Consider the following 221,965-nt stretch of genomic DNA (forward strand, 5'->3'; position numbering starts at 1 on the left):
AATGAGCCGCAGCAGCTTTCGCACGGGCTGAAGACTTTCTTTCACATCAGCAGGCATTTCGAATTTTCCTCCCGGGATCAGGCGTCAACCTGGCAAGTGTGGAACAAATACTCGCTCCATCCGCGATACAATTGCAACAGGAGAGTTCATCTGACGAATGAGGAGACGTCATGACGAAGGAAAGCAGCTACACGGCCAAACTGCCGGAACCGGACGGCACCTATCACTATACCCCGGAAGAAGATGCAATCTGGGGCGAACTGTACCAGCGGCAGATGAAGCTTCTGGCCGACAAGGCGTGCGACGAATACCTCGAGGGCGCCAAGACGCTCGATCTCGGCCCTGACCACGTGCCGCAGTTGAAGGACGTGAACCGCCGCCTTGCCGAAACCACCGGCTTCGGTGTCGAAGGTGTTCCCGCCCTCATTCCGCCGTCCCGCTTCTACGAACTGCTGTCCCAAGGCAAGTTTCCGCTGGCGACCTTCATTCGCCGCCGCGAGCATATCGATTACATCGAAGAACCCGACATCTTCCACGAGGTCTTCGGTCACTGCCCGCTATTGACCAACCAGAGCTACGCCAATTTCGTCCGCCGCTTCGGCGAAAAGGCGGTTTCGCTCGGCAAGGGCTATTCCTGGCACATGTTCCGGATCTTCTGGTTCACCGTCGAGTTCGGGCTGATCAACACGTCGAAGGGCCGCCGCTGCTATGGCGCCGGCATCGTGTCTTCGCCGAACGAGACACGGAATGCGATGGGAACTCCAGGCGTCGAGTTCCGCCCGTTCGACCTGATGACTGTGCTGCGTACACCCTATCGCATCGATATCGTCCAGCCGATCTATTACGTGATCGACAGTTTCGCCCAGCTGGAAACGATCATCGAAGAGGATATCGCCGCGCGCATCACCGAAGCCAAGGCGCTTGGCGATTTCGCCCCGACCTACGAAGCCAAGGCCTCGTAATCGCCGAAGAAACGGCCGGCAGGGCCTTGCCTTGCCGGCAACGATTGTCCAACCTTCCGCCACCACAGGTTTGAGCGGGATGCGCGCAGAGGATGCGCGCTTTCCGGCTCCGAGGCAGAGGCGGGATATGGCGAACAGGACGATCGATCATGCGCTGACGGCGCGCTCACTCACATCGGCGGCGTCCGATCCGACCCATGCCGGGATTCTCTCCTTCATGCGCCGCAAATATTCGAAGCAGTTGAAGGGTGTCGATGCCGTCGTCTGGGGCATTCCCTTCGACGCCGCCACTTCGAACCGCCCCGGCGCGCGCTTCGGGCCGCAGGCGATCCGCCGCGCCTCGGCAATCTTCGACAACGATCCGCAGTACCCGTTCGACCGCGATCTCTTCGCGGAGATGGCGACGGTCGACTATGGCGACTGCCTCCTCGACTATGGCAATCATTCGAAGACGCCGGCAACGATCGAACGCGAAGCGACCAAGATCATCAGGAGTGGCGCCTATCTGCAGACGCTCGGCGGCGACCACTTCGTCACCTACCCGATCCTGAAGGCGCAGGCGGCTCTGCACGGCCCCCTCGCCCTCGTCCAGTTCGACGCCCACCAGGATACCTGGCCGGATGAACGCGGGCGCATCGACCACGGCTCCTTTGTCGGCCGTGCGGCGCGCGAGGGCCTGATCGATACAGATGCCTCGATCCAGATCGGCATCCGCACGCACGCGCCTGAGGATTGCGGCATCCGCATTCTGTATGGCTACGACGTCGAAGAGATGAGCGCTGGCAAGATCGCCGAGACGATCATAAGGCAGGTCGGCGAGCGCAAGGCCTATCTGACCTTTGATATCGACTGCCTCGACCCGGCTTACGCGCCTGGCACCGGCACACCGGTCGCCGGCGGCCCGTCGAGTGCCAAGATCCTCTCTGTCCTGCGCAAGCTCGGAGCGCTGACCGTGGTCGGCAGCGACGTCGTCGAAGTGGCGCCAGCCTATGACCATGCCGACGTCACCGCAATCGCCGGTGCGACGGTCGCGATGTATATGCTGGGCCTGCATGCGGAGAAGCTTGCCGAGCGTGCGCCGCTTCGCTGAGCGCTGCCGTTGCGGTGAATGGCCGCTGCTTATATAGGAACAGGTGGGTTTGGCGGCGTTCCGCCGGCCCGTTGAGAAATTGATTCAATTCTATGCCAGAATGATTCCGGAACGGCTTCTAACTGTCTGGCAGAACGGGAAAATCATGAAACCGAAGATCTTCATCGATGGCGAACACGGCACCACGGGCCTGCAGATCCGCACGCGCATGGCCGGCCGTAGCGATCTCGAACTGCTTTCCATTCCGGAAGCGGAACGACGCAACGCCGCGATGCGAGAAGATCTTCTGAACGAAGCAGACATCGCCATCCTCTGCCTGCCGGACGACGCCTCGCGCGAGGCGGTTTCGATGGTCTCGGGCAACAACAAGGTCCGCATCATCGACACGTCGACCGCGCATCGCATTGCGCCCGACTGGGCCTATGGCTTTGCCGAAATGGACAAGGCGCAGCCGGAGAAGATCCGCAGCGCCCGTTGCGTCGCCAATCCCGGTTGCTATCCGACCGGCGCGATCGGCGTGATCCGGCCGCTGCGCCAGGCCGGCATCCTGCCGGACGGCTATCCGGTGACGGTCAACGCGGTCTCCGGCTACACGGGCGGCGGCAAGCAGATGATCGCGCAGATGGAAGACGCGACCAATGCGGATCACATCAGCGCACCGCACTTCCTCTACGGCCTGACGCTCAAGCACAAGCATGTGCCCGAGATGAAGATGCACGGGCTGCTCGACCGCGCACCGGTCTTTGCGCCCTCGGTCGGCAAGTTCGCACAGGGCATGATCGTCCAGGTGCCGCTCTATCTCGAAGACCTCGCCGCCGGCACGACGCTGGAGACGATCCATGCTGCAATCGTCGCGCATTATGCCGACCAGTCGATCGTCGAGGTCGTGCCGCTCCAGGAGAGTGAAAAGCTCGGCCGCATCGACGCCACCGAGCTTGCCGGCAAGGACACGATGAAGCTTTTCGTCTTCGGCACCCCTGGCGGCAACCATGTGAACCTCGTCGCCCTGCTCGACAATCTCGGCAAGGGCGCTTCGGGCGCGGCGGTCCAGAACATGGACCTGATGCTGTCGGCCTGATCGGCACTGAGCTCAAAACAAAAGACCCCGGCGAGCCGCTCGCCGGGGTCTTTTCTTTTTCCGGAGCTCGTCCGGCGTCAGTCGCGCAATTCGATCGCCGTCGACCGCGGATACTCGCCGTAGAAACCGCGCCAGTGGGCGATGGCAAAGCCAAGCACCACAAGCGCGCCACCCTGGTGCGCCACGCCCCAGCCGACCGGCACCTGCAGCACCAGCGTGGTGATGCCGATCACCGCCTGCACCGAGACGAGCAGGAACAGGAGCACGGCGCGGCGCGCATGGGTGGTTTCGGGTGCGGCCCGCAGCGAGGCAATCATGTGCATCAGTGCGAAGGCAAAGAGCACATAGGCGCCAATGCGGTGGACGAACTGGACCGTCTTCGGGTTCTCGAACAGGTTGATCCACCAGGGCTGCTGCAGGAACAGGTCCTGCGGGATGATCGCGCCATCCATCAGCGGCCAGGTGTTGTAGCTGAAGCCGGCATCGAGACCGGCGACGAGCGCGCCGAGATAGATCTGGAACAGACTGAAGATGGCGATGATCGCCGCCATCTTGCGCGAACGGTCGGTGGGCGCCGTGTCATTCGAATGCGCGCTCAGCCCGCGGAAGATCCACATACAGGCGGCAAAGATCAGACAGGCGATGACGAGATGCGTCGCAAGCCGGTACTGGCTGACCTCGGTGCGCTCCACGAGGCCCGATGAAACCATCCACCACCCGATGAACCCCTGGAAACCGCCAAGCGCAAGGATACCGAGCAGCGGCATGCGCAGCTTGCGCTCGACCTTTCCGGTGAACCAGAAATAGGCAAGCGGCAACGCGAAGATCAGGCCGATGGTGCGGGCAAGCAGACGGTGCGCCCATTCCCACCAGAAGATCGTCTTGAACTCGTCGACCGTCATGCTGCTGTTCATCTGCTGATACTGCGGAATGCGCTGGTAGAGCTGGAATTCCTCTTCCCACTCGGCGACCGTCAGCGGCGGGATCACGCCATGGATCGGCTTCCACTCGGTGATGGAGAGGCCCGATTCGGTAAGCCGCGTCGCGCCGCCGACGAGCACCAGGGCAAAGAGGGTGAACAGCACGACTGCCAGCCAGCCGCGGATCTGCCGGCGGTTGCGGTCGGTCCTGCCGATCTCGTTTCGAAGCATTTGTTCAGTCGCCATTTCGACGCCGGCCATCATGTTCCCTCTGGTGTCGCAGGGTTGTCGGCGGTGCAACCGGACGGATCAACGGTCGCACCTTCAGGAAAGCCGTTGATTTGCACCAGAGCGGCATGCAAAACAAGGCCGAAACCTTTGCGGCATGCGGTCGCGGCCGCTCCGCGCGCATTTGCCCATGTGAAAGATATGAAATGCCCGTACGCCTCAGAAAGCTGATCGGCACGATCCTGATCATCATCCTCGTCGTCGTCTATGCGCTGGCCGCCGTCACCTTCGCCTCGCTGCTGCTCGGCGCTGCCCCCTGGTACGTGCATCTGGCCTACTTCTTCTTCACCGGCCTGCTCTGGATATTGCCGGCCATGCTGATCATCAAATGGATGGAAAAACCCGCCAAGGATCGTTGATCCTCAATCCGGTAGCCATTCGGGGGGACGCCCATGCGACTTGCAGTTCTCGCTGACATCCACGGCAACGACCTTGCGCTCGAAGCGGTGCTCGCCGACATCGATGCGCAAGGGATCACCGATATCGTCAATCTTGGCGACCATCTGAGCGGCCCCCTCAATGCCGCACGCACGGCCGACATCCTCATCAAAAGGGCGATCCTTTCGATCCGCGGCAATCACGATCGCTATCTTTTGACCATGGATCCGCATGAAATGGGGCAATCTGATCGCGCAGCCTATGATCAATTGCAGCCGCAGCACCGCGAATGGCTGGCGACCCTGCCCGTCGCACACGTCCACGAGGAAGCGTTCTTCCTGTGCCATGCGACGCCGACCGATGACGAGACCTACTGGCTGGAGGCCCTGACGGCCGATGGCACCGTCCACATGGCGCAGCATTCGGCCATCGAAGCGAAAGCAGCCGGCGTCGACTATCCGGTTATCCTCTGCGGCCACACCCATATCCAGCGCGCCGTGCGGCTTTCCGACGGCCGCCTCGTCGTCAATCCCGGCAGCGTCGGCTGCCCCGGGTATGACGACGACCAACCGGTGCCGCACAAGGTCGAAGCGGGCTCCCCGGACGCCCGCTACGCGATCATCGAGAAATCGGCCTCGGGGTGGCACGTCACCTTCCGCAATGTCCCCTATGACTGGATGGCAATGTCCCAGCTTGCGGCCAGCCGCAACCGCATGGAATGGGCAAAGGCGTTGGCCACCGGCTTTCTCGATTGAATTTTGCGCGCGCTTCACATTCCTCGCTTCACGCTTTGCTAACCGCGTTCGCCGGTTATTCCCAATCGGCTTCATAAGTATTCCCGAATTAAAGCGATCGTAGCGGGCTTGAGGTTCAATCTCTCCGCAACAAGGACCGGACGGCACCTGCGATGACGAACTCGGAACTCACCATGGACGGCTCCGGCGACCGCCGCGCGCACGCGTCCTTGCGTGCAGATCCGACCGATGCCGCCGGCCGCTTCGAAATCTCGCTTCACCGCAATATGGAGGCGCTCGAAACCGAGTGGCGCGTGCTCGACGGTCTTCCTGAGAACTCGCTGCATCATGCCTATCAATGGTGCAGCGCCTGGGCTGCGACCCATGTCAGCGACCTGGCCGTTCTGCGCGTTACCTTCGACGGCGAACTCCTGCTCGTCCTGCCGCTGGAAGTGGCGCGCGGACGCTTGTTTCGAACGGCAAAGCTGATCGGAACCGAGCATAGCAACCTCAACACCGGGCTCTTTGCCCCCAACGCCGCGGCGATCATCAGCACGCCCGCGCTTGCCGACGCGCTTGCCCGCGCCATCTGTGGCGCACTGCGCGGCCTTGCCGACATCGTCATGCTCGATCGTCTACCGAGTGACTGGCGCGGCGCCCCCAGCCCCTTCGCGCTGCTTTCGGGCGTTGCCAATCCCAACCCGTCGTTTCAGCTTCCCCTTCTCGGTGGCATTCAGCCGACACTGGCCCAGCTCAACGCCAAGCGGCGGCGCAAGAAGATGCGCATTTCCGAGCGACGGCTGGCTGAAACGGGCGGCTACGACTATGTGGTCGCGCGTACGGGTGACGAGGCCCACGCGCTGCTTGATACCTTCTTTCGGCAGAAGGCGACGCGTTTTGCTGCGCTCGGCCTTCCCGATGTCTTCCAGGACAAGGAAACGCAGGCGTTTTTCCATGAGCTCGCCGCCCGTATGGGCGACGACGTTCAACTCATGGAACTCAATGCCATCCGCCTGCGGGGCGAAAACGACGGCCGCATCGTCGCCGTCGCCGGACTTTCCCGCAAGGCAGATCACGTGATCTGCCAGTTCGGGTCGATCGACGAAGCTTTGGCCGGCGATGCCAGCCCGGGTGAATTGCTATTTTACCGCATGATCGAGCGCCTATCGGGGGAAGGCGTGCGCCTGTTCGATTTCGGCGTCGGCGACCAGCCCTACAAACGCTCCTGGTGCACGATCGAGACACCGCTGCGCGACATCGTGTTGCCGGTGACGTTCGCCGGCCGGCTCGCAGGCCTGCGGCATCACCTCGTCGTGAGGGCAAAAAGGGCGATCAAGGCGAACCGGGCCGTTTATGCCCGCATCCAGCGCACGCGACGGCACAGGCAAGACAAGACCTTCGACAGCAGCGCCGACTGATAACCGAGATAAGAGGACGGGGCCCAGGCGCGTTGTCGCCGGTGGCCGGCGACACCATTATGCCGCGTCGCGGTCCGGGTATTCGGGGTCCGATTGTACCTGGCCGGTCATCAGCACGATGTCGCGATAGCCCGCTGCGCCGAATCCGGTCAGCACCTCGACGATCCGCTCATCGCTCACCGACGGCGCCGACAGGATGATTTCCGCGCCATCGCGGCCAGCGATCTTCTCAACAGCCATTTCATCGGCAGGGCCGCATTCGAGCAGGACGAGATCATAGGCGTTGGTCAAGGCGTCGATGATCATCTTCAGCCGGTCGATGCCGCGCATCGCCTGACGCGGATCGGCATCGCCCTGAGGAATGATGTGCGCGTCGGAAAAACGGTCGGCGTGGATCGTGTCCGTGAAGGGCACCTCCCCCGCCAGCAGGTTGGTGATACCAGGAAGCTGCTGCGAGCGCGCCATCAGGCGTGTCGGGCAGGCAGAACCCGTCAGGTCGATCAATACGACCTTCAGCTCCTCTTCTGCCAGCAACCGGGCGAGCATCACGGTGGCGGTAGAACCCTCGTCTCCGCCGGGCGAAACCGAAATCGCAACGCGCACGTTGGTGGCGCGCAGATGCTCGGCGACGGCCTCGATCGAGAAATCCGCCTCGGCGGCCTCTTCCTCAATGTCCGGTGCAAGCGACACGTCCATCGCAGGCAGCAAGTCGACGGCGTCATCTGCGGCGGGCGCAATTGCAGGCGAAGCCTGAGCCATCTCGACCGGCGGCAAATCGGCGACGCTTGCGGCGAGCGCCGGACGCGGGTGGACCGGTGCCCGTTCGCCCGTAGCCGCGACCGGCCGCAAGGCTCGTCCGCTGAAAAGCTCGCCGAGCATGATTCCAATGCAGGTCAGGAGGAACGTGGCAAGCGCTGCGACGATCGTGATCGGCAGCACTTTCGGGAAGCTCGCGCCGGTCGGAACCACGGCACTCGAAATGACCCGCGCATCGGCCGGCGTCGCATTCTCCACCGTGCGCGATGTCGCTTCGCGATAGCGCGCGAGATAGGTCTCCAGCAATTGCCGCTGCGCCGTTGCCTCGCGCTCGAGCGCGCGCAGCCCCACCTCTTCTTCGCCCGCCCGAGCTGACTGCGCCTTCAGCGCATTCAGCTGCTGGGTCAACTGCTGTTCGCGCAGTTCACCGACCTTCGCCTCGTTTTCGAGGCTCGTCAGGATCTTGCGGGTCTCGGTGCCGATCTGGCCGCGGATGCCTTCGAGCTGCGACTTCAGCGCCTTCAGGCGCGGATGACCGTCGAGCAGGGTCGTCGAAAGATCGGCGACCTGCGCCTGGAGATTGGCCTCGGTTTCCTTCAGCCGCTGGATCATCTGTGAACCGACGACGTCGGCGATGGTGTCCGGCGCGCGGCCGCTCGCAAGCGCCGAACGCACGCCGGCGGCACGCGCCTCCGCATTGGCACGCTCGCCGCGCACCCGGGTCAGCTCCGTCGAGATGTCCGTGAGCTGCCGCGTCGCGAAGTTGGTGGTTTCGCCGGTTGGCAGCAGATCCGACGAGGCGCGATAGGCCGCCACCTTCGCCTCGGCGTCGCGCACCTTCTCGCGCAGATTGGCGATCTCCGGTTCGAGCCAGCGTGTCGCCTCGGAATTGGTGTCGAGTTTCGCACCGCTCTGGAGCGCCAGGAAGACCTTCGCCATCTCGTTGGGCACGGCGGCCGCAAGCTGGCGGTCCTTCGAGGTGAAGCCAATCGCGATCACCCGCGACTTCTCCACCTGGTAGACCTGGAGCTTGTCGGAGAATTCCTTGAGCACCCTCTCCTCGGGCGGCATCTCCAGCGGGTTCTTCTTCAGCCCGAGCATGACGAGAAGATCCGAAAGCGCCGAGGGCGCCGACGACGGGTCGAATTCCTTGAGCTCATAGAGCTTCATGTTGCGGGCGACCTGCTTGATGAGGTCGGCCGACTTGAGCACCTGTACCTGGCTGAGGATGCCGGATTCGTCGAAGACGCGGTCGGCGCCCGCCTGGGAAGCCTGGTTGGGGCCGCTGAACTCCGGCTCGCGCGATTCGATGAGCACACGGGTTTCGCTCTGGTAATCCGGCGCGATCATCTTTGCTGCGCCGAAGGCAAGCGCCGCCACAGCGACGGTGGCGAGCAAAACCTTGACGCGCCGATCCCAGACGGCGCGAAACAGGCCGCCGAGGTCGATATCCACATCCTGTTGTGCGCTGCCGCTTCCCGACATGCTAGTCGCTCCGAACCTTCAAATCTCGCCGGACCGTAAAGGAACATGGTAACGCAAGGGTTAATGCGATCAACCTGCGGATGATAAAGACGGGGCGGTATCGCCAGGTCTCCGCGAAAATTCTACCGCGAGTTTACCTGCTATTAACCCTAACGGACCGATAACGTCACAAAAGCTGGTCGTTTCCGGAGCCTATGAACCGCATGTCCACCGCAGCTATCAAGACGGGTCTCGCGATCACGGCGGCAGCGCTGTCGATGTTGCTCGGCGGCTGCACGAGCTACCAGCCCGCACCCAAGGCCTTCAGTGAAGCCACGATCCAGCCCTATCGGCTCGACAGCGGCGACCGCCTGCGCATCAATGTCTTCGAACAGGCCGGTCTCAGCGGCACTTACACGGTCGATCAGGCCGGTTACGTCGCCTTCCCCCTGATCGGCACCGTCGCCTCGCGCGGCAGGACGCTACCCGAACTGGAGGGCATGATCGCCGCCAAGCTGAAGCAGGGCTATCTGCGCGATCCAGACGTCACGATCGAGGTCGATCGCTACCGTTCCGTCTTCATCATGGGCGAAGTCGGCCAGGCTGGCCAATATGCCTATGTGCCCGGCATGACCGTGCAGAACGCGATCGCGGTCGCCGGCGGCTTCTCTCCGCGCGCCAATCAGTCGAACGCCGACATCACGCGCAAGATCAATGGCCGCATCATCACCGGCCGGGTTCCGATCACCGACGCGGTTCTTGCCGGCGACACGATCTATGTTCGCGAACGCCTGTTCTGATCTCGATGCAACAAGAGCGGCCTTTGCGCATCATCCACTGCTTCAGGTCGCCTGTCGGCGGGATATTCCGCCACGTGCGCGACCTGGCCGAGGCGCATGCCAAGGCCGGCCATGAGGTCGGGATCCTCTGCGACAGCACGACAGGCGGCAGTCACGAGGATCGGTTGTTCGACGAAATCCGCCCCTATCTGGCGCTCGGCCTGATACGGATGCCGATCCATCGCTCGGTCGGGCCGTCAGATTTTGCCGCGTTGTGGCGCGGCTATAAGGAAATCAGAAGTTTGCGACCGGATGTGTTGCATGGGCACGGCGCCAAAGGCGGCGTCATTGCCCGGCTCATCGGTTCAGCCTTGCGGGTCAACAGGTATCGCGTAGCCCGCCTCTATTCGCCGCATGGCGGCAGCCTGCACTACCGTCCAGGCTCTATGACAGGCCGGCTGGTCTTCCCGGCGGAGCGGATCCAGCAGCGGATTACCGACGCCCTCGTCTTCGTCTGCGATTTCGAGCGGCAGACCTATTTCGCAAAGGTCGGCGCGCCACGTGAGCGCAACGAACTGATCTACAACGGCATCGACGACCGGGAGTTCGAGACCGTCCCGCCTGGGCCGGATGCGGTCGACTTTCTCTATATCGGCATGATGCGGGACCTGAAGGGTCCCGATCTGTTTGTGGAAGCTTTCGCCCAGACCGAAAGGCTTGTCGGCAGGCCGCTGTCGGCGCTGATGATCGGCGACGGCCCGCAGCAGCAGGAATACAGCGATCTGGTGCTGCAGCAGGGCCTCGCCCGCCGCATCCGCATGCAGCCGGCGATGAAGACGCGCGAGGCCTTCGCGCTGACGCGCAACATCGTCGTTCCCTCGCGCGCCGAGTCCATGCCCTATATCGTGCTCGAGGCGCTTGCCGCGCGGAAGCCGGTCATCGCCAGCCGTGTCGGCGGCATCCCGGAAATTCTCGGACGCGACAGCACCGCACTTGCCGAACCCGCCAATGCCCGGTCGCTCGCCGACATCATGGCCCGTGCAATCACCGAGAAGGACTGGGCGGCACGTGTGATGCCCGATCCGAGCACGTTCAAGTCGCAATTTGCAGCTTCGGTAATGTCGGCGGATATGCTAAGCCTCTATCGGGAATTGTGCCGTTACCAGCCGCCCGCCGATAGCGTGTTGCCCACAACGTAAGCGTTTCTTAGTGGCTTTCTGCTATCCCGGCTGAGGGACTTCAGCGCCGGAAGACAGCCATGAACAAGTTTGACCGCCCGGGTTCGTTCGATCCCGAAGCGCTTCGCAAGAAGATTTCGGAAATCCGCGCCCGCGCGCCCGGCGAAATGCCGGGCGAAACAACGACCACGGATCTCAATCCGCTGGCGCGGCAGATCGCCGAGCAGTTCAGCGCCGATACCTATTCGCCTGCGATGATCATGGGGCTGATGCGCCTGTTCGAATTCAGCGCGCTCTTTACGATCGGCTATGCCATCAACGCGCTCTACGTCCAGCCGGGCTTCGAACAACTGCCGCTGTACCTGGCAATTCTCGTCGGTGGTTCCGCATTGGCGGTCGCCGCCATGCAGATCGCCGACACCTATCAGATCCCGGCGCTGCGCGCCTGGCTGCGGGTGATGCCGCGCATCCTCGCCTCCTGGGCCATCGCGTTTGGCGGCATCGCCATCGCGCTGTTCTTTCTGAAATCCGGTCACCAGTATTCGCGCGTCTGGTTCGGCGGCTGGTTCATCGGCGGCGCAATCTTTCTGATCGCGGAGCGCGCCTTCATCGCCTATTCCATCCGCCATTGGGCCCGGAACGGTACGATGGAACGCCGCGCGGTCGTCGTCGGCGGCGGCCAGCCGGCCAAGGACCTGATCCGCACGCTCGAGGACCAGCCCGACAACGACATCCGCATCTGCGGTATTTTCGACGACCGCGACGAGCGCCGCTCGCCCAATGTGATCGCCGGCTACCCGAAGCTCGGGACGGTCGACGAACTGGTGGAATTCGCCCGCCTGGCGCGCATCGACATGCTGATCATCTCGCTGCCGCTGACGGCGGAGAAGCGCATTCTCCAGCTTCTGAAGAAGCTCTGGATCCTGCCGGTCGACATCCGGCTCGCCGCCCACGCCAACAACCTGCGGTTCCGCCCGCGCAGCTACTCCCATGTCGGCGATGTCCCCATGCTCGACATCTTCGACAAGCCGATCGCCGATTGGGACTCGGTCGCCAAGCGCGGCTTCGACATCTTCTTCAGCCTGGTCGCCCTCGTGCTTCTGTGGCCGATCATGCTCGGCGCGGCGATCGCCGTCAAAGCGACGTCCCCGGGCCCGATCATCTTCAAGCAGAAGCGGCACGGCTTCAACAACGAGACCATCGAGGTCTACAAGTTCCGCTCGATGTATACGCATATGAGCGACCCGACGGCCCGCAACGCCGTGACCAAGCGCGACCCGCGCGTCACCCCCGTCGGCCGTTTCATCCGCAAGTCCTCGATCGACGAGCTGCCGCAGATCTTCAACGTGCTGAAGGGCGAGCTGTCGCTCGTTGGGCCGCGGCCGCACGCCGTGCTCGCCCAGACCCAGAACCGAACCTATTCCGACGTCGTCGAAGGCTATTTCGCCCGCCACCGCGTCAAGCCCGGCGTCACCGGCTGGGCGCAGATCAACGGCTGGCGCGGCGAGATCGACAATGACGACAAGATCCGCCTGCGCACCGCCTTCGACCTGCACTACATCGAAAACTGGTCGTTGCTCTTCGATCTCAAGATCCTGTTCCTGACGCCGTTCCGGCTTCTCAATACCGAGAACGCCTATTGAGCACCGTCGATTCAGGTCGGCTCCCGATCGCTCGCCCCCAGCTCGCGGCGCTCTCGCTGCTCGGCTCCGGGCTCGTCGCCTTTGCCGTGTTTCTCTCCGGTTTCGTCATTTTCGAGCCGGCACCCTATGAGCTGTTCCTGGTCGCGCTCATCGGCCTTTGGGCGCTCGTGGGCCTCAAGATCTCGCGCAGCGTCGCCCCGCTGCTGACGCTTCTGACCCTGTTCATGGTCGGCGGCATCCTGTCCCTGACGGTCATGACCGACCTGACGAAGGGGCCGATGTACATGGCGGTCTCGGGCTTCCTCGCGCTCTCCTCGGTCTTCTTCGCAGCCATCATCGAGGACCGCCACGAACGCTTGCGGCTGATCTTCAATGCCTGGACGGCGGCGGCCATCATCACCGCCCTGCTCGGCATCCTCGGCTACTTCGGCGCCGTGCCGGGCGCGGAAAGCTTCACGCTCTATGGCCGCGCCAAGGGCGCGTTCCAGGATCCGAACGTCTTCGGCCCGTTCCTCTCGGTGCCGGCCATGTACCTCATCCACGGCATCCTCACGCAGCCCATCCAGAAAGCCCCCCCGAAGATCGCCGCGCTGATGGTGCTGGCGCTTGGCGTCTTTCTTTCGTTCTCCCGCGCAGCCTGGGCCCTCAACCTCTTCTGTGTCGTCGCCTTCGTCTTCGTCATGCTGCTCAAGGAGCGAAACGGCCTCTTCCGCCTGCGGATTCTGGTGTTGGCTCTCGTCGGCGGGATCATGATCGTCGGCGCCCTCCTCGTCGCGCTGCAGTCCGAGCAGGTCGCAACACTCTTTTCCAGCCGCTCGCAGCTGGTGCAGGATTATGACGGCGGCCACCTCGGCCGCTTCGATCGCCATCGCCTCGGCTTCCTGATGTCGATGGAAAAGCCGCTCGGCATCGGCCCGATGGTCTTCAGCACGATCTTCCCGGAGGATGAGCACAACGTCTGGCTTAAGTCGCTGACGTCCTACGGCTGGCTCGGCTTTGTCAGTTACGTGACGCTGATCGTCTGGACGCTCTCGCTCGGCTTTCGCTTTCTGCTGCTCAACCGCCCTTGGCATACCTATCTGATGATCGCCTGGGTCGCCGTTCTCGGCCATGTCGGGGTCGGCAATGTCATCGACACGGACCATTGGCGCCACTTCTATCTGCTCATCGGAATCATCTGGGGATGCGCCGCCCTTGAATATCGCCATCGCCGGCAGGCGCGCGCCGGCCGGAGCTCCTGACCATGGAACATCTGGTTCCGCGCCGGTCGCCGGCCCCTCCCCTGAAGCTCCTGCAGGTGCTGGAGCCGAGCGGCGGCGGCTCGGGCCGGCACTTCCTCGATCTGTGCCGCGGCATGCACAAGCGCGGGCATCACGTCGAGGCCGTCTATTCGCCGGTGCGCGCCGAGGAAGGTTTCGTTCGTGAACTGAAGGCAATCGGCCTGCCTGCCGTACACGCCGTCAACATGAAGCGCGCACCCGGACCGTCTGACGTCGGCTGCTTTCTCGAACTCCGCCGCATCATGCGGGCCAACAGTTTCGACATCATCCATGGCCACAGTTCCAAGGCCGGTGCGCTGACACGCCTGCGGCTGCCTGGCTCTCATGTTCCGCGGATCTACACGCCCCACGCCTTTCGCACACTGGACCCGACGCTCGGCCGTGGTGGACGGTTGATCTACGGCACGATCGAATGGGCACTGGCCCGTTTCTTTACCGATCACCTGATCTGCGTTTCCGACGACGAGTTCCACCATGCGCTCTCGCTGCATATGCCCGAGAAGCGCATGTCGGTGATCGTCAACGGCGTGGCACCGCCCTCATGCGAAATGGCGCAGACGCTGCGCGCGAGCTTCGGGATCGCGCCGGACGCTTTCGTCTTCGGCTTCGTTGGACGACTTTCCGCACAGAAGGCGCCGGAACGGCTGATCGCAGCGTTCAAGAGTGTCGCAGCTTCCGTCAGAAACAGCCACCTGGTCATGGTCGGCAGCGGCGAGCTCGAAGGTGACCTTCGCAAGGCGATCGCCGAAAGCGGACTGCAGAACCGCATGCATTTGACCTCCGCCTTCACCGGCCCGCAAGCCGTTCCCGCCTTCGACCTCCTGGTGATGCCAAGCCGCTACGAGGCCATGTCCTATGTGATGCTCGAAGGGGCCGCCGCCGGCAAGGCGATCATCGCAACCGACATCGGTGGCGCGCGCACGGTGATCGAGGACGGGCGGAACGGTTATATCCTGCCCAATAGCGACGACACGTCCGCGCTCGCCAAGACCATGATCCAGGCGGCGGAGCCCGAAACCTTCAAGGCCCTGTCGGCTGGCGCCGAAAACCTGAAGGACCGCTTTACGCTCGCCGTCATGCTCGATCGCACAGAGGCCCTCTACCAGAAGGCGGCCTCAAAGCGGCAGACGGTCGACCTGCTCCAGTCAACCAGGTAGCGCAGAAAGAACGACGTGATTGCCGCGTTGTATTATCGGGAAACAAAAAAAAAGAGGCCCTGCTGAAGGACCTCTTTTGCTGCGGTCGCAGGATCGCCTAAGGCGTCGACCCTTCTGCGCCCGAACCGCCACCGGTATCGGGATTTGAACTCGGCGCCCCGGTATCACCGTTGGCGCTTGCGGTGCCGGTATCAGGGTTGGAGCTCGGAGCACCGGTGTCCGGGTTGGAACTCGCTGTACCCGTATCGCCCGGCGAGCCGGTGGGCTGGCCCGGAACGAGGATGACGGCGTCGTCTGCACGGGCAGTGCCGGACGCCGAGATGAGCGGCATTGCCGTCAGGGCCGAAAGCCCGAGCAACGACGCGGCAAAAATCTTCGAAAACGTCTTCATTACATTTCCTCCTTTGGCAGACAGACGCCCGCCATGAGGCCATTCCATCACTTTCGCGAGGACGGCGATCGACCCCAGCCGCGTGGACCATCGCACCGGAACGAGGCATTTTAGCGATTTCCGATGGGCGATAAATTTTGTCAGGCGCAAGCGACAAAACCGCATCCGATCTCGGAGCAGACACGGTGGGCCAAAGCGAAACAATCAGCAGGCGTTTGAGATTTTTGCCGGGGCAATGGGTGCCCGAATGCGCGATTTTACGCGTGGAACTGCTGGCTACCGCCAGCCGCCAATTGCGGTAGCGCTGCTGTATGACTGAAATCAAAGAGGAAAATGGTCGGAGCGGCGGGATTCGAACCCACGACCCCTTGACCCCCAGGAGAGGCGTCTACTATCCACAAAGCCTTGTAGCGCAGGCTGTTGCGCCCGGTCTATCTGCTCGCTTCGGGAATTATTTCGGGACTCTGCGTCACGGCTTTGCATCCGCATCAATGCTAAAGATCGGAAACTCGTCGTCGTTTCGCTGCTGAACGCCCTTGAACGAAGGGTGTCTCAGTTTACCATCTTGCGTCCAGGCGCGATACTCGATGGTGGCCACGAGCAGCGGCTCGGCGAAGATGGCGCCCTTGCGCTTCAAGGTAACCGGCGGCCGCTTCGCAGGGATCGCGTCGAGCAGTTCGCGCAGCTGCGCCGATTCCTTATTGCTCCACCCGGTACCGCATCCGCCGACATAGACGAGGCCGTCGCCCTTCCTTGCTGCCAGTAGCAGCCGGCCGATCGCGCCGGGCACGGTCGAGCGCTCATAGCCTACGATCACAAAGGTATCCCGCCGCGCGCATTTGATTTTGAGCCATTCCGGCCGACGACCGGATCGATATGGGGCGTCCCGCCGCTTCGCGATGATGCCTTCGAGCCCCATCTCGCAAGCGATCTTGAAGAACTCGGCGCCGTCGGCGTCCACCTCCTCCGAGAAGCGGATCGCGCCAGTCCTGCCGGCGACGATCGGCTCGAGCAGACGGCGGCGCTCGGACAGCGGATGCATTCGAAGGTCTTGGCCGTCGAGATAGAGGAGATCGAAGGCATAGAAGATGATTTCGCCGGCATCGTGCAGGCTCGGCTTCTTGCCGACGGCACGCTGCAGCAGTCCGAAATCGGAGCGCCCCTGGTCGTCGAGCACGACCGCTTCGCCGTCCAGGATCATGGAAGCGTGGCCGAGCTCGCGTGCCTCGGCGACAATCAAACCGAACTTCTTCGTCCAGTCGTAGCCGCCGCGCGTGATCGCCCTCACCTCGCTTGGTTCGACATGGACGGCGAGCCGATAACCGTCCCACTTCACCTCAAAGGCCCACTCCGGACCCTTCGGCGGATTGTCGACGAGGGTTGCAACGCAAGGATCGACGCGGCGGGGCATCGGCTCGGGCAACGTCGCGGGAACAGATTTCTTTCTGAGCGTTTTAGCCATGACGAATTAACGCATGAAACCACGAAAACGTCTCACTCGCTTTTCATCCGTCGCAGGCACCAATCCCAATAGGTCTCGACCATCTCCGTCGCCTCGCGCGCGGTGTCGCAATAGCCTTGGTTCGGCGTCGGCGAAGATCCTTTGAAAGTCCGAGGGACAGACCCGGCCCATTGCCAGCGGCCAGCCGTCGGGCCGGCCAACTCTTTCCGGATGCGGCCGATGTAGCCGATGCCATCAAACCCGAGCCAATCGAAGTCGGTCGGTGGGTCGTTGGCGTCTAGTTCGGTGCGGCGCCACTGGTATTTCGGCTGATAGGGCTCGGTCACGGATTAAACCGTTCACGCCCGGCTGCTTTGCATATCCTTCGCCAAACGATTCCGCCCAGATTGGGGATCGTGAGCAGTTCGGCGCAAGGTATGTTCCTCAACTCCTCCGCAGTCTCATATCCACGGATTTTGAGTTCATGCAGAACAAAAAGTGGCAAGTTCAAGTCTGTGAGTTTCGTGACCATTCCCGCATCAGATCACGCTTCCGCACGCCGCGCAATTTGTAGACTCCAAAAGGCTCGGAACTAGTCGCCGCATGTGATAGTCTTAGAACGAGCCCGAGTGATCCCTTTCGCCTGCTCGGGCTTCTTGGCACAGCACACAATTCGGCCCCGCACTTTGGGGCCATTTTTTTTGCGAAGGCAGGAACTCAATAACGCCGTCGGCGTTTCTCGCCTGTGGCAGCCCTGAGTCCCCCGATCAGGATGACGCCTTCACGATCCGCCCGGATCTGAAACTCATGAAAGTGCCCCATGGCCTCGCTCTCCCCGGCGAGGCCATACTTTTTGGCGGGACCGTTTTGCTCCTCTGAGGAAGCGCCTTTCCCACCCACCCACAATCTGGCATTGTGCGCGGCCGAGAGGGGGAACCTCATGTCCTACGATTGGGAACGTGCCAGGCGTCGACGGTACAGGCACGCGCGGCTCGGGCTTTGATTGCCTTAGCAGCATGACTGGTCGCTCTCGCTTCAGCGCAATAGCCTAGCGGATCTCCCGAATCCCTACCCTTCCTGCTCGATCAAAGGAGGATTAATATGGCCCAAAGCAAGCCGCGAAAGATGAAACCGAGCGAAATACCGGATTTCGTGTCTGAGGTTATCAAGGCCGGTTGTGATATCACCGCCATAGGGCACGACAAGTACGTGCTCGGCGACATTGAAGAGCAGGATGCAGCGATTGATGAGCTTGACCGGATCGGAGAGAAATACGGCGACCGCGATCACCTGAAGCTGCAGATCGTTGCCTATCTCTGGGCAATCGACCGATACATAGAGCTTGAGCCGGAGGTTACACGGCATTAGCCGGCGCGGATATCTCACCGCTGATCGTAAGGGAGCTACCGCCGCAGTTGTCCTTCCCTCTGCCCTGCCTCGATTCGCTGTAGGATCTCGCGCATTACGCGCGTATCGACGGATAGGCTGTTCAACGTGTTCTCTACGGCGCGCATAGAGGTGGCGGCCTCGGCGGCCTGCTTCTCGACGCCGGTGATGCGGAGCTCGTGGTTGTCGAGCAACCGCATGGATGCCTCGAGCGTGGTGACGCGTTTGTCGATCTGATCGAGCGTCCGGGCATGGGCGCCCTGGTTGGAGCTCAAGCGCTCCCATGTGGCGCCCCACGCGACGAGCCCGCCGGCAAAGCCAAGCAGAATCACGACTGTGTTTAGGTTCCACTCCCATTTCCACGCTGGTGCTCTGACGGTTGTCATCTCATCACCCTGTTGCTGCCCCATTATGCCCCTCGTTTTGTCTTCAATGCCGCACTTGATGGAAAAGCCGGCTCCCGAGGTTGAGAGCCGACCGAGATGCCTTATTCGCCTATAGGCTTCCTCGCCGCCCATCGCCCATAAAGAGCGATTGCGCCACCGATTACCGGACCTAGGGCGATTATCAGGTCGATGACCTTGCCCTGCACTTCAGCGGGGAAGGCATAGCCAAATATGCCGAGGACGCCGGCAGACGCCGCCAGGATGGCGCCGAGGGTCACCCGGGATTGGTACCAGGGCTCATTGTTCGTCGCCGAGATGATCTCCGGCGCGATCTTCTCCGTGACGGCGTTGATGATAGGAGCCGCCGCCGCCGGCTGCGCTGGCACGGCCGGATCTCCGACAGCGTTGATGACCGCGACCGCGATCTTCGTCTCGAGATTTTCCTGAGCGGTGTTCATCCCCATTCTCCTAACTGGCTGCCTTGGCTTCACGCATCGCGAGCGTGATGGCGGCATAGGCCTCGGCGGCCTTTACCAGCGCAGTTGCGGCCGTGACGCTGCCCGGGTCTTTGCAGACGGTTTCCAGAGCCGACCACGCGGCTGCCTCGCGCGCTACGGTGCGCGGCTTGATATCGCCGGTGCTGGCGACGATGACGAACGCAGAATGCGCCGTGGCCGCAGCCGAGCAGATCTGAGGCAGGTTCTTCTGGATCGCCGTGTCGATCGATCCGGTGGTGGTGCAGGAGGCGAGCGAGAGCGCCGCCGCTGCTACGAAAAGCAGAGAACGCATATGGTTTCCTTCGATTTTGGGAGGTTGGTTAGAGGCGTGCTTTGACTTCGGCGCGCATCTTGTCGCCGCATGCTTTGGCGCCGATGACGTTCGGCGCGAACGGGAGACGGGTGAAATCCCACTTCCCGGCCTGCTTGATGCCCAGGTTCGGTTGAACCTCGGCATGGGAAAGGATCGTCTTCGAGGTGACCGGGATTTTGTAGAACTCGGCCAGGTGCGCGATGACGTCCATGGCGCGATGCCACTGGGTTTCCGTCATGGGATATTTGCCCGCATGGAATGGACTTTCGATCGCGCCGACCATGCAGGCCAGCGAGACGCCGATCGAACCGGTGTTGCAGCCCCGCGTATGGGCGGCGTAGTCGTCATCGGCAGTGCTCACGTTGTCGGCGATCGTGTGATCACCGCGGACCACGTTGCCGGAGCCCTCGACGATGAAATGGTAATGCTCCTTGTCGAGATCGGATGCTCGGTAGGCGCCGGCGCTCCAATGCGCGATGATACGCGACATCTTCACCGGCTGGAGCCATTCCAGCGGTAGGCGGTATTTCATAGCGATGTCCTTGTGCTGGTTGGAATCAGAAAACCCCGCTCGGAGGCGGGGCTGTTTCAGGTTTGGTTTTGTTGTTCGAGCGTCAGTCGCTCATATCCACGGCGTGGTTCACCGCGCTCACACCAGTGTTGGCCACCTGCAGCGGCTTACCGACTATTCCCAGGAATTTGGAGATGTCTGTCGTGATGTGGCGCGAGACGTATATGATGTCCCGGTTCTTCACCGGGAATGTCTGGCCAGCCAACAGGCTGTCTGGGCGGCTCATGTCAAAACTATAGACCAATGGCACGCGGCCGTATCGATCGGGGTGCATCCCCTTTCGAAGCATTGCGTCGTACCGCGATCTGCCCAATAGAGAGGCTGCAATCTCGGCATCTTCATAGCGGAAAACGAAGAAACCTTGAGCGTCGACCGCTCGATCGTTGCCGCCTCCGCTCATTCCGATAGCCTCAATCAGGCTGAGGTCGCGAGAGCCGAAGGCCATGCGCCTATTGGCTTTGACCGCGCCGAGAACCGTAAACTGTCTCGGATCCTCAACAAGCGTAATCTCGTCGCCCGGCTGAACCCAGATGTTTTCAGCGGGATTACTGATGATCGTACTCATCAAGGCCGTGCCAGATTTATTTCCACGCGTGACGGTAACAAACGTGTCGTAGGTCTCGCCGCGCACGCCGCCTGCCTTTGTGATGACATCGGTGAGCTGCTCACCGGAAAGGTTGAGCGGCACGACGTATGGCAATTTGACAGCGCCGGTGACCGTCACCTTGCGAGACGCAGTATCGAGAGAGGTGACAATAACGTCTGGCTCGACCGCTTTACCCTTCAACGCTTCAACAATTCCCTGCCTTGCCTTCTCAAGGGTGAGGCCGGCAAACCTCACTTCCCCGACATACGGTATGGCAGCCTTTCCGTTTGGCTGCACAACCACTTCGACGTTGGCAGCTTTCGATTTTGAAGTGGAGAACAGGCCGTCGGTCCCAGCTTCGAAGATAGAGACAACAAGGCGATCACCTATTCCGATCGTCGCATTTCCTGGCCTCCCTCCGAAACCAAACCGCTTGGAAAGCGTCGTTTTCGAGTAAGCCGCTATTGTGCCAGCGGATCGGCTGTCGACATTGACGATCTCGTACACGGTAGCGTTGTCGCGGCGCAGTTCTTCGGGGGATTTCCCGGCATCGGAAATGATGGCGCCAGTTAAGGGCCCTTCCCCGGGCACTGCTGACTGGCAGGATGCGAGGGCCGACACGAGAAACAGGGCAACAATGCGCTTCAAACCACCAACTCCTTTAGTAGTTGCGCGCATTGATGAGCAAAGCTTGCCGGAGTTTCAAGCCCCGTCGCTACCCCTTCCAAAAATAAGAGCGACGGTATGCTCATCACCGAACGTCGTCCCACGGGCTTTGCCACTTGAACGTGCCACCTTGTTTGTGACAGTAGTGTGACAGACGCGGTCAGGAGGAGGCCGTCATTCCCGGAGAATGGGCTCCTCGCCTGACATTTGAGCACCTGAAAACCGGACGAGCTAGCTATGACTCTCTTTATAGACCCGAACAACGTGGATTTCCGCCTGGCTCAAGACAGCGGAGGATCGATCGCCGTTAAGCACACGCCGCCACATGTTACTTTCTCTGGTGAGATCAATTCCGTTTCCGGGAATACTGTCCTTGTATTGGACGCCGCCATGCGCTTCGTAGCAGCCTGTCCTCTGCATTCAGAGACGTTTTCGTTCCAGGCGAGCGATCTGATCCTCAAGACGATGACCTGGCCCCTCAAGGCTTACCTCTATACCGACCGGCTGAATACAGCCGTCCCGATGAACGATCTTCCTTCGCCTACTGGATCGAGCGCCGACGCTGTGCCGTCGTTCAGGGACCGCTATAAAGAGGCCGTTGTCGACGCCCTTAAGCATAAGTATTCCAGTACGTCGTCTGAAGGCGGCATCAAGACTGGGAATGGATATCAGTCGGTCGACCTTGACGACCTCGATACGTTGGGCGGTCGCCCGCACCGGAACGTCTTCTTCGACCACATCGACTTCAAGGGGAAAACCGTCCTTGATATCGGCGCCAACACCGGGGAACTCTCGCGCCTCGCTCGGCATCGCGGCGCGGATCTGGTTGACGGCTATGAATATGATCCCTTCTTCGTCGAGACTGGCCGAATGATCAACGGCGCCCTCGGGATGACGCGCGTGTCCTTGTTCCAAGGCGACGCCACCCAGCCCGTGTTCTACGAGCGCAAGAAATACGACATCGTCCTCACGTTCTCGGTCTGGGTCTATACCCATAAGATGCTGGACCGCCTTGCTGATGTGACGGACGTAGTGTTCTTCGAGACCCATACTCTCGATCACGGCCTTGGTATGTACATTGAGCCGATGACGAAGCACTTCCCGTTCTTCAGGGTCGTGGGCTACGACATCAATCAAGATATGCGGAAAAGCCGCGGCGTCCTCGTCTTCGCGAAGACGGAAGCGCAACTCAACCGGACGCTGGTGCTGCCGTCCATCTCCACTGAGATGTATTGCGATCACGACTTCTTCGACAAATGGGGCAAGACGACTTCGGACGGACTTGCACAATATGTCGAACGAGTGTGGTCGATCACCTCCAAGTTGAGCAATCCCCGCTTTGGCTTCGGCACTCAGTACTTTGAATTCTTCCTTGCGGGCTATCACGAATATCTCAAGTCGGGCGCCGTCACGGTCGACAACATCTTTGCCAAGAATTATCGCAAGGCGATCGAGGAAGGCCGACTGGACGGCAATCTGAAGCATCTCGTGAAGAACGACGAACTCCTAACCCAGAAAGTCGCAGCCAAGTTCGCCGATATCGACAACATCGTGTCGGGCAACCATGCGATGGTGGCACCACCTACAATACGCCCAGGTAAGGGCGATTTGAGATTCCGCACAATCGGAGGAAGGAAGTTCACGGCGGTAGACGTCGACGGGCACCACCGCCTATTTATCTATCAGCTCCTCGGCTATCCGTCCGTAGAGGTGCTGATGCGTGAAAACCTGCCTACGAAACAGCAGACCGTCAACACGGCATACGTTATGCCCACCGTCTAAAAGGTGGGATTGGTGCCGCCTTCTCAGGGCGGCACCAACAGCTTACTTGCGCAAGCGCTTCAACTCACGGCGCATTAGCGCCGCTTCCATGACGAGAGCTTCTTCGTATCGGATTGCCCACCGGTCGCCGGCCGGCACGACGAGCACCCTCTGGGTTTCGACCACCGGCTCTTCGCGTGTGCCTATGAGCTCCTCGATGGTGCCATCATCACGTTTGATGTAGTCTACGAGTGGCACCGATTGCATCAGCGGCTGGCCATCGTCATCGAAAACGGCCACCAGCCGGTCTTCGTACTCGTCATCCCATTCGTCATGGCAGAGTAGACCGTACTCCGTCGCATCCAGGCCGCGGGCCTCGAATTCTGCTTTCACCCGCTGCGCGATGACGCCTGTGTGCAACCTAGCCCCGTCGACAAATCGATACTGCACCCACTCAACAGCCTCCCAAGCATCTAGCACCTCATCGGGAATAGGTCCTATTTCGGTCTTGAGACGTTCATCTGAGGTGTTGATCGTGCCGGTACCGGCGTAGACCGTGTTGAACCGCTTGGACGCATTACCAAGGTTGACCGCATTGTCGACAAACGGGATGACAAATGCTCTATCAGCAGAGAACCTGAGCATTTCTGTTCCGCCGATGTAGAGCGCCAGGTTTTGGCTAACGGCGCCACTCGTTTGCGAAGCGCCGATAAAGGCGCCGTTGCCGTCGTTGCCGGCGACCACCCCTGCCGCACCAGTGTTGGTGCCGCCGAAGAAGGCCGAGCACCCCGCCTGCCCGTAGTAGGTCCGCGCAGCATTCGCGACCACAGCTCCTTCAGGGACTTTGATCCCGCCCGTGGTCACCCACAGATGACGCTCAGCCAGCGAGAAATAGGCCGTTGACGAGACCTGCGTATGCGGGCCGACGAATTTTCCACCAGCCCAGTTCCCTGAATTTAGCACCGGAGGGACAGCAGCGATTTCATGCGTGTTGTCGACGAAAGTGCCGGGATTGTAGGTGTTGCCGCTCGCGTTCACGAGCGCGATGTCTGCCGTACCAGCACCGGCCCCGTTCGCGTCGACCGTTCGGAACGTGCACCCGACGACGGCCACGTTAAACACGTAGTTCGTCGATACGTCTCCGCTTGTATCCAGCATGATGCCGTACGTGGTGTTCGCATCCAATTGGCACCCGATGACGCGCGTCATCTTCGAAGCGAGCGGCTTGTTGATGGTCAAACCAACGCTGTTCGATCGCTCGATCTGGCAGAACTGAAAACGGGAGCCGTAACCGTTGTCGACGACGCCCTTGCCGCCGGTGAACTGGCAGTTGGCAACATCACTATCGGACCAGTCGATATTGCAGCTTCGCTGGGTGCCGGCATCAAGCAACCGAATGCCGACCCGGCGCATGCAGTTCGTCCAGCTGTTGTCGCCCGGAAAGTTCTTGACCGAGTAGAAGCCGCCGGTCGCTGATACCGTCGTCTGCAGCCGGAAGTCTTCAAAGAGCATGTCAACACACCCTTTGAACTTCATCATCCAGTCATAGGTACCGAGTGACCTGAGAACGAAGCCCGTAACGCGCGAATGGCTCGAGACGTTCACAGCGTCTTTCGTCCGAATGCACGCTACGCCAGTGCCGGAAAAGATCAGCTTGGGAGCCGAGGTCGATTGCGCATCATCACTATTGGCGGCCGAAAAACCGATGATCGACGTGAAGCGGTTTGTGAGCAATTCGCCATGCAGCCGGTAGCTGCAGTTTGAACGGGTTAGGAAAACGCGATCGCTGAAATCCACCGCCGCCTGGAATGCGGCGAGGTCGTTAGTACCGCCTCCTATCGTTCCGTCGCTGTCGCCCTTCGCACCGAACATTTCCGGCGTGACAGCGTCCATCGTCAGCGCATACCAGACAACACTTCCGATACCCGCGAGCGTGATGGCAAACTTACCACTGTGCGACGGCTCAGAGGCGACCTTTTTGTAGAGCGCGCCCCCCAAGTCTCCGGCCGCGTAATATCCGGCCGTGCGGACGAAATCCGGCGCCACAACTGGATGATAGCTGGCAGTGGCATAGGAGCGGCTCGGCTGCTCAGATACGATCGATGCAGCAATCGATATGACATCGTCACGAGCCGCTTCTGCCGCGGCTTTCGCTGCCTCGGCGCCAGCAAGTATGGCCTCACTTGCTTGATCGCTGATGAGGCGGAACGTGCCCCCAGACAAGATGCCCATGACAATCATGCCAGCAGCAAGGCCGCCTGCAGCAATATCGTTCCCGCTGTTTGTCTTGATCGTTGCGGGCGAAGTCCCGTTGAAGTTCACTGTCACGGGTGAACCGGTGTTCGTTGCGGCAATTTCCATCCAGACCAAAGCCGAAGGGCTGACCGGGATGCTTGTCGTCGCCACGATCGCATTCGGCGTTCCCGCGCCGGCGTCGGAAGCGATGATAAAGCTGTACGGCAGGTCACCGGTTCTAACCCAAAAGCCGAAGCCGGGATCCCCGATTTTTCGATAGACGCCGTTGTTAGCAACAGTCGCGTCACCAAGAACCCATGCCATCGTGAACGTCGGATAGTTCAGATTGGCATCCATCGAAACTTTCGAGACGAAAATGGTCCCCGCGCCGCTAACAAAGGCCGTGATAACGCTTTCAATCCACGTTCCCCATTCCCGTATCCGAGGCTTCATCGGCTGGTCAGGGTTCGAGCTCGGGCCATCCGAAAAGATGGTGTCGGCAAGTTCTACCATTGAGGTTTCCTCATGCGAAGGCGCCCTGCACGATGGCAAGGCAGTTGTGGTTCGGGACTTGGGAGGGGTTAGGTGACGACGGTGGTTACCGACGCCTGGGTGGTTGAGGGCACGCCCGAGATGTTCTCGGCTCCGCACCAATATTTCCAGGTACCGACGCCAGGTGAATCCGTGAAGGAAATCGTCTGGTTGGCGGTGACCGAGTAAGTTCCGATCGTTGTCGCGGCTGCAAAGCTCTGGCCCGTTGTCCCGCGTTTGAAGATGAGGAAACGGGTGTTGTCGTTTGCAGCTTTGGCGCTGATCGGTACGGTCGCGACCGAGTTCGGGGCCGTCAGGTTCGTCGGTGTTCCTGGTGCGGTTGAATCAATCGTCGACGTGATGTTCGCGGTGATCGACCAGTCGGAATATCGACCGCTCGACGCAATGAATGCAACTTGGATGTCCAGCAGCTGGTTAGCTGGGACTGTGGTCGTCGCTAGATCAACATAGCCGCCGGCCGGGACAGCATCTGGGAAGCGTTGCTCGATCCATGCCCCAGGGTTTCCAAGCCCGTCAGCATTTGCGACACGGTAGCGGACGACCGGATTTAGGCTGTTATCATTCGGGTCGATGACAACCACCCGTATGTAAACACTGCCGCTACTCGGCTTCGCTTGAACCAGGTTGATCACTGGCGTCGGCAATCCCGCCGCGTTCGGGGCCGGTGGGACCGGAGGCTGTAGCCCTTCGTCTGTCGCAGGGGTCCAAGCGTCGATGTTGCCCGGGTGCTGAACAATGTCCATCGAGAAGCCGCCACGCGTGATCGACAGCAGCGCCCTCCGATTTTCGATGATCTTGTTGTTCAGCCGGGGCAGACGGTTCGGCGTTTGCAGCCGGTTCCAACGGCAATAGACCGCATTGATGCCAGACAGGCGGACATCAATCGAGCCGCGAACCTTCTCCCGGACACGCAGCCATTCGCGCTTCGCCAGACGTCGGGCCTGCCGCCATTGATGGACCCACGTGTACTCAGCCTCTTGCGCGAGGACGCGGCCGGCTTCCAACTGGGCAGCTGTATCTTCGAAGTAGTCGGTGTCAGCGGTCGCATAATCGATCGCCGGATAGGTGAACTTCGGGATGAGCCGGTTGATCTCGTCCTCAAAGAGCACGTCGTACTGGATGTTGTGGCCGACGATATCAGCGTCGGTTAGCACCCCGCACCGGCTTTCTCGGAACTTCCCGACAGTCAGGATGCGGGCGCCATCGCCACGGCTGACGAGATGGCCGTCGCAGGCGGCGAGGATTGCGTTTGTCGCAGCCTTGGGCCCATTCTCCGTCGTGTCGAACCCGTTGCATTGGTAGCGCTTCTCTGTGCCGCCGCCGGCGAGAGGGACATCCTCGTCGCAGATGTTTGCTTCCTCGATCCATATGTCGAGCACAGGCAAGATCGCCTTGGTGTAGTCGAGCCTTTCCCCGAACTCGTTGAAGCAGAGGTGCCAGGCAAGGATGACGGCGCAGTTTTGCGTCCACACCCATGTCGCCGGGTTTGCCGGGTTCTGAGCCGGGTCGCGAAAATCCCAGCAATAGGCGAGATCGGCCTCAACCGAGACCGAGGGGGCATTGTACGGAAACCGCTTGCTGAAATCCTGTTGCTTCGGCGTGCTGCAGATCATGGCAACAGACGCTTGGCCGTCTCCCCGGTGCGCGTTTGTCCACGATTCCGGGATGCCGGCGACAACATCGGCATAAGCCGTTTCCGGGTTAGCCCCTAGGCGCGAGTACAGCTTAACCGTGCCGTTGCCATATCGACCGTCGGCGAGGCCGTTCACAGTGTTGCCGCTTCCGATCGTGACCTCGTCGTCGTGAAGAAAGTACCGGTTTATGGCTTTGATCCGGTGACCGACGAGCCCCTGAACCGCGAACAGGCGTTTACCCTTCGCTTCCCAGAGCATGTAGGCTCCGGCCACACGGGTCCGGCCGACCCCCCACCAGCGATACGGGATTGCTTGCGTCTTCGGAACTTTGCCGTCCTCTGGCTTCGGCGTTCTGACGCTCGGCGCCAGGAGCAACTGCAGGCCGACAGTCAGGGCCGTAGTCGCGATCGCAGTCGCGGCACCAACGGCAAACGTCGTCAGTGCGGTACCAGCGCCGAAGATCGGCGTGAACAGCGCCGTGAAGATCGGCGTGAAGATCGGATCGAACAGGACGCGGCTGTAGTGCGACGAGCACGCGCGCAAGTCGACCAGCACGCGATGGATGATCTCTTCCGACGGCGCGCTCTCATAAAGGACCTTGAGGCTCAAGCCTTATCTCCCCGGCTCCAAGCCGCAATAAAGTCGCATCGCTTCGCCCTGACGCCGGCCGGCGCAAGGACCGCCCAGAGAGGGCCGAAGCGGATCGCGCCGATTTCCTTGACGGTTCCATCGATGTCGGACGGCGCCAAAATGATGCCTATGTCGCCGGTGACCGGCGATAGGGTGCGTGCGTAGCCGAGCGGCTTGACGCCGTTGTCGATCATCGGGATGAGTCCGCCGGCGCTGGCGACGAACGCCATGGCGCCCTCTTCATCCCGATACGTGCCCCTCACCCGCTCTGCCGGGTCGGTTCCGGTCTGCTCCGCAACCCATGAGGCGCAGAACATGATGCAGTCATCGCCGCCTAGGCCGCCCCATCGGAAGCGATGCGGCAGCTTCAAAAACTCATGAATGTTCATGGGCACCCTCAGGTGTAGTGAGGCCATACTGGCTGGACGCCGCGCGACAGGCGCGCGGTGCCATCACAGAACAGGTCGGTCGGCGATATCGCCTTCTGATGCGGCGAGGACCAAAGCGAGCGCGAGGCCCTCGACCGGGTCGTTTCCCCAGACACAACCGACAAGGCGAGCGCCAGGCTCGGACTGTCGTCCGCTTGGACCATCGGGCTCGATTCCGAGACGTGCGACGAGGTCCCTGTCCAGATCGGAATGATCTTGCTCATCGGCTGGTAGTACTGATCCAGCGTGGTCAGCCCCAGTTGGACCGCCGCGCCACGTAGGGGTGGCAGGCTGTCGAGCATCTTGCCGCCGGTCGCCGGGTCGATACCGGAAACCGAAAACTCCACGCTGTCGGCTGTGCCGTTGACCAACACCTCGAGCGTGGGCACGCCCTGAAGCACCCCTCCACCGAGATAGACAGTGCCCTCCGGGTCGATGCTGTCGAAACCGGTCTGGATGTCGTGGACGCCGAACCACATGTGAAGCGCCGGGTTGGTGGCAATGCGCAAGAAGATGCCCAGCTGATGACTGCCGCGCATCTCCTCGATGACGTCGTCTGGAACCCACCCCATCAGAACGCCTCGGCAAAGGAGAGCGTTGGCCGCGACGAGTAGAAGGCCTCATAGTCCCAGGGCAAACTGAATCCCCTTGGGAACTGCATAACGCACGTCGGTCGCGCCAACTCGACGCGCGTATCGATCACCGCCGCCTCACGAAGCGCCGGTGCAATGCCGAGTTGGTAGTCGACATAGCTGAGATTGACGCCGCCGACGGTTTCGACGCCTTCTGCCACCTTGTGGCTCTCCCAATAGCGGTAGGCGCGCCAGCCCTTCGTCGGGTGGTAAATCGAGAACCAGTCCGACCAGCGCAGCGGCCTGGCCGCCTCGTAGACGCGCATCGAAAGCTGACCGGCGCCGACGGAGGCAGGAGCCGTCAGCTTCCCCCAGACCGTCGCCTGCGAGTAACCGGATAGGTCAGAGAACAGCGCGCCGTCCGAATGCGGAATACCGCTGATGATCGGGCGGCGCTTGCCGTTTATGACCGGGAATGGCCCAATGCCGTCGTTGATGACCGACACGTTGAAGAAGCGGAAGCTACCGTTACCCCGCGCTCCGAGCCAGTTGATGACCTCGTGACGCTCCATGTCGTCGCCCTGCAAGACGCAGCGCTCGTATGTCGCCATTACCCGGCCGCCGCCGCTCATCTCGATCGCGATGGATTCGCCGTTGCCGTTGACGCCCCCATCGATGCCAGAACCCGGAACGTCGAAACTAGCTCGAGTTGGTCGGAGATACTGGATCGGGACGGCGGGCTGATTGATGTATGACCTCGCCATGCTCAGCCCTTCTGCGATGTGTAGCGGGTCTGCGTCTGGCCGAAGCCGCCGCGGCGCTGCTGCTCGTTGTATTCACGCATCGCCTCGCCAACGCCCTGCTGCACCAGCTTGCGGACGTGATCATCGCCATTAGCGCCCATCACGTTGACGTTCAGGTTCGGCGCGCCGGTATTGGCCCGCTGGCCGTTGTTGTCGTTTAGGGCCTGCATGAGCTTGTGGTTGCTCACGACGCCGGAGCCCTGCGGCAGGTTCAGCAGTTCCGGCCCACGCTCGCCGACGATCGAGAGGCCGCCAGGCGCGTTGTTCGTGCCGTTGGCGTAGAGGCCGATGCCGCCGCCCATCCATGCGCTGGCGAACTGCCCCGACGAAGCGAAGATGCTCCGCCCGATACCAGACAGCGCCGATAGCAGACCACCGCCGCCACCAGATGCGCCGGAGGCTAGCGTGGTGCCCAGCTGGCCCAGCCCATTGCCGAACTGGCCGAGGTTGCCGCTGGCCTTCTCAAGGGCGCCGTTGAACTTGGAGACGTAGGCGTTTCCGGTCGTGCCGAGGACATCAGCACCCATCCCACCCTTGCCCACCGAGCCCGGTCCACCGAACCACGCCTGGGCAGCGCCGGACGCACCGTACTTGTCGACATAGCCGCCGAAGCGATGGTTGAAGATCGCATCCTGCGCGCCTTTGTCGGTCAAGAACTCCGAAGCGGACATCGTGCGGCCGAGTGCAGCTTGCGACCAGGGGCCGATGTTGTTGCCCATGACCTGATACGCGCCATAGGCGCGATCACCGTTGCGAGTGATCGGGCCGAGGGCGCCGTAGTTGCCGCTGCTCTCGATCGACTGGATCGCCTTGGCATAGGCAGAGATGCCGCCGGCGGAGCGATTGTCGTTCGCGGCGCCGCCATAGCCTAGGAGCGACCCGAGCGTGGTCGTGGCGCCGTAAACGCCGGAAGTGGCGAACCCAGACGAAGAAGACAGGGACGTGCCGCCGAACAGTGCATTGACGAGCGAGTTGGTCATGCGCTCGATCGCCTGGTCGCTTGCCTTTGCCAGCGCGTTGATCAGAGCGTTCTTGATCGCATCACCGAGCGCCTTGCCAATATCGCCGCCGCTGGACAGCAGGCCATCGCGGAGGTCGGTGATGAACCCGCCGATGAGTTCCTTATTCTGCTCACGCCGCAGCTGGCCACGGATCGCGTTAGCTTCGGGCGAGTTCAGGTTCTCATCGAAGCCGTAGCGGTTGAGCGTGCTCGCGACCTGTCGGTCCATCGCACTGCGCTCGCCCTGGCGCTCCTGAAACGACATGTCGAGCCAGAAATCGGCCTTTGCGTCCTGCGCCTGCCGGTATGCCTTGGTGACGTCGTCGATCTTCTCTTTCTGCTCTTCGAGCTCGAAGAAGTTGGGCCGGCGACCCGGTACCGGGATATCCGTCAGGCGCCCATCGGAATTCAGGATGCGATCCGGATCCGGGTCGCCACTAAGCTCGATGTTCGGGCGACGACCTGGCGTCGGCGCGTTGAACGGCACGAAGTCGGCAGAACGGAACGTCTTGCCGCCTTCTGTGAAGGTCGAGCCGCCGACAATGTCCTGGACGTTGGTCCCGCCGGCGATACCGGCGATCCATGCGAGGCGCGCCTCGCGCGAGGCCTCAATGCTCTTCCGTATCGACTGCGTGATGAGGTCGAAGGCGTCGCGGAAGCCCAGAACCGACTTCACGCCGTATTGGTCGACAGCCTCGGACAGCGCCATCTGAGCGCGGTTGTAGTCGGCGACCGAAGCAGTGCCGTCATCGAGCCTCTCGCGCAGATCACCGAACGCCTGCGAGAAGTCGCGGACAAACGCCGGGTCGGCGTCGGCCCCGCGCAGCGCTCGAACGGCGTCCGCGAACTGGCGGTTGATGCCTTGCAGCTTCTCGCCGAGGCCATCAAGCTCGCGGCCGGCGAGGATCTCAGACGCTTCCTTCCCCTGCGTGATCTTGTCGGCGCGGTCGAGCTCGTCGACGTAGGCACGAAGCTGCGGTACCGCATCGCCCCATAGCGTGGCGGCGCGTCGGATGACGTCGTTCTGTTCTTCGAACAGCTTGCTCGTCTTCTCAGTCCCGCTCTCGGCGGTCGTGAAATACTGGATCAGCGCGGCGGTACCGGCGGTCAAGCCGATGGTGATCAGCGAAACCGGGCTGAGAAGCGACGTGAACGCAGCAGCCAGGCCAGAAACCGGGCGTTCCATCGACCCGACAACCGAGGCAAGCTGAGTGCCCTGCTGCAGGCCAATCATGAGCGGGTTCATGCCCATGGCCGCGGTGACGGCGATGTCCTGGAATTGGAATGCCGCGTTCGCCGAGTTGAAGCTCTGCGCGCCGCCACGGTTGCTATTGGCAGCCTTCACGGCAGAGCCGGCAGCCGTGGCCGACGTCTTCAGCCGCTCGAATGCCTGGCGCTCCCGATCGAGCGCGGCCGTCATCTCCTGCGCGTTGATCGCGCCGAGCTTGTGGGCTCGTTGGATCTCTGTGACCGCCACTTCGTACTGCTGCGTTGCCTGGGCGAGCGGGCGGAACTTGAGCGTGAGGCGCTCGACCTCCATCCGGAAAGCCCGGACGTGATCATCCTGCGAGCCGAATGAGCGGCCGAGGCCATCGACTGCCGGCAGCGCCTTGCGTGCGTCGTCGCCCGCCTTGCCGAGCGCCGCGCCCAAGCCTGCGGCTTCCGCTTCGAGCTTATCGACGGCCTGTGTGGTGCGAGTGGCCGACGCTGTCAGCTTATCAAGATCCGCCGCGGCGGAAGACGCTGGTGTGCTGTCGATCTTGAAACCAAGGGTAGCTTCGGTCACAAGGCTTTACCTTTCGTACCCGCCGGCTATCGTGGCCACAACCAAGAGGGAGGGGCCATGAGACTGCTCTGGGTAAGTTTGATAATGGTGGCCATCGCAGCCGTTGCCCACGCTGAAACTCTAGAGGAGTGCGCGGCAATTCCGGACGATGCTCAACGGGTGGCCTGCTACGACCGGGTGGCGCGGCGAGATCCTTCTAAGACTGTTTCGCCAGAAGCCGCTAAGTGCGAAGCCGCTCTAGTTCAGCGGCTTGTGTCGCCGGCCTCATACAAGCGGGTGGATATCTCGGAGACCAGAACTGCGATGACGATTGAGCAGTATGTTGACATGAGGCTGCTCGAAATTCGAGATCGCAATCTCGCGACCCCTGACCTTGCTATTCCTGAACGCGCCGCTCTTCGAGAAGAGGAAGCCAGGATGAAAGCGTCCGCCGGTCCGGAGACCCCGACGATCGTTGAGATCAGAATTACCTTCGATTCCCAGAATAGAATGGGCGCGCTTATACGCGGCACTGAGATCTGCCCGCCTCAAGTGCTCACGAAGTAAAGCTTCACTTCCGCATATTCGGGAAAAGCGCATCGAATAGACGCGCCGTGAGCGGTCGCTCGGAGACTTGCGGCTTCTCTGGCTCCGCCTGCTCTTCGGCCTTCGGCGCCATAACTTCGCGGCGCTTGATGTCGAGAGCGAGGATCGCGTCGAGTTGCCATTGTTTGAGGACGAGGCCGCGAAGCCTCGCCCATTCTGCGATTGCCACAAAGCCGAGGGCATTGGGTCCGTAGCCGTTGCCGGTGCGCTGCGTATCGAGCTCCTGAAACCAGAACCAGACTTGCTGGCCGGCGGCGGGCACCACCAGCTTTTTGCCCTCATGCTGATCGACGATGAGTTGGCAGAGCCTGTCGATCAGCCTTTTGTAAAAGAGCTACGGCGCGCGGCCTTCGCCTCCACCTGGTCGCGGATGATCTTGAACCGTGTGTAGAGGTTGCGGACGTTCTCTTCCGAGAATGGAACGACCTGGCCGCCGATCTTCGGGTCTGGTGACCAGTGCGTGGTCGCCTTCGCCAGGATTGCGATCAAGCGGGCGTCTGCCTCGTCAGCCGCAGCCTCCCCGAGGTTCTCGCGCTCGGCTGCTGCCTTGGCGAATTCGGCGGCAACGTCGCGCATGGCTTTCTGCATGCGCTCGCTGTCTGGACCGACGACGCCGATCTTGAGGCCGATCGGCTCGCCCTTCTCGTTGACGACGATGATCTCAATGCCCGCTTCCTGAGATTGGACGAGGGCTTCGAGGCCAGAAAGGTCTACGAACTCAGCACCAGCCATTATGCACCACCGACGGGAGCGACGGTCAGCACCGCCGAGTTGATTTCGACATTGCCCTGCAGCAGGCGAGCGGTGTTGGCACCGCCGCCATTCTCCTGAGCGGTCATGACGATCCCATAGAAGAGCTTCACGGTCCCGGTCGGGACAGACGTCGCGGTGTGAACACCGCTTTGCGTGCCCGTCGTGTTGATCGCCGACCCGCCCGGGGTCGCGGAAACGCTGAAGGCGTCCGTGGTCGGGCTCACGACGTAGTAGGTGGTGCCAGCGACAAGGCCGGTCGGGAGAGCGCCGGTTGTGCTGAACTTGACCCCGACGCCAGCGGCCAGGCCATGCGCGGTCCACGAGATCACGCCCGGAGTGGCGATGGTCATCGTAACCGTGGCCGTCTTTGCCGGCGGCGCGTCGTCGAAGGCGAGCTTGAACGGATAGTTGTAATCCGTCTTCTCGGCCGCGATCAGCGCGATCTGGCCGGCGTCGTTCGGCAGGATGATGAAGTTGTTCTGCATCGAGCCAGCGTTGCGCGTGCCCTTCGCCTTCAGGTCACGGCCCGAAGAGATGATGGATTCGGTGATCAGCGCGGCAGCGTCGCCGACGGCACCCATCGTCTGCCAGCCCTTGACCTCGGTGAAACTGACCGAGGAGAAGAGCGCCGCGTTCATGTCGGCATCATCGGGAACGTCGTTGACGGCCGGCCCGATATAGATCTTGGCACCGGCGACCGGGTAAAGCTGAGCCATAGCTCAATCCTTTCTGTCTGATTGCGCTTGCCGAAGGCGCGGAACGGCAGGGCCAATCAGGCCGGAACTTGCGGGTAGCAACGCCACCGGGTGGTGACGGGGATGGTGTGGTGGGTATCTCCGGTGACGAGGACGCCGATCTCCGGATCCTCATCGATGCGGACCTGGGTGTCGGTCCGGAAGAGTTTTGTGCCGCGACGGAAGTGCGCGCGGAGTTGGCCGGCGAGGTTGTAGGCGTCAACGATCGCCAGGCCCTTGGGCCACATGACGTTGGTGCGCAGGAAACCCTGCCTGGTCGGGTCCATGACAAGCGATAGGTCGGTCTCGATCGAGCGGTTGAAGTGGGCCTCGACGCTAATGAATGGCGCGGGAACGCGAGACCCGCCCACCACCATCGTCGGCGGCGTAAATGGGACGCCCGGCAAGGCAACACGCGTAGCCAGGTCCCATCCGGCGGGGAGCGGGAAGGCCTGCACTCCTACCAGCAACGCCTGATAGATTTTCATTTCCACCGTGTCGGCCATCTGTTACCCCTATGGCCCATGGCCGAAAAAGCGCTCAGCGACATCGAGGTTCACGACCTGCTGCACGAGGCGCAATCGCTGCTGCTCAACAAAACGGTGCGAACTGAGAATGGCCGGCAGGTGCTTGGCGCCGCTATCCGCGACCTCGATATCCTACAGAAGGCCCTGCTGATCATGTCCGAGGGGCGCGACCCGCTTCAAAACGACCGCGAACCTGCTCCTCCGCCCGCTTGACCGTCTGCGGCCAGTCCTGGGCGGCTGCTTCAACAAATCCGAAGCCCTGTTGATTGTAGACGCGACCGAGGCTGTCAGCCCCGACGAAGCCGTATTCCATTCTGGGCCCGTAGGCGGCCTGAAAGCCGAGGAAGAGCGTCTCGCCGATCGATAGGTCGGCAATAATGAGCTCGACCACGCCGCTGCTGTCCGGATACTTCTTTTCGCCCTGGTCGACCGTCGGCATGGCCGTGGTTGACGCCATCAGCGAGTTCTTCAGGTTGCCGGTGTCGAATGGCATTCGGCCGCCGGCGGCTATCGTAACGCGGACATCATTGGCGACCATCTGCGCGGCGGTGCGCAAGACAGCCGCCTCGCGGGCCTGCTCCTGCTTCACCCATTCTGATACCTGGGCCGCAAAGGAAAGGTTCTCGGCGTCCATCAGCGACCTCGTGAGCGGGCGTATTCCTCCGCGAAGTCGAAGCTGTATTCGACGTGGCAGCGGCAGGCGATGATCTCGCCGGGGCCAGCGCCAAGGCTGGTATCGCCCGGGAAGCGCATCAACGAACCCGACGGAGACTGAAACGGCACGTCCATGCCGGTCACTTCCTCTGCATTCAGGACCTGGTGCGTGTGGCGGACGTGGCGATCGCCAACTGAACGCCAGCGGCGGGTGACCAGCGCGGCATCCCTGCCCGATCGGTCCAGCCCCTGTTGGTAGGCCTCATGCTTGGCGGCATGGACCGATGACTGCGTTTCGGTCCGCGCGATCGTCTCGCCCCGGAACTGCACATAGCGGTCAGCGAGGCGCCCGGTGATCTTGGCGACGACGTCAGCCGGAAGCGGCTTTCCCTCGCGGATCGCCTTGGCAATCTGCCGATCGAACCTCTTGTCCCGGCGCGTGAGCGTCAGGTAGCGCTTCATGCCCGCGATGTCGCCCGACAGCAGCGCAGCGCGCGCATTCTCAACAGTGCGAGCCAATTGCGACGTCAGGCCGACCAAACCGCCTTCTCGACGCTGGGTGACCCGGTTGACGCGTCCGGCGAGATCCAGCGCGATCGTTCGCGGCCCCTGCCCCTGGGCATAGCCGGCGTGGATCGCCTCGCGAGCCATCTCCTTGGTGTCTTCCGTGATGTGCGTGATCAGCTTCGACGACTGCTCTCGAATGATCTGCTCGGCGCGCTGGTTGCTGACGTCCCAACGGACCACTACGCGGGCGCCAGCCGGGTCGGAGAGGCGCGGCATGTTCTGGGTGACCAGCAAGCCTCCTGCACTGAAAGCCTCGCGGATCGCCTCTGACAGTGGCCGGAAGGCTGCCGGGTCGATGTGAAGCGCCGCGATGGCGCCCTCGATGTCCTGGCGCTCCAGGCGCTCGACAACTTCCTTAAGCACGATCTCGGACTTGATGTCGTCTATGGCCTCGCGGAATGCCTTCTCCATGTTTGGGGAAAGCCCGTCGATGAGCGCTTCGAGCTGTTGGCGAAGGCTGGCCATCAGTCCGCAGCGCCGGCCTTCTCGCTCTTCTTCGCCGGTTTTTCTTCGGGCAGCCGTTCAGCGATACCGAGATTGACCAGACCATTGGCGATTGCCGATCCGACCTCGGATTCGTTGATGGCGTCGCCGACTTTGTGATGCAGATAGATCTTCACGAAGCGGATTTTCATGCTGCGATCCTTCCTTGGACGATGAAGACGACGTTGGTCACGCCGTCGTAGCGGTTGGGGTCAGCGTTCTCGATCCGGTACGAATTGCCATCGGCCATCTCGGCATACATGCCGACTGAGGGCACGACCGAGAGCCCGACGCTCGAAATGTAGAGTTTGACGTCGCCGGTCTTGATCACCGTGCCGTCAATCTCCCGCGCTTCGTACTTGTCGGGGAACATCTTGGCGGTGTGCTCGACGGTGACCGGGTCGCCACCTTCGACCGGGTTCGGTGGCGCGGCGATTTCCGTGATCTTGCCGGTCTGACCATAGTTGGTGATCAGCTTGTTAGCGATTTGTTGCAAGCGGGCGTACACTGCTTGGGGCATAACCGGTCCCATCTTCTTTGTTGAGTTCCGAGCGGGGGGAAGTCATGAATGATGAGGAAACAAAGGAACGTGCCAAGCGTACAAGGGACATTCTGGGCGTGGCCATTGCCATGTTCGGCATGGGAACAGTCGCGGGCGGGTTGTACGCTGTAGATAGACTCTCTGTTTGGAGTTCCGCATCAGACCGTGAAGAGCTCGTCTTGGGTCGTTTTGCCGCAGTGATTGGCCTTCCGATGGCGGCGCTTTTTTCCCTTTTGGTGGTTACGCTCCTCCGCCAGCAAGCTGGGCCGATTGAGTTCAAGCTGGCGGGCGCTGAATTTAAGGGAAGCGCCGGTCAAGTTATCCTTTGGGTATTCTGCTTCCTCGCTATCGCGGTAGCCATCAAGCTTCTTTGGTAGGCATCAGACCACCATGATCGCTGGGAACGAGTAACCGAACTGCTCCCAATACATCTGCCCGTAGACGGTACGGTCATAGCTGCGGCCGCCGCTGGACGAGGTGCCCATGCCGGCGTACTCGACTTCCAGGCTGCCGACCTTCTCGCGCTTGACCGCGCCGGTGGTGCCGGCCGCCGCGCCACTCGTCGTGCGGCCTGGTTCGCCTTCCAGCGTCAGCTTGTGCGCCGTCAGGAGCATCTGCGCGCGGGTGCGGTCGGAATCGGAGAGGCACGTGCTGACCTGTGCAAGCGCCTCGTCGAGCACCAGCGCGATAAGCGTGGACGAAACCGGTGCGAACTCCGGGAAGCGCACCTTGAACTGCTCGACCGTCATGTTCGCCGCCAGCGGCGAGATCAGAAGGGCGCCGAGGAACAGGGTGGAAACGCTGCCATCCGCACCGGTGATCGTGGCGGCATGGTAGAAACTGCCGTCGAGAGTCGTGGTGTCCGCCGGCACCAACAGGACGGAGAATTTGCCCGCCGGAGCGTCGGTGATGTTGCCCGCCTTCGAGATGACGGCAGCGCCATACGGCCGGCGCGCAGCGTTCCACTCGATCGACGCTCCGGTGAGATCGACAGGCACGCCCGCGTCGTCGTTGACGGTGATTTCCAGCGTCTTGCTGTCGCCTGCAACCATAGAGAAATCGGTCATGTCAGGCTCACGTCGGCGTCAGTCAGGGTGTAGGTGCCCTGTGCAGCAAAGGTCTCGGATGCTGACAGAGCGTTGCCACCGTAGAAGGTGCCGCCGCTCGCCGCCGACCAGTAGCCCATGTGAGAGATCGTGGTGCTGGCCGGGACGTCGAAGACAGGAGTGTTCGAGCTATCGAGGTTTCCGGACGCGGCCGCATTCCACGTGATTGCCTTGCGCGCATAGGCCGGAGAGCCGCCGGTGACCTCGCCTGTACCCGAAGTGCTCGGGTCTGCCGTATGGAGCGAGACGTAGACGGCCACCGCGCCGAGCGCGTCGAGCATGACGTGTTTTGCAGCATTGGTTAGCGGCATGGCACACCTCTTAGGTTACGATCGAGCGGCGAACCGCCGTTGTTCTGAAAGACTTCTGCACGGCAGCCGAGGCGTCGATTTCGGCTTGGCTGACGACGGTGATCGTGACCCGGCGTGACGTTCCGAACGGTGGCTGCTTGCTGCCGACGGCGGAGAATGTCGCTGAGACGGCGATCGATGACGCGCCCGATCCGCTCTTTCGTCCCTGCGCGCTCGTGTCCACCGCCGCGGCGACGCTGCTGTGTCCCGAATGCTCTTCTGCCGTCTGGGCCGTTCCACTCGACAACATCGAGGCTGCGGCTGAAACCTGCCCGCTGCCTGCCCCACGCTTTGCGCCTGACGCGGTTTGCGTGCCAGCGGCGCTGACAGAGCCAAGGCCCGCGCCCGCGCGCTGGCCGGCAGATGTCAGGGCTATGGCTGCGGATACCGCGCCACTGCCCTGCGCACGCTTGGAGCCGGTCGAAGGAAGGCTAACTGCCGCCGACTGCGCGCCGGTCCCGCCTGAGGCCTTCGCGCCAGTCGATGACGACGATCCGGAGCCGGTGAGCGTACCTGTGCCGCTCTTGCCGCCGGTCGCTTCCTTGAGTTCCAGGAGGAACATCACCGTGTTGACGTTGGTCGACGTCATCCCGCACGTGGCAGACGGAGATGTCAGGTCATAGGCAACGCAATTGTGCAGCTGGTTCGTCAAACCTGTCGGGTTGGCGTCAACAATCTCCGTATAGGCGTTGTTCTGCGTGAACTGGTTGCCGGTCTGGGCCGTGGCGAAGGCGATGGCCGCCGCCGGTGTCCCTGCCAAAGTTGCTGATGGGTCGCCGTTGGCATCGCCGACCGAAGCGTTGTTGCTCGTGTCCGGCGTTCCCATCGGGACCGTGACAATCTCGACCGCTACCGAACTGCTGGCAGTCGCTGTCTGAACGGTGACCGTCATCGACGCGTTCGTCGACGTGGCCCAGAACAACGTGCCCTTCATGAAGGCGTTCGTGAGCGGGCCGGCTATCGCGCCAACCTTTGTCCAAGTCAGTCCGAGACTGTCGGAAACTGTGAGGTCTGCCGGGGTCGACGACGTGTGCCGTGCAGACGCCCAGGCGAAGATGATTGAACTGGCCGCAGGCGTGAAACTGCCCGTCGTGACCGTTGTCGTTGCGGCGGCGATCTGCGTGACGTGTACCGGAGTGCCGATCGCCATGGTCTACTCCGCGATGAGTGGCTGCCCGGCAGTTGCCCGCCGGGCGCCTTATCAAGACTTCTTGTCTTCGGCCGCCTTCGCGCCGAATTCGAACCAGCCGGTAGCTTTGGAGACTTTCACCTCTTCGTCCAGCATGTCGACTTCGACGGACTGCCCCGGCTCGACGAGAACCGGACCCTCCTTCGCATTCAGGCCGCGAGCGCCCTTGGCGATGTTCGTCACCTTCATCGTCGCCTCTCCTTAAATGCCGTCGAGGTAGCGGATGGCCTTCGGCCGGCGGATGTCGACACCGCCCAGGCGGAAGATGCCGGGGACGTCGAACTTCATCGGCCCGGTCTGCCAAGCCGGCAGGAACCGGAACGGCATCGGCATGTGGAACTTCAGCACTTCCGGCGAACGGCGGTAGGCCACCATGCGCTTGGTGCTGCCGGCGCCGGCCGCGTCGAGAAAGCCGAAGACACCGCGGATCGTCAGTTCCTGCCCGGTCGTCAGGGTGTAGATGTTGTTCTTTTTCACCCATTCGAGGATGGTCGTCTGGTTGACGGCATCGATACGGCGGGTCGAGATGTCCAACAGCACCGAATACGGCAGGAGAAGCGTGTCCGCGATCTCCGCGCCGAGCGTGCCGGTGAAAATGCCGGTGAGCTGGCCGTTGATGTCGCGGAGGATCTGGTCAGGCGTCTTGCTGGCGAACGTGGTCGCCGAGCCGGTACCGTCGGCCGGAGCCGTGGTTGCCGTCGGCGTCGAAGAATTGACGAGGCCAGTGAAGCCTTTGCCGGTGTCGCCGACGAAAGCCACCTGGTCGATCTTCTCTTCAGCGACGCGACGGGCCGAGCTCGCCTTGTCCGCGGTGAGGCTCATGCCGAGCAGCTGGGCGGTGCCAAGCTCCTCAAGCGTGTAGCCGTAGCCGATCGCCGCCATGGAGACGCCGGTCTCGAACTTCTCGCGGGTCTGCTCGACCTTCGGCACGTCGTGCGCGAGACCGCTGAACCACTGAGCCTGACCGACCGAGTCCATGGAGAAGTAGGTGACCGACTGAATCCATTCCGGCGCCGAGGTGTCGACGGGGATCAGCTGGGAATACTGGATCTCCTGGTACTTGATCGCGTAGACCGTCGGCTCGATCAACGAGGCCTGACGGATAAGGAAGCTCATCGCGACCTGCTGAGCGTCCTGAGTGATAAGCATGTTCATGTCGGAACGCTCCTGTTAGCCGAGGCGGAGAGCGGCGAGACCGGCACCCGAGGTGCTGGTATCCCACTGCGCGCCCGCGATGAGGGTGTTGCCGGATGCGGAGTTCGTGAGAACGCCGGTGGCCGGGACGTAGTAGACGGCGTCACCGACGGCGACGGCGACCGAAGCCTGCACGACGATGACACCCTTCTTCATCAGAGCGACGTTGGAGTACTGCTCGTACTTGCCCGTCGGCTGGGTGGGGTCGAGGACAGCGATGCCCACGAACTTCACGGTCGCTTCGGAATCCACGACCTGGTTGTCAGCGGTGCCCTGCACGCCGACCTTGCCGAAGCCGATGCCCTCAGCGTCTTCCGCGAGGCGGGTGACGATGACGTTCGGCTCCATGTTGAGGACCATGCCCTCGACCCAACGGGCGTGGGTGGCGGTGTAAGTGGTCTGAACTGCCGGCATCACTTGGCTCCCTTCGTCTGCCATGCCGATTCGAGATCGGAAACCATGGCCTTGTGGGCGGTTGCGGATGCGTTGGCGTCATTGGTCTGGGAGAGACCGTTCTGAACAGCCACGCGGAATGGGTCGACGCCGCCGGCGCTCTTGCCTGCGTCCTCGACGAGCATGTCGAAGCGAGCATCGATGTAGGCGTCCGACTTGTCGGCGACGGCGGCATCACCGATCTTGGCGACGACGACAGCCTTGCGGATGGCGGCATCGCTGAGACCTTCGGTCTTGACGTCCTTGGCCAGAACCTTGGCCTTGGAGACGAGATCGGCGCGAGCCTGCACGCGCTTGTCGAGGTCGGCGTCAGAAAGCACCTTGGCCTTCGTGGCGTCGATCTCGGCATCCTTCTTCGCCAGTTCGGCATCCTTGGCGGCCAGAGCCGTTTGATGTGCCTTCTCGGCGTCGGCGAACTTGGTATTGGCGTCGGCAAGGCGCTGCTGCAGCGTGCCGATCACCGTGGCACCCTGATCGGTTACTTCAACCGGGATGCCATCGACGGTAACCGTCTTCAGGGTCATGATCTTTTCCTCTTGCGGTTTCTGATCACTGGTGAACGGGGCAGCGCCCCACTGTCCCACACCGTCGCCGATGCGAGCTTTCGATCCGGCGCGGCCACGCTCGACGATGGCGACGTGGTTGATCCGGATATCTTTCTGGATGGCGTCGTATTTCTCGCCTTCAGGCGTCGTGCCCGGCTCCCATGCGAGATCGCAGGTGTACCCGGCGGAAAGCTCGCGCTTGCCCTCGTCGATCGCCTTGATTGCCGCGGCGTCCATGACAACGAGAGGGATGCGAACGAATTCACCGTCGCGCGCTACCTCGTCGCCGATCTGGCCGACCGATACGGCCTTCCATGTGTCGGCGGTGACGGCTTCGGTCGGGTGGTCGTTCGTCACCGGCTTATGGGCGTAGCTGCCCAGGCTGGCCTTGTCGAAGACCTGATCGGCGGAGCGATAGACCTTCACCGACTGTATTTCCGGCTTGCCGACCTCGCGGCCGGCATAAAGCTGGATGCCGGTGCGAGCGGTCTTGACGTCCGCAACAAGGTAGCCGTCGGCGGTCCGTCGCGTGCCCGCGATCGGTGCAGCATCAATGAATTGCATGGTCTATTCCTCGCGGATGCTGGCGCGCCAGTCGTCGTTGACTTCCTCGAACTGCTCCGGACCGAGCCGGATCTTGCCGCGGTACGGATCGACCTTCGACAGGTCCATGCCCGCCGGCAGGTTCCACGTGATGGTCACATGGGGCTGATAGTCCGGGTAATCCGTCTCGGCGCCGAGGCGCTTGATGTCCTCATGACGCCATGTCAGACGCGACGAGGCGAACTGCAGCACGACGGCCTCTCCGAAGCGCTCCATGAGGCGCGGACCTCCGGGTGCGATGGTCATTTCACCATCTTCGTCAGAGGACCACTCGCCCGCCTGCCCGACTTGGATCCAGTCCAGCGGTGTGCGGGTATGGATGATGGTGACGTGCAGACCATCCTGGACCGTCTCGAAGCCTTGAGCCTTGGCCCATGCCGTAATTTCTGCAGCGTTGAGCACGTCGCGGCGGACATAGAGCGTGCGCGGTGCAGCGTCGCCGGTGATCGGCTTGGCCTTTTCCTTCGGCTCCTCGCCGACGGCCGCGCGCTGTTCATCCTCGTCCGGCTCCTGTTCGCTGAGCTTACCATGCTCGTCGATGGCCGCTTCCAGACCTGGCAGCGAGCCGTCTTCGATGAACGTGTTGACCAGGGCGTCAGACAAAGCGTCGATCGGCAGTAGCGGCGGCGATGTGGAGGTGCCAGCGAGCGACCGCGCAGCGTCAGCCTTCGTCTTGAAGATGTCGGCCTGTTCCTTCTCGCTCATCTGTTCGAGCGGGGCCCAAGTGTAGAAAACCTCAGCGGGCCGCGAACCTAGACCAGAACGGATGATGCACTCGTCCATCTTGTGCATCGCAGGCGTCATTTCCAACTGCTGAATGGACTGGATGCGGTCATGGTAGTTTTTCATGTCCGACGTGCCGGTGGCGTTCATGCCGGCCGGCGACTGACCGAGCAATCGGGTCACCGGGATATCGGCCGCACCAGACACGATCTGCATGAAGGCCATCAGGATATCCGTCAGGCCGGCCAGTTGCGCCGTCTTGGTCTCGTATTCCTCTTCTTTGTCGAGGAGCAGCGTGCCGTTGATGCCCTTGGACATGTTGGCGAGCGTGTAGCGTTCGATCAGCTTCGTCCTATACTCGGCGTTGCCAAGCGAGGCCATGAAGTTCGGGATACGAATGATATCGATCTTTGCCTCGAAGATCAGAGACGCGATGTTTCCCGCAGTGCTGTCGGCGTTCTTGATCGCGTCCAGGGTGGCCGTCAGAATGCTATCGCCCCACCCGTCGAGCGCGTTGACCGTCATGAGGGCATCAGGCTGGCGCGCGCCCACGAAGATCACCAGACGCGATGGATGGATACGGACCATCGTGTTGGCGCCGGTAACCTCGTAATACGAAGGCTTGCCGTGAAACTCGCTGGTGACGTCCTGCTCGATCGGGCCGGCGGTCATGTCGCGCCGAGAAAGCACGGTCAGGTACTTCAAGCCACCCTTACCGACGCTGTTGAGATCGAGCGGCGATTCCGGGTTTGCATCTCCGGTACCGATGAAGATGGCAGCACCGCCGAACAGACGGGCCTTGGTCATCGCCTCAAGGATCTTGCCCTTGACGTTCAGCCGGTTTTCCTCGGCCTCGATGAGGTCGATTTGATTGTTCTCAGCCTGCCAATCGCGCCACTTGCGGCAGCTGTCCAGCGCCGGGATGTCAATGATCTTCCGCGGCAGCCATGAACCGCGATAGGCGGCAAGCGCCTGCTCGTCGGTCAGGAACGGCTGGGTGTAGAAGACCGTGGCGGCCTTGTCCCGATCGGTCCCCAGGCGGGACACGAGACTGGTCAGGCTGTCATGAAACATCGCGGCCCTCAAATGTTGGCAAGGGTGAACGTGCTGCCGTCCAACATCAGTTCGGTTAGAGCCCACACAAGCGCGTCGGCCCGGTCAGGCGATCCATCGCCCAGGTATCTGGACGGAGTGAAGTTGCACATCTGGTCTTCGAGGTCGGGGAAATCCCCAACGTGATGCACCTTGCCCTGCTCATACAGCGCGCTGATCGGCTCGGCTCGCACCGCCTTGCCGCGGCTGGCGACCACTTCCTTGAACGGCGCGGTCTTGTCTGCCGTCGAGACGGTGAACCGCACCATATCGCCGCCGAAGTTCCGCTCGCCGATAATCCGGTTCGCCTGATGACGATGGAAGAGCTCGACCGCTCGGCGTCCCCAGCCCTCTGGCGACATCTGGCAGGTGCCGTCCTCCAGTATGTAGCCGTGGCCGTCGATGCCGAGGCCCGCGACGATGATACCGATATCGTCACCGGCGCCATCGCCTCTCGTTCCCGATGGGTCGACAGAGACGACGATGCGTTGCATCTCTGGCGCTTCCGAAACCCGGAGGCTGTCGATGCCCGGCATGTTCTTCCCGTCGGGTGCCAAACGATCTTCGAGCGCCCAAAGGGCACCGCTGACCTCGCTTGCCCACTCGCCCGCTTCGAACCGGAGCCGTTTCGCGGCCGACATAGAGGCCAGAACCTCGAAGTATTCCGCCGGCAGGTTATCGACGTTGTCGGACGGGTTGACCCGCATCTCGACATAGTCGTCAGGCTTTGCCAGCGCTTCCTTCGTGCCCGGCTTCATCTTCGCCCGGAACATCTGGAAGCTCCAATGGAGCTTTGATGGCGGGTTGCAGTCGAAGTAGGCTTTCAGCGACAAAAAGCGCCGACCTGTGGCGGCTGCGATCTCTGGCGCGAGCTTACACTTCTGGGCGAGGCGCGACATCGCGGTTTCGACGGACGCCCAGGGTATTTGGCTGCTCTCGTTGAAGTAGAGCGTGACGTATTCCTGGCCGAGGATCTTCTCGACCCTCTCCTTATCGTCGAGGCCTGCGATCCAGATCTGTGAGCCGTTCGGCAACTCGACATAGAAGTCGGTTTTATCGAACCTCACCTTCAACGAAGGGAAGCAGAGCGATAGCACTTTCGGCAGAGTGTCCGACCACACCGATGTTTTGGCGTGGTTGAACCGGAACCGGAAGATGGCATGACGTGAGCCAGGGGCGTTGATGGCCCGCTGGATCAGAGCACGGCAAAGAACGAAGGTCTTCCCCGACCGAGACCCGCCGCGCAGCATGATGTTGCGAGCCGGCCCAGCCAGCAAGCGGTTAGCCTCTCGCTGCTTCTCCGTTAATCGAGCTACCTGCATGCGTCACAGTTCGGCGTCCTCTTGCAACACATTGAGGGTCATCTCCCCAGAGTGCGTGTGATCGAGCTTCTGGCGATTCGTGAACGCGTCGCCCATCTCTTTGGCGGCTTGCTCTGCGGCCTGAAGGGCGAGAGTGAGGTTTCCCATCCCCTCCGCCCTCTCACCAACGCGCTGGATCAAGCGCAGGCGAGTGGATCGGTGCGACCAGCCGATCGACGAAGTGTCGTCGATGAAGGATTTACGGGTGGCCTCGAAGATCGCGCGCCACTTCTGCGCTAGCTTTGCCCCTGCCCGCTTGGTCGGGTCGTATGCCTCAACGGTCTGTGGGGTGATCTCCACCCCGAATTCTTTCCTGAGCGCGTCGGCGACAGTCTTCGGGCTGTCGAAGCATGCGAGGCTCTGGACGACAAACAACTGTTGCTCATTGGTGAGCTTCTTGGCGGCCATCGAACTATCAGAACCTCATCAGGATTAAGCCACCCTAAGCTGGCAGGTGCCGCATGCATGCGCGATTTGCACTCTGGCGATCTCGGGTTTCTGGTTGGCTGCATCAACCATGGCACGGACGCCGGCAGCATCAGCCCCGTAGCGTCTGACCACTCCGACGAACTCTTCGACGTCGTGACCACGGATGACGAACACTGGGCGGCCGGTCGACTTGCTGAACTTCGGGACACCGAAAGAATCGACGTCCTGGGCGGCGTGATAGAGCTCGTGCTCGACCAGCGCCATGAACTCGGCGTCCCCGCACTCTCGGCAGTAGTCGGCGTCTAGCGTGATGATGAAGTCCGGCACATGGCCGAACCACTGCTTGACCTGCATCTCTGCCCGGGCGCGTGACCACTTGCCCATCGTGCCTTGCGGAGATCCCGTCTCGCACTGGCCGATGACGCGGCGGCCTTTCTTTCTGTTGCCGACTATGGTCCAGAGGAAGCCGATGTCGGCGTGGGCCAAATGGGCGTGGTCTGGATTGTGGACCTGCGACGCCGGGTCGAGGAACGTCGCATCCACCCAGTCGGGCATGTCCTCGGCCGGGGCGAAGGCCGGCGAGGTGATGTCGTCGAGCATCGACGATGGAGGTCTCGGTCGCATGAACCTTGGCTTGCCTTTCCATCTACCAAACGTCTACGTTGCAGCTTCAGGAGACAGGAGGGACGAAGTGGATATACCGGGCGCGTTAACTGGCATCTCGACAGCCTTAACTATTGTGAAGCAGTTGAACGAGATTGATGCGCGTGTCGACGAGGCGAGCTTCAAACTCAAGATCGCGGAGGTTACCGCGGCTCTTGCCGAGGCGAAGCTTGGCTTGGTCGACGCACAACAAGAGCTCCGAGACCGCGACATAGAGCTCGCAGAGCTTCGGCGAAAACTGCAATTCAAAGCCGAGGAAACTACGTCCCACAAAGGGATGACATACGACGCGATAGATGGAAAACCTGTCGGAGCGCCCTACTGCACCTTATGCGAGGCCCAGGGCAAGTTCATACGTCTCGTCGAGCATGTGAACGTGTCTGGCCAACCCTGGAAGTGTCCAGTGTGCAAGGCTGACTTTCAGTGGCCGACCCGCTTCTCTGATCCCCGCTGATCCAGGATAAACAAACCATAGGAGCGAGATGTGGACCTACGCATAACTAGCGAAGTCTCTCAGTATAATCCAGGCCCGATCAACATTCGGTGCCCTGCGTGCCGCCTAAAAGGCGCCTTTCACGGCGTCAACGCTCAAGACGCCGGGTGGAATCGCATAGTAAATAATCGGATAGCCTCAACCGTTAGGGTGGGGATCCGACAGTGCCCCAACATTGAATGCCGATCAGTAGTCTTCTACGCGAAGGACAACGATGGTCGGCAGATTTACCCTCCTGAAGTAATTGACTTCGATTCCTCAAATCTACCGCCGCGCATTCTGGCCTCTTTAGAGGAAGCTATCAAATGCCACGCGAGCGGCTGCTACCGCGCCTCAGCACTCATGGTCCGACGGGTACTGGAAGAGTTATGCGAAGACAAGCAAGCCGGCGGCGACAACCTCATGAAGCGATTGGCCTCACTCGGCAAAACAGTCATCATCCCGCAGGAATTACTTGCAGCAGCAGATGATCTCCGCCTCCTCGGAAACGACGCCGCGCACATCGAAGCCAAGACCTACGATCAAATCGGACCAGATGAATGTGCGATAGCGATCGAACTCGCTAAAGAACTGCTGAAGGCGGTTTACCAGTACACGGACCTTGTTGCGCGGCTTAAAGCTTTCAAGAAACCGAGCGCATGACAAATTGAAGGCGACCACCCTGCGCATAGACAGCGGTCGTTGGGTGGTCGCGCTTGCCGTTTGCGTAGTGCGCCTCACCAAATTGGGTGAATGTGCAACTCTGCATCTATGGCGTAGAATTCGCAACCGTTACCACACAGGCAAAGCGGCGGACGCTTGCCAATAGGCGAGCGGCCGGCGATCGGATCGAATATCATTCCCTCAGGAATTGATTGTCGCGTAAGTTGAATAGCGCGTAGCCGCAAAGTGTATTGCGGCGATTACTTCAATATTTCTTAATCAACGCTGTTAGTTCACCTACCATGACTAGCAGGCTCTAACTTTGCGCTCATTTCAAAGGAGGAAGTTATGACCAAAGCGACTATAATTCTTACGACGCTAGGAGCATTGTCCCTCTTTATCCCAACTGCATTTGCCGCATCCGCCCCTGCCGGATACAAGTTCTGCAAGGTCAAGACACAATGTGACACCCCCGCAGCGGACGGCCAAGTGGTGTGTCCATACATTGACAGCGACGATGATGCATTGAAGGCATCGTTGCTGTTAGCGCGTTGCAAACAGTTCTATGGAACGGACACGGAATATGGAAATGTTGCGGGAGGGCATCCCGCTTGCGTGATCAATTCATTGCTGCCTGAAGCAGTAAACTGCCCGTAGGTTCGGCACAATCGTAATGTGACCAGATCTCCCTGGAGGGGCGGAGGCCCTTCCGGGGGCACCCAAGGGTTGGAGTTCTATACGCAATTTTCGGCAATATTTGGCTGCAGCGGGGGGCGGTGACGTCCTCCCTAAGGCCCGGCGAGTGTTCCCTCTAATCGAGGTCCGCGATCAGAACAGCCTGCAAATCACCAATGATTGCAGCGACATTAAGCGACTTTATCGATCAGTTCAAGCGGAAGATCGACGTGAACGAGGCCGCCGAGCATCTCGACCACAGCTTTCACCGTGTTGCGGCCGGTGACATCGAGGACGGTTGCCAGCATGCCGCCAACCAGGCGGTGTTCGGGCGCGATCCGGACGGTGACGTCTTTCGGGAATTCTTCCTGAAGCTCCTTGCGGGTGCGCTTTTTTCGGGCGTCGCGCTCGCGCTGCAGAGAGGCGCCGGCGATAGCCTCAGCGTCCCGCATACTCTCGACGTCGAAATTGGAGATCCGGGTGGGATAGCCAGCCACACCGAGGATCGAGGTGACGCCATCGACGCGCGACAGCCGGTAGAAATCGGACGTCGGCAGGTACACGAACGAGTAGCCGACGATCATGGCGAACCGGCGCTCGATCAGTTCCTTGGTCCGGTGGTGTTTGATGTCCTTCCGGAAGGACGGCATGTAGATTTCGATGTCGGCGTCCCTCAGGTTCCGTTCGATGATGAATTCGCCCTTGCGGTCCTCGGGCTCGCCGATCCGCGGCGTTGCCGGGCGCTGGGTTCCGGGTCGGGTCTTGATTGCGTACCAGCTCATTGGGCGTTCTCCATTTCGATCTTGTTCAAGGCGTAGGCGACGGTCGTGTGGTCCCGCGAGAAGACCCGGGCGATGGCGTTCAACGACATCCGCCTCTGCTGGCGTAGCTCCCACATGATCCGGTGGCGCTGTCTGGTGATGGCGCGGCGTTGAGACGGGCCGAGCATGACCTTTGACGGGATCCGGAGTTCGAGGCTCCGAAGCCGGACGTAGTCCGTCGGCGTCAGGTGGCCGAGCGTGCGTAACTGATGGACGCGGAAGGCTATGACGTGATCGTTGGCGTCAGGACGGGGACGGAGCTTACGCAGCATCGGCCTGCACCTCCGGCGCGGACGGCTTAACGACGGCGGGCGCCCACACCTGATTGATCGCCCAAAGATGCGTTGCGCCGAGGGGCCACCGCCGCTTCTTGCAGCCGTTGGCAAACTCGTCGTGAGATTGGCATTCGGCGACGAAGACGAAGCCCTGAGCGGCGAGCTCGCGCGCCCTCTCCTCCTGGGTGATCCGCAGGTCCTTGAGCCCGTAGCGCGACATGCGAGGGCCGCCGAGCGCAGCGTTTTCGCGCACCGTCCTTGCCAATTCCGATGCGCGGGCGCGGTCTTCTCGCAGACCGCGGGCCTCGGCATTTGCCAGCGCCGCCATTTCGGCAGGCGTCGGCATGAATGAACGGTGATTTGCGTACTCGCCCCGCTTAAGCTTGACGAAGGCCTTGCGAAGCCCTGCGATCGCCGTCGCCGACAGCGCGTCACGATACAGGTCGATCGCCTCTGCCTCGTTAACTGACGCTGGCACCATGAAGCCGGCATCGAGCAAGGCGTTGATGCACTTCGCCACCTCGTCGGCACCAGACGGTGCAAGCTTCTCAGTGAGAGTGGTAATCTCGTTCTGCAAGGTCGATGACATGGCCGGCATTGTCTGCATTTTCATCACCGTAGAGTTCACGTTTGAGGTTTTGGCGGATGCGCTCATGGCGCTGGATGTGAGGGCTCATCGGCCGGGGCGGCGCCTGAGCTTGTGGCTGCTGCCGGCCGCCGCCGCGATCTTGGTCGCGGGACAGCCACGAAACGACGAAGCGTTTCATCCCCTTGCTCGTCTTGCGGTTTCCGGGATTGGCGTTGAGCCATGAGCGCATGGCTGCAAGCTGCTGACGGACGTCCACGGCCGGGAAGGCTTCGGACCATTCCGCGACCTCGGCCTCGGTAATCGCAACCATCTCGCCTTTCAGCGCCGGAAGCTCGATCGCCGTCGGCGAGGCCGGAGCGGATTTTTCCGGCTCCGGGCAAACATCCGAACGAAGTGAGGATGTAGATAGGTTATCGGTTATAGGTGGCACGCGCGTATCACTGCATGTGCTTTGCATTTGCTCTGCACTTGCATTGCTTTTGGATTTGCTGTGACGGGAAGATGCAGCCGACCGACGCTTCTCGATGATGTCGTCGGCCTTTGCGAGTTCAGCATCGATGCGCTTGTGGGTCCAGCCTGGCCCGAAGAGCATGGCCAGCATGTCCCTGCTCTCTTCCCACTGATCGGGGCTGAGTTTGGCGATACGCGCGATCACGCGCTCGTTCTCCGGCAGAGCGCCGTTCTGCCAGTAGTGCATAATCAGCAGCAGATAAGCGCCGTGCTCGGTCGCGGTCAGGTGGCCGGTGTCAGCGAGGTAGTCGGCGATGTGCAGCGGCATCCAGGCGCGGTTGCTCATGAGTGCTCCCCTCTCGCGATGGCTTGGGAGAAGGAAATGGCATCATCGACACTGTGCAGCGTGAACACCGGAGATCCGCGCCAGTCGTCGGCGAAGGTCTGCTGGTTCGCGTTCAGCCCCTTGCCGTATCCCTTTGTGCCGGTCTTGACCTCGACGAGGTAGTTCCGGCCGCGGAAACCGCAGAGGAGGTCAACCGGCTGGTCGAGGCGGAAGACGCTGAAGCCGACGCGTTCGAGGACGGCGACGATCGCCGGCTCGGATGCATCACGCTTGGCCTTGTGGCGCGGCATGCTCATTTTGCCCACTCCGCTGCCTGGAATGGTTCTCTGCCGGCGTAGCTGATCCTGTTGATCCGACGGGCGTGCAAGCGCTCGGTGTAGTCAGCGTTAAGCCGCGCGCTGATGAGGCGGTCGGCCTCATGCTCCTTGATGTCCAAGGCGTCGGCTATGGCGATCGTGTCGGGACCGAACCTTTCGAAGGCGTCGAGGAAGGTCATGCCTGCCCTTCCCGCTCGCGCTTCCCATCGGCATCTGCCGACTTTCGATAGTCCTCTCGGATGTCGCGGAGCATCTGAAGCTTGGCGCGCTGCACGGAATTGCCCCGATCACCGATGCGACCACGAAGGCCGCTAATCTCGGCGTCGAGAAACGCTATCTTCTCCGGCGTCATTGCAGGCATGTCGTCACCCGATCTTTTTGGCCGGCAGGGCGTGCTCCGCGGCCTCGAACAGGCGGCAGGCTTTCGCCGTATGCGGGATCAGGCGATTTGCCTTGTTCAGGATCGGTCTGTTGCAGCGAGCTTTCTTCAGCTCGCACGGCGTCTTGGCATGCCGCGCGCCGAAATAGCCGGGATCGGTTGGCACCTTTTCGGTGCCCCCCCCTGCCAGCTTCTTCGCCTTCCAGACGTGCCAAAATATGCACTCGCGGCACGTCTTTCCCTCAGGGCCGGTGCCAGCAATGTGCGCCTGGCCGAGATATGTTTCGGCTATGGGCTTATGGATTTCTTTTGCCGTCAGATGCTCGCTGAAAAGAAGGTGCTCTGCCATGCTATGCGGCCTCCTGATTGAACTGGTTGCAAAGGTCGGTCATGCTGCGTCGCTCGCCGATTTCTCGTCGAGCAGTTGGGCATAGCGCTGGTGAATGCTGTCGACGGTCAGGCAGCTGGAAGCGAAGCCGTAGAGCTCAGTGACCTGGTTGCGGACCGTGGCAAGGATCTCAGCCTCGTCGTTTGTCAGCATGCGCGTTGGCCAACCCTTGACGTAGAGCATCGGCTTAGTGACCCGTCCCTCGATCTCCCTGCGCAAGACGGCGCGCTTCTGCGCCTCGGCCAACGCTTCCTTGAGATCGCCCGGCAGCAGGTGGGGCGCGACGTCGCCCAGCCAGCGCGACCCCTGGAAAGCGAAGCTGCTATCCACCTCGAGCTTCACCATGCGGCGATAGATGTCGTGACTTTCTTCAACGGCGCTCGCCGCCGTGAGGTCCGCGACACTCGACATGATGCAGAAACGGCAAGACACGCGGGTCATTCCGTGGATGCGGTAGGCAGGATGTGGCTGCAAGCCGGAGCTATCGATCACGCCGAAGACTTCGTCGGTGGTCCGCTCGATGATCGGACGCCAGGTCCACACCTGGCCGGCAGTGTCTGAATCAGCAATCGCCATGCGGGCTCTAGCTGCGCTCTCGTCGCGGCGGACCCCAATCACGTTCAGGATCTTCTGCCCCTTGAAGCGCCTCTTAAGCTCCGCCATGATGACGTGCGTCTTGAGCTCGGACGTGCAGAAACGCATCGAGGGAGTAGACCAGCACGGAATGAGCGTGACAGAACTGAGGGTTTCATACCGGCTCTTGCTCAAGAACCATCGGCGTTCCCACCGGTCCATCAAGTCGCCCGCCTTACGACGCACAACGACGAGCTCGCAATCGAGGTGGTCAGAGAGCTCCTCGCAAACGCGCAAGCTGTCGTCCCATTCAACTGAGCCAAGATCTGCGTGGATGAGGATGCGCGGTCCTGTGTGGCCGACGGTGTCGAGGTGGTTAAAGGTCGCCAAGGCCGCCGCCTGGCTGTCCTTACCACCGGAGACCCCGATAGCGACTGGCGCGTTCGCGGAGATCAACTTCGCGATCTCCTCGGTCACCGCTATCGGCATTCGCAGGCTACGGACGTTTGCGGCCTCGAACAGATCTGGCTGATGGATGCTCATTGCCCGTCCTCGTCCTTCAGTTCCGGTGCCAGGTATTCGGCCCAATCTAGCCTACGGCCGGCGATCCGCTGCCACCGACGAGCGAGCCGGAGCCGCATTGACGCGGGCAAGCTTCGCATCCAGCGCAGCCAGACGGGCACGCAGTTCTCTTTGTTCACGCTTGCTCTCCTCGATTGCTGCTGCCCGCAGCGCATCCATTTCTTCGGCGTCGATCCGCCGTGCGGTGCCCTCCCAGATCGAGCGCGCCCGTCGCTGGGTGAACTCCTTCTGGACAAAGCGATTGATGAACTTGCTGGCTTCGAAAAAGACGTTGTCCAGCTTGCCGTAACGGCCGAGGGGGAAAGCCCCTCTCAGTAAGTCTCGTGCCTCTAAAACGTCCGCGCTCATGTCGCCGCCTTCATTGAGAATTTTTTCCTTGGGGCGAGACCCCAAGCCCTTGTTGTCGGTTCCCAACACCTTGTCGTTCTCCTGTGAGATCACTGGTTCCGTTGAAGGAGTACCGAGATGCGTCGCACAGGCATTTCATCCGATGGAGAGGACGGCGCAGTTGGCGCTGCAGCCGGTCCCTCCCGGGTCATTCAGTTCCGCAAGACCGCCGCCGCACTCGATGGTCTTGCCGCCGGTGACGATCCCCTGTCGTCACCGGCCATTCCTTTGGGGTCTGCTGTTCAAGCCGTGGTCATGCGCCTGGCGAACAAGCGGATCCGAATTCGGGTTGAGAGCCCCAGCCGGGAGGAGGAAGACTGGGGCTCTCGTTGATCGCGAGGGAGGAGGAGAACCGCGATCAATCCATGATGACCGAGCGACGGTGATCGGAGAGGATCACCGTCGCTATTTCGTCGTCGGTCATGGCGTGGAAATTCTTCTGGGCCGTCTCCTTCCGGAACTGCGCTTCGCAGAACCAGGCCACACCAGCCAACAGCGGAAAGGCAGAGGCCAATGTCGCGGCGAACAAGATCTGAATGGCAATCATGCTGCTCTCCTTCTGGTGAACTTCGTGCGGGGTGGCCGGCGCTCGACGTCGAGCATCACGGCTCGGTCGAACTGCTCGTCGGGAAGCGGGACGCCCGTCGCGATCTCGACCGCGTAGACCTCTGCCCTGCTCGTCTCGATGTCGTGCTGATGCTCGACGGCGTGGAGGTTCATGCGAATTCCTCCTGCTCGCGCATCGCCTTGGTGCAGGTGTGGCAATGAGTTCTTCCGACACCCGCGCACATCTCTGGACGCTGGCAATGAGGGCGCAGCGGCGACGGCGGCTTGGTGAGGAACGAGGGTGCCGGGATTTCACCGGCGTCAGCATGGGTCAGGTCAACGCCTTCCGGTCCAGCCGGGATTGCCTCGCGCCCCTTTTCCGCTGGCACGGGATGGACGGCTTCGCCGCCTCGCATCTCGTCGCGGTCCATCTCGTTTGCCTCTTCAGGCGAATTCAGGTGCCCATTCACGTCCGGGCCAGACGGTTCGAGGTCGGGAGTGCTCCCTTGAGCCAGTTCTTCCTCTTGGTTGGCGCCTCCTTCGTTCGTTGCGATCTCGGTGTGTTTGGTGACGATGTCGAGGCCGGCGTCGGAGCGCGGGGCGTCGTCGAGGAACTCGCCGGTCGTCGGATCGATGCGCTCTTCGCGCTCAATCATGATGTCGACTGCGGTCAACAATGCCGCCCTGCCCGCTTGGGTCTGCATAGCGGTCGCGACAGTCGCAACGAGCTTAGGGCTCGTCTCCGGCTCGGGTTCGTCGAACATGTCCATCTGGATCATGCCGAGTGCCTGGAGATATGTGTCGAGGATAGCTTCCTGCTCGGCGCGGACGTCCGCATCGATCTTTCGGATCGAGATGACCTTGCGCAGGATCTTCGTATCGAAGCCCATGGACTTGGCTTCGCCGTAGACGTCCTTGATGTCGTCGGCGAGCGTCTTCTTTTCCTCTTCGAGGCGCTCAATGCGCTCGATGAAGGCGCGGAGTTGGTCGCGCGCAACGATATGGGTGTCGGACATCTAAGCCGCCTCCGCCTTGGATTTTTCGAGTTCGAGGATTTCCAGAGCCATCTGACGGGTGGTGTCGTTCAAAGCGAAGTACTCGCCGAACAGCCGCCACGCGCCGAACTGGACGTGGCACCACCCCTCCATCGGATATGTGGCCGGGAACGAGCCGATCAGTTCGGCACGCTCACCGCGCTGATACGAGAGCGCATCCATGCGACGCAGAACGTCGCGGGAAATGCCAATCTTCAACAGGCCCGACGTAGGGAACGCGGCGAAGTACACGGAGCATCCTTCTGCTCGCTGCTTTTCGTCACGAACCTTCATGCCGAGCGTGGTTTTGCAGATGCCTGCCCTCGCCGCTTCGGCGTAGATGTCGCGGATGTCGTCGCCGATGACGTCCTGCTCTTCCTTGAGGCGCAGGATGCGGTCGATGAAAGCTTTGATCTGACCTTCGGCGCTCATGCCGTCACCCCTTCGAAAGGGCGCGCGCCGAAGATGTCGGGCCGCAGCAAATGCCGCGAAACTCCCGTGATCCTTTCCACTTCCAGAACCCGTGTCGGGGGGACCTTGTCCCACTGCAACACAGCGGAAGGCGTGATCTTAAGCCGACGCGCCAGTTCGCTGGCGCTGCCTGCCTGCTTGAAAACCAGTGTGAGTGGGAGAGGTTCTGTGCTCATGCCGAATTATAAGCACAACTAGAAAATCTATTCAAGCAAAACTTTTATAGACGATATGAGGCTTGATCACTCACATGCTGGCCATGGATACGAAGGAAAAAGCCAAGATCGTGGGAGCAGCAATCAAGCAGGCGCGAAAGCAGCGCGGGCTTGTAATGCGACAGCTTGCCGAGCACCTCGGCGTGCATGTGGCGGCGATCGGGAATTACGAGAGCGGCAAAAACCTGCCATCGACCGAGAATCTCATTGCGCTTTCCGATTTCCTTCGCGTCGATCAGGGCGCCCTTAGCCATGGCGAAGTGGTCAGCCTAACAGATGAGCCGCTCGCCGACGCCGAGCGCGTGACCGACCCTGCCCCGCCGCCTACTGGCCCAATGGATATTGAGGTCCTGGGCACCACTGCAGGTGGCGACGATGGCGATTTCAGGTTCAATGGCGAACGCCAAGGTTTCGTTCGCCGACCGCCCGGCCTGACAGGCGTCGCCAAGGCTTTCGCGCTTCATACGATCAGCGACAGCATGATCCCCCGCTACTTCCCCGGCGAGCTCATCTACGTCGGCGGCCGGGAACCAGTGCCTGGCGATCACATCGTGATCGAGCTTTTCCCTGAGAATGAGGGCGACGTCGGTAAATCCTACATCAAGTACTTCGTTCGACGGACGGCCTCAGAAGTCATCGTCAGCCAGTACAACCCACCGAAGGAACTGACGTTCAACCGGTACGCCGTAAAGGCGCTATGGCGCGTGATACCTCTGGCAGAACTTCTCGGCTATTGAGGACGTGAGCCTCTGCCCGAACGCGCGCGTTCTCGCTCACAAATAAGGCCTGAACGGAAATGCTCTTGCCCGGCAGCCCGTCTTCCTGACACGCCGAGCAAGTAAGCCGGGCTGACAGCTTCGCCAATGGCGTGCCAGGGAAGACCCCAGGGAAGCGCATCAACTGCCCGGCTTGCCACCAGCGCGACCTCCCACAATCTGAACACTCAACAGATACGGACGCCACTTCTCCCAAGAGTGGCTCGCGCGTCGGCAGCCCCATTCCCTTCTCCTATGTTCACTATTCGTTCTCAAACATTGATTCTTTTCATGAAAGAGTCGAGAGGCGTTTTCTAGTTTTGCTTTAAAGTTTTGCTTGAATGCATTTTCTAGCTATGCTTATATCTCATTACAGCAAGGCGCTGGATGAGGAACGAAGCAAATGGCGATGGTCACCCGATACAGCATCCAAGACGAGGTTGGTCGGTTCCTGACGATCGACGGCTTCTTCGCCTACGACGACGCCGATGCAGTCGAGTTCCGGGACGAAGAAGAGGCCATCGACGAGTTGGCCGCCTACCCCGGCTGCACGGTCGAGACGTACCGCCGAGTTTCAGAATTTCCCGATTTCACCGCAACGCCCTCGATCGAGAAGGAGGCCGCGTAATGTCCTTCAAGCCCCGCCGCGTGAAGCTGCACGAACTGTACCGAGAGATTGAAGCCCTTGGTGGCGGATCGTTCTCTGCAGAAGACGAGGCATACAACCGGGCCATCCTCGATGCCTGCGCGATCCTCCGCGCCTCTGGCTTCGGCGAAGGTTCGTACGTCGATCAGCCCGAATACGACAATCGCGCCCGCCTCGCCCGCCGCGAGTTCGCGCCTGTGGCAGGAGCGGCGCTGTGAAAAAGGTTTGTTCTCTCGAAGGCTGCACGCGCGTCCTTCAGTCAAGAGGATTGTGCTCCGGCCATCTCTTTCGACTGAGGAAGCACGGCTCTCCTACGGCTGGAAGAACGTTCCAAGGCGAACCAGCGCGGTTCTACCGTGAAGTTGTCCTGCCCTATGAGGGCGACGACTGCTTAATCTGGCCGTTTGGGAGAAGCGACACCGGTTACGCGACGATGACGGCAGGCGACAAGTGCGTCATCGTATCCAGATACCTCTGCAAAGAAGCACACGGCGAGCCACCGACCCCGAAACACCACGCCGCGCACTCGTGTGGAAAGGGAAAGCAGGGGTGCGTTACGAAGGGTCATTTGTCCTGGAAGACGAAGGCCGAGAATGAAGCCGACAAGCTGAAGCATGGCACTAAGGCCAGAGGCGAGCGCCACGGATCGGCAAAGCTCACCGAGCAGCAAGTGCGCTCGATGCGAGCACTCAAGGGCTTAGAGAGCAACGCCGTTATAGCCCAGCGCTACGGCATTAGCGAACGCCAGACAAAGCTAATCTTGAATGGGGGTAGCTGGTCATGGCTCTGAGCAATCGACCAATCGAATTCTGCTGCGACCCAGCGAACGGATTTTGCGAGTGCCAGTCCTGCACGCTCCCACCGGCCCGCAATATCGACCTGGACGGGCTCGCCGAGTTCAACCGCGCCACCTATGGCGCCGCCACCTTCATCATTCTCCTCGCCGCCCTCCTCGCCTTCATGGCGATCGGCTTTGCGAACACCGAGGAGATCCACCGCAAAATCGTAGCCGAGAGGACCGTCTAATGACCGCTCCCGCAATCGAACACAGCATGCGCCGGCATACCGAGGCGGCAAAGGCCCTCCTCGTCGATCTCCGCAACCAGGGCGCCGATGACGACGCCGAGCTCGTCGCCGACACCATCGAGGGCGAAACAAACCTCATGGAGGCGATCGAGGAGGCCATCGCCGAACTCGACGAGTGCGACGTCCTCGTGACCGGGCTCAAGAGCAAGGAAGCCGAGTTCGAAGCCCGCCGCAAATGGGTCGAGAAGCGCGCCGAGCGCATCCGCGCCCTGATCGAACAGGCGATGCTGGCAACCGACCAGATGTCGATGAAGCTGCCGACGGCCACACTATCCCTCTCGAAGCGCGCGCCCGGCCTGATCGTCGTCGACGAGGCGGATATCCCGGCCAAGTATTGGGTTGATCAACCCCGACCCGCCCCGAAGCTCGACAAGAAAGCCCTCACTGCCGACCTGCGCGAGGAGAATGCCGCCCCTATCCCCGGCGCCACCCTCGACAACGGTTCGTTCTCTCTCACGGTCCGGAGGAAGTGACCATGAATGCGATCACCAAGTACGACATGACGTCCAAGCAGGTCGCGCTGGTCAAGCAGACCATTGCGAAGGACTGCAACGACGACGAGTTCAATTTGTACATGGAAGTGGCGCGAGGCAAAGGTCTCGACCCTTTCCTCGGTCAGATCATCCCGATGGTCTTTTCAAAGGGGAACGCTGCCAAGCGTAAGATGACCATCATCATTAGCCGCGATGGCCAGCGTGTTATCGCGCAGCGCTGCGGTGACTACCGTCCCGCCAGCAAGCCGCCGATCTATGAATTCGACAAGGAACTGAAAGGACCGCTCAATCCGCAGGGCATCGTTTCCGCCACGGTCTATCTGTGGAAGCAGGATCCGAAGTCGAGCGAATGGTACGAGGTCGCCGGCCAGTCATTCTGGGAAGAGTTCGCCCCGATCAAGGACGAGTGGGCCAACAACGAGCAGACCGGCAAGGGCTACAAGACGGGCAAGCAGACGCTCGACGATAGCGGCAACTGGGCACGCATGCCGCGACTGATGATCGCGAAGTGCGCCGAGATGCAGGCGCTGCGAGCCGGCTGGCCGGAACAGTTCACCGGCCTCTATGACGAAGCCGAGATGGATCGCGCCAAGGTCCTCGACCTCACCGCCTCTGAAGTCGTCGAGAAGGAACGCGAAGATCACCGCATGCGGGTGATCGGCGCTGACAACTCGATCACCGTTACCTGGGGCGACAACTGGGCGCTTGAAAACGTGCCGGTCGGGAAGTTTGCCGACGAGGTTATGCGGTTCTTGCAGGAATCGTCGCCAGAGACCGTCGCTAAGTGGCAGGACGTAAACCGCGAACCGCTGAAACGCTTCTGGGCGCTGCAGCCGGGCGACGCGCTGGCGCTCAAGAAGGAAATTGAGGCGGCTATCGCGCGCAGGCCTTCGCGGCCGGCGAACGACGAGCAGTTGCGCAACCATCCGATGATGGCGGGCTAAGCGATGCAGCCGCTTATGTTCCGCTGGACCGGTGAAGAGTTGGTGCCCGTAAACCGCCGCTGGCAATCGCTGGCGGATCGGCACCTTGTCGTCGGCGAGGAGTATTACCTCGCCGAGCACAACGACCGGAGCATGAACACGCACCGGCATTATTTCGCTTCGGTCGCCGAGGCCTGGCGAAACCTCCCGGAGCATTTCGCCGGCCTGCCCTTCACCGAATCCGCGGAGCATCTTCGCGCCTATGCACTGATCCGCACCGGCTACTGCGATGCGCATACGATCGTCTGCTCTAGCAAAGCCGAGGCGTCGCGCATGGCGGCGTTCATCCGCCCGATCGACGGCTTTTCCATCGTCGACGTCAAAGAGGCGACCGTCACCCGGTACGTGGCGAAAAGCCAGTCCATGAAGGCGATGGACAAGCAGGAATTTCAACAGAGCAAGGCGGCCGTTCTCGACTTCCTCGACGACCTGATCGGGGTCGAGCGCGGCACCACGCACCGAAACGCAGGGAGCGCAGCATAATGGCCGAGAACTCCGGAATCTCTTGGACCACCCACACCTGGAACCCTTGGATGGGCTGCACCAAGGTCAGCCCGGCATGCGACGGCTGCTACGCCGAAGCGCTAATGGACAAGCGCTACAACAAGGTCCAGTGGGGCAATCACCCGCGCCAGCGCACCGGCGCTCATACTTGGAACGACCCGCGCCGCTGGCAGCGCCAAGCCGAAAAGGACGGCAGCCGCCCGTTCGTCTTCTGCGCCAGCCTTGCCGACATCTTCGACAACCAGGTCCCGGCCGAGTGGCGCGCCGACGCGTTCAATGTCATGCGCGAGACACCGCGCCTCGTCTATCTGCTCCTAACGAAGCGGCCGCAGAATATCGTCAAGCTTTCGGACGCGGTCGGCGGCCTCCCCGTCAACGCGGCACTGGCAACGACCGTCGAGGACCAGAAGCGGGCCGGCATCAACCTGCCGGCGCACAAGGCCGCGAAGATCGAGACGAACCCGCTCTTCACTTTCGGTTCTTTCGAGCCGTTGCTCGGACCGGTCGTCGTCCCGCCGGCTTTCATGCCGGATTGGGTGATCACCGGCGGCGAGACCGACCAGGGCGGCCACAAGGCACGCCCTTCGCACCATGATTGGTTCCGCGACCTTCGAGACCAGGCGGCAGCAGCTGGCGTGCCATATCACCACAAGCAGAACGGCGAATGGATCCCGCTCACCCAGTACGACGGCGGCGAGTGGCCGTCCGATGCTGGCGGATGTTGCCGACTGACTTATAGCGGAGATAAAGCCGGCGGCGGCTTTCCCATGCAGAAAGTCGGGAAGAAATTCGCCGGTAGGCTTCTCGACGGCGTCGAGCACAACGATTTCCCGGAGGTCGCATGATGTCGACCCGCTCAACGGCTACTCTTCGGGACCTCTTCGTCGAACCGGGTCTTTTCATGCTCCGGGTCGTCTTCGAGGATCTCCTCCTCGGTGTCGTCCGGCAGGGCTTCATCCGGTTCCATATTGGCCTCATCTCGACTGGGAACCGCCGGAACGCGGCCCTGATCGGCCTGCCGTTCGCTGGCATCCGCTCCAGATCGGTCTGGCAACGGAATCGGCTCAAGATCCATCTCCGGCGGGCGTGGCCTTGCAATGGGCTCCGGCATCGTCTTGTTGGTTTCGGTCTCGTTGACCTTGGCGGCTTTCATGTTTCGGCTCCTTTCCAACTGGAAGACGAACTGGATGCCGTCGGTAAAGTTCCGTACGGGGAGGCATTCTAATGCGCAGCCTCCCCGAATGGATTGCCAAGCACGACGATCAGAAGGTTCCCGACCGGGTGCGCCAGCGCGTCTTCGACCGTGAGGCCGGCATTTGCCACCTGACCGGCGAGAAGATCGACCCGGTGCGCGACGAATGGGATCTCGACCACAAGGTCGCGCTGATCCTCGGCGGTGAGCATCGCGAGACCAACCTATTCCCCGCCAAGCGCGAGCCTCACCGCCGGAAGACGGCGGTCGAGATGAAGGTCAAATCCAAGATCGCCCGCACCCGCAAGAAGCACCTGGGCATCGCCAAGCCGAAATCCAGCCTGTCCCATCCGCGTTTTAAGCGCTGCATGGACGGCACGGTCGTTGACCGCAGAACGGGAGAAGTCATTCGATGAGCGTGAGGAAGGAAGCAATCGAGGCCGGTCTCCGTATCACGCTATCGAGCGTGAACATGCCATCGGGTGAATGCCTTCACGAGACCGATGTTCGAGAAATCCTCGAAGCTGCCCTCCCGTTCCTCCCCATTGCAGGAGAGGGGAAGGTCAAGGCGCTGGAGTGGGCGCGCAGCGGATGGGTCGAAGCGTTCTCGCAACCGGACGAGTTTGGCTTTTGGTATTCTATCCAGCCGGATAAGCCGGTACACGGCCCCGGAGACCCGCCATTTTCCTGCGTTGTTATATGGGGTGTGCCGGGTCAGACCATGCGTCGATACCTTGGACAGGATTTCCAGAATGTCGAAGCCGCCAAAGCCGCTGCACAGTCCGACTACGAAACCCGCATCCTCTCGGCTCTGATCTCCTCCCGTGGAGAGCCTTGCCCTCACTGCAAAGGCGAAGGTTGTCAGACTGGAGACCCCGAAGGAGCCCCGCTTGAGGCCTGCGACTATTGCAACGGCTCAGGCAAGAAGATCTCCACCCAGCCCGCCAGTACGGCGCTGGTCGAGTGGAAGGTCGTTCCTGACGAGATCACCACAGAACTTCTGGCAGCCGCGACCAAGGGGCGGCAGGTTCTCGCCTATGAAAAGGGCCGCTACTACAACGCGTGGCTCGAATTCGAGCAGTCCGAAGGCGGCTGGCTCTGGTTTGACGAAGCCGATAGCGAACCAAATCCCAGTCACTATTGCGAATTGCCGCCAGAACCCGCCCTCTCCGCTTCCCAGTCCGGCAGCAGGGAGAACGCCGATGCTTAAGCTGTCACCCGAAAACAAGATGCTCGATATCGAGGATCTGAACCGCTTCAAGATCGGCGACGAGGTGATCGCTGAAGAGTGCTCCGCCCATGACCGCTTCGAAGGAGTTATCGTCGGCATCGAACTTTCGCGCCTGTATGGCTCCGAAATCCTTCAACCTGACATCACGCTCTTGCACGACGGATGCCTGACAGACGGTTTCAAGCCATCCGACCTTCGCAAGTCCGGTGCCCTCTCCACCGAGTCCGACCATGAAGCGCGCAGCATGTCGGCGCTAGCCGCCGCCCCCAATGCAGAGACGACGGCCAGCTCAGACCCTGTTTCCACGCAGGGGCTACCCTCTCTTTGCACGAAGAGGGACGGCAACAGGACTATAGCCGAAACCAAGCGTCCAGACTATCGCGAGAGTGCCAAACTATCGGAATCATGCCATAAAATCGCGGCTCAGGAGGTTACTTTGAAGCCTGTGAAGATGCGCTTCGGTGACCCGGATATCATTGAGGCCCCGTACGCCGCCCCTTCCGCGCCCGATGGCTGGCAGCGGATCGACAGCGCACCGAAGCATCAGAATGTTCTGGTGTGGAGAGAAGATGCCGGCGAGCCTTGGGTGGCACAATTCACCGATGCCACATTTTACGACGCAGAAAACGGCGATCCTGATGATGAGGCATGGTTCGATCTTGCTGGCCGATACGAAGGTGTAGAAGCGCCCACCCATTGGCGCCCACTTCCCGCTCCACCAGCAGCCGGAGACAAGCCATGAGCGCCCCGATGATCCTCGACAGCGAGCAAGCTGCCGAACTCCTCAACGTTTCCACCCGGACCTTGCGCGAATTTGTGAAGGCTGGCGATATAGCCTATGTGCCGCTCGGCGCCGGCAGGTCGAAACCGCGCCTCGGCTTCACCATGGACGACATCAACGAATTCATAAAAAGCCGGAGAACACGCGAGTGTCCGTCTACAAGCCAAAGAACACCCCGTACTACCACTTCGACTTCCAGGTCGCAGGTGTACGATATTATGGCTCTACGGAAACAGCGAACCGACGCGAAGCAGAAGCCCGCGAGAAGGTAGAGAAGGATAAGGCCAAGGCGGCTGCGAAGGCCGCCAAGCACGCCAACGGCGCTGGCCCCCTCACCCTTGGCATAGCCACCGCACGATACTGGACCGAGATCGGCCAGCACCACGCCAACAGCGAAACGACATGGACCGACATTAACCGCCTCGTCGACTACTTCGGCGCGGCGAAGCTCATGTCGGCGATCGGCGACGACGATATCGCCAAGCTCGTCCAGTGGCGCAGGGCCCAGACGGCATGGGGAAAGGCAGAGACAAAGGACGGCGAGCCGATGCGGCTCGTGTCGGCCGCGACCGTGAACCGGTCGACCACGCTCGTCATCAAGAAGATTTTCACCAGGGCGAAGCGCACCTGGCGCTACGACTTCCCGCTCGAGCCGAACTGGCGCGACCATTGGCTCAAGGAACCGGTCGAGCGCGTCCGCGAACTGAAGCAGACGGAAAGCTCGTCCCTCTATCTCGCAACCAGGAGTGACTATCAGCCGATTTTCGATTTCGTGCGCGCCACAGGTTTGCGCCTGCAAGAGTGCATCCTGAAGTGGTCCGAGGTGGACTGGCAGACGGGATGGATCACGAAGCCGGGGAAGAACGATCGGCCGGTTCGAACCGCGATCACGAGCGAGGTTCGGGAGATCCTGCTCCCCTTGCGCGGGCATCATCACGAGTTCGTGTTCACGTATCAGGCGGCACGCCCTCGGGCTGCTGACGCTTCGTACAAGGGAGATGGGGAAGAGCGGAAGAAGGGCGACCGGTATCCGATCACCTATAGCGGGTTGAAGACCCAATGGAAGCGGATCCGCGGCAAGGCCGGCGTCGAAGATTTCCGATTCCATGATTTCCGCCATGACCTGGCGACCAAGCTTTTGCGCCAGACCGGGAACCTGAAGACGGTACAAAAGGCACTCAGCCACCGCGATATCAAGACGACGACACGCTATGCGCACGTGCTCGACGAGGAAGTCGCGGGGGCTCTCGAATCGCTTTCGAAGAAGAGGAAGGCGCAAAGAAAGGCGAAGTGATCGGGCGAGCGAGTCGGCATCGCCCCGGTGCAGTGCTCAGTTGAGCGGGTATTGCTCAAACGATATGCGCGTATCGGTCCACCCGCGGCGATGAACTTCGTCGGCGAGTTCAAACCAGATCGCGTCGTTGTTTCCTGCTAGCCAACTGGCCTCGGCGCACCAAAAAACCGCGGTGACGCATAGCTCGCGGAGGTCTTTGTCATCCATCTCCGTTAGGCTCAGATCATCATCCATGTCGATCTCCTTTCGGCTCGCAGACTAGGCCGAGCTCCAAGGTGACCGCCAGTTGTTGAATCCTACAGGAATTTTAGCAAACGCGAATCGGCCGTTCCTGGGTACGAAAACAGAACGATCCGGGAGAAAGCTTCGGGACTTTTTCGGGACTATGCGTTCCCGAACCCGCGTTTTGAGCGCGATATGTTCCGGTTCTCGCCTCTCGCCGATTGGCGGTAGCGGGCCAAGATCATTGAAAATAAAGGAGAAAATGGTCGGAGCGGCGGGATTCGAACCCACGACCCCTTGACCCCCAGTCAAGTGCGCTACCGGGCTGCGCTACGCTCCGAACCGAGGAAACCCCTATATAACCAACGCTTAGAGCGCAAGCGGGAAAATGCGGCCTGGATCGAAAAAGGAACAAACGGCGTGGAAAAGTATGCTTGGGAACTGAAAGTCCGACGGACTTCCGCAAACTCACAGCATGGCGTCGCACCTGTGATGCGACTGCGGACATAGAAAGCTCCCGCCATTCGCGCGACACTGGGTGTCTGCAAGTTCCGATGCTGCTTGACGAGGAAATCACCGACCGCCCGTCCGTCTACCGAACCTTCACCAAAACGAGATCCCGTCGCTCGAAACTTGCTGCCTAACGCAACGTGAGCTTGCCATCATGGATGATTTGAGGGACAGTTTGATACTGGCCCTTGAGGCCTGGAGCGTCTCCCCTTCTAGGAGAAAACCATGCCTCTTAAGTCCCTTATGGCCCTCACCGCGCTTGCGCTTCTCACGCTCTCCGGCTGTGCGACCTCCGGTTCGACCAACACGACCTATGCGCAGTGGACCGGCCCCTACCCGGAGCCCGACGTCTCCGCGGCGAGCCCCGGCGGCTTCCGGATCTCCTACTGACGCCTTTCAATCCTTGCTGGAATAGTCGCGCGGGCGCCCTGCGGACGGACGCGCATATGCCCCCGTCGGCGGGCACCCCGCCGACGGCACCATCTTGGCAATCGTGTAAAAGGTGTCTGTGGAGGCAACCGCATTCGGCAGACGTTCGGCCGTGCGGAACCGGTCTTGATAATCGCCTGAAATGGCTTTCTCAGCGCACCTGGTCGAGAAGCCGCTTGCATTCCAGGAGGTCGTAGAGCGCCTCCTGAAGCAGGGCGCGATCTTCCTTGCCAACGGACGAGGATTTTCCGAGCGAGATCTCCGGCACGTCGTCGCTGCTGCCGCCGAAGGAGAAGAAGCGGCGGCTCGCCGGCGCCTTGGCACGGCCGACGATCTGATCCTCCTCGGAAAGACCAGCCTTCGGCGGTGCCGGCTCCTCGTTGCTGGAGGCTGCCAGCGCCTCGACGGTCGCGAGATCGCCGCTTGCAATCGCCGCGACGAACTTGTTGCCGTTGGTCTTCAGGAGCTTCTGCACGCCCTTGATCGTATAGCCGTGATCATAGAGCAGATGCCGGATACCCTTCAGAAGGTCGACATCCTCCGGCCGGTAGTACCGCCGGCCGCCGCCGCGCTTCATCGGCTTGATTTGCTGGAAGCGGGTTTCCCAGAAACGCAGGACATGCTGCGGCAGATCGAGATCGTCAGCGACCTCGCTGATGGTGCGAAAAGCGTCCGGGCTCTTTTCCATATCGTTCCCAATCCATGCCGTGCGACTCAGGCTCGAAAGCCGTAGTGAAGCCGATACCGCGCCAATGATGGCACGAATCGGCTCCATTTCAACGGCTTATGGATGGGTTTTCAACCACATTTGTGGCTGTCGTCAGGCGTTCACGAAACGGGAGATACCGGTTTCTGCTTGGCCCTGCGGCCCAGATGCGCCTTCAGGACGCGCTGCTTCAAGACATTCGACGCCTTGAAGGTCATCACGCGCCGGGGCGAAATCGGCACTTCCTCGCCGGTTTTCGGGTTTCGCCCGATGCGTTCGTTCTTGTCGCGGACCTGGAAGGTCGCGAAAGAGGACAGCTTCACACTCTCGCCACGCACGATTGCGTTGCATATTTCGTCAATGACGGTTTCCACCAATTCGGCAGACTCTGTCCTCGACAGACCCACCTTGCGAAAAACCGACTCAGCCAAGTCCGCCCGTGTTACTGTTTTTCCGCTCATCTTCCCCCACCAACGTCTGGTACGCCGATCAGCGTCCGAAGACTATTGCCCTTGCCTTTTGCGGTCAAGCGTCTGTTGCTTAAGCAATTTCTTTACCAGCGGAGAAGCACGGAGCCCCAGGTGAAGCCGCCGCCCATGGCCTCGAGCAGGACGAGGTCGCCCTTCTTGATCCGGCCGTCGCCCGCCGCCGCATTCAACGCCAGCGGAATGGAGGCTGCGGAGGTGTTGCCATGGAGATCGACCGTGACCACAACCTTATCGAGAGGGATGCCGAGCTTCTTGGCGGAGCCGTCGATGATGCGCCGGTTGGCCTGGTGCGGCACCAGCCAATCCAGATCTTCGGCCGTCGTCCCGGTCGCCTCGAAGGCAGCCTCGATCACATCGGTGATCATGCCGACCGCGTGCTTGAAGACTTCGCGGCCTTCCATCTTCAGATGGCCGACCGTCCCAGTGGTCGAAGGGCCGCCATCAACATAGAGCTTGTCGCGATGTGCGCCGTCGGAGCGAAGCTTCGCCGTCAGCACGCCCCGGTCGGCAATGGTGCCCTCGCCTTCCTGGGCTTCCAGGATGATGGCGCCGGCGCCGTCACCGAAGAGCACGCAGGTCGTGCGGTCGTTCCAGTCGAGGATACGCGAGAAGGTCTCCGAGCCGATCACCAGCACGCGCTTAGCAAGCCCACCGCGGATATAGGCATCCGCCGTGGTAACCGCGTAGACGAAGCCCGAGCAGACCGCCTGCATGTCGAAGGCCGCGCCATGGCGCATACCGAGGCGGTCCTGGATGTTGACAGCTGTTGCCGGAAACGTGTTGTCGGGAGTGGAGGTCGCCAGGATGATCAGGTCGATATCATCAGGGGTAAGCCCAGCATTGGCGAGCGCAGCACGCGCGGCACCTTCGCCGAGCGAAGCTGTGGTTTCGCCCTCGCCGGCGATATAGCGCTGCCGGATGCCGGTGCGCTGCACGATCCACTCATCGGACGTATCGACCTTGGATTCCAGCTCCTGATTGGTGACCACGCGCTTCGGCAAAGCTGCGCCGAAACCGCGAACGACGGAACGGATCATCTATTCAAACCTCATCATTCATGCCGGCGGAAAGGGCCTTGGGCGGTTCGCCGCCATGGTACTTCGCCAGATCGAGCTCGATCTTCGACTTCAGGCCATTCTTCACCATGTCGTAGCCGACATCGATCGCGGCTGCAAAACCCTCGGCATCTGCACCACCATGGCTCTTGATCACGACGCCATTGAGGCCGAGGAACACGCCGCCATTGACCTTCCTCGGGTCCATCTTCTCCCGCAGGCGGTCGAATGCGCCCTTGGCCAGGATGTAGCCGATCTTGGCAAGAAGCGTGCGCGACATCGCCGCGCGCAGATATTCGGCGATCTGGCGCGCGGTGCCTTCGGCGGCCTTCAGCGCGATGTTGCCGGAAAAACCTTCCGTGACGACGACGTCGACGGTCCCGCGACCGATGTCGTCACCCTCGACGAAGCCGTAATAGTCGAAGCCGTCGATGTTGGCTTCACGGATCAGGCGGCCGGCTTCCTTGACCTCTTCCTGTCCCTTGATTTCCTCGACGCCGACATTCAGCAGCCCGACCATCGGCCGCCCGATCTCGAACAGCGCCCGTGCCATGGCGCCGCCCATCAGCGCGAAATCCATCAATTGCTGCGCGTCCGCGCCGATCGTCGCGCCGACATCAAGCACGATGCTCTCGCCTTTCAGCGTCGGCCAGATGGCGGCGATCGCCGGCCGTTGAATTCCCTGCATGGTGCGCAGACAGAAGACCGACATGGCCATCAGCGCGCCGGTATTGCCGGCGGAAACGACGACATCTGCCTCGCCGGCATTGATCGCGTCGATCGCTTTCCACATGCTCGACTTGCCGCGGCCGCGGCGAAGCGCCTGGCTCGGCTTCTCGTCCATGGCGACTGCAATCTCGCAGTCGTAAAAGGTGCTGTTGGCCTTCAGCTTCGGATGTTTTTCAAGGAGGCCCGCGCACTGCGCTTCGATGCCGAACAAAACGAACTTGATGTCCGGATGACGTTCAAGCGCCCTTGCGGCGCCGGGGATGACGACTTCAGGACCATAGTCGCCCCCCATCACGTCAAGTGAAATTCTGACCACGCGTGTCTTATCCTTCATTTCTGCCACACAACACGTGCCGCCGCGGCGTACTCAACGGAAACGCATTGACGAAACATATTGCTTCTGACGCTTGAGCCAAGCACGCGGCAGATCGCTTTAGCGGCTCTTCTGGCCGGTTTGGGGCCAAAATACTGCTTTTCCTTTGCGTGACAACCGAATTGTAGATGACGCTTTCGCGACCTCAGTCCTTTTTCCAGTCCTTCAGGACCGCAAAGGGGTTCGGCTTCTTGTCATCGGCAGATGTGCTCTCGATGCGCTCGCCGAACGTCACGCCGGGCTTACGGGGATAAGGCTCGATCGCGAGTGCAACCTGCTCGCTGACGACGACGCCGGCGTCGATGGTGTCGCCGATAAAGGTATCGGGAATATCGGGGCCGTCAGGGTCGAGAATCATCTCGCCACCGTCATTGCTCGCCTGGCGGGCAAGCCGCGAGCCCTCGGGCACGAAGATCGCTTCGACCGGTTCGTCGATATCGGCTTCGACCGGCTCAAGAGTGACGACACAGCTCTGCACGACGCGGGCCCTGACGTCGCCCTTGATCTTCACGCCATCCTTCTTCCAGCGCGCGATCTGCAGGTCGGCTTCGAGCGACAGAACCTCGTTAATGTTCCAAAGCGCGGCAAGCGCCTTGCGCTCGCGCTCGTTGGCGGAGAGATGCACGCTGACCGCGTTCGCCGAAATGTGCCCTACTTTCACCGGATAAGAAAAGGCCGCCTGACTTTCGTCTTTCATGATTGGATCCTTCCTCGCGCGGGCTACCTGGCACCCATCGCGAACGCAGCCGCCAACCGGCTGCCGGTGGCGACGCTCTTGTTTTCTATTACGCCCCAGCCGGCGGAATGTGCAACTGGCCGATTTCGACGGCGTCTTCCGCGACATCGACGAGCTGGGCCTCAACCGCCAGCAGATAGCCAGCGAGCGCAACCATCGAAGGCGCCGCGTCGCCGCCATCAGGGTGGAAGTTGCGCCTGAGCGCTGCCGCCAAGGCCTCGACGTCCCTTGCTTCCAGCGCCGCCGCATAGGATTCGAGTCGACCGTAATACATGCCGGCCAACTTCTTCATCTTCTTCGGCACGCCGGCATCGCCGACACCGAGCTCGCGGATCGAGTGATCCACATCCTCGAAGAAGGCATCGATGATCTCCTGGGCGATTTCCTGGCCAGGCCTTGCCGAAGCACGTGTGCGGCGGAAATAGAGGATCAGCGTCGCCGATAGCATCTCGAACCGGCCCATGACCGTGTCCGGAACATCGAGGTCGGTGTAAAGGTAGGGCTGGCGTGCCGCCGCCGTCAGCAATGCATATTGCCGCTCGACAATCGCGGTGTTGCCACTTTTTCTTTTAAACAGTCCAAAAATCATCACAAAGCTCGGGCTTGGCTTTCTCGAAATGCGCGCAAGCGCCCATGACGTTGTTGCATGACAGCCGAAGCTGGTTTACCGAAGCAGGCACGAATTGCAATGGCGGATCTGCCATCGTTTCTCCAAGGGGAGCTGTCGTTGACGAAGCGGTATTTGAGAAAAAACTTTAAGACCCTCGGCCGCGTGGCGGTCGTAGCCACCATCGCCGGTCTTACCCTTTCCGCCTGCCAGTCCGCCAATGTCGGTGAAGTTCTCCATCAGGGCTATGTGGTTGATCAGGAAACGCTAAACCTCGTTCCGGTCGGTTCCAGCCGCGAGCAGGTGCTGCTCTCGCTCGGCACGCCGTCGACGACCGCGACCTTCGACAACGAAGTGTTCTACTACATCTCGCAGACGCGCAAGCGCCCTGTCGCCTTCATGAAGCCCAAGCTGATCGACCAATCGATCCTGGCCGTCTATTTCGACAAGGAAGGCACCGTCAGCCAGCTGGCTCACTATACGCTGAAGGACGGCAAGGTCTTCGACATGCTGACACGCACGACGCCGACAGGTGGCAAGGAAACGAGCTTCCTCGGCCAGCTGCTGACAGGCCCCGGCGCCGGTCAGGCCGCGGCGCGCAGCCTGTTCAAGGACTTCGGCAACTAAAGCCTCCCATTCCAAACAAAAGGCCCGCGGAACGATGTTCCGCGGGCCTTTTGTTTGCGCATCGATGCGATCAGGCGAGGACGGCCAGAAGCAAGAGCGCCACGATGTTGGTGATCTTGATCGCCGGGTTCACGGCCGGCCCGGCCGTGTCCTTATAGGGGTCGCCGACGGTGTCGCCGGTTACCGACGCCTTGTGGGCGTCGGAGCCCTTCAGATGGCGTTCGCCGTTCTTGTCGACAAACCCGTCCTCGAAGCTCTTCTTGGCGTTGTCCCAGGCACCGCCGCCCGAGGTCATCGAGATCGCCACGAAGAGGCCGTTGACGATGACACCGAGCAGAGAGGCACCGAGAGCCGCGAAAGCCGAAGCCTTCGAGCCCGAGAGCAGCAGCACGCCGAAATAGACGACAATCGGCGCCAGCACCGGGAGCAGCGAAGGAATGACCATTTCGCGGATCGCCGCTTTTGTCAGAAGGTCGACGGCGCGGCCATAATCCGGCCGTTCGGTCCCCTGCATGATGCCGGGCTTCTCGCGGAACTGGCGGCGAACCTCCTCGACGATCGACCCGGCCGCACGGCCGACCGCAGTCATCGCGATACCGCCGAAGAGGTAGGGAATGAGACCGCCGAAGATCAGCCCTGCGACCACGTAAGGGTTGGAGAGATCGAAGGAGATCTGCCCGACATCGGCGAAATACGGATACTTGTCGCCGTTGGCGGCAAAGTAGCTGAGGTCGTTCGAGTAGGCGGCGAAGAGCACCAGCGCACCGAGACCGGCCGAGCCGATCGCGTAGCCCTTGGTGACGGCCTTGGTGGTGTTGCCGACAGCGTCGAGCGCGTCGGTGGACTTGCGCACTTCCGGCGGCAGATGCGACATTTCCGCGATGCCGCCGGCATTGTCGGTGACCGGACCGAAGGCGTCGAGCGCCACGATCATGCCGGCAAGGCCAAGCATGGCGGTGACGGCGATTCCTGTGCCGAAGAGGCCGGCAAGCTGGTAGGTCGCGATGATGCCGCCGACGATGACGATCGCCGGCAAAGCCGTCGATTCCAGCGAGACGGCCAGGCCCTGGATCACGTTGGTGCCGTGACCGGTCACCGACGCCTGGGCGATCGAGTTGACCGGCCGCTTGTTGGTGCCGGTATAGTATTCCGTGATCACCACGATCAGGGCCGTTACGATCAGGCCGAGAATACCGCAGAGGAACAGATTCCAGCCGGTGATCTCCTTGCCGGCGACGGTGCCGATCGTGCCCCAGCCGATGGTGAAGGACGTGGCGGCGCCGAGACCGAGGATCGACAGGACACCGGTCACGATCAGGCCCCTGTAGAGCGCACCCATGATCGAGTTGTTGGACCCGAGCTTCACGAAGAAGGTGCCGACGATCGAGGTGATGATGCAAGCCGCGCAGATGGCGAGCGGATAGACCATGACGGTCGCAAGCACAGGCGTGCCGGCAAAGAAGATCGCCGCCAGGACCATGGTCGCCACGACCGAGACCGCATAGGTCTCGAACAGGTCGGCTGCCATGCCGGCGCAGTCGCCGACATTGTCGCCGACGTTGTCGGCGATGGTTGCCGGGTTGCGCGGATCATCCTCGGGAATGCCGGCTTCGACCTTGCCGACGAGGTCGCCGCCGACGTCGGCACCCTTTGTAAAGATGCCACCGCCGAGACGGGCGAAGATCGAAATCAGCGATGCGCCGAAGCCGAGCGACACCAGTGCGTCGATGACTTCGCGCGAGGCGGGCTCATGCCCCAGGCCGGCCGTGAGGACGACGTAGTAGACCGAGACGCCAAGGAGCGCGAGGCCGGCCACAAGAAGGCCGGTGATCGCGCCGGATTTGAATGCGATATCGAGGCCGGAGGCGAGGCTCACGGACGCCGCCTGGGCAGTGCGGACGTTTGCCCGGACCGAAACATGCATGCCGATGAAACCCGCGGCACCCGAAAGGATCGCACCGATCAGAAAGCCGAAAGCGGCGGCGGGAGAAAGAAGAACCCAAGCGGCGATGAATACGACGACGCCGACAATGGCAATGGTCTTGTATTGACGCGTGAGATAGGCCTGCGCCCCTTCACGAATGTAGCCTGCGATTTCTTGCATGCGGGCGTTCCCCTGGTCGGCGGCAAGCACCGACTGTGTTGCCCAGATGGCATAAGCCACCGCGAGCAACCCGCATGCGATAACGCCCAATAAAATGGTCATTTCGCATTACCCTCCGTTACAACCCGCGGACTCACTCCCGGCCGCAGGCCCCTCAAAACCGCGAATCACGCACCACCTCCTCAAGCAGCACCCCTCACGGCGCGGCCAGAGTGCGGTTGCAACAGGAGATCGTCAAGCCCCGAGAAACGCCACTGGCGGCGCCTCGTTCGCTTTAGATTTCAGGGGAATGGAGCGTTAGGCGGCGGCCTTGCGCGGCGCCCGCTTCAGAAGCAGCAGGAGGATAAGGCAGACGATCGTTACCGGCCATACGACCGCGTTCAGCATGTCCCAGCCATAGGCCGTGAGCACCTTGCCCGAGGCAAACGACGACAGTGCCACCGTGGTGAACAGGATGATGTCGTGGAAGGCCTGAACCTTGTCGGCCTCCTGCGGGCGATAGCTGCTGGCAACGATCGCCGTCGAGCCGATGAAGCCGAAATTCCAGCCAAGGCCGAGCAATACGAGCGCGCCCCAGAAGTTCCAGAGCTCGATACCCATATGCGCGACCGCGGCGCAGGCCATCAGCAGAAGGAGGCCGCAGCCGACGATGCGCTCGGCGCCAAAGCGGCTGATGAGCATGCCGGTGACGAAGCTTGGCGCGAACATCGCCAGCACGTGCCACTGGATGCCGAGCGTGGCGAGTTCGGTCGAGAAGCCGCAGCCGATCACCATGGCGACCGGCGCCCCGGTCATCATGAAGGTCATCAGCGCGTAGCTGGAAATGCCGCAGATCATGCCGGTGGCGAAGCGTTGGCTGCGGACAATCTCGCCGAGGGGACGGACAGACTGATCGTGGTGGGCACTCACCATTGCGCCCGGCTCGGGCAGCCGCAGCGGCGCGAAAAACAGGGCTGCAACCAGGCAAATCGGCATCAGGACGACGAAAGCCCCGGCAAAGGAAACCGGCGCGAACAGGTCGCCAGCAAAAATGACGATCTGCGGACCGAGAACGGCCGAAACGATGCCGCCGCCAAGGATCAGCGAGATTGCCTTGGGCTTGTAGAACGACGGCGAGGCGTCGGCGGCGGCGAACCGCAGCTTCTGCGTAAAGCCGTTCGACGAGCCGAGCATCGCAAGGGCGAAGGCGAAAAGCCAGAAATTCTCGCGGAAGAGCGCGACGGCGGCGAGTGCTGCCCCTGCGGCCGCGATTGCGGTCCCGCTCATGAAGGCGAAGCGGCGGCCGATCAGGCGCGACAACACCGCTACCAGCACGACGCCGAGCGCCATGCCGACGTTAAAGGCGGTGAGCGGCGCGGTGGCCAGCGACTTGTCCTCCGCCAGCATCTGGTAGCCGGCGACACCGCCGACCGAAAAGCAGATGGGCCCGACGACGCCAAGAACGGCCTGTGCGGCTGTCAGGAGGTAAACGTTGCGGCGTGTTTCGCGAAGGGTGTTCCCCATGTCCTCAGCAGCAGCCGCAACCATCGACCTTACTTCCTCGGTTCGCCGCGGACCTGCTTGGCAATGCGGTCGAGAACGGCATTGACCAGCTTGGGCTCATCATCCGAGAAGAAAGCCTTGGCGATCTCGACATACTCCGTGACGATCACCGGAACCGGCACGTCCTTGCGCTCGAGCATCTCGAATGTACCCGCGCGCAAGATGGCACGCACGGTGGAATCGAGGCGCGACAGAGCCCAGTCGTCCTGGAGGGCCGAGCCGATCAGCGGATCAAGCTTGCGCTGGTCGCGCACGACACCGGCGACAATCGACCGGAACCAGGAGGCGTCCGCCTTCAGGTAGGTGTCGCCGTCGACATCCTGTCCGAGGCGATGCGCTTCGTATTCAGCAACCACTTCCAGGACACCGGTGCCGCCGATGTCCATCTGATAGAGCGCCTGCACCGCAGCGAGGCGTGCTGCACCGCGCTGGTTGACCTGCTTCAGCGGTTGATCCGAGGGGGTTTTCGTCACTTTTCCGTGCCCAATTTCTTCTTAAGTTCAATCATGGTCAGTGCCGCACGCGCAGCAAAGCCACCCTTGTCGCCTTCCGACCGGCGGGCGCGCGCCCAGGCCTGGTCGTCGTTCTCCACCGTCAGGATACCATTGCCGATCGCAAGGCTCTCGCTGACGGCGAGGTCCATGATCGCGCGCGAAGACTCGTTCGCGACGATGTCAAAATGGTAGGTTTCGCCGCGAATGACCATGCCAAGGGCCACGAAACCATCATATTCGGTGCCGCCCTCGTCGGCGCCGTCGAGTGCCATGGCAATCGCCGGCGGGATTTCGAGCGCACCCGGAACCGTCACGATATCATAGGTGGCCCCGGCTGCGTCCAGCGCATGCTTGGCGCCGTCGAGCAATGCATCGGCCATATCGTCATAGAAACGCGCTTCCACAATCAGGATGTGGGCTGCCGTGGTCTCTGCCATGGATCACCTGTCTTTGAGAGTTCCGCGCCGGATGCGACCGGCTGAGGCGGCGGTAAAACCACGCCCGGCGCCGAATGGCAAGCAAATTCCGCCGCAGACGGCCTTTTGCCGCGTTTACAGGGCCGCAACATGCGGCCGTTGCCGCTGCAAAATGCCAGTGCCGTGCGTCTTGTGCGGCCGCGTTGCTGGTTCCAAGTTCGAAGCCGTCGATATCAAGCTGGATTTTTCGTATGCCCGAAATCGGTTCGACCAACATCGTCCTGCCCATGAAACCTCTTGGCGTCGTCTTCGACATGGACGGATTGCTCTTCGACACTGAAGCGCTCTACCGCGACGCGATGATCCAGACAGCGGCAGCGCTCGGTCACAACATGCCTGTCTCCCTTTATCTCGATACGATCGGACTTTCGGCCGAGGCGACACGCGTGTTGCTTCGCGGTCGTTTCGGCGATGCCTTCGACCTCGCTCAGTTCTGGGAGCGTGCCTCGGCGCAATTTGCGACAATGGCGACGACCGCGCTGCGGCTGAAGCCTGGCGTCGTCAATCTCCTCGACCTGCTTGACGGCATGGGCCTGCCGTCTGCGATTGCCACCTCGTCACAACATCACGACGTCCAGCGCAATCTCGACCGGCACGGATTGCGCGACCGCTTCCCGACGGTCGTTGCCTTTGGCGACTACGATCATGGCAAGCCGCACCCGGCCCCGTTCCTGACGGCTGCAAGTCGGCTCGGTATCGCGCCGCAGTATTGCCTCGCTCTCGAAGACAGCCACAACGGCGTGCGTTCGGCTTCGTCTGCCGGCATGATGACGGTCATGGTGCCCGATCTCCTGCCACCGACCGAAGAAATGAAAACCCTTTGCGTTGGGATCGCCAGGTGTCTTCACGAGGTCACCACGGCGCTGATCGGCAGACGAACGTGAGCGCGCAGCTCGGCGTTAAACCAACGCGCGATAGCGCCCGGATGCTTTCGCCAATGGATTGCAACACTAGGATGTATTCCTGTAACCATCGTCGCTAATTTTAGCGATCGCAGGTTGACGACGGGACGAACGCGCGACACGGATAGAACGTATTAGCGTTGCCGCGACAACGGTACGCGAGGGAGGAACATGTGACCGATACGAAAAAGCCGATCGTTAATCCCAAAAACCTAGAACTCGACCACTGGACGCAAGGCACCTTTTTCGAATCCCGCGACGCCGCCTTCGGCGCGCTACTCGGCCTCAAGGATCTGGGCATCGGCTACGGTGAAGTACCGCCGGGCAAGTCCGGCTGCCCGTTCCACAATCATCACGTCGAAGAAGAACTTTTCATCATCATCGAAGGCGAAGGCACGTATCGCTTCGGCAGCGAGCGATATCCGGTCGGCCCCGGCGACATTCTGGGCGCCCCTGCGGGTGGACCGGAAACGGCCCACCACCTGATCAACACCGGCTCGGTGCCGCTCAAGTACCTTTCCATCTCGACCAAGGCGGCCACGGAAATCTGCGAGTATCCGGACTCCGGCAAATTCCTTGCCAGGACGCGTGGTTCCGATGGCCAAAGACGCTTCCTTTTCACCGGCCGTCCGGAAAGCGATGTCGACTACTGGGACGGCGAGCCCGGCGCCTGATTTCATCACAGCTTAGGATCGAATATGCATAGCGTTCCCATTATCGAGACCGACCGCCTCATCCTGCGCCCCTACCGCCGTGACGATTTCCCCGCCTATTCCGCGCTGTTCGGCGATGCCGAGGTGATCCGCTATGTCGGCGGGGTGCCGTTTACGCGCGAACAGTCCTGGACGCGGTTCCTGCGCCAGGTTGGCATGTGGCACTATTTCGGCTTCGGCTTCTTTGCCATCCAGGACCGGGAGACCGGGGGTTTTCTCGGCGAGGCCGGCTTCCACGACGTGCATCGCGCCATCACGCCTTCGCTCGAAGGCACGATGGAAACCGGATGGGCATTGTCACCGAAGGCACACGGCAAGGGGCTGGCGACGGAAGCCGTCAGTGCGGCGCTCAAGTGGGCCGACCACCAGTTTCCGAAGCTGCGCAAGACCTGCATCATCGACGTCGGAAACCGCGCCTCGATCCGGGTCGCGGAGAAGCACGGCTTCAAGGAATTCTGGCGGACGACCTATCACGGCAACCACGTGATCATGTTCGAGCGCCACCAGAAGGCAGCAGCTGCGACAGGCGACCGAAGGGCTCGCGCGCACGCCGAAACATGAACAATTTTTAATTGTTTTCCCGATGCCAGCGCCATGGAAAGGGCCACATTCCGGCCCAGTTTCCTAGTCGTTGGCACGACGCGCCCTCCCCAAGAAGGGAGCAAACGCCGACCAATCAGTCGAAACAGTCCAGCGCCTTTGCTTGCGGGTGACAACGCCCGCAAACGAACCCTGCTGGCCGCCGCAATGGGCGATCCTCACCGGCCCGGAAACCCGCAAGGTTCCGCGTTCCCGTAACGGGTCGGCTTGCGCCTTGTTGCCGGCAAACAAAGGAGCATGACCATGAACCGCATAGCCAAGCTTTCCGTCATCGCTGCTCTCTCCGCCCTTTCCTTCGGCGGCGTCTCCTATGCTGCGAGCGCAGCCATGAACTGGCCGGCCGAAATCGACCACACCGTTCGCGATTTCAAGGGCGATCATTTCAACGTCGTCGACGTGGATACGCTGAAGGAATCGAGCCAGACGCGCATGTGGATCAACGAAGCGACGCCGCAACAGATTTCGTCCCTGCACGCGGCCGTCGAAGGCAACAAGCCGCTTGCAGCCAAGCTCAAGGCGCAGAATGTCGAGATGAACAACATTGCCGGCGCCGAACAGGCAGCCGATGGCAGCCTGACCCTCTACGTGCGTTGAGTGTCAACACCTCCCGAAACCAGAACCGCCCCCGATTGGGGGCGGTTTGCATTCGGCAAAAGAGGAAGTCGGCTTACTCCGGCTTTGGTGCCGGGAATTCGGCGAGGCGCGCCGCATAACGCGCCATGGTGTCCACCTCGAAGTTGACGAAATCGCCGGCCTTGCGCTCACCCCAGGTCGTGACCTCCAGCGAATGGCGGATCAGGAGCACGTCGAACTCGGCGCCGGCGACCTTGTTGACCGTCAGCGACGTGCCGTCGAGCGCGACCGATCCCTTCGGCGCGACGAATTTCGCCAGATGCTCAGGCGCCCGCAGACGAAAGCGCACAGCGTCGCCTTCCGCTTCCACCGACAGAATTTCCGCCTTGTCGTCGACATGGCCGGAAACCAGGTGGCCGCCGAGCTCGTCGCCGATCTTCAGCGAGCGCTCGAGATTGATGCGCGTTCCCTTGGTCCAGCCGGCGATCGTCGTCAGGCGGAGCGCCTCTTCCCAGGCCTCGACCTCGAACCAGCGCTCGTTACTGCCGGCTTCAGGCAAAGCCGTCACCGTCAAGCACACGCCGGAATGGGCGATCGAGGCGCCCATGTCGATGGTCTTCGGGTCGTAGCTCGTGGCGACACGCAGCTTGATGCCTTCTTTCAGCGGGGTGACGGCGTCGACGGTGCCGATATCGGTAACAATGCCTGTGAACATCAGTTTTCTCTTTCGTATTCCTCGAACAGATCGCCGCCATACCGTGCCTCGGCGACGCGCCGGAAGCCTGCCGGCACGGACTTACGGTCAAATGGGGATGCAATGCCGTTTTCGCCAATGGTCCCCGGTCCGGTGTAGAGCTGGATACGGTCGACCAGATCAGCATCGAGAAAGGCGCGTGCAGCCACAGCACCGCCTTCGACCATCAGCGAGGAGATACCGCGGGAAGCGAGTGCCGCAAGAAGGTCGGCGATCGAGCCGGCTTCGAGCACCTCGACACCGGCGGCCTCGAGGGCCGCCTTGCGTACTGCTCGGCCGTCATCAACGTCCGCATCCGCATCGCCGGATCCGTCGCTGGAGACCACGATGACGGGGACCTCCCGCGCCGTTAACACCAGTTTGGAGGAAAGCGGCAGGTCGAGCCGGCGGTCGAGAACGATGCGCAACGGCGAGCGATGTTCGAGCCCCGGCAAGCGCACGGTCAGTTCCGGATCGTCAGCCGCAGCCGTGCCGATCCCGACCAGGATCGCGTCGGTCTCCGCGCGCAGCATCTGTACCTGCCCGCGCGAAATCGGACCGGTGATGCGCACTTGCCCCTCGCCCTTGCGGCCAATCATGCCATCGGCCGAAACCGCAAGCTTGAGAGTCACATAAGGTCTCTTGCTGACCTGGCGCATGAGGTAGGCTTCAAGCGCGTGATGCCCTTCCTCGGGGAGCACACCGATATCGACGGTGATGCCAGCATCGCGCAGGCGCACGACGCCACGCCCGGCAACCCGCACGTCCGGATCGAGGATCGAAATCACCACGCGGGATATGCCGGAGGCGACAAGTGCATCGGCGCAAGGCGGCGTCTTGCCGTGATGGGAGCAAGGCTCCAGCGTCACATAGGCCGTAGCACCCCTCGCCTTCGCACCGGCCTCCGTCAGTGCCTGGGTTTCGGCATGCGGGCGGCCGCTCCGCGCGGTTACGGCCCGGCCGACGATAACGCCGTCCTTGACGATCAGGCAGGCGACGGAGGGATTGGTGGATGTCTGTCCGAGATGGTGGCGAGCCAGCCTCAGCGCCGCGGCCATGAACCTCTCGTCTTCACGGTTGGGCGCTGTCATGGCTCTATCCAGCGTAATCTACTCGCCGGGATCGCGCGCGATCTTGGCGCTGATCTCGGTGATGACCTTCTCAAAATCCTCCGCATGGGAGAAATCGCGATAGACCGAAGCGTAGCGCACGAAGGCCACGTCATCGAGGCTCTTCAGCGCTTCGAGCACCTGCAGGCCGATTTCTTCCGAAGGGATCTCGGTCTCGCCGGAGCTTTCGAGGCGACGGACGATGCCGGAAACAGCCCGCTCGATGCGGTCGCGATCGACCGGGCGCTTGCGCAGCGCAATCTCGAAGGACCGGAGAAGCTTGTCCCGGTCGAAAGGAACCTTCCGACCGGTTTTCTTGATGATCATCAGTTCACGCAACTGCACCCGTTCGAAGGTCGTGAAACGACCTCCGCAATCCGGACAAATCCGGCGGCGGCGAATGGCATTCCCGTCCTCTGCCGGACGGGAATCCTTCACCTGACTGTCTTCAGAACCGCAATAGGGGCAGCGCATGGGCGACCGATCACATGTAGCCGTACATCGGGAAGCGGTCGGTCAGCTTGATGACCTTGTCGCGAACGCCGGCTTCGACGGCGGCATTGCCCTCGTCGGAGTTGGCGACCTTCAGGCCGTCAAGAACCTCGACGATCCGCTCGCCGATTTCCTTGAACTCGGCTTCCTTGAAGCCACGGGTCGTGCCGGCGGGCGTGCCGAGACGGACACCCGAGGTGACGAAGGGCTTTTCAGGATCAAACGGAATGCCGTTCTTGTTGCAGGTGATGAAGGCACGGCCAAGGGCGGCTTCCGCGCGCTTGCCGGTTGCGTTCTTCTTGCGCAGGTCGACGAGCATCAGGTGGTTGTCCGTGCCGCCCGATACGATGTCGAGACCGTTGGCCTTCAGCGTTTCGGCGAGCGTGCGGGCGTTCTTGACGACCTGAGCCGCATAGTCCTTGAACGACGGCTGTAGCGCTTCGCCGAGTGCCACGGCCTTGGCGGCGATGACGTGCATCAGCGGACCGCCCTGGAGACCCGGGAAGACGGCCGAGTTGATCTTCTTGGCGATATCTTCGTCGTTGGTCAGAATCATGCCGCCGCGCGGGCCGCGGAGCGACTTGTGCGTCGTCGTCGTTGCAACGTGGCAATGCGGGAACGGCGACGGATGCTGGCCACCGGCAACGAGACCGGCGATGTGCGCCATGTCGACCATCAGCCAGGCGCCGACTTCGTCTGCGATCTCGCGGAAGCGCTTCCAGTCCCAGATGCGCGAGTAAGCGGTGCCGCCGGCGATGATCAGCTTCGGCTTGTGCTTGCGCGCCTGCTCGGCGACGTTGTCCATGTCGAGCAGGTGATCGTCTTCACGCACGCCGTAAGAGACGACGTTGAACCACTTGCCGGACATGTTGACCGGCGAACCGTGCGTCAGGTGACCGCCCGAGTTGAGGTCGAGGCCCATGAAGGTGTCACCCGGCTGCAGGAGCGCCAGGAACACGGCCTGGTTCATCTGCGAACCGGAGTTCGGCTGAACGTTGGCGAAGTTGACGCCGAAGAGCTTCTTGGCGCGCTCGATCGCCAACTCCTCGGCGATGTCGACGAACTGGCAGCCGCCGTAGTAGCGCTTGCCCGGGTAGCCCTCGGCATATTTGTTGGTCATGATCGAGCCCTGGGCTTCGAGCACGGCGCGGGAAACGATGTTCTCGGAGGCGATCAGCTCGATCTCGTGGCGCTGGCGACCCAGCTCCTTTTCGATCGCACCGAAGATGTCCGGATCGCTGTCGGCCAGAGAGCGGGTGAAGAAGGCGTCATTCGTCTGTGCAGTCATCGGCGCGAGGCTCCTCTCAAGGGTGGCAGTTCTTTAGCTTCCTCGCACGGCGAGAGCAATATCCGCTGTGCGGTTTGCGTCATTTCCCCCATCTGCCGCGCCGAAATATCGCGGCGCTCAACCCATGAAAAAGCCGCGCTCCCAAGGGAAGCGCGGCTCGAAGAACTCCGTGTCGCAAATTCGCTTATTGCGGCAAGGCGTCCTGGTCGACCGAGCCGGGCGACTGCTCGACGCCATAGGGGGTCTGCAGCGCCAGTTCGGTGGCACCGTCGCGCTGATAGATATCGTCGCGGAACTGCACGACGCCGTCCTTGGCGGACCAGGCGGTGATGTAGGTGAAGAAAACAGGGACTTCCTCGGCGAGCGTGATCGGCGTGTTGACGCCGGTCTTGATGGTCGCCTCGATCTGCTGGCGCGACCAGCCGGGCGTTTCCTTCAGAAGCCAGGTCGAAAGATCGCGCACGTTCTGTACGCGCACGCAGCCCGACGATTCGAAGCGCATCAGCTTGTTGAACAGGCCCTGCTGCGGCGTGTCGTGCATGTAGACCTGATGCTCGTTGTGGAAGTTGATCTTCGTCGACGACATCGCGTTGATCTTGCCCGGGTCCTGGCGGAACATCAGGTTCGGTGCCTTCTCGGCGTTCCAGTCGACGGTTTCCGGCGACACTTCGCCGCCGCTGCCATCAAACAGGCGGATCGAGTTGCGCGCCAGATAGGTCGGATCCTTACGCATCAGCGGCATGATATCCTTCTGGATGATCGAGCGCGGCGCGGTCCAGTAGGGGTTGAGGATGACCTCGTAAATCTTCGAGTTGAGGATCGGCGACTGGCGGTCGATCTTGCCGACGATCGCCGTGTGGCGCAGCGCCACGCGGCCGTTCTCGACCGCTTCGATGTAGGCCGCAGGGATGTTGACCATCACGTAGCGGCGGCCGAGGTCGCCCGACATCGACTGCAGGCGCACGAGGTTGGTCTGGAGCTGGCCGAGGCGGGTGTTGGCGTCGACATTGATCGCCTTCAGCGTGTATTCGCCGATGACGCCGTCCGCCGGCAGGCCGTGGCGGGCCTGGAAGCGCTTGACCGCGCCTTCGACGTAGCTGTCGAAGGACGAGGAGATGCCGGCCGAACGCGGCAGGTCGCCGGAAACCATCAGGCGCTGGCGGAGCTGCTGCACGGACGGATCGGTGACGCCGAGTTCAAGCTTGACGCTGGTCTGGACCGACGGCCAGCCGCCCTGGGACACGATGTTCTGATAGTCGAAGATCGCTTGCTGCACATGGGCGATCGTTTCCGGGCCGAAAACCGGCGTGTTCGAAACGACCGTCGTCGCGGTTCGCGATGCCCCTTTCGCGTCAAACTGGTCGTCCCAGGAGCCGCGGCGAGGCGAATTGATGATCTCGTTCAGGGCGTCCTGTGCGCTTGCCGCGCCGGCGACTGCCACGGCGCCGAAGGTCGCTGCCGAGCGCAAGAAGGCGCGGCGCGAGAATGCATCAATTCCATTCTTTTTCGACATAATCCTACCATCCCAATGCGTCGGCACGCGCCCTATGCGCTGACACGCACGTTGCCGGAGCCCTAACACGATCGTGGTTAACAAAGGTCAACCAACGAGCCACCCTGCCCTCACATGTCTTCACGATGCCGCGAGTGAGGACCCTCATCCGGCAGGCGAAACGCGAAACGAATCCACACGCAAGAAAACACGTGGGCGCACCTACCGCATGCCGTCGTCGCTGTCATAGCAATATGGCCAATTCGTGTCTCGGCGCGAGCGAACGGCGACATGGCATGCCTTTTGCTTTTCGCTGGACGCGACTGGGTTGCAGCCGAACCGGAAACGGCAACATTCTGATTTACTAATGTTTTTGGTTTGAAAAATCACGCGAACGCGAGGAAAGCGTGCCGCAGCGGTGCAGCTTTTCGGCAACAGAACGGGGTGCCGCAAATGGCAAAGGTCGGACACGCAGGGATTGCGCCCGACCCTTGAACTGGAGGTTTTGGCCTGATTACAGGCGATACATGATCGAGTCGTTCCAGAAGCGATCGAGGCGCTGCAAGAGCTTGTTCATCTGGGTGAACTCGTCCGAGCCGATGCCGCCGACCTTCTGGATCGAGCCGACGTGGCGCTCGTAGAGTTTGGCAACGGTTTCGGCGATTTCCTGGCCGTCTTCCGTCAGGCTGATGCGGACCGAGCGGCGGTCGACGCGGGAGCGCTGGTGGTTGATCAGGCCGAGATCGACGAGCTTCTTGACGTTGTAGGAGACGTTCGAGCCGAGGTAGTAGCCGCGGGAGCGAAGTTCGCCGGCGGTCAGTTCCGAGTTGCCGATGTTGAAGAGCAACAGGGCCTGAACGGCGTTGACGTCGCTGCGACCTTCGCGGTCGAACTCGTCCTTGATGACGTCGAGCAGGCGGCGGTGCAGACGCTCGACGAGGTGAAGGGATTCCATATAGAGACCGCGGATGGTTTCTTCCTGGGGGTCTCGGGGCTGAACTGCCTGCGGCTTCATCTTGGTGTTCATTTGACTGCCTCACTGTTTTGTTTGGCGGTGTCTGTTTGTCTTCCCGCCTTGAGTGAGACCCTATCGAATACGTCTAAAATTCTACTTAAACCGCAGCCTTAACAAGAGCTTGCCATTTGGCGACCCTGTCTCAGGGTGAATCAACCCTTACCTGCCTGGCGAGCCGCCAGCGCTGGTAGAAGATCGCCGCGCGGAAAAGAACAAAGGTAACGGCAACCGCCGCATGCAGCATGACCAGCAGCGGACGGCCGCCGAAACCGGCCGGATAGAACTCGTACATCACGATCTCGATGGCTGCCGCAACCACCCAGACGACCGGCCCCCAGGAGACCAGCAGCCACAGGCCGAGGGCGGCGACCGGATAGATGACTGCAAGTGCGGTTGCGGCCGCCCGCCACTCCGGCGTCAGGAGATCGAAGCGTCCGGCGCCGCCATGGGAAAACCCGATCAGCATGGCCCAGTAGTTCAGCGCGAACCAGATGCATGAAGCGGAGACCAGACGCAGAAACAGACCGAAGAGGATCTCGGTCAGCGACGGTTTCGGCACATGGGCAGAATCATGAAGCATGGCCGGCAAGATAGGGCGGGTCTTTGCCATCCGCCAGCGGCATCGCGCCGTCCCCTCCCCCATGGCTCCTCTTAAAGAGAAGAAATGCCGCAGCCCGTTCGCCGGCCGCGCGGTTCCCAATGGCGGCCAGCCCATGATAAAGCGCTTGGCTATCGACGATTTTCACGGGAAAGGCGCGGCGCGATGAACGACAGGACAAATCTTGTGGACAGGGTCACCGGCCATCGCCGCATGCGCCGCAACCGCAAGGCCGACTGGACGCGCCGGCTGGTGCAGGAGAACCGCCTGACCGTCGACGACCTGATCTGGCCGATCTTCATCGTGCCGGGCGAGAACATCATCCAGCCGATCGACGCGATGCCGGGCGTCAACCGCATGAGCATCGACAAGGCGGTCGAAGCGGTGAAGGAAGCGGCCGATCTCGGCATCCCGGCGATCGCCACCTTCCCCAACATCGACCTGTCGCTGCGCGACGATACCGGCTCCAACAGTCTTGCCGCCGACAACCTGATCAACCAGGCGACGCGCGCCTTCAAGAAAGCCGTGCCTGAGATCGGCATCATCACCGACGTCGCGCTCGACCCCTTCACCAGCCACGGCCATGACGGCATCCTGCGCAATGGCGAGATCGTCAACGACGAGACGGTCGAGACGATCGCAAGGGCGGCCGTCGCCCAGGCGGATGCCGGCTCCGATATCATCGCCCCCTCCGACATGATGGACGGACGCATCGGCGCCATCCGCCAGGCGCTCGACGCTCACGGCCACCAGAATGTCGGCATCATGTCCTATGCGACGAAGTTCGCCTCCGGCTTCTACGGTCCCTATCGCGAGGCGATCGGCACCGGCGGCCTTCTGAAAGGCGACAAGAAGACCTATTACATCGACCCGGCCAACGGCACCGAAGCGATCCGCGACGCAGCCCTCGACGTCGAGGAAGGCGCCGACATGCTGATGGTGAAGCCAGGCCTTCCCTATCTCGACATCTGCTGGCGGATGAAGGAAGCCTTTGGCCTGCCGGTCTTTGCCTATCAGGTGTCCGGCGAGTATTCGCAGGTGAAGGCGGCGGCGGCCAACGGCTGGATCGATGGCGAGAAGGTGATGCTCGAAACGCTGCTCGCCTTCAAGCGCGCCGGCTGCGACGGCATCCTCAGCTACTTCGCGGTCGAAGTGGCCCGCATTCTCGCCAAAGGCCGCTGAAACGTACCGCTTGATCCCGGCTCCGATCCTTGTTTTGCAGGGAATGCCATCCCATATCCTTGCTGTAACCAAACGAGGCTTTTGACCGATGACCATGCACAACGAAGAACTGAGGCTGCCGAGCAATGACTGGCGCGCCTATCAGGGCGTGCTGTCGCGACGCGTCTTTGCCTTTCTGCTCGATTACGCGATCATCGCGCTCCTCTGGATCCCCGCGGCGGTCGTCGTCTTCTTCCTCGGCATCTTGACGCTCGGCCTCGGCTTCATGCTTTATCCGGCGCTCTTTGCAATCGTCGCCATGCTCTATTTCGGCCTGACGGTCGGTGGCCGCGAACAGGCCTCTCCCGGTATGCGCTTGATGGGCCTGGCGATTGCTCGAACTGATGGACGCCCGATGGACTTCCTGACGGCGATCGTCCACCTCGTCATCTTCTGGATCGCCAACGCGCTGCTGACGCCGCTGATCCTGCTGATCGGCCTTTTCACCGACCGCAGCCGCCTGCTGCACGACCTGCTGATCGGTACCGTCACGGTGCGCCGCGACATGTATTGAAACCGGCGCAGGCATAGAGCTGAAAGCGTAAGGCGGTGTTTTCCGCCTCACCGCCGCCACCTATTGTGGTCACCACTAAAATATCGGCCGGCGCAGGCGGAAGCGGCAAACGAGTGAGTTGACGTTTTCCATTCTTGCGCCATGCTACTGTCATGAACCACAGCGCGAAGAGTGACCTCCGCACTCGATGAACACACAGACCGCACCGTCTCCGCAATTTTATCTGACTGCGCCGGCAGCCTGCCCTTATCTGCCGAACGAGATGGAGCGGAAGGTTTTCACCCACATGGTGGGCGAGCGCGCGCCCGAGCTCAATGATCTCCTGACGCAAGGCGGCTTCCGACGCTCGCAGAACATCGCCTATCGCCCGGCTTGCGAGACCTGCCGCGCCTGTATTTCGGTGCGCATCCTCGCCAACGAGTTCAAGCCCACCCGTTCCATGCGCCGGGTGCTTGCCGCCAATCACGACGTGATCTCGGCGGAATATCCGGCCGAGCCGTCGAGCGAACAGTACAACCTCTTCCGCCGATACCTCGACCGACGCCACCAGAAGGGCGGCATGTCGGACATGTCGGTGCTCGACTATGCGATGATGGTCGAGGACACCCATGTGCACACCAAGATTATCGAGTATCGCCTGAGGGTGGAAGGCGACGGCGTCAGCGAGAAGGCACGCGGGCCGCTGATCGCTGCGGCGCTCACCGACCGCATGGGCGACGGACTGTCGATGGTCTACTCCTTCTTCGACCCGACGCAGGAAGAGCGGTCGCTCGGCACCTTCATGATTCTCGATCACATTCGCCGCGCCCGGGAGCGCGGCCTTCCCCACGTCTATCTCGGCTACTGGGTGAAAGGCTCGCGCAAGATGGGATATAAAACAAAGTTTTTGCCGCAAGAGCACCTCATGGCCCGTGGCTGGGAGCGCTATGAAGGCGGAGACACCACCCTGGAAGCCGCTCCTACGAAAACGGGTTAGAAATTGAGTTCATCTTCCGATGCCGCGATCCGGCGCGGCCTTGCCATCACCGGCCTCGGCGGCCTTGCCCTCTCCTTCGACATTCCGCTCATCCGATCCGCCGGCGGCGACGTCTGGTCGCTGCTCGCCGTGCGCAGCCTGTCGACTTTCGTGATCGCGCTCGGCGCCTGGTTCGTACTCAACCGGGTGCTCGGCCGGAAGATTTCGCTGCTGCCGGGCAAGACCGGCCTTTTGGTCGGCGTCTTCTACGGAATCAATTCCTGCACGTTCCTGCTCGCCGTCTTCAACACCTCGACGGCGAATGTGGTCTTCATCCTCGCCTTCACCTCGATGTTTGCCGCCATCCTCTCCTGGATCTTTCTGAAGGAGAGACCATCGAACGCGACGCTCGTGACCATGCTGGTCATGGTGCTCGGCGTCGGGCTGATCGTCCAGGACGGACTGGAAAGCGGTCACCTCTTCGGCGACGCCATGGCGGCATCCTCCGCCTTTCTGCTGGCAAGCGCGATTACGATCAGCCGTGCGAGCAAGCGCGACATGGCGCTGGTGCCACTGGTGACGGCGATCTTCCCGGCGGCCGTCGCTCTCCTGATGCTGCCGGCCGGCGGCTTCACGATCGCCGCCCCCGGCTACATCCTCTTCAACGGCCTGGTGATGATCCCGCTCGCCTTCTTCTGCCTTGCGACCGGGCCGCGTTATCTCTCAGCCCCGGAAGTGGGCATGTTCTATCTGCTAGAGACTATTCTCGCGCCGATCTGGGTCTGGATGGTCTTCGCTGAAACGCCGACAACGCAGACGCTGATCGGTGGCTCGATTCTCGTCTTCGCGCTGATCGGCCATTCGCTTTGGCAGTTGCGCAGCCGGTCGCTGAGAGCGGCCGTTGCCTGCGCCGAGTAACGCTGTTCAAGACTTGTCGTCGCGCTGACCGCTGGGCCGCGGACGACGCTGCTTGTGGTCGACGCCCCGATCGCGCACCGGCAGCGGCTCCTGCGGCTGTCCCAGCGAAGCCGGGCGGACGCCGGGCATCTCTACGCGCATGACCCACAGTTCGCGGTTGGTGTTGATCCAGGTGGCCGCGACGCTCAACGGCGCCGGATTGCCGATCAAGGCCTCGCCGTCGCGCCGTTTGAGGCGGGTGACGAGGCCTGCAGCCTCCAGGAGCGCGATGTGCGTCTCCAGCTCTTCGCGGGTTGCCGCGACGGCTACGGCAATATCGGCGACGCGCGCCTCACCGGCAAAAAGGATCTCGAACACCCGGCGGCGGACCGGGTGGGCAAGGGCCAGCAGGACGTCGTCAAGGGCTGTGGCATTCGGCATCGCTGTCATCCCTGTTGGACGCGCAGTGATCCATTATAGCCTTCCGGCTTACAAGCGCCAGTTGCGCCTGCGTTTCATTTGGATTTCCAATGATTTAAGAGATCGCGCCAAACTGCGCCAAAACGAAACAGGAGCCACGCGACCTCTCGACCGCATGGCTCTCCTTATCCCGGTCAGCCGCTGAACTTGCCGCTGCGCGGGAAGCCCTTCGGAACGACGCGGCCGGCAGAAGCGCGGTCGCCCTGCCATTCGATCAGTTCGTCCTTGGTCTTGGTAAAGACCCGGCCGGCGCTGTCTTCCCAGACGAGACCGTCGGCGATCGTGAAGCAGCGAATGTCGGAGATGCCGCCATCCTTGTAACGCTGCAGCCGCACGCCCTTGCCGCGCGCCATCTCGGGGATCTGGACGAGCGGGAAGACGACCAGCTTGCGGTTTTCGCCTACGACGGCCACGTGATCGCCCTTGACCGGAACGACCAGCTTCGCTTCGTCGCTGGCCGAGACGTTCATCACCTGCTTGCCCTTGCGGGTATTGGCGACGATATCGCTTTCGGTGACGACGAAGCCGTTGCCGGCAACCGAGGCGACGATGAGCTTGCGCGCCGGGTCATGAACGAAGGCCGTCAGGACGTCCTGGTCGGTCTCCATGTCGACGATGATGCGCAGCGGCTCGCCATGGCCGCGACCGCCGGGCAGCTTGTCGCCGCCGAGCGTGTAGACCTTGCCGCCTGTCGTGAAGACGAGGATCTTGTCGGTCGTCTGCGCCGGGAACGCCACCTTCAGCGCGTCACCCTCCTTGAACTGGAGCGACGACGTGTCGGAGATGTGGCCCTTCAGCGCGCGGATCCAGCCCTTCTCCGAGATGACGACGGTGATCGGTTCCTTCTCGATCATCGCCTGCTGGATCGCTTCTACGTCGGCGTCCGGCGCATCGGCAAAGGTGCTGCGGCGCTTGCCGATCTCGGTCGCCTTGGCAAACTTCTTTTTGACTTCGCCGATTTCCCAGGCGACGGTCTGCCATTGCTTTTCGTCGGAGGCGAGCAACGCCTCGATCTCGGCCTTCTCCTTCGAGAGCGCATCGAACTCGGTGCGGATCTCGAATTCCTCGAGCTTGCGCAAGGAGCGCAGGCGCATGTTGAGGATCGACTCGGCCTGGAGATCGGTGAGCGAGAACCGCTCCATCATCACCGTCTTCGGCTCATCCTCTTCGCGGATGATGCGAATGACTTCGTCGATGTTCAGATAGGCGACGAGGTAGCCGCCGAGGATTTCGAGCCGGCGGTCGATCGCGGCCAGCCGGTGGCGCGATCGGCGCTGCAGCACTTCGCGGCGATGCGCCAGCCATTCCGACAGCACTTCGTTCAGCGCCATGACCCGCGGCACGCGTCCGAGCGACAGCACATTCATGTTAAGCGGAATGCGACTTTCGAGCTCGGTCAGCTTGAACAGCGATTCCATCAGGATGCCGGCATCGACCGAACGGGTCTTCGGCACGAGGACGATGCGGATGTCTTCGGCCGATTCGTCGCGGATGTCTTCGAGCAGCGGCAGTTTGCGGGCGACCAGGAGCTCGGCAATCTTTTCGATCAGGCGGGACTTCTGCACCTGATAGGGGATTTCGGTGACGACGATCTGGTAGCCGCCGCGCCCAAGGTCTTCCTGCGCCCAGCGGGCACGAACACGGAAACCGCCGCGGCCGGTGCGGTAGGATTCGGCCATGCTTTCCCGGCCTTCGACGATCACGCCGCCAGTCGGGAAGTCGGGCCCTTCGATGCCGCCCTTTTGCGGGTTGGCCGGATCGTAAAGCAGATCCTCGACGGTCGCGTCGGGATGGCGGATGAGATGCAGCGCCGCGTCGCAGAGTTCATGCGCGTTGTGCGGCGGGATCGAGGTGGCCATGCCGACGGCGATGCCGGTCGCGCCGTTTGCGAGCAGGTTCGGGAAAGCGCCGGGGAGCACGGTCGGCTCCTGGTCTTCCTCGTTGTAGGTCGGGCGGAAATCCACCGCGTCCTGGTCGATGCCTTCCAGGAGCAGCGAGCAGACGTCCGTCATCTTCGCTTCGGTGTAACGCATCGCCGCGGCGTTATCGCCGTCGATGTTGCCGAAGTTGCCCTGGCCGTCGACCAGCGGATAGCGGATCGCGAATTCCTGCGACAGGCGCACCAGCGCGTCATAGATCGAGGCGTCGCCGTGCGGGTGGAACTTACCCATCACGTCGCCGACGATACGCGCGCATTTCTTGAACGAGGAGTTGGGGCGCAGCCCCATCTCGCTCATCGCATGCACGATACGACGATGCACGGGCTTCAGCCCGTCTCGGACGTCCGGAAGTGCGCGGTGCATGATGGTCGACAAGGCATAGGCGAGGTAACGCTCTTCCAGCGCCGCCTTGAGGTCAACCGGCTGAATGTGATCGTCCCCGCCTGACGGGGGATTGAGGCTTTGTCCCATAGGTTCTTGCTAGCGCAACAAACCCGGAACGGCAAGGTTTTCAGGGCTTGCGCTTGTGGAGAACCCCCTCGCCCCAAATAACCGGCTCTCGCACCGATCCGCTTGCCCCGGCGCAATGTTCGTGCAACGGTCGCGCCGCTATGCGTCGGAGGCTGCCGCCAGGTAACGTCCCGGAAAGCATGCCCGAGCAGGAAGATGTGCGGTTCGCCCAAGCGAATATAATTTCGCCCTGTTTCGTAATAGCTTCGGCTGGAGTTGATTTGGACGATTTGCAAGGGGGATCGCAGGACGCGCATTGGCAGACGGAACTGGCGGCCGCGCGCCGCCGACAAAGACGAATGCTGCCATGCGCCTACAGTTGACGCCCTCGCCAAGGGAACCAGATCAGCGACGCCTTATCTTCTTAAACAGCTACACAATCAAAGATTTTCACGAAGGAACTCGAAATGATGCACACGCGCAAGATCCGCCTGATGATGGCGAGCGCCGCGCTTCTCACGCTGACCGGCCCGGCCTTCGCGCTAGATGGCGCCGATTTGATGAAGAAACTCGACGCGGCGACGAACGCGAACGGCACCTCGATCACCTATGACAAGGCCGAAGTCGACGGCGACAAGGTGACGGTGACCGGCGTGAAGCTGAAGGTCGCGAGCCAGCCGGGCGACGCTGTGGACCTGAATATCGGGGACCTGACCTTTGAGGGCGTCGAGGAGACCGAAGGCGGCGGCTATTACGCCGAAACCGTTTCGTTCCCCGACGTCAATGTCAGCCAGGACGAAGGCGCCATTTCCGTCAAGGACATCCTGCTCTCCGGCCTGACGATCCCGGCCAATGCGACCGGCGGAACGATCAACGACATCATTCTCTATGAAAGCGCCAGCACCGGCCCGATCGCCGTCAGCTCCAAGGGCAAGGAAGTCTTCTCGCTCGAAAGCACCGAAGCCAACCTCGCGCGCCAGGAAAATGACGCCGGCTTCGACTTCGACGCGACCGCTTCCGGCATCAAGGCCGACCTGTCGTCGGTCGAGGACGCCAAGACCAAGGAGGCGATCGAAAAGCTCGGCCTCACCACTATCGACGGCGCCCTGACCATGAAGGGCAGCTGGGAAGTCGAAAGCGGCAATGTCGCGCTCGAAGAATATGCGCTCGACTTCAAGAATGTCGGCCGGCTGAACTTCGCTCTCGACATCTCCGGCTACACGCTTGCCTTCGTCAAATCGATGCAGGAAGCGATGAAGGCTGCCGAAGCCAATCCGAACAAGGAAGAGGCCAACCAGGCCATGGGTCTCGCCATGATGGGCCTCATGCAGCAGCTGACCTTCAACAGCGCAGAAATCCGCTTCGACGACGCCTCGATCACCAAGAAGGCGCTCGACTATGCCGGCTCGCAGCAGGGCGTGACCGGTGAGCAGATGGCACAGTCGCTGAAGGGTCTGGTGCCGATCATGATGGCGCAGCTCAACGTGCCGGAACTGCAGAACCAGGTGTCGGCTGCCGTCAACGCCTATCTCGATGGCCCGAAGAGCCTGACGATCAGCGCGGCACCGGAAAAGCCGGTTCCGTTCCCGATGATCATGGGTGCCGCCATGGGCGCGCCGAACACCATCCCGTCGGTGCTCGGCGTCAAGGTAACGGCGAACGACTAATCGTTCAGGTCTCTCCCGGCCTCAGCCGAGCCCGGGAGAAGCCGACATGACGACCAGCCTTGCGCGCCGAGACAGGCGCGCAAGGTTTGATGGCGCCGCACCGGCCTCCCATGTGGCCCACGGCATTCACTCGACGGACTTCGCCGGCCGAAAACTGCGCCGCCGCCCTCCCGTGAAAGAACAAGCATCGCCCTTACTTGCGAACCGCATAATCGGATCACGTTGCAAGCCCTTGTGGAGCACGCATCGGCTGCGGGGCTCTCTTCTTCCCGGTGAGCTATTGCTTGCACCAAGAAATTTTCACCGTAAGGCGATAGCGTTTTTCATCGAAATCGTGCATGCCACCCTCAGGCAATTCAGAATCCGACTTCCAACGAACTTGAGAGCATCTAGGCCTCGAAGGGGACGTCTCGGACTTTGTGCAAATATACAAATACATGCCCGAATATCGTCTCCACGTTACGGCAGATCGGACGTAAATGCTCGCCTGGCTCCAGCAGTCTGTAAATTTCACTGAAGAATTGTTGGAGGGGAAATTCGCCCCCGTCCGAGCTGACTACTATACGGGCCCGCCCGGTAAGCCGTTGCGGCTGCTGCTCCAGGCGCGAACGGATTTCCTGTCGATCTGGCGGGCGAGCGACTATACCGAAACGATCTCGCAGACCCGGATCCTTGGGCGGCAGATCATCGTCGTCAACTCGCCCGACCTGATCCGGCAGGTCGTCGTCAAGCGTCATGAAAACTTCGAGCGCAAGAGCCCGCAGATGCGCCGGGCACTCGAATTCCTGCTGGGCGACGGGCTGTTTATTTCGGACGGGGACACCTGGAAGCAACGCCGGCCGCTGGTGGCGGACATCGTCCACGCCAAGCGGGTCCCCTCTTTCGGGCCCGTCATGGAAAATACGACCAGCGAACTGGTCGAGCGCTGGAACCGCATGCCCGATGGCGCCGAGGTCAACGCGTTGCACGAAATGGCGGGGCTGACCGCCGAAATCATCGCGCGCAGCGTCTTCGGTAACCAGCTCGGCGACGGTAGCGCGGCGGCGGTGACCGAGGGCTTCACCAGCTACCAGTCGCTGGTCGATTCCATCAACATCGGTTACTTCCTCGGCTTTGACGACGGCCTGCCGGTGCTGCGCACGCCGAGCCTGCGTCGTTCGGTCAAGCGCATCCACGCAACCATCGACAAGGTGGTTGAGGATCACCTTGCCGGACGCGGCGACCACAATTCGATGGTCGAGCTGCTGATCCGGCGCCAGCAACGAAACCCGGAACTGAAACTCGACCTCGTCGCCTTGCGCAACGAGGCCGCGACCATCTTCATGGCCGGGCACGAGACGACGGCGGCGACGCTGACCTGGACCTGGTATCTGCTTTCGAAGGCAGGCTGGGTCGAGAAAGCCGTTCACGACGAAATCGCAAGGGTCTGCGGCGACCGGACACCGACGATCGACGACGTGCCTCAGCTCGAATGGTGCCGGGCAGTTATCGAGGAGACGCTTCGCCTCTATCCACCGGTTCCGATCCTGGCGCGGCAGACCCGCGAGGCGGATATGATCGGCGACGTTGCCGCAGAGCCGGGCTCGCTCGTGCTGATCGTGCCGTGGCTCCTTCACCGGACTGAAAGCCTCTTCCAGGATCCACACCACTTCCATCCGGAACGGTTCACCGAAGGCCGGCGCCCGACGCCCTACAGCTTCATCCCCTTTGCCAGCGGACCGCGCGTCTGCCCCGGCCTGCATTTCGGGCTGACCGAAGCGATCCTGTGCCTGGCGATCATCGCGCAGCGCTACCGGGTTCGTGTGAGCCAGCGCCACGCGGTCGAACCGATCTGCCGCCTGACCCTCAGGCCGAAGAATGGCCTGCCGGTCACCTTGCACAAGCGAGAGGCCCCGTCGCATGGCGCCGGATGATCCGCACGCGGCGCAGCCGATCGGCAAGCGCAGGGCCTGGATCTTCGCCGAGGAAAGCGCCCCGTGGCTCGCCGATGCACTGGCGGGTGGCGACAGGGCGCGGGCCTTCCGGCGCTATTGGATCACCGACAACATTTGGAACGTCGCCAACATCGCCGCCCATTTCGGCATGAAGGTGCTGCCGATGGACGCCTGCTCCAGGCTCGGGGCGGCGCTCGGTCTCTTCATGGTTCCGCGCTTCCACAAGGTGGCAACCCGCCGCGCCCGCGAAACCATCGAACAGTTGCGGCCGGACCTTGACGCCCCGCAGCGCGAGGCACTGTTTCTCGAAAACTGTCGCGCTCAGGGACGGTTGATGACGGAGTTCTCTGTCGTCAACCGATTGCAGCAGCGGCCGGAGCGGCTGAAGACCGAGGGCCTTGCACCCATCCGCGAGGCGGCAAGCCGCGGCCCAGTCATTCTCGTCGGCCTGCATCTCGGCAACTGGGAAGTGGGCACGATCGCATTCCGCAAGCTCGGCCTCCAGCCGCATGCCTTCTATGTGCCGCCCAAGGGCCGGGCCAAGGCGTGGATCGCCGGTCGGGTGCGCAGCAAGGCTGGCTTGCAGTTTCTGCCTCCGGGAATGGACGGGATCCGGCCGGCACTGAAGGTTCTGAAAGGCGGCGGCGTTGTCAGCATCTTCTGCGACGAGGGGTTCAGCGGTATGATCCGCGGGCCGTTCTTCGGCCGCCGGCCGCATCAGGAAGGCAACATCGCCATCGCCATACGGCTGGCGCGCATGACGGGCGCTACGATCTGCCCCTGGTACGGCCTTCGCACCGACGACTTCCGCTTCGAATGCACGGCCTTGCCGCCGATACGTTTGCCGGCGGAGGAGCGCCCCAATGCCCGGCTGCTGGATGACATGCAGTTGCTGAACGACACGATCGAGCCGGTCGTCCGCGCCCATCTCGACCAATGGTATTTCCTCGATAACGCGCTACGGCCGCAGTGAGCTTACTCGCGCCTTTTTTAACGCCTGCACGTCGCGGCTTTGCGATCGGCGCTTGATGCCGGCCGGGTCTGGCCTATTTATTCCGCCAAGGACCGAAATCCCTGTTCCTGACCGATAAAACGGAAGGAGAAACCCATGGGACTGAAGCAGGCGGACATTACAGCCATCCTTGGCCCGGTTGACGAGACGCTGATGGCCGAACTGCTTGCGACCGGCGCGACGGCCGGCGAGCTTGCGGAGGCGATCGCCTGGGTCAACAACGATGAAGCGCTGATCGGGGAAGGCCGCCACCTGCCGGCCGGCCGAGTTGCGGCGCTGATCGATATCTTGACGCCGGACAACGAAGAAGAGCGGAATTTGGGACTGTAGTCGCGAAAGCCGGTTGCCGGGTACGTCCGATTGCAAGCCGCCTTCCGGGCGGCTGAGTGCGTGAGGCCATATGTTCGTGTTGAGGGAGGTCCACAATGGCTGCCAAGGAAGTCAGGTTCAGTAGCGATGCCCGCGATCGGATGTTGCGCGGCGTCGACATTCTCGCCGATGCGGTCAAGGTCACGCTCGGCCCGAAGGGACGCAACGTCGTCATCGAACGCGCCTTCGGCGCGCCACGCATCACCAAGGACGGCGTGTCGGTCGCCAAGGAAATCGAGCTCGACGACAAGTTCGAGAACATGGGCGCGCAGATGCTGCGGGAGGTCGCGTCGCGCACCAGCGACGTGGCCGGCGACGGCACAACGACGGCCACCGTGCTCGCACAGGCCATCGTCAAGGAGGGCGTCAAGGCGATCGCGTCCGGCATGAACCCGATGGATCTGAAACGCGGCATCGATCTCGCCGTCGATGCGATCGTCGCAAAACTGAAGACCCATGCGCGCAAGATTTCCAACAATGAGGAGATCGCGCAGGTCGGCACGATCTCGGCCAACGGCGACGCCGAAATCGGAAGCTATCTGGCAAAGGCCATGGAGCGTGTCGGCAACGAAGGCGTGATCACGGTCGAGGAGGCGAAGACGGCCGAAATAGAGCTGGAGATCGTCGAAGGCATGCAATTCGACCGCGGCTATCTCTCCCCCTATTTCGTCACCGACCAGGAGAAGATGCGGGTTGAATTCGAAGACCCCTACATTCTCATTCACGAAAAGAAGCTTTCCAACCTGCAGGCGATGATCCCGATTCTCGAAGCAGTGATCCAGGCAAGCCGGCCGCTGTTGATCATCGCCGAGGATGTGGAAGGCGAAGCGCTGGCGACGCTGGTCGTCAACAAGCTGCGCGGCGGGCTGAAGATCGCCGCCGTCAAGGCGCCGGGCTTCGGCGACCGGCGCAAGGCGATGCTCGAGGACATCGCCATCCTGACGGGCGGGACCGTCATCTCCGAAGATCTCGGCATCAAGCTTGAAACCGTGACGCTCGCCAATCTCGGGCGGGCCAAGCGGGTGATGGTCGAGAAGGAAGACACCACCATCGTCGATGGCGCCGGCACCAAGGCGGACATCGACGGGCGTGTCGGCCAGATCAAGGCGCAGATCGAGGAAACGACCTCCGACTACGATCGCGAGAAGCTGCAGGAACGGCTGGCCAAGCTTGCCGGCGGCGTCGCGGTGATCCGGGTGGGCGGCTCGACGGAAGTGGAAGTGAAGGAAAAGAAGGACCGGGTCGACGATGCGCTGCATGCGACGCGGGCCGCGGTGGAGGAAGGCATTCTACCTGGCGGCGGCGTCGCGCTGCTCCGCGTCGTCCACGCGCTCGATGGGCTCAAGCCCGAAAATGACGACCAACGCGTCGGCGTCGAGATCGTCCGGCGGGCGCTGGAGGCGCCGGTGCGCCAGATCGCCGAAAACGCCGGCGCCGAAGGCTCGGTCATCGTCGGCAAACTTCGGGAGATGAGCGACTTCGCCCAGGGTTGGAACGCGCAGACCGGTGAATATGGCGATCTCTACCGCATGGGCGTCATCGATCCGGCGAAAGTCGTTCGGGCGGCGCTGCAGGATGCGGCGTCGGTCGCCGGCCTGCTTGTGACCACCGAAGCGATGGTCGCCGAAAAACCGAAGAAGAACATACCCACGCCACCGCCCGGCCCGGGCATGGATTTCTGACCCGCGCCAGGCGGTCGGTCGCCTAACCGGACGGCTGCCGGTGGCGCCCGACCTCGTCGATCGCAAGTTCAGCGATCGGCAAGAGGTCCGCTTCGCCGGCACCGTCCTGCGCCTGGACGGTCATGCCCTGGAGAATGGCGCCGACGAAGCGCGCGAGGCCGCCGGCATCGGTATCCGCACGTAGCTCTCCGTCCGCTATGCCCTGCCGGAAGCGCGCCTCCAGCAAGGCCAGCGTCTCACTGCGCAGGGCCGAGACGTGATTTGCGATTGCCTGATTTTCGACGGCAGCACCGCGGTTGAGATCATGCAGCCCCTCGGTCGGCCGAGGCGGGTAAATTCATGGGCCGAGGCGCGCAGCAATTTGCCGATCACCTCAACCACGTGCCCTCCGCCAGCAAGATTGCGGCCGGCCGCCGCCCCCTCCTCGCGTCGATATTGTTCGACCGCCTCGCGATAGAGGTCCGCCTTCGAAGTGAAGGCGGCATAGAGGCTTTGCGGTGTGATCCCCATGGCGGCGGTGAGATCGGCGATCGACGCCCCCTCGTAGCCGAGCCGCCAGAAGGTTTCGCCGGCGGCACCAATCGGCGAAGGCAAACTGACGTTCTCGCCGGACCGCATCCTCGACGCCCAGCAACTCCCCTCAGGTGGGGCCGGCATGGCCGGGACGGCCAAGGATGTGCTGACCTTCCTCGAAGCCATCCGCAAGGGCGGCAGCCCCATCCTGTCAGCAGAGACGGTGAAAACGATGATGCAGGACCAGACCGGGCCTGAAGCTCAGACGCAGGGTCCGGGCTGGGGCTTCGGCTATGGCTGGGCCGTGTTCGTCGATCCCAAGGCTGGCGCCACGCCGCAATCGAAGGGCACGATCCAATGGGGCGGCGCCTACGGTCACAACTGGTTCGTCGATCCCGTTGAGAAGATCACCGTCGTCGCCATGACGAACACGACCTTCGAGGGCATGTGGGTCCGTTCACCCGCGAGGTTCGCGACGCCGTCTACGGCAGGCACTGAACAGACATCTGGCGCAGACAAAGAAAAAGCCCGGCGAGACGATCGCCGGGCTTTCCTTTTGGGGTCAGGCCCGTTCGACCTCAGTCCTTCTTCTGCGGAATCGGGCGGATCGCCAGTTCGCGCAACTGGGCCGGCGTCGCTTCGGACGGTGCGCCCATCAGGAGGTCGACGGCCTGCTGGTTCATCGGGAAGATCGAGATCTCGCGCAGGTTCTTGGCGCCGACGAGCAGCATGACGATACGGTCGATGCCGAATGCCATGCCGCCATGCGGCGGTGCGCCGTACTGGAAGGCGCGGTAGAGGCCGCCGAACTGATCTTCGACCTCCTGCTGCGACTTGCCGGTCAGCTCGAACGCCTTGACCATGACTTCCGGAAGCTGGTTACGGATCGAGCCCGAGGCGATTTCGAAGCCGTTGCAGACCATGTCGTACTGGTAGGCCTTGATCGACAGCGGATCTTCGCCGTTCAGCGCTTCCAGACCACCCTGCGGCATCGAGAAGGGGTTGTGGGCGAAGTCGATCTTCTTTTCGTCTTCCAGCCACTCGTAGAACGGGAAGTCGACGATCCAGCAGAATTCGTAGCGGTCGCGGTCGACGAGGTTCAGTTCCTCGCCGGCGCGGGTGCGGGCTTCGCCAGCAAACTTGTAGAACTTGGCGGGGTCACCGGCGACGAAGAAGCAGGCGTCGCCGTCGTCGAGGCCGAGCTGGGTGCGGATCGCATCCGTGCGCTCTTCGCCGATGTTCTTGGCGAGCGGGCCGGCGCCTTCGAGCTTTTCGCCCTCCTTGCGCCAGAAGATGTAGCCGAGGCCGGGCTGACCCTGGCTCTGCGCCCAGGCGTTCATGCGGTCGCAGAAGGCGCGCGAGCCACCGGTCTTGGCCGGGATCGCCCAGACTTCGACCTTCGGGTTAGACGCGATCATGTTCGCGAAGACCTTGAAGCCGGAACCGGCGAAGTGTTCGGTAACCGCCTGCATCTCGATCGGGTTGCGCAGGTCCGGCTTGTCGGAGCCGTATTTGCGGATCGCCGTGTCGTAAGGAATGCGCGGGAACTTTTCCGTCACCGGCTTGCCGTCGGCAAACTCCACGAAGATGTCGCGGATCACCGGTTCCATCGTCGACCAGACGTCTTCCTGCTCGACGAAGCTCATTTCCAGGTCGAGCTGGTAGAACTCGCCCGGCAGGCGGTCGGCGCGCGGGTCTTCGTCGCGGAAGCACGGGGCGATCTGGAAGTAGCGGTCGAAGCCGGCGACCATCAGCAACTGCTTGTACTGCTGCGGCGCCTGCGGCAGGGCATAGAAACTGCCGGGATGGATGCGCGACGGCACGAGGAAGTCGCGCGCGCCTTCCGGCGACGAGGCCGTCAGGATCGGGGTCGTGTATTCGGTGAAACCGACGTCGCCCATGTGGCGGCGCATCGACGAGATGATCTGGGTGCGCTTGACGATGTTCTTGTGCAGCGTGTCCCGACGCAGGTCGAGGAAGCGGTACTTCAGGCGCACGTCTTCCGGATAGTCCGGCTCGCCGAAGACCGGCAACGGCAGTTCCTTGGCGGCCGAGAGAACCTCGATCTCCTGCGCATAGAGTTCGATTTCGCCGGTTGGCATGCCCTTGTTGACGGTGTCGTCCATGCGCGCCTTGACGAGGCCGTCAATGCGCACGACCCATTCGCCGCGAACGGTCTCGGCCGCCTTGAAGGCGGGGCTGTCGGGATCGGCAACGACCTGGGTGATGCCGTAGTGGTCGCGCAGGTCGATGAAGAGCAGGCCGCCATGGTCGCGGACGCGGTGGACCCAGCCCGAAAGGCGAACGGTGGAACCGACGTCCGACTTGCGGAGGGCGGCACAGGTGTGGCTGCGGTAACGGTGCATCGTCTTATCCCGGAATTGCAAAGAGCCGCGCAAGCTCGTGGGACACAGCGCGCGGCAACATGGTCAAAATCGGGCGGAAAAGCGCATGATGCGCAGCCTTTGTCAAGCTGCAGCGCCCGCTGCCGCCCCCGATGGAGGTGCGTTGTAAACGAAGGCAAGAGCCAGTCCAAGACCGCTTGTGACAGAAGGCGGCCGAAATGCCGCGAAAAGAACGGCAATCGTCACAATTCGGGACTGTCCGGCGGCAGAATGCGGGGCTACACATGAGCAAGGCCCGATAGTGATCCCACCCGAGTCGTGGCCGCCTGCCCGGATGTCGCCTGCCCCATGTCCCAGATTCGCCCGCTTATCCCCCTCCTCGTCACCGCAGGCATCCTCATCGGCGGCAACGGCCTGCAGGGCACTTTCATCTCGCTGCGTGCACTCGAAGAAGGTTTCTCGACATCGCTGATCGGCGTTATCGGCGCCGGCTACAATATCGGCTTCGCGCTTGGCTGCGTCTACGTCACCCGCATCCTGCGCTCGATCGGTCACATCCGCACCTTCTCGGCGATGGCGGCGATCGCTTCGGCCGCAGCCATCTCGATGGTGCTCGTCATCAATCCGCTGATGTGGTTCCTGATGCGGCTTCTTGCCGGCATCTGTTTCGCCTGCCTGTTTGCGACAGTCGAGAGCTGGCTCAATGCCAGCGTCACCAATAAAAACCGAGCCCGCACGCTTTCGGTCTATCGCCTCGTCGACCTCGGCTCGGTCACGGCCGCACAATATGTCATTCCTGGCATCGGGCTTGGCGGCTTCGAGCTTTTTGCCATCATCTCCATGGCGCTGACGCTGTCGCTGGTGCCGATCTCCTTTGCCGACCGCTCGAGCCCTGTGGCCCCGGAGGCGATCCGCTTCGACGTCAAAGCGCTCTGGAACATCTCGCCGCTTGCGACCGTCGGCTGCATCGTCGTCGGTCTGACCAACGCCGCCTTCCGCTCGCTCGGGCCGATCTATGCGCAGGGCATCGGCCTGTCGGTGACGGCGATCGCCACCTTCATGAGCGCCGGCATCATCGGCGGCGTCGTGCTGCAGTATCCGCTCGGCCACTATTCCGATCGGTTCGACCGCCGCCTGATCATCCTGATCGCCACCTTCGGCTCGCTGCTCGCAGGCTTGTTTCTCGCCTTCGGCGCCGGCAACGACGAATGGCTGAACTTTGCCGGTATCTTCCTGTTCGGCGCCTTTGCCATGCCGCTCTATTCGCTCTGTTCGGCCCATGCGAACGACCACGCGGCCGAGGGGCAGCATGCGCTCGTCTCCGCCGGCATGCTGTTCTTCTGGTCGCTGGGCGCGATCATCGGGCCGCTGTTTGCCTCCTTCCTGCTCGAGATCTTCGGGCCGCAGGCGCTGTTCATCTACACGGCAGCGATCCTCTTCCTGTTCATGCTCTACACCCTGCAGCGCATGACGGCGCGCGGGCCGGTGCCCGCCGGGGAGCGCGCCTTGCCGTTCCGCAATCTCCTGCGCACCTCGTCCTTTTTCAACAAGCTCGCCGCCGGCAACAACCACAAGCGCAAGGATCGCTGACCTGCGGCAAGATGCGCGCGATCCGGATAATTGCTGAACGCAATAATCAGGTTTAGAACCGGGGCACCTCAAACAGCAGCCGAGATTGCCGAAATGCCCGTCATCAGCCGTCGCACCTTCCTCCAAGGCTCCGCTGCTCTCGGAGGCGCCTTCGCGCTCGGCGCCGGCATGGCGGCGCGCGCCGGCACCGCACCCGATCCGCAGATCCTGATGGCACAGCTTGCCGAAGCCCAGATCGCCAAGGATGGGCTTACGCCCAAGGTCATGACCTACGGCTTGGGTGAGGCTCCAAGTACCGGCATGCCGCCCGTCCTGCGCATGCGCAAGGGCGAGCCCTATGCGGCCCGCCTCTTCAACCGACTGGACGAGCCGACGACGGTACATTGGCACGGACTGCGCATTGCCAACGCCATGGATGGCGTGCCGGAACTGACGCAGCCCTATGTCTATCCGGGCGACCGTTTCGACTATGTGTTCACCCCGCCGGATGCCGGCACCTTCTGGTATCATCCACATTGCAACACGCTGACCCAGATGGGCGCCGGCCTGACCGGCATGATCGTCGTCGAAAACCCGGACGATCCGACGTTCGATGCCGAGATCGTGCTCAACCTGCGCGATTGGCGGCTCGGCACCGGCGGCGCGTTCATCGACGCATTCAAGCCGCGGGATGCGGCCCGCGGCGGCACTTACGGCACGGTGCGCACCGCCAACTGGCAGCAGGAGCCAACTTACGACGCACCGGCCGGCGGCCTGGTGCGCGTGCGCATCGCCGCAACCGACGTCACCCGCATCTATACGATCGGCCTTGAGGGCGCTGAGGCGATGGTCATCGCGCTCGACGGCAATCCGGTCGACAAGCCCTTTGCACTTGATCGCTACGATTTTGGGCCCGGCCAGCGCGTCGATCTTGTCGTGCGCATGCCCGACAGCGAGGGTCAGACGGTTGCGCTAGGCAACCTGCGTGGATCGCATCCCTGGACGATCGCGCGCTTCCGGTCAGCCGGAGCGTCGCTCAAGCGCGATCTTCGGGATGTCAGCCCCCTGCCCGCCAACCCGATCGCGGAAGCCGACCTCTCCACCGCCACCCGCGTGCCGCTCGAACTGACGGCGACGGCGGAGCACAAGGCGACGCCTTCGATCTGCGGTTCGCTTGGCTACACCTTCTGGGCGATCAACAAGGTTCCGTGGCCGGGCGACACGCCCGATCCGATCGCGCCGATCGAGGAGATGAAGCTCGGCAAGAGCTATGTGCTGGAGGTCGCCAACCGGACGCCGCATGCGCACCCGATCCATCTGCACGGCCTGAGCTTCCGCATTCTCAATTCCAACAAGCGGACTTTCCTGCCGCCGCCGACCGATACGATCCTGCTTTTGCCCGATGAACAGGCGGAAGTGGCGCTTGTGGCGGACAATCCGGGCGATTGGGTCGTGCATTGCCATATCATCGAGCACCAGAAGACCGGCATGACGGGTTATTTCAAAGTCGTCTGAGATTTCGATTGTGACAGATGCCGCGAAGAGTTACACGAAATTCCAAGCCGCATTTTCGCCACAGTGATTTAAATCTGATGATTGAAACAACAGCAGACCTTGAGGCCGCCTGCCAGCAGCTGGCCCTATCAAATTATATTACGATCGATACCGAATTTCTTCGCGAGACGACTTTCTGGCCGGAGCTTTGCCTGATCCAGATGGCGAGCCCGGACCTTGCCGTCATCGTCGACCCGATGGCGAAGGGCATCGATCTTGCGCCCTTCTTCGCGCTGATGGCAAACCCTGAGGTCATCAAGGTGTTCCATGCCGCGCGTCAGGACATCGAGATCATCTTCCATCTCGGAAACCTTATTCCGCATCCGATCTTCGATACGCAGGTCGCAGCGATGGTTTGTGGCTTTGGCGACAGCGTCTCCTATGACCAGCTGGTCAACCGCGTCACCGGCACGCAGATCGACAAGTCCTCGCGCTTTACCGACTGGAGCCGCCGTCCGCTGACCGAAAAGCAGCTCGACTATGCGCTGGCCGACGTCACGCATCTGCGCGACATCTACAAATACCTGGCGGCAGAACTCGAACGCGAAGGCCGTTCGCTCTGGCTGACCGAAGAGATGGCCATTCTCGAAGCCCGCGACACCTACGACCTGCACCCTGACGACGCCTGGCAGCGGCTGAAGATGCGGGTAAAGAAGCCGATCGAGCTCGCCGTGCTGAAGACGGTCGCCGCCTGGCGCGAGCGCGAGGCACGCGCCCGCAACGTGCCGCGCGGCCGCATCCTCAAGGATGACGCCATTTACGAGATCGCCCAGCAGCAGCCGAAGGATGCGGAAGCACTGGCACGGCTCCGGACCATCCCCAAGGGCTGGGAACGCTCCACCGCTGGAACGGCGGTCGTCGAGGCCGTCAACGAGGCGCTGGCGATCCCGAAGACCGATCTGCCGAAGCTTCCGCGCCAAAGCCATGCGCCGGAAGGTGCTGCGGCCGCTGGCGAGATGCTGAAGGTGCTTTTGAAGCTGATCGCCGAGAAGCAGGGTGTCGCCGCGAAGATCATCGCCAACAGCGAAGATCTCGACAAAATAGCTGCCGAGGGCGAGAAGGCGGATGTCGCCGCGCTCAAGGGCTGGCGGCGCGAACTCTTCGGCGAAACGGCACTGAAGCTGATCAACGGCGACGTTGCCCTGCGCTTCGTCGACAAGAAGATCGAAGCAGTGGAAATCAGCGCCGAGATCACGTCCGCGTCAGCTTGAAAAAGGGATTGGGCGGAGACAAGTTTCCGCCTGAATCCAGCTCTAGCGAAGGGCCGGGCGGAACAGAATCACCATCGTATCAAACGATGTGACGTGAGCCGGCGCCTTGGGCAACGCCGACCGACACGGATGCCGCCTCTTCCGGTACCGGAGCTTTCTGCATGCGTTGGCGCTTTTCGACTTTCGAAGGACTTCTCTTGCTGCTGGTCGTTGCAGGCGCCGGCGCGGTCTACGCATGGGTTTTCTACGGAAAGGGCGCCCTGATCGGCGCGACCTATGCGCTCTTCATGTGCCTGCCGATCATCGCCTTCGAGCGACGCATCATTTTCCGGCGCCTGCATCGACGGATCCACGCCTTTTCCACGCCGGTCTTTTTCGTCGCGTCGCTGGTGATCTACTTCGTGCTTCTCGACATCGGATATGCCGCCGCTGGCCTGCTCATGCAGTCGGGCGGCGTCATGGAGGACCATTGGATGGACGCGATGATGCCGTCCAAGACGGTCCTAATCTTCGCGCTCGGCGTATCAGGTTCGCTCGTCTTCATCCTCAGGGTTCGCGAACTCCTCGGGCGCGACGTCTTTTTGAGCCTGCTCACCGGCCGCTATCGCAGACCGGTCGAGGAGGAACGCGTCTTCCTCTTCATCGACCTGGCCGGTTCGACCGCCTATGCCGAGAAACACGGCGACCTGCGGATGCAGGAGTATCTCGGCAGGCTGTTTGCGACGATCGCCGACCCGGTCATGCGCTACCGCGGCTCGATCGACGACTATATCGGTGACGCCGCCGTCATTACCTGGCCTTTCGATCGCGCCACCAACAATGCGGCCTGCATTCATTGCGTCTTCGACATTCTGGAAATGATCGATGCGGATGCGCGCCGTTGGCAAAAGGAGTTCGGCGAGGTTCCGCGGCTGCGCGCGGCGCTTCATGGCGGCACCATCGTCGCGGCGGAAATCGGGCTCGACCGGCACAAGATCACCTATTTCGGCGATACGGTGAACACCACCGCCCGGCTCGAAGGTTTCTGCAAGACGCTCGGCCACCAGGTACTGATCTCCACCGATCTCGCCCGCAAGATGCGTCTGCCGCATTATGTGCGGGTCGAGGATCTCGGCGAGCACGCCGTCAGAGGACGCGGGCAGAAGCTTGGCGTTCTGTCGTTGCGCGCAGGCAGCGCGGCTCCTCAGCTGGCATCGACCGCGGCCGAGTGATCCCGGCCGGCGCGCAGGGCATCGATCGGCCGGATCGCGATCGCCGTCAGCCGTGCAGCTTGGCACCCTTGGTGATCTTGTCGACCAGCTTCCTGTCCGCATGAATGGCAATGCCGGCGACTGCCGCGTCGTCCGGCCTGGTCTCGGCGAAAACCGCACGGTTGGCGTGGTCGTGACCGGTGGCAAACATGCCGTCGACATAGATCGAAGCTTTGACCTCTCTTTCGATCGCGCGCCGTTGAATGTTGCCGAGCGTCTTCCCATCTGCGGCAAGGACGATGATCGGCTGGATGCTCAAGGCGTTGTAGACGTTGCCGGCGCCATCGCGATAATCTTCGCCGATGATCCCGGGCTTCTGTCCGGCGATCCCGGTGGCGAGGAAGGCGGTGACGTTGAGCTTCTGCCAGGTTGCCAGGTCCTCGCGCAAGACGATTGCAAATTTGGTATCGAACATGACGGCCATCTCCATTTCAGCCCGACAGGGCGTGCCGGAAGACGCATTATCGGACGGCGCTGCGATCGATCTTGAACGATTGTGCGGCGCGCCCGGCGACGGCATTCGGGTTGCGCCTGCCGTCGATGGCATCGAGCGCATCGAGGCGCGCCTGCATGGAAAATTTTTTGAGCCGCACCGCCACGACACCTATGCCATCGGCGTAACGCTCGGCGGCGTCCAGACGTTTCAGTATCGCGGCGAAAGCCGCTTCAGCAATCCTGGAAGCATCATCATCCTCCACCCGGACGAGATCCATGATGGCGGCGCGGGAACGGAGATCGGGCTGCGCTACCGGATGATGTATCTGCAGCCGGAACGGCTACTCGCAGCCCTTGATGAAACCGACCGCTCCCTGCCCTTCGTCGCAGCCCCTGTCGTGGGCGACGAGGCGCTGCGGCAGGCGGTCGGCGAAGCCGTCATGGATCTCGACAATGGCATCGACGAACTGGCGCTCGACGATATCCTCGTGCGGATCGCCGAGGGGCTCTACCGTCACGCCGACACCAAGGACGCCAAGCCCGCAAAGGCCGACAAGCATGCCGTTCTACAGGCGAGCGAATTCCTTCGCGCCAATCTCGAACGGCCCGTCGGCTCGCAGGAACTTGAGGCGGTGAGTGGGCTCGATCGCTTCACGCTCGCCCGGCAATTCCGCCGGGTTCTCGGCACCAGCCCCCATCGCTACCTGCTGATGCGCCGGCTGGAGCGGGCACGGCAGATGATCGCCCGGGGCGAAAGCCTTGCCGGTGCTGCGCTCGAAACCGGCTTTGCCGACCAGGCGCATTTCACCCGTCATTTCAAGCGCGCCTACGGCCTGACGCCCGGCCGCTGGGCAAGCCTCGCCGTCGCCGGTTAATCCTGTCACCAAAGCTTCATCGGGTTGTAAAGCAAGCATCACCCAACCGTCATCATAGCCGCCTATCGGGTTGCGGACTGCAGCGCCGCGCGTCCTAGGGCGCGCAAGGGTCGCTGCAGAACGTCGAATTTGCTGCACCTCTGTCTCCTTGGATCTAGGGCGATCCAAGGAGACACGCAGAAGGCTCCAACCCAAGGTGAACCTCATGACGAAAACGCTTCTCGCCACCGCGGCTCTTTCTCTTTTGATGACGATGGCCGCCTCGGCCGAGGAAAAGTCCTTTACCGCGACGCTGAAGGGCCACGCGATCCTGCCGGCCAACACGATCATCGCCGCCCCCTCGGACGCACCGGAATACCTCAAGACCTCCGGCAAGTTCACCACCGCGGACCGCAAGCGTGCCGAAGCGCTCGGCACCGTTCCGGGCAAGGACGGCGTTCGCCTGACCGGTCTGTCGCTGCCCTTCGACGGCCAGCCGATGCAGGGCTTTTCCGGCATCAAGGCGATGGAAGACGGCACCTTCTGGAGCCTCTCCGACAACGGTTTCGGCAGCAAGATGAACTCCAGCGACGCCATGCTGATGCTGCACCACGTGAAGATGGACTGGGACGCCGGTAAGGTCGAAGCACTGAAGACGTCGTTCCTGACCGACCCGGACAAGAAGGCCCCCTTCCCGATCGTCATGGAAGGCTCGGACAAGCGTTATCTCACCGGCGCCGACTTCGACGTCGAATCGATCCAGCCGGTTGCGGACGGCTTCTGGGTCGGTGAAGAGTTCGGCCCCTACATCCTCAAGTTCGATCTCGACGGCAAGTTGACCGACGTGATCGCGACCACGGTCGACGGCAAGCCGGTGCTTTCGCCCGACAATCCGACGCTGACGCTGCAGGGCGATCCCTCGAAGAAGACGCCCGCCTTCAACCTGAAGCGCTCCGGCGGCTATGAAGGCATGGCGCTTTCCAAGGACGGCAGCAAGCTTTACGGCCTGCTCGAAGGCCCGCTCTGGACCGACAGCGAAACGGTCGAGCAGGCCGATGGCCGCCCGGCGCTGCGCATCATCGAACTCGATGTTGCGAGCAATGCCTGGACCGGCCGCAGCTGGCTCTATCCGCTGGCTGAAGGCGGCGAGGCGATCGGCGACTTCAACATGCTCGACGACAAGACCGCGCTGGTGATCGAGCGCGACAATGGCGCCGGCACGGTGGACAAGGCCTGCGCCGATCCGAAGGACCCGAAGCCGGACTGCTTCGCAACGGGCTCCAAGGTCAAGCGCATCTACAAGATCGCCTTTGACGACAGCAATGCCGGCAAGGCCGTGCGCAAGATCGGCTACATCGACCTCTTGAAGATCGCCGATCCGGACAACAAGAAGCGTCAGGGCGGCGGCGAAGGCTTCTACGATATGCCCTTCGTCACCATCGAGAACGTCGACCGCGTCGATGAGACCCACATCATCGTCGGCAACGACAACAACCTGCCGTTCTCGGCCGGCCGCGCACTCGACAAGGCCGACGACAACGAGTTCGTGCTGCTCGAAGTCGGCGACTTCCTCAAGGCCGAATAATCAAAAGGGCGCGCGAACATCGGTTCGCGCGCCCTTCCCGTTTGACCGGTGATTTTTCGGCGTCAGCTTTCGAAGTGGAAAGCGAGACGCTTGCCAGTGAGCTTTCCAAGCTGCTGCAGGCGTCCATCCAGGCGCTCGCCCTGGAATTCCGAATAGTCCGCAGGCACGACGATTTCGAGGTCCACGTCCGGCAGAGACGACTTGCGGAACGTCAGGTTCCGGGCAATCCCCGGCATCGATGCGGAGAAAAGATAGGCGACACGCAAGAGGCCGCCGAGCAGCTTTGCCAGCTCCAGCAGGCGCGGCGTGGTGATGCCGGCAAGTGCGTTCGTGGCGCCGTCGTCGTTGAGCCCCTCGAAGCGGTAATAATTGGAAAGCGCAATATAGGCGCGGCCGGCATGGGTAATGCCGGAGAAGGTCGAGTGGGCGATGATGTTCAGCGCCTGGAGACCGCGATAGTCGGGGTGCGCCCGCCAGCTGATATCCGCGAGCAGGCAGGCCGCCTGGCGATACCGGCCTTCCTCTTCCGTCTCCTCGATCCCGAAGAACGGCACCATGCGACCGGTCCAGTCAGCCAGTTCGCGGGCGTGCTCGGGCGAGCGGGCACGCAGGATGGCGATCTCGTTGGCCGCCGTCAGCAGCGGATCCTGAGCACGTTCCTCGTCCCTCAAGAGCGAGAAAAGATAACCTTCGCGAACGCCGAGCGCCGAGAAGGAAATCCGCTCCGGCTTCATGATCTCCAGCGCTTCCTGCATGGCGATCGCGCCGAAGGGCAGAAGGCTGCGGCGGCTCTTCGAGATCGTCGAATAGGCGGACGGCTTGATGTTCTTCGGCTCGATCACTTCCGGCAAAAGCGCCATCGCCTCGTCAAAGGAAATCTCGTAGCCCTGCATCATGTGCAGCGGATAGTCGCGGATCTCCATGTGCAGCTTGGCGATCGAACGCCAAGTGCCGCCGACCGCATAGAACGTCCGTCCCGTGCCGGTCTTCAGCACCGCCGAGTTCTTCATGAACTTGCGCACCCAGGTGCGCGCCTTGGTGAGTGAGCCGTTGCTGTGCTCGAACAAACGGATACCGCCGAGCGGGAGGGTGATGCCCTTGCCGATTTTCGTGCCGGAGACCTCGACGAGTTCCAGCGAGCCACCGCCAAGGTCGCCGACGACACCGTCGGGATCGTGATAGCCGCTGACGATGCCCATCGCGGAATAATAGGCCTCTTCCTCGCCGGTAAGGATGCGGACCTTGTGACCGAGGATCGCCTCCGCCTTCTCGATGAAGGCGGGCCCATTGCTCGCCTCGCGTGCGGCGGCCGTCGCCAGCACATACATCGAGGTCGCACGCGCCTGCTTGGAGAGCGCGTGAAAGCGATGCAGCGCTTTCAGCGCGCGCTCGACGCTGTCTTCATCCATGCGTCCGGTCGCATCGATGCCCTTGCCGAGACCGCACATCACCTTTTCGTTGAACAGCATGGCCGGCGAGCGGCTCAGGCCTTCATAGACGACAAGGCGGATGGAGTTCGAACCGATATCGATAACGGAAACCGGGCGGATGCCGGGCAGACGCCCCTGCGCTTCAGATTCGACCATGCAATTCCAGTTTATTTGTGCCAGCCGCTCTTCCAGCCGGCTATGAGCTTCGGTGCGCTGGACTTCAGGGCCTCGCCCCGGCCGGAGAGGCTGGGATTGGTCATGAAATAGTGCTGTGCGTTGAAAGGCTCGGCATCCTTGCCGACTTCCATCCGGCGAGAGGTGCCATCGGGAAGAATTTCGTAGCTCTGCTGGTTGTCGATGAGATTACCCAGCATGATCTGCGACAGAACCTGTTCGTGCACAGTCCGGTTGATGAGAGGCACGAGCGTCTCGACCCGCCGATCCAGATTGCGCGGCATCATATCCGCCGAGCCGATATAGACAAGGGCATTCTCCGATGGAAGCCCGTGACCGTTACCGAAGCAGAATATGCGGGAATGTTCGAGGAATCGACCGACGATGGACTTGACACGGATATTGTCCGAGAGCCCCGGGACCTGCGGGCGCAGGCAGCAGATGCCGCGCACCACCAGGTCGATTTCGACGCCGGCGCGGCTCGCCTTATAGAGCGCGTCGATGATCTCCGGATCGACGAGCGAGTTCATCTTCATCCAGATCGCCGCCGGGCGCCCGGCCTTGGCATGCTCGATCTCTTCGTCGACGTGCCTGAGAATGCGCGGGCGCAGCGTGTGCGGCGAGACGGCCAGCTTCATGCCCGCCTCCGGCTCGCCGTAGCCGGTGATGAAGTTGAAGATGTTCGCCATGTCGTGGGCGATGACCGGGTTGCAGGTGAAGAACGACAGGTCGGTGTAGATCTTCGCGGTGACCGGGTGATAGTTGCCGGTGCCGAGATGGCAGTAGGTCCGAAGCTTGCCCTCTTCGCGCCGCACCACCATCGACATTTTGGCGTGGGTTTTCAGTTCGATGAAGCCGAAGACGACCTGGACGCCGGCGCGTTCGAGGTCGCGCGCCCAGCGGATATTGGCTTCCTCGTCGAAGCGGGCCTTGAGCTCGACGAGCGCCGTCACCGACTTGCCGGCCTCGGCGGCGTCGATCAGGGCGCGCACGATCGGGCTGTCGTTCGACGTGCGGTAAAGCGTCTGCTTGATGGCGACGACTTCAGGATCGCGCGCTGCCTGCAACAGGAACTGCACGACCACGTCAAAGGACTCGTAGGGGTGATGCACCACCATGTCCTTCTCGCGGATCGCCGCCAGGCAGTCGCCGGCATGCTCGCGCACGCGCTCGGGGAAACGCGGATTGTACGGCTCGAAGCGCAGATCATCGCGTGGAGCCTTGGTGATTTCGGACAAAGTGTTGAGTGCCAGCAGTCCCGGCAGGACGGCGATCCGGTTTTCCGGGACGCCCAGTTCCTGCACGACGAACTGGCGCAGCGACGCCGGCATTTCCGAATCGGTCTCGATGCGGATCACCGAACCGCGGCGACGGCGCTTCAGCGCGGTCTCGAAAAAGCGAACGAGGTCTTCCGCCTCTTCTTCCACCTCGATATCGCTGTCGCGAATGATGCGGAAGGTACCGGAGCCTTTGACCTCATAGCCCGGAAACAGCCGGTCGATGAACTGGCTGACCATGTCTTCGAGGGTGATATAGCGGATGACGTTCTTGACGTCGGGCAGCCGGAGGAAGCGGTCGAGTGCCACCGGCAGACGCAGGAGCGCCGTCATTGGCTCGCGGCCGGTCTTGCTGACGAGCTGCAGGCCCATCGAAAAGCCGAGGTTCGGAATGAAGGGGAACGGATGCGCCGGGTCGATGGAGAGCGGTGTCAGCACTGGGAAGATCGACTGATCGAACTCGTTGGCAAGCCAGCTCCTGTCCTGCACCGAAAGCGAGGCCGGGCGAACGATCAGGATGTCTTCCTTGGCGAGATACTGCTGAAGCACGGCGAGCGAGGCCTGCTGCTCCATCTGCAGATTGTCGATTTCCTTCAGGATGTCTTCGAGCTGCTCGACCGGGGTCTTGCCGTCGGGCGAACGCATCGAGAGGCCCTGGCGCACCTGGCCTTCGAGGCCGGCGACGCGCACCATGAAGAACTCGTCGAGGTTGGCGGCAGAGATCGACAGAAAGCGAACACGCTCCAGCAGAGGATGCGCCGTGTTCAGCGTTTCCTCGAGCACGCGGCGATTGAACTGCAGCCAGGAAAATTCGCGGTTGATGAAGCGCTGCGGGCTCGTCAGCAGGTCGACGTCCTCCGCCGATGCCTGGTTTTCGTTCACCGCAGATAGCGCGTTATCCATGCTTTTCAGATCCCATTGCTCCGGCTGCACCGGCTATCTCAGTTTGACGACGGTTCTGTGACAGTCAATCGGACCGACGCTGATTTCCCAGTTCTTCGAGAACTTCGGAAGCGAGCGCGCGTGAAAGCTTCGTGCCGCGGGCCAGCGCCAGATGGTCGATGCGCTCGACGATCGTCTGCGCTGCCTCCAGCGAGCGCTCCATGCGCTGGACGATGTAGCCCACCAGCCGCTCGTCGACGAAAAGCTGGCGATCGGCAAAGAGCTTGATCAGCACCTGCGTCAGCAATTCGTCGTCCGGCTCACCGATCTCGACCACGGTCGCCGCCTTCAGGCGCGAGCGCAGGTCCGGCAGCGTCACCGGCCAGGACATCGGCCAGAGCCGCGTCGTCATCAGCAGGCTGGTGCCGTGCTGGCGCACATTGTTGATGACGTGGAACAGCGTCGTGTCGTCGAAGCCGCTGCGGTCGGCATCCTCGAAGAGAACAGGTCGTTCGGCCGCGATCAACGCGGCATCGGAGCCGGCGAGCGGGTGGATCACTTCCGCTCCTGCCCGCTCCTTCCAGATGCTGGCGAGATGCGATTTTCCCGAGCCGATCGGGCCGGCGATGATGACCACGGGCGCCGGCCAGTCCGGCCAGTGGTCGACGATGGCGATGGCCGCGCTCAGCCTGTCGGAGACGAGCAGGTCCTCACGACCCGTCGCCGGGTCGTGGCCGAAAGCCAGGGGGATTTGTTCGAATGGGCGTTTTGTCATGCTGTACTCGGGACAATCGTCGGAAATCAGGCGGCCTTGTCGCTCTTCGCCTTCTTTTCCACGGCCTTGCCGTGCCCGTGATAGAGGTCGCTATCAAGGTAGCGCTGGATGCCGAAGCGGACAAGCACGCCGATGGCGGCTGCTGCGGGCACCGCGACCAGAAGACCGACGAAGCCGAACAGTGCACCGAAGGCAAGCAGCGCAAACATCAGCCAGACCGGATGCAGGCCGACGCTTTTGCCCACCAGCTTCGGCTGGAGGATATTGCCCTCCATGAACTGGCCGCTGAAGAAGACGGCAAGCACGAGGCCGATCCACAGATAGTCCGGCCAGAACTGGACCAGTGCGACGCCAACGGCGAGCACCAGGCCGACCATGGATCCGACATAGGGAATGAAACTGATCATGCCGGCGAAGAGACCGATCAGCAGACCGAAATTGAGACCGACCAGCGACAGGCCGATCCCGTAATAAAGACCAAGGATGAGGCAGAGCGAGCCCTGCCCGCGCACAAATCCGGCGATCGTCGCGTTCATGTCGCGGGCGATCTGGCGCACATCCGAGACGTAGTCGCGCGGAACCCAGCTATCGACCTTCTCGACCATCCGGTCCCAATCGAGCAGGATATAGAAGGCGACGACAGGGGTGACGACCAGCAGCGAGATGACGTCGAGCAACGCCACGCCGGAGTTCCAGATCTGCTGGAAGAGCGTGCCGACGAAGGCCGCACCCTGTTCGAGCAGTTTGCCGGAGCTTTGCTTCAGCGAGGGCATCTGGCTCGCGAGCCAATCGGGAATCAGCCGCGTCTGCGCTTCGTTGACGAGCACCTGCAGCTTGGCGGCATAGCCGGGGATGTTCGCAATGAAATCGGCCGCCTGGCTGACGACGACAGGAATGATGACCATGAGGGCCAGCACGAAGACGACGACGAAGCCGATCAGGATCACGACCGTCGCCATCAACCGGCTCAAGCCGAACCGCTCCAGGCGGTCGGCGACCGGGTCGAGGAAATAGGCAAGCGCCATGCCGGCCAGGAACGGCAGCAGGATCGAGCTGAAAACCATGAGGAAGGCAATGAAGGCGGCAAGCACCAGTAGCCAGAAAATGACCTGGCGCTGCAATCCGGAACCGCTGACCTTGATATCCATGACACTCCTCGTGAGGCGCCGCTCGCCACTGTTGCGTATCACAACCCTGTCAAGGAGATAGGGGGCGGTGCGCGTAACGGTCAAGTCCGACCGGTGCAGTCATCCAGTTTATAGCCAAGCTGACTGGCTTGCGCCGTGGGATATGGGCAAAATGGTGAAAAAACGCCGCCAAGGCCTGCTCTCGGCTTGCACTCCCTTGCCTGCCGTGCCAATCGCATCCGCAAAATACCTGTCGCACGACGAGCCTTGGAGAACGAGCATGAGCCAGTCGGGAAAGAACGGTCTCACCTATAGCGACGCGGGCGTTGATATCGACGCCGGGAACCTGATGGTCGAGAAGATCAAGCCGCATGTGCGCTCGACCCGACGGCCCGGCGCCGACGGCGAAATCGGCGGCTTCGGCGGTCTCTTCGATCTCAAGGCCGCGGGCTTCACCGACCCGGTTCTGGTGGCCGCCAATGACGGCGTCGGCACCAAGCTGAAGATCGCCATCGACGCCAACAAGCACGACACCGTCGGCATCGACCTCGTCGCCATGTGCGTCAACGACCTCGTCGTCCAGGGCGCCGAACCGCTCTTCTTCCTCGACTATTTCGCGACCGGCAAGCTTGACCCGGACCAGGGTGCCGCGATCGTCGCCGGCATCGCTGCGGGCTGCCGCGAATCCGGTTGCGCGCTGATCGGCGGCGAGACCGCCGAAATGCCCGGCATGTATTCGGGCGGCGACTACGATCTCGCGGGCTTTGCCGTCGGCGCTGCCGAACGCGGTCAGTTGCTGCCGGCCGGTGACATCTCCGAAGGCGACGTCATCCTCGGCCTCGCCTCCTCCGGCGTGCATTCCAACGGCTATTCGCTGGTGCGCAAGATCGTCACGCTCTCGGGCCTTGCCTGGGATGCTCCTGCTCCGTTCGGCGAAGGTACGCTTGCCGATCTCCTGATGACGCCGACGCGCATCTATGTGAAGCCGCTCCTGAAGGCGATCCGCGAGACCGGTTCGATCAAGGCGCTCGCCCACATCACCGGCGGCGGTTTCCCTGAGAACATTCCACGCGTGCTGCCAAAGCACCTCGCTGCCGAGATCGACCTCGACGCGATCAAGGCGCCGAAGGTGTTCTCCTGGCTTGCCCAGACCGGCGGCGTTGCCGCCAATGAAATGCTGCGCACCTTCAACTGCGGCGTCGGCATGATCGCCGTCGTTCCGGCCGACAAGGCCGCAGAGGTTTCCGCCGTGCTCACCGGCGAAGGCGAAACCGTCTTTACGCTGGGCCGCATGGTCGCCCGCGACGAAGGTGCAGCCGGCACGATCTACAAGGGCAACCTGGCCCTATGACGACGGAAGTCTCGACGGGCAAGAAGCGGGTCGTCGTCTTCATCTCTGGTGGCGGCTCCAACATGCTGGCGCTCGCAAAGGCAACGGCCGAGCCGGATTTCCCGGCCGAGATCGTCGCCGTCATCGCCGACAAGGCGGATGCCGGCGGTCTCGCCAAAGCCGCGGCGCTTGGCATCCCCACGCGCGCTTTCCTGCGCAAGGACTTCGACAGCAAGGACGCCCACGAGGCGGCAATTCTTGCCGAGCTCGACCGGCTGTCACCAGACATTATCTGCCTCGCCGGCTATATGCGTCTGCTGTCGGCGACGTTCATCCAGCGCCACGAGGGACGCATCCTCAACATCCATCCGTCCTTGCTGCCGCTTTTCCCCGGCCTGCACACCCATCAGCGGGCTATCGACGCCGGCATGAAGGTCGCCGGTTGCACCGTGCACTTCGTCACCGAAGGCATGGACGAAGGCCCGATCCTGGCGCAGGCGGTGGTTCCGGTCGTGCCCGGAGACACGTCCGACAGCCTTGCTGCCCGAGTGCTGACCGTCGAGCACCGCACCTATCCGATGGCGCTTCGGCTGATGGCCGAGGGCAAGATACGCATGGAAGGCGGTCGCGCTGTGAGCAAGAGCCTTGGCGAGGCGACGGGTACGCTGATTTCGCCGGCTGCGTAATCACGCCGGGTTGCTTTGTCCCGACTACGGCGCATCACACGCGGTTAACGCCCCTCTGTCATGCCGGGCATCTCCCCCGCAAGGGGGGATATCAGCAGATGGCGACCGCTCGGCGGTCATTACCGGTTCGCCGGTGGCAACTCTATCTGGGGCAGAAGGATACCCCCATCGTCAACATCGAGCCGGCGGGCAATCTCGTTCAGTTGTAGCGGGTGGGCGCGTCTAGCCGATCTCCCCTTTGTGGGGGGAGATCCCCGGCGGGGCAGAGGGGGGTAAGCCTCACGCCCCCACACACCGACCGTTCACTTCGCCGAAGCCAGCCGGCGATCGAGGGCATCAAGCACGCGCCGTGTCAGCGCCGGATAATCCTCGTCGAAGTGGTGGCCGCCGTCGATGCCGATGACGTCGACGCCGGTGCCCTTCAGTTGCGGGCAGGCATCGTCCTCTTCGTCGGTGCCGTAGATGCATTGCACCAACGCCGGGTCGATGCGCTTGATATCGTCGAGCGGATCACCACCCTTGCCGTCGCCCGAAGCCCCTAGCCAACCCAGCACAGAGACCTTGTAATCGACCATGTGCGAGAGGGCCATCAAGGTCACCTGGCGAACATGGGCCTTTTCGCCGGCCGGCAGCAGGTTGAAGGTTCGCGGCAGGACGTCTGCACCGAAGGAATAGCCGATGAGGAGCACGTTTCGCACGTTCCAGTGCTTGCGGTAGTAGCTCATCACCTTGGCAAGGTCGTCCGCCGTCACCTGCGGATCGCGCTCGGACCAGAAGTAGTGTAGGGAATCGAAGCCGACGACCGGTACGCCCTGCTGCTGCAGCACGTCGCCGACTTCCTTGTCGATGTCGCGCCAGCCACCGTCGCCCGAATAGATCACCGCCATCGTGTCACGGGTCGGCTTTGCGTCAAGGATGGTCAGGGGCAAACCGAACGGATTGCCGGCGTCGCGCTCGCTGTCGATGATATCGGTGAGGTGATCGGACAGCGTCGTATAGGCGTCGTCGTCGCTGTCCTCCTGCTCGACGTCCGGATGCTTGGCGATCAATGCCGCCACATGGGCGCGCCCGTCGGCCGATGCCGCGGGTGAAAAGACGACGGAAACCGGATCCGGCAGCGCGCCGTCGGTCAGGCCATAGACCATGCGGTCGCCCTTCTTCACCTTTTCGGCCGGGGTGCAGAGTTGCTTTTCAAGCGCGATCCCCTCTTCCGGATCAATCGCAAGTGTTTGGCCGATGGTGGCAGGCGGTGTCTGGGCAGCGATGGCGAGTGCCAGCGCACCACCGGCACCGACGCCTGCGACGACGGGCAATTGGTAAGCGTCGGTGCCGACGGCACGCTGCACCTGCTGGCTCAGCGATTCGATGTCGGAGACCATGTAGATGCAGTCGCCATCATCCTTGGCGAGCGAAGCGAGATAGGCCTTGAGGTCGATGCCGACAACGACTGTCTTGTCATCGGTGAGCGTGTCGGCGATCGCCTGCTCCTTGTCCGTCCAGCCGGCGGCGTCCGACAGCAGCACTACAAGTGCGGCCGCCTTTTCCTTCGGCAGCATGATGCGCGGCGACGGGATCATCCCGGTATCGTAGCTCTTCGGCGCGTCTTCCGCGAGAGCGGGGAACATCGATGCCGAGAGCAGCAGCGCCGCCGAAGTCAGGCATTTCCAGGCGTTCGCGACAGGGATCATTTCTTCACCACTCCCTTGAGACCGCCGCCGATCAGGAATGTCGCATCCATCAGGGCGAGGATCGGATTGATGCCGCCACTGGCGACAAGATAGCGCGGTTGCCACTGCGGATGAAACTTCGACTTGAAGGCGCGCAAGCCCTTGAAGTTGTAGAAACGTTCGCCGTGTTCGAAGAAGGTGCGCCCGGCCCGGTCCCAGACCGGCGCGATCTGGCGCGTGGACATGCCCGACAGGGGCGCCATGCCAAGGTTGAAGGTACGGTACCCCTCGGCCTTCAGATACTCCATCACCTGGGCGAAGAGAAAATCCATCGCGCCCTTCGGCGCATCCGGCGAAAAGCGCATGAGGTCAACGGTCCCCTCCTCCTTGGTCGCCGTCACCAGAATATTGGCAAATGCGACCGTACGCCCACCACAGGTGAGGATCGCCACCGGCTGCTCGCGAAGATACTCGGGATCGAAGGCACCGAGCGAGAAGCCTTTCTCCTTGGCATTGTGATGCGCGAGCCAGGCATCGGAGACCGCGGTCAGGTCAGGCATGACGTCCGGAACGTTTTCGGGCGCTACGACACGGAACTCGAGCCCGTCGCGCTGGGCGCGGCTCACCTGCTGGCGCAGGTTCGCCCATTTGCCCCCCTTCAGCTCGAAGCGGGCGAGATCGACGCGCGCGAGTTCGCCGAGCCGGAAGGCGCGCAGCCCGGCATCGGCATAGTATGCAAGCCCCAGGGGCGAGACCTGGTAGAAAACCGCCCGGCAGCCGGCCGCGCGCGCCTTTTCGATGAAGTGCCAGATCAGCTCCGGCCAGGCATCGATCGGGCCGACGGGATCGAAAAGCGCGATCCAGGAACGAGCACGCTGGCCATACATGATGAAGGCTCGGCCGTCGGCGGAAAACAACAGGCTCTTGTCGCCCATGCGCACCAGATTGGCATCGGACATATCCTGCGCCTCGACGATCGAAAGCGCCCGCTCCATCGCGTCGTCGGAGGCAGGCTCGGCGGATCTGGTTGCCGGGCGCATCAGGCTCCAGATCGCAAGCATGCTCGCGCCGATCGTCACGCCGAGAAGCGCGCGCAGACCGCGGGGGGCTTCGGCGGAGAATTCGAACTGCCACCAGAGCTCATGGCTGTATTCGACATCGCGATAGACGAAGAGCAGCACGACCAGCGCGCCCAGGCAGATGACCCCGAGCGCCGTCAGCCATGGCACCGTCAGCGCCTGCCCGAACAGCGAGGCCGGCCGCACGAACAGGCGGCGGCTGACGATGAGCCCCACCAGGAAGAAGGCCAGCATGCCCGCTTCCACCACGGCGATCGCCTTGATCAGCGACAGCAGCAGCGCGGCGATCCCGATCACGATCGAGGCCCACCAGGCGCCGTCAAGCCTCAGCGCCAGTCCGCGCGAGACGACCACGAGGGCAAGGCCGAGAAGGCTGGCGAGGAAGTGTGCGCCCTCGACGATCGGCAAGGGCAGCAGTGCTTCGAGGAATGCCAGGTTCTCGTCGGGCGTCGGGGTCACGCTGGAAAGAACCAGCATGATCGCCAGCACGATGCCGAGCGTTGCCAAAAGCAGCGGCGTCATGCGGCCGCCGATGCGCCGCACGCTGGAGGCAACCGGATGACCGGACAGCTGGCGGAGTTCGATGCCGATGACGACGGCGATCGCGATCACCAGCGGCAGCACGTGATAGATCACGCGGTAGAGCACCAGCGCGCCGAGAATGGTGTCGACATCGGCATTGTGGCCGAGCGTCGCGATGATGATCGTCTCGAAGACGCCAAGACCGGCCGGCACATGGCTCAAGACGCCGACGCCGACGGCCAGCGAATAGACCGCAAGGAAGGCCGGCCAGCCGATCGTGCCGGCGGGTAGAAGAACATAGAGAACGGTCGCCGAGGCGGCGAGATCGAGCGCCGTCACCAGGAACTGGCGCGAAACGGTGCGCGAATCCGGGAGCCGAAGCGTCAGACGCCCGATGCTGACCTCGCGCCCGTCACGGGCAAGAAAGAACACTGTGAACAGACCGCCGAGGATCACGGCCGCGATTACGCGCAATACCAGAGGATCCATCCCGGTCATCGGCGCCACATACTCGCCGACGGCAAGCAGGCTGAGGCAAGTCACCGCCAGCAGCCCGAGCCCGAAGGCGAGCGTCACGAAGGCGATAATGCGGGCGATGTTCTCAGGCTCGATGCCGAGGCGCGAATAGGAGCGGTAGCGGATGGCGCCGCCACTGAGCGCCCCGAACCCCGCAGTATTGCCGACCGCATAGGCCGAGGCCGCCGTCAGCGCCACGTCGGCATAGGGCAGCTTTCGCTTGACGTAATCAAGCGCGCTGACGTCATAGAAGGTGAGCGCGAGGAAACTCAATGCGGTGAAGAACACCGCCGCCGCGACGGAGATCCAACTGGTATCCGCCAATGCCTGGACGACCTCGTCGTACTGGACTTCGGACGTCAGGTGAAAGATCGCAAAGCCGAAAAGTGCGATTACGAAGAGCGTACCGGCAGCCGATAGATAACGGCGATTGCGACGCAGGAAGGAGAACCAGCCTCCCTCCGCCTGCTGCTCGTCGTCGGTTGCACGTTCCGGTAGGGAGGATGTCATGAAGCGCCCATGTCGATAATGAGGACATCAGCGCTTTAGCTTACCCGATACGGATCAAAAAGTGAAATATCGGTAATAAATTATACTCTTATAAAACAATCCCTTAGGCAAACAGTTGCTGCCGGTTGAGCTGCGCCCACTGCAGGAGCATGATCGTCTTGGCATCGCAGATCTCTCCGGTCGCGATCATTGCGACGGCTTCGTCGAAGGGGATTTCCAGCACTTCGATGTCCTCGCCCTCATGCGCAAGCCCGCCGCCGTCGCCGCGTTTCTCGGTGGCGTCGATGTGGCCGGCAAAGAAGCTCGTGCGCTCGGTCAGCGCCCCCGGGCTCATATAGACATCGAAGAGGTGGATGACGTCCTGGACGTGGTAGCCGGTCTCCTCCAGCGCCTCGCGGCAGATCGCCTCTTCCGGAGTGTCGCCGTCGAGGAGCCCGGCGGCCGCCTCGATCAGATAGGCCGGGTCGCCCTGGAGCAGAACGGGAACGCGAAGCTGCCGCACCAGGATGACGCTCTGGCGCCTGGCATCGACGAGCAGGATGGTCGCCGCATTGCCATGGTCGTGGATCTCCCGCTTCAGCGTCACGGTCGCGCCATCGGACATCTGCTGTTCGAACGTCACCTCTTCCAGGTGCGCAAAGCCCTTCCACAGCGTGCGGCGGCCGACGATCCTGACGCGTGGGTCATGCTGGGTGCTCATGCAACTTCCTTCTCCGGCGAGTGCAATCCCGCCCTTTGAGCCATCAGTGGATATGTTCCGCTGCCGCGCGATCTTCCTGCTCCATCTGCAGCGTCGTGTGGTGCAGGTCGAACGTCGCGCGCAACTGCTCCTCGATTGCGCGGCGCACGGTCTCGGCATCGGCACCGTCGGCAAGTACGGCATGGGCGGTCAGCGACGGCTGGCTCTGGGTGATCGCCCAGAGATGCAGGTCATGCACGGAGGCAACACCGGGAACGGCGGCAATCGTCGCGTGGACATCGGCGAGGCGCATGCCCGGCGGCACGCCTTCGAGCAGGATGTTGACGCACTCCTTCAGCAGCACCCAGGTGCGCGGAAAGACCATGAAGCCGATGCCGACAGCGAGCAGCGAATCCACCCACTGCCAGCCGGTCAGCCAGATGACCACCGCGCCGACGATGACGGCGAGCGAGCCCAGCATGTCCGACCAGACTTCGAGATAGGCGCCCTTGACGTTGAGGCTTTCGTCCTTGTGGCTGGTGAGCAGCCGCATCGAGGCGAGATTGACGAGAAGGCCGATGACGGCAATCACCAGCATGCCGCCGGACTGGATCTCCTGCGGCTCGGACAGCCGCTTCCAGGCCTCATAGAGGATGTAGAAGGCAACACCGAGCAGGAGCAGCGCGTTGAAGGCGGCAGCCAGGATCTCGAAGCGGGCGTAGCCATAGGTGCGCAAGAGGTCTGACGGGCGACGGCCGACATGGATCGCGACGAGCGCGATCGCAAGGGCCGCCGTGTCGGTCAGCATGTGCATGGCGTCGGATATCAGCGCCAGGCTGCCGGTCAGGATGCCGCCGACGACTTCGGCCAGCATGAAGCCGCCGGTCAGGCCAAGCGAGGCCCAGAGCCTCGAAACCGGCGTGCTCGTGACATCTGCATGGTGGTGGTCGCCGCTCATGGGAGGTTCCGTTGCCGTTCTAACCTGACTTAGCGCGCCAACCTTACCCAGACCCTGTTGTCGTGAAAGGCGGCACCACCATAGGGCGCCACCGCATCGGCGCCGGTGAGCACATTGATGCCCTCCCCGTCGAGATGCGCGCCATTCGGCCACAGGCCCTCGGCGATGACGACGCCGCGACGGGCGCCGCCACCGATCTTCGCATGCAGACGCACCTCGCCGCGGACGTTGCCGAGTTGGACGACATCGCCATCGGCAATGCCGAGTTCTGCGGCATCTTCCGCATGAACCATCACTTCCGGGCGCACTTCCTTCTGGATCGAGGACGGTGTCTCGGCAAAGGTCGAATTCAGGAAGGATCGAGCCGGAGAGGTCGCCAGCCGGAACGGGTGCTCGGCGTCGGCGACCTCGATGAGGTCGACATGGTCAGGAAACTCCGGCAGCGCCTGGTGCGGCCCCTGAATGCCCATCGACTTCGGCGGCCGGTTCGGCGCCGGCGTCCCCGTCCAATCCGCCTTGAAGCGGAACTTGCCGTCCGGGTGGCCAAAGCCGTTGAGATAGTGCGCCTCCTCGAAGGCGGGCTGACAGTCGAGCCACTTCTGGCCCTTCATCTCCTCGTAGCCGATGCCGTAGTTGGCGAGCAGCCGATCAATGTGCTCACGCTCGGTCAGGCCGAAGCCGGCATGATCGGCAACGCCAAGGCGCTTGGCCAGTTCCTCGATGACGAACAGATTGGTGCGCACGGTCGAGGGTGGTTCTACCACCTTAGGACCGATCAGGATGTGCTGATGGCCGCCGCCGCGATAGAGATCGTCATGCTCCAGGAACATGGTGGCCGGAAGCACGATATCGGCAACAGCAGCCGTATCGGTCATGAACTGCTCGTGCACGGCAACAAAGAGGTCGTCGCGCAGGAAGCCGCGCTTCACCAGCCGCTGCTCCGGCGCGACGTTCACGGGATTGGTGTTCTGGATCAGCATCGCCGTCACCGGCCCGCGGTGGCGCAGCGCCTCGGCGTCGCCGGTCAGCACCCGGCCGATCTGCGACTGGTCGAGCATGCGCACATCCGGATCGTGAAAGGCCGAGCCGATCAACTCGCGCTTGTCGAGCTTGAAGATATCGTTGTTGGAGTGGAAGGCACCGCCGCCTTCGTGTTTCCAGGAGCCGAGCACGGTCGCCACGGATGCCGCCGCGTGGATGGCGACGGCACCGTTGCGCTGGCGCGTGAAACCGTAGCCGAGCCGGAAATAGGTCCGCGGCGTCGTGCCGACCAATTTTGCAAAGGCCTCGATTTCCTCGACCGAAAGGCCGGTGATCGCCGACGCCCATTCCGGCCCGCGCGACTTCAGATGCGCTTCAAGGCCGGCCGGATCGTCGGCGAATTTCGCCATGTAGGCCCGGTCGGCGTAGCCGTCGCGAAACGCGATGTGCATCACGGCGCAGGCAAGTGCTGCGTCGGTGCCCGGCTTCAGCACCAAGCCCATGTCCGCTTGCTTGACCGTCGGATTGTCGTAGATGTCGATGACGACGATCTTCGCGCCGCGATCCTTGCGGGCTTTCACCGCATGGGTCATCACGTTGACCTGGGTCGCAACCGCATTCGTGCCCCAGATCACCACGCAATCGGCCTTGGCCATTTCGCGCGGGTCGGGGCCGCGCAAGGCGCCGGTCGCCATGCTCAAACCGGTCCAGGCCATGTTGGTGCAGATCGAGCCGAAAAAGCCGGAATAGCGCTTGGCGTGACGCAGCCGGTCGATCGAGTCGCGCTGCACCTGACCCATGGTGCCCGCATAGAAGTATGGCCACACGGTCTCAGCGCCATATTTCTGCTCGGCGCGAATGAACTGATCGGCGATCTCGTCGAGCGCGGCCTCCCAGCTCACTTCCTGCCAGCCGCCCTCGCCCTTGGCGCCCTTGCGGCGCTTCGGCACCATCAGACGGTCGGGATGATAGATGCGCTCGGAATACCGCGCCACCTTGGCGCAGATCACGCCGGCGGTGTAGGTATTGGCGGCTGCACCGCGCACACGGCCGATCCGCCCTTCGGCGGTCAGGTCGACTTCCAGGGCACAGGCCGAGGGACAGTCGTGCGGACAGACCGAGTGGCCGATGGTTTTTTCTGCTTTGATGGGGGTCGCAACGTTCATGGCTTTTCTATATGGCATCGGCATTTCGGCTCAAAGAGCCAATCGCCCACCCATCGCAACTATTGATCACAGCCATCGGCGGCGCTCATGAACTATCGGCACATCTATCACGCAGGCAATTTTGCCGACGTCCTGAAGCACGCAGTGCTGGCACGGCTCATCAACTATCTCCAGCAGAAGGAGAAAGCGTTCCGTGTTCTCGATACCCATGCGGGCATCGGGCTCTACGACCTCTCCAGCGAGGAAGCGCAGAAGACCGGCGAATGGCGCGACGGCGTCGGCCGGCTGCTCGACGGCGAACTGCCGCCGGAGATCGCGGTGATCCTCGCCCCCTACCTGTCCTCCATCCGCGCGCTGAACCCCGGCTCCGAGCTGATGCTCTACCCTGGCTCGCCGAAGCTCGCGCGCATGCTCTTCCGACCCCAGGACCGGCTTTCGGCGATGGAGCTGCATCCGGACGACTACGAAACGCTGCACCGGCTGTTCGACGCCGATTTCCAGAGCCGCGTCACCGAGCTCGACGGCTGGCTGGCGCTGGGCGCGCACCTGCCGCCGAAGGAAAAGCGCGGATTGATTCTCGTCGACCCGCCCTTCGAAAAGGAGGGCGAATACGAACGGCTGGTGGATGGCCTTGCGCGCGGCTACCGCCGCTTTACCGGCGGCGTCTATTGCCTGTGGTATCCCCTGAAGCAGGGCGCGCCGATCAAAGTGTTTCATGAGGCGCTGAAGGCGCTGGACATCCCGAAGATGCTCTGCGCCGAACTGTCCGTCAGAAGCGACCGGGAAACCACAGGGCTTTCCGGTTCCGGCCTCATCATCGTAAACCCGCCCTTCACGCTGAAGAGCGAGCTCGACCTGCTGCTGCCGTTCCTGAAAACCCGGTTGGGGCAGGATCGTTTCGCGTCCAGCCGCTGCTTCTGGCTGCGCGGGGAAGAACAGACAACCCGAGGGGCTTGACGGACGGGCGCGACGCACCGCAATCTCATGCGACGACATAGGGAGACGCCCATGACTCGCACGCTCGCCGCCACGCTTCTCATTTCGCTTTCCCTCGCCGCCGCTACGGCGCCGGGCGCCATTGCCGCCGACTACATCGGCAGCAGCCAGGCGCAATCCTACAACGCCGGGGTCTGCAGTGAATCCTCGGTTCTCGGCTTCATCACATCCCGTTTCGAGTATCGGGATGCAAATTACCTGCACACCAATCTCTCGATCGCCGAGATCCGCGACATGGGGCAGAATCGGCAGGAGTTCCGCGACGAGACGCATCTCGTCGAGCGTGAATATTGCTACGGAACCGCTGTGATGACCAACGGCGAACAGCGTGCGCTCTATTACCTCATCGAACGCCCGTGGGGCTTTGCCGGCGTCGGCAGAAGCATCGAGTTCTGCGTCGGCGGCCTCGATCCCTGGTATGTCTACGGCGCCTATTGCGCCTCGCTCCGTTAATCATGAGATCATTCCGGAAAACGCGCCGGCTTCTGCCGGCGCTTTTCGTTGCAGCAGCCCTCGTTGGCTGCAGCGATCAGAACACTGAAAAGGCGCCGACGGCGACGGGAACGCAAGCCACGAAGGCGGCCGTTACGGTGCCGGTCGGCAGCGGCTTCGATTTCTATGTGCTCTCGCTTTCCTGGTCGCCGACCTGGTGCGGCGACAATGACCCCAAGGGAAAATCCAGCCAGTGCGAAGTCGGCGGCAATCGCGGCCTGATCGTGCATGGCCTGTGGCCGCAGAACGAACGGGGTTATCCGGACTTCTGCCCGACACGCCAGTCCGATCGCGTGCCGTCGTCGCTCGGCAAGCAATATCTCGACCTCATTCCATCGATGGGCCTGATCGGCCACCAATGGCGCAAGCACGGGACCTGCTCCGGCCTCAGTCAGGAGGAATACTTCGCCGTCACGCGCGCGGCGTGGGACCGGCTGACGCTGCCATCGGAGCTCGCACCTCCCCCGCAAGAAAAGGGCCTGCGCGTCGCCGCCATCGAAGATGCGCTCGTTGCCAAGAATCCCGGCATGACGAAGGACGCGGTCGCCGTGACCTGCGAGGGTAGTCGGCTCGAGGAAATCCGGATCTGCTTCGACAAGTCGCTCAATTTCCGCGCCTGCCCGGCGGTCGATCGCCAGGCCTGCCGAAAGGAAAGCGTGTCGCTGCCCCCGGCGCTTTGACCAGCCGCAGAAGGCGCCTGTCAGAAACCCATCTCGCAATCCCTGGAAGGAAAGACGCCCGATGAAGATCTTGTACTCGCCCGCCTCGCCCTATTCGAACAAGGTGCGCATGGCGGCGCATTATGCGGGCTATGCGGCCGAAAGTGTCTTGACCGACACCAATGCCAACCCGCCGGAGCTGATCGACAACAATCCGCTCGGCAAGATTCCGACGCTGATTCTCGACGACGGACGGGCGCTCTACGACAGCCGTACCATCATGCATTTCATCGACCGGGAGACCAAGGGCAAGCTCTATCCCAGGAACGCCGAAAAGCGCACCGACGTCGAGTTGCTGGAAGGGCTATGCGACGGCGTCTGTGACAGCCTGCTGTCGATCGTCTACGAGAAACGCTCCCATCCGCCGGAAAAGGTGCACCAGCCCTGGATCGACCGGCAATGGGAAAAGGTCGAGCGCAGCCTCGACCATCTGAATGCCAACCTGCCGAAGACCGGGGCCAAGCTCAATGCAGGCCATTTCGCACTCGCGGCGATGCTGCGCTACATCGAGCTGCGGTTTGCCGGCGAATGGCAGAAGGGGCGTGCCAAGCTGAAGAACTGGCCGGCGAAGTTCGAAAAACACTTCCCGGATTACCCCAAGTTCAAGGCCTAACGTGCAGACACAAAAAAGGCCGGGTCTCCCCGGCCTTTTCTTTGATCCGGCAGAAGCCGATCAGAACTTCACGCCCATACCGACTTTAACAGCGTGCTCGTCGTAGCCGGACGAGACCTTGGTGCTGCCCATACGGAAGTCCTTCGAACCGTAGTCCGTGTAACGGTACTCGACGCGTGCGGTGATGTTGTCCGTGACGAAGGTTTCAGCACCGACGCCTGCGGTCCAGCCGACCATGGTGTTCTTGTCGGAAGCGCCGCCGACGGTGCCCTTGGTCTGGCCGACGGCAAGACCTGCGGTACCGTAGACGAGGACCGGGTTCAGATCGACACCGACGCGGCCGCGGAGCGAGCCGTTGACGCCCTGCTTCATGCGCAGGTTGCCCTTGGTCGAATCCTGGCCGGAGTAACCGATATCGGCTTCGCCGCCGTATACCATCTGGCCATCCTGAACGTTGTAGCCACCATAGAGGCCGCCGCCGAAGCCGGCTGCGGTGTTGCTGCCGGTCGCATCGTGCTGGCCATGCTTCCAATCGGCGGTACCGCCGACATAGGCGCCCGACCAGTTCTTGACTGCCGGCTCGCTGTATTCGGCCTGCGGAGCTGCCGGAACTTCGTCGATCGCGTCTGCAGCCTGGGCGGCCTGGAAGGCGATGAGGGACACAGCCGAAGCCATGAGGGTGGTGGTGAGCGTACGCATAAACATTCTCCTTTTCGTCCCGATGCGCCGAGGGCTTGGGGTCCCACAGTGAAACATCAGGCAACTCTTAATTTAACCCGCCCGGTTGAGCTGAAATTGGCCAGCAAATGCGGATTCACAAGAGCCAAAATGTGAAATTTTGGTGGCACAAACGCGCCCGAAGTTTGATGTTGCTTTGGCGCCACAGGAGATTTGTTAACCATAAATCAAGATTAACGAAAGCTATACTATAAGTACGCAAAATAATACAATTTACGCCAATTCCATTAATTTTTGGGCAAGGAATCGTCAGGGAGTGTTTCAGCCCCGCGTTTCTTCCCTATATCTTCGTCCGCTGACGCGAAGATTCGAAAAAGCGGGATGAAACGTTGAAGAAAGCACTGAAGGCGGCTCTCGTAACCGGGGGCGCCAAGAGGATCGGTAAAGCTATAGTGGAGGACCTGGCCGCCCACGGCTTTGCGGTCGCCATTCATGCCGATGCCTCGTTTGACGAAGCGCGGGCCCTGGCCGAAACCCTGAAGAAGACGGGAACGAATGCCGTCGCGATTCGAGCCGACCTTACGGATACGGGCGCGACATCGACACTGATCGAGCGCGCGACAGCAGCGCTCGGGCCGATCGATCTGCTCGTCAACAATGCGTCGCTGTTCAAGAAGGATAGCCTCGATGCCTTCGACGAAGAGGTCTGGGACCAGCATTTCGCGCTGCATGTGAAAGCCCCTTCCCTGTTGGCGCGCGATTTCGCCGCGCAACTGCCGGCCAAGGCCAGCGGGCTCATCATCAATGTGATCGACCAGCGCGTCTGGGCTCCCAATCCGCGCTTTTATTCCTATATGTTGTCCAAGTCGGCGCTTTGGACGGCCACCCGGACGATGGCGCAGGCACTCGCCCCGCGCATCCGCGTCAACGGCATCGGCCCCGGACCGACGCTGCCGAACGAACGGCAGGACCCGAAGGATTTTGAGGCGCAGGTCGATGCGCTGATCTTGAAGCGCGGGCCGACGCTCGACGAATTCGGACGGACGATCCGCTTCCTGTTCGACACGCCGTCGATTACCGGACAGATGATCGCACTGGATGGGGGCCAGCACCTCGCCTGGGAAACGCCCGACATCAGGGAGATAGTGGAATGAATGGACGCGTGCCGGCCGACGGCGGCATCCTTTATGATGGCAGCGAAGCGGAAGACGACGACGACCTGATCGAAGTGTCTGACGTGAGCGGCATTGCGCCCGTCGTCGAGTGGCACGAGAATCATTCGGAGACCGAGGGACTGAAGGGCGCAGAGTTGATCCAGGCCTTCGTCAAGCTGCTGCCGAATGGCCCCGGCGTCTATCGCATGTTCAACGAGGCCGGCGACGTTCTCTATGTCGGCAAGGCGCGCAGCCTGAAGAAGCGCGTCAGCAACTATGCCCAGGGGCGCGGCCATTCCAACCGCATCGCCCGCATGGTGCGCGAGACCGCGAACATGGAGTTCGTGACGACGCGCACCGAGATCGAGGCGCTGCTGCTCGAAGCCAACCTGATCAAGCGCCTGAGGCCCCGCTTCAACGTGCTTTTGCGCGACGACAAGTCGTTTCCCTATATCCTGGTGACCGGCGACAGCCGTGCACCGGCACTCTACAAGCATCGCGGCGCACGCAGCCGCAAGGGCGACTTCTTCGGCCCCTTCGCGTCCGCCGGCGCGGTCGGCCGCACGATCAATTCGTTGCAGCGCGCCTTTTTGCTTCGGACCTGCACCGACAGCGTCTTCGAGACGCGCACGCGCCCCTGCCTGCTCTACCAGATCAAGCGCTGTTCGGCGCCCTGCACCGGCGAAATCAGCGATCAAGGCTATGCGGAACTCGTTCAGGAGGCCAAGGACTTCCTCTCGGGCAAGAGCCAAGCGGTGAAGGCGACGATCGCCGCCGCCATGGGCGAGGCAGCCGAGAACCTCGACTTCGAAAGGGCAGCGCTTTACCGCGACCGCCTCGCCGCACTCAGCCACGTCCAGAGCCACCAGGGCATCAACCCCTCTGGTGTCGAGGAAGCCGACGTCTTTGCGATCCACCACGAGGGTGGCATCTCCTGCATCCAGGTGTTCTTCTTCCGCACCGGGCAGAACTGGGGCAACCGCGCCTATTTCCCGAAGGCCGACCCGTCGCTGCCGACGGCCGAGGTGCTCTCGCAATTCCTCGCACAGTTCTACGACGACAAGCCCTGTCCGCGGCAGATCCTGCTTTGCGAAGCGGTGGAAGAGCAGGAACTGCTCGGCCAGGCGCTCAGCGAAAAATCCGGATACAAGGTCGCGATCCAGGTGCCGCAGCGTGGCGAAAAGAAGGATCTCGTCGATCACGCGCTCGCCAATGCGCGCGAGGCGCACGGCCGCAAGCTGGCGGAAACAGCCTCGCAGTCGCGCCTGCTCGAAGGCTTCTCGGAAACCTTCAAGCTGGAGCGCACGCCGCGCCGCATCGAGATCTACGACAACTCGCACATCATGGGCACCAATGCCGTTGGCGGCATGGTGGTGGCGGGGCCGGAAGGCTTCGTCAAAGGCCAGTACCGCAAGTTCAACATCAAATCGACCGACATCACCCCGGGCGACGACTTCGGTATGATGCGCGAAGTGATGACGCGGCGGTTCTCGCGGCTGCTGAAGGAAGAGGGCAAACCGGACCGGAGCGCGGAGGTCGGTGACGATGCCGCTTTCCCCGCCTGGCCGGACGTCATTCTCATCGACGGCGGTCAGGGACAGATGACCGCGGTGCGCGCCATCCTCAAGGAGCTCGATGTCGAGGACTGCGTGACGGCGATCGGCGTCGCCAAGGGCGTCGATCGCGACGCCGGCCGCGAACGCTTCTTCGCGCTCGGTCGCGACAGCTTCACGCTGCCGCCGCGCGATCCGGTGCTCTATTTCATCCAGCGGCTGCGCGACGAGGCGCACCGTTTCGCGATCGGCTCGCATCGGGCTCGCCGCAAAAAGGAGATGGTCAAGAACCCGCTCGACGAGATCGCCGGCATCGGGCCGACGCGCAAGCGCGCGCTGCTCACGCATTTCGGCACCGCCAAAGCCGTCTCGCGCGCCGGCATCAACGACCTGATGGCCGTCGCCGGGATTTCCGAAACGGTGGCGCGGCTGGTCTACGAACATTTCCACGACGATGCCGGGAAATGAAAACCTGATGTCACAATTCACCCGGCGTTCACATGCGATAGGGCAAATATGACAGTTGACGACGATGACCTGTTGACCTCCGGCCAGCAAAGTCATTTCTGTACCTGACGAACCAGAGAACACGAATCCATGCCCACGCCCGTCGCCTACAGCATCCCGAACCTGCTCACCTATTTCCGCATCCTGATCGTGCCGCTGATCGTCCTTTGCTTCTTCGTCGAAGGACGGCTGCACAGTTCGGACTTCGCGCGCTGGACGGCAGTGGCGCTTTTTGCCGTTGCCTCAATCACTGATTTCTTCGACGGCTATCTCGCACGCATCTGGAAGCAGACATCGAACATCGGCAAGATGCTCGATCCGATCGCCGACAAGCTGCTGGTCGCCTCCATCCTGCTGCTGGTCGCCGCCGACGGCACGATCGCCGGCTGGTCGATCTGGGCTGCGATCATCATTCTGTGCCGTGAAATCCTGGTCTCGGGCCTGCGCGAATATCTGGCGGCGCTGAAGGTCAGCGTTCCCGTTACCCGCATCGCCAAGTGGAAGACGACGATCCAGATGGTCGCCATCGCCTTCCTGCTTGCCGGCCCGGCAGGCGACAAGATTTTGCCCTATACGACGGAAGCCGGTATCGTGCTCCTGTGGATTGCCGCCGCGATCACGCTCTATTCGGGCTACGATTACTTCCGCGCCGGCCTCAAGCACGTGGTCAACGAATGAGCACCGTCAACCTGGTCTATTTCTCATGGGTGCGCGAGCGTATCGGCAAGGGCGAGGAAACCCTCGACCTTCCCGCCGGTGTCGTCACCATTGCCGATCTGCTTCAGCACCTGAAGACGCTCGGCGAGGAATACGAGGCGGCGCTCGAACATGAAAACGTCATCCGCGCGGCCATCAACCAGGAACATGTCGACCACAAGGAGCCGATCGCCGGCGCCCGGGAGATCGCCCTGTTTCCGCCGATGACGGGTGGCTGAGGCTATGCGCGCGCCGGTGACCGTGCGCGTCCAGCGCGAGGATTTCGACCTCAATAGCGAGGTCGCCAAGCTTTCGGCCGGGCGTGCCGACATCGGCGCCATCGCCACCTTTTCCGGGCTTTGCCGCGACGAGGCAGGCACGCTTGCCGCCCTCGAACTGGAACACTACCCCGGCATGGCCGAGGCGGAGATCGAACGCATCTGCCAGGAGGCGGTCGAGCGCTTCTCGCTCCAGGCGGCCACCGCCATCCACCGCTACGGCAAGATCCTTCCCGGCGAGAACATCGTGCTTGTCGTTGCCGCCTCGCAGCACCGGCAGGCCGCCTTCGACGGCGCCAACTTCATCATGGATTTCCTGAAGACATCGGCTCCCTTCTGGAAGAAGGAACATTTGGGCGACGGCACGACCGGCGGCTGGGTCAGCGCCAAGGATGCTGACGACACCGCACGGGACCGCTGGTCGAAGTAGCCGCCCGTTCCTTGAGGTCAGGGAATGACCTTCTCCTTGCGCGTCACCGCCAGCACGATCACCAGAAATCCGAAGATCGCAAAGTCGCGCCAGAGGATCGGCCCATAGGCGCTCCATAGTGTTTCGAGCAGGCCGACCGCGGCAGCGCCGAGGGCTGCATAGAGCGGCGAGGCCTGGCCGCCGATGGCGGCGATGAACAGTACCTTGACGCCGAAAGTAAGCCCTGTGCCGAAATCCATGTTGCCGTAGTAGGACGCGGCGAGGATGCCGCAAAGGGCAGCAATCAGGGACGCCGCGCCATAGGCGACGATGTAGACAGTGGCCGCGTCGACCCCGCAAAGCGCTGCAGCCCCCCGGTCTTCGGAGACGGCCCGCCAGAACCGCCCTGCCCGCGAATGGGTCAGGAACCAGTGCCCGGCCGCCACCAACGCCGCCATCAGCGCGGTATTGCCGAGCTGGATGACGGTCAACGTGACCGGGAAACGCGGATCATCCCAGAAGACGATGTTGGCATTGAGGAACGGCGGCAGCCACAGGCTGCGGGTCTCCGAGGCAAGCCGTGCCGTTTCCATCAGCACCAGCAGGCAGCCGAGCGAGGCGACGACGACGGTGTTGGCCGACGAGAAGGCCAACGGCCGCATGACATAACGCCCGGCGACGAGCCCGGCACCAACACTGAAAGTCAAGGCAGCCGCCGCACCGAGGCCAAGGGCGGCCGGAAGCACCAGCCACAGCCGGTCCCAGCCGAAAGCAGCAAACAGCACAAAGATCTGGCCCGAGAAGGCAAAGAGCGCACCATAGGTGAGATCGGCCCGGCGGGTCACGGCAAAGGCGATCGCGTAGCCAAAGGCCAGCGCCGCGTAGAGCGCTGCGACGGGAACGGCATTGGCGAGCTGCTGCAGAAAATAGAGCATGGCGCATCCGGAGCGTGACAAGATCAATATAACTGGTAAAATCAATTTTGCCAGTTAGGATTTTTGCATGACCTTCACCTGGACAGCCCATCGATTTGCCGGCGGCGCCCTGGCACTGGATGTCGCCAATTCCATCGTCCTGCGTTTCGATCCCGAACGCCGGATCGACCGCTTCGCCGATGTCGTCGCACTCCATTCCTTTGCGGAAGCGGCCAACCGCTACAGCGCGGAGAGTGTACGCTTCGGCGCGCTTGCGCCTGTCGCCGCGGAGAACCGTGGCCGGCTCTTGCAGTTGCGCGAAGCGACCGACCGGCATTTTCGCGCGGAGATCTCGGACACGGGCCGGCCGGAACTGTTGGCGGATCTGCTGGAAGCCATCGCCGGCGTCTTGCGCGGCTCGACGCACCAGGGTGGCCTGCTTTCGCTCGACACCGCAACGGCGCAATCGGCGCTCACGCTTGCCGCCAACCCCGAGCCCGATCGGCTGAAGATCTGCCCGAATTGCGGCTGGCTGTTTCTCGACCGCAGCCGCAACCGCAGCCGCACCTGGTGCGACATGGCCGTCTGCGGCAACCGCACCAAAGCCAAGCGCCACTATCACCGCAACAGGGAAGAAGCAGGCCCATGACAAGGATATTCGGGATCTTGGCCACACTTGCCATCGCACTTGCCGCTGCGGCATGTCAGCGCGAGAGCGGCCCGGATCCGCTGAAGCTGACGGGCAAAATGTTCGTCTTCAACTACCGCCTCGCCTATGCGACCTACATGGTCACGCTGACCAAGGCCGAGGCGGTGCCCGACGGCAGCATCGTGGTGGCGCGCTTCGAAAATCCGGCCGGCGGCGACGCGCTGACACTGGAGCGCAAGCTCTTTCCGAAGTTGGAGAAGGTGGTGCTGGAAAGCCCCGATGTCACCTGCGTGAAGAAGGATCGCCCCTATACGGTGTCGATCGAGGTCAAAGGCCCCGAAGGCCAGTCACTGCAGAAGCTTGAGACCACCGTCGTCTCCGATGTCGATCAGGACATCATGCCGGCCAAACCGCTGGTCGAGGGCCCGGCCTACGACAAGAACCCGGCGGTCTTCAGCGGCGGCAAGGCACCAGCCCATTTCGAGACCGCGAAGTGCCCCGTCTGAGAGACCGGGCAACAAAAAACCGGAGCGTTTCCGCTCCGGCTCAAATCCTGAGTCAATTCAAGCCGCTATGGCTCGAACCGAAGATTTTGAATCAGCCAACGATCTCGGTGCCCGAGAACCAGTAGGCGATTTCTTCAGCAGCGGTTTCCGGAGCATCCGAACCGTGAACCGAGTTTTCGCCGATCGAGAGAGCGTGAACCTTGCGGATCGTGCCTTCGTCAGCGTTTGCCGGGTTGGTGGCGCCCATGACTTCGCGGTTCTTGGCGATTGCGTTTTCGCCTTCGAGAACCTGAACGATGGTCGGGCCGGAGGACATGAACTCGACCAGTTCGCCGAAGAACGGACGCTCCTTGTGAACGGCGTAGAAGCCTTCGGCTTCGCGACGGCTCATCCAGACGCGCTTGGAAGCGACGACGCGCAGGCCGGCATCTTCGAGCATCTTGGTGATGGCGCCGGTCAGGTTGCGCTTGGTCGCGTCCGGCTTGATCATCGAGAAGGTACGTTCAATAGCCATTGGCTCAAATCCCTTGTTTCTTGAGAAGTGGCGGTTCATTAGCCGCCAATTCCGCGCAAAACAAGGGGGTTCACCGATGATTCGGCTTAGGCCAGGCGGGTTTCACGCAGCCGTCACACTGCGCCCGAGCCCGCCATGCAGATCGAGGCAGCGCTCAAACCAGGCGGTGACGGGATCACCCGGCTGAAGCAGGCGCTGCGGCGAGACGATGCGCGCCCACTGAAACGCGCCGAAGACGATGTAGTCGGCGAAAAGCGGCGTTGCACCACCCAGAAAATCCTGAATCTTCAGCAGATGGCGCAAAGGCTCGAGCTTTTCCGAGAAGGTTGCGAGAGAGGATCCGCCACTTTCGGCCACGGCCTCGAGCGACGTGCCGAAGCGCTTTTCCCGGCTCTCGCGGAAATAGGCCTGATCGACGGGATCCAGCCGGTCGTGAATATCCCGGATGATGATGCGGGTGATGGCCGGGTGCAGCGTCGTCTGCGACCAAACCTCGACGAAGCGGGCGATCGCCATCGCCCCCTCGCCGGCAAAGAGCGCCGGACGGTCCGGATAGGTCCGTTCGAGATAAAGGGCGATCTCGAAGCTGTCCTTCACGAGCTTTTCTCCATCCCGCAGCAACGGCACCAGGTTCGTCGCCCCGTCCTCGACCGCTCGGATTTCGGTGAAACCGATCGGCACGGTGTCAAAGTCGAGCCCCTTGTGGGCCAGCGACATCGCGGTCTTCCACACATGCGGCGAGAAGGGACGCGCCCTGTCGGATCCACACAGCGAATAGAGCTTTCTAGTCATGCAAACTCTCCGGGACGATTGGCGTCCTCTTGAACGACATATCCGCCGCGTCATCAAATCAGTAAATTTCATGAATGATATCAGACACAGGAATGCGGTTCCGGGTTAGCGTCGCCATCCGCAACCGCAGCCATCAGGAAGGTAGCCGATGCTCGATCATTTTCGCATGTTCGCCGATTATAACCGCTGGGCGAACCGCCTCGTCTATGCTGCTGCTGCGGAGCTGACCGATGCCGAATTGCGGGAAAACCGCGGCGCCTTTTTCGGCTCACTGCTTTCAACCCTCAATCATATCCTCGTTGCCGACCGCATCTGGATGAAGCGCTTCACAGGCGAGGGCAATACCCCTGCTTCACTCGACACGACCCTGCACGAGGACCTCGCCGGGCTTACCGCCGCGCGGGCGGCCGAGGACGAACGCATCATCGCCTGGATCGACAACCTCAGCGACGAGCGCCTTGGCGCTTTGCTTAGCTACAGAACGCTCACCAATCCGGCGGCCGTCGCGCAGAGGCTGGCGCCGACGCTCGGCCACTTCTTCAACCACCAGACCCACCATCGCGGTCAGGCGCACGCGACGCTCACCGCGCTCGGGCGCCCGTCCCTGATACTGGACCTAGCCCAGTTTCTGAGGACCCAAGGATCACAGTGGGCGTAACGGCGAGCGCAACGCCTCGAAGCCGAACAGCCGCAGTGGCCGGATCTCACGCCCGCGCCATGCGGTAAGCTTCTTCAAGAGCTGACGCTGGCCGAGCCATGCGACGAGGCCGAGCGCCACGCCGCCGATGATCGACAGCAGCGAAAAAGCCGCCGGCGGCAAGGCCGGCTGCATCGGCACCATCAGCAATTCCGGCACGAAGCGGTGCAGGATGTAGATGTGGAAACCCGCCGCCGACAGGGGCAGGATGAGCTGAGCCGACCAGCGCGGCAGACTGACGCGTGGAAGGTAAAGCAGCGCGGCCAGGACGGCGATCTGCAGCAGATATTTGATCTTCGTGCCGATCCAGACTCCTTCGTAGAGGCCGAAGAACAGGAAGGCCCCCGTGCCGGCCAGCATCAACAGCAGCCGCTGCCTGGCCGTTTCCGCAACGGCGGCGCACCAGCCAATGACGGCGAGATAGAAGATCCATGGCAGCGTAAAGATCTGGCGATTGCCGATCGGCCAGACGAGTGGCAGCGCCAGGCGGGTAACAAGCGCGGCCAGAAGCAAGGCCATCCCGGCGGCGAAGGGTTTTGCCGACACGAAACGGCGAAACTGCGGGACGGCAAAGAGCCCGACGAAGACCATCATCATCTGGCAATAGGCCTCGATGAACCAGTAGAGATAGGGCACCATGCCGTGCGTTTCCGGCAGGGCCACGCCGAAGTTGCCGACGAGAAAGACCGAGGCCCAGGGCACCTCACCCCAGGCGACCGCATAGGCCGCAACGATCAGATAATAGGGGATCAGCACCTGCGCGAGCGGCCGCAGGATCGCCCAGCCGTCGCCTGCAAGCAGCGGTCCCATCTGAAAGCGCGCAAGGCTGAAGCCGGCGAGAACGACCATGGCCGCCGACCCGCCGGGGATCGGCCACAGGACCTCGTGGTGCAGGACGACCAGAAGAATGGCAAGCGCACGGATCAAGAGGTCCGTGCCGATCCGTCGCGTGGCAGTCTCGCGCCGTTCCTGGAGCGATAGCTCGGCGATCGGCAAGGTCTCCCAGGCATCCGGAACTTGCCCCAGCGCCTTTTCCAGCCCGATCGACAGCTGAACGAAGCGCAAGGAATCGCCACCGAGCGAGACAAAGCTGTCGGACCGCTTCACCCGCTTCGGATAGAAGACCTGGGCAAAGAGCCCTTCGATACCGCCGTTATCATCATCGCCACTGGCCGCCGCCTGGCGGGCAGCCATGTTCAGTGCGTTGTAATCGATCTTGCCGCTGGCAAGCCGCGGCATCTCGGCAAGGGGCGTCGCCTTCAGGTGGGCCAATGTCAGCCCGCTTGCCTGCGCCAAGAGCCGCCTGATCTCTTCGGCATCGCGGCTGCCGGCGTAAAAGGCGTGAAGGCCGGCATCGTCGCCGACAATGGCAGCGGTGATGCCGCGCGCCTCGAGCCCCGCTTCCAGCACATCGTGCGCGATCCTGAGCCCGGCGATCTTGGAGATCCGCTTCATGCGGCCGACGATCTGGAACAGGCCGTCGGCATGGCGCATGGCGAGGTCGCCGGTCCGCAATTCGGCAAGGTCGGCGCCGCGGCAGAGGTCATCCCGTGAAATGGCATAGCCCATCATGACGTTCGGGCCGCGATAGACGAGTTCGCCAGCCACGCCGTCGCTTTCGATCGGCACGCCGCTCTCGCTCACGATCAGAAGGCGTCCACCTGGAATGGCGACGCCGATCCTGTCCTCGTTGCCGGAAAGCTGAGCCGGCGGCACATAGGCGATGCGGGCGGTGGCCTCGGTCTGGCCGTACATGGCGAAGAAAGCCACACCCTGGGTGCCGAGATGGTCGTTGTAGAGTCGGATGACATCAGCGCTCAAGCGGCCACCGGCGACAGTCATGAAACGCAGCTTGGCGAAGCGACGGTCGCGGAAGCCCACTTTTTCCAGCAGCTCGTACGAGTAGGGCACGCCCGAGAGGTTCGTGCTTCCGCTTTCCGCGAGACCATCGAGAAAACCGGCATCGAGGATGGAGCCGCCGGGAATATAGAGGCTGGCGCCGACGACCAGGTGAGAATTCAGCACCGACAGGCCGTAGGAGTAATGGAGCGGCAGGATCAGGCAGCCGCGATCATCCGCCGTCAGGCCGAGATAGTCCGCGATCGCCGCAGCGTTGGCCGAAATGTTTTCCCGCGACAGGCGCACGGCCTTGCCGCAACCGGTGCTGCCCGAAGTCGAGAGCATGACGGCCAGTTCATCATGGGGCGTCCGATCGCCCTGTCGCAGATGCTCCGTGCGCCAGCGGCCATCGATGCGACGGAAGCCGAAGTCTGGCTCGAAGGCATCGACCCAGGAGCCGGCAGCGCCGTTCTTCGGGGCTTGCATGGCGACGGCATGCCGGGCGGCGAGCGCTGCCAGATAGGCGACAATCGCATGCTCGCAAAGCTCGGCCTCGATCGTTACCAGCCCGCGCGGACCGCGAAAGGCAAGTGCCTGGCGGGTGACCCGCTCATGGAGTTCGCGATAGGTGACGATCCGTTGCCCGGAAAAGACCAGCGCCGGCCGGTCGCCCCATTTCGCCAGATCCGCAATGAACGAGAGGGACATGCTTGACCGTCGCTGTTTGCCCGGGCTCGATGCCCGATTTAGCAGCGCCGAATATAATTGGTGACTAAAGGCGTCAAGTATAAAGATGGCGACAGTTGACGACCGTCCATTTCCCGCGACATGCGGTCGCGGTGGACGGAGGGCCGATGGAATTTAGCAACCATACCGGGCAGGAATCGCCCAGAGCCCGAAATCTTCAGACTCCCTTAAATGCAGCCTTCTCATAGTGGCGGCTTATCAATCCAGAGATCGAGAAGCGACCGGGGGCCACGACAGAATGAACAGGCAAGTTCCAGCGGATGCCAGCCGATCGCAGGCGAGGCAGGCGGCGATCATTCTGAAGGTGGCGCATGCGATGTCGGCGCACGGAATCGCGGCCCTGCCCCGCAATTACGAGCTTGTCTACGAGGCGCTGTCCGGTCGCCTGCCGGAGCTTTCCCGCGAACTCGCCGCACTCGGACACAACCCGCAGCAGGATGCGCTGGATGCCTTGGGTCTCAGGCATCATCTCATCTCCCATGCAGCACTTGCCGCGGACCGCACGAGAGCCGCCGGCCAGGAAGCGCTTGCCGAGATTGCCGGAAAGCTCAGGCTCGCCTTGCTGCAGAAACAGAGCTTCAAGGATGAACTGGACCATTTCGCCGGCCGCCTGGCCACGGACCCCGTTGCAGGCATGTCCGAGTTCGCCGACGACGCCGCGCGACTGCGGGAAGCGGCTGGCCGTTTGACGAATGAAGAAGGCGCTCTCCAGCAGGCGCTGGAAACCAGCATGAGACATCTCGCCGAACTCGAAGGCGAGCTTGCCGAAAGCCGGCGATCCCTGACCCGCGACCCGACCACGGGCCTGCCGAACCGCCTGGCGCTGACGGCAAAACTCGACTCGATCCTCGAAGCGGAACGGGCAGACCAGCCGGTTGCCCTGCTTCTTGCCTCGGTGGAAGGGCTGCGTGAAATGGCGGAGCACCACGGCGGCACGGTCGCCGCGAAGGCGCTTGCCAAGCTCTCGACGCTGTTTCGCAAGTCGATCAAGAAGGACGATTTCGTCGCCCGCGTAGGCCAGCAGGAGTTTGCCTTCGTGTGCCGGGATGTCAGCACCGAAAATGCCGAGGCCATTGCCCGGCGTCTGCGGCAGTCGGTGAAGGAACTGACGGTCACCCTCCCCGGACGGGCGCACACAGCCGAGACGCTTTCGCTTGCGGCCGGCATCACCCTTGCGCAACCGGCATCGACGAGCGCCGATCTGCTGACCCAGGCGGAGCAGGCCCTCGCCGGCGCACGCGATGGCGCCGGCATCCTGTGCTATTCGGCGGCCCTCGGCCGCGGCAGGGGCTACGGCCAGAGCGCCGCTTGACGCTTGCAAATCAGGCGGCGTCCGGGTGACGGCTTTCGTCGATTTCCGACGCCCTTTCACGCAGACGGCCGAGCAGCCGGAAGAATTCGGTGCGTTCACAATCGTCGAGCGCTGAGAACAGCTCATCGATCGTGCGATGGCGCGGCTGCAGTGCCGCCTCCAGCGCCAGCCGACCGCGGTCGGTGATCGAGATGATCTTCGCGCGGCGGTCTTCCGGATCCGGTTCGCGCAGGACCATGCCGTCCCGCTCCAGGCCATCGATCGCTTCGGTGACGGTTCTGGCCGCAAAGCCGAGCGCCGAGGCGATATCCGCGCAGCGACAGGGGCCGAGCGTGTTCAGATAAAACAGGAATTTGCTGCGCGCGAGCGAAACGCCTTCCTCCGACATCGATGCGTTCACCAGGCGATGAACGCAGTGGTAGAGCTCGAAGAGCCGCTCGGCGACTTCGACTTTTTCTGTCATGGCAATGTACCTCATTTGGCAACGCCAAAACGAAACAACCCGGCCCCGCGTGGGCGGGACCGGGTTGTTCGGTCGACCGTCTGGCGTGACTTACTGCTTGTTTTGGTCGGCCTCGCCGAAAGCCCTGGCGCCGCCATTGGCGATCGCGCCGGTTGCCGTCTTGTCGACGGATCTGTCTTCGATGCCCGCATAGTAGTCGCCGCGGCTTGCGGTCGCGGACACGCCGGTGCCGGCGGAGGCTTCGGCGCGGCCGGTAAAGAGCGGCGTGGAGCTAACACCCTCGTAGTAGCTTCCGCCTGCGACAGCGGCGGACGCGCCGCCGAGCATGGCCGCCGCAACGAGGATTGCGGCAAAGGACTTCTTCATCAATCTGTTCCTTGGTGGAGGTAGAAGGTCGGGGACTAGGCCCCGCATAGGCGCTTGGGGTCGCCTCATAGGATCATCACGGTGATCCATCAAATCCCTTGAAATGGGGTGCGGGCCAAAACCCGCGCCCCCTCATTCATCGCCGTTAGCGCGAAATGCCCTGGTAGTATTCGCCTTCGCCGCCGATCACGCTCTTCGGCGCGACGCTGAAGCTTGCGACCGAGCCGGTGTTGGTGCGATCGACATAGCCGGCTTCGGAGCTGCCGATGGTGAAGGACGACTTGCCGGTGACGGCCGGCGTGCGCTCGGTATAGAGCGGCGTCGGGCTGACGCCTTCATAGTAGCTGCCGCCGGCAAAGGCAGCAGAAGCGCCACCGAGGATAGCGGTTGCAACGAGAGCGGCGGAAAGAGCGGTCTGGATTGCGGTTTTCATGGTCTTTGCTCCTGGGAGGCTCGTTCGGCTGAACGAGGTTTCATCAAAAATGTCCTTGGCCGGATCGGTCGTCCCTCGGAACGCGGGGCCTCTGCCACTGGCGTTCGGTCGATCGAGGCGGTCAGAAGAGCGTTCCCCGCCCTTCCGTTATTGAGATGGTCCCTCACGATGAGGATGTGTAGTATCGATTGTCGGAACGCCTTGTTCAAAAATCGATAACAATGACCTCTTGAATTCCCGACCCGCCACAGCGGTGGCAACAGCACGCCGACGCCTCTTGCCTTCCCGGCCAAGTCCGGGCAAAAGGCCGCAATGATCCAGATTTCCGGCCTTTCCGCCCGCATCGCGGGACGTCTCCTCATCGAAAACGCATCCGTGACGCTTCCGGCGGGCACGAAGGCGGGGCTCGTGGGCCGAAACGGCGCTGGCAAGTCCACGCTGTTTCGCATCATAACCGGCGAATTCGCGTCGGAAGCCGGCACGATCGCGCTACCCAAAAACGCGCGCATCGGCCAGGTCGCGCAGGAAGCGCCCGGCACAGAAGAACCGCTGATCGAGATCGTGCTCAAAGCGGACAAGGAGCGCACGGCGCTGGTCGCCGAAGCCGAGACCGCGACCGATCCGCACCGGATTGCCGAGATCCAGACGCGGCTTGCCGACATCGGCGCCCATTCGGCCGAAGCGCGTGCTGCAAGCATTCTCGCCGGCCTCGGCTTCGACCATGAAGCACAGCTGCGTCCCGCCTCGTCGTTTTCCGGTGGCTGGCGGATGCGGGTGGCGCTTGCGGGCGTACTCTTTTCCGAGCCGGATTTGCTGCTGCTCGACGAGCCGACCAACTATCTCGACCTTGAAGGCACGCTGTGGCTCGAGGATTACATCCGCCGTTATCCGCACACGGTCATCATCATCAGCCACGACCGCGACCTCTTGAACACCGCGGTCAACGCCATCGTGCATCTCGACCAGAAGAAGCTCACCTTCTATCGTGGGCCCTACGACCAGTTCGAGCGGCAGAAGGCGGAAGCCGACGAGCTGCAGATGAAGGCGAAAGCCAAGAACGACGCAGCGCGAAAGCACCTCCAGAGCTTCATCGACCGCTTCAAGGCCAAGGCCACCAAGGCGCGCCAGGCGCAAAGCCGCGTCAAGGCACTGGAGCGGATGGGCACGATTGCGGCCGTGATCGAAGATCATGTCCAGGGCTTCTCCTTCCCGGATCCGGAGAAGGAAGCGGCTTCGCCGATCATCGCCGTCACCGGAGGTACCGTCGGCTACGAGCCCGGCAAGCCCATCCTCAAGCGCTTGAACCTCCGGATCGACACGGACGACCGGATCGCGCTGCTCGGCTCGAACGGCAACGGCAAGTCCACTTTCGCCAAGTTCATCTCGGGTCGCCTCGCGCCAGAGGCGGGCGAACTGAAGATCGCTCCCAATCTCAAGGTCGGCTTCTTTGCCCAGCATCAACTCGACGACCTGATCCCGACGCAAAGTGCTGTCGAGCACGTGCGCCGGCGCATGCCGGAAGCGCCTGAAGCCAAGGTGCGCTCACGCGTGGCGCAGATGGGGCTTGCGACGGAAAAGATGGAAACGCCCGCCAAGGATCTTTCCGGCGGCGAAAAGGCGCGGTTGCTGATGGGCCTTGCCGCCTTCGACGCGCCGAACCTTCTGATCCTCGACGAGCCGACCAACCACCTCGACATCGACAGCCGCAACGCGCTGATCACCGCGCTCAACGACTATTCCGGCGCCGTGATCCTGATTTCACACGACCGGCACCTGATCGAAGCGACGGCCGACCGGCTGTGGCTGGTGCGCGACGGTACCGTGACGAGCTATGATGGCGACCTCGAAGATTACCGCAGCCTGATTGTCGGTGGCCCCAAGGCGAAGGACGAGAAGCCGAGGCCGACCGGCGTCGACGACAGCCTTTCGAAGGCGGACCAGCGCAAGGTCAATGCCGACAAGCGCGCCTCGCTGGCGCCGCTCCGCAAGAAGATCAACGAAATCGAATCCTTGACCGGAAAGCTGGAGAAACTGATTCAGGCACTTGATGTGGAACTTGCCGATCCGGCGCTCTACGAAAAGTCGCCGGCCAAGGCTGCACAAAAGGCCAAGGAACGCTCCGACGCGGCAGCGAAACTCACGCATGCCGAAGAGCAATGGCTCGAACTTTCCGCCGAATATGAAGGCGCGATGGCCGGCTGACAGAAGCCGGCCCCGCCGTCGCCTCCCCTCCGTCAGCCCAGCTCGAAAGTGGTAATTCCGTAGATTCGCGCCAGCGGCAGCCCCGGATCCGGCCCACGATACATGCGCGCGGTCTCAAACACGGGCTTGAGATTGTAGCGATCGCAAAGTGCCTTGGCCGAGGCGTTCGGTTCAGGGATGTCGAGGTATACTTCGCTGCCGTTGACGCCGGCGGCAAGCTTGCGAAAGACCAGATCGGCGCCGGTCTCGGTGTCGGAAAAGAGCGGCCCGATCTTGTATCCGTTGCGGCAGGCCCGGATCGTCCCATAGGCCGCCACCGCGCCATCGCGCAGCAGCAAGACGCTGCGCCGCCCGTCGCTCGCCTTCAGCCACTCGCGCAGAAACACCTCGCGACGCGCCGGGACGAAGCGGCGATCATAGTCGATGAGGAGCGGCATGTGCACCGGCGCGACCTCCAGCAGATCCGCGCCCGGCGGCTCGACCACGTCGATGATGCCGCCGTAGCGGATGTTCGCGTGGGCGTAGGCGAAGCCGGACCGGCTATAGTTCTCCTGCTGCGCGACCACGCCGTCCAGACCGACGATGCGCCGATCGGCAACCGACATCGCCTGTTGCCACAGCTGTCGGCCAATGCCCCTGCCGCGATGGTCCGGCCGGGTGATGAAGAAGCCGAGAAAGCCGAAGCTTTCGTTGTACCGCACCAGCGAGATCGCGGCGACCGGCGCCCCCTCTCCATCCGCCACCCAATAGCCCTCGGGGTCGGCTGCCCAGAAAGGCCCCGCGTCGCCGAGGCCGGGGTTCCACCCCTCTTCCGCGGCCCACTCGATCATGATGTCGAGGTCGGCTCGGCTTGCCCGACGGATCTGCTGCTGCATCGTTCACTCCTCGTTCGGGTGGTCAGACCACCCATGTCAGTCCAGTTGACGGCACGGCATCGCACGTCCACCGGTAGAGTTAGTGCGGCGACGTTGAGAGGGAATGACAATCTGTCGATTCCATCGACATCGATGTCATAGCCGTGGGCGGAGCGGCGGCTTGCTCCCGGTGTGCAATCTGCTACAAGAGCCGACAATAAGTCATACAAATCGAGCGGAACACCATGGCCCCCATCAAAATTGCGCTTGTCGGCATCGGCAAGATCGTTCGCGACCAGCACCTTCCGGCGATCGCCAAGAACAGCGACTATCAGCTGATTGCCGCCGCGAGCCGACATGGGACGGTCGACGGCATCGACAATTTCAAATCGATCGAGGCGATGCTCGACGCGGTTCCTGCGATTGAAGCCGTGTCGCTCTGCATGCCGCCGCAGTATCGCTACGAGGCAGCTCGCGTCGCGCTCGACGCCGGTAAGCACGTGTTTCTGGAAAAGCCGCCGGGCGCGACGCTCAGCGAGGTCGCGGACCTCGAGGCGCTGGCAGCATCGAAGGGGCTGTCGCTGTTTGCAAGCTGGCACTCCCGCTACGCGCCGGCCGTGGAAGCTGCAAAGTCCTTCCTGGCAACGACGACGATCAAGGATGTCCAGGTCATCTGGAAGGAAGACGTGCGGCACTGGCACCCGAACCAGGAATGGATCTGGGCGGCCGGGGGCCTCGGGATCTTCGATCCGGGCATCAACGCGTTGTCGATCGTCACCCACATCCTGCCACGCCCGCTGTTCGTAACGTCGGCCGTGCTCGAATTCCCGGAAAATCGTGACGCGCCGATCGCCGCCAACATCACCTTCACCGACGGCCAAAAATTGCCGGTCGCGGCGGAATTCGACTGGCGCCAGACAGGCAAGCAGAGCTGGGACATCGTTGCCCGCACGGCGGCGGGCGAGATGGTGCTGTCGGAAGGCGGCGCCAAGCTCTCCATCGATGGCAAGCTCGTGCACGAGGAGCCGGAGCAGGAATATCCGATGCTCTACCGGCGCTTCGCCGAAATCGTCAAAGCCGGGAAGTCGGACGTCGATCTGGCGCCGTTGCGCCACGTCGCAGATGCCTTCATGCTCGGCAAGCGCAAATTCGTCGAGGCCTTCCACGACTGATCTTCCGGACATGCCGGAAACAAAAAGCCCGCGGTCTCGTCCGCGGGCTTTTTTGTCGTAACGCTTGTAAACTCAGGCCTTCTTTTCCCAGCGACCATCGCGGTTCTGCTGCCAGTAGGTCAAGGTGTGGCCCTCGCCCTTCAGCCGCTTCCAATGGCCGCGCGCGCCTTCCAGCTGTTCCTGGTCATAGCCGTCGAACATGAAGACGATGCGCTCATAGGCCGAAACGTCAGGCGGGCTCGCGCCATCGATGACGAAACGCACCGTCGCCGCATTGGCATTGCCGTCGTCGGCGACGAGCAACACCGGCTGATCCGCCGCAAAGTCCCCGGCGTCAGTGCCATGCGGCAGGAAACTCTCGTCGCGATAGACCCAGAGATGCGTATCGAGCGCATCGCGGCGTTCGGCATCGACCGTCTGTACGACCACGCGCCAGCCGCGCTCGACACTCTTGTCGAGCAGCGGCGGCAGCGCGTCTTCCAGCTTCGATTCCGTCAGGTGGTAGAACAGGATCTCGGTCATGCCGATTGCCTCCCGCCTTTCATCACGTCCGGCATTGCCGATCAGGCCTCGTAGCTCGCCCGCACCAGCTCATCAAGCAGCCGCACGCCGAAGCCCGAACCCCAGGACTGGTTGACCTCGTCGGTCGGCGCGCCCATCGCGGTGCCAGCGATGTCGAGATGCGCCCAGGGGGTATCCTTTACGAAGCGCTTGAGGAACTGCGCCGCGGTAACCGCGCCACCGTGGCGGCCGCCGGTGTTCTTCATGTCGGCGAACTTGCTGTCGATCATCTTGTCGTATTCCCGGCCGAGCGGCATGCGCCACAGGGGCTCGTGCGTCGCGATGCCGGCGGCAAGAAGCTGCCCCGCCAGACGGTCGTCGTTGGAGAACAGGCCGGCATGATGCGTTGCAAGTGCAACCATGATCGCGCCGGTCAGGGTCGCGAGATCGATGATCGCCTGCGGCTTGAAGCGATCGTTGCAGTACCAGAGCGCATCACACAGCACGAGACGGCCTTCGGCGTCGGTGTTGATCACCTCGATCGTCTGACCGGACATGGAGGTCACGATATCACCCGGGCGCTGCGCACTGCCGTCGGGCATGTTTTCCACAAGGCCGATGATGCCGATGGCGTTGACCTTGGCTTCGCGGGCGGCGAGCACGTGCATGAGGCCGGTGACGGCGGCCGCACCACCCATGTCGCCCTTCATTTCCTCCATGCCGGCAGCCGGCTTGATCGAGATGCCGCCGCTGTCGAAGACGACGCCCTTGCCGACGAAGGCAAGCGGACGGTCCTTGGACTTGCCGCCCTTCCACTGCATGATGACGAGGCGCGGCGGGCGGCTCGACCCTTGCGCGACGCCGAGCAGCGCGCCCATGCCGAGCTTCTTCATTTCCTTTTCGGTGAGGATCTCCACCTCGACGCCGAGCTTTTCCAGCTCCTTCGCCTTGGCGGCAAACTCGACCGGGCCCAGCACGTTGGCCGGTTCGTTCACCAGATCGCGGGCGAGAAACACGCCTTCGGCAACGGCCTGCGCCGCCGTGAACGCCTTTTTCGCCGCGATGACCGTGCCGGTGACGATCGTCACCTTGGTCGGCTTGCCGGATGGCTTCGCGTCGTCGTCGGCCTTCTTGGTCTTGTAGCTGTCGAAGGCGTAGGCATTCATCTCCATGCCGAGTGCGAAGTCCGCTGCCGCCTTTCCGGTCACGTTGGCGTCGGGCGCGTCGACGAAGACCGTCACCTTGTCGACCGAACAAAGCTTCGCAGCGACGGCTCCGCCCGCCTTCAGCCAGTCATGGTCCGTCAGCGCATCCGCGTCTCCAAGACCGAGCACGACGATTCGATCGGCGGGCGAGCCATGCGGCGCGACGATGTCGAGGGAGGAGAACGCCTTGCCGGTAAACTTCTTGATCTTCGCCGCCCTTGCGACGACGTTCTCGGGGTCGGCGACATCGGCGCCGGCAGCCGCCGACGCGCCCGCGCTCTTCAGCAGAACGGCGACGCCACCGCTCGGCTTATGGGACTTGGCAAAGGTGAACTCAAACTTCATCGACATTGAAAACTCCGGGTATTTCCTGTCTGGACGCAACCCTTTGGATCGAATGGATCTTTCCGGGAGATCGAGCGCCAGCCCAAGGGGATCTAGGCCGCACAACGCAACCGGACGACACGGCAAGGCTTATGGCAAGCCGGCCTGTTACCGGGCGGTTACAGTGGCAAATATTCGCATCATTCGCCACCGTCAAAGCTGTTGCCGGCACCCTTCTCGCTTTTCAACCGCTTGGCAAGATGCCCGCAGATGTTTACATGCGGTTAACCGAGGTTCTTCGCCTTAAATTATCCCTGTTGCTGCACAATTCGAGCAGCACGGGTGGCTGGCAAAGAACCGGGCTTCGGTTTACGGACATGGGCGAAATCCGGTTCGATAACCGCCGCCGGAACAGAAACATGAGCAGGATTTTGGACCGGACACGGGCATGAAGCTGATCGAACGCTACATATTCCGGCGTGCCGTGATCATGTTCCTCGCGACGCTCCTGCCGTTGCTTGGCATCACCTGGACGACTCAGGCGCTGACCAACGTCAACCTCGTCACCGACAACGGCCAATCCGTGCTCGCCTTCGCCAAAGTGGCGACCCTCATCCTGCCTTCCGTCATCACGATCATCCTGCCGTTTGCGCTGGTGATCGGCGTCACACAAACGCTGACGACGATGAACACCGATTCGGAGCTGACGGTGCTCAACGCCGCCGGCAGCTCGCGCATGGCGATCATCCGGCCGGTGGTCTACCTGGCATTGGGCCTCAGCGTGCTTTCCTTCGTGGTCGACAATTTCGTCGAGCCCTATTCGCGTATGGCCTTGCGCAAGATGCTGGCAACCGCCAACGCCGATCTGCTGTCGTCCGTCGTGCAGGAGAACACCTTCCGCAAGGTCGCAGACAATCTTTATGTCCAGGTTGGCGCGCGGCGGGGCGGCGGCGTGCTGCAGGGCATCTTCGTCGCCGATTCGCGCAATCCGAGCTTCGAGCTCGTCTACTATGCCCGCGAAGGCGCCATCGACGACAAGAGCTCGGCGCTGGTGATGAAAGACGGGGAAGTGCAGCGCAAGCTCCCCGACGGCAGCGTGTCGATCATCAAGTTCGACTCCTATGCCTTCGATCTCGCCGACATGACCAAGACGACGCGCGAGGCGACCATTCGGGCAAAGGACCGCGACCTTCCCGGCCTGATCAATCCGGACCCGGAAGATCACGTCTACAAGAACAATCCGCTCGCCTTTACCGCCGAGCTCAACCGTCGCTTCACGGAATGGACCTTCCCCCTGCTCTTCGGCCTGATTGCGCTGGTCTTCAGCAGTGACGCACGCTCCCATCGCGAAGCGCGGCTTCATCCGATGGTCAGCGCGCTCGGCACGGCCCTGCTCATCCGCTGGATGACGTTCTATGCCGGCAACAGCGCCGAGGACTCCGTGTGGTTCGTGCCGTTGATGTATGCCGTGCCGCTGATGGCGGGCGCCCTCTGCATTCACCAGCTCGTCAGCAACAGGCGACTGGACATTCCGATGACCGGGCAGGAAAAGCTGCAGGAACTCCTGGTTCGCCTGCGCCTGATGCGGCCTGACGCCGAGAAAGGGCAGCCGTCATGATGGGCACGCTCGGCCGCTACTTCTTCATGCGCTACGTGATCACGACGTTCTGGTTCCTCGTCGGGATCTTCTCGCTGGTCTTCATCATCGACTTCAGCGAGCAGGCAAGCCGGCTGGCGAACCTGCCGCGCTACAGTATCTCCGGCGCCCTGTTGATGACCGCGCTCCGGATCCCGCTGATCCTGCAGCAGACGATACCCTTCGTCGCGCTGTTTTCGGCCATGGCGGCGCTGATTTCGCTCAACCGCCGCTACGAGCTGGTCGTGACCCGCGCAGCCGGCATCTCCGTCTGGCAGTTCCTGCGGCCCTTCATCCTCGGCTCCTTCCTCTTCGGCGTGCTGGCGGTCGTGGCGCTCAACCCGCTTGCTGCCTGGGGAACGAAGCGCGGCGAGGCGCTTTTGGCCGAATGGGGCTCCACGCGGAACGCCGATGCTGGCTCGATCCCGTGGCTGCGGCAGATCTATAACGGCACGGACACGATCATTGGCGCGCGCTCGGTTCAGGACAACGGCACGACGCTTCTCAACGTCACCGTCATCCACTTTGATCCACAGGGCACGATCATTCTGAGACAGGATGCGGCGTCGGCGAAACTCGAAGATGGTTACTGGCTTCTTAACGACGTCACGGAAACGCGCAACGGACAGCTTCCGCAACGTTTGAAAACAGCACAGCTGGCCACCAATCTTAAGCCGGAGTTTGTTCAGGAACGTCTTGCAAAGGCTGATTCCATTCAGTTTTTCGACCTGCCGCGCAAGATCGAAGTGGCCCGCTCCTTCGGTTTTTCGACCAACGGCATGGAAACTCAATTCCACTCAATGTTGTCGTTGCCGCTGCTGCTCGTCGCCATGACGCTGATCGCCGCTTGCGTGTCGCTGAAATTTAGCCGGTTTAACCAATCGCGCTCCGTAATTCTCGGTGGCATCCTTTCAGGCTTCGTGCTTTATGTCGTCACCGTGCTTGTCAAAGCATTCGGGAGCAGCGGCATTGTGCCTCCTTTCGTTGCAGCCTGGTTGCCAGTTGTTGTAGCGATGGCGCTGGGCTCGACGATTCTTTTAAATCAGGAGGATGGCTAGTGGCGGTAGTGAACCGCAAACGTATAAGGCTGATCAACGCTGCCCTGCTTGCAGGCGTGGCGCTGCAGACACTTGCCATGGGAATGAGTGCGCCTGCAATGGCGCAGCAGGCTTCGGACCGCCTCGATTCGTTGCGCCCGAACATGCCGGAAGACGCCAAGCTGCTTCTGTCCGCCAATGAGCTCGTCTACAACAAGGACGCCGAAAAAGTGATCGTGCGCGGCAACGTGCAGATCGATTACGGCGGCTACAAGATGGTGGCCCGTCAGGTCGAGTACGACCAGAAGAATGGCCGCATCTATGCATCCGGGGAAATCCAGTTCATCGAGCCCGGCGGCAATGTCGTCTATGCCGACAAAATGGATGTCACCGACGATTTCGGGGACGGTTTCCTCGAGCAGATGCGCATCGAAACCACCGATCTGACGCGGCTTGCTGCCACGAGCGGCGAGCGCCGGAACGGCGAAGAATTCATCCTGAACGAGGCCGTCTATACGGCTTGCACGCCGTGCTCGACCAAGCCGGACCATCGCTCGCTGTGGCACATCAAGGCGCAGCGCGTCATCCAGAACGGCCGCACGCGGACCATCCGTCTGGAGAACGCCCGCTTTGAGCTGTTCGGCAAGCCGATCGCCTATATTCCGGTCATGGAGCTGCCGGACCATACCGTCAAGCGCAAGAGCGGTTTCCTGTTCCCGACGTTCCGCTCGGCCCAAAAGCTTGGTGTTGGTGTCGGCGTCCCCTACTACTGGGCGATCTCGCCCTATATGGACGCGACGGCCACGCTTACCGGCCTGACACGGCAGGGATTCCTGCTGGAGGGAGAATTCCGCCAACGGTTCCACAACGGCTTCCATACGCTGAACTTCGCCGGCATCAGCCAGCTCGATAAGGGCAAGTTCACGCCCGGCACCGTCGACGCGATGCATACCAATCGCGGCATGATCGCGTCGAAGGCTGAGTTCGAGATCAATCCGCGCTGGACCTTCGGCTGGAACGTACTCGTCCAGTCCGACGCCAACTTCGCCAAGACCTACGAGCTGTCGACGTTCGACGGCACCACCTATACGAACCAGGCCTACCTGACGGGGCTCGGCAAGCGGAACTACTTCGATCTGCGCGCCTTCTACTTCGACATTCAGGACGCCGACGCCAACAGCATCGAGGAAAACCAGCAGCCGGCGGCGCAGGTCCTCGACTATTCCTACAAGGCGCCTGATCCCGTGCTGGGCGGCGAACTTTCCGCGACGTTCAACTTCACGAACGTGAAGCGCAACCGGCTCGACGCGTTTACCCAACCGGGCGTGGTCCGCTTCCGCGGCCTAGAAGGCACCTCGCACCGCCTGACCGGCGAGCTCGAGTGGAAGCGCACCTTCATCGCCCCGGGCGGCCTGGTCCTCACGCCGCTGCTGGCGGCGCGCGGCGATGCCATCGGGCTGAACATGGACAATCCGGGTCCGGCCTATACCGGCGACTTCAACACGAGCGATGCGGCAACGCGGCGCATGTTGACCGCAGGCCTCGAAGCCCGCTACCCGATCCTGTTCGTCGGTGAGGACAGCAGTCACGTCGTCGAGCCGATCGCACAGCTCTACGCGCGCCCGAACGAGCAATATGCCGGCGGCCTGCCGAACGAAGACGCGCAGAGCTTCGTGTTCGACGCAACGAACCTCTTTGACCGTGACAAGTTCTCCGGTTTCGACCGGATCGAGGGCGGCACGCGCGCCAATGTCGGCTTCCGCTACACGGGGACCTTCGACAGCGGCTACGGCCTGCGTGGCATCGTTGGCCAGTCGTTCCATCTGGGTGGCCTGAACTCGTTTGCGACGGACGACCTGGTCAAGGCCGGGGCGAATTCCGGTCTTGAGACCAAGAGCTCTGACTACGTTGCCATGTTCGGCATCGACGCACCGTCCGGTCTGATGGCGAGCGTTTCCGGCCGCCTCGACGAAAAGGACCTGTCGCTGCGCCGTGCCGATACCACCGTCGGCTATCTCGGCACGACCTGGCAGGCCGCGATGACCTATACGCGCATCGAAGCGCAGCCGCTCTACGGATCTCTGTCCAACCAGGACGAAATCCAGACCGCCGCCGCCTACCGGTTCCACGACTATTGGTCGGTGTTCGGCGCGATCACCTATGACATCAACAAGGATGTCATCTCACGCAACGGTTTCGGCATCACCTACGACGATCAGGACACGCTGTTCTCGATCGTCTACAAGCAGGAACGCGATACCGATGCCAATGTCGCAAACGACTGGTCGATCGGCGCGAGAATCAGCTTCCGTACGCTCGGCGACGTGAACGTCGGCGACACCAAGTTCGAAGAGCTCGACTATTATTGATATCGTCAAGCGAGTGGGCGAGCCAAAAGTTCGCCCATTCGTCGATATCGGCACCGTCAAACGGTCTTGTCATCGTTTGGCCGCATGTATTATGCATTCCCTCCGACAAGATAAGGCAACGGCGCAAGGCCGGCAGGCGGACAAAGCCTGTCGACGGTGATAGTCCGGGATATAGGAAAAGAGAATGGGCGGGAAAATGTCGATCTTGAGGACACTGTCGGTACTGGCTTTGGCCGGCACCTTGAGCGTTGCAATATGCTCCGGAGCTCAGGCAGCAGCGAGCACGGTCAAGGTAACGGTCAACAACACGGTGATTACCTCCGGCGACATCGCCAAGCGCGTGGCCTTCCTTCGCCTGCAGCGCCAGAAGGGCGGCAACGACGAAGCCAAGAAGCAACTCGTCGACGAAGTTCTCAAGCGTGCCGAGATCGCACGCATCGGCCAGTCCGTCAGCACGCAGGAAGTCGATGCCGCCTATGCGCGCTTCGCCTCGGGCAACAAGCTTTCGACCGAGCAGCTCGGCAAGATTCTCGATCAGGCCGGCGTCGGCTCCGAACATTTCAAGCAATTCATCGCCGTGCAGATGAGCTGGCCGCGTGCGGTCAACTTCCGTTACGGCAGCTCTAACCGCCTCCAAGGCGCCGACCTCGTCAAGCGCATGATGGAAGGCGGCGGACAGAAGCCGGTGACCACCGAGTATTTCCTGCAGCAGGTGATCTTCGTCATTCCCGAGAAGAAGCGCGGCGCGATCACCGCGAAGCGGCAGGCGGAAGCCAACGCCTCGCGCGCTCAGTTCCCGGGCTGCGAAACCTCGAAGGTGTTTGCCGCCAACTATCGCGACGTGTCGATCCGCAGCCTCGGCCGCATGCTTGCCCAGCAGCTGCCTGACGAATGGAAGCCGCTGATCGAGAAGGCCGGCGAGAACGGCACCACCGGAACCCGCGTGACAGAAAAGGGCGTCGAGTACCTGGCGATCTGCAAGAAGCGTGAGGTGAACGACGACACCGCCGCCGAAATCGTCTTCCGCGCCGAGGATATCGGCAAGAAGAAGGCCGGTGGCGAAGACCCGAACAGCGAGAAGTACCTCGAGGAGCTGCGCAAGAAGGCGCAAATCGTCAACAAGTAATCACGACGGAAACATGCGCGAAACTACCGGCGGGCCCCTCGCCCTGACCATGGGCGACCCGGCCGGTATCGGGCCGGACATCAGCCTCTCGACCTGGCTCGGCCGCCGCGATCATGCGACGGCCCCCTTCCTTTTCATCGGCGATCCCGCAGTCCTTGCCGCACGCGCCTCGATGCTCGGCTACACGGTGTCCATCCGCGAGACGGATTGCGCCGGCGCCCTCTCCCTCTTCGACACGGCGCTGCCGGTCCTGCCGCTTGCCTGCCCTGCCCCGGTCAAGGCCGGCGAGCCCGACACCGTCAATGCCAGCGCCGTGATCGGGGCGATCGACACGGCCGTGCGACTGGTGACCGCCGGACAGGCCTCGGCCGTGGTCACGAACCCGATCGCCAAGGCGGTTCTCTATGACGCCGGCTTCCGCTTCCCGGGCCATACCGAATATCTCGCCGATCTTGCCGAAAAGGCGACGGGACAGCCGGTGCTGCCGGTGATGATGCTGGCCGGACCGAAGCTGCGCGCCGTTCCCGTCACCATCCATATCCCCTTGAAGGACGTGCCGGAGCAACTGACGCCGGACCTCATCTACCGCACCTGCGCGATTACTGCGGCCGACCTTCGCAATCGTTTCGGACTTCGACAGCCACGGCTCGCGATCGCCGGGCTGAACCCGCATGCGGGCGAAAACGGTGCGCTCGGTCTCGAGGACGACGCCGTCATCCGGCCCGTCATCGACAGGCTGCGTGCCGAGGGTATCGATGCGGTCGGCCCGCTGCCGGCAGATACGATGTTCCATGATCGCGCACGCGCCACCTACGACGTGGCCATCTGCATGTATCACGACCAGGCGCTGATCCCGGCCAAGGCGCTCGGCTTCGACGATAGCGTCAACGTCACGCTCGGTCTTCCCTTCATCCGCACGTCGCCCGACCACGGCACGGCCTTCGGCCTTGCCGGCAAGGGCGTCGCCCGCGACGACAGCCTTCGGGCCGCGCTCGACCTTGCCGCATCGCTTGCGGCCAATATGCCAGGAGATACCCGCTGATGGCCGCCCTTGACGGTCTTCCTCCGCTACGCGACGTAATCCAGCGTCACGGCCTCGATGCCAAGAAGGCGCTCGGCCAGAACTTCCTGCTCGATCTCAACCTGACGCAGAAGATCGCGCGGACCGCCGGTTCGCTCGAAGGGGCAACGGTCATCGAGGTCGGCCCCGGACCGGGAGGCCTCACCCGCGCCATCCTCGCGCTCGGTGCCAAGAAGGTCATTGCGATTGAGCGGGACGCGCGCTGCCTGCCGGCACTTGCCGAAATCGGCGCGCATTATCCCGATCGGCTACAGGTCATCGAAGGCGATGCTTTGAAGACGTCGTCCGAGACGCTTGCCGACGATGGGCCGGTCAAGATCATCGCCAACCTGCCCTACAATGTCGGCACTCAGTTGCTCGTTAACTGGCTGCTGCCCGAGCGCTGGCCGCCCTTCTGGCAGTCGCTGACGCTGATGTTCCAGCGCGAAGTGGGCCTGAGGATCGTCGCCGACGCGGATGACGACCACTATGGCCGCCTCGGCGTGCTCTGTGGTTGGCGCACAAAGGCGCGGATGGCATTCGACGTGCCGCCGCAGGCCTTTACGCCACCACCGAAGGTGACGTCGTCCGTGGTCCATCTGGAGCCGGTGGAAAACCCGATCCCCTGCTCGGTCGCGGCGCTCGAGAAAGTGACGCATGCAGCCTTCGGCCAGCGCCGCAAGATGCTGCGGCAGAGCCTGAAGCCACTCGGTGGCGAGGCGCTGCTTGCCAAGGCCGATATCGACCCGCAGCGACGCGCCGAAACACTTTCGGTGGAAGAGTTCTGTCGCCTGGCCAACTGCCTCTGAGCGGGCATATGGATCGCAAGGCGCGCGCTACAAATAGCGTGAATCAAAAATGGCTCCTCACGGAGCCATTTCTTTTGAAGCCTTAGAACGGGTTTTCGGTCAGCAGCCCGTTGACGAAATCGAACAGGCCGGGGCGCCGGTCGCGGCGCAGGCGTTCGGCCTCGACGATCGCACGCACGGACGCAAAGGCGCGGTCGAGGTCGTCGTTGAGCACGATGTAATCATACTCCCGCCAGTGCTCGATCTCGGCGCGCGAGTTGGCAAGGCGCGTGGCGATCACCTCTTCGCTGTCTTCGGCGCGACGATGCAGGCGTGACTGCAGTTCAGCCATTGACGGCGGCAGGATGAAGATCGAGACGACGTCGCCCGCCATCTTCTCCTGGAGCTGCTGCGCGCCCTGCCAGTCGATATCGAACAGCATGTCGCGGCCCGCTGCCATGGCCGCCTCGACCGCATCGCGCGGCGTGCCGTAGAAGTTGCCGTGCACCTCCGCCCATTCGAGCAGCGAGTCGGTGGACCTCAGCGCCTCGAACTCGCGGATCGACTTGAAGTGATAGTGCCGTCCATCGATCTCGCTTGGTCGCCGCTGACGCGTCGTCACGCTGACCGAAATGCTCATCTCCGGATCGGCTTCCAGGAGGTTGCGCGCAATGGTCGACTTGCCTGCGCCCGACGGCGAGGAAATGACGAGCATCAGCCCACGACGGGCGATCTTGATGGGCGAAGGGGTCGCCGGGTTCATACCTTACTCCAGATTCTGGACCTGTTCGCGGAACTGGTCGATGACGACCTTCAGCTCGATGCCGGCGGCAGACACAGCGGCCGCGTTGGACTTGGAACAGATCGTATTCGATTCTCGGTTAAATTCCTGTGCGAGGAAATCGAGCTTGCGCCCGACGGGACCGCCCTTCGACAGAAGCTCCCGGGCGGCAACGATGTGGGAACCAAGCCGGTCGATCTCTTCGCGAAGATCCGCCTTGGTGGCGAGCAAAGCGACTTCGGCATGGAGCCGGTCCCGGTCGAGCGACGAGCCGTTGTCCATCACCAGAGCCACCTGCTGCGCCAGCCGATCGGCAATCGCAGCGGCGCTACGTGACGGGTCGGACTCGACCGTCGCCGTCAGCCGCTCGATCGTCTCGACCTGTCCCAGCAGGATCTGACAGAGTGCCGCGCCCTCGTCTTCTCGCATCGCGCGCAAATCGGCGAGCGCACCCACCAGACCTGCCAGGATACCGGCATCGAGCGCCGCACGCTCTTCTTCGCTTTCTTCCGGCTCGCGGAAGTCGACGATGCCGCGGATCGAGAGAAGCGTGTCGAACCGGAGTGGCGCGGGATCGACGAGATCACCGAGCTGGCCGCGCAGGTTCAGCACCGCCGTCAAGGCTGCCTGGTTGACCACGGCCTCGACGGCCGCCTCGCCGCCGCTGACGGAGAGGCCGATCTGAAGATTGCCGCGGGAAAAATACTCCGCTGCGAGCTTGCGCACCTCGGGCTCGAAGCGCTCGAGCCCCTGCGGCAGGCGCAGCCTGAGGTCCAGGCCCTTGCCGTTGACGGAGCGCAGCTCCCAGGCCCAACGACGGCGGCCGCTGCTGCCTTCTCTCCGGGCAAAGCCGGTCATCGATTGGAGCGGCATCATCACCTCCGTTGCGGTTTCAGCAGAAGCAATAAGGCGACGGCGCGGCATCCCGCAAGGGATATCCGCGCCGTGATTCGTCCGTCCACAATGCAAGCACCGCTGCGCGGCTATGCGCCGCCAGCAGCCGGCGTTATTGCGGCTGCGTGGCTGCCGGCTCGGCGGTGCCCGCGTCAGCCGCAGCCTTCGCCGCTTCTGCCGCCCGCTCTGCCTCGACCTTGCGCCAGCGGCGGACATTGGCATTGTGCTCGTCGAGCGTCTCGGCAAAGACGTGGCCGCCCGTGCCATCGGCAACGAAGTAAAGCTCAGGCGTGCGCGACGGATTGGCGACCGCTTCCAGCGCTGCACGACCAGGATTGGCGATCGGCGTCGGCGGCAGCCCCTTGATGATATAGGTGTTGTAAGGCGTCTGCTTGTCGATGTCCGACTTCAGGATCGGCCGGTCGGCCGGCTTACCGTCACCGCCGAAGATGCCATAGATGATCGTCGGGTCGGATTGCAGCCGCATGCCCTTGTCGAGCCGGTTGATGAAGACGGAGGCGACGCGCGGACGCTCGTCGGCGCGACCGGTTTCCTTCTCCACGATCGAGGCAAGCGTCACGAGCTCCTCAACCGTCGACACCGGCAGGTTGGGATCGCGCTTTTCCCAGATCTGGCCGACCAGCACCTTCTGGGCTGCGGCCATCTGCTGGACGATCTCGCCGCGCTTGGTGCCGCGCGTGAACTTGTAGGTGTCCGGCATCAGCGTGCCTTCCGGCGGCAGCTCCGTCGGCAGGTCGCCGACGAGCACCGGATCGTCGGCCAGCCTGTGGAACATCTGCTTGACGGTCAGGCCTTCCGGCAGGGAGACGGAGTAGAGGATCGACTTGCCCGACTTCAGGAGCTGCATGACCTCCTGCATCGACGAGCCGGCCTTGATCTCATATTCGCCGGCCTTCAGCGTCTCATTGTCGAGGTAGGCTTCGGAAACGAAACGGAAAACGCGCGCATCGGTGATGATGTTGCCGCGCTCGAGCCCGCTGGCGATCTCGCTCATGCCGGCGCCGCCCCGGACGATGAAGTTCTGGTTCGCCTGCAGCGGACCCGGCTTTTCGTACTGGTGCATCGCATAATAGACCGTGCCGGCGGCGGCGAGCGCTGCAAAGACAATGACGGTCATGACGAAGTTCAGGAAGATCACGACCTGGCTGCGGGCCTTGCGCGATCGTTTCGGCGGTTGCGGCACTTTTTCCGGACGCAGCGCCTCGTTTGCCGATTTCGGAATGATCGGTCCGTTGCTCGCGTTTTCACTGCGGCCAAATTGCGCCGCGCCGTTATCGTTTGAGTCGCTCACGATTATCCCGAACCCGAAATTCGCGGCCTCATTCTCTTCCTGCTTCCGGTGCGAATTTCGGACTGGACCGTGGCAGGCATAGGTCAAATTTATAAAACGGTGCCGCCCAGAAGGCCGACGTCCGCAGTTACTCAAAAATCCGCAGTCGGTGCAATCTCACCGAAGAACCACAGAAATGTGTCGAATCACCGTCCGTTCAAGAGAACGCGGCGGACGACCGACACTTTAGTCCGGAACCACGGCCCGCGGCAAAAACCCGGCAAACCGCAATTCCAGGCAATGACTGAAGGGCAATCTGACAGATATGCCTTGCGCGAACATCGCGGTCGGCGAGCGCCGTCTTCCGCGACGACGCCTCCTCCCACCACATGCTTGTAGCGAGCAATACGGCAAAAGCTGGATCATCGCGCCGCCTTTGACGGTCGGCGCGACAATTGGCTCAAGCGACGCTCCGGGCGCGCGATCAGGCGCCGGTGTAGCGGCGCAGGACCAACGAGGCGTTGGTGCCGCCGAAGCCGAAGGAATTCGAGAGCGCCACGTTGATTTCGCGCTTGCGCGCGACATGCGGCACGAGGTCGATCTTCGTCTCGATCGACGGATTGTCGAGGTTCAGCGTCGGCGGCGCAATGTTGTCGCGGATCGCCAGCGCCGAGAAGATCGCTTCCACCGCGCCGGCAGCGCCGAGCAGATGGCCGATGGCCGACTTGGTCGAGGACATCGAGATCTTCGACGCGTGTTCGCCGACCAGGCGCTCGACGGCGCCAAGCTCGATCGTGTCGGCCATGGTGGAGGTGCCGTGGGCGTTGATGTAGTCGATATCGGCAGCCGTCAGGCCGGCTCGCTTCAGCGCCATCTGCATGCAGCGATAGGCACCGTCGCCATCTTCCGACGGAGCGGTGATGTGGAACGCATCGCCCGAAAGGCCGTAGCCGACGACTTCCGCATAGATCTTGGCGCCACGGGCCTTGGCATGCTCGAGCTCTTCGAGGATGACGACGCCGGCGCCCTCGCCCATGACGAAACCGTCACGGTCGATATCGTAGGGGCGCGAGGCTTTCTGCGGATCGTCATTGTGCTGGGTCGATAGCGCCTTGCAGGCGGCAAAGCCGGCGAGCGAGATCCGGCAGATCGGCGATTCCGCACCACCTGCCACCATGACGTCGGCATCGCCGAGCGCGATCAGGCGGCTCGCATCGCCGATCGCATGCGCGCCGGTCGAACAGGCGGTGACGACAGAGTGGTTCGGACCGCGCAGCTTGTGGCGGATCGACACCTGGCCCGAGGCAAGATTGATGAGCCGGCCGGGAATGAAGAACGGTGAGATGCGGCGGGGGCCCTTGTCGCGCAGCGTGTAGCCGCCTTCGACGATGCCTTCGAGACCGCCGATGCCCGAACCGATCAGCACGCCGGTCGCGATCTGGTCTTCATCGTTCTCCGGCTTCCAGCCGGCATCGGCCAGCGCCATGTCGGCCGCAGCCATCGCGTAGACGATGAACGGATCGACCTTGCGCTGCTCCTTCGGCTCCATCCAGTCGTCGGCATTGAAGGTAGCATCGGTGCCGTCGCCGAAGGGAATGCGGCAGGCAATCTTGGCAGGAAGGTCCTCGACCTCGAATTCGGTGACCTTGCGCGCGGCATTGTGCCCGGCAAGCAGGCGCGCCCACGTCGCCTCAGTTCCGCAACCCAAGGGAGATACCATGCCGGTACCGGTGATAACGACACGTCTCATAGTCCGCGACCCACCCTGACTTTTCCATTTCAGAGCCGGATCGGACCACGTGTAACGAACCCGATCCGGGCATCCATTTTAAGGTTCTTATTCACGATCAGAGGGATATGCTGGAAACGCTTGCTGATCGAAATCCCCGCTCAGCGCGGGATAGCCCACTTCCCTGGGCTGAAACGGGCCGCTTTAGGCGGCCCGTCCACGGCCGAAGCCGCTTTAAGGTATTAGGCCTGAGCCTTTTCGATGAACTTGACGGCGTCGCCGACAGTCAGGATCGAGTCAGCAGCGTCGTCCGGGATTTCAACGCCGAATTCTTCTTCGAAAGCCATGACCAGTTCGACGGTGTCGAGCGAGTCCGCGCCGAGGTCGTCGATGAAGCTTGCGCCTTCGCTGACCTTTTCGGCGTCGACGCCAAGATGATCAATAACAATTTTCTTTACGCGTTCTGCGATATCGCTCATGTCGGAGTTCCTCGACCTTCGTTTCTGTAGGCGCCTATTCCGGCACCGGTACTCTTCTGTAAGCCTGATAGACCAAGACGGCCCACCCGGCAATCCATCCAACCGGAACTGCGGCAAACCCAAGGCAGCCAAGGCTGCCGGGCACCTGGCGGGACCGGTCGACTGCTAACAGTCATGGCCCGATTAACACGGTTTAACGCTGTCGCAAAGTCCGAAAATGCCTGTCATTCGCTTGCTCAACATTGAATTTCAGGCATTTGGCAGGCGGCGTCCCGGGACGTTGAAGATCGCCCACCGCACAATCTCGGCGGGCGGCCCATCCCGGAAACCGGATCAGATCATGGCCATGCCGCCATTGACGTGAATCGTCTGGCCGGTGACGTAGCCCGCTTCGTTGGAAGCGAGGTAAACGACCGCCGAAGCGATTTCAGCGCCGGTGCCCATCCGCTTCATCGGGATCGCGCCCATGATCGCGTCCTTCTGCTTGTCGTTGAGCTTGCCGGTCATCGCGCTTTCGATGAAGCCCGGAGCCACGCAGTTGACCGTGACGTTGCGCGTCGCGATTTCCTGGGCCAGCGACTTGGAGAAGCCGATCATGCCGGCCTTGGAGGCGCAATAGTTCGCCTGGCCGGGGTTGCCGGTGACGCCGACGATGGAGGTGATGTTGACGATGCGGCCGAAACGGCGACGCATCATCGGATGGGTGAGTTCACGCGTCAGGCGGAACACGGCCGTCAGGTTCACTTCGAGAACGGCATCCCAGTCCTCGTCGCTCATGCGCACGAAGAGACCGTCCTTGGTGATGCCGGCATTGTTGACGAGGATGTCGACGCCGCCAAGCTCGGCTTCGGCCTTCTCGCCGAGCGCCTTGACTTCGGCGCGGTCGGAAAGGTTTGCCGGGAAGAGCTGCACGCGATCGCCAAGTTCGTTGGCAAGCGCTTCCAGCTTTTCGACGCGGGTGCCGTGCAGACCGACGGTCGCGCCCTGGGCGTGCAGCATGCGGGCGATTTCTTCGCCGATACCACCGGATGCACCGGTAACGAGAGCCTTGCGGCCGGAAAGATCAAACATCTCTTTGATTCCTTATAACTGGAGCGCCTAGGCGTTCGCTCAGGCGAGCAAGGCGGCGAGTGCTGCGTCGATATCGGCGGGCGTATTGGCGGCGATACCGTTGACGGTCTTGTCGATGCGGCGGGCAAGCCCGGTCAGGACCTTGCCGGAGCCGAGTTCATAAAGCGTCGTGACATTGTTGGCGGCAAACCATTCGACCGTCTCGCGCCAGCGGACCTGGCCGGTGACCTGCTCGACCAGCAGCCGGGCGATCTCGTCGGAATCGCTGACCGGGGCGGCGAGCACGTTGGCGATGACAGGCACCACCGGATTACGCTTCTCGACCTTGGCCAGCGCCTCGCGCATCGCGTCGGCAGCCGGCGCCATCAGCGCGGAATGGAAGGGGGCAGAGACCGGCAGCATCAGAGCGCGCTTGGCGCCTTTTTCGGAAGCGAGTGCTGCGGCCTTCTCGACGGCAGCCTTCTCGCCGGAGATCACCAGCTGGCCGCCACCATTGTCGTTGGCGATCTGGCAGGAACCGAGCGCGGAGGCTTCGCGGCAGACGGCTTCGACATCCGCATGTTCAAGGCCGATGATCGCCGCCATTGCGCCCTTGCCGACGGGAACCGCCGCCTGCATGGCGTTGCCGCGGATGCGCAGGAGACGCGCCGTGTCGGCAATGGAGAAGGTACCGGCGGCACAGAGCGCCGAGTATTCGCCGAGCGAATGGCCGGCGACGAAGGAAACCTTGGACTTTAGGTCGAGGCCCTTGGCTTCGAGCACGCGAATGACGGCCATCGATACGGCCATCAGCGCCGGCTGGGCGTTCGCCGTCAGCGTCAGCGTTTCCTCGGGGCCGTTCCACATGATCTCGGACAGCTTCTGGCCGAGTGCTTCATCGACTTCGGCAAAGACGGCTGCCGCTTCCGGAAAAGCGTCGGCCAGATCCTTGCCCATGCCGACAGCCTGGCTGCCCTGGCCTGGAAACGTGAATGCAATGCTCATGGGATCGTCCCTTCCCTAGATCACTAGGATTTCGGGTCGGCGCGACACGAAATCCTAGTGATCGGTTCTTATGAGTTAGAGCGGGATGCAGGCAGAAACCATACATCTCCGGCTTCCTCTCCATTCACATTCCTTACCGACGAGTCAAGCTTGGAGGCCGGCACGGACACGGCCGACGGGGCCTTTTGCCCTTGATCTTCAACAATCAAGGCGTAAGTTTGCCGCCCGATGTCGCTCTGCCCTACCCGATCACCAGGGTCGAGGCGACCGCTCCATTCCCGGTGCCAGCGCCCCTTCCCTCCCAGGTCGGCGCCGCCCTTCACAAGGATACTTATCTAGATGCGCTACAACACGCTTGGCCGCACCGGCATCAAGGTCTCGGAAATCTGCCTGGGCACCATGACCTGGGGTTCACAGAACTCCATCGCCGAGGCGCACGAGCAACTGGATTGCGCCTTCGACAAGGGCGTCAACTTCATCGATACGGCCGAACTCTACCCCACGACCCCGCTTTCGCCAGAGACCTATGGCGACACGGAACGCTTCGTCGGCGAATGGCTGGTCAGGCGCGGCCGGCGCGATGAGGTCGTCGTTGCGACCAAGGTCGCCGGCCCCGGCCGCCCCTATATCCGCAACGGCAACCCGACGACGCCCGAGGGCATCGACCAGGCGATCGACGCCAGCCTCAAGCGGCTGAAGACCGATTATGTGGACCTCTATCAGCTTCATTGGCCGAACCGCGGCCACTACCATTTCCGCAACGCCTGGTCCTATGACCCGTCCAGGCAGGACAAGGATCATGTCGCGAGTGACCTCCGGGCAATCCTCGACAAGCTCGGCGACCTCGTGAAGGCCGGCAAGGTCCGCGCCATCGGCCTCTCCAACGAAACGGCCTGGGGCACGATGAAGTTCATCGACATGGCGGAGCGTCATAGCCTGCCGCGCGTCGCCTCGATCCAGAACGAATACAACCTGCTTTACCGCGCCTACGACCTCGACCTGTCGGAGCTGTCGCACCACGAAGACGTGGGCCTGCTCGCCTATTCGCCGCTCGCCGCCGGCCTCTTAAGCGGCAAGTACCTCGATGGCGCGAAGCCGAAGGGCTCGCGACTTTCGATCAACGGCGATCTCGGCGGCCGCTTCACGCCGCACCAGGAACCGGCCGTCGAAGGCTATGTCAAACTGGCACGCGAGCATGGCCTCGATCCGGCGCAGATGGCCATCGCCTTCTGCCTGGCGCGGCCGTTCATGGCTTCCGTCATCATCGGCGCGACCTCGATGGAGCAGTTGAAGACCAACCTTGGCGCCGTCGACCTGACGCTGTCGCAGGACATCGTGAACGGGGTCCGGCGGCTGCACCGGATCTACCCGATGCCGATCTGAGCGTGAGACCAGATCGCCGATGCCGGTACCCCAGACGAAAGCGGAACTGCTTGCGGCGATCGACGTCCAGTTCGCCAGGCTGATGCGCGAGCTGGAACGGGTTCCTGACGAGCGCTACCGCGAACCGTCGCTAGAAGGCCACGCCAAGGGCACGATGATGAGCGTCGGCGACCTCGTCGCCTACCTCATCGGCTGGGGCGAACTGGTGATCAAATGGATCGATCGCGATCAGCGCGGCGAGCTGGTCGACTTCCCCGAGACGGGCTATCAATGGAACGAACTCGGACGGCTTGCGCAGAAATTCTATGCGGACTTCCACGCTCTTTCGCCGGGCGAGCTTGTCGCCAGACTGAAGCGCAGCAAGGAGACGCTCGAGGTACTCATCAGGGATCGCGACGAGCAGACGCTTTACGGGCGGCCATGGTACGGAAAATTCACGCTCGGACGCATGATCCAGTTCAACACTTCCTCTCCCTATGCCAACGCCCACGGCCGCCTGCGCAAATGGAAAAAGGTGAACGGGCTGGCGTAGAAAGCGGATAAGACGCGGCAAGCCTTGCCTTCCGCGGAAAAATGCGTATAAGCGCGCTGTTCGAAATGCTCGGTCTTCTGGCTGGTGGCTGAACGGAGGGCCGGCTTCCTCGAGGGGAGCCGTTAGGATTGCACGTCTTTCCGGCCTCCCGTGTCTCCGCTCTCGACCGTCTCGATACAACACTTTCTTGCCGGCTGCCTGCAGCCACTAAGAACAGTCGTTGAGGCTTAGCCGCCGAGGTCCGGGCTGATTAACGCAAGAAAGGCAAGCCACAATGGCTCTTTATGAACACGTATTCCTGGCCCGCCAGGACATCACGCCGCAGCAGGTCGACGGTCTCGTCGAGCAGTACAAGGGCGTGCTCGAAGCAAACGGCGGTAAGGTCGGTCGCGTCGAGAACTGGGGCCTGAAGTCCCTCACCTACCGCATCAAGAAGAACCGCAAGGCTCACTACGTTCTCATGGACATCGATGCTCCGGCAGCGGCTGTTCACGAAATCGAGCGCCAGATGCGCATCAACGAAGACATCCTGCGCTACATGACGATCGCCGTCGAGAAGCACGAGGAAGGCGCGTCTGCCATGATGCAGAAGCGCGACCGCGACGACCGTCCGCGCCGCGATGGCGACCGTCCGGAGCGTGGCTTCGGCGACCGTGGTCCGCGTCCGGACCGTGGCGACCGCGAAGACCGCCCGCGCCGTCCGCGCGAAGACCGCGCGTAATCAAGAAGCTTTAGGAGATTAAGACAATGGCTGAAGTTTCTTCCGCTCCGGTTCGTCGCCCGTTCCACCGCCGCCGCAAGACCTGCCCCTTCTCGGGCGCAAACGCTCCGCGGATCGACTACAAGGACATCCGTCTTCTGCAGCGCTACATTTCCGAGCGCGGCAAGATCGTTCCTTCCCGCATCACGGCCGTTTCCCAGAAGAAGCAGCGCGAACTCGCCCAGGCGATCAAGCGTGCACGCTTCCTCGGCCTGCTGCCCTACGTCGTTTCCTAAGAACGGCTGACTCTCCGTCAGTCTTCTGACTCGACGGAAACCGACTTGTTGGGAGAGGCGCTCCCCTAAGGTGAGCGCCTCTTTCTCTCCCTTCCGCGATGGGCGCGGATCGGAACCGGCGCGATGCGCCAAAATCCCATGCTGGGGCTGCGCTTTGGCCATCCCCTAACTGCACGAAGCAGGACAGCGAACGTGACGAATGTGAACAGGACATCGCTGCTGACCGGCGTTCTCGCCGGCTTTACCGCCGCCCTCTTGTCGATGGGCGCGAATACGCAGTCGTCTCTTGCGATCGTCCTTTATGCCGCTTCGGCACTTCCAATCCTGATTGCCGGCCTCGGCTGGGGCAATGCCGCAGCGATCACCGCGATCGTCACGGCCGGCGCCACCGGTGCCGTTCTCGTTTCGCCCTACTTCGCGCTGCTGATCCTCGTTGTCACGCTGATCCCGGCCGGTTGGCTGAGCCATCTCGCCAATCTCGCCCGCCCGGCGTCCGAACTCGGCGGCCCGGACGAGGCGCTTGCCTGGTATCCGCTCTCCGATATCCTCAGCCATCTCGCCGGTCTGGTGACCGTCGGCATGATCATCGTCGGCGTGATCGTCGGTTATGGAGCCGATATCTCCGATCGCATGGTCGATATCGTCATTCAGGCCGTGAAGGCGCAGGACAGCGCCTACAACCCGGATGCGGCTGCCATCGCCCAGATCAAGTCGCTTTTCACCCTCGCTTTGCCGCTCGTCCAGGGCGCGATCTGGGTGCTGATGCTGTTTACCGCCTACTACCTCGCCACCCGCATCGTGCAGATGTCCGGCCGGTCGTTGCGCCCGCGCGAGGACATTCCGTCGACGCTGCGCATGCACCGCAACGCGATCTTCATCTTTCTCGGCGGCCTGGTCCTCACCTTCCTCGGCGGCGCACCCGCAACGATCGGCGCGCTGATCTGCGGAACCTTCGGCGCGGGCTTCCTGCTTGCCGGTTTCGCCTCCTTCCATTTCCGCACACGCGGCAAGTCCTGGCGGCTTCCCGTGCTGTGGATTGCATACCTGTCGGTGCTCGTGTTCACGATCCCGGCATTCTTCTTCCTCCTGTCCGGCCTGATCGATACGCGACGCACCATCGCGGTCACGCCGGTTGGAAAAAACTGACCAACGAACTGGAACTCTGAAAGGAAACCAACATGGAAGTCATTCTTCTCGAACGTATCGCCAAGCTCGGCCAGATGGGCGAAACCGTAAAGGTTCGCGACGGCTTTGCCCGTAACTACCTCCTGCCGCTCGGCAAGGCGCTGCGCGCCAACGCTGCCAACAAGGCCCGTTTCGAAGCTGAGCGTTCGACGCTCGAAGCCCGCAACCTCGAGCGCAAGTCGGAAGCCCAGGCTGTTGCCGAGAAGCTCGACGGCAAGTCGTTCATCATCGTCCGCTCGGCTGGCGAAACCGGCCAGCTCTACGGTTCGGTTGCTGCCCGCGACATCATCGAAGTGCTCGCTGCCGAAGGCTTCAACGTCGGCCGCAACCAGGTCGACCTCAACCAGCCGATCAAGTCGATCGGCCTGCACAAGGTCACGCTGCACCTGCACTCGGAAGTCGAGATCTCGGTTGAAGTCAACGTTGCCCGTTCGGCCGAAGAAGCCGGTCGCCAGGCAAAGGGCGAAAGCCTGACCTCGGCCGACGCCATCTACGGCGTTGACGAAGACGCCCTCAAGCCGGAAGACTTCTTCAACCCGGAAGCCGAATTCGAAGGCGAAGAAGAATAAGCCTTAAAGGCCATTCGACACGCGAAAGCCCGGATCATCGATCCGGGCTTTTTCTTGGTTGCGCGGCCGTTTCTGGCAATGGCTCTGTGGGCCTCGGCCGTCTTATCCGTGGGCAGCAACAGGCGCGACACCGATGTTCGCCTGGTCCGGTGCAACGCGCACCGGCGCGTCCTTGTCGACGCGCACGACGACCGAAAGGCCGGGCGACAGCATTTCCGCCAGCGGCTGGCCGGGATCGACGACGATGCGCACGCCGACGCGCTGGGCCACCTTGGTGAAGTTGCCGGTGGCGTTGTCCGGACGGATGATGCTGAACTCCGAACCGGCGGCGGGCGAGAACCGCTCGATATGCCCCGTCAGCTCGTTCCGCTGCAGCGCGTCGACCGCGATGGCGACGGGTTGGCCCGCCTTCATGCCGTCGAGCTGCGTTTCCTTGAAATTGGCGACGACCCAGACGTCGTTCGGCACCAGCGCCAGGAGTTGCGAGCCGGCCGTCACATATTGACCGATCCGCGCGCCGATCTCACCGAGACGGCCGTCCCGCGGCGCGACGATGCGGGTGTTGTCGAGATCGATTCGCGCGAGTTCGACGGCCGCTTCCGCCCCGCTCACCGCGGCTTGCAATCCGGCACGCGCGCCAAGCGTCGTCGCCAGCGCCTGCTTCGACACTTCCAGCCCGGCCTCTGCCTGGCTCACGGCAGCGTCGGCCTGCTCAAAGCCTGCACGCGCCTGGTCGGCATCACTGCGGGTCGAAACACCCTTCTCCGCGAGCGGGCGGATGCGGTCCCAGGTCGCCCGGGCCCGATTGAAGGCAGCCTTGGCACCATCGAGCTGCGCCTGGCTGGCGGCAATGCCCGCCTTGGCGGAAAGCTCCTGCTGAAAGGAATTGGCAAGTGCGGCTTTCTGCCCGGCAAGCGTGGCTTCCGCCTGCGCCACCTTCTGCGCATAGATGCGGTCGTCGATCTTGACCAGCAGTTGCCCGGCCTTGACCGTCTCGTAGTCGTGCACCGGAACGTCGGCGACATAGCCCGCAAGCTGCGGGCTCATGATCGTTACAAAGCCGCGCACATAGGCATTCTCCGTCGATTCCACCGAACTGTGGAACGGCGGCAGCCGCCAGGCGTAGAGCACAAGGGCGATACCGGCGATGCCGGCGAGAAGAACGATGATGCTCGTGGGAGAGCGCAAGGATTTCAACATGGTCGTCAACTCTGTCAATCAGGTGGCCGGCATCGGCGCAGGCGCGGACAATCTCTGCCTGAGCCAGTTGTAGAAGATGTGCAGCAGCAGGCCGGCGAGCGCGAAGAGCGCGACCGCCGAGGCAAGCAGGAAGGCGTCGTTGTAGGCGAGGATGTAAGCTTCGCGGGTCACCTGTTGTGACAACAACACGGTGCCCTCGCCGCCGAGCAGGGTCTTGTCGCCCATCACTTTGGCGTAAGCGGCGGAAAGCTGGTTGACGCGCTGGGCAACCAGAGGGTTCGAGAGCACGATCTGTTCCGCGAGAAGGTTGGAATGAAACTTTTCACGGATCGTGACGAAGGTACCGAAGGCGGCGGAGCCGATCAGGCTGCCGATGCTCTGGGTAAAGAGGAAGATCACGATGAAGCTGAGGATATAGCTCGGCCCCTTGGCGAGCGCCGCCTTGAAGCCGCGCGCCATGGCCGGCGGCAGGAAGAGCGCCGTTCCGGACGCGATCATCGCCTGGCTCAGATACATCTGCTCCGGCCGTGTCAGGCTGGTCGCCTGGCTGTCCATGTAGGCGCCGGCCGCCAGGAGGCCGAGTGCCAGAATATGCACGCGCTCCGCATGTTCAGGATTCATCAGCGCGGCGCAAAGCAGACCGCCGCCGATGGCCGCAGCAAGGATGATCCAATAGAGGGTTGCGACCTGCTCGAACTGGAGACCGAGCTGCTGGTAGAAGTTCGCAGCAACAGTCGATTGTTCAGAGGCGACCAGCCGGAAAATCAAGAGAACGGCGGCAAAGTGCACGATCTCCTTCGAAGCGATCCAGCGCACGTCGATCAACGGAACCGGGCGATAAAGCTCGATCAGCACCGCGGTCGTCAGCGTCGCTATCGAGACGACCAGCAGGACGCCGAGCCAAGGAGCTTCGAACCACCAGTAGAGACGCCCCATGGTCAGGACCACGGCGAGGCAGCCGAAGGCGACGGCGACGAGGAGGTAACTCAGGATATCCATGCGCTGGATAACCTTGGCATGCGGGACCGGCGTCAGCGGCAGCAGGTAGATGATCGGCAGCGCGATCAGCGCCAGCGCCATTTCCAGCGTGTAGAGCGCATGCCACTGGCCATATTCGATCAAGGTCGGCGAGATCAGGCGGGTGACCGGTGCGGAAATCGTCGTGCAGGTGAGCGCCAGCGCCAGCCCGACGGTCAGCTTGCGCGCCGGCGGAAAGGCTTCGAGCATGTAGAGGAAGCCGAGCGTCGACATCGGTGCGGCGGCAATCCCGCTGATGAAGCGCACGACGATCGCCGAATGCAGATCGGAAACGAAGACGTTCATCAGCGAGACGACGACGAAACCGGCGATGCTGATTTCGGCAAAACGGCGCAGCCCGTATTGGGCGCGGATCTTCACCAGCGCGATCGACAGGCTGACATTCGGCGCCATGTAGGCCGCCGAGAGCCAGCCGGCTTCGATGGAGGTCGCCGAAAGCGAGCCCTGGACCTGCGTAAGGTTGGCGAGCGCCAGGTTCATGCCGAGCCCCTGCGTCAGGAACAGGAGCACGGAGCCCAGGACATAGACCGCCGAAAGCAACAGACCTTTCTCGACGGGGGCCGGCACGGGGGTTGGCGCCGGTTCCGGCGCAATAACGGTTTCTCCGTGTTGGTCCTCGTCGACGGCCTCCGCGGCCTCAAGCTCGGAGGCAAGGCGATTGTCGTTTGCGGCGGCCGTCGCGACTGCGCCCATCGCCGTCACTCCCGCGCCAGCGACTGAACATTGTCGGCGATCGCACGAACCACCCGCTTTGTCACGGCAAGCTCGGCTGCGTCGATGCCTTGCAGCACTTCGGCCCGGATTTCGTCGGCAAGCCTGAGGATCTCGTCGGCAACGGTGCGGCCGAGTTCGGTCATATGGATCTGCTTGGCGCGTCGGTCGGAGACCTCGACCCGCCGCTCGATGAAGCCCTGCTTCTCCATGCCGTCGAGCAGGCGCACCAGTGTCGGGGTCTCGATGTCGAGTTCGTCGGCGAGCTCCCGCTGGTTCAGGCCATCCTTCTTCGTCAAGGCGAAGAGCGCGCGGGCGCGCGACAGCGTCAGCCCCTTCTCCTTCACCCGCGCATCGAACACGGCGCGCAGCTTGCGATTGAGCAGCGACAGGGCATCGAACAGTTCGCGGTTCACGGTGGGTTGATACATTGGTATCTTTTCCATATTACTAGCATGCTAATTATTCTGCCTCTATCTAATCCAAATGCGGTGGATTTTCAAGATGCGGATTTGAGGCAGAGGAGGACGGCGCTACACTTCGTTTCGTCGGGAAGGTTCGGGTGATTCGCGGCGTCAACGACCAAATTTGTGACGACGGCATAATCCGCACATTTGCGAGCCCCCGCCTGTGGATCAGTCGAACAACGGGAACAGCGCCGGGCGCGGTGACGTCGCTTCGCGACTGTGTCCCTCGTGCACTTGACCCGGCCCGCGCTAAAACGCAAACCGGTGCCACACCAGACAGAGGCAGAGATAAACGAATGAACGAAGCGTCGCGAAAGCTATCCCCTATCGGCAAGGATCAGGCGGACCAGCACTACCGCGAGGCCCCGAACAACCTCGAGGCCGAGCAGGCGCTGCTTGGCGCGATCCTCGTCAACAACGACGCGTACTACCGCGTGTCGGACTTCCTGAAGCCGGTGCATCTGCACGAGCCGCTGCACCGCAAGATCTACGAAGTCGCCGGCGACATCATCCGCATGGGCAAGATGGCGAACCCGGTCACCATCAAGACCTTCCTCAAGGCCGACGAGAAGGTCGGCGACGTGACCGTCGCGACCTATCTTGCGCGCCTTGCCGGCGCTGCCGTCTCGATCATCAACGCCGAAGACTATGGCCGGGCGATCTATGACCTGGCGCTGCGCCGTTCGCTGATCACCATCGGCGAGGACATGGTCAACATCGCCTATGACGCGCCGCTCGACATGCCGCCGCAGGGCCAGATCGAAGACGCCGAGCGCCGTCTGTTCGAACTTGCCGAGACCGGTCGATACGACGGCGGTTTCCAGTCGTTTAACGACGCCGTGGCGCTCGCCATCGACATGGCCGGCCAGGCCTTCGAGCGCGACGGCAGCCTTTCGGGCATTTCAACCGGCATCCTGTCGCTTGATGGCCGGATGGGCGGCCTGCAGCGTTCCGACTTGATCGTGCTTGCCGGACGCCCCGGCATGGGCAAGACCTCGCTTGCCACCAACATCGCCTACAACATTGCTGCGGCCTACGAGCCGGAAGTCCAGGCTGACGGCTCGTTCAAGGCCAAGAACGGCGGCGTCGTCGGCTTCTACTCGCTCGAAATGTCGTCCGAACAGCTCGCCACCCGTATCATCTCCGAGCAGACCGAAGTCTCCTCCTCGAAGATCCGCCGCGGTGACATCTCCGAGGCCGACTTCGAAAAGCTCGTCGCCTGCTCGCAGATGATGCAGAAGGTGCCGCTCTATATCGACCAGACCGGTGGTATCTCGATCGCCCAGCTTTCCGCCCGCGCGCGGCGCCTGAAGCGCCAGCGCGGCCTCGACTGCCTGGTGGTGGACTACATCCAGCTCATGACCGGCTCGGGCAAATCCAGCGACAACCGCGTGCAGGAAATCACCCAGATCACCACCGGCCTCAAGGCGCTCGGCAAGGAACTGAACGTTCCGATCATCGCGCTCTCGCAGCTCTCCCGTGGCGTCGAAAGCCGCGAAGACAAGCGGCCGCAGCTGTCCGACCTTCGTGAATCGGGCTCGATCGAGCAGGACGCCGACGTCGTGCTCTTCGTGTTCCGTGAGGAATACTACGTGAAGAACCTGGAGCCGCGCGACGAGTTCGACCCGAAGTACGAAGAATGGAAGATGAAGATGGAGCAGGTGAAGGGCACGGCCGACGTGATCATCGCCAAGCAGCGTCACGGACCGACCGGTACCGTGAAACTCGCCTTCCAGTCGGAATTCACGCGCTTCACCGATCTCGCCGATCCATCCTTCACCCAGTACGAAGAACACTAGGGTTCCGTGGGGGCGGCCGGAGCGGGCTGGGAAAAATGTTTGCGGTTTCCCAGCCCGCTCTCAATCTCAAATGGCACGTGCCTTTTGGCTGAAGCGCGCCGCGCCAGCACAAACCTCTCAGAACACGAGGCGCAGCAGCGCTACCGAGACGACACCGACGGCGACCGATACCAGGAGCGGCAGCCGCATGGCGGCCACGGCCGTCGCGGCAGCGGCGATCGTTTCCGCCGGGCCGGTCACGAAGGCCGTCGGCGCGATAACCGCCATCAGCACGGCCGGCGGTATCGCCTCCAGTGCGCGCTTCTGGCTTTCCCCGATCGTCACATACCGGATCAGCACGAGACCGCCGATGCGGGTCGCGATCGTCGCAACCGCCATGGCGACGATGGCAAGCAGTGTATTTGGATCGACGGTCATGCATGGGCCTCCTTGCGTGCACCGGAGAGAAGCGCGACCACGACCCCGGCCGCAGCCCCGGCAGCGATGTACCAGACACCTGGCAGCAACTGATGCGTGAGCACGGCAGCACAAGCGCTAGCCGCCAGAACGGCACCCGTCTCCCGTCCTTTCCAGAACCCCATGACCAGCACGATGAAGACGGCGGGGAACGCAAAGTCGAGGCCGGTAACCTTCGGATCGCCCAGGAATGCCCCAAGCAACGCGCCCGCAAGGCTCGTCAGCACCCAAAGGCAGTAGAAAGGCACCGCAAGGCCCGCATACCAGGCAGGCGTCAGCTTGCCGTTGCTCGCCCGCATCTCGGCCATGGCCCAGATCTCGTCGGCCAGAAGCAGCATCGAGGCATAGCGCGCCGGGCCGGAGAAACTGTCGAGCTTGCCGCCGATCGAAGCGCTCATCAGCACATGGCGGATGTTGACGAGCAGTGCCGAAAAGCCAAGCGCCGCCCAGGACGCCGGATGCGTCCAGATATCCATCGCGACGAACTGGGACCCGCCGGCAAAGACCAGCGCGCTCATCAGCGCCACCTCGGCCGGCGCAAGTCCCTTGCTCGCCGCCACCGCACCGAACACGAGGCCGACCGGCATGACCGCGACGATCAGCGGCGTCATAGCAACGGCCGCGGCCCGAAATTCCTGGAACGCACTTCTTTCCTGCAACGTCCACGTCTCCATTCGCGCGATGCGCCGCCCTTCCACACAGGCGCGCGATCGCAATTGCCCGAGTGTTCTAGGACTCGGGCTGCGGATCGTCTTGAACGAAAGTGATCAGCCGGCGCGGAAGGCCCCAGGGGTGACGCCGGTGCGCGCCTTGAAATGACGGCTGAAATGCGCCTGGTCGGCAAAACCGCATTGATAGGCTGCGTCCACCGCCGACCAGCCGTGCCGCAGCAGTGTCTTTGCCGCCCGCACGCGCTTGTCGGTCAGGAACGCATGCGGGGTGATGTGGAACTCCTTGCGGAACGCGCGGATGAGGTGGGCGCGGCTGAGGCCGGCGACCTTCGCCAGTTCCTCGAGCCCGATGTCCTCGGCATAGTTTTGCGCCAGGAAGTCGCGCGCCCGGTGAACGGCCGATTGCTCGCGCGTTTCGATCGGCGTGATGATCGTGCTGCCGTGGCGCTCGAACATCGCGGCAAGCACCGCGAACATTTTTTCCTCCGCCTCGAGCGTCGCCCCCGACACTTCGAGCGTGCGGTGGGCCTGATGGAAGGAAAGAGCCAGGTCCGGCGCCTGCAAAACACGCTTGGAGAAGGATGGCGTGCCCTTGAAAGCGCGTCCGGTGACATCCTCGATGATGCTCACCAGCAGTTCGGCGCTCGGATAGACCATGCGATAGCGATAGCCGCTGCCGCCCGGATGACCGTCGTGAATTTCGTCGGGATTGATCAGATAAAAGTATCCGGGGCCGGCCTCCGAACGCTCGCCCTTGATCTTGCTGATCTGCGAGCCGGCCTCGATGGCGCCGATGCTGAAGGTTTCGTGCGCGTGCGGCGCAAATTCATGGGTGATGAAGGTCGCCGTCAGACATTCCATGCCCATGAAGCGGGAATCCCGCCAGAAGCGCGTGCGCTCGGCGCCCTCTATCGGCATGACATCGATGGCTTCTTCCTGCGAAATTGTCTGCATGGCAAAACCATAGTGCGCCTGCGCGGCTGCGTCTTGCACAAAAGTGCTCGTTTGCCTGGTCCATCCGCGAGGGCGCTGCGACAGGGGAATATTTGCGACGCTCTGCGCTTGGCTGTATTGATCCTGGATCATCCACGCAGAGTGCCCGGCATGCTTCCTCCAGACTTCCTTTCCGCTTCCAACCGGCTCACGATCGATCTTGGCGCGCTTGTCGACAACTGGCGGGCCATGAACAAGCGCTCCGGCAAGGCGCGTGCCGCAGCCGTCCTCAAGGCGGATGCCTATGGCATCGGCATCGCGCAGGCGGCCCCTGCCCTCTATGCGGCCGGCGCCCGCGATTTCTTTGTCGCCAATGCCGAGGAAGGCGCAGCACTCCGTCCGCTTGCACCGGACGGCCGGATCTACATTCTCGCCGGGATGTGGCCGGGCAACGAGGCGCTGTTCTTCGACAACGATCTGGTGCCGGTCATCAACTCGGACGAGCAGCTGGCCGTGTTCATGGCCGCCCTTTCCGAGCGTGGCGACCACCCTTGCGTGCTGCATGTGGATACCGGCATGAACCGGCTCGGCCTTACGGTCGAGCAGGCCGTTGCGCTTGCGACAGACCCGGCGCGACCGGCAAGCTTTTCGCCGGTGCTGATCATGAGCCATCTCGTCAGCGCCGACGATCCGGACCATCGGCTGAATGGCCTTCAACTCCGTCGCTTCCATGAGGTGTCGACTGCCTATGAAGGGGTCGATGCGAGCCTTGCCAACTCCGGCGGCGTCTTCCTCGGGCCCGACTATCATTTCGACCTGACCCGGCCGGGCATCGCCGTCTATGGCGGCGAGGCGGTGAACGACATCCCCAACCCGATGAAGCCGGTCGTGACCGCCGAAGCACGGATCATCCAGGTGCGAGACGTGGCCGCCGGCGGCACCGCGAGCTATGGCGCCTCTGCCCGCTTCGACCGCGACAGTCGCATCGCCACGGTGGCTGTGGGATATGCCGATGGCTATCACCGTTCCGTCTCCGGCGGCGGCGTCACGCTCAGGCAGGCAACGCCATCAGGGGCCTTCGGTTTCCTGCACGGCCAGAAGGTCCCGCATGTCGGGCGCGTCACCATGGACCTCAGTCTCTTCGACGTCACGGACCTTCCTGAAAGCGCGGTACGACCGGGTGATTACATCGAGCTCTTCGGCCGGCACATCGCCATCGACGATGTCGCGCGCGCCGGAGGGACGATCGGCTACGAGATGCTGACCAGTCTCGGCCGCCGCTATATCAGGCACTATATCGACAGCGTCTGACCCGCTCCTTCAGCTCATTTTTCGGTTATTCTTGCAGAAATTCACCTTTTGTTCCGCACTTTGCGGCATTATGTGACGATACAGATGATTCTTTGCCGCCGACGTCCCCTCGCGACGTCGGCGGTCTCACATTCCGAAAGTCGATGCCGATGGCGAAAGCGCGTACCCAATTCATCTGCCAGAACTGCGGCACGATCCACACTCGCTGGGTGGGAAAATGCGAAGGCTGCGGCGAGTGGAACACGATCATCGAGGACGACCCGACGGCGGGCATCGGCGGCGGTCCGTCGCGCGCGCCGAAGAAGGGACGCCCGGTGGCGCTCACCACCCTCTCGGGCGAGATCGAAGACGCGCCACGCATCCAGACAGGCATCTCGGAACTCGACCGGGTGACCGGAGGCGGCTTCGTGCGCGGATCGGCGCTGCTCGTCGGCGGCGATCCGGGTATCGGCAAGTCGACGGTGCTGATGCAGGCAGCGGCCGCGCTCTCGCGCCGCAAGCATCGCGTCATCTATGTCTCGGGCGAAGAGGCTGTGGCGCAGGTGCGTCTTCGCGCCCAGCGGCTGGGGGCTGCCGACAGCGATGTGCTGCTCGCTGCTGAGACCAACGTCGAGGACATTCTGGCGACGCTGTCGGAAGGCAAGCGCCCGGATCTCGTGATCATCGATTCGATCCAGACGCTCTGGAGCGACATCGTCGATTCCGCGCCGGGCACGGTGACCCAGGTTCGCACCGGCGTGCAGGCGATGATCCGCTTTGCCAAGCAGACGGGAACCGCCGTCGTGCTCGTCGGCCATGTGACCAAGGAGGGCCAGATCGCCGGTCCGCGCGTCGTCGAGCATATGGTCGACGCCGTGCTCTACTTCGAAGGCGACCGCGGCCATCACTATCGTATCCTGCGCACCGTCAAGAACCGCTTCGGCCCGACCGACGAGATCGGCGTGTTCGAAATGTCGGACAAGGGCCTGCGCGAGGTCGCCAACCCGTCGGAACTGTTTCTCGGCGAACGCAACGAGAAATCGCCGGGCGCCGCCGTCTTTGCCGGCATGGAAGGCACCCGCCCGGTTCTCGTCGAAGTGCAGGCGCTGGTCGCCCCGACCTCGCTCGGCACGCCGAGACGCGCCATCGTCGGCTGGGATTCCGCACGGCTCTCGATGATCCTTGCCGTGCTGGAAGCCCATTGCGGCGTGCGGCTCGGCCAGCACGACGTCTATCTCAACATCGCCGGTGGCTACCGCATTTCCGAGCCGGCGGCCGATCTAGCTGTGGCTTCCGCACTGGTTTCATCGCTTGCCGGGCTTGCCCTTCCGGCGGATTGCGTCTATTTCGGCGAAGTCAGCTTGTCGGGTGCCATCCGGCCGGTTGCGCATACCGCACAACGCCTTAAGGAAGCCGAGAAGCTCGGGTTCTCCCAGGCGGTCCTGCCGTCCGCTTCGACCGAACTGCCGAAAAACGGCAATGGCCGCTGGAGCGAGATGGAAAGCCTGCCCGATCTGGTGGCGCGCATCGCGGGGTCGCGAAACGCGCTGAGACCGGTGGAGGACGAAGACTGAAAGATGCGGATGCCGCAGGCCGCCCTTTAAGGGCCGCAAACAGGCTGCAAATGCCCTGAACTCAGGGCCGATGGCGGATAGGCTTGAGGAGACCCGGACGAACCGGGTCCGGAGTAAGGACAAAATGCCCATTACAATTCTCGACGGTATCGTTCTCGGCGTCGCCCTGTTTTCCGCAATCCTGGCCATGGTTCGAGGCTTCTCGCGCGAGGTGCTTTCGGTCGCGAGCTGGGTGGGTGCGGCGGCTGCCGCCTACTTCCTCTACCCGCATCTCCTGCCCTATGCGAAGCAGTATACCAACAGCGACACGGTCGCGATGATCGGATCGGCGGCGGTGATCTTCCTGATCGCGCTGATCATCATCTCCTTCATCACCATGCGGATCGCCGATTTCATCATCGACAGCCGCATCGGCGCGCTCGACCGCACGCTCGGCTTCCTGTTCGGCGCTGCCCGCGGCATCCTTTTAGTCGTCGTCGCCATGCTGTTCTTCAACTGGCTCGTCGCTCCCCAGCAGCAGCCGACCTGGGTCACCCAGGCCAAGTCGAAGCCGCTGCTCGACAATCTCGGCAACAAGCTGATCGCGCTTTTGCCCGAAGAAGCCGACGCCACCATTCTCGATCGCCTGCGCGGCAAGGACACGACCGGTGAAGGCGAAGGCGAAGCGCCGGCAACGACGCCCGGCCAGGCACCTGCGACGACGCCAGACCAGGCGCCCGCCGACGACGCCCCGGCCACCAACGGCTGAGACAGGAACGATTTGCCGACAAAGCCCGCCCCGCGGGCTTTGTCCTTTTGGGGAATAACGCTTGCAGCCGTTTTCAGCTAAGATTGCTTGAAGACGGCGGGCCTGATCACGATATGCGCACCGGTACGGAGCAAAGGCGACTGTGATGACCGATAGATCCATCGAAATCCACGATGAACTCGAAGGCGACGAGCTGCACGAAGAGTGCGGCGTCTTCGGCATACTGGGGCACTCGGACGCGGCGGCGCTGACGGCGCTGGGCCTGCATGCGCTCCAGCATCGCGGCCAGGAAGCAGCCGGCATCGTCACCTTTGACGGCAAGCAGTTCTGCACCGAGAAGCGCATGGGCCTCGTCGGCGACCACTACACGGATCCGGCGACGCTGGCGAAACTGCCGGGCTTCATGTCGATCGGCCACACCCGCTACTCGACGACGGGCGAAGTGGCGCTGCGCAACGTGCAGCCGCTCTTTGCCGAACTCGAAGTCGGTGGCATTGCGGTCGCCCATAACGGTAACTTCACCAACGGCCTCACGCTTCGCCGGCAGCTGATCGCCGACGGCGCCATCTGTCAGTCGACCTCGGATACCGAAGTCGTGCTGCACCTGATTGCCCGCTCGAAGCAGTCCTCCTCTTCCGACCGCTTCATCGATGCCATCCGCCAGATGGAAGGCGGCTATTCGATGCTGGCGATGACGCGCACGAAGCTGATCGCCGCACGTGATCCGATCGGCATCCGTCCGCTCGTGATGGGCGAACTCGACGGCAAACCGATCTTCTGCTCCGAGACCTGCGCACTCGACATCATCGGCGCGACCTATGTCCGCGACGTCGAGAACGGCGAAGTCATCATCTGCGAGATCCAGCCCGACGGTTCGATCACCATCGACGCGCGCAAGCCGGAGGTTTCGCAGCCCGAGCGTCTTTGCCTGTTCGAATATGTCTACTTCGCCCGGCCGGACTCGGTCGTCGGCGGCCGCAGCATCTATGTGTCGCGCAAGAACATGGGCATCAACCTCGCCAAGGAAGCGCCGGTCGAGGCCGACGTCGTGGTTCCCGTGCCGGACGGCGGAACGCCGGCCGCCCTCGGCTATGCCCAGCAGAGTGGCATCCCCTTCGAATACGGTATCATCCGCAACCATTATGTCGGCCGCACCTTCATCGAGCCGACGCAGCAGATCCGCGCCTTCGGCGTCAAGCTCAAGCATTCCGCCAATCGCGCGATGATCGAGGGCAAACGCATCATCCTCGTCGACGATTCGATCGTGCGCGGCACGACATCGGTAAAGATCGTGCAGATGATGCGCGAGGCAGGTGCGCGCGAGGTGCATGTGCGCGTCGCGAGCCCGATGATCTTCCATCCGGACTTCTACGGCATCGACACGCCGGATCGTGACAAGCTGCTCGCCAACCAGCATGCGGACCTCGCCTCCATGTGCCGCTACATCGGCGCGGACTCGCTCGAGTTCCTGTCGATCGACGGTCTTTATGAGGCGGTCGGCGGCGAAAAGCGCGATCCGAAGTCGCCGCAGTTCACCGACCACTATTTCACCGGGGACTATCCGACCCGCCTTCTCGACCAGGAAGGCGCCAGCAATGTCCGCAAACTCTCGGTTCTCGCCAGCAACGGATAATCAGACAGAAAAATGACGATCGATCTCAAAGGCCGGGTGGCCGTGGTCACCGGCGCATCGCGCGGTATCGGCTATTTCACCGCTCTCGAATTGGCCAAGGCCGGAGCCCATGTGGTTGCCTGCGCCCGCACCGTCGGCGGTCTCGAAGAACTCGACGACGCGATCAAGGCGGCGGGCGGCTCGGCGACGCTGGTGCCCTTCGACCTTGCCGACATGCCGGCGATCGACAAGCTCGGTGGCGCGATCAACGAACGCTGGGGTAAGCTCGACATCCTCGTTGCCAATGCCGGCGTGCTTGGCACGATCTCGCCGATCGGGCATGTCGAGGCGAAGGTGTTCGACAAAGTGATGAACATCAACGTCAACGCCACCTGGCGGCTGATCCGTTCGCTCGAGCCGCTGCTGATCAAGTCGGATGCCGGCCGTGCGCTGATCCTGTCGTCGAGCGCTGCACACAAGTGCAAGCCCTTCTGGGGGCCCTACTCCGCTTCGAAGGCTGCCGTCGAGGCTCTGGCCCGTACCTGGGCCGGCGAGACGCAGCGCCTGCCGCTGCGCATCCTCTCGGTCGACCCCGGCGCCACCCGTACCGCGATGCGCGCTCAGGCGATGCCGGGCGAGGATCCGGAAACCGTGCCGCATCCTTCGGAAGTCGCAGCCAAGCTGCTGCCGCTGGTTGGCCCCAACCAGACCGAGACCGGCAAGCTCTACATCGTGCGCGAAGACAAGATTGTCGACTACCGGCTGCCGGAATAAGCTTCGTCACACCGCTCAAATGAGAAAGGCCACCGTGTCGTCACGGTGGCCTTTTTATTTTGGGCATTGCCGGTCGGAAAGCCGATTCACGCCGCTCGCGGACTTGCGTTAGTCCTTGTCGCCCGGCAGGCCGTCGCCGCCGGTCGAAGGATGGGCCGGCCAGTCGCCGCCATATTTGCGCTGCCAGGATCGCGCGCCGAAGGGCAGCGTGATCAGGTAGCCAAGCGCCGTCACCGCCATCGTTTCCCATGTGTAGGTCATCAGCGTCGCGACGTAGAAGACGACGCCGAGGATCGCCGGCAGAACGAGGTCGCGGCGCACGCGGCTGTTTTCCGACTTGCCGGACCAGACAGGCAGACGGCTGACGAGCAGGAAGGCGATCAGCACCGTGTAGGCGGATGCGATGAGCGCGAAGGTGCGTTCTGGCGCCAGGCCCAGGAGGCCGAGATAGACCGGCAACAGCACCAGCATGGCGCCCGCGGGCGCCGGCACGCCGACGAAATATTCCGACTGCCAGGACGCCTTGACCTGGCGCTCCGCCATCACGTTGAAGCGGGCGAGCCTCAGGCCCATCGCGATCGCGTAGATCAGTGCCGCGATCCAGCCGATCGAACGCGCCTGGTCGAGGATGAAGACATAGAGCACGAGGGCCGGCGCGACACCGAAGTTGATGATATCGGCGAGCGAATCCATCTGGCCGCCAAAGTTCGACGTCGCCTTCAGGGCGCGCGCGACACGGCCGTCGATGCCGTCGAGAAAGGCGGCGAGCAACACCATGGCAACGGCAAGCTCGATGCGGTTTTCAAAGGCGAGCCGGATACCCGAGAGGCCGGCGCAGATCGCGAGCACGGTGATCAGATTGGGGATCATCAACCGCAGCGGGATTTCGCGCAGCCGTGGGCCGCGCGCGGTATCGCTCGAGCCGCTGGCGTCCTCGGACGCCTGCCGCGTGTCGATCGGTTTTTCCTGTTCAGAGCCTTCCATAGACACTCCTTATGCGCGGCGGCTGATGACCGGGCCCTTGACCGAGCCAAACTCGGCGAGCACGGTTTCGCCCGCAACGGCAGTCTGCCCGACGCTGACGCGCGGCTCGGAGCCGGCCGGCAGGAACACGTCGAGACGCGAGCCGAAGCGGATCAGGCCGAAGCGTTCACCGGCCTCCAGCGAGCCGTTCTCATACTTCCAGCACAGGATGCGGCGGGCAACGAGACCGGCGATCTGAACGACGCCGATGGCGCCGTGTTTTGTATCGATCACCAGACCGTTGCGCTCGTTCTCCTGGCTCGCCTTGTCGAGCTCGGCATTGACGAACTTGCCGGCGCGATAGGCGACGCGGGTGATGGTACCGGCCATCGGCGCGCGGTTCACGTGGCAGTTGAACACATTCATGAAAACGGAGATGCGCAGCATCGGTTCCGAACCGAGGTTCAGTTCTTCCGGTGGCAGGACCGTCGCGATCGACGACACGCGACCGTCGGCCGGGCTGATCACCAGATCGTCGTCGAGCGGCGTCATGCGCTCGGGGTCGCGGAAGAAGTAAGCGCACCACGCGGTCAGCACGAAGCCGATCCACATCAACGGCTCCCACAGGAAGCCAAGCACCAGCGACACGACGAAGAAGATCGCAACAAAGCGGTAGCCTTCCTTGTGCACCGGGACGAGCGTGTTGCGGATCGTATTGACCAGGCTCATGAACTCTACTCCAGATTTTCCGTGGAACGTGATCGTTTTCTATAAGTTAGCGCGGGATGCGGACGGAAAACCGCAAACGCTTTTCCTGCCCCCGCTCTAGCGCGAAATGTCCCGGCGGGCAACGCTGCCCGCCCGGTAGCGACAAAACGCGTCGCGCTCAGCAAAGAAAAAGACACCATCAAACCGCCGGCTCGCCGCGGGTGACGATGCCGAGATCGTCGCTCTCGCGCACGCGCTTCAGTTGCTCTTCGGCCTGCGTCGCTTCGCGCTGGCGGCTCCACATCGAGGCATAGAGGCCGTCGCGATCGATCAGCTCGCCATGGGTGCCGCGCTCGGCGATGACGCCATCCTTCAGCACGATGATCTCGTCGGCATTGATGACGGTCGAGAGCCGGTGCGCGATGACAAGCGTCGTGCGGTTTCGCGAAACGACGTCGAGTGCCGACTGAATCTCCTGCTCCGTGCGCGTGTCCAGTGCCGAGGTCGCCTCGTCGAGGATCAGGATCGGCGGCGCCTTGAGAATGGTGCGGGCGATCGCAACGCGCTGCTTCTCGCCGCCCGAAAGCTTTAGGCCCCGTTCGCCGACCATGGCCTGGAAGCCCTCCGGCAGGGTGCGGATGAACTCGGCGATCTGCGCGGCTTCGGCCGCCGCCTCAACTTCGGCTTCGCTCGCCGAAACGCGGCCATAGCGGATGTTGTAGGCGATGGTGTCGTTGAAGAGCACCGTGTCCTGCGGCACCATTCCTATCACCGAGCGCAGGCTCTTCTGCGTCACTGTGCGCACGTCCTGGCCATCGATGGTGATCGCCCCTTCCTGCACGTCGTAGAAGCGATAGAGCAGCCGCGAGAGCGTAGACTTGCCGGCACCGGAGGGGCCAACGACGGCGACCGTCTTGCCGGCGGGCACTTCGAAAGTGATGCCCTTCAGGATCGGACGCGCCGCGTCATAGGCGAAATGCACATCCTTGAAGGCGATGGCGCCCTTGCCGATGACAAGTTCGCTCGCATTCGGGCGATCCACCACTTCGGCGCGCACGTCGAGCAGGTCGAACATATGCTCGATGTCGGTGAGCCCCTGACGGATTTCGCGGTAGACGAAGCCGATGAAGTTGAGCGGGATCGCAAGCTGGATCAGCATGGCGTTGATGAAGACGAAGTCACCCAGCGTCTGCTCGCCACGCTGCACGGCAAGCGCTGACATGATCATCATCACGGCCGTACCGGCGCCGAAGATCAACGCCTGGCCGAAGTTGAGCCAGCCGAGCGACGTCCAGACCTGGGTCGCCGCCGCCTCGTAGCGTTCCATCGACTTGTCGAAGCGACGGGCTTCCATCTCCTCGTTGCCGAAATACTTGACCGTCTCGAAGTTCAGCAGCGAGTCGATCGCCTTGGTGTTGGCGTCGGTGTCGCTGTCGTTCATCGAACGGCGGATGGCGATGCGCCAGTCGCTCGCGCGCACGGTGAACCAGATGTAGAGCCAGACGGTGACGGCGGTGACGAGGAGATAGCTGAAGCCGTAGCCCCACCAGAAGATCACTGCCGTCAGCAGGAATTCGATCAGGGTCGGAACGCTGTTGAGGATGGTGAATCGGACGATCGTTTCGATGCCCTTGGTGCCGCGCTCGATGACGCGAGAAAGCCCACCGGTGCGCCGCTCCAGATGGAAGCGCAGCGACAGCTGGTGCATGTGCACAAAGGTCTTGTAGGCCAGTTGCCGGACCGCGTGCTGACCGACGCTTGCAAACAGCGCATCGCGCAGTTGGTTCAAGCCGGCCTGCAAAAGACGCGCGAGGTTGTAGGCAAGCACCAGCATGACCGCGCCGGTCATGAACACGGGCAAAAAGCCCAGGACATCCGGCTTGCCGTTCAGCGCATCGGTTGCCCATTTGAAGGAATAGGGAACGAGGATCAGGACGACCTTGGCGATGATCAGAATGACCGTCGCCCAGATCACCCGAAGCTTGAGATCGGCCCTGTCCGATGGCCACATGTAGGGCCAGAGATTGGCGATCGTATGCAAGGGATTGCTGGTATCGGCCGAAACGGTTTTCTTCTGGGGTGCCACGTTCTGATCCGCTCTTACGTTTGCGCGCTTGGAGGCAGATTGTTGCGCATCCAAGCTCTGCGCCGAGCCTTCCCTGTAAACGAAGACCTGCGGCGCCGTCATCACCGTTCAATGAAAAGCGGCGCCCTGTCGAAGGCGCCGCCCTTGGTCTGGAGATAAGCATCCGTCGCAGCCGCCGCAATGTCGGCGGCCGCCGATCGGCTGCTTATTGCTCTTGTTTCATGTGCTTCTTGTGAATTTCCCGCGATTCGTCGTCCGGCAACGCCTTGTCCGGCACGCCGAAGACCTGACCCGGGCGAATGCGGTCCGGATCCTCGATCTGGTCCTGGTTGGCGAGATAGATCGTGGTGTAGCGCAGGCCTGCGCCGTAGACGCGACGCGAGATCTGCCACAGCGTATCGCCGCGACGGATGATCACCGAACTCTTGCTCTCCTTGAGCGGAGCCTGCTCGAGCGTCTGGGGCTGGTCGGGCGAGGCTGCAACGGCCGCGGTTTCGGTCGCCGGCTGCGCCGGTGCAGCGTCGTTTACAACTGCGCTTCCAGCACCCATTGCCTTTGCCAGTTCGCCCGGAGCCGGGGCATTGTTCTTCGGCTGGGCCTTCTCGGGCGACGCCGGCGTGGCGCTGCCCTGCTCGGCAAGGACCGCACCAACCGTTTCATCAACCTTGGCAAGTGCCGTCGCCACGCTCGATGCGTCCTGAGGTGCAGCCTTCAGCGCCGCGAGCGCACTTGCGGAGGCCTTTGCGGCCCGCGTCGCGGAAGCGACGAGCGTCTGGTCGGAACTGTCGGCGAGGCGGAAATCGGCAAGCGACTTCAACGCGATCTCGGTCGCCGAACGGGCGGCGGCCAGTTGCTCGCCGTTCGGCACCTTGCCATTGGCATAGAGACCCTTCAGCAGCGCGAGCGCCTTTCCAGCTTCCGCACGCAGGCCATCGAGACCCGCGGTTGCGGACGGCGTGCCCGAAGGTGCCACGGCCGCGACCTGCGATCCGGCGGGCCGGTCGAAGGGAACCGAAGCGCGCATCACGACCTTGGTGCCATCCTCGTTCAGCATGTCGGCCCGAATGATGTGGCTGCCCACCGTCAACTCGATCTGGCCGTCGACGACGAAGTGGCCCTTGTCGTCGGCCTTCATTTCGCCGACGAGCCTGTCGTCGGCATAGACGCGGACCAAGGCGCCTGCCTTGGCGCTGCCGGCAACGAACATCTTGCTGCCTTCGATCTCGACGGCGCTCACCTGCAGGCCCGGCACGCCAGAAAGCTTGGCCGGCGCAGTAGCGGTATCGACCGCCTGCGGCGTTGCGGAAGCAACCTCGGCCGGCTTGGCGTCCACAGCCGCTGTCCCCTCCACCGTATCCGGCGTCGTGATCAGCCGGCTCGCCATGCCGGGCTTCGAGACCATGGCAAGCAGTTGACCGGACGGATCCTTGGGAACAGAAACGGTCGCGACCTCCTCGGAGCGCTTCACCGCACCGTTTTCGCCGGTGCTGCGCAGCGTGAGCTGATGGTCACCCGCCGGAAGCGGATCGTCGAAGACCGCGGCAAAGTCGCCGGTCGCGCCGACATCAGCGGTGCCGACCACCGTATCGCCGCTCAGGATCTCAAGCTTCGAATTCGGCTGGGCATGGCCGGCGATCACCGTCGAGCCATCGGGCTCCACGCGCAACACATCGAAACCGGGAATGGCGGGATCGGTTGCAGGCGCATTGGCGGCAGTCGCCGCGTCGGCCTTCGACTGTTCCTGCTGCGGCGCAGCATCCGTCTTCGCTGTCTCGGCAGAGGCGCCAGCCGCCTGCGGGCCACCGGTCGCAGGCGTCGCCTCGGTCGACTGTGTCGCGGTACCTGCCGCCTGCTCCGCCGCCGGCTTCTGGCCGTCGTCGCGCAAGTTCGGTTGAATTACGAATACCATCAACGCTGTTGCTGCCACGAGGACAGAAATGGCCACCCAGCCGGCCTTATTTTTGATCATGCCACTCTCCACACGGAGCGGAGCAACGCTCCGCGCATGCCCTCTCATCGGCCTGCGGTGCGGGCTTGCGCCGTCATTATAGCGCAACAGCAAGCAACTCGTCCGATTTCTTCAATCAATCACTGAAATTGCTAGCGATTCGCGATTCGGCATACAAGCAGCCGAAGGCACGGCAACCCACAGAAAGCCGGGTTTCCCCTCATTTTTCTTGACCCATGCTGCGCTGCAATGTTTTTTGGGGGGCATGAGCACCGAGAACAGCACGATTCGATCCATCTGCGTCTATTGCGGTTCACAGCCGGGACGCGACAATGCCTACATGGAGGCCGGCCGCGCGCTCGGCCGCTCCATCGCCGATCACGGGCTGCGCCTGGTCTATGGCGGCGGCACACGCGGCATCATGGGAGCGGTCGCCAGCGGCGTGCTTTCCAACGGCGGCGAAGTCACCGGGATCATCCCTGAATTCCTGATGGACAAGGAAGCGACCCGCCATTCGCTCGGCCAACTGAACGAACTGATCGTCACGGCCGACATGCACGAGCGCAAGCACACGATGTTCGAACGCGCCGACGCCTTCGTGGCTCTGCCGGGCGGCATCGGCACGCTTGAAGAGATCGTCGAGATCATGACCTGGGCGCAGCTCGGCCGTCACCGCAAGCCGATGGTCTTCGGCAACATCAACAATTTCTGGAGGCCGATGATGGACCTCCTGCAGCACATGCGCGAAGAGGGCTTCGTCCACACGGCGCATCTGGTGCAGCCGCTCGTCGTCAATGACGCCGCCGACATCGTGCCGACCATCCTGGCGGCCGCCAACGGCGGCAACGGCCGCGACGGCGAAGCCGAGATCATCTCTAAGCTTTGAGAAACCTGTTCAGCCAACAAAAAAGGCGCGCCCCCGGCGCGCCTTTTTTGTTTCTATTGCAACCGACCTTATTCGGCGGGGCTTGCCTGCAGGGCGCGGCGCGCCCTGCTTTCAGCCAGCATCGCGCCGGTATAGATCACCAGCGCCGCCCAGATCAGGCCGAAGGCGATGAGCTTTGCCGTACCGAAGGGCTCATGGAAGACGAAGACGGCGATCACGAAAATCATCGTCGGCGCGATGTACTGCATGATGCCGATGGTCGAGAGGCGCAGGAGCTTGGCGCCATTGGCATAGATCATCAGCGGCACGGCCGTGACGATGCCGCAGGACAGCAGCCACAGGACGTCGGCCATGCCGGTGTCGCCGAAATGGCCCTGCCCCGTCGTCTCCAGCCAGATGATGTAGCCGATGGCCGGAACGCTCAGCAGCAGGACTTCCAGGAAGAAGCCTTGGTTGGGGCCAACCGGCAGGGTCTTGCGGAAGAAGGCGTAGAAACCCCAGGACAGGCAGAGGCCGATCGACACCCACGGCAGACCGCCGGCATCAAAGGCGAGCACGGCGACGGCGGAGGCAGCGAGCGCGATTGCGACCATCTGCGCCGGGTTCGGCCTCTCCTTCAAAAGCACGGCGCCGAGGAAGATCGAGAAGAGCGGATTGATGTAGTAGCCGAGCGCGGTTTCGATGGCGCGGCCCGCCCCGATTGCCCAGACATAGATGCCCCAGTTGATGGTGATGAGCACGGCGGTCAGTGCGGCCATGCACAGCATGCGCGGCGAGCGCAGTGCCGTCTTGATATCGTCGGTGCGCCCGAGCCAGAGCAGCACGAGACCCGCGAGCGGCACCGACCACACGATCCGGTGTGCCACCACTTCCGGCGCCGGGATATGGGCGACAGCCTTCATGAAGAACGGCAGGAAGCCCCAAAGCAGATAGGCGGTCAGCGCGAAGGCAAAGCCTTGTGCGGAATCGGTATTTTCGGCGGGTGCTTTCGGCTCGGCCATATCATCTTTTCCTGGTGTTTTGCCGGAGAGCCCTGGCGGCAATGGCCGCTCACCGGTCAGAAGGGAGGGCACAGCCAGTCGGCCGGCACGATCTCCCATTGGTGCGTCCTACCCCAATGGCCGGTGATGCACCAATTCATTTCCGTGAAGGGAGAATGAGTTTTGCTCACCCTCCCCCGGCCAGTTCATCAGCGTTACCGGGCCGATCGCCGAAATTACTCGGCGGCGATCAGCCCGACGTGGTCGCGGTTCTTGAGCAGCTTGAAGACGATGCTGTCCATCAGCGCCTGGAAAGACGCATCGATGATGTTGTCGGAGACCCCCACGGTCCACCAGCGTGCGCCCGTGCCATCGGTCGATTCGATCAGAACGCGGGTGATCGCCTCGGTCCCGCCATTGAGGATACGGACCTTGTAGTCCGCGAGCTCCAGGTCTTCGATTTCCGACTGGTACTTGCCGAGATCCTTGCGCAGCGCCAGGTCGAGCGCGTTGACCGGGCCGTGGCCTTCGGCGACCGACATCATCGTCTCGCCGTCGACTACCACCTTCACCACCGCTTCCGACACCGTCTTCAAATGGCCGTTGGCGTCGAAGCGACGCTCGACCATCACCCGGAAGCTTTCCACGTGGAAGAAATCCGGCACCGTGCCGAGAATGCGGCTGGCGAGCAGCGCGAAGCTCGCATCCGCCCCTTCATAGGCATAGCCGGTCGCTTCGCGTTCCTTGACGATGGCGATCAGCTTGTCGAGCTTCGGGTCGTCCTTGCTGACGACGATGCCGCGGCGCTTCAGCGCGTTGATGAAATTGGCCTTTCCGCCCTGGTCGGACACCATGACCTTGCGCAGGTTGCCGATGCTTTCCGGCGCCACGTGCTCATAGGTGCGCGGATCCTTGAGCAATGCCGAAGCGTGGATGCCAGCCTTGGTTGCAAAGGCCGACGCGCCCACGTAAGGCGCCTGCTGATCTGGCGAGCGGTTCAACAGTTCGTCGAAGGAATGAGCGAGCTTCGTCAGCTCCAGCAAGCGGTCGGCATCGATCGCCGTTTCGAAGCGGCTGGAATAGGTCTCTTTCAAAGCAAGCGTCGGGATCAGCGTGACGAGATTGGCGTTTCCGCAGCGTTCGCCAATGCCGTTCAGCGTGCCCTGGATCTGGCGTACGCCGGCCTCGACCGCCGCAAGCGAATTGGCGACCGCCTGGCCGGTATCGTTATGGGCGTGGATGCCGAGATTGGCGCCGGGCACGCCGGCAGCGATCACGGCCGCAACGATCTCGCGCACCTCCGGAGGCTGCGTGCCGCCATTGGTGTCGCAGAGGACCACCCAGCGCGCGCCGGCGTCAAAGGCCGTCTTCGCGCAGGCGAGCGCATAGGCGGGGTTGGCCTTGTAGCCATCGAAGAAATGCTCGCAATCGACCATCGCCTCGCGACCGGAGGCGACCACCGCCTCGACCGAGGCCCGGATGTTGTCGAGGTTTTCCTCGTTGGTGCAGCCGAGCGCTACTTCGACGTGATAGTCCCAGCTCTTGGCGACAAGACAGATGGCGTCGCTCTTAGCCGCAAGCAGCGCCGCGAGGCCCGGATCGTTCGACGCAGAGACTCCTGCACGCTTGGTCATGCCGAAGGCGACGAAGGAGGCCTTCTGGGTACGCTTGCGCCCGAAGAACTCCGTGTCGGTCGGGTTCGCGCCGGGATAGCCGCCTTCGATATAGTCCATGCCGAACTGATCGAGCAGGCCGGCAATCGCAATCTTGTCCTCGACGGAAAAGTCGATGCCGGGCGTCTGTTGCCCGTCTCTCAGCGTCGTGTCGAAGAGGTAGATGCGTTCCCTGGTCATGGCTCTCGTCCAAATATGCTCGGTTTACTTTTGCTCGGTCTTGCCTGCGAACTGGTCCGTGGCGCGGATCAGCCGGTCGAGGATGCCCGGCTCGGAATAGGCATGGCCTGCTCCCTCGACCAGATGCAGCTCTGATCCCGGCCAGGCCTTGTGCAGCTGCCAGGCGTACTTCGCCGGGCACGGCATGTCGTACCGCCCGTGGATGATGACGCCGGGAATGCCGTGCAGCCGGTGGGCGTCGCGCAGCAATTGGCCCTCTTCCATCCAGCCGGCATTGACGAAGAAGTGGTTCTCGATCCGCGCGAAGGCGTCAGCATAATCGTCGTCGGCGAAGGGCTCGCTGGTTGCGAGCTCCGGCAACAGCGTGATCGTCTCACCCTCCCAGATGCTCCAGGCCTTGGCGGCCGCAAGGCGTGTCGCCTTGTCCTCGCTCATCAGGCGGCGATGATAGGCGTGCATCATCTCGTGGCGCTCGTTCTCGGGAATGGGCGCGATGAAACGCTCCCACTTGTCCGGGAACATCTCCGAGACGCCGAACTGGTAGTACCAGTCGAGCTCGGCCTTGGTCAGCGTGTAGATGCCACGCAGCACCAGTTCGGAAACCCGTTCCGGGTGCTTCTCGGCATAGGCAAGCCCCAGCGTCGATCCCCAGGAACCGCCGAAGACCAGCCACTTGTCGGCGCCGGCCATCTCGCGCAGCCGCTCGATATCGGCGACGAGATGCCAGGTGGTGTTGGCTTCGATCCTGGCATTCGGCGTCGACTTACCGCAGCCGCGCTGGTCGAACAGCGTTACGTCGTAGAGCGTCGGATCGAACAGGCGGCGGTGGTTCGGCGAGATCGTGCCGCCTGGCCCGCCATGCAGGAAGACGGCAGGCTTAGCGCCCGGCGTGCCGGCCTTTTCCCAATAGATGGTGTGACCGTCGCCGACCTCGAGGTGGCCCGACGCATAGGGTTCGATTTCCGGATAAAGCGTACGCAGAACAGTCGTCATTTTCAGTCTTTCGTGAGCGGCCAGTGCACGGTGTCGTAGTCGGGATGCTGGCGGTTGGTTTCGAGAACGATCAGATGGCGGGTCGCCGAGACCTCGCTACCGTCATCCGTCTCCCTTGGTGGCAAGCCCGCGAGCCGTGAGAACCATATGACGCGGGATTCGACGCCGGACTGGTAAACGGGCTGTACGTCATCGGGGTCGTCGAGCGAGCCGAGCGCGATGTTGATGAAGTTCTCGTCGGGCATATCGTAGAACAGCGGCGTGCCGCAATCGCTGCAAAAGCCGCGGCGCACCAGATGCGACGAGCGGAACCAGGACGGCTGGCCCCGGGTAATGTCGAACGTGTCTCGGGACGCATTGGCGAGCGGCATGAAATAGTTCCCGGTCGCCTTCTGGCACATACGGCAATGACAGATATGCGGGTCCGCAAGCACGCCCTCGGCGCGGTAGCGCACGGCGCCGCATTGGCATCCGCCCGTATAGATGCGCGCGATGGTCACCGGAATGCTCCCGAGGGATGCCATTGATCGGTCTCGTGGTCGGGATGCTGGAACGAGATGATGCTTTCCTGCCTGGCGTAAAAATCCTGATCCTCAAGCACCGGCTGCTCGAAGATCGTATCGACCCAGGGCAGCCGCGAGGCGTGGTTGACCTGGATTTTCGGCGCCAGATCGGTGCGATCGTCAAAGGTGCCGATGGCGATCTCAAGGCCACCCGGATGCCGATAGGTCATCGGCGTTCCGCATTTCGGGCAGAAGCCGCGGTCGATGTTGACCGAGGACTGGAAATAGCTCGGTTCGTCCCGCACCCATTCGACGCCATCCTTCGGCGCCGTCACCAGCGCCGAGAAGAACGAGCCGAACTGTTTCTGGCACATGCGGCAATGACAGATCGACGCGCGTCCGAGTTCACCCTTGATCCGGAAGCGGACCGCGCCGCATTGGCATCCACCTGTTCGAACGTTTTCGGTCATCGCTTCTCCTCCGGGGGCCAGGTCTCGGTGTCGTGGTCGGGATGCTGATAGGAAACGAGATTGGTCAGGAACTCGATCGCGTCCGGATCTTCCAGCGTATGAACGCCAGGCAGATCGGCAACGTGATCGACATAGGGCAGCTTACCCTCGACTCCCCATTGGATGGTCGGCACGATGCCTTGCGGCTCGTCGAAGGCAGCGATCGCCAGCGCCATGCCATCCGGTGCCTCGTAGGTCAGCGGCGTGCCGCAATCGGCGCAGAAGCCGCGTCGCGCGGCGTTTGACGACTGGAAGCGCTTGGGCTCTCCGCGGGTCCAGGTCACATGCGCGCCGCGAACCGAAACCAAGGGCATGTAGAAGTTGCCGCTCGCCTTCTGGCACATGCGGCAATGACAGACGGATGCGTCACCGAGCTTGCCCTCGACGCGGAAACGGACCGCGCCGCATTGGCAGCCGCCGGCATAATGGGGCCTGTTGTCGAGACTCATCGCAACTCCTCCTTAGCCCGGCGCGTGGCAGACGGCTTCGATATTGTTGCCGTCGGGATCGAATACGAAGGCCCCGTAATAGTCCGGGTGGTAGTGCGGTCTCAGCCCCGGCTTGCCGTTGTCACGTCCGCCGGCGGCAATCGCCGCTTCATAGAAGGCATCGACCTCGGCGCGGCTGCGCGCCGAAAAGGCGTAGTGGCGGCCCGGGCCTGCCGCGGCCGTCTCATGCAGCCAGAAAACCGGCCGCTCGCGGCCATATCCGCCGACCTTCACGCCGCCGGTGTGCTCCAACGGCACCATCATCAGCAAGGAGGCGCCAAGCGGAGCAAAGGCCTTGTCGTAGAACGACTGCGCCCGGTCGAAATCCGCGACGGGAATGCCCGTATGGTCGATCATCGCACGAACTCCTCTTTCATGCATGCGCTCCGCTTTCCGCTGCCCTTTCAGATGCCCTGTCCGAACCGATCAGAGGGATCGGACAGGGCTCTGGGGGCGGCCCACCGTCACCGTTTGATATCCCAGGTCGTCACCCGCTCGCCGGTTGCCGGATCCTTGCCGTCCTTCAGCTGAACACCGCGCGCCAGCAGATCATCGCGGATCTTGTCGGCTTCCGCGAAGTTCTTCGCCTTCAGCAGTTCCAGACGGGCCCGCACGCGGCTGTCGATGTCGCGGACCAGCCCCTCGTCGAGTTCGACCGCCTGCGGCACCACGCCGATCAGCGCAGCACTTGCTGCGAAGGTGCCGAGCAGTTTCGGATCGGTCGCCGCCTTCTGGGCAAGCGCATGGACCGCCTGGACGGCTGCGACGGTGTTGAGGTCGTCGGCAAGTGCGGCGACCACGGCCGGGTCGGCCTCACCCGTGGCGTCACCCGGCACCGGCCACTTGGAGAGCAGATGCTCTGCCTCTTCCAGCCGCTTAACCGAAAAATCGATCGGCTCGCGATAGTGCGTCATCAGCATCGCGAGCCTCAGCACGTCGCCCGGCCACTGGCGGCCGGCGAACTTTTCCGTGTGCAGCAGTTCGTAGATGGTGACGAAGTTGCCTTCGGACTTCGACATCTTGCGGCCTTCGACCTGCAGGAAGCCGTTGTGCATCCAGACATTCGCCATCACCTCGGTGCCATGGGCGCAACGGGATTGGGCAATCTCGTTTTCGTGGTGCGGGAAGATGAGATCCAGCCCGCCGCCGTGGATGTCGAAGACCTCGCCGAGATAGCGGCTGCTCATGGCCGAGCACTCGATGTGCCAGCCGGGACGGCCCCTGCCCCACGGGCTTTCCCAGCCTGGTTCGTTGTCGCCGGAGAGCTTCCACAGCACGAAATCGCCGGGGCTTTTCTTATGCGCCTCGACGGCGACGCGGGCGCCGGCCTGCTGTTCGTCGAGGTTGCGCTTCGAGAGCTGACCGTAGTCGGCCATCGACTTGGTATCGAACAGCACCTCGCCGCCCGCCTGGTAGGCGTGGCCCTTGACGATGAGCTTTTCGATGATGTCGATCATCTGGGCGATGTTGTCGGTCGCCCGCGGCTGGACATCAGGATCGAGGCAGCCGAGCGCCCTGGCATCGTCGAGAAACTGCGTTTCGGTCTTCTCCGTCACCCGGCGGATCGCGTCGTTGAGCGGCAGGGTCGGATAATCCCGCAGCGCCCGCGCGTTGATCTTGTCGTCGACGTCGGTGATGTTGCGCGCATAGGTGACGTGATCCGCGCCATAGACATGGCGCAGCAGCCGGAACAGGACGTCGAAGACGATGACCGGCCGGGCATTGCCGATATGGGCATAGTCATAGACCGTCGGGCCGCAGACATACATGCGAACGTTGTCGGGATCGATCGGCTTGAACTCGATCTTCTCCCGCGTCAGCGTGTTGTACAGCTTCAGTGTCGGCGTTCCGCCCATTGCCATTCTCCAAGATGCATACGACCGTAAAATACCGCGCCCGGGAGGCCCGCGCGTTTGTCATCTTGGATTTTAGGAGACGAAAACGGCCAGGCCAGCGGAGCGCTAGCGAATAATGTTCCGGCAGATAATGCAGATAACCGTTTTCATGGCCTCACTTATCGCGCGTCACCCGATTTCGGTCAAGAGGTCAGCCGCGTGCAAGCACAGCCGACTATCGAAAGGATTCCGCGGTCATGGATTTGTCATGATTAGGCTTATCTGAGATCGCCATGCGGAAAACAGATTCGCGGTGTAGTTGGTAGCACACCACGAAATCCTGTCTCCGGAGAGCGAGGAGGAGCGTCGCTTTCGTGAAGACGTGCGAAAGCGGCAGTGTATCCGGTTCGGGAAAGCATCAAGGAGTGAGTGCAAGTGAAAGCCGCAAAGACCAAAGACATCACCAAATCCGCCAACCTCGTCGAACAGTATCGCCCGCTCGGCCTGAAGGCCGTACTTGCCGCAGCGTTGCAGGTGAAGGCGAAGCCGGCTGGCAAGCTGACCAAGCGGCCAGCCTGACGGTTCCGACGCTCTTTTCCTTAAAAGAGAGACATCTGCCCGCCATCGGGCTCGGTCGGCTTGCCCTTGCCCTTTAGCTGGGCATTCGCAACCGACCTGGGCGTGACGGCATCCTGGATTTCGGGACCGGTGTTGACGACCTTGTTGACCTTGTCCGAGACAGGGATCGCCTCGAAGTAGTCCTCCGCGACGGGGCTGAAGAGATCGGCAACCTCGCGCGGCTCCTGCGTCTTGCAATCCAGCCAGCGGGCAAAATCCTCGGGCTGGATGACGACCGGCATACGGTCATGGATCTGCCGGATCGAGGCGTTGGCAGCCGTCGTCAGGATGGCCGCTGTGTCGACCTCGGAGCCGTCGGCCGAGGACCAGGTTTCCATCAGCCCGGCGAAAGCGACGATGCCGCCCTTCCGCGGGCGCACCCAATAGGCCTGCGACGGCTCGCGGCTGCCTTTCGGCGGCCGACGCCATTCGTAAAAACCGGAGGCCGGCACGAGAACGCGCCGGTGCCGCATGGCGGCGCGAAACGAGGCCTTGTCGATTGCCGATTCGGCCCGCGCATTGATCAGCAGCGGAAAGTCACGCGGGTCTTTCACCCAGCCCGGCATAAAGCCCCAACGCACGAGCACCGCCTTGCGCTCCGGCAGGTTGCTGCCGGGTGCCGCGCGCTCGCCGGCCACGACAACCATGATCGGCTGGGTTGGCGCGATATTGAAGCGCGCCGGAAAGTCGTCGCTTTCCAGCAGGCTGAACAATTCCATCATTTCGTCGGGGGTCGCCGTCAGCGCAAAACGTCCGCACATGACATCGATGTGGCACTTCACGTAGGATGGGTCAACGCTACCGAGACGATTTGATTCCCTGATGCCGACCAAGCCCGAACTTGCTTCCTCCGTCATTCTAGAACGCGACGGCCGCTATCTGCTCGTTCGCCGGGCCAACCCACCGTCGGCCGACATGTACGCCTTTCCGGGCGGCCGTGCCGAGCCCGGCGAGACGCCGGCGGAGACAGCGCTTCGCGAATTGTTCGAAGAAACCGGCATCAAGGCGCGCGATCCGGTGCTGTTTGAAATCTACGATCTGCCGGGCAAGGAATCCGAAGGGCGACACTTCCTGCTTTCGGTGTTCAGGGCCGAGGCGGATGCCGACGCGGTGGCCGTCGCCAGCGACGACGCGGCAGGGCTCGGCTGGTTCACCCCTGAGGAGATCTTCGCCCTGCCGATCCCCGACAGCGTGCGCGAATGTGTGGAAAGGCTCTCCGGCACCGGCGCGAACGCCGCGACATCAGGCGACGGCCTTGAAACCGCCGACAATTCGGGCTTGATGAAATCATGATCCCTGTCCCGATCCTCGCAAGGCTTACGCTCGCTGCAATCGCCCTGACGGTCGCCACTGGTGCGGCGGCGCAAAAAACACCGACGAAAGAGCCGGCCAAGACCGAGACCGCAGCCCCTGCCCCGGCCGCTGTGGAAGAAAAGCCGACGCCCTATGACCAGCGGCTGGTTCGACTCTCGGAGATCCTCGGCTCCGTGCACTACCTCAGGAATCTCTGCGTCAAGGAACCGGAAGACGTCTGGCGCCGCTCGATGCAGGATCTGATCGACAAGGAAACCGCCACCGAAGTCAAACGACGCGAGCGGATGACTGCCGCCTTCAACCGCGGGTACCGCACCTTCGCATCGGTCTATACGAGCTGCACAGGCCCTGCGATCGTCGCCGAACAGCGATATCGTGCCGAAGGGGCAACACTTGCGTCAGAAATCGTCGCCCGCTTTGGAAATTAGCAATAAATTAACCTCTTTTCTCACGACCCCGTGTCGTTTCGGGAAAAGGCTGCTAAGTTCGTTAAGAGAGTGGTAAGAAGTGGCGAGTCCGTCACGGTCGTTCAGTCGGAGTTCAGCCGAACGGCCATAAATTGAACCGCTTGCACAATGGAAGTCGCATGGAACGAATGATGGAACCAAGCCTGACCGACATCGATGACATGATCGTCCACGAGAAGATGCAGGCTGCGCTGGAACACCAGAGCGAGGCCTGGGCGGACGGAATGGCCGACGGTATCGAGCCGGAAATCATCGCCGATGCGGCCATTGCCCTTGCCATGCGGGAAACCGTTCGGCTTCATGGCGAAGACGGCGCCGAGGCAATGCTCAATTCGCTTCGCGAGCGCGTGCTCGCCGGCGAATTCTCGCCCCAGCGCACGATTCAGTAATATCAGGACTGCCCGATGCATCGGAATCTTGCAAACCGGACCCTTCCGGTTCGCCTCGCCACACTGCTGTTGGCCGGTGTCGCCTTGACCACCCCGGCAGCGGTTCCCCCCGCCTTCGCTCTCAGCGAATTGCAGGGCGCGCCGCAACCCGTTCCGGCCGAGCAACAGCCTGCCGCCGGCGACCAGAAGGCGACGCCGCCTGCCGCCGAACCCGTTGCCGAAGAGCCGGATGAGGAAGAGACGCTTCCGCTCGAAATCCCGATGCCCGACCCGCTGATCAACAAGTCGGCGACAGCCACGAAGGAAGACGCTCCCGAAGCCGAAGAACCGGAGCCGACCGGGCCTGTCGAAGTCCTGACCGACGTTTCCAAGATTCCGGCGCCGGTCGCCCGCATGCGCGAGCTGATCGTCGAGGCGGCGGCTTCCGGCGACATCGAGCGGTTGCGCCCGTTGCTCGGCAAGGGCCCGAACCAGACCCAGGTCACCGGCGTCACCGGCGATGAAGACCCGGTGTCGATCCTGAAGAGCCTTTCGGGCGACCAGGAAGGCGTCGAAATTCTCGCGATCCTGCTCGACGTGCTGTCGACCGGCTTCGTGCTGGTCGACAAGGGCACGCCGCAGGAGGCCTATGTCTGGCCCTATTTTGCAGAAAAGAAGCTTTCGACGCTGACGGCACCGGAAAAGGTCGACCTGTTCCGCCTGGTCACCGCCGGCGACTTTGCCGACATGGAAGAATTCGGCAGTTACAACTTCTATCGCGTCGGCATCATGCCGGACGGCAAGTGGAAATTCTTCATCGCCGGCGACTGAGCGTCGGCGACCTGCTTGCCGATGACAGCCGAACATCCTACCTCTTCGCCAAGAGATCGCCGGTGAGACCGGGGCCTGAGTCGGCCACGGCTACCAGGTGATCGTTTGCTAGGTTAGCGCGGGATTCTCCCCTCCCGTCGAACAGGATTCGAACGATGCCCAGAGTTCGCCTCGACGATCGTGCGATCGTCTCCATTTCCGGCAAGGACGCCGAAGATCTTCTTCAGGGACTGATCACCACCGACCTCGACGCGCTTGCGCCCGACGAGGCGCGTCCTGGCGCGCTTCTGACGCCACAGGGCAAGATCCTGTTCGAGTTCCTGATCTCCCGCGACGGCGATGGCCTAAGGCTGGAAACGGCACGCGACCAGGCCGAAGCGCTGCTGAAGCGCATGACGATGTACAAGCTTCGCTCGGCAGTCGAGCTTTCGATCAGGGCTTCCGACGCCGTCACCGTGATATTCGACGAAGCAGCACCGACGGGTGCCTATCGGGACCACCGTTTCGAGAAGGCGGGCGTTGCGCTCTTTCGCGCCTATGGGGAAGCCACCGGCGACACGGCCGGCGCAGAAGACCTCGAACGGCTGCGGATCGCGGCGGGCATTGCGAATGCCGGTGCCGATTATGCGGTGCAGGACGCATTCCCCCATGACGTGCTCCTGGACAAAAACGGCGGCCTCTCCTTCAAGAAGGGCTGCTACGTCGGTCAGGAAGTGGTGTCGCGCATGCAGCACCGCAGCACGCCGCGCCGCCGGGTCGTGATCGTTTCGGCGGACGCCGCCCTTCCTCCCACGGGAACGACGATTACGGCGAACGACAAGGCGATCGGCGCGCTGGGCACGGTGCAGGGCAAGTCGGCGCTCGCGATCGTGCGCATCGACAAGGCCGGCGAAGCCATGGCGAACGGGATCCCGCTGCTCGCCGGCGACGTGCCGGTGACAATGGTTCTGCCCGAATGGACCGGCCTCACCTTCCCGACCAGCACGGACGAGGCAAGCGCGTGACGACGGCCCGCGCCTGGCAGCGCATGCTTTCCGGCCGAAGGCTGGACCTGCTCGATCCCTCGCCGCTCGATGTCGAGATCGGCGACATCGCCCATGGCCTCGCCCGTGTTGCCCGGTGGAACGGCCAGACCGCCGGCGATCATGCCTTCTCCGTCGCCCAGCACAGCCTGATGGTCGAGGATATTTTTCGCCGCAGCAACAAGTGCAGCACCGACGATTGCCTGCTGGCGCTTTTGCACGACGCGCCGGAATATGTGATCGGCGACATGATCTCGCCGTTCAAGGCGGTGGTCGGCGGCGGCTACAAATCGGTCGAGAAGCGGCTGGAAAGCGCCATCCACCTTCGTTTCGGCCTGCCGCCGCATTGCTCCAAGGAATTGAAGGACCGGATCAAGAAGGCCGATCATGTCGCGGCCTATTTCGAAGCAACGGTGCTTGCCGGCTTCTCCGTTGAAGAGGCGCGCAAGTTCTTCGGCCAGCCGCGCGGCATCACCCGCGAGACGCTGCTGATCGATCCCTTGCCGGCGGTCGAGGCGCAGCGCCTGTTCACCGAACGGTTCCTCACGCTGGAAGCGCAGCGCGTGCCCGCGCGCGCGGAAATCTGACATGCCCGGCATCATCGTTTCTCCGCTTTCCCGCATCGCCGAAATGGCCGTCCGCCATGGCTGCACCGAGATGATCAGCCTCGTCGCCAAGGGCCAGGATTTCCATCGCCCCGGCGTCATCGCCAAGGCGCGACATCTGACGCTCGGCATGAACGACATCACCTTTGCCGGCACCGGCGACCTCATTGCGCCGCAGGAAGACCATGTCCGGCAGATCGTCGCCTTTGCGCGCGAATGGGACCGTGCACGGCCGCTCCTCGTTCATTGCTGGATGGGTGTTTCGCGATCGCCCGCGGCCGCCCTCATCGCCGCGCTCGCGGCCGAGCCGGACCAGGACGACGCGGAGCTGGTGCAGCGGCTGCGCCGCGCCTCGCCCTATGCGACCCCCAACAGCCGGCTCGTCGAAATTGGCGACGGCGTGCTCGCGCGCAATGGAAGGCTGATCGCCGCCGTTCGCGCGATCGGTCGCGGCGCGGATGCAGACGGCAATGCACCGTTCCTTCTGCCGCTTGCTTCCGAAGGAGCAGCCGTTGCCGATTGAGACGCAGCCGACAACGGTCGAGATCGGCCTCAATGCGGCGATCGTCGCCGTCGTCAACCGCAGCCCGCGCATCCTCGCCGTCAGCGAAAGTGACGGCGATGCGCGTGACAGCCTGCCCTTCGGTCCCTTCGATCCGGCGCTCCACCGGACCTTTGAGACGAGCCTGCGCGATCGCGTCGAAAAGCGTACGGCGCTGAAGCTCGGCTATATCGAACAGCTTTACACCTTCGGCGATCGCGGCCGTCAGCGGCTGCCGGGCGAAGAAGGCAAGCACATGGTCTCGGTCGGCTATCTGGCCCTGACGAGAACCGATGCCGAAAACACCGAACGGCTGGCCGAAGCCGGCGCGCATTGGCGCGACTGGTACGGCTACCTGCCCTGGGAGGACTGGCGGCAGGGTCGCCCGGCGGTGCTGGACCAGGCGCTCCTGCCGGCACTTGCCCGCTGGGAAACAGGTGTGTCCGGTGACGACCGAGCCGCCCGGATTGCCGGGCGCCGGGCGCGCATTCGCCTGGCCTTCGGCCTCGGCGATTTTCCCTGGGACGAGGAACGCGTGCTGGAGCGCTATGAGCTGCTTTACGAGGCAGGGCTCGTGCCCGAGGCGGCCATCGACGGCCACGGTAATGGCAACGACGTTCTGACCGCCGGGCTGGCGATGCGCCATGACCATCGCCGCATCGTCGCCACGGCAATGGCGAGGCTGCGCGGCAAGATCAAGTACCGGCCGGTCGTCTTCGAACTGATGCCGCCCGAGTTCACGCTGACCGATCTGCAGGCAACCGTCGAGGCGATCTCCGGGCGCCACCTGCACAAGCAGAACTTCCGCCGCCTGGTCGAAGGGGCCGAACTGGTGGAGCCGACGGGGATGACGCTGTCTTCCACCGGTGGGCGGCCGGCCGCCCTCTTCCGCTTCCGCCGCCAGATCCTCGACGAGCGCCCCGCCCCGGGGCTCAAGGTCGGCGGGCGATGATCGCAGCCACCGATCCCTGAACGGCGGATCGGCACCTAAAAACCTCCAGCAGAACGCCCTACATGTGCGGGGATGATGCTATAATCGGCGGCAGCGGGACGCGACCGAACTTTCGCTGCCCGCAAATCATGCGGCGTTTACGACCGAGGTGACAACCATGCTGCTCGTCCTGACCCTGCTTACGTCGCTGCTCGGCACCTCGCCCCAATCGGGAACCGACGAAAAGCCGAAGATGCCCGACTACTTCAAGAACCAACAGGGCGGCGGCATGCAGCCGCAGACAACCATCTGCAATCTCAACAGCCAAGACCTGAACGGGCAGTTCCGGACCTGCCGCTACGACTGCGGCACGCAGATCACCGTCGGCGAACGTTTCTCCTGCCCGTTCATCATGCAGCGTTGACGTTCAAAACCTCGGTTAGCTTCTGAAAAGACGCAACTCCGGACGGAAAACCGCTTCGCACTTTTCCTGGCGTTGGCCTCTTTTGGGCGCAACTCCGGACGGAAAACCGCTTCGCACTTTTCCTGGAGTTGGCCTCTTTTGGGCGCAACTCCGGACGGAAAACCGCTTCGCACTTTTCCTGGAGTTGGCCTCTTTTGGGCGCAACTCCGGACGGAAAACCGCTTCGCACTTTTCCTGGAGTTGCTTACCTTTCGATCACCACATCAAGGCCGATGTCGAGCGTCGGGGCGGCCATGGTGATCTTCGAGGTCGAGATGTAATCGACGCCGCTCTCGGCGATTGCCCGCACCGTATCGATCTTGACGTTGCCTGAAGCCTCCAACCGCGTCCGGCGGGCATCGACCGCATAGGCGTCGGCGGAGAGCTGCCAAAACGCGCGGTTCACCGCAACGGCCTCGCGGAGCAAGTCCGGCCCCATGTTGTCGAGCAGGATGACGTCGGGTTGAGCCGTCAGCGCCTCGCGCATCTGATCGAGGCCATCGACCTCGATCTCGATCTTGACGAGATGGCCGCAATAGGCGCGCGCCGCATGGACGGCGCTGGCGACACCACCAGATACGGCAATGTGGTTGTCCTTGATCAGCACGGCATCGTCGAGGCCGTAGCGATGATTGGAGCCACCTCCCAGACGCACCGCGTATTTTTCCAGCGCCCGCAGCCCAGGAATGGTCTTGCGGGTGCAGCAGACCTTCGCACGCGTGTGGGCGATCTCGTCGGCGAATTTCGCCGTATAGCTGGCGATGCCCGAAAGGTGCATCAGGAAGTTCAGGCCGACACGTTCGGCCGACAGCAGCCCGCGGGCGCGACCGGAGATCCGGGCGATCGCCGTGCCCGGCGCGACCCGGTCACCATCCGCCACCAATGCCTCGAAGTGGATCGACGGATCGACCAGACGGAAGGCGGCACGCGCAAGCTCCAGCCCGGCAACAACACCCGCATCGCGCACGTTCATGCCGGCCTTTGCGGTCAGCTCCGGCCCGATGGTCGAGAGCGTGGTAATGTCGCCGGCGCGGCCGAGATCCTCGTTAAGTGCGGCACGCACCTGGTCCTCGATCATCAGTGCGGGAAGTTCGGGGCGGAGGGCTGCGGTCATCTGCTTTTTCGTCCTTGAGTGTCGGTCCATGCAAGCGGCGCGCGCGAAATCACGCCGCTTCCGTCTCCGCCAGTTCGCTCGCCAGGCGGTTGGCGTCGGCGAGCGTCAGATAATTGCGGCGGCGCCATTCCGGCTGTTCCTGTGGGCAATCGGCGCGGAAGTGACCGCCGCGGCTTTCCGTGCGCCGCAGCGCGCCGACGGCGATCAACTTGGCCGTGGTAATAATGTTGGTGAAGCGCATGCGGGTGTTGTCGCGCTCGAGCTGTGCGATCTCGCGGATCGCCTTTACCAGGCTCTCGCGGGTTCGGATCACGCCGACGCAATCGCTCATCACCTGGCGCAGGATCTTGAGTTGCGGGCTGTCCTCGACGGTCACCGGATCGTCGTTCTCGCCGGCATTATCGCCCCATTCGGTAAGCTGCGGCGTCGGCAGCGTGCCCTTGATGTTTTCGGCGATGCGGGCGGCAAAGACGACGGCTTCGAGCAGCGAGTTGGAGGCGAGCCGGTTGGCGCCGTGCACGCCGGTGGAGGTCACTTCTCCAGCAGCCCAGAGACCATCGATCGAGGTGCGACCTTCGGCATCGGTGAGCACGCCACCCATGTGATAGTGAACCGCCGGCACGACCGGGATGGCTTGCGTCACCGGATCGATGCCGGCCGCCATGCAAGAGGCATAGACCGTCGGGAACATCTCGGGGAAATGCTCGCCCACAGCCTTGGTGCAATCGAGGAAGGCGCCGCGACCGGCCTGGACCTCGGCAAAGACACCACGCGAAACGATGTCGCGCGGCGCAAGCTCGCCGTCCGGGTGGATATCGAGCATGAAGCGATGGCCGGCGGCGTTCAGAAGCTGGGCGCCATCACCGCGCAACGCCTCGGTCGCGAGCGGCGCCGGATCCTTGCCGATGTTGATCGCCGTCGGGTGGAACTGCACGAATTCCGGATCGGCGATGATCGCGCCGGCGCGGGCGGCCATGCCGAGCCCCTGCCCGCACGCTTCCCACGGGTTGGTCGTGACAGCATAGAGATGACCGATTCCACCAGAGCAGAGCACGACGGCACGGGCCGGGAAAGCCACACGCTTCTTCGACTGGCCGGCATCGGGCCGGGCGATGACGCCGGAGATGAACCGGCCTTCGCGCACAAGTTCCTCGACTACATAGCCTTCGATCACGCGGATCGACGGCGTCCGGCGGACGGCGGCTATCAGCGCTTCCATGATCGCCTTGCCGGCCATGTCGCCCTTGACGCGGACGATGCGTCGCTCGGAATGGGCCGCCTCACGCGAGAGCAGCAGCTTGCCTTCGAGATCGCGGTCGAAGGGCACGCCATATTCGAGCAGATCGTGAATGCGCGCCGGGCCTTCGGCCACCATCATGCGCGTCATCTTCTGGTCGACGATGCCGGCACCGGCGGCCAACGTGTCGGCGACATGTTTCTCGAAGGTGTCGCCGGGGCTCATGGCGGCGGCGATGCCGCCTTGAGCCCAGGCCGACGAGGCGCCGTGGCCGATCGGGGCTGCGGCAAGGATCGTCACCGGTCTCGGGCTCAGCTTCAGCGCGCAGAAGAGGCCGGCCAAGCCGCCACCGACGATGACGATATCGTCAATCCCGTTGAAGGATTGCGGGCGGAAATGGTCGGTCAGCATGATTCATTCTCCTCCAATGCGCATGCCTGCATCCGGTATGACCCGGCGGAAATTGTTACTGCTTGAGGTTCACCATGCGCTCGACCGCAAGGCGGGCGCGATCGGCGATATCAGGATCGACGAGAACCTCCTCCGTCATGGTCAGCAGGCTGTCGAGGATCTTCGGCAGCGTGATGCGCTTCATGTGCGGACAGAGGTTGCACGGCTTGACGAACTCGACGCCTTCGATCTCGGCCTGGATGTTCGACGCCATCGAGCACTCGGTAACGAGCAGCACCTTCGACGGGCGATTGTCCTTGACGTAGTTGATCATGCCGGAGGTCGAGCCGGCGAAGTCGCAGACGGCGATCACGTCCGGGTGGCATTCCGGATGACCGATGATCTCGATGCCCGGATTGGCTTCCTTGTAGGCGAGCAACTCGGCGGCGGTGAAGCGCTCGTGCACCTCGCAGTGGCCCTTCCAGGTCAGGATCTTCTTGTTGGTCTGGCGCGCGACGTTCATCGCCAGGTATTCGTCGGGAATGCAGAGAACCGTGTCGGATTCCAGGCTCTCGACGACATCGAGCACGTTCGACGAGGTGCAGCAGATGTCGGTCTCGGCTTTCACGTCGGCAGACGTGTTGACGTAGGTGACGACGGGAACGCCGGGGTAGCGCTGCTTCAGCAGGCGGACATCGGCGCCGGTGATCGATTCCGACAGCGAGCAGCCTGCCTTGGCGTCGGGGATCAGTACGGTCTTTTCCGGACTCAGCAACTTCGACGTTTCGGCCATGAAGTGCACGCCGCACTGGATGATGATTTCCGCATCGACCTTGGCAGCATCGCGCGCGAGCTGCAGCGAGTCGCCGACGATGTCGGCGACACAGTGGAAGATGTCCGGCGTCTGATAGTTATGCGCGAGGATGACCGCGTTACGCTCCTTCTTCAGCCGGTTGATGGCGTGTACATAGGGCGCGTAGACCGGCCACTCGATCGCCGGGATGAAATCCTTGACCTTCTCGTAGAGATGCTCGGTTTCGCGCGCGATCGCCGGCGTAAAGGCAAGCTCGGGCCTTTCGATGATGCCGAAGCGCTCAGCGGCGCTGACAAAAACCGGTTTCGCCACGGCCGCGGTGCGGGGTGCAAGGCGCGTCATCGACATCTCCTCTCCGCCCCTCTTCCTGGGCGGGTTTTCAATTATGCTCAATCTGAGCATAATTGAACCAAAACAAAAGCGGCAAAGCCGCATGGGTTGATTTAGAAAGTTTTGTGACAGAATTCAAGAATAGAAGCGCCGCTTTTCGCGGCGCTTCTGATTTTGGTTCGCGATCAGGCCATCGCCGGCCGTGCCACGCCCTTCTCCTCGATCGGCCAGTGGACGATTGCGGCGAAGACGCCGAGGGCTACACCGAGCCACCACACCGGATCGTAGGAACCGAAGTGGTCGTAGAGGTAGCCGCCCATCCACACACCCAGGAATGAGCCGACCTGGTGCGACAGGAAGACGATGCCGCCGAGCAGGCCGAGGTGGCGCGTACCGAACATGATCGCGACCAGCGCATTGGTCGGCGGCACGGTCGAAAGCCAGAGCAGGCCCATAACGATGGCGAAGACGATGACTGAGGTCGGCGTCTGCGGCAGCAGCAGGAAGGCCGTCACCGCCACCGAGCGCGCGATATAGATCAGCGCCAGGAAATAGGGTTTCGAGTAGCGCTGGGCGATGAAGCCCGCCGACAGAGAGCCGATAATGTTGAAGAAGCCGATGAGTGCCAGCGCGATCACCGCATAGCGCGCGTCGATGCCGATATCGCCGATGTAAGCCGGGAAGTGCGCGGTGATGAAGGCAACCTGGTAGCCGCAAACGAAGAAGCCGGAAACCAGGAGCAGGTAGCTCTTGTGGCCAAGTGCCTCCTTCAGCGCCTCGCCGATCGACTGCTTGAATTGCGCCTCGCTCTGGCGGCCGGAGGACGCGTTGCCGCGCAGTGGGATCGCGAAGAACGGCACGACCAGCATGAGGACGCCGAGATAGACCAGGCTGTCCGACCAGCCATAGGCCGAGATCAGCCCCTGGCTCAGGGGCGCGAACAGGAACATGCCGGCCGAGCCCGCCGCCGTGCAGATGCCGAAGGCGAGCGACCGCTGATGCGGCGTGACGTTGCGGGCAAAGGCGGAGAGCAGGATGCCGAAGGAGCCGGAGCCCACCGCCATGCCGACGAGCACTCCGCCGCCGATGTGCAGCCAGATCGGCGCGTTGGCGAAGGCCATGATGAAGAGCCCTGCAGCGTAGAGAAGGCCCGACATGGCGAGCACGCGCCACGTTCCGAACTTGTCCGCGATCGCGCCGAAGAAGGGCTGGCTCAGGCCCCAGCAGAGGTTCTGCAATGCCATGGCAAGGCCGAAGGTCGTCCTGTCCCAGCCCGTATCGGCGAGCATCGGCAGCTGGAAGAAGCCCATCGCCGAGCGCGGGCCGAAGGTGAGCATCGCGACGACCGAGCCGGCCGCAATGATCAGCCAGGGCATCTCCTGACGGGCACTGGACGGCGCGGATGCTCCGGAAACAGCGGACATGGAATCTCTCCGATTGATGGAGCGCGATCCTAGGCGGCTGCTAAAACAGATAAAAGCCAATTAAATTGACGCCGCAATCACCGGAATTGATGCCTTGATCAAGCGGCGCTGCGGAACCGGTCGCGAAACGCTCTCGGCGTCATGCCCTTGGCCGCCTTGAACTGGCGATTGAAGTTGGCAAGCGAACGATAGCCGACGGCATCGGCGACATGAGCGATCGAACGCGCCGAACCACTGAGCAGCGCGCAAGCCTCGCCGATCCGCAGGCGCATCAGATATTCCGAGACCGGCATGTTGAGGTGGCGCAGGAACAGGCGGTGCAGGCCGGAAAGGCTGAGCGCGGCCAGATCCGCGAGTTCGTCCATCGACGGGTTTTCGGCGTAATGCAGGTGGATATGGTCGAGCACCCGGTCGAGGCGGCCGCGGTCGACCGATCGGCCTGATGGCGTGACGACCCGGCTCGACAGTGGTGTTACCGCCTGCTCGCGCGCCAGGATCGTCAGCATCGACAGGACGTCCGGCAGGCGCTCCTCCGGCGCCAACCGGCGCAACCCTTCGAACAGCGGCCGCACGCGGGTGGCCACTTCCGGCGTGAACTGCAACCCTGGAGCCGAACGCTCGAACATCGCCTTGACGCCGGCGAGTTCGACGAAGCCCTCCTCCAGGCGCTCCACCCATTCCGGATGGAACCAGAGCACCAGCGCCACGTGCGGTTCGGCCTCGTCGACCTTGCCGGCGGAGTGCCAGGTGTGCGGCAGGTTGGAGCCGACCAGCACGAGATCGCCGTCCTCATAGGCGCCGATATGGTCTCCGATGAAGCGCTGGCCGCGCGAGTTGAGCGTCAGCGTCAATTCGAACTCGGGATGATGGTGCCATTGGAACGGGATGGCATCGTCGAGCCGGCGGTCGAGCAAGATTGATGAGGCATTGGTCGGCCTCGAGATCTTCTGCAAAACAGCCTTCATGTTGCACCATTCGCTCCATGGAAGCCAGAATAGTATCAATGTTGGCAGGCTGCGTGCAACAGCGGCACCGTTGAAAGGGCTAGGTTTTCTCCATCACCAATCAAACCTGCCAGGCGAGGAGATCCCCATGCAGCCACTCAGAGACAGTCACCCGACGGCGGCCCATCTCGATATTCAACTGAAGGACATCCGGAAGCGGCTGCCTCTGCGCGTGCTTTCGGAAGCGGACTGGCAGCACTGGATCACCAAGGGCTACGTCATCGTCCGTCAGGCGGTACCGGCGACCAATGTCGAGCGGCTCGTCGAGTTGCTCTGGCGCTTCGACGAAAAGGATCCGGCCGACCCTTCGACCTGGTATGCGCCGCAGCGACGCGAGCACAAGATGAAGGAACTCAACAACACCGGCATGCTGGAGATCTACAATCACCAGTATCTCTGGGACAACCGCCAGGAGCCGCGCATCTACGGCGCCTTCGTCGACATCTGGGACCGCGAGGACCTGTGGGTGACGATCGACCGCGCCAACCTCAACCCACCGAAGAAGGTGAAGGGCAACCCCAACGGCTTCATAAATTGGGACGTCGACACCTCAATCCGGCCGCTGCCGATCGGCGTTCAGGGCGTGCTCAGCCTCAAGAAGCAGGACGGCGACGTCGGCGGCTTCCAATGCGTGCCGGAACTGTTCGAAAACTTCGAAAGCTGGGAGAAGACTCAAAGCGCCGACCGCGACCCGATGCACCCCGACATGACCGGTCTTTCGACCGTCAACATCGAGATGGAGGCCGGCGACCTGATGATCTTCAACAGCCTGCTGGCCCACGGCGTGCGACCCAATCATTCCGATGGCCGCGTGCGCATGGCGCAGTACATTTCGATGCATCCGGCAGAATGGGGCAATGTCGCCGAGCGCGAGGAACGGGTCAGGCTGTGGCGTGAGCTCGACCATCCGAAGCGCGACGCCTTTCCCGGCGATCCGCGCGAATGGGAGAAGCACAACGCCTCCCCTGCCAGCCTTTCGGATCTGGGCGCCAAGCTTCTCGGTATCACGCCCTGGGCTTGATACCGAGAAGCGCGTGAGATCGTTTCCGTCCGGAATTGCTTCTGAACTAAGCCGAAGCACGCACCTTCATCGGCCAGCGCTCGCCGCGTCGGCCGATGATCTTGACCTCATCGCCGAGCTTCACGGTGCCTTCGCTGCGCGGCACCGCATTCCAGCCGAAGAGCACGCCGGTCACGCGGCGGTCGGCCGACATGCGCTTCTCCGCCAACCCCTGGATCGGATTGCCGCCGATGCGCTCGCCGGTGATCTGGTCCTGGGTCGTCATGATGCAGCGCGAGCAGGGTTTGACGAGATCGAAGCGGATGCCGCCGATCTCGACGCTCTCCCAGAAATCCTCCCCCCAGGCTTCATCGCAGTCGACGAGGATGTTGGTGCGGAACCGTTCCATGCCGACCGGTTCCTGGCCCTTTTCGGCGAGCGTCCGGTTGAGATCGGCAAGCGAACCCGTGGTCGTGATCAGGATCGGAAAGCCATCGGCAAAGCCGACGGGTGCGGCCGCTCCTGCCCATTCGGCGCCGACGAGCCGTTCGGCCGAGGCGTCCATATGGGCGAGCCTCACCGGGCGGCCGAACCATGAAGAGAGAACCTCGTCCGTCGTTTCATCCGACACGGCGGCATCGACCTCGCTGCCCCAAACGACGACGTTCAGACGACGGTCCGGATCGAAGCGGACGGAGATCTCCCGCTCACCCATCCTCAGGTGCACGCCGCCATCGATATGGCTCGCCTCAACCTGCGCCAATGTCTGCAGTTCGCGCTGGGTGATAAAGCGCCCATCTGGCTGGATCAGCATGAAACGCCGGTCACCCTCGACGCCGTCGAGATTGACCGAGACCGTCTCGCGGGCAATCGCGCGACCGCTCTTCAGCGGATGAATGTTGAGGCCGGTCACCTTCATGGACAGTTCCTTCCATCTTCAAAAACTGATTCAAGCGCCTGACGATCCGATTCACCGGGCGGCTGCAATCCGTTGAAAGGCCTAGATCATTTCTCGGTTTGATGGAAACGGAGGAATGTTCCGGTGCAATCGGCGCGGCACAATCGCTCGCAGAAAAGCGCCCCACGCCCTTCCCGGCAACTAGATTTCATCCAGCATCATGGCGAGCACGTCGCGTAGCCGCCGCTCACGCTCGTGAGCCAGACGGCGGCCGGCCTCGGTCTTGAACCCGTCAGCCAGCCGGAAGAGCTTGGTCTCGAAATGATCGATGGCGAAGGCCTTGTCATCGAGCGCCCGCGCCTCAGCCAACGGATCGAGCGGGTCGTAAAGGCCGCTGCCCATGCGCCCGGCGATGTAGAAGCAGCGGGCAGCGCCGACCATGCCGATCGCATCCAGCCGATCGGCATCCTGAAGGATCTTCGCCTCCAGGGTTTCCGGCGGGATGTTCGCCGAGAAGCTGTGCGTCAGGATGGCGTGCGCCACCGCGCCAATCTCATCCGTCCCCCAACCGAGATCTTTCAGAATGCCCGTCGCCTTTTCGGCCGCCAGTCGTGATGCCTGCGTGCGCAGGGGCGAGTTCTTCTCGACCGAGACGCAGTCATGCAGCAGCACCGCGGCGGCGAGCAAACGCGCCTCACTGCCCTCCTCCGCCTGGATGCGGGCGGCATTCTTCCAGACACGGATCAGATGTGCGGCATCGTGCGAGCCGTCATCGGCGGCGAAGGCATGCGGCAGCAACGCCGCCGCAAGTTCCTCATGCGGCGCGAAGGCGGCCGCGAGTTTCGAAATCTCTGTCATGATGTCCTATTGCTGTTCGGCAGGCTTTGCCGGCGCCGTCGGTGCAGCGCCAACGCCGGACAAGATCTTCTGGTAGAAGAGCCCTATCCCGATCAATACCCCGCCAAGGCCGATGAAGGACAGAGCCCGCAGGAAACCTTCGAGGTTGGACATGTCGATCAGGAACACCTTCAGCACGGCAACGAAGACCAGAACGGCCGACGCGATGCGGATGCTCTTGGCATGGAAGCGCGAGCCGAGCACCAGCAGCAGCACGCCGAGCAGCAGCCAGACGACCGAATAGGTGTAGGTCTCGCCCTGCAGAAAGCCCTTCCAGTCCGCGATGTTTTCCCCCTGCCAGACACGGCGGACCGTGAGGCTCGCCCAGGCGAAAGCAAGCACCGCGCCGCTGACCGCAAGTGCCATGACATAGGGCAAGGGCCGCTTGTCGCGTGCATACCAGGCGAGCCCCGCATAGCCGAGCCCCGGTAACAGGTAACCGATCAACAGCAGGTCGAAGAACGGGATGCGCCCCAGCAGTTCGCCGCTGAAATAGGGGTTGAGGCCGAGGAGATGCGCCGAAAGCACCGACAGCATCGAGAGCACGCCGAGGCCCATGCCGCCGTAGCGGAAGACCGGGCTCGGTGATTTCATGTCGAGGCTCATGAAGATCGCCGAGGCGCCGATTGCCAGCAGCGTGTAGATCGACTGCTCGCCGAGGGTCGGCACCGCGCTGTCGAGCACGCCGCCGTTCATCGCATGACGCACCAGGATCGCGAGCGTCAACAGCACGAAAAGGCTGGCAAGCGCCTGCAGCAGGTTGCGCACGCGCGTGCCTGGCCAGGATCTCAGGAAATAGGCGGAGCCTGCAAGCAGCACGGCGGGAATGCCGTAGCCCGGCAGCAGCGCATTGAAGACGGGCGTAGTGCCGAGATTGCCGGCACCGACGATCGTCGGCTCCCAGGCGATGCGCCCGAGTACGACGACGGCCGCTGCACCAGTCATCCACGGAAGAATCGGCCAGGTGCGGATCCGCGTGGCGAGCGCATAGGCCGTGCCGAGCACGGCAATCGCAAGCGTCGTGACCAGCCCGTCCGTCCAGGCGTGGAGGGCAAGCACGAGAAAGGTGAAGGAGCCGGCCACCAGCAAGCCGGCCGCCGTATCGCGCGCCACCGCCTCGCTTTCGCGGCGGTAGAGCCAGTCCGCAAGCGCCAGCAGCGCCGCCCCGGCGACGAGTGAGAACAGGCCATGCGGCAGGTCGAAGGCATAGTTGCCGGTCATCAGGAACGACATCGCGACGAGCGCAACCGGAACGACCGCGGCGATGCCCGCCCAGAGTGTCGAATATTGCGGATGGGCGACGAGCCGGCGCGACAGCACGAAACCGCCGAGTGCGACGAAAAGCGCCGCAAGCAGCATTGCGGTGATCATCGCGGTGCGCCCGGGCAGGACGACTGCCGGAAGAGCGTCGGCCAGCGAGGGATCGAGATAGGCGAGCACGCCGCTCAGCGCCGTCAGGCTCCAGACGCCAGCAACAGCGCCGACCGCTGAAAGCACGGCGGGATAGACTGCCGTTGTCCGCCAGGCGCCCAACGCCGCCAGCGCCGCAACGACAACCGCAAACTCCGCCACCGGAAAGCGGACCGCATAGACTGCCGGGCTGATGAGGAGGAGCGCAAACATGGTGACGACGATCGCGGCCGAAATGGAGATTGCCGCGTGCGGTGGAACGAACAGGCGTTCCCATGGCCCGACGACGGCCCGGGGTCGGGTTGTCGCTTCGGTCGGCTCCAGCATTTCGGACCCTTCAGTCGCATCACGCACTTCGCGCGCTTCTGCCACTGGCTCCCGTTCGATGGCGGCAGGCCAGATAAGTCCGATGCCGGCGATCATCACGAGTAGGATGAAAGCGACCGGCCGTGCTTCGAAGGGCGATGCCGCAGCGACATAGGCAAGGCCCCAGAGCCCTATGCCAACATTGGCAAGCGTCGGCACTACGGTCCATCGGCGCAGCCGCGATGCAAGCAGGGTCGCGAGCCAAACGATCGCGAGGAAGCCGAAAAGAACCCAGGGGCGCGGTTCGTTGCTCGAAACCAGCGCCGGCGTGATCAGCGAGGCAAGCAGGCCGAGGCCAGCGAGCGCCTGCCCATGCAGCAGCGACAGACCAACAGTGGCGAGCGAAATCGCCGCCAGGAGAACGAAGGCCGTGCCCGTGCCGATATATTCGTAGATGCCATAGGCGGCATAGGCGACCCCGAAGAGGGTGACGGCACCGGCCGCCGTCAGGATGCCGGGGATCATGGCGTTCTGGAATTCGTTGGCGATCACGGGCACTGCGCGCCGACGAATGACCTCGCCCGCCGCCATCAGCAGGAGGCCGAACAAGGCAGCAAGCGTCAGGCGAACCGCCGGGCTCAACAGCCCGGCATCGATTGAATACTTGACCATGAAGACGCCGCCGAGCGCCAACGCGATGCCGCCAACCCAGACGGCCCAACGGGCGCCGAGGCGACTTTCCAGGCTTTCGGTCTGACGGGGTACGGTTGCGACCGGCTGCGGTGCTTCCGTGCTGGCAGCGATCGTCTCCTCGCCCTCGATTTTGGCCGCGGCTCCTTCCGCATGGCCGAAAATCCGCGCGCCCTCGCGCGCACTGGCCGAGAAGGCGGCAGCGGCATCGTCCAGCGTCTCTGGCTCCGGCGTCTCCGACATGGCCGGCAACTCGTCCGCAGCCGCAAACGCCTCGGTCGCCGTTTCAGCCGGGGCGCCTCCCCCCGGAGCGGCCTTCAGCGCCACGACCTCCGCCTTGAGGGCGGCCAGTTCGGCACCAAGACGCTCGGTCGTCCTGCGGTTGCCGAGATAGGCGGACAGGGCCAGAATAAAGGCAGCTAAAGCAATAAGTTCGAACATACTTTCCCCTGGCAGTCGCAATCGCCGGCGCGCGCAACCATACAGACTTTTATACAAGCGCCAAATCTATAGACGGCCGAGCGCTGTAATCTCTTCACGGAAATGTCGCAGAACTGTCATGGGGCAGCTGGTACAGGCGGATGAACACCGCTGCCTTGCGCGGTGGTTTCCATCGTTCAACCAGGAGACCCGATCATGGACAAGCATCTCGCCCAGACGGAAGAGACCGAATTCAAGACGCTGACGGAACGCAGGGAAGAGCTGGAAGATGTCGGCCACAACTGTTCCGCCAATCCGACGATGGGCGACATCATCCACCGCCGCTTCTCGCGCCGGTCGTTCATCGGCGGCTCGCTGGCAGTTGCCGCGATCTCGACCACCGTCAGCCCGCTCGCTCTCCTGACCGCCGAAGAGGCACGCGCCGAGGACGGTTCGCGCTTCGACTTTACCGAGATCGAAGCCGGCGTCGACGAAAAGCACCATGTGGCCGAAGGTTATGATGCCGACGTCCTGCTTCGCTGGGGCGACAAGATCTTCGCCGACAGCCCGGAGTTCGACCCGAAGAACCAGACGGCCGCTGCCCAGGAAAAGCTGTTCGGCTACAACAACGACTATGTTGGCTTCATCCCGCTCGACGGCAGCGCCGACCACGGCCTGCTCGTCGTCAACCACGAATACACCAATGCCGAACTGATGTTCCCGGCCTTCGCCAGCGTCGTGAAGGAAAAGGTGACGAAGGACGGCAAGGAAGTCGAGGAAGAGAAGGTCGTTCTCGGCGAATACAGCAAGGAGCTGGTCGACATCGAGATGGCCGCACATGGCGGCACGATCATCGAGATCCGCAAGGTCGACGGCAAGTGGCAGCCGGTTCTCGACGGCAAGAACAACCGTCGCATCACCGTCAACACCGAGATGCAGATCACCGGCCCGGCCGCCGGTCACGACCGCCTGAAGACGCCGTCCGACCCGACCGGCAAAAAGGTGTTCGGCACGCTCAACAACTGCGCCGGCGGCGTCACCGCCTGGGGCACCTACATGATGGCCGAAGAAAACTTCAACGGCTATTTCGGCGGCGAGATTGCCGAGGACCATCCGGAATACAAGCAGCTGAAGCGGCTGGGCGCACCGGGCGGCCAGTATGAATGGGCGTCCTTCTACGACCGTTTCGACGTCTCCAAGGAGCCGAACGAAGCCAATCGCTTCGGCTGGATCGTCGAGGTCGACGCGCTTGATCCGACGTCGGTGCCGAAGAAGCGCACAGCCCTCGGCCGTTTCAAGCACGAAGGCTGCGAATCGATCGTCAACAAGGACGGCCGCGTCGTGCTCTATTCCGGCGACGACGAGCGCTACGACTATGTCTACAAGTTCGTGACCAAGGGCACGTTCAACCCTGACGATCGCGCCGCCAACATGGACCTCTTCGACGAGGGCACACTCTATGTCGCCAAGTTCGACGAAGACGGCACCGTCACCTGGATGCCGCTGACGCACGGCGAAGGCCCGCTGACCGAAGCCAACGGCTTTGCCTCGCAGGCGGACGTGCTGATCAACACCCGTCTTGCCTCCGACGCGCTCGGTGCCACCAAGATGGACCGTCCGGAAGACGTTCAGCCGAACCCGAAGACGGGCAAGGTCTACGTGATGCTGACCAACAACACCAAGCGCAAGGCCGAAGAAGTCGACGCCGCCAACCCGCGCGCCAAGAACGCCTTCGGCCACATCGTCGAGATCACCGAGACCGACGGCGACTTCGCGTCGCTGAAGAGCCGCTGGGACGTTCTCTTGAAGTGCGGCGATCCGAGCGTTGCCGAGGTCGGCGCTTCGTTCTCGACCGCCACCACCAAGAACGGCTGGTTCGGCATGCCCGACAATTGCGCCATCGACACCGATGGCCGCCTCTGGGTATCGACCGACGGCAACAACGAGAAGGACACCGGCCGCACCGACGGTATCTGGGCGATCGACACGGACGGCGCCGCCCGCGGCACGTCGAAGCTCTTCTTCCGCGTGCCGGTCGGCGCCGAAATGTGCGGCCCCTGCTTCAACCCGACCTCGGACACATTCTTCCTCGCCGTCCAGCACCCGGGCGACGCCGGCCTTGCAACTTACGAGACGCCGGCCACCCGCTGGCCGGACTTCCAGGACGACATGCCGGTACGCCCGGCTGTCGTCGCCGTAACGAAGCAGGGCGGCGGCCGCATCGGCTGATCAGGACTGCGATTACAAAGAGGAACGCCGCGCCATTCTGCGCGGCGTTTCTTGCTTCCGACATTGCTTGACCGACGCAATTCCGGGCGGAAAACCGCTTCGCACTTTTCCTGGAATTGCTCAGCTTGAAGTGACGCAATTCCGGGCGGAAAACCGCTTCGCACTTTTCCTGGAATTGCTCAGCTTGAAGTGACGCAATTCCGGGCGGAAAACCGCTTCGCACTTTTCCTGGAATTGCTTTAACGCCTGAGATTGTCGATCGGGAAGATGGCGCAGGTTTCGGTGCCGTGGGCGAGCAGCTTGCCGTTGCGGTCGCGCAGCCAGGCTTCGGAGGTCGCGATGGTGCGGCCACGATGCACGATGCGCCCCTCGCAGAAGACCTCGCCCATATCGGGCAGTAGCGGCCGCACGAGGTTCACCTTGAACTCGACCGTCGTATAGGCCTCCCCAGGTTTGACGGTGGTGAAGACAGCGCAGCCGAGGGCCGAATCCATGATCGTTGCCGTCCATCCGCCATGCACTGTGCCAAGCGGATTGAGGTGTTCCTCGGTCGGCAGCCCCTTGAAGACCACCCGACCCTCCTCGACTTCGCTCAACCCGAACTTCAGCGTCTTCGACATCGGCGGCGCCGGCAGCTCGCCGCTCAAAAGATCCTGCATTGCCTTGAGACCGCCATCGCGGGCGACGCGGTCGAGCGACAGCACGCCGACGCCGGATACGGACATGCCGGGATAAAGCTCTTGGTACATCGATAACTCCTGGGAATCAGGCGGCTGAGGATTGCGCTTTCAGCGCCTTCAGCGCCGCATGGACGAAACCGTCGCGGGCGGAAGAAACGTCGAGGCCGCGCGGCTCATAGACATGGCGGTGGAGGAAGAAGGCGGTCAGGCGGAAGGCGGCGGCGAGGCTGTCGTGATCCGCAGCCCTTCGCGCTTCGGCCGAAAGGAAGTCCGGCAACGCCAACATGCGGTCGGCATAACGCTCTCCGGCCTCCCGGCAGACCGCCCTGCCCGATTTCGGCGAGACATAGACGAGTTCGGTACGAGCGCCGGTTGCAACGCATTCGGTGAGATCGAGCCCGAAGCCGAGGTCGTTGAGGACTGCGAGTTCGAAGCGCACGAACAATTCTCCGGCGTCGGCGGGATCGGCGAGATGGTCGACGATGACGGTCAGCGCCTCGTAGAGATGCGGATGCGGGTCGCGCTCGGGAAGCAGCCTAAGGAGAGCGCCGAGCGCCTGGATACCATAGACCGAGGTTGCCGTTTCCATCAGCCGGGCGGCCCGCAGCTCCACCGGTTCGATCCGGAATTCGCCCATGTGCTCGTCGAGCCGGGCGCGCCAGGTGACCTCCACCGAGTTGCCCGGCTGCAGCACCGGCTGCATCGTGCGCGAACGCCCCGAGCGCACCATGCCGAGATGCCGGCCGTGGGTTTCGCTCATGACCTCGACGATGGCCGAGCTTTCGCCGTGCCGCCGGATCCCGAGAATGATGGCCTGATCGCTCCATTGCATGGCTATGGCATACACCCGCGGTCGAAAGCGGATCAAGCTGTCTTGCGGAAGCAAAACGCCATTGCCGACTGTAGCCTTTCGGCCACACCTAATGGTTGCCTCATTTGCGACATGCTGTCGCCGCCCCGACGCCGTCTTTGACATTAGAACGGAAGGGCGGCAAAAGCCGTGTCTCCCGCCCGAAAATGACAATCAGCAGGATCAAAACTTTATTATGTGTGTGTCCCGGAACAGCGCCGGCCGCCTGGCGCAGCTCTTCGCCCTTCTTCTCGCCACCTCGACGCTCGCAAGCTGCGTCACCACGTCGGGGCCAGCCAAGCCGAAGGGACCGGATCCATACTATGTGGCAATGTACGGCCCGCTGCCGAACGAGAAATTCCCACTGGATGCCATCGACATCAGCAAGGTCGACAAGCGCTATCTGCGCCAGCAGGTCGCCTATCAGACGCATGAGCCGCCGGGCACGATCGTGATCGATACCCAGAACCGCTTCCTCTACCTCGTGCAGGATGGCGGCATGGCGATGCGCTACGGCATCGGCGTCGGCAAGGCCGGCCTCGAATTCGAGGGTGAAGCGCGGATCGCGCGCAAGGCCGAATGGCCGCGCTGGACGCCTACGCAAGAGATGGTGGCGCGCGAGCCGGAACGTTACGGCCCGCTTGCCGGCGGCATGGAGCCGGGCGTGCGCAACCCGCTTGGCCCCCGCGCGCTCTATCTATTCCAGGGCAACCGCGACACGCTGTTCCGCATCCACGGCACGACCGAGGCCTGGTCGATCGGCAAGGCCGTGTCCAGCGGCTGCATCCGTCTCTTCAATCCCGATATCATCGACCTCTACAGCCGCGTACCGGTCGATTCGCGCGTCGTCGTGCTGCAGGCCGAACCGCCGATGACGGAGCCGGCCGGCGGCATTCCCATGGCGAGCGCCGCCAATGGCGGCCTTCCTCCGATGTATTGAGGCGCCGAATGCTCAGCCGGGCGCGCCTCAGTGACGCCCGGCGCATTCAGGCACATTAACGCCCGTTGCTTAAGTCGGCGCCGCACTGCAGACGACCGGCCGGCTAGGCCTGTGGCTCGAGCGCCGGCTTGCCTGAGAGTTCGCTGAGGTAATAGCCGTCGCGCAGGTTAATGCCGTATTCGAGCCAGGCCTTCATACAGGCGAGCATCTGCGACCAGCCCTCGCAGTTGATGTAGGAACTCTTCTGCCCCTGCGCGTTCTCGCGCCAGCCGGTTTCGGCGATCGTCACCATCGTGGCGCCATCCTCCAGCGGCTGGAAGCGCATCTCCACACGGGTCTGGTAGGCATCCTCGCCCTCGGCGACCATGGCGCCCCAGCAAAAGACGATACGCTCGTTGGGCTCGACCACCTCCACCTGGATCGGCACCTCGCCCCACCAGGTCACGGTTGCGCCGGCCACCAGCGGCCCGCTGATGCCGCCGAGCGTCACGAAGTAGCGGCTGAGCTGGTCCGGATTGACGACCGCATCAAATACCTGGGCGACAGGGCGGCCGATCCGTCCGTTCACACGAAATTCAAAGGGCATGGCGTATTCCTCCTGTCGGGGCCAACAAGAGTATGTTATAGAAACATAACATGTCAACCGATTCGAAAGACGACCTGGTATTCAAGGCGCTCGCCAACGGGCTGCGCCGGCAGATGCTCGACGCCATGCGCCAGGAGCCGCAGACCACCGGCATGCTCTGCGAGCGCTTCAGCAATCTCGACCGCTGTACGGTCATGCAGCACCTGAAAGTCCTTGAGCAGGCCGAGCTCGTACTCGTCCGCCGCGAGGGGCGTGAACGCTGGAACCATCTGAACGCATTGCCGATCCAAGCGATCCATGATCGCTGGATCAGCCAGTATGCCGGCCATGCGATGTCGGTGCTGTCCGCCCTGCAACAGGACCTCGACCGGTAACCAGACCGATGGTTTCGGCTTTCAATCGATCGGCTTTCTTCGTATGAACGGCCGATACGTAAATTGGGGACATCGTCGTGCGCTACCTCATCACCGGCACCGCAGGCTTCATCGGCTTTCACCTCGCCAAGCGGCTGATCGACGAAGGGCATTTCGTTGTCGGCTTCGACGGGATGACCCCCTATTACGACGTTACGCTGAAAGAGAATCGGCACGCGATCCTCGCTCGCTCGAACGGCTTCAAGCCCGTCGTCGGCATGCTTGAGGACAGAGACGCGCTGCGCCGGGCGGCCGAGCTCGCCGAACCCGAAGTCATCATCCACCTCGCCGCCCAGGCGGGTGTGCGCTACAGCCTCGAGAACCCGAAGGCCTATGTGGATTCCAACCTGGTCGGCTCCTGGAACATGCTGGAACTGGCG

At 62.6% G+C, this 221,965-nt stretch carries 235 protein-coding genes, 1 tRNA gene and 4 pseudogenes (2 of these 240 only partly in view); 106 read left to right on the forward strand and 134 right to left on the reverse strand.

Going from position 1 to position 221,965, the window contains the following annotated elements:
* On the reverse strand, positions 1–57 hold the 5' portion of the coding sequence (locus IB262_RS05000; protein ID WP_060522181.1) for an Lrp/AsnC family transcriptional regulator. The gene continues 417 nt to the left of window position 1, outside the view; only the first 57 of its 474 coding nucleotides appear in the window; its start codon is at positions 55–57; the stop codon falls past the left edge of the window.
* 113 nt (positions 58–170) lie between these two features.
* Here IB262_RS05000 and IB262_RS05005 point away from each other — a divergent pair, with 113 nt between their 5' ends.
* From IB262_RS05005 to argC, 3 genes are all read left to right on the forward strand, one after another.
* The gene (locus IB262_RS05005) at positions 171–962 is read left to right on the forward strand and encodes a phenylalanine 4-monooxygenase (protein WP_034803671.1); all 792 of its coding nucleotides are present in this window, start codon (positions 171–173) and stop codon (positions 960–962) included.
* A gap of 127 nt (positions 963–1,089) precedes the next feature.
* Positions 1,090–2,052, forward strand: a complete 963-nt coding sequence (speB, locus tag IB262_RS05010) for an agmatinase (RefSeq protein WP_112975693.1) — start codon at positions 1,090–1,092, stop codon at positions 2,050–2,052.
* Between the two features lie 145 nt (positions 2,053–2,197).
* A complete protein-coding gene (gene argC, locus IB262_RS05015) occupies positions 2,198–3,130 on the forward strand; it encodes an N-acetyl-gamma-glutamyl-phosphate reductase (protein WP_112975756.1) in 933 nt (310 codons plus the stop codon).
* Positions 3,131–3,207: 77 nt separating this feature from the next.
* Here argC and IB262_RS05020 read toward each other — a convergent pair whose 3' ends face one another.
* Positions 3,208–4,311 carry a COX15/CtaA family protein gene (locus IB262_RS05020; protein ID WP_060606641.1) on the reverse strand — a complete coding sequence of 368 codons (1,104 nt, stop codon included), beginning with the start codon at positions 4,309–4,311 and terminating at the stop codon, positions 3,208–3,210.
* A gap of 173 nt (positions 4,312–4,484) precedes the next feature.
* Here IB262_RS05020 and IB262_RS05025 point away from each other — a divergent pair, with 173 nt between their 5' ends.
* The 3 genes from IB262_RS05025 (at position 4,485) to IB262_RS05035 (ending at position 6,868) form a co-directional block, all read left to right on the forward strand.
* The gene (locus IB262_RS05025) at positions 4,485–4,697 is read left to right on the forward strand and encodes a DUF2842 domain-containing protein (RefSeq protein WP_034804246.1); all 213 of its coding nucleotides are present in this window, start codon (positions 4,485–4,487) and stop codon (positions 4,695–4,697) included.
* 33 nt (positions 4,698–4,730) lie between these two features.
* Complete coding sequence (locus IB262_RS05030; RefSeq protein ID WP_112975694.1) at positions 4,731–5,471, forward strand: metallophosphoesterase family protein; 741 nt, start codon at positions 4,731–4,733, stop codon at positions 5,469–5,471.
* 173 nt (positions 5,472–5,644) lie between these two features.
* Positions 5,645–6,868, forward strand: a complete 1,224-nt coding sequence (locus IB262_RS05035; protein ID WP_246802595.1) for a GNAT family N-acetyltransferase — start codon at positions 5,645–5,647, stop codon at positions 6,866–6,868.
* A gap of 57 nt (positions 6,869–6,925) precedes the next feature.
* Here the strand turns inward: IB262_RS05035 and IB262_RS05040 are convergent, their stop codons facing one another.
* Positions 6,926–9,109, reverse strand: a complete 2,184-nt coding sequence (locus IB262_RS05040; protein ID WP_112975696.1) for an exopolysaccharide transport family protein — start codon at positions 9,107–9,109, stop codon at positions 6,926–6,928.
* 203 nt (positions 9,110–9,312) lie between these two features.
* On the opposite strand from IB262_RS05040, the gene IB262_RS05045 reads away from it, so the two are divergent.
* Genes IB262_RS05045 through IB262_RS05065 form a run of 5 tightly spaced genes read left to right on the forward strand, consistent with a single transcriptional unit; the run spans position 9,313 to position 15,125 of the window.
* Positions 9,313–9,888: a polysaccharide biosynthesis/export family protein gene (locus IB262_RS05045; protein WP_034804249.1), complete on the forward strand. Its 576-nt coding sequence runs from the start codon at positions 9,313–9,315 to the stop codon at positions 9,886–9,888.
* A gap of 5 nt (positions 9,889–9,893) precedes the next feature.
* Positions 9,894–11,066, forward strand: a complete 1,173-nt coding sequence (locus IB262_RS05050; RefSeq protein WP_060522174.1) for a glycosyltransferase family 4 protein — start codon at positions 9,894–9,896, stop codon at positions 11,064–11,066.
* Positions 11,067–11,125: 59 nt separating this feature from the next.
* Positions 11,126–12,688: an undecaprenyl-phosphate glucose phosphotransferase gene (locus IB262_RS05055; RefSeq protein ID WP_034803694.1), complete on the forward strand. Its 1,563-nt coding sequence runs from the start codon at positions 11,126–11,128 to the stop codon at positions 12,686–12,688.
* A complete protein-coding gene (locus IB262_RS05060; RefSeq protein ID WP_192493408.1) occupies positions 12,685–13,929 on the forward strand; it encodes an O-antigen ligase family protein in 1,245 nt (414 codons plus the stop codon). The genes IB262_RS05055 and IB262_RS05060 overlap by 4 nt, the downstream gene beginning before the upstream one ends.
* 2 nt (positions 13,930–13,931) lie before the next feature.
* The gene (locus IB262_RS05065) at positions 13,932–15,125 is read left to right on the forward strand and encodes a glycosyltransferase (protein WP_112771278.1); all 1,194 of its coding nucleotides are present in this window, start codon (positions 13,932–13,934) and stop codon (positions 15,123–15,125) included.
* 97 nt (positions 15,126–15,222) lie between these two features.
* Here the strand turns inward: IB262_RS05065 and IB262_RS05070 are convergent, their stop codons facing one another.
* The 3 genes from IB262_RS05070 to IB262_RS05080 form a co-directional block, all read right to left on the reverse strand.
* Positions 15,223–15,516 (reverse strand): hypothetical protein, encoded by a 294-nt coding sequence (locus IB262_RS05070; protein ID WP_112975698.1) that lies wholly within the window; start codon positions 15,514–15,516, stop codon positions 15,223–15,225.
* 469 nt (positions 15,517–15,985) lie between these two features.
* Positions 15,986–16,978, reverse strand: a complete 993-nt coding sequence (gene ligD / locus IB262_RS05075) for a non-homologous end-joining DNA ligase (RefSeq protein ID WP_246802588.1) — start codon at positions 16,976–16,978, stop codon at positions 15,986–15,988.
* A 32-nt stretch (positions 16,979–17,010) separates the two neighbouring features.
* Positions 17,011–17,304: a hypothetical protein gene (locus IB262_RS05080; protein WP_192493409.1), complete on the reverse strand. Its 294-nt coding sequence runs from the start codon at positions 17,302–17,304 to the stop codon at positions 17,011–17,013.
* 754 nt (positions 17,305–18,058) lie between these two features.
* On the opposite strand from IB262_RS05080, the gene IB262_RS05085 reads away from it, so the two are divergent.
* Positions 18,059–18,325 (forward strand): hypothetical protein, encoded by a 267-nt coding sequence (locus IB262_RS05085; RefSeq protein WP_192493410.1) that lies wholly within the window; start codon positions 18,059–18,061, stop codon positions 18,323–18,325.
* Between the two features lie 35 nt (positions 18,326–18,360).
* On the opposite strand, the gene IB262_RS05090 is transcribed toward IB262_RS05085, so the two are convergent.
* From IB262_RS05090 to IB262_RS05110, 5 genes are all read right to left on the reverse strand, one after another.
* Positions 18,361–18,729, reverse strand: coding sequence for a hypothetical protein (locus IB262_RS05090; RefSeq protein WP_089044062.1), 369 nt, complete (start codon positions 18,727–18,729; stop codon positions 18,361–18,363).
* Positions 18,730–18,830: 101 nt separating this feature from the next.
* The gene (locus IB262_RS05095; protein WP_192493412.1) at positions 18,831–19,187 is read right to left on the reverse strand and encodes a hypothetical protein; all 357 of its coding nucleotides are present in this window, start codon (positions 19,185–19,187) and stop codon (positions 18,831–18,833) included.
* 10 nt (positions 19,188–19,197) lie between these two features.
* Positions 19,198–19,518: a cell wall anchor protein gene (locus IB262_RS05100; RefSeq protein ID WP_192493413.1), complete on the reverse strand. Its 321-nt coding sequence runs from the start codon at positions 19,516–19,518 to the stop codon at positions 19,198–19,200.
* 28 nt (positions 19,519–19,546) lie between these two features.
* A complete protein-coding gene (locus IB262_RS05105) occupies positions 19,547–20,071 on the reverse strand; it encodes an N-acetylmuramoyl-L-alanine amidase (protein ID WP_192493414.1) in 525 nt (174 codons plus the stop codon).
* Between the two features lie 82 nt (positions 20,072–20,153).
* The gene (locus IB262_RS05110; RefSeq protein WP_192493415.1) at positions 20,154–21,344 is read right to left on the reverse strand and encodes a polysaccharide biosynthesis/export family protein; all 1,191 of its coding nucleotides are present in this window, start codon (positions 21,342–21,344) and stop codon (positions 20,154–20,156) included.
* 255 nt (positions 21,345–21,599) lie between these two features.
* Here IB262_RS05110 and IB262_RS05115 point away from each other — a divergent pair, with 255 nt between their 5' ends.
* Entirely contained in the window at positions 21,600–23,144 is a 1,545-nt protein-coding gene (locus tag IB262_RS05115; RefSeq protein ID WP_192493416.1) for a class I SAM-dependent methyltransferase, read from the forward strand.
* A 42-nt stretch (positions 23,145–23,186) separates the two neighbouring features.
* Here IB262_RS05115 and IB262_RS05120 read toward each other — a convergent pair whose 3' ends face one another.
* From IB262_RS05120 to IB262_RS05145, 6 genes are all read right to left on the reverse strand, one after another.
* Entirely contained in the window at positions 23,187–25,871 is a 2,685-nt protein-coding gene (locus IB262_RS05120; protein ID WP_192493417.1) for a tail fiber domain-containing protein, read from the reverse strand.
* A 68-nt stretch (positions 25,872–25,939) separates the two neighbouring features.
* Positions 25,940–28,099 carry a hypothetical protein gene (locus IB262_RS05125; RefSeq protein WP_348646890.1) on the reverse strand — a complete coding sequence of 720 codons (2,160 nt, stop codon included), beginning with the start codon at positions 28,097–28,099 and terminating at the stop codon, positions 25,940–25,942.
* Positions 28,100–28,149: 50 nt separating this feature from the next.
* Positions 28,150–28,404, reverse strand: coding sequence for a hypothetical protein (locus IB262_RS36640; RefSeq protein WP_348646884.1), 255 nt, complete (start codon positions 28,402–28,404; stop codon positions 28,150–28,152).
* 167 nt (positions 28,405–28,571) lie between these two features.
* Positions 28,572–29,174, reverse strand: a complete 603-nt coding sequence (locus IB262_RS05135) for a hypothetical protein (protein ID WP_192493419.1) — start codon at positions 29,172–29,174, stop codon at positions 28,572–28,574.
* Positions 29,174–29,938, reverse strand: coding sequence for a hypothetical protein (locus IB262_RS05140; protein WP_192493420.1), 765 nt, complete (start codon positions 29,936–29,938; stop codon positions 29,174–29,176). The genes IB262_RS05135 and IB262_RS05140 overlap by 1 nt, the downstream gene beginning before the upstream one ends.
* Before the next feature lie 2 nt (positions 29,939–29,940).
* Positions 29,941–32,763: a phage tail length tape measure family protein gene (locus tag IB262_RS05145; RefSeq protein WP_192493421.1), complete on the reverse strand. Its 2,823-nt coding sequence runs from the start codon at positions 32,761–32,763 to the stop codon at positions 29,941–29,943.
* A 57-nt stretch (positions 32,764–32,820) separates the two neighbouring features.
* Between IB262_RS05145 and IB262_RS05150 the strand changes: the two genes are divergently transcribed.
* Positions 32,821–33,309 carry a hypothetical protein gene (locus IB262_RS05150; protein ID WP_192493422.1) on the forward strand — a complete coding sequence of 163 codons (489 nt, stop codon included), beginning with the start codon at positions 32,821–32,823 and terminating at the stop codon, positions 33,307–33,309.
* Positions 33,310–33,313: 4 nt separating this feature from the next.
* Here IB262_RS05150 and IB262_RS05155 read toward each other — a convergent pair whose 3' ends face one another.
* The 8 genes from IB262_RS05155 to IB262_RS05190 all read right to left on the reverse strand — a co-directional run bounded on the left by IB262_RS05155 (position 33,314) and on the right by IB262_RS05190 (position 37,586).
* On the reverse strand, positions 33,314–33,613 hold the full coding sequence (locus tag IB262_RS05155; RefSeq protein ID WP_246802589.1) for a hypothetical protein: 300 nt from the start codon (positions 33,611–33,613) through the stop codon (positions 33,314–33,316).
* A gap of 50 nt (positions 33,614–33,663) precedes the next feature.
* On the reverse strand, positions 33,664–34,080 hold the full coding sequence (locus IB262_RS05160) for a hypothetical protein (protein ID WP_192493423.1): 417 nt from the start codon (positions 34,078–34,080) through the stop codon (positions 33,664–33,666).
* The gene (locus tag IB262_RS05165) at positions 34,080–34,817 is read right to left on the reverse strand and encodes a hypothetical protein (protein WP_192493424.1); all 738 of its coding nucleotides are present in this window, start codon (positions 34,815–34,817) and stop codon (positions 34,080–34,082) included. The genes IB262_RS05160 and IB262_RS05165 overlap by 1 nt, the downstream gene beginning before the upstream one ends.
* Positions 34,818–34,873: 56 nt before the next feature.
* The gene (locus IB262_RS05170; RefSeq protein WP_192493425.1) at positions 34,874–35,341 is read right to left on the reverse strand and encodes a phage tail terminator-like protein; all 468 of its coding nucleotides are present in this window, start codon (positions 35,339–35,341) and stop codon (positions 34,874–34,876) included.
* Positions 35,342–35,513: 172 nt separating this feature from the next.
* Entirely contained in the window at positions 35,514–35,996 is a 483-nt protein-coding gene (locus IB262_RS05175) for a hypothetical protein (RefSeq protein WP_192493426.1), read from the reverse strand.
* On the reverse strand, positions 35,996–37,048 hold the full coding sequence (locus tag IB262_RS05180; RefSeq protein WP_192493427.1) for a head morphogenesis protein: 1,053 nt from the start codon (positions 37,046–37,048) through the stop codon (positions 35,996–35,998). The genes IB262_RS05175 and IB262_RS05180 overlap by 1 nt, the downstream gene beginning before the upstream one ends.
* A complete protein-coding gene (locus IB262_RS05185; RefSeq protein ID WP_192493428.1) occupies positions 37,048–37,218 on the reverse strand; it encodes a hypothetical protein in 171 nt (56 codons plus the stop codon). Before IB262_RS05185 ends, IB262_RS05180 begins: the two co-directional genes overlap by 1 nt.
* Entirely contained in the window at positions 37,215–37,586 is a 372-nt protein-coding gene (locus IB262_RS05190; RefSeq protein ID WP_192493429.1) for a hypothetical protein, read from the reverse strand. The genes IB262_RS05185 and IB262_RS05190 overlap by 4 nt, the downstream gene beginning before the upstream one ends.
* 44 nt (positions 37,587–37,630) lie before the next feature.
* Here IB262_RS05190 and IB262_RS05195 point away from each other — a divergent pair, with 44 nt between their 5' ends.
* On the forward strand, positions 37,631–37,984 hold the full coding sequence (locus tag IB262_RS05195) for a hypothetical protein (protein WP_192493430.1): 354 nt from the start codon (positions 37,631–37,633) through the stop codon (positions 37,982–37,984).
* A gap of 3 nt (positions 37,985–37,987) precedes the next feature.
* Here IB262_RS05195 and IB262_RS05200 read toward each other — a convergent pair whose 3' ends face one another.
* From IB262_RS05200 to IB262_RS05250, 11 genes are read right to left on the reverse strand one after another with little or no spacing between them, the layout of a single operon-like run.
* On the reverse strand, positions 37,988–38,674 hold the full coding sequence (locus IB262_RS05200; protein ID WP_192493431.1) for a DUF4054 domain-containing protein: 687 nt from the start codon (positions 38,672–38,674) through the stop codon (positions 37,988–37,990).
* Positions 38,671–39,024, reverse strand: coding sequence for a hypothetical protein (locus tag IB262_RS05205; RefSeq protein WP_192493432.1), 354 nt, complete (start codon positions 39,022–39,024; stop codon positions 38,671–38,673). Before IB262_RS05205 ends, IB262_RS05200 begins: the two co-directional genes overlap by 4 nt.
* A 10-nt stretch (positions 39,025–39,034) precedes the next feature.
* Positions 39,035–40,213, reverse strand: coding sequence for a hypothetical protein (locus IB262_RS05210; protein WP_192493433.1), 1,179 nt, complete (start codon positions 40,211–40,213; stop codon positions 39,035–39,037).
* Positions 40,214–40,264: 51 nt separating this feature from the next.
* Positions 40,265–40,441 carry a hypothetical protein gene (locus tag IB262_RS05215; RefSeq protein WP_192493434.1) on the reverse strand — a complete coding sequence of 59 codons (177 nt, stop codon included), beginning with the start codon at positions 40,439–40,441 and terminating at the stop codon, positions 40,265–40,267.
* Between the two features lie 12 nt (positions 40,442–40,453).
* Positions 40,454–41,407: a major capsid family protein gene (locus IB262_RS05220; RefSeq protein WP_192493435.1), complete on the reverse strand. Its 954-nt coding sequence runs from the start codon at positions 41,405–41,407 to the stop codon at positions 40,454–40,456.
* A 15-nt stretch (positions 41,408–41,422) separates the two neighbouring features.
* On the reverse strand, positions 41,423–41,860 hold the full coding sequence (locus IB262_RS05225) for a capsid cement protein (RefSeq protein WP_192493436.1): 438 nt from the start codon (positions 41,858–41,860) through the stop codon (positions 41,423–41,425).
* Positions 41,860–43,008 carry a DUF2213 domain-containing protein gene (locus IB262_RS05230; protein ID WP_192493437.1) on the reverse strand — a complete coding sequence of 383 codons (1,149 nt, stop codon included), beginning with the start codon at positions 43,006–43,008 and terminating at the stop codon, positions 41,860–41,862. Before IB262_RS05230 ends, IB262_RS05225 begins: the two co-directional genes overlap by 1 nt.
* Positions 43,009–43,011: 3 nt before the next feature.
* Positions 43,012–44,844, reverse strand: coding sequence for a phage portal protein (locus IB262_RS05235; RefSeq protein ID WP_192493438.1), 1,833 nt, complete (start codon positions 44,842–44,844; stop codon positions 43,012–43,014).
* A gap of 8 nt (positions 44,845–44,852) precedes the next feature.
* The gene (locus IB262_RS05240; protein WP_192493439.1) at positions 44,853–46,184 is read right to left on the reverse strand and encodes a phage terminase large subunit; all 1,332 of its coding nucleotides are present in this window, start codon (positions 46,182–46,184) and stop codon (positions 44,853–44,855) included.
* 3 nt (positions 46,185–46,187) lie between these two features.
* Positions 46,188–46,631, reverse strand: coding sequence for a DUF2280 domain-containing protein (locus IB262_RS05245; protein WP_192493440.1), 444 nt, complete (start codon positions 46,629–46,631; stop codon positions 46,188–46,190).
* A gap of 24 nt (positions 46,632–46,655) precedes the next feature.
* Positions 46,656–47,276: a putative metallopeptidase gene (locus IB262_RS05250; RefSeq protein ID WP_192493441.1), complete on the reverse strand. Its 621-nt coding sequence runs from the start codon at positions 47,274–47,276 to the stop codon at positions 46,656–46,658.
* On the opposite strand from IB262_RS05250, the gene IB262_RS05255 reads away from it, so the two are divergent.
* The 3 genes from IB262_RS05255 (at position 47,275) to IB262_RS05265 (ending at position 49,107) form a co-directional block, all read left to right on the forward strand.
* Positions 47,275–47,769 carry a hypothetical protein gene (locus tag IB262_RS05255; RefSeq protein WP_192493442.1) on the forward strand — a complete coding sequence of 165 codons (495 nt, stop codon included), beginning with the start codon at positions 47,275–47,277 and terminating at the stop codon, positions 47,767–47,769. The two genes, IB262_RS05250 and IB262_RS05255, sit on opposite strands and share 2 nt — an antisense overlap.
* A gap of 189 nt (positions 47,770–47,958) precedes the next feature.
* Positions 47,959–48,450, forward strand: a complete 492-nt coding sequence (locus IB262_RS35870; RefSeq protein ID WP_348646887.1) for a DUF4145 domain-containing protein — start codon at positions 47,959–47,961, stop codon at positions 48,448–48,450.
* 348 nt (positions 48,451–48,798) lie between these two features.
* Positions 48,799–49,107: a hypothetical protein gene (locus IB262_RS05265; protein ID WP_192493443.1), complete on the forward strand. Its 309-nt coding sequence runs from the start codon at positions 48,799–48,801 to the stop codon at positions 49,105–49,107.
* Between the two features lie 209 nt (positions 49,108–49,316).
* Here the strand turns inward: IB262_RS05265 and IB262_RS05270 are convergent, their stop codons facing one another.
* The 10 genes from IB262_RS05270 to IB262_RS05315 are packed head-to-tail and all read right to left on the reverse strand — an operon-like array spanning position 49,317 to position 54,262.
* Positions 49,317–49,907: a transcription termination/antitermination NusG family protein gene (locus tag IB262_RS05270; protein ID WP_192493444.1), complete on the reverse strand. Its 591-nt coding sequence runs from the start codon at positions 49,905–49,907 to the stop codon at positions 49,317–49,319.
* A complete protein-coding gene (locus IB262_RS05275; protein WP_192493445.1) occupies positions 49,904–50,218 on the reverse strand; it encodes a helix-turn-helix domain-containing protein in 315 nt (104 codons plus the stop codon). The genes IB262_RS05270 and IB262_RS05275 overlap by 4 nt, the downstream gene beginning before the upstream one ends.
* On the reverse strand, positions 50,208–50,876 hold the full coding sequence (locus IB262_RS05280; RefSeq protein WP_192493497.1) for a hypothetical protein: 669 nt from the start codon (positions 50,874–50,876) through the stop codon (positions 50,208–50,210). Before IB262_RS05280 ends, IB262_RS05275 begins: the two co-directional genes overlap by 11 nt.
* Complete coding sequence (locus IB262_RS05285) at positions 50,770–51,606, reverse strand: DUF1376 domain-containing protein (protein ID WP_192493446.1); 837 nt, start codon at positions 51,604–51,606, stop codon at positions 50,770–50,772. Before IB262_RS05285 ends, IB262_RS05280 begins: the two co-directional genes overlap by 107 nt.
* The gene (locus IB262_RS05290) at positions 51,603–51,902 is read right to left on the reverse strand and encodes a hypothetical protein (protein WP_177235792.1); all 300 of its coding nucleotides are present in this window, start codon (positions 51,900–51,902) and stop codon (positions 51,603–51,605) included. Before IB262_RS05290 ends, IB262_RS05285 begins: the two co-directional genes overlap by 4 nt.
* The gene (locus IB262_RS05295; RefSeq protein WP_192493447.1) at positions 51,899–52,102 is read right to left on the reverse strand and encodes a hypothetical protein; all 204 of its coding nucleotides are present in this window, start codon (positions 52,100–52,102) and stop codon (positions 51,899–51,901) included. Before IB262_RS05295 ends, IB262_RS05290 begins: the two co-directional genes overlap by 4 nt.
* On the reverse strand, positions 52,099–52,284 hold the full coding sequence (locus tag IB262_RS05300; protein WP_192493448.1) for a hypothetical protein: 186 nt from the start codon (positions 52,282–52,284) through the stop codon (positions 52,099–52,101). Before IB262_RS05300 ends, IB262_RS05295 begins: the two co-directional genes overlap by 4 nt.
* 4 nt (positions 52,285–52,288) lie before the next feature.
* Positions 52,289–52,651 carry a hypothetical protein gene (locus IB262_RS05305; protein WP_192493449.1) on the reverse strand — a complete coding sequence of 121 codons (363 nt, stop codon included), beginning with the start codon at positions 52,649–52,651 and terminating at the stop codon, positions 52,289–52,291.
* A 39-nt stretch (positions 52,652–52,690) separates the two neighbouring features.
* Positions 52,691–53,806 carry a phosphoadenosine phosphosulfate reductase family protein gene (locus IB262_RS05310; RefSeq protein ID WP_246802591.1) on the reverse strand — a complete coding sequence of 372 codons (1,116 nt, stop codon included), beginning with the start codon at positions 53,804–53,806 and terminating at the stop codon, positions 52,691–52,693.
* A gap of 51 nt (positions 53,807–53,857) precedes the next feature.
* Positions 53,858–54,262 (reverse strand): hypothetical protein, encoded by a 405-nt coding sequence (locus IB262_RS05315; RefSeq protein WP_192493450.1) that lies wholly within the window; start codon positions 54,260–54,262, stop codon positions 53,858–53,860.
* 48 nt (positions 54,263–54,310) lie between these two features.
* Between IB262_RS05315 and IB262_RS05320 the strand changes: the two genes are divergently transcribed.
* Positions 54,311–54,565 carry a hypothetical protein gene (locus tag IB262_RS05320; protein ID WP_192493451.1) on the forward strand — a complete coding sequence of 85 codons (255 nt, stop codon included), beginning with the start codon at positions 54,311–54,313 and terminating at the stop codon, positions 54,563–54,565.
* A 25-nt stretch (positions 54,566–54,590) separates the two neighbouring features.
* Here the strand turns inward: IB262_RS05320 and IB262_RS05325 are convergent, their stop codons facing one another.
* The 5 genes and pseudogenes from IB262_RS05325 to IB262_RS05345 all read right to left on the reverse strand — a co-directional run bounded on the left by IB262_RS05325 (position 54,591) and on the right by IB262_RS05345 (position 56,459).
* Positions 54,591–54,779, reverse strand: a complete 189-nt coding sequence (locus tag IB262_RS05325) for a hypothetical protein (RefSeq protein ID WP_192493452.1) — start codon at positions 54,777–54,779, stop codon at positions 54,591–54,593.
* Positions 54,776–54,952 (reverse strand): hypothetical protein, encoded by a 177-nt coding sequence (locus IB262_RS05330; RefSeq protein WP_192493453.1) that lies wholly within the window; start codon positions 54,950–54,952, stop codon positions 54,776–54,778. Before IB262_RS05330 ends, IB262_RS05325 begins: the two co-directional genes overlap by 4 nt.
* Before the next feature lie 599 nt (positions 54,953–55,551).
* A pseudogene (locus IB262_RS35875) lies at positions 55,552–55,794 on the reverse strand (DUF2312 domain-containing protein); the annotation flags it as partial.
* Between the two features lie 279 nt (positions 55,795–56,073).
* A pseudogene (locus IB262_RS36645) lies at positions 56,074–56,244 on the reverse strand (GapR family DNA-binding domain-containing protein); the annotation flags it as partial.
* Positions 56,241–56,459, reverse strand: coding sequence for a Cro/CI family transcriptional regulator (locus IB262_RS05345; RefSeq protein WP_192493455.1), 219 nt, complete (start codon positions 56,457–56,459; stop codon positions 56,241–56,243). The pseudogene IB262_RS36645 and the gene IB262_RS05345, both read right to left, overlap by 4 nt.
* 83 nt (positions 56,460–56,542) lie before the next feature.
* Between IB262_RS05345 and IB262_RS05350 the strand changes: the two genes are divergently transcribed.
* The 9 genes from IB262_RS05350 (at position 56,543) to IB262_RS05390 (ending at position 61,811) form a co-directional block, all read left to right on the forward strand.
* Positions 56,543–57,235, forward strand: a complete 693-nt coding sequence (locus tag IB262_RS05350) for an XRE family transcriptional regulator (RefSeq protein ID WP_090427134.1) — start codon at positions 56,543–56,545, stop codon at positions 57,233–57,235.
* 421 nt (positions 57,236–57,656) lie between these two features.
* Positions 57,657–57,881 carry a hypothetical protein gene (locus IB262_RS05355; protein ID WP_192493456.1) on the forward strand — a complete coding sequence of 75 codons (225 nt, stop codon included), beginning with the start codon at positions 57,657–57,659 and terminating at the stop codon, positions 57,879–57,881.
* A complete protein-coding gene (locus IB262_RS05360) occupies positions 57,881–58,117 on the forward strand; it encodes a hypothetical protein (protein WP_192493457.1) in 237 nt (78 codons plus the stop codon). Before IB262_RS05355 ends, IB262_RS05360 begins: the two co-directional genes overlap by 1 nt.
* Positions 58,118–58,467: 350 nt before the next feature.
* Positions 58,468–58,689 (forward strand): hypothetical protein, encoded by a 222-nt coding sequence (locus IB262_RS05365; protein ID WP_192493458.1) that lies wholly within the window; start codon positions 58,468–58,470, stop codon positions 58,687–58,689.
* Entirely contained in the window at positions 58,680–58,925 is a 246-nt protein-coding gene (locus IB262_RS05370) for a hypothetical protein (protein ID WP_192493459.1), read from the forward strand. The genes IB262_RS05365 and IB262_RS05370 overlap by 10 nt, the downstream gene beginning before the upstream one ends.
* Positions 58,925–59,458 carry a siphovirus Gp157 family protein gene (locus IB262_RS05375; RefSeq protein ID WP_192493460.1) on the forward strand — a complete coding sequence of 178 codons (534 nt, stop codon included), beginning with the start codon at positions 58,925–58,927 and terminating at the stop codon, positions 59,456–59,458. Before IB262_RS05370 ends, IB262_RS05375 begins: the two co-directional genes overlap by 1 nt.
* Before the next feature lie 2 nt (positions 59,459–59,460).
* The gene (gene bet / locus IB262_RS05380; RefSeq protein WP_192493461.1) at positions 59,461–60,423 is read left to right on the forward strand and encodes a phage recombination protein Bet; all 963 of its coding nucleotides are present in this window, start codon (positions 59,461–59,463) and stop codon (positions 60,421–60,423) included.
* Between the two features lie 15 nt (positions 60,424–60,438).
* Entirely contained in the window at positions 60,439–60,945 is a 507-nt protein-coding gene (locus IB262_RS05385) for a hypothetical protein (protein WP_192493462.1), read from the forward strand.
* Positions 60,945–61,811, forward strand: a complete 867-nt coding sequence (locus tag IB262_RS05390; protein WP_192493463.1) for a DUF5131 family protein — start codon at positions 60,945–60,947, stop codon at positions 61,809–61,811. Before IB262_RS05385 ends, IB262_RS05390 begins: the two co-directional genes overlap by 1 nt.
* Positions 61,812–61,822: 11 nt before the next feature.
* On the opposite strand, the gene IB262_RS05395 is transcribed toward IB262_RS05390, so the two are convergent.
* On the reverse strand, positions 61,823–62,119 hold the full coding sequence (locus IB262_RS05395) for a hypothetical protein (protein ID WP_192493464.1): 297 nt from the start codon (positions 62,117–62,119) through the stop codon (positions 61,823–61,825).
* 71 nt (positions 62,120–62,190) lie between these two features.
* Between IB262_RS05395 and IB262_RS05400 the strand changes: the two genes are divergently transcribed.
* The 4 genes from IB262_RS05400 (at position 62,191) to IB262_RS05415 (ending at position 65,464) form a co-directional block, all read left to right on the forward strand.
* Complete coding sequence (locus IB262_RS05400; protein WP_192493465.1) at positions 62,191–62,574, forward strand: HNH endonuclease; 384 nt, start codon at positions 62,191–62,193, stop codon at positions 62,572–62,574.
* Positions 62,571–63,368 (forward strand): zinc finger-like domain-containing protein, encoded by a 798-nt coding sequence (locus IB262_RS05405; protein ID WP_192493466.1) that lies wholly within the window; start codon positions 62,571–62,573, stop codon positions 63,366–63,368. The genes IB262_RS05400 and IB262_RS05405 overlap by 4 nt, the downstream gene beginning before the upstream one ends.
* On the forward strand, positions 63,361–64,131 hold the full coding sequence (locus IB262_RS05410) for a DUF551 domain-containing protein (protein ID WP_192493467.1): 771 nt from the start codon (positions 63,361–63,363) through the stop codon (positions 64,129–64,131). The genes IB262_RS05405 and IB262_RS05410 overlap by 8 nt, the downstream gene beginning before the upstream one ends.
* Before the next feature lie 187 nt (positions 64,132–64,318).
* Complete coding sequence (locus IB262_RS05415) at positions 64,319–65,464, forward strand: site-specific integrase (protein ID WP_192493468.1); 1,146 nt, start codon at positions 64,319–64,321, stop codon at positions 65,462–65,464.
* 36 nt (positions 65,465–65,500) lie between these two features.
* On the opposite strand, the gene IB262_RS05420 is transcribed toward IB262_RS05415, so the two are convergent.
* The gene (locus tag IB262_RS05420; protein ID WP_192493469.1) at positions 65,501–65,698 is read right to left on the reverse strand and encodes a hypothetical protein; all 198 of its coding nucleotides are present in this window, start codon (positions 65,696–65,698) and stop codon (positions 65,501–65,503) included.
* A 251-nt stretch (positions 65,699–65,949) separates the two neighbouring features.
* A tRNA-Pro gene (locus IB262_RS05425) sits at positions 65,950–66,026 on the reverse strand.
* Between the two features lie 395 nt (positions 66,027–66,421).
* Between IB262_RS05425 and IB262_RS05430 the strand changes: the two genes are divergently transcribed.
* Positions 66,422–66,586: a hypothetical protein gene (locus tag IB262_RS05430; protein WP_089043959.1), complete on the forward strand. Its 165-nt coding sequence runs from the start codon at positions 66,422–66,424 to the stop codon at positions 66,584–66,586.
* A 190-nt stretch (positions 66,587–66,776) separates the two neighbouring features.
* On the opposite strand, the gene IB262_RS05435 is transcribed toward IB262_RS05430, so the two are convergent.
* The 6 genes from IB262_RS05435 to IB262_RS05460 all read right to left on the reverse strand — a co-directional run bounded on the left by IB262_RS05435 (position 66,777) and on the right by IB262_RS05460 (position 71,301).
* Positions 66,777–67,313, reverse strand: coding sequence for a MerR family transcriptional regulator (locus tag IB262_RS05435; RefSeq protein WP_034803717.1), 537 nt, complete (start codon positions 67,311–67,313; stop codon positions 66,777–66,779).
* A gap of 140 nt (positions 67,314–67,453) precedes the next feature.
* A complete protein-coding gene (locus IB262_RS05440; protein WP_034803721.1) occupies positions 67,454–67,792 on the reverse strand; it encodes an integration host factor subunit alpha in 339 nt (112 codons plus the stop codon).
* A gap of 92 nt (positions 67,793–67,884) precedes the next feature.
* A complete protein-coding gene (locus tag IB262_RS05445) occupies positions 67,885–68,856 on the reverse strand; it encodes a beta-ketoacyl-ACP synthase III (RefSeq protein WP_034803724.1) in 972 nt (323 codons plus the stop codon).
* A gap of 4 nt (positions 68,857–68,860) precedes the next feature.
* On the reverse strand, positions 68,861–69,919 hold the full coding sequence (plsX, locus tag IB262_RS05450; RefSeq protein WP_192493470.1) for a phosphate acyltransferase PlsX: 1,059 nt from the start codon (positions 69,917–69,919) through the stop codon (positions 68,861–68,863).
* Between the two features lie 202 nt (positions 69,920–70,121).
* Complete coding sequence (locus tag IB262_RS05455; protein WP_034803727.1) at positions 70,122–70,673, reverse strand: DUF177 domain-containing protein; 552 nt, start codon at positions 70,671–70,673, stop codon at positions 70,122–70,124.
* A gap of 88 nt (positions 70,674–70,761) precedes the next feature.
* Positions 70,762–71,301 (reverse strand): ubiquinol-cytochrome C chaperone family protein, encoded by a 540-nt coding sequence (locus IB262_RS05460; protein ID WP_034803730.1) that lies wholly within the window; start codon positions 71,299–71,301, stop codon positions 70,762–70,764.
* Between the two features lie 138 nt (positions 71,302–71,439).
* Between IB262_RS05460 and IB262_RS05465 the strand changes: the two genes are divergently transcribed.
* Positions 71,440–71,946 (forward strand): outer membrane protein assembly factor BamE, encoded by a 507-nt coding sequence (locus IB262_RS05465; protein WP_112975757.1) that lies wholly within the window; start codon positions 71,440–71,442, stop codon positions 71,944–71,946.
* 70 nt (positions 71,947–72,016) lie between these two features.
* Here IB262_RS05465 and IB262_RS05470 read toward each other — a convergent pair whose 3' ends face one another.
* The 4 genes from IB262_RS05470 to ribH all read right to left on the reverse strand — a co-directional run bounded on the left by IB262_RS05470 (position 72,017) and on the right by ribH (position 76,523).
* Positions 72,017–74,152: a sodium-translocating pyrophosphatase gene (locus tag IB262_RS05470; RefSeq protein ID WP_060522169.1), complete on the reverse strand. Its 2,136-nt coding sequence runs from the start codon at positions 74,150–74,152 to the stop codon at positions 72,017–72,019.
* 195 nt (positions 74,153–74,347) lie between these two features.
* On the reverse strand, positions 74,348–75,553 hold the full coding sequence (locus IB262_RS05475; protein ID WP_089044053.1) for an MFS transporter: 1,206 nt from the start codon (positions 75,551–75,553) through the stop codon (positions 74,348–74,350).
* 29 nt (positions 75,554–75,582) lie between these two features.
* On the reverse strand, positions 75,583–76,065 hold the full coding sequence (gene nusB / locus IB262_RS05480; RefSeq protein WP_034803740.1) for a transcription antitermination factor NusB: 483 nt from the start codon (positions 76,063–76,065) through the stop codon (positions 75,583–75,585).
* Entirely contained in the window at positions 76,062–76,523 is a 462-nt protein-coding gene (gene ribH, locus IB262_RS05485) for a 6,7-dimethyl-8-ribityllumazine synthase (protein WP_034803742.1), read from the reverse strand. Before ribH ends, nusB begins: the two co-directional genes overlap by 4 nt.
* A gap of 230 nt (positions 76,524–76,753) precedes the next feature.
* Here ribH and IB262_RS05490 point away from each other — a divergent pair, with 230 nt between their 5' ends.
* From IB262_RS05490 to IB262_RS05505, 4 genes are all read left to right on the forward strand, one after another.
* Positions 76,754–77,446, forward strand: coding sequence for an HAD family phosphatase (locus tag IB262_RS05490; protein ID WP_192356868.1), 693 nt, complete (start codon positions 76,754–76,756; stop codon positions 77,444–77,446).
* A gap of 191 nt (positions 77,447–77,637) precedes the next feature.
* A complete protein-coding gene (locus IB262_RS05495; protein ID WP_034803747.1) occupies positions 77,638–78,138 on the forward strand; it encodes a cupin domain-containing protein in 501 nt (166 codons plus the stop codon).
* A 24-nt stretch (positions 78,139–78,162) separates the two neighbouring features.
* A complete protein-coding gene (locus IB262_RS05500) occupies positions 78,163–78,738 on the forward strand; it encodes a GNAT family N-acetyltransferase (protein WP_051659660.1) in 576 nt (191 codons plus the stop codon).
* Between the two features lie 282 nt (positions 78,739–79,020).
* Positions 79,021–79,371 carry a hypothetical protein gene (locus tag IB262_RS05505; protein WP_034803749.1) on the forward strand — a complete coding sequence of 117 codons (351 nt, stop codon included), beginning with the start codon at positions 79,021–79,023 and terminating at the stop codon, positions 79,369–79,371.
* Between the two features lie 73 nt (positions 79,372–79,444).
* Here IB262_RS05505 and IB262_RS05510 read toward each other — a convergent pair whose 3' ends face one another.
* The 7 genes from IB262_RS05510 to IB262_RS05540 form a co-directional block, all read right to left on the reverse strand.
* Positions 79,445–80,065, reverse strand: coding sequence for a riboflavin synthase (locus IB262_RS05510; protein ID WP_060522164.1), 621 nt, complete (start codon positions 80,063–80,065; stop codon positions 79,445–79,447).
* Complete coding sequence (gene ribD / locus IB262_RS05515; protein ID WP_112975699.1) at positions 80,065–81,174, reverse strand: bifunctional diaminohydroxyphosphoribosylaminopyrimidine deaminase/5-amino-6-(5-phosphoribosylamino)uracil reductase RibD; 1,110 nt, start codon at positions 81,172–81,174, stop codon at positions 80,065–80,067. The genes IB262_RS05510 and ribD overlap by 1 nt, the downstream gene beginning before the upstream one ends.
* Positions 81,175–81,192: 18 nt before the next feature.
* Entirely contained in the window at positions 81,193–81,666 is a 474-nt protein-coding gene (gene nrdR / locus IB262_RS05520) for a transcriptional regulator NrdR (RefSeq protein WP_034803756.1), read from the reverse strand.
* 10 nt (positions 81,667–81,676) lie between these two features.
* Entirely contained in the window at positions 81,677–82,972 is a 1,296-nt protein-coding gene (glyA, locus tag IB262_RS05525; protein ID WP_034803759.1) for a serine hydroxymethyltransferase, read from the reverse strand.
* Positions 82,973–83,156: 184 nt separating this feature from the next.
* A complete protein-coding gene (locus tag IB262_RS05530) occupies positions 83,157–84,485 on the reverse strand; it encodes a murein L,D-transpeptidase (protein ID WP_034803761.1) in 1,329 nt (442 codons plus the stop codon).
* A 493-nt stretch (positions 84,486–84,978) separates the two neighbouring features.
* Complete coding sequence (locus tag IB262_RS05535; RefSeq protein WP_034803764.1) at positions 84,979–85,491, reverse strand: MarR family winged helix-turn-helix transcriptional regulator; 513 nt, start codon at positions 85,489–85,491, stop codon at positions 84,979–84,981.
* Positions 85,492–85,621: 130 nt separating this feature from the next.
* Positions 85,622–86,059, reverse strand: coding sequence for a DUF6163 family protein (locus tag IB262_RS05540; protein WP_112975700.1), 438 nt, complete (start codon positions 86,057–86,059; stop codon positions 85,622–85,624).
* Between IB262_RS05540 and IB262_RS05545 the strand changes: the two genes are divergently transcribed.
* The 5 genes from IB262_RS05545 (at position 86,058) to IB262_RS05565 (ending at position 89,685) form a co-directional block, all read left to right on the forward strand.
* Positions 86,058–86,246, forward strand: coding sequence for a hypothetical protein (locus IB262_RS05545; protein ID WP_060522162.1), 189 nt, complete (start codon positions 86,058–86,060; stop codon positions 86,244–86,246). The genes IB262_RS05540 and IB262_RS05545 overlap by 2 nt on opposite strands.
* Positions 86,243–87,259, forward strand: coding sequence for a porphobilinogen synthase (hemB, locus tag IB262_RS05550; protein WP_090294563.1), 1,017 nt, complete (start codon positions 86,243–86,245; stop codon positions 87,257–87,259). Before IB262_RS05545 ends, hemB begins: the two co-directional genes overlap by 4 nt.
* A gap of 88 nt (positions 87,260–87,347) precedes the next feature.
* Positions 87,348–87,812, forward strand: a complete 465-nt coding sequence (locus tag IB262_RS05555) for an RDD family protein (RefSeq protein WP_034803777.1) — start codon at positions 87,348–87,350, stop codon at positions 87,810–87,812.
* Between the two features lie 187 nt (positions 87,813–87,999).
* Positions 88,000–88,788 carry an arginyltransferase gene (locus IB262_RS05560; protein ID WP_034803779.1) on the forward strand — a complete coding sequence of 263 codons (789 nt, stop codon included), beginning with the start codon at positions 88,000–88,002 and terminating at the stop codon, positions 88,786–88,788.
* Positions 88,789–88,791: 3 nt separating this feature from the next.
* Positions 88,792–89,685 carry a DMT family transporter gene (locus IB262_RS05565; RefSeq protein WP_112975701.1) on the forward strand — a complete coding sequence of 298 codons (894 nt, stop codon included), beginning with the start codon at positions 88,792–88,794 and terminating at the stop codon, positions 89,683–89,685.
* A gap of 126 nt (positions 89,686–89,811) precedes the next feature.
* Here the strand turns inward: IB262_RS05565 and IB262_RS05570 are convergent.
* Both IB262_RS05570 and parC read right to left on the reverse strand, forming a co-directional pair.
* Positions 89,812–90,114: pseudogene (locus IB262_RS05570) on the reverse strand (transcriptional regulator); the annotation flags it as partial.
* A gap of 164 nt (positions 90,115–90,278) precedes the next feature.
* Positions 90,279–92,555 carry a DNA topoisomerase IV subunit A gene (parC, locus tag IB262_RS05575; protein ID WP_112771269.1) on the reverse strand — a complete coding sequence of 759 codons (2,277 nt, stop codon included), beginning with the start codon at positions 92,553–92,555 and terminating at the stop codon, positions 90,279–90,281.
* A 446-nt stretch (positions 92,556–93,001) separates the two neighbouring features.
* Between parC and IB262_RS05580 the strand changes: the two genes are divergently transcribed.
* From IB262_RS05580 to groL, 5 genes are all read left to right on the forward strand, one after another.
* Complete coding sequence (locus IB262_RS05580; RefSeq protein ID WP_034803785.1) at positions 93,002–94,201, forward strand: hypothetical protein; 1,200 nt, start codon at positions 93,002–93,004, stop codon at positions 94,199–94,201.
* A 584-nt stretch (positions 94,202–94,785) separates the two neighbouring features.
* Entirely contained in the window at positions 94,786–96,114 is a 1,329-nt protein-coding gene (locus IB262_RS05585; RefSeq protein ID WP_226020675.1) for a cytochrome P450, read from the forward strand.
* Positions 96,101–97,108 (forward strand): lipid A biosynthesis lauroyl acyltransferase, encoded by a 1,008-nt coding sequence (locus tag IB262_RS05590; protein WP_192493471.1) that lies wholly within the window; start codon positions 96,101–96,103, stop codon positions 97,106–97,108. The genes IB262_RS05585 and IB262_RS05590 overlap by 14 nt, the downstream gene beginning before the upstream one ends.
* 135 nt (positions 97,109–97,243) lie before the next feature.
* On the forward strand, positions 97,244–97,477 hold the full coding sequence (locus IB262_RS05595) for a hypothetical protein (RefSeq protein WP_034803790.1): 234 nt from the start codon (positions 97,244–97,246) through the stop codon (positions 97,475–97,477).
* A 95-nt stretch (positions 97,478–97,572) separates the two neighbouring features.
* Complete coding sequence (groL, locus tag IB262_RS05600) at positions 97,573–99,198, forward strand: chaperonin GroEL (RefSeq protein WP_112975704.1); 1,626 nt, start codon at positions 97,573–97,575, stop codon at positions 99,196–99,198.
* Positions 99,199–99,220: 22 nt separating this feature from the next.
* Here groL and IB262_RS35885 read toward each other — a convergent pair whose 3' ends face one another.
* Entirely contained in the window at positions 99,221–99,424 is a 204-nt protein-coding gene (locus IB262_RS35885; RefSeq protein WP_060522155.1) for a hypothetical protein, read from the reverse strand.
* Positions 99,394–99,816: a TetR/AcrR family transcriptional regulator gene (locus IB262_RS05605; RefSeq protein WP_246802593.1), complete on the reverse strand. Its 423-nt coding sequence runs from the start codon at positions 99,814–99,816 to the stop codon at positions 99,394–99,396. The genes IB262_RS35885 and IB262_RS05605 overlap by 31 nt, the downstream gene beginning before the upstream one ends.
* Before the next feature lie 37 nt (positions 99,817–99,853).
* Here IB262_RS05605 and IB262_RS05610 point away from each other — a divergent pair.
* A pseudogene (locus IB262_RS05610) lies at positions 99,854–100,093 on the forward strand (serine hydrolase); the annotation flags it as partial.
* A 196-nt stretch (positions 100,094–100,289) separates the two neighbouring features.
* Here the strand turns inward: IB262_RS05610 and aspS are convergent.
* On the reverse strand, positions 100,290–102,077 hold the full coding sequence (aspS, locus tag IB262_RS05615; RefSeq protein WP_060580900.1) for an aspartate--tRNA ligase: 1,788 nt from the start codon (positions 102,075–102,077) through the stop codon (positions 100,290–100,292).
* Between the two features lie 327 nt (positions 102,078–102,404).
* Here aspS and IB262_RS05620 point away from each other — a divergent pair, with 327 nt between their 5' ends.
* The 4 genes from IB262_RS05620 (at position 102,405) to IB262_RS05635 (ending at position 107,601) form a co-directional block, all read left to right on the forward strand.
* The gene (locus IB262_RS05620) at positions 102,405–103,646 is read left to right on the forward strand and encodes an MFS transporter (protein ID WP_089043952.1); all 1,242 of its coding nucleotides are present in this window, start codon (positions 102,405–102,407) and stop codon (positions 103,644–103,646) included.
* A 93-nt stretch (positions 103,647–103,739) separates the two neighbouring features.
* Positions 103,740–105,140, forward strand: a complete 1,401-nt coding sequence (locus tag IB262_RS05625; protein WP_112975705.1) for a multicopper oxidase family protein — start codon at positions 103,740–103,742, stop codon at positions 105,138–105,140.
* Between the two features lie 77 nt (positions 105,141–105,217).
* A complete protein-coding gene (rnd, locus tag IB262_RS05630) occupies positions 105,218–106,390 on the forward strand; it encodes a ribonuclease D (RefSeq protein ID WP_060522151.1) in 1,173 nt (390 codons plus the stop codon).
* Between the two features lie 161 nt (positions 106,391–106,551).
* Positions 106,552–107,601 carry an adenylate/guanylate cyclase domain-containing protein gene (locus IB262_RS05635; RefSeq protein ID WP_034803810.1) on the forward strand — a complete coding sequence of 350 codons (1,050 nt, stop codon included), beginning with the start codon at positions 106,552–106,554 and terminating at the stop codon, positions 107,599–107,601.
* A 46-nt stretch (positions 107,602–107,647) separates the two neighbouring features.
* Here IB262_RS05635 and IB262_RS05640 read toward each other — a convergent pair whose 3' ends face one another.
* On the reverse strand, positions 107,648–108,055 hold the full coding sequence (locus IB262_RS05640) for a DUF2000 family protein (protein WP_034803813.1): 408 nt from the start codon (positions 108,053–108,055) through the stop codon (positions 107,648–107,650).
* On the opposite strand from IB262_RS05640, the gene IB262_RS05645 reads away from it, so the two are divergent.
* Together IB262_RS05645 and IB262_RS05650 are read left to right on the forward strand one after the other, a co-directional pair.
* The gene (locus IB262_RS05645; protein WP_192493472.1) at positions 108,054–108,950 is read left to right on the forward strand and encodes an AraC family transcriptional regulator; all 897 of its coding nucleotides are present in this window, start codon (positions 108,054–108,056) and stop codon (positions 108,948–108,950) included. The genes IB262_RS05640 and IB262_RS05645 overlap by 2 nt on opposite strands.
* 205 nt (positions 108,951–109,155) lie before the next feature.
* Positions 109,156–110,514 carry an esterase-like activity of phytase family protein gene (locus IB262_RS05650; RefSeq protein ID WP_112975706.1) on the forward strand — a complete coding sequence of 453 codons (1,359 nt, stop codon included), beginning with the start codon at positions 109,156–109,158 and terminating at the stop codon, positions 110,512–110,514.
* A 62-nt stretch (positions 110,515–110,576) separates the two neighbouring features.
* Here IB262_RS05650 and ppx read toward each other — a convergent pair whose 3' ends face one another.
* The 4 genes from ppx to IB262_RS05670 all read right to left on the reverse strand — a co-directional run bounded on the left by ppx (position 110,577) and on the right by IB262_RS05670 (position 116,200).
* Positions 110,577–112,100 carry an exopolyphosphatase gene (gene ppx / locus IB262_RS05655; RefSeq protein ID WP_034803818.1) on the reverse strand — a complete coding sequence of 508 codons (1,524 nt, stop codon included), beginning with the start codon at positions 112,098–112,100 and terminating at the stop codon, positions 110,577–110,579.
* 11 nt (positions 112,101–112,111) lie between these two features.
* Positions 112,112–114,298, reverse strand: a complete 2,187-nt coding sequence (locus tag IB262_RS05660) for an RNA degradosome polyphosphate kinase (RefSeq protein ID WP_192493473.1) — start codon at positions 114,296–114,298, stop codon at positions 112,112–112,114.
* 64 nt (positions 114,299–114,362) lie between these two features.
* The gene (hdaA, locus tag IB262_RS05665; protein ID WP_089043948.1) at positions 114,363–115,052 is read right to left on the reverse strand and encodes a DnaA regulatory inactivator HdaA; all 690 of its coding nucleotides are present in this window, start codon (positions 115,050–115,052) and stop codon (positions 114,363–114,365) included.
* 26 nt (positions 115,053–115,078) lie between these two features.
* A complete protein-coding gene (locus tag IB262_RS05670; protein ID WP_060522149.1) occupies positions 115,079–116,200 on the reverse strand; it encodes an AI-2E family transporter in 1,122 nt (373 codons plus the stop codon).
* A 259-nt stretch (positions 116,201–116,459) separates the two neighbouring features.
* Between IB262_RS05670 and purM the strand changes: the two genes are divergently transcribed.
* Positions 116,460–117,530, forward strand: coding sequence for a phosphoribosylformylglycinamidine cyclo-ligase (gene purM, locus IB262_RS05675; protein WP_034803829.1), 1,071 nt, complete (start codon positions 116,460–116,462; stop codon positions 117,528–117,530).
* Positions 117,527–118,195: a phosphoribosylglycinamide formyltransferase gene (gene purN, locus IB262_RS05680; RefSeq protein WP_112975707.1), complete on the forward strand. Its 669-nt coding sequence runs from the start codon at positions 117,527–117,529 to the stop codon at positions 118,193–118,195. The genes purM and purN overlap by 4 nt, the downstream gene beginning before the upstream one ends.
* A gap of 302 nt (positions 118,196–118,497) precedes the next feature.
* Here purN and IB262_RS05685 read toward each other — a convergent pair whose 3' ends face one another.
* The 5 genes from IB262_RS05685 to IB262_RS05705 all read right to left on the reverse strand — a co-directional run bounded on the left by IB262_RS05685 (position 118,498) and on the right by IB262_RS05705 (position 126,291).
* Positions 118,498–119,820, reverse strand: a complete 1,323-nt coding sequence (locus tag IB262_RS05685; RefSeq protein ID WP_234824436.1) for an AcvB/VirJ family lysyl-phosphatidylglycerol hydrolase — start codon at positions 119,818–119,820, stop codon at positions 118,498–118,500.
* A gap of 59 nt (positions 119,821–119,879) precedes the next feature.
* Positions 119,880–122,489, reverse strand: coding sequence for a bifunctional lysylphosphatidylglycerol flippase/synthetase MprF (mprF, locus tag IB262_RS05690; RefSeq protein WP_112771263.1), 2,610 nt, complete (start codon positions 122,487–122,489; stop codon positions 119,880–119,882).
* Positions 122,490–122,592: 103 nt separating this feature from the next.
* The gene (locus IB262_RS05695) at positions 122,593–123,189 is read right to left on the reverse strand and encodes an NUDIX domain-containing protein (protein ID WP_060522145.1); all 597 of its coding nucleotides are present in this window, start codon (positions 123,187–123,189) and stop codon (positions 122,593–122,595) included.
* A gap of 43 nt (positions 123,190–123,232) precedes the next feature.
* A complete protein-coding gene (locus tag IB262_RS05700; RefSeq protein ID WP_112975708.1) occupies positions 123,233–124,126 on the reverse strand; it encodes a cation diffusion facilitator family transporter in 894 nt (297 codons plus the stop codon).
* Between the two features lie 29 nt (positions 124,127–124,155).
* A complete protein-coding gene (locus tag IB262_RS05705) occupies positions 124,156–126,291 on the reverse strand; it encodes a molybdopterin oxidoreductase family protein (protein WP_112975759.1) in 2,136 nt (711 codons plus the stop codon).
* Positions 126,292–126,360: 69 nt separating this feature from the next.
* On the opposite strand from IB262_RS05705, the gene IB262_RS05710 reads away from it, so the two are divergent.
* The 4 genes from IB262_RS05710 (at position 126,361) to IB262_RS05725 (ending at position 129,093) form a co-directional block, all read left to right on the forward strand.
* Positions 126,361–127,230, forward strand: coding sequence for a 23S rRNA (adenine(2030)-N(6))-methyltransferase RlmJ (locus tag IB262_RS05710; protein WP_112975709.1), 870 nt, complete (start codon positions 126,361–126,363; stop codon positions 127,228–127,230).
* 51 nt (positions 127,231–127,281) lie between these two features.
* Positions 127,282–127,722, forward strand: a complete 441-nt coding sequence (locus tag IB262_RS05715) for a hypothetical protein (protein ID WP_112975710.1) — start codon at positions 127,282–127,284, stop codon at positions 127,720–127,722.
* A gap of 2 nt (positions 127,723–127,724) precedes the next feature.
* Positions 127,725–128,441: a ribonuclease T(2) gene (locus IB262_RS05720; protein WP_112975711.1), complete on the forward strand. Its 717-nt coding sequence runs from the start codon at positions 127,725–127,727 to the stop codon at positions 128,439–128,441.
* 61 nt (positions 128,442–128,502) lie between these two features.
* Complete coding sequence (locus IB262_RS05725) at positions 128,503–129,093, forward strand: glutathione S-transferase (RefSeq protein WP_112975712.1); 591 nt, start codon at positions 128,503–128,505, stop codon at positions 129,091–129,093.
* Between the two features lie 60 nt (positions 129,094–129,153).
* Here the strand turns inward: IB262_RS05725 and IB262_RS05730 are convergent, their stop codons facing one another.
* Complete coding sequence (locus IB262_RS05730) at positions 129,154–129,792, reverse strand: outer membrane protein (protein ID WP_060522140.1); 639 nt, start codon at positions 129,790–129,792, stop codon at positions 129,154–129,156.
* A 368-nt stretch (positions 129,793–130,160) separates the two neighbouring features.
* Between IB262_RS05730 and IB262_RS05735 the strand changes: the two genes are divergently transcribed.
* From IB262_RS05735 to IB262_RS05755, 5 genes are all read left to right on the forward strand, one after another.
* Entirely contained in the window at positions 130,161–130,925 is a 765-nt protein-coding gene (locus IB262_RS05735; protein ID WP_034803857.1) for an SDR family oxidoreductase, read from the forward strand.
* Positions 130,922–132,946: an excinuclease ABC subunit UvrC gene (gene uvrC, locus IB262_RS05740; RefSeq protein ID WP_112975713.1), complete on the forward strand. Its 2,025-nt coding sequence runs from the start codon at positions 130,922–130,924 to the stop codon at positions 132,944–132,946. The genes IB262_RS05735 and uvrC overlap by 4 nt, the downstream gene beginning before the upstream one ends.
* A 129-nt stretch (positions 132,947–133,075) precedes the next feature.
* Positions 133,076–133,663, forward strand: coding sequence for a CDP-diacylglycerol--glycerol-3-phosphate 3-phosphatidyltransferase (gene pgsA / locus IB262_RS05745; RefSeq protein ID WP_034803862.1), 588 nt, complete (start codon positions 133,076–133,078; stop codon positions 133,661–133,663).
* Positions 133,660–133,920 (forward strand): molybdopterin converting factor subunit 1, encoded by a 261-nt coding sequence (gene moaD, locus IB262_RS05750; RefSeq protein WP_034803865.1) that lies wholly within the window; start codon positions 133,660–133,662, stop codon positions 133,918–133,920. Before pgsA ends, moaD begins: the two co-directional genes overlap by 4 nt.
* Positions 133,921–133,924: 4 nt before the next feature.
* Positions 133,925–134,389, forward strand: coding sequence for a molybdenum cofactor biosynthesis protein MoaE (locus tag IB262_RS05755; protein WP_112975714.1), 465 nt, complete (start codon positions 133,925–133,927; stop codon positions 134,387–134,389).
* 17 nt (positions 134,390–134,406) lie between these two features.
* Here the strand turns inward: IB262_RS05755 and IB262_RS05760 are convergent, their stop codons facing one another.
* A complete protein-coding gene (locus IB262_RS05760) occupies positions 134,407–135,303 on the reverse strand; it encodes a branched-chain amino acid ABC transporter permease (protein WP_060604269.1) in 897 nt (298 codons plus the stop codon).
* 67 nt (positions 135,304–135,370) lie between these two features.
* On the opposite strand from IB262_RS05760, the gene IB262_RS05765 reads away from it, so the two are divergent.
* On the forward strand, positions 135,371–135,931 hold the full coding sequence (locus IB262_RS05765) for a CGNR zinc finger domain-containing protein (RefSeq protein ID WP_112975716.1): 561 nt from the start codon (positions 135,371–135,373) through the stop codon (positions 135,929–135,931).
* Positions 135,928–136,437, forward strand: coding sequence for a hypothetical protein (locus tag IB262_RS05770; RefSeq protein ID WP_060604266.1), 510 nt, complete (start codon positions 135,928–135,930; stop codon positions 136,435–136,437). Before IB262_RS05765 ends, IB262_RS05770 begins: the two co-directional genes overlap by 4 nt.
* 91 nt (positions 136,438–136,528) lie before the next feature.
* Here IB262_RS05770 and ndk read toward each other — a convergent pair whose 3' ends face one another.
* The gene (gene ndk, locus IB262_RS05775) at positions 136,529–136,951 is read right to left on the reverse strand and encodes a nucleoside-diphosphate kinase (RefSeq protein WP_034803877.1); all 423 of its coding nucleotides are present in this window, start codon (positions 136,949–136,951) and stop codon (positions 136,529–136,531) included.
* Positions 136,952–137,053: 102 nt separating this feature from the next.
* Entirely contained in the window at positions 137,054–137,743 is a 690-nt protein-coding gene (locus tag IB262_RS05780) for a glutathione S-transferase family protein (protein ID WP_112975717.1), read from the reverse strand.
* Positions 137,744–137,891: 148 nt separating this feature from the next.
* Here IB262_RS05780 and IB262_RS05785 point away from each other — a divergent pair, with 148 nt between their 5' ends.
* A complete protein-coding gene (locus tag IB262_RS05785; RefSeq protein WP_060522133.1) occupies positions 137,892–138,401 on the forward strand; it encodes a DinB family protein in 510 nt (169 codons plus the stop codon).
* Here IB262_RS05785 and IB262_RS05790 read toward each other — a convergent pair.
* Complete coding sequence (locus IB262_RS05790) at positions 138,387–140,987, reverse strand: AMP-binding protein (protein WP_112975718.1); 2,601 nt, start codon at positions 140,985–140,987, stop codon at positions 138,387–138,389. The two genes, IB262_RS05785 and IB262_RS05790, sit on opposite strands and share 15 nt — an antisense overlap.
* A 277-nt stretch (positions 140,988–141,264) precedes the next feature.
* Here IB262_RS05790 and IB262_RS05795 point away from each other — a divergent pair, with 277 nt between their 5' ends.
* Positions 141,265–142,338, forward strand: a complete 1,074-nt coding sequence (locus tag IB262_RS05795; RefSeq protein ID WP_089043935.1) for a GGDEF domain-containing protein — start codon at positions 141,265–141,267, stop codon at positions 142,336–142,338.
* Between the two features lie 10 nt (positions 142,339–142,348).
* Here the strand turns inward: IB262_RS05795 and IB262_RS05800 are convergent, their stop codons facing one another.
* From IB262_RS05800 to IB262_RS05810, 3 genes are all read right to left on the reverse strand, one after another.
* Positions 142,349–142,801: a MarR family transcriptional regulator gene (locus IB262_RS05800; protein ID WP_112975719.1), complete on the reverse strand. Its 453-nt coding sequence runs from the start codon at positions 142,799–142,801 to the stop codon at positions 142,349–142,351.
* Between the two features lie 90 nt (positions 142,802–142,891).
* Positions 142,892–143,167 (reverse strand): hypothetical protein, encoded by a 276-nt coding sequence (locus IB262_RS05805; RefSeq protein WP_060522129.1) that lies wholly within the window; start codon positions 143,165–143,167, stop codon positions 142,892–142,894.
* A 145-nt stretch (positions 143,168–143,312) separates the two neighbouring features.
* A complete protein-coding gene (locus IB262_RS05810; RefSeq protein WP_112975720.1) occupies positions 143,313–143,600 on the reverse strand; it encodes a hypothetical protein in 288 nt (95 codons plus the stop codon).
* A gap of 312 nt (positions 143,601–143,912) precedes the next feature.
* On the opposite strand from IB262_RS05810, the gene IB262_RS05815 reads away from it, so the two are divergent.
* Positions 143,913–145,802, forward strand: a complete 1,890-nt coding sequence (locus tag IB262_RS05815) for an ABC-F family ATP-binding cassette domain-containing protein (protein WP_112975721.1) — start codon at positions 143,913–143,915, stop codon at positions 145,800–145,802.
* 32 nt (positions 145,803–145,834) lie between these two features.
* Here the strand turns inward: IB262_RS05815 and IB262_RS05820 are convergent, their stop codons facing one another.
* Positions 145,835–146,677, reverse strand: a complete 843-nt coding sequence (locus IB262_RS05820; protein ID WP_112975722.1) for a GNAT family N-acetyltransferase — start codon at positions 146,675–146,677, stop codon at positions 145,835–145,837.
* A 224-nt stretch (positions 146,678–146,901) separates the two neighbouring features.
* Here IB262_RS05820 and IB262_RS05825 point away from each other — a divergent pair, with 224 nt between their 5' ends.
* The gene (locus tag IB262_RS05825; RefSeq protein ID WP_034803912.1) at positions 146,902–147,828 is read left to right on the forward strand and encodes a Gfo/Idh/MocA family oxidoreductase; all 927 of its coding nucleotides are present in this window, start codon (positions 146,902–146,904) and stop codon (positions 147,826–147,828) included.
* Positions 147,829–147,900: 72 nt separating this feature from the next.
* Here IB262_RS05825 and IB262_RS05830 read toward each other — a convergent pair whose 3' ends face one another.
* Together IB262_RS05830 and IB262_RS05835 are read right to left on the reverse strand one after the other, a co-directional pair.
* Positions 147,901–148,350, reverse strand: coding sequence for a DNA polymerase III subunit chi (locus IB262_RS05830; protein ID WP_060580925.1), 450 nt, complete (start codon positions 148,348–148,350; stop codon positions 147,901–147,903).
* 41 nt (positions 148,351–148,391) lie between these two features.
* On the reverse strand, positions 148,392–149,885 hold the full coding sequence (locus tag IB262_RS05835) for a leucyl aminopeptidase (RefSeq protein ID WP_192493474.1): 1,494 nt from the start codon (positions 149,883–149,885) through the stop codon (positions 148,392–148,394).
* A 421-nt stretch (positions 149,886–150,306) separates the two neighbouring features.
* Here IB262_RS05835 and lptF point away from each other — a divergent pair, with 421 nt between their 5' ends.
* From lptF to rsmA, 6 genes are all read left to right on the forward strand, one after another.
* Positions 150,307–151,476, forward strand: a complete 1,170-nt coding sequence (gene lptF, locus IB262_RS05840; protein ID WP_034803922.1) for an LPS export ABC transporter permease LptF — start codon at positions 150,307–150,309, stop codon at positions 151,474–151,476.
* A complete protein-coding gene (lptG, locus tag IB262_RS05845; RefSeq protein WP_034803924.1) occupies positions 151,473–152,552 on the forward strand; it encodes an LPS export ABC transporter permease LptG in 1,080 nt (359 codons plus the stop codon). The genes lptF and lptG overlap by 4 nt, the downstream gene beginning before the upstream one ends.
* Positions 152,552–154,900 carry an LPS-assembly protein LptD gene (locus IB262_RS05850; protein ID WP_089043932.1) on the forward strand — a complete coding sequence of 783 codons (2,349 nt, stop codon included), beginning with the start codon at positions 152,552–152,554 and terminating at the stop codon, positions 154,898–154,900. Before lptG ends, IB262_RS05850 begins: the two co-directional genes overlap by 1 nt.
* Positions 154,901–155,084: 184 nt before the next feature.
* The gene (locus IB262_RS05855; RefSeq protein ID WP_034803927.1) at positions 155,085–156,026 is read left to right on the forward strand and encodes a peptidylprolyl isomerase; all 942 of its coding nucleotides are present in this window, start codon (positions 155,085–155,087) and stop codon (positions 156,024–156,026) included.
* Between the two features lie 13 nt (positions 156,027–156,039).
* Entirely contained in the window at positions 156,040–157,068 is a 1,029-nt protein-coding gene (pdxA, locus tag IB262_RS05860; RefSeq protein ID WP_060522124.1) for a 4-hydroxythreonine-4-phosphate dehydrogenase PdxA, read from the forward strand.
* Positions 157,068–157,895, forward strand: coding sequence for a 16S rRNA (adenine(1518)-N(6)/adenine(1519)-N(6))-dimethyltransferase RsmA (rsmA, locus tag IB262_RS05865; protein WP_060580929.1), 828 nt, complete (start codon positions 157,068–157,070; stop codon positions 157,893–157,895). Before pdxA ends, rsmA begins: the two co-directional genes overlap by 1 nt.
* 82 nt (positions 157,896–157,977) lie before the next feature.
* Here rsmA and gmk read toward each other — a convergent pair whose 3' ends face one another.
* The 7 genes from gmk to fabD all read right to left on the reverse strand — a co-directional run bounded on the left by gmk (position 157,978) and on the right by fabD (position 165,103).
* Positions 157,978–158,637, reverse strand: coding sequence for a guanylate kinase (gene gmk, locus IB262_RS05870; protein WP_034803935.1), 660 nt, complete (start codon positions 158,635–158,637; stop codon positions 157,978–157,980).
* 3 nt (positions 158,638–158,640) lie between these two features.
* Entirely contained in the window at positions 158,641–159,528 is an 888-nt protein-coding gene (locus tag IB262_RS05875) for a YicC/YloC family endoribonuclease (RefSeq protein WP_112975760.1), read from the reverse strand.
* Between the two features lie 133 nt (positions 159,529–159,661).
* Positions 159,662–160,861 carry an endolytic transglycosylase MltG gene (gene mltG / locus IB262_RS05880; protein WP_034803938.1) on the reverse strand — a complete coding sequence of 400 codons (1,200 nt, stop codon included), beginning with the start codon at positions 160,859–160,861 and terminating at the stop codon, positions 159,662–159,664.
* A gap of 463 nt (positions 160,862–161,324) precedes the next feature.
* Entirely contained in the window at positions 161,325–162,590 is a 1,266-nt protein-coding gene (gene fabF, locus IB262_RS05885) for a beta-ketoacyl-ACP synthase II (RefSeq protein ID WP_034803942.1), read from the reverse strand.
* A gap of 221 nt (positions 162,591–162,811) precedes the next feature.
* Positions 162,812–163,048: an acyl carrier protein gene (locus IB262_RS05890; protein ID WP_003531676.1), complete on the reverse strand. Its 237-nt coding sequence runs from the start codon at positions 163,046–163,048 to the stop codon at positions 162,812–162,814.
* Between the two features lie 333 nt (positions 163,049–163,381).
* Positions 163,382–164,119, reverse strand: a complete 738-nt coding sequence (gene fabG / locus IB262_RS05895) for a 3-oxoacyl-[acyl-carrier-protein] reductase (RefSeq protein ID WP_034803959.1) — start codon at positions 164,117–164,119, stop codon at positions 163,382–163,384.
* 39 nt (positions 164,120–164,158) lie between these two features.
* Positions 164,159–165,103 carry an ACP S-malonyltransferase gene (gene fabD / locus IB262_RS05900; RefSeq protein ID WP_112771242.1) on the reverse strand — a complete coding sequence of 315 codons (945 nt, stop codon included), beginning with the start codon at positions 165,101–165,103 and terminating at the stop codon, positions 164,159–164,161.
* A 339-nt stretch (positions 165,104–165,442) separates the two neighbouring features.
* Here fabD and IB262_RS05905 point away from each other — a divergent pair, with 339 nt between their 5' ends.
* The 6 genes from IB262_RS05905 to rplI all read left to right on the forward strand — a co-directional run bounded on the left by IB262_RS05905 (position 165,443) and on the right by rplI (position 169,768).
* Entirely contained in the window at positions 165,443–166,486 is a 1,044-nt protein-coding gene (locus tag IB262_RS05905) for an aldo/keto reductase (RefSeq protein ID WP_192493475.1), read from the forward strand.
* A gap of 19 nt (positions 166,487–166,505) precedes the next feature.
* Entirely contained in the window at positions 166,506–167,018 is a 513-nt protein-coding gene (locus tag IB262_RS05910; protein ID WP_060522121.1) for a ClbS/DfsB family four-helix bundle protein, read from the forward strand.
* Between the two features lie 274 nt (positions 167,019–167,292).
* Positions 167,293–167,739, forward strand: coding sequence for a 30S ribosomal protein S6 (rpsF, locus tag IB262_RS05915; protein WP_034803973.1), 447 nt, complete (start codon positions 167,293–167,295; stop codon positions 167,737–167,739).
* A 26-nt stretch (positions 167,740–167,765) separates the two neighbouring features.
* Positions 167,766–168,014 (forward strand): 30S ribosomal protein S18, encoded by a 249-nt coding sequence (gene rpsR / locus IB262_RS05920; protein ID WP_025426448.1) that lies wholly within the window; start codon positions 167,766–167,768, stop codon positions 168,012–168,014.
* A 192-nt stretch (positions 168,015–168,206) separates the two neighbouring features.
* Complete coding sequence (locus IB262_RS05925; RefSeq protein ID WP_034803975.1) at positions 168,207–169,160, forward strand: membrane protein; 954 nt, start codon at positions 168,207–168,209, stop codon at positions 169,158–169,160.
* Between the two features lie 32 nt (positions 169,161–169,192).
* The gene (rplI, locus tag IB262_RS05930; protein ID WP_034803982.1) at positions 169,193–169,768 is read left to right on the forward strand and encodes a 50S ribosomal protein L9; all 576 of its coding nucleotides are present in this window, start codon (positions 169,193–169,195) and stop codon (positions 169,766–169,768) included.
* A gap of 102 nt (positions 169,769–169,870) precedes the next feature.
* Here the strand turns inward: rplI and IB262_RS05935 are convergent, their stop codons facing one another.
* The 3 genes from IB262_RS05935 to IB262_RS05945 are packed head-to-tail and all read right to left on the reverse strand — an operon-like array spanning position 169,871 to position 173,148.
* Positions 169,871–170,968: an HlyD family secretion protein gene (locus IB262_RS05935; protein ID WP_051659664.1), complete on the reverse strand. Its 1,098-nt coding sequence runs from the start codon at positions 170,966–170,968 to the stop codon at positions 169,871–169,873.
* An 18-nt stretch (positions 170,969–170,986) separates the two neighbouring features.
* Entirely contained in the window at positions 170,987–172,699 is a 1,713-nt protein-coding gene (locus IB262_RS05940; RefSeq protein WP_090294612.1) for an MFS transporter, read from the reverse strand.
* A 5-nt stretch (positions 172,700–172,704) separates the two neighbouring features.
* Positions 172,705–173,148, reverse strand: coding sequence for a MarR family transcriptional regulator (locus IB262_RS05945; protein WP_034803983.1), 444 nt, complete (start codon positions 173,146–173,148; stop codon positions 172,705–172,707).
* Between the two features lie 332 nt (positions 173,149–173,480).
* Here IB262_RS05945 and IB262_RS05950 point away from each other — a divergent pair, with 332 nt between their 5' ends.
* On the forward strand, positions 173,481–174,983 hold the full coding sequence (locus IB262_RS05950) for a replicative DNA helicase (protein WP_043611355.1): 1,503 nt from the start codon (positions 173,481–173,483) through the stop codon (positions 174,981–174,983).
* Between the two features lie 117 nt (positions 174,984–175,100).
* Here IB262_RS05950 and IB262_RS05955 read toward each other — a convergent pair whose 3' ends face one another.
* The 3 genes from IB262_RS05955 to IB262_RS05965 form a co-directional block, all read right to left on the reverse strand.
* A complete protein-coding gene (locus IB262_RS05955) occupies positions 175,101–175,400 on the reverse strand; it encodes an AzlD domain-containing protein (protein WP_034803985.1) in 300 nt (99 codons plus the stop codon).
* Positions 175,397–176,050: an AzlC family ABC transporter permease gene (locus IB262_RS05960; protein WP_060580970.1), complete on the reverse strand. Its 654-nt coding sequence runs from the start codon at positions 176,048–176,050 to the stop codon at positions 175,397–175,399. The genes IB262_RS05955 and IB262_RS05960 overlap by 4 nt, the downstream gene beginning before the upstream one ends.
* Positions 176,051–176,206: 156 nt before the next feature.
* Entirely contained in the window at positions 176,207–177,064 is an 858-nt protein-coding gene (locus IB262_RS05965) for an AraC family transcriptional regulator (protein ID WP_112975761.1), read from the reverse strand.
* Positions 177,065–177,214: 150 nt separating this feature from the next.
* Between IB262_RS05965 and alr the strand changes: the two genes are divergently transcribed.
* The 5 genes from alr to IB262_RS05990 all read left to right on the forward strand — a co-directional run bounded on the left by alr (position 177,215) and on the right by IB262_RS05990 (position 183,041).
* A complete protein-coding gene (gene alr / locus IB262_RS05970; RefSeq protein WP_034803986.1) occupies positions 177,215–178,354 on the forward strand; it encodes an alanine racemase in 1,140 nt (379 codons plus the stop codon).
* 149 nt (positions 178,355–178,503) lie between these two features.
* Positions 178,504–179,907, forward strand: coding sequence for a DNA repair protein RadA (gene radA, locus IB262_RS05975; protein WP_034804296.1), 1,404 nt, complete (start codon positions 178,504–178,506; stop codon positions 179,905–179,907).
* A 124-nt stretch (positions 179,908–180,031) separates the two neighbouring features.
* The gene (locus IB262_RS05980) at positions 180,032–180,655 is read left to right on the forward strand and encodes a CvpA family protein (RefSeq protein WP_034803987.1); all 624 of its coding nucleotides are present in this window, start codon (positions 180,032–180,034) and stop codon (positions 180,653–180,655) included.
* A gap of 145 nt (positions 180,656–180,800) precedes the next feature.
* Complete coding sequence (purF, locus tag IB262_RS05985; RefSeq protein ID WP_060522118.1) at positions 180,801–182,288, forward strand: amidophosphoribosyltransferase; 1,488 nt, start codon at positions 180,801–180,803, stop codon at positions 182,286–182,288.
* A 12-nt stretch (positions 182,289–182,300) separates the two neighbouring features.
* Positions 182,301–183,041, forward strand: a complete 741-nt coding sequence (locus IB262_RS05990; RefSeq protein WP_034803992.1) for an SDR family NAD(P)-dependent oxidoreductase — start codon at positions 182,301–182,303, stop codon at positions 183,039–183,041.
* 108 nt (positions 183,042–183,149) lie between these two features.
* On the opposite strand, the gene pssA is transcribed toward IB262_RS05990, so the two are convergent.
* The 4 genes from pssA to IB262_RS06010 form a co-directional block, all read right to left on the reverse strand.
* Positions 183,150–184,025, reverse strand: coding sequence for a CDP-diacylglycerol--serine O-phosphatidyltransferase (pssA, locus tag IB262_RS05995; RefSeq protein WP_051659665.1), 876 nt, complete (start codon positions 184,023–184,025; stop codon positions 183,150–183,152).
* Between the two features lie 9 nt (positions 184,026–184,034).
* On the reverse strand, positions 184,035–184,733 hold the full coding sequence (locus IB262_RS06000; RefSeq protein ID WP_060522117.1) for a phosphatidylserine decarboxylase: 699 nt from the start codon (positions 184,731–184,733) through the stop codon (positions 184,035–184,037).
* 178 nt (positions 184,734–184,911) lie between these two features.
* Positions 184,912–186,798, reverse strand: coding sequence for an ABC transporter ATP-binding protein/permease (locus IB262_RS06005; protein ID WP_034804301.1), 1,887 nt, complete (start codon positions 186,796–186,798; stop codon positions 184,912–184,914).
* A 205-nt stretch (positions 186,799–187,003) separates the two neighbouring features.
* Entirely contained in the window at positions 187,004–188,767 is a 1,764-nt protein-coding gene (locus IB262_RS06010) for a LysM peptidoglycan-binding domain-containing protein (protein ID WP_112975728.1), read from the reverse strand.
* 244 nt (positions 188,768–189,011) lie between these two features.
* Here IB262_RS06010 and IB262_RS06015 point away from each other — a divergent pair, with 244 nt between their 5' ends.
* The gene (locus IB262_RS06015; RefSeq protein WP_034804006.1) at positions 189,012–189,632 is read left to right on the forward strand and encodes a TIGR00730 family Rossman fold protein; all 621 of its coding nucleotides are present in this window, start codon (positions 189,012–189,014) and stop codon (positions 189,630–189,632) included.
* Positions 189,633–189,700: 68 nt separating this feature from the next.
* On the opposite strand, the gene rarD is transcribed toward IB262_RS06015, so the two are convergent.
* From rarD to cysS, 8 genes are all read right to left on the reverse strand, one after another.
* Complete coding sequence (gene rarD / locus IB262_RS06020) at positions 189,701–190,633, reverse strand: EamA family transporter RarD (protein WP_034804008.1); 933 nt, start codon at positions 190,631–190,633, stop codon at positions 189,701–189,703.
* Between the two features lie 215 nt (positions 190,634–190,848).
* Positions 190,849–192,465, reverse strand: a complete 1,617-nt coding sequence (gene cimA / locus IB262_RS06025) for a citramalate synthase (RefSeq protein WP_060522115.1) — start codon at positions 192,463–192,465, stop codon at positions 190,849–190,851.
* A 24-nt stretch (positions 192,466–192,489) separates the two neighbouring features.
* Positions 192,490–193,458 (reverse strand): prolyl aminopeptidase, encoded by a 969-nt coding sequence (pip, locus tag IB262_RS06030; RefSeq protein WP_034804012.1) that lies wholly within the window; start codon positions 193,456–193,458, stop codon positions 192,490–192,492.
* A 2-nt stretch (positions 193,459–193,460) separates the two neighbouring features.
* The gene (locus IB262_RS06035) at positions 193,461–193,982 is read right to left on the reverse strand and encodes a GFA family protein (RefSeq protein WP_034804013.1); all 522 of its coding nucleotides are present in this window, start codon (positions 193,980–193,982) and stop codon (positions 193,461–193,463) included.
* Positions 193,955–194,431, reverse strand: a complete 477-nt coding sequence (locus IB262_RS06040) for a GFA family protein (protein ID WP_034804014.1) — start codon at positions 194,429–194,431, stop codon at positions 193,955–193,957. The genes IB262_RS06035 and IB262_RS06040 overlap by 28 nt, the downstream gene beginning before the upstream one ends.
* On the reverse strand, positions 194,428–194,919 hold the full coding sequence (locus tag IB262_RS06045; protein WP_034804016.1) for a GFA family protein: 492 nt from the start codon (positions 194,917–194,919) through the stop codon (positions 194,428–194,430). The genes IB262_RS06040 and IB262_RS06045 overlap by 4 nt, the downstream gene beginning before the upstream one ends.
* A gap of 12 nt (positions 194,920–194,931) precedes the next feature.
* Complete coding sequence (locus IB262_RS06050) at positions 194,932–195,315, reverse strand: VOC family protein (protein ID WP_112975729.1); 384 nt, start codon at positions 195,313–195,315, stop codon at positions 194,932–194,934.
* Positions 195,316–195,422: 107 nt separating this feature from the next.
* On the reverse strand, positions 195,423–196,814 hold the full coding sequence (cysS, locus tag IB262_RS06055; protein ID WP_060522113.1) for a cysteine--tRNA ligase: 1,392 nt from the start codon (positions 196,812–196,814) through the stop codon (positions 195,423–195,425).
* A 414-nt stretch (positions 196,815–197,228) separates the two neighbouring features.
* Here cysS and IB262_RS06060 point away from each other — a divergent pair, with 414 nt between their 5' ends.
* The gene (locus tag IB262_RS06060; RefSeq protein ID WP_164475065.1) at positions 197,229–197,372 is read left to right on the forward strand and encodes a hypothetical protein; all 144 of its coding nucleotides are present in this window, start codon (positions 197,229–197,231) and stop codon (positions 197,370–197,372) included.
* A gap of 20 nt (positions 197,373–197,392) precedes the next feature.
* On the opposite strand, the gene IB262_RS06065 is transcribed toward IB262_RS06060, so the two are convergent.
* The gene (locus tag IB262_RS06065; RefSeq protein ID WP_112975730.1) at positions 197,393–198,172 is read right to left on the reverse strand and encodes an SOS response-associated peptidase; all 780 of its coding nucleotides are present in this window, start codon (positions 198,170–198,172) and stop codon (positions 197,393–197,395) included.
* Between the two features lie 58 nt (positions 198,173–198,230).
* Between IB262_RS06065 and IB262_RS06070 the strand changes: the two genes are divergently transcribed.
* From IB262_RS06070 to IB262_RS06110, 9 genes are all read left to right on the forward strand, one after another.
* Positions 198,231–198,704: an NUDIX domain-containing protein gene (locus IB262_RS06070; protein WP_060522112.1), complete on the forward strand. Its 474-nt coding sequence runs from the start codon at positions 198,231–198,233 to the stop codon at positions 198,702–198,704.
* On the forward strand, positions 198,701–199,153 hold the full coding sequence (locus IB262_RS06075) for a TIGR02301 family protein (RefSeq protein WP_112975731.1): 453 nt from the start codon (positions 198,701–198,703) through the stop codon (positions 199,151–199,153). The genes IB262_RS06070 and IB262_RS06075 overlap by 4 nt, the downstream gene beginning before the upstream one ends.
* 158 nt (positions 199,154–199,311) lie before the next feature.
* Positions 199,312–199,581 (forward strand): hypothetical protein, encoded by a 270-nt coding sequence (locus tag IB262_RS06080; protein WP_089043914.1) that lies wholly within the window; start codon positions 199,312–199,314, stop codon positions 199,579–199,581.
* Positions 199,582–199,596: 15 nt separating this feature from the next.
* A complete protein-coding gene (locus tag IB262_RS06085; RefSeq protein ID WP_112975732.1) occupies positions 199,597–200,391 on the forward strand; it encodes a hypothetical protein in 795 nt (264 codons plus the stop codon).
* A 155-nt stretch (positions 200,392–200,546) separates the two neighbouring features.
* Positions 200,547–201,395: a folate-binding protein YgfZ gene (locus IB262_RS06090; protein ID WP_060522110.1), complete on the forward strand. Its 849-nt coding sequence runs from the start codon at positions 200,547–200,549 to the stop codon at positions 201,393–201,395.
* Complete coding sequence (locus IB262_RS06095) at positions 201,392–202,000, forward strand: HD family hydrolase (RefSeq protein ID WP_060604183.1); 609 nt, start codon at positions 201,392–201,394, stop codon at positions 201,998–202,000. Before IB262_RS06090 ends, IB262_RS06095 begins: the two co-directional genes overlap by 4 nt.
* Before the next feature lies 1 nt (position 202,001).
* Entirely contained in the window at positions 202,002–202,541 is a 540-nt protein-coding gene (locus IB262_RS06100) for a tyrosine phosphatase family protein (protein WP_034804033.1), read from the forward strand.
* Complete coding sequence (locus IB262_RS06105) at positions 202,489–203,511, forward strand: hypothetical protein (RefSeq protein WP_060580943.1); 1,023 nt, start codon at positions 202,489–202,491, stop codon at positions 203,509–203,511. Before IB262_RS06100 ends, IB262_RS06105 begins: the two co-directional genes overlap by 53 nt.
* A 157-nt stretch (positions 203,512–203,668) precedes the next feature.
* Complete coding sequence (locus IB262_RS06110) at positions 203,669–203,914, forward strand: hypothetical protein (protein ID WP_077961811.1); 246 nt, start codon at positions 203,669–203,671, stop codon at positions 203,912–203,914.
* Positions 203,915–204,158: 244 nt separating this feature from the next.
* Here the strand turns inward: IB262_RS06110 and nadC are convergent, their stop codons facing one another.
* The 5 genes from nadC to IB262_RS06135 all read right to left on the reverse strand — a co-directional run bounded on the left by nadC (position 204,159) and on the right by IB262_RS06135 (position 210,227).
* Positions 204,159–205,067, reverse strand: a complete 909-nt coding sequence (gene nadC / locus IB262_RS06115; RefSeq protein ID WP_034804039.1) for a carboxylating nicotinate-nucleotide diphosphorylase — start codon at positions 205,065–205,067, stop codon at positions 204,159–204,161.
* 49 nt (positions 205,068–205,116) lie between these two features.
* Entirely contained in the window at positions 205,117–206,715 is a 1,599-nt protein-coding gene (locus tag IB262_RS06120; protein ID WP_192493476.1) for an L-aspartate oxidase, read from the reverse strand.
* A gap of 55 nt (positions 206,716–206,770) precedes the next feature.
* Complete coding sequence (gene nadA / locus IB262_RS06125; protein WP_034804309.1) at positions 206,771–207,850, reverse strand: quinolinate synthase NadA; 1,080 nt, start codon at positions 207,848–207,850, stop codon at positions 206,771–206,773.
* 173 nt (positions 207,851–208,023) lie between these two features.
* Complete coding sequence (locus IB262_RS06130; protein ID WP_034804045.1) at positions 208,024–209,262, reverse strand: MFS transporter; 1,239 nt, start codon at positions 209,260–209,262, stop codon at positions 208,024–208,026.
* A 98-nt stretch (positions 209,263–209,360) separates the two neighbouring features.
* Positions 209,361–210,227, reverse strand: coding sequence for an AraC family transcriptional regulator (locus tag IB262_RS06135; RefSeq protein WP_034804048.1), 867 nt, complete (start codon positions 210,225–210,227; stop codon positions 209,361–209,363).
* Between the two features lie 127 nt (positions 210,228–210,354).
* Here IB262_RS06135 and IB262_RS06140 point away from each other — a divergent pair, with 127 nt between their 5' ends.
* Entirely contained in the window at positions 210,355–211,287 is a 933-nt protein-coding gene (locus tag IB262_RS06140; RefSeq protein WP_192493477.1) for a phytanoyl-CoA dioxygenase family protein, read from the forward strand.
* 46 nt (positions 211,288–211,333) lie between these two features.
* On the opposite strand, the gene IB262_RS06145 is transcribed toward IB262_RS06140, so the two are convergent.
* From IB262_RS06145 to IB262_RS06155, 3 genes are all read right to left on the reverse strand, one after another.
* Positions 211,334–212,185 (reverse strand): MOSC domain-containing protein, encoded by an 852-nt coding sequence (locus tag IB262_RS06145; protein ID WP_112975734.1) that lies wholly within the window; start codon positions 212,183–212,185, stop codon positions 211,334–211,336.
* A gap of 180 nt (positions 212,186–212,365) precedes the next feature.
* A complete protein-coding gene (locus IB262_RS06150; protein ID WP_112975735.1) occupies positions 212,366–213,022 on the reverse strand; it encodes an HD domain-containing protein in 657 nt (218 codons plus the stop codon).
* Positions 213,023–213,028: 6 nt separating this feature from the next.
* Positions 213,029–215,908 (reverse strand): DUF2339 domain-containing protein, encoded by a 2,880-nt coding sequence (locus tag IB262_RS06155; RefSeq protein WP_192493478.1) that lies wholly within the window; start codon positions 215,906–215,908, stop codon positions 213,029–213,031.
* A 195-nt stretch (positions 215,909–216,103) separates the two neighbouring features.
* Between IB262_RS06155 and IB262_RS06160 the strand changes: the two genes are divergently transcribed.
* The gene (locus tag IB262_RS06160) at positions 216,104–218,116 is read left to right on the forward strand and encodes a PhoX family phosphatase (RefSeq protein WP_060580949.1); all 2,013 of its coding nucleotides are present in this window, start codon (positions 216,104–216,106) and stop codon (positions 218,114–218,116) included.
* A gap of 239 nt (positions 218,117–218,355) precedes the next feature.
* Here IB262_RS06160 and IB262_RS06165 read toward each other — a convergent pair whose 3' ends face one another.
* Together IB262_RS06165 and recO are read right to left on the reverse strand one after the other, a co-directional pair.
* Positions 218,356–218,865 carry a PaaI family thioesterase gene (locus IB262_RS06165; RefSeq protein WP_034804064.1) on the reverse strand — a complete coding sequence of 170 codons (510 nt, stop codon included), beginning with the start codon at positions 218,863–218,865 and terminating at the stop codon, positions 218,356–218,358.
* A 16-nt stretch (positions 218,866–218,881) separates the two neighbouring features.
* Positions 218,882–219,628 carry a DNA repair protein RecO gene (gene recO, locus IB262_RS06170; protein ID WP_112975737.1) on the reverse strand — a complete coding sequence of 249 codons (747 nt, stop codon included), beginning with the start codon at positions 219,626–219,628 and terminating at the stop codon, positions 218,882–218,884.
* A 214-nt stretch (positions 219,629–219,842) separates the two neighbouring features.
* Here recO and IB262_RS06175 point away from each other — a divergent pair, with 214 nt between their 5' ends.
* On the forward strand, positions 219,843–220,586 hold the full coding sequence (locus IB262_RS06175; RefSeq protein ID WP_034804083.1) for a L,D-transpeptidase: 744 nt from the start codon (positions 219,843–219,845) through the stop codon (positions 220,584–220,586).
* A gap of 103 nt (positions 220,587–220,689) precedes the next feature.
* On the opposite strand, the gene IB262_RS06180 is transcribed toward IB262_RS06175, so the two are convergent.
* Positions 220,690–221,172, reverse strand: a complete 483-nt coding sequence (locus tag IB262_RS06180) for an SRPBCC domain-containing protein (protein WP_060604160.1) — start codon at positions 221,170–221,172, stop codon at positions 220,690–220,692.
* Between the two features lie 50 nt (positions 221,173–221,222).
* On the opposite strand from IB262_RS06180, the gene IB262_RS06185 reads away from it, so the two are divergent.
* Together IB262_RS06185 and IB262_RS06190 are read left to right on the forward strand one after the other, a co-directional pair.
* Entirely contained in the window at positions 221,223–221,546 is a 324-nt protein-coding gene (locus IB262_RS06185; RefSeq protein WP_034804089.1) for a metalloregulator ArsR/SmtB family transcription factor, read from the forward strand.
* 77 nt (positions 221,547–221,623) lie between these two features.
* A protein-coding gene (locus tag IB262_RS06190; protein WP_112975738.1) for an NAD-dependent epimerase crosses the window boundary here: on the forward strand, positions 221,624–221,965 show its 5' portion. It continues 675 nt past the right edge of the window; 342 of the gene's 1,017 nt are visible here — the first part of the coding sequence; it begins with the start codon at positions 221,624–221,626; its stop codon lies beyond the right edge, outside the window.

The sequence above is a fragment of the Ensifer sp. ENS02 genome, assembly GCF_014851885.1.
Taxonomy (GTDB): domain Bacteria; phylum Pseudomonadota; class Alphaproteobacteria; order Rhizobiales; family Rhizobiaceae; genus Ensifer; species Ensifer adhaerens.

Coding starts and splice junctions, on each gene's coding strand:
- IB262_RS05005 (WP_034803671.1), top strand. CDS start 171: ATGACGAAGGAAAGCAGCTACACGGCCAAACTGCCGGAACCGGACGGC.
- speB (WP_112975693.1), top strand. CDS start 1,090: ATGGCGAACAGGACGATCGATCATGCGCTGACGGCGCGCTCACTCACA.
- argC (WP_112975756.1), top strand. CDS start 2,198: ATGAAACCGAAGATCTTCATCGATGGCGAACACGGCACCACGGGCCTG.
- IB262_RS05020 (WP_060606641.1), bottom strand. CDS start 4,311: ATGGCCGGCGTCGAAATGGCGACTGAACAAATGCTTCGAAACGAGATC.
- IB262_RS05025 (WP_034804246.1), top strand. CDS start 4,485: ATGCCCGTACGCCTCAGAAAGCTGATCGGCACGATCCTGATCATCATC.
- IB262_RS05030 (WP_112975694.1), top strand. CDS start 4,731: ATGCGACTTGCAGTTCTCGCTGACATCCACGGCAACGACCTTGCGCTC.
- IB262_RS05035 (WP_246802595.1), top strand. CDS start 5,645: ATGGACGGCTCCGGCGACCGCCGCGCGCACGCGTCCTTGCGTGCAGAT.
- IB262_RS05040 (WP_112975696.1), bottom strand. CDS start 9,109: ATGTCGGGAAGCGGCAGCGCACAACAGGATGTGGATATCGACCTCGGC.
- IB262_RS05045 (WP_034804249.1), top strand. CDS start 9,313: ATGTCCACCGCAGCTATCAAGACGGGTCTCGCGATCACGGCGGCAGCG.
- IB262_RS05050 (WP_060522174.1), top strand. CDS start 9,894: ATGCAACAAGAGCGGCCTTTGCGCATCATCCACTGCTTCAGGTCGCCT.
- IB262_RS05055 (WP_034803694.1), top strand. CDS start 11,126: ATGAACAAGTTTGACCGCCCGGGTTCGTTCGATCCCGAAGCGCTTCGC.
- IB262_RS05065 (WP_112771278.1), top strand. CDS start 13,932: ATGGAACATCTGGTTCCGCGCCGGTCGCCGGCCCCTCCCCTGAAGCTC.
- IB262_RS05070 (WP_112975698.1), bottom strand. CDS start 15,516: ATGAAGACGTTTTCGAAGATTTTTGCCGCGTCGTTGCTCGGGCTTTCG.
- ligD (WP_246802588.1), bottom strand. CDS start 16,978: ATGGCTAAAACGCTCAGAAAGAAATCTGTTCCCGCGACGTTGCCCGAG.
- IB262_RS05085 (WP_192493410.1), top strand. CDS start 18,059: ATGGCCCAAAGCAAGCCGCGAAAGATGAAACCGAGCGAAATACCGGAT.
- IB262_RS05090 (WP_089044062.1), bottom strand. CDS start 18,729: ATGACAACCGTCAGAGCACCAGCGTGGAAATGGGAGTGGAACCTAAAC.
- IB262_RS05095 (WP_192493412.1), bottom strand. CDS start 19,187: ATGAACACCGCTCAGGAAAATCTCGAGACGAAGATCGCGGTCGCGGTC.
- IB262_RS05100 (WP_192493413.1), bottom strand. CDS start 19,518: ATGCGTTCTCTGCTTTTCGTAGCAGCGGCGGCGCTCTCGCTCGCCTCC.
- IB262_RS05105 (WP_192493414.1), bottom strand. CDS start 20,071: ATGAAATACCGCCTACCGCTGGAATGGCTCCAGCCGGTGAAGATGTCG.
- IB262_RS05115 (WP_192493416.1), top strand. CDS start 21,600: ATGACTCTCTTTATAGACCCGAACAACGTGGATTTCCGCCTGGCTCAA.
- IB262_RS05120 (WP_192493417.1), bottom strand. CDS start 25,871: ATGGTAGAACTTGCCGACACCATCTTTTCGGATGGCCCGAGCTCGAAC.
- IB262_RS36640 (WP_348646884.1), bottom strand. CDS start 28,404: ATGGCGTTCGTCGCCAGCGCCGGCGGACTCATCCCGATGATCGACAAC.
- IB262_RS05135 (WP_192493419.1), bottom strand. CDS start 29,174: ATGGGGTGGGTTCCAGACGACGTCATCGAGGAGATGCGCGGCAGTCAT.
- IB262_RS05140 (WP_192493420.1), bottom strand. CDS start 29,938: ATGGCGAGGTCATACATCAATCAGCCCGCCGTCCCGATCCAGTATCTC.
- IB262_RS05150 (WP_192493422.1), top strand. CDS start 32,821: ATGAGACTGCTCTGGGTAAGTTTGATAATGGTGGCCATCGCAGCCGTT.
- IB262_RS05160 (WP_192493423.1), bottom strand. CDS start 34,080: ATGGCTGGTGCTGAGTTCGTAGACCTTTCTGGCCTCGAAGCCCTCGTC.
- IB262_RS05165 (WP_192493424.1), bottom strand. CDS start 34,817: ATGGCTCAGCTTTACCCGGTCGCCGGTGCCAAGATCTATATCGGGCCG.
- IB262_RS05170 (WP_192493425.1), bottom strand. CDS start 35,341: ATGGCCGACACGGTGGAAATGAAAATCTATCAGGCGTTGCTGGTAGGA.
- IB262_RS05175 (WP_192493426.1), bottom strand. CDS start 35,996: ATGGACGCCGAGAACCTTTCCTTTGCGGCCCAGGTATCAGAATGGGTG.
- IB262_RS05180 (WP_192493427.1), bottom strand. CDS start 37,048: ATGGCCAGCCTTCGCCAACAGCTCGAAGCGCTCATCGACGGGCTTTCC.
- IB262_RS05185 (WP_192493428.1), bottom strand. CDS start 37,218: ATGAAAATCCGCTTCGTGAAGATCTATCTGCATCACAAAGTCGGCGAC.
- IB262_RS05190 (WP_192493429.1), bottom strand. CDS start 37,586: ATGCCCCAAGCAGTGTACGCCCGCTTGCAACAAATCGCTAACAAGCTG.
- IB262_RS05195 (WP_192493430.1), top strand. CDS start 37,631: ATGAATGATGAGGAAACAAAGGAACGTGCCAAGCGTACAAGGGACATT.
- IB262_RS05200 (WP_192493431.1), bottom strand. CDS start 38,674: ATGACCGATTTCTCTATGGTTGCAGGCGACAGCAAGACGCTGGAAATC.
- IB262_RS05205 (WP_192493432.1), bottom strand. CDS start 39,024: ATGCCGCTAACCAATGCTGCAAAACACGTCATGCTCGACGCGCTCGGC.
- IB262_RS05210 (WP_192493433.1), bottom strand. CDS start 40,213: ATGGCGATCGGCACTCCGGTACACGTCACGCAGATCGCCGCCGCAACG.
- IB262_RS05215 (WP_192493434.1), bottom strand. CDS start 40,441: ATGAAGGTGACGAACATCGCCAAGGGCGCTCGCGGCCTGAATGCGAAG.
- IB262_RS05220 (WP_192493435.1), bottom strand. CDS start 41,407: ATGAACATGCTTATCACTCAGGACGCTCAGCAGGTCGCGATGAGCTTC.
- IB262_RS05225 (WP_192493436.1), bottom strand. CDS start 41,860: ATGCCGGCAGTTCAGACCACTTACACCGCCACCCACGCCCGTTGGGTC.
- IB262_RS05230 (WP_192493437.1), bottom strand. CDS start 43,008: ATGCAATTCATTGATGCTGCACCGATCGCGGGCACGCGACGGACCGCC.
- IB262_RS05235 (WP_192493438.1), bottom strand. CDS start 44,844: ATGTTTCATGACAGCCTGACCAGTCTCGTGTCCCGCCTGGGGACCGAT.
- IB262_RS05240 (WP_192493439.1), bottom strand. CDS start 46,184: ATGCAGGTAGCTCGATTAACGGAGAAGCAGCGAGAGGCTAACCGCTTG.
- IB262_RS05245 (WP_192493440.1), bottom strand. CDS start 46,631: ATGGCCGCCAAGAAGCTCACCAATGAGCAACAGTTGTTTGTCGTCCAG.
- IB262_RS05255 (WP_192493442.1), top strand. CDS start 47,275: ATGAACCTTGGCTTGCCTTTCCATCTACCAAACGTCTACGTTGCAGCT.
- IB262_RS05250 (WP_192493441.1), bottom strand. CDS start 47,276: ATGCGACCGAGACCTCCATCGTCGATGCTCGACGACATCACCTCGCCG.
- IB262_RS05265 (WP_192493443.1), top strand. CDS start 48,799: ATGACCAAAGCGACTATAATTCTTACGACGCTAGGAGCATTGTCCCTC.
- IB262_RS05270 (WP_192493444.1), bottom strand. CDS start 49,907: ATGAGCTGGTACGCAATCAAGACCCGACCCGGAACCCAGCGCCCGGCA.
- IB262_RS05275 (WP_192493445.1), bottom strand. CDS start 50,218: ATGCTGCGTAAGCTCCGTCCCCGTCCTGACGCCAACGATCACGTCATA.
- IB262_RS05280 (WP_192493497.1), bottom strand. CDS start 50,876: ATGAGCGCATCCGCCAAAACCTCAAACGTGAACTCTACGGTGATGAAA.
- IB262_RS05285 (WP_192493446.1), bottom strand. CDS start 51,606: ATGAGCAACCGCGCCTGGATGCCGCTGCACATCGCCGACTACCTCGCT.
- IB262_RS05290 (WP_177235792.1), bottom strand. CDS start 51,902: ATGAGCATGCCGCGCCACAAGGCCAAGCGTGATGCATCCGAGCCGGCG.
- IB262_RS05295 (WP_192493447.1), bottom strand. CDS start 52,102: ATGACCTTCCTCGACGCCTTCGAAAGGTTCGGTCCCGACACGATCGCC.
- IB262_RS05300 (WP_192493448.1), bottom strand. CDS start 52,284: ATGCCTGCAATGACGCCGGAGAAGATAGCGTTTCTCGACGCCGAGATT.
- IB262_RS05305 (WP_192493449.1), bottom strand. CDS start 52,651: ATGGCAGAGCACCTTCTTTTCAGCGAGCATCTGACGGCAAAAGAAATC.
- IB262_RS05310 (WP_246802591.1), bottom strand. CDS start 53,806: ATGAGCATCCATCAGCCAGATCTGTTCGAGGCCGCAAACGTCCGTAGC.
- IB262_RS05320 (WP_192493451.1), top strand. CDS start 54,311: ATGCGTCGCACAGGCATTTCATCCGATGGAGAGGACGGCGCAGTTGGC.
- IB262_RS05325 (WP_192493452.1), bottom strand. CDS start 54,779: ATGATTGCCATTCAGATCTTGTTCGCCGCGACATTGGCCTCTGCCTTT.
- IB262_RS05330 (WP_192493453.1), bottom strand. CDS start 54,952: ATGAACCTCCACGCCGTCGAGCATCAGCACGACATCGAGACGAGCAGG.
- IB262_RS05345 (WP_192493455.1), bottom strand. CDS start 56,459: ATGAGCACAGAACCTCTCCCACTCACACTGGTTTTCAAGCAGGCAGGC.
- IB262_RS05350 (WP_090427134.1), top strand. CDS start 56,543: ATGGATACGAAGGAAAAAGCCAAGATCGTGGGAGCAGCAATCAAGCAG.
- IB262_RS05355 (WP_192493456.1), top strand. CDS start 57,657: ATGGCGATGGTCACCCGATACAGCATCCAAGACGAGGTTGGTCGGTTC.
- IB262_RS05360 (WP_192493457.1), top strand. CDS start 57,881: ATGTCCTTCAAGCCCCGCCGCGTGAAGCTGCACGAACTGTACCGAGAG.
- IB262_RS05370 (WP_192493459.1), top strand. CDS start 58,680: ATGGCTCTGAGCAATCGACCAATCGAATTCTGCTGCGACCCAGCGAAC.
- IB262_RS05375 (WP_192493460.1), top strand. CDS start 58,925: ATGACCGCTCCCGCAATCGAACACAGCATGCGCCGGCATACCGAGGCG.
- bet (WP_192493461.1), top strand. CDS start 59,461: ATGAATGCGATCACCAAGTACGACATGACGTCCAAGCAGGTCGCGCTG.
- IB262_RS05385 (WP_192493462.1), top strand. CDS start 60,439: ATGTTCCGCTGGACCGGTGAAGAGTTGGTGCCCGTAAACCGCCGCTGG.
- IB262_RS05390 (WP_192493463.1), top strand. CDS start 60,945: ATGGCCGAGAACTCCGGAATCTCTTGGACCACCCACACCTGGAACCCT.
- IB262_RS05395 (WP_192493464.1), bottom strand. CDS start 62,119: ATGAAAGCCGCCAAGGTCAACGAGACCGAAACCAACAAGACGATGCCG.
- IB262_RS05400 (WP_192493465.1), top strand. CDS start 62,191: ATGCGCAGCCTCCCCGAATGGATTGCCAAGCACGACGATCAGAAGGTT.
- IB262_RS05405 (WP_192493466.1), top strand. CDS start 62,571: ATGAGCGTGAGGAAGGAAGCAATCGAGGCCGGTCTCCGTATCACGCTA.
- IB262_RS05410 (WP_192493467.1), top strand. CDS start 63,361: ATGCTTAAGCTGTCACCCGAAAACAAGATGCTCGATATCGAGGATCTG.
- IB262_RS05420 (WP_192493469.1), bottom strand. CDS start 65,698: ATGGATGATGATCTGAGCCTAACGGAGATGGATGACAAAGACCTCCGC.
- IB262_RS05430 (WP_089043959.1), top strand. CDS start 66,422: ATGCCTCTTAAGTCCCTTATGGCCCTCACCGCGCTTGCGCTTCTCACG.
- IB262_RS05435 (WP_034803717.1), bottom strand. CDS start 67,313: ATGGAAAAGAGCCCGGACGCTTTTCGCACCATCAGCGAGGTCGCTGAC.
- IB262_RS05440 (WP_034803721.1), bottom strand. CDS start 67,792: ATGAGCGGAAAAACAGTAACACGGGCGGACTTGGCTGAGTCGGTTTTT.
- IB262_RS05445 (WP_034803724.1), bottom strand. CDS start 68,856: ATGATCCGTTCCGTCGTTCGCGGTTTCGGCGCAGCTTTGCCGAAGCGC.
- IB262_RS05455 (WP_034803727.1), bottom strand. CDS start 70,673: ATGAAAGACGAAAGTCAGGCGGCCTTTTCTTATCCGGTGAAAGTAGGG.
- IB262_RS05460 (WP_034803730.1), bottom strand. CDS start 71,301: ATGATTTTTGGACTGTTTAAAAGAAAAAGTGGCAACACCGCGATTGTC.
- IB262_RS05470 (WP_060522169.1), bottom strand. CDS start 74,152: ATGACCATTTTATTGGGCGTTATCGCATGCGGGTTGCTCGCGGTGGCT.
- IB262_RS05475 (WP_089044053.1), bottom strand. CDS start 75,553: ATGGGGAACACCCTTCGCGAAACACGCCGCAACGTTTACCTCCTGACA.
- ribH (WP_034803742.1), bottom strand. CDS start 76,523: ATGGCAGAGACCACGGCAGCCCACATCCTGATTGTGGAAGCGCGTTTC.
- IB262_RS05490 (WP_192356868.1), top strand. CDS start 76,754: ATGCCCGAAATCGGTTCGACCAACATCGTCCTGCCCATGAAACCTCTT.
- IB262_RS05500 (WP_051659660.1), top strand. CDS start 78,163: ATGCATAGCGTTCCCATTATCGAGACCGACCGCCTCATCCTGCGCCCC.
- IB262_RS05505 (WP_034803749.1), top strand. CDS start 79,021: ATGAACCGCATAGCCAAGCTTTCCGTCATCGCTGCTCTCTCCGCCCTT.
- IB262_RS05510 (WP_060522164.1), bottom strand. CDS start 80,065: ATGTTCACAGGCATTGTTACCGATATCGGCACCGTCGACGCCGTCACC.
- ribD (WP_112975699.1), bottom strand. CDS start 81,174: ATGACAGCGCCCAACCGTGAAGACGAGAGGTTCATGGCCGCGGCGCTG.
- nrdR (WP_034803756.1), bottom strand. CDS start 81,666: ATGCGCTGCCCCTATTGCGGTTCTGAAGACAGTCAGGTGAAGGATTCC.
- glyA (WP_034803759.1), bottom strand. CDS start 82,972: ATGACTGCACAGACGAATGACGCCTTCTTCACCCGCTCTCTGGCCGAC.
- IB262_RS05530 (WP_034803761.1), bottom strand. CDS start 84,485: ATGTCGAAAAAGAATGGAATTGATGCATTCTCGCGCCGCGCCTTCTTG.
- IB262_RS05535 (WP_034803764.1), bottom strand. CDS start 85,491: ATGAACACCAAGATGAAGCCGCAGGCAGTTCAGCCCCGAGACCCCCAG.
- IB262_RS05545 (WP_060522162.1), top strand. CDS start 86,058: ATGGCCGGCAAGATAGGGCGGGTCTTTGCCATCCGCCAGCGGCATCGC.
- IB262_RS05540 (WP_112975700.1), bottom strand. CDS start 86,059: ATGCTTCATGATTCTGCCCATGTGCCGAAACCGTCGCTGACCGAGATC.
- hemB (WP_090294563.1), top strand. CDS start 86,243: ATGAACGACAGGACAAATCTTGTGGACAGGGTCACCGGCCATCGCCGC.
- IB262_RS05555 (WP_034803777.1), top strand. CDS start 87,348: ATGACCATGCACAACGAAGAACTGAGGCTGCCGAGCAATGACTGGCGC.
- IB262_RS05560 (WP_034803779.1), top strand. CDS start 88,000: ATGAACACACAGACCGCACCGTCTCCGCAATTTTATCTGACTGCGCCG.
- parC (WP_112771269.1), bottom strand. CDS start 92,555: ATGGGACAAAGCCTCAATCCCCCGTCAGGCGGGGACGATCACATTCAG.
- IB262_RS05580 (WP_034803785.1), top strand. CDS start 93,002: ATGATGCACACGCGCAAGATCCGCCTGATGATGGCGAGCGCCGCGCTT.
- IB262_RS05590 (WP_192493471.1), top strand. CDS start 96,101: ATGGCGCCGGATGATCCGCACGCGGCGCAGCCGATCGGCAAGCGCAGG.
- IB262_RS05595 (WP_034803790.1), top strand. CDS start 97,244: ATGGGACTGAAGCAGGCGGACATTACAGCCATCCTTGGCCCGGTTGAC.
- groL (WP_112975704.1), top strand. CDS start 97,573: ATGGCTGCCAAGGAAGTCAGGTTCAGTAGCGATGCCCGCGATCGGATG.
- IB262_RS05605 (WP_246802593.1), bottom strand. CDS start 99,816: ATGCGGTCCGGCGAGAACGTCAGTTTGCCTTCGCCGATTGGTGCCGCC.
- aspS (WP_060580900.1), bottom strand. CDS start 102,077: ATGCACCGTTACCGCAGCCACACCTGTGCCGCCCTCCGCAAGTCGGAC.
- IB262_RS05620 (WP_089043952.1), top strand. CDS start 102,405: ATGTCCCAGATTCGCCCGCTTATCCCCCTCCTCGTCACCGCAGGCATC.
- IB262_RS05625 (WP_112975705.1), top strand. CDS start 103,740: ATGCCCGTCATCAGCCGTCGCACCTTCCTCCAAGGCTCCGCTGCTCTC.
- rnd (WP_060522151.1), top strand. CDS start 105,218: ATGATTGAAACAACAGCAGACCTTGAGGCCGCCTGCCAGCAGCTGGCC.
- IB262_RS05635 (WP_034803810.1), top strand. CDS start 106,552: ATGCGTTGGCGCTTTTCGACTTTCGAAGGACTTCTCTTGCTGCTGGTC.
- IB262_RS05645 (WP_192493472.1), top strand. CDS start 108,054: ATGACGGCCATCTCCATTTCAGCCCGACAGGGCGTGCCGGAAGACGCA.
- IB262_RS05640 (WP_034803813.1), bottom strand. CDS start 108,055: ATGTTCGATACCAAATTTGCAATCGTCTTGCGCGAGGACCTGGCAACC.
- IB262_RS05650 (WP_112975706.1), top strand. CDS start 109,156: ATGACGAAAACGCTTCTCGCCACCGCGGCTCTTTCTCTTTTGATGACG.
- ppx (WP_034803818.1), bottom strand. CDS start 112,100: ATGGTCGAATCTGAAGCGCAGGGGCGTCTGCCCGGCATCCGCCCGGTT.
- IB262_RS05660 (WP_192493473.1), bottom strand. CDS start 114,298: ATGGATAACGCGCTATCTGCGGTGAACGAAAACCAGGCATCGGCGGAG.
- hdaA (WP_089043948.1), bottom strand. CDS start 115,052: ATGACAAAACGCCCATTCGAACAAATCCCCCTGGCTTTCGGCCACGAC.
- IB262_RS05670 (WP_060522149.1), bottom strand. CDS start 116,200: ATGGATATCAAGGTCAGCGGTTCCGGATTGCAGCGCCAGGTCATTTTC.
- purM (WP_034803829.1), top strand. CDS start 116,460: ATGAGCCAGTCGGGAAAGAACGGTCTCACCTATAGCGACGCGGGCGTT.
- purN (WP_112975707.1), top strand. CDS start 117,527: ATGACGACGGAAGTCTCGACGGGCAAGAAGCGGGTCGTCGTCTTCATC.
- IB262_RS05685 (WP_234824436.1), bottom strand. CDS start 119,820: ATGTTCCCCGCTCTCGCGGAAGACGCGCCGAAGAGCTACGATACCGGG.
- mprF (WP_112771263.1), bottom strand. CDS start 122,489: ATGACATCCTCCCTACCGGAACGTGCAACCGACGACGAGCAGCAGGCG.
- IB262_RS05695 (WP_060522145.1), bottom strand. CDS start 123,189: ATGAGCACCCAGCATGACCCACGCGTCAGGATCGTCGGCCGCCGCACG.
- IB262_RS05700 (WP_112975708.1), bottom strand. CDS start 124,126: ATGAGCGGCGACCACCACCATGCAGATGTCACGAGCACGCCGGTTTCG.
- IB262_RS05705 (WP_112975759.1), bottom strand. CDS start 126,291: ATGCCATATAGAAAAGCCATGAACGTTGCGACCCCCATCAAAGCAGAA.
- IB262_RS05710 (WP_112975709.1), top strand. CDS start 126,361: ATGAACTATCGGCACATCTATCACGCAGGCAATTTTGCCGACGTCCTG.
- IB262_RS05715 (WP_112975710.1), top strand. CDS start 127,282: ATGACTCGCACGCTCGCCGCCACGCTTCTCATTTCGCTTTCCCTCGCC.
- IB262_RS05720 (WP_112975711.1), top strand. CDS start 127,725: ATGAGATCATTCCGGAAAACGCGCCGGCTTCTGCCGGCGCTTTTCGTT.
- IB262_RS05725 (WP_112975712.1), top strand. CDS start 128,503: ATGAAGATCTTGTACTCGCCCGCCTCGCCCTATTCGAACAAGGTGCGC.
- IB262_RS05730 (WP_060522140.1), bottom strand. CDS start 129,792: ATGCGTACGCTCACCACCACCCTCATGGCTTCGGCTGTGTCCCTCATC.
- uvrC (WP_112975713.1), top strand. CDS start 130,922: ATGAATGGACGCGTGCCGGCCGACGGCGGCATCCTTTATGATGGCAGC.
- pgsA (WP_034803862.1), top strand. CDS start 133,076: ATGCCCACGCCCGTCGCCTACAGCATCCCGAACCTGCTCACCTATTTC.
- moaD (WP_034803865.1), top strand. CDS start 133,660: ATGAGCACCGTCAACCTGGTCTATTTCTCATGGGTGCGCGAGCGTATC.
- IB262_RS05755 (WP_112975714.1), top strand. CDS start 133,925: ATGCGCGCGCCGGTGACCGTGCGCGTCCAGCGCGAGGATTTCGACCTC.
- IB262_RS05760 (WP_060604269.1), bottom strand. CDS start 135,303: ATGCTCTATTTTCTGCAGCAGCTCGCCAATGCCGTTCCCGTCGCAGCG.
- IB262_RS05765 (WP_112975716.1), top strand. CDS start 135,371: ATGACCTTCACCTGGACAGCCCATCGATTTGCCGGCGGCGCCCTGGCA.
- IB262_RS05770 (WP_060604266.1), top strand. CDS start 135,928: ATGACAAGGATATTCGGGATCTTGGCCACACTTGCCATCGCACTTGCC.
- ndk (WP_034803877.1), bottom strand. CDS start 136,951: ATGGCTATTGAACGTACCTTCTCGATGATCAAGCCGGACGCGACCAAG.
- IB262_RS05780 (WP_112975717.1), bottom strand. CDS start 137,743: ATGACTAGAAAGCTCTATTCGCTGTGTGGATCCGACAGGGCGCGTCCC.
- IB262_RS05785 (WP_060522133.1), top strand. CDS start 137,892: ATGCTCGATCATTTTCGCATGTTCGCCGATTATAACCGCTGGGCGAAC.
- IB262_RS05790 (WP_112975718.1), bottom strand. CDS start 140,987: ATGTCCCTCTCGTTCATTGCGGATCTGGCGAAATGGGGCGACCGGCCG.
- IB262_RS05795 (WP_089043935.1), top strand. CDS start 141,265: ATGAACAGGCAAGTTCCAGCGGATGCCAGCCGATCGCAGGCGAGGCAG.
- IB262_RS05800 (WP_112975719.1), bottom strand. CDS start 142,801: ATGACAGAAAAAGTCGAAGTCGCCGAGCGGCTCTTCGAGCTCTACCAC.
- IB262_RS05805 (WP_060522129.1), bottom strand. CDS start 143,167: ATGAAGAAGTCCTTTGCCGCAATCCTCGTTGCGGCGGCCATGCTCGGC.
- IB262_RS05810 (WP_112975720.1), bottom strand. CDS start 143,600: ATGAAAACCGCAATCCAGACCGCTCTTTCCGCCGCTCTCGTTGCAACC.
- IB262_RS05815 (WP_112975721.1), top strand. CDS start 143,913: ATGATCCAGATTTCCGGCCTTTCCGCCCGCATCGCGGGACGTCTCCTC.
- IB262_RS05820 (WP_112975722.1), bottom strand. CDS start 146,677: ATGCAGCAGCAGATCCGTCGGGCAAGCCGAGCCGACCTCGACATCATG.
- IB262_RS05825 (WP_034803912.1), top strand. CDS start 146,902: ATGGCCCCCATCAAAATTGCGCTTGTCGGCATCGGCAAGATCGTTCGC.
- IB262_RS05830 (WP_060580925.1), bottom strand. CDS start 148,350: ATGACCGAGATCCTGTTCTACCACCTGACGGAATCGAAGCTGGAAGAC.
- IB262_RS05835 (WP_192493474.1), bottom strand. CDS start 149,885: ATGTCGATGAAGTTTGAGTTCACCTTTGCCAAGTCCCATAAGCCGAGC.
- lptF (WP_034803922.1), top strand. CDS start 150,307: ATGAAGCTGATCGAACGCTACATATTCCGGCGTGCCGTGATCATGTTC.
- lptG (WP_034803924.1), top strand. CDS start 151,473: ATGATGGGCACGCTCGGCCGCTACTTCTTCATGCGCTACGTGATCACG.
- IB262_RS05855 (WP_034803927.1), top strand. CDS start 155,085: ATGGGCGGGAAAATGTCGATCTTGAGGACACTGTCGGTACTGGCTTTG.
- pdxA (WP_060522124.1), top strand. CDS start 156,040: ATGCGCGAAACTACCGGCGGGCCCCTCGCCCTGACCATGGGCGACCCG.
- rsmA (WP_060580929.1), top strand. CDS start 157,068: ATGGCCGCCCTTGACGGTCTTCCTCCGCTACGCGACGTAATCCAGCGT.
- gmk (WP_034803935.1), bottom strand. CDS start 158,637: ATGAACCCGGCGACCCCTTCGCCCATCAAGATCGCCCGTCGTGGGCTG.
- IB262_RS05875 (WP_112975760.1), bottom strand. CDS start 159,528: ATGCCGCTCCAATCGATGACCGGCTTTGCCCGGAGAGAAGGCAGCAGC.
- fabF (WP_034803942.1), bottom strand. CDS start 162,590: ATGAGACGTGTCGTTATCACCGGTACCGGCATGGTATCTCCCTTGGGT.
- IB262_RS05890 (WP_003531676.1), bottom strand. CDS start 163,048: ATGAGCGATATCGCAGAACGCGTAAAGAAAATTGTTATTGATCATCTT.
- fabG (WP_034803959.1), bottom strand. CDS start 164,119: ATGTTTGATCTTTCCGGCCGCAAGGCTCTCGTTACCGGTGCATCCGGT.
- fabD (WP_112771242.1), bottom strand. CDS start 165,103: ATGAGCATTGCATTCACGTTTCCAGGCCAGGGCAGCCAGGCTGTCGGC.
- IB262_RS05905 (WP_192493475.1), top strand. CDS start 165,443: ATGCGCTACAACACGCTTGGCCGCACCGGCATCAAGGTCTCGGAAATC.
- IB262_RS05910 (WP_060522121.1), top strand. CDS start 166,506: ATGCCGGTACCCCAGACGAAAGCGGAACTGCTTGCGGCGATCGACGTC.
- rpsF (WP_034803973.1), top strand. CDS start 167,293: ATGGCTCTTTATGAACACGTATTCCTGGCCCGCCAGGACATCACGCCG.
- rpsR (WP_025426448.1), top strand. CDS start 167,766: ATGGCTGAAGTTTCTTCCGCTCCGGTTCGTCGCCCGTTCCACCGCCGC.
- rplI (WP_034803982.1), top strand. CDS start 169,193: ATGGAAGTCATTCTTCTCGAACGTATCGCCAAGCTCGGCCAGATGGGC.
- IB262_RS05935 (WP_051659664.1), bottom strand. CDS start 170,968: ATGTTGAAATCCTTGCGCTCTCCCACGAGCATCATCGTTCTTCTCGCC.
- IB262_RS05940 (WP_090294612.1), bottom strand. CDS start 172,699: ATGGGCGCAGTCGCGACGGCCGCCGCAAACGACAATCGCCTTGCCTCC.
- IB262_RS05945 (WP_034803983.1), bottom strand. CDS start 173,148: ATGTATCAACCCACCGTGAACCGCGAACTGTTCGATGCCCTGTCGCTG.
- IB262_RS05950 (WP_043611355.1), top strand. CDS start 173,481: ATGAACGAAGCGTCGCGAAAGCTATCCCCTATCGGCAAGGATCAGGCG.
- IB262_RS05955 (WP_034803985.1), bottom strand. CDS start 175,400: ATGACCGTCGATCCAAATACACTGCTTGCCATCGTCGCCATGGCGGTT.
- IB262_RS05960 (WP_060580970.1), bottom strand. CDS start 176,050: ATGACGCCGCTGATCGTCGCGGTCATGCCGGTCGGCCTCGTGTTCGGT.
- IB262_RS05965 (WP_112975761.1), bottom strand. CDS start 177,064: ATGCAGACAATTTCGCAGGAAGAAGCCATCGATGTCATGCCGATAGAG.
- alr (WP_034803986.1), top strand. CDS start 177,215: ATGCTTCCTCCAGACTTCCTTTCCGCTTCCAACCGGCTCACGATCGAT.
- radA (WP_034804296.1), top strand. CDS start 178,504: ATGGCGAAAGCGCGTACCCAATTCATCTGCCAGAACTGCGGCACGATC.
- IB262_RS05980 (WP_034803987.1), top strand. CDS start 180,032: ATGCCCATTACAATTCTCGACGGTATCGTTCTCGGCGTCGCCCTGTTT.
- purF (WP_060522118.1), top strand. CDS start 180,801: ATGACCGATAGATCCATCGAAATCCACGATGAACTCGAAGGCGACGAG.
- IB262_RS05990 (WP_034803992.1), top strand. CDS start 182,301: ATGACGATCGATCTCAAAGGCCGGGTGGCCGTGGTCACCGGCGCATCG.
- pssA (WP_051659665.1), bottom strand. CDS start 184,025: ATGGAAGGCTCTGAACAGGAAAAACCGATCGACACGCGGCAGGCGTCC.
- IB262_RS06000 (WP_060522117.1), bottom strand. CDS start 184,733: ATGAGCCTGGTCAATACGATCCGCAACACGCTCGTCCCGGTGCACAAG.
- IB262_RS06010 (WP_112975728.1), bottom strand. CDS start 188,767: ATGATCAAAAATAAGGCCGGCTGGGTGGCCATTTCTGTCCTCGTGGCA.
- IB262_RS06015 (WP_034804006.1), top strand. CDS start 189,012: ATGAGCACCGAGAACAGCACGATTCGATCCATCTGCGTCTATTGCGGT.
- rarD (WP_034804008.1), bottom strand. CDS start 190,633: ATGGCCGAGCCGAAAGCACCCGCCGAAAATACCGATTCCGCACAAGGC.
- cimA (WP_060522115.1), bottom strand. CDS start 192,465: ATGACCAGGGAACGCATCTACCTCTTCGACACGACGCTGAGAGACGGG.
- pip (WP_034804012.1), bottom strand. CDS start 193,458: ATGACGACTGTTCTGCGTACGCTTTATCCGGAAATCGAACCCTATGCG.
- IB262_RS06035 (WP_034804013.1), bottom strand. CDS start 193,982: ATGGCATCCCTCGGGAGCATTCCGGTGACCATCGCGCGCATCTATACG.
- IB262_RS06040 (WP_034804014.1), bottom strand. CDS start 194,431: ATGACCGAAAACGTTCGAACAGGTGGATGCCAATGCGGCGCGGTCCGC.
- IB262_RS06045 (WP_034804016.1), bottom strand. CDS start 194,919: ATGAGTCTCGACAACAGGCCCCATTATGCCGGCGGCTGCCAATGCGGC.
- IB262_RS06050 (WP_112975729.1), bottom strand. CDS start 195,315: ATGATCGACCATACGGGCATTCCCGTCGCGGATTTCGACCGGGCGCAG.
- cysS (WP_060522113.1), bottom strand. CDS start 196,814: ATGGGCGGAACGCCGACACTGAAGCTGTACAACACGCTGACGCGGGAG.
- IB262_RS06065 (WP_112975730.1), bottom strand. CDS start 198,172: ATGTGCGGACGTTTTGCGCTGACGGCGACCCCCGACGAAATGATGGAA.
- IB262_RS06075 (WP_112975731.1), top strand. CDS start 198,701: ATGATCCCTGTCCCGATCCTCGCAAGGCTTACGCTCGCTGCAATCGCC.
- IB262_RS06080 (WP_089043914.1), top strand. CDS start 199,312: ATGGAACGAATGATGGAACCAAGCCTGACCGACATCGATGACATGATC.
- IB262_RS06085 (WP_112975732.1), top strand. CDS start 199,597: ATGCATCGGAATCTTGCAAACCGGACCCTTCCGGTTCGCCTCGCCACA.
- IB262_RS06090 (WP_060522110.1), top strand. CDS start 200,547: ATGCCCAGAGTTCGCCTCGACGATCGTGCGATCGTCTCCATTTCCGGC.
- IB262_RS06100 (WP_034804033.1), top strand. CDS start 202,002: ATGCCCGGCATCATCGTTTCTCCGCTTTCCCGCATCGCCGAAATGGCC.
- IB262_RS06105 (WP_060580943.1), top strand. CDS start 202,489: ATGCACCGTTCCTTCTGCCGCTTGCTTCCGAAGGAGCAGCCGTTGCCG.
- IB262_RS06110 (WP_077961811.1), top strand. CDS start 203,669: ATGCTGCTCGTCCTGACCCTGCTTACGTCGCTGCTCGGCACCTCGCCC.
- nadC (WP_034804039.1), bottom strand. CDS start 205,067: ATGACCGCAGCCCTCCGCCCCGAACTTCCCGCACTGATGATCGAGGAC.
- IB262_RS06120 (WP_192493476.1), bottom strand. CDS start 206,715: ATGCTGACCGACCATTTCCGCCCGCAATCCTTCAACGGGATTGACGAT.
- nadA (WP_034804309.1), bottom strand. CDS start 207,850: ATGACGCGCCTTGCACCCCGCACCGCGGCCGTGGCGAAACCGGTTTTT.
- IB262_RS06130 (WP_034804045.1), bottom strand. CDS start 209,262: ATGTCCGCTGTTTCCGGAGCATCCGCGCCGTCCAGTGCCCGTCAGGAG.
- IB262_RS06135 (WP_034804048.1), bottom strand. CDS start 210,227: ATGAAGGCTGTTTTGCAGAAGATCTCGAGGCCGACCAATGCCTCATCA.
- IB262_RS06140 (WP_192493477.1), top strand. CDS start 210,355: ATGCAGCCACTCAGAGACAGTCACCCGACGGCGGCCCATCTCGATATT.
- IB262_RS06145 (WP_112975734.1), bottom strand. CDS start 212,185: ATGAAGGTGACCGGCCTCAACATTCATCCGCTGAAGAGCGGTCGCGCG.
- IB262_RS06150 (WP_112975735.1), bottom strand. CDS start 213,022: ATGACAGAGATTTCGAAACTCGCGGCCGCCTTCGCGCCGCATGAGGAA.
- IB262_RS06155 (WP_192493478.1), bottom strand. CDS start 215,908: ATGTTCGAACTTATTGCTTTAGCTGCCTTTATTCTGGCCCTGTCCGCC.
- IB262_RS06160 (WP_060580949.1), top strand. CDS start 216,104: ATGGACAAGCATCTCGCCCAGACGGAAGAGACCGAATTCAAGACGCTG.
- IB262_RS06165 (WP_034804064.1), bottom strand. CDS start 218,865: ATGTACCAAGAGCTTTATCCCGGCATGTCCGTATCCGGCGTCGGCGTG.
- recO (WP_112975737.1), bottom strand. CDS start 219,628: ATGCAATGGAGCGATCAGGCCATCATTCTCGGGATCCGGCGGCACGGC.
- IB262_RS06175 (WP_034804083.1), top strand. CDS start 219,843: ATGTGTGTGTCCCGGAACAGCGCCGGCCGCCTGGCGCAGCTCTTCGCC.
- IB262_RS06180 (WP_060604160.1), bottom strand. CDS start 221,172: ATGCCCTTTGAATTTCGTGTGAACGGACGGATCGGCCGCCCTGTCGCC.
- IB262_RS06185 (WP_034804089.1), top strand. CDS start 221,223: ATGTCAACCGATTCGAAAGACGACCTGGTATTCAAGGCGCTCGCCAAC.